This window comes from sulfur-oxidizing endosymbiont of Gigantopelta aegis, from assembly GCF_016097415.1.
Lineage (GTDB): Bacteria > Pseudomonadota > Gammaproteobacteria > GRL18 > GRL18 > GRL18.
Map to the genome: position 1 here is coordinate 1,695,357 of NZ_JAEHGE010000001.1, position 194,525 is coordinate 1,889,881.

Here is a 194,525-nt window from a genome sequence, read left to right on the forward strand (position 1 = left end):
ATCAACAGCAGCACCTCGTAACAATTGTAGAAAATTAATCCGGCTCTTATATCGAGTACTTGAAAACCAGGCAAAGGTTTCATTGCCAACGTGAGTACAATAACCATTCTTTCCATCATGACGACTACCCGTATCATCAACATGGATATAAGTACTATTGTTGATACCGGCAGTTAGCAATGTATTTTTTTCAGTATGAAAATGGTCTTTGTCATGGATTAAAATCTCATTGATCTGACCCGTTGAAATATCAAAACCTAATTCTGTTAATTGTTGTATTATCAATGGCTGAGTCACTCTCTGGTGATAATATTGATAAACGATATAACTCTGTAATGTATGGCCAAAATGTCCTATATGTGTATCAAAGCTCAATTTTCCTATACAGGTATCACCATCGGGTGTTTTATAGCGAGCCAATCGATAACGAGTATTGAAAGGCTTAATCAGCAGCTCCTGAACAAAATAATCCTGACACCCTAAAAAACGTGAATGTTCTGGCAGGTTATCTGGTTTGATAACGGTGGTTTTATGAATAGCCAATTTCTTCTTTCGTTTACGACTTTTACTAGTCCCATTTCCTGAGTTGTTTTTCTTGCTTCCTGAATGACCTGTCGGATTATCATTGTCATCATCCTTTGGCAATTTACTGGCTCTTATTTTAGGCTTTGGAGGTAGCTTTTTAAGCTTAGCAACTTCTGTTTTAAGGGCATCGATTTCAACCTGTTGGTTTTGAATGATTTCCTGTTGTTGCTCCATGAAAGCAAGGAGTAATCGGACTACCGGTGTCTTTTCTTCTTCAGGTATCTCTGGAATTGGAGGTAATTTTTTCACTATAATCAATACAGGTTGTTTTCAATAAAACAATTGTATCATGGCTTTTTAAGGCTCTTTAGTTTGCCCTGTGTTGATCAAACTCCCTCTCAGTTAAGATAATATTCAAAAATATTCTATTTCGATCTGAGACAGATCGACAGGATCATTTATAGGGATAAATTACATGGGGCAGTGAAAATGCAATTTTTGTCCTCTAAAATGCTGTCAAGACTTTTTTTGTTTTTATTTCAAGTTTTGCACAGACTTATTGAGAAGTTACATTCCGTTTCCCTAATATACCTAATAGAACATGCAGTATTTTTATAATCATTGTTTGATAGGAAAACTGCATAAGCAGTTTTCCCTGTTCCTTTATCGCCAACTAGAAATGTAGTTGAAGGATCAATTATATTTTCAAGATATGAATTCCGTAAAAATACTTGATTAAAGAGGTTTTTATTTTCTCTTCGTTTGTAATTCTCAGCATCACTAAACCCGAATACTAATTCATTAATTTTTTTCATTGTAATTTCTCATTATAAATTAAATTCTTGATGCATAAGTTAAACTCACTTTTTAGCCTAACAAGTAATTGACTAGTTTTCGTTTAATCATCGCACACTTTTGTTTTTCGCTCAACAACCCTCTTTAATTGCTTGCAATTCCTTTCTGGATAACACACAATAATACGTATTAAAAAGCTTATGGATGAGCTCATGCAAAAATTACCTGATGAATTAAATCAAAAATTTACTCAAATACTCCTGGATAGGAAACTACCAAAACCAGAACAATATTTTTGCACAAAGTGGCTTCGCTATTATTGGGATTTTTGCCTCAAATATCATCACAATCCATTTGTATCGTCCAGCTTGCCCTTGTTTTTAGGTAAATTGCAGGAAAAAAAGCAATCGGTTCAACAACAAAATCAGGCCAAATTTGCCATAGTCTTGTTTTATGACATAAGTATATCTACTCACAGTCAACAAAATATCGCTCCAATTAAAAATTATTCTTATCAAAACACATCATACTAAAAGAGACTATAATGACTCAGTCATTGAGGCCAATATTAAAGTAGCTCAAAAAACTGCTACTCATATTTCAACACAGTATTCCGATGCACCACAATCGAAGCCAGTACCTGTACAACATAGTTCTCCCGAAACCCCAGGACAAAGTTGGGTGTCTGTTTATAAACAGTTAGAAAATGAGATTAAACTACGCCATTATTCACCAAAAACACTGAAAGCTTACCGAACCTGGACTCGTCAGTTGCAGGGCTATACTAAAAGTAAAGATTATCAGAATTTATGTCAGCAGGATGTGATTGATTTTTTGACCTGGTTAGCGGTTGAAAGAAAGGTGTCTGCTTCCAGCCAAAATCAGGCATTTAATGCCTTGCTCTTTTTATTTAAGCAGGTGCTGAAAAAAGAGTTTGGTGAAATCAAAGGGGTCACAAGAGCAAAACGAAAGCCTTACATACCGGTCGTATTATCTCGGGATGAAATTGATCTGATCCTTGACCATTTAGAGCTGCCAGTTAATCTGATTGTCAAGCTGCTATATGGCTGCGGTTTAAGGATCTCTGAGGGGGTGAATCTTCGTATACACAATTTTAATTTTGATACGGGAATTCTGACCATACATGATGGAAAGGGTAAGAAAGACCGAACGGTTCCGATCCCACAAAGTATAGTTTCAGAGCTGCAAGATCAATTACGAAAAACAACATCTCTTTATGAAGCGGACTTACAAGATAATTTTGCAGGTGTATTTTTACCTGATCAATTAGAAAAAAAATATAAGAATGCACCAAAGGAGTATATCTGGCAGTGGTTTTTTCCTGCTCCAACACTGACCCTAATCAAGGATAAAAAGGAATACCGACGCTATCATCTTCATGATACGGTAGTGCAAAAAGCCATTAAAAAAGCTGTAAATTCAGCTCATATTATGAAAAGAGCCTCAGCTCATACTTTTAGGCATTCATTTGCGAGTCATCTACTACAAGAAAATTATGATATACGTACCATTCAAGAATTGTTGGGGCATAGTGATATCAGGACAACGATGAAATATACTCATACATTGCAGAGCAGAACGATTAAACAAGCAAAAAGCCCATTGGATTTTATATCTGAAGGTGAACGGTGCGAATGAATAGCTAAACTAAATACTCTATTGTTATCACCAACCCATCCCCAATCCACTCCCTCAAAATCCCCACCAATACATATATACCTCATTCTTAATTATGCTATATTGTATATTATTAATTTCACCTATTTAGGATAGTAAATGAAAACGTATATTTGTGTTGTTTGTGGCTTTATGTATAGTGAAGAACTCGGTCGTCCTGATGAAGGTATTCCCGCAGGTACTTGTTGGGATGATGTGCCAGATACTTGGAGGTGTCCGGATTGTGGGACAACTAAGTCTGATTTTGATATGGTGGAAGTGAATTAATCATTTTAATTAGGCGGAGTTTGCTTTTGTATCGAATTGTTAAAACACTTCAATTAGTCAGTATTTTGCTGGCTATCTTATTGCTTCAGGCCTGTAGCACTTCGCCGCCTGCTAATCCCAATAATCTTTGTGAAATCTTTAAAGAAAAAGATGATTGGTATGAGGCTGCTTTGGCAACTCGTGAAAAGTGGGGCGTGCCGGTGCAACTGCCGATGGCCATGATGTACCAGGAAAGTTCGTTTAAAGCGGATGCTCAGCCACCTATGGAATATTTTTTTGGCATTATCCCCACTGGTAGAGCCAGTTCCGCCTATGGCTATTCTCAGGCCAAAACCATGACCTGGGCTGATTATGTACGTGACTGGGTCAAGATTATTGGCTTTAATAATAGCCTTAATCCCTTTAGTATCAGTCACATCTGTAGGACTGACTTTAAGATCAGGTTTAAGGCGCATCAGACCATTAATGATCACTTTATCCCCTTTTTTAAGCGTATCCAGCTTCATCAAAACAAAAAAACGGGTTTCATAGACAGGTTTAATATAAACCCGCTGTGCCGTATTTTTATTACCAACAATATACACAAATCTACCTTGCTGATCTTCAAAAATAACCTGTGGTGGCACGCCGACAAAAGGAATTTTATCGGTAATAAAGACATTCACATAAACAAAAGTCCCGGGGAAAATCGCTTCATCTTTATTAGGTACTTCCACTCGCATACTAATCGTTGATGTACCTGGATCTACGGTATTATCAGAAAAAGTAACAGTACCAAAAATACGCCGTGTTTTCAGAGTGTTGCTTTGATAGTTTAAATCAATGTAAGCATCCATCACTTCAGATGAGCGAAATTGTGCAATGCGTTGAAAGTCTTCTTCACTAGGGGCAAAATAAGCATAAAGCGGATCAATTTTATTAATGGTGGTGAGTAATGTGGATTCATTCTTGCCCACCAGATTACCAATATCCACCAGTCGGCGACTGGCCTGGCCATCAATGGGTGCTCTGACAATGGTATAACTGAGCATCAGCTCTGCCTGCTGAATTTTAGCATCATCATACTTAATATCTGCGGCATAAGCCTCAGCCTGGGCCTGATAAGACTCCAAAGTAGCCTGAGGGGCAAGACCTTCTTTGGCCAATATTTTATAGCGTTTAACATCAGCCAAGGCCAGTTTTAAAGCCGCCAAATCACGCTTCTTTTTTGCTTTTTGCAATTCAAGTTCAGCAATATAATCAGTCTGTTCGATCTTAAACAGTTTCTGGCCTTTAATGATGGTATCACCATCTTTATAATAAATTTTTTCTAAAATACCACTCACACGAGCACGTACCTGCTGTGAAGAACTCGCCTTTGTTTTTCCAGTATAGGGCATCCAGATAGGTACATTTTTATTTTCAATAGTCACCACTTCAACCGGAAGAGGTGGTGCTTCTTTAGCTGCAGGTGCTTTTTTTTGTTCACCACATCCGGAAAGAGCCAGCAATATCACAAGAAAAGCGGGTAAAACAAAAAAAGAAGGGGGGGAAATCTTTGACATAATAAATCCTGATTTTTGCGTATTGGCACATGATCGAAACCGTTCAGCTTTGTTATATAAAAAAGCTTATAACTGTACATTCTACACGATTAATGACATATATAAAATCATAGATAAAACTTGTAATTAGCCTTGCACAAACGCAGCAAATACATAACAATAAAATATTATGGAGTAATTTTCACTTCGCTCTTTAATGACTTGAATTCAGGTCTTATTAATAATTGATGTTTATTATTTAAAAACACCAGCCACCCTTATGGAATCACTATGAAAAAAACGTTTAACCTGACTAATCCAAAGATCAAAGTTCCAAGGGTTATTGAAGCCATCAAATATGAAGTCAAAAAATATATAAAAAGAGAACGTAAAAAGGAGCTACCTGAAGGTGTTGATTTTTGGGATTTTGACTGCCGCTTTGGTGATGATGAAGCAACGAGTGAAGTTATTCATATTTCTGCCATTAACAAACACATTTCTCAGGCCGAATCAAAACATCTCGAATCTTTTTATTTGGAAGTTTTGGTCAAACCGGGAAAGCGAAGCAAAAAATCAGTTGAGTAATTCAGGGCAAAGGAGAGAAGAAAGCGAATAGAGATAATGCTTAACTTACAATATCATTAATATCTGCTGTAGGATTTTTACTCACAAGCCTAATATAACCATGACTGAAAAATTAAGTCATGGCTTATGAGACATGATACTTCTAAAACCACTGAACAATATCATCCAATGCCTGGCGAGTTTTTTCTGGCTGGGGATCGGTGCGATAGCCAAAAGCTACCATATATGCTGCTTTAAATTCTGAGGTGTCGATATTAAAATCGCTGGCTAATAATTGGTTTAAGGCTTGTTCTTTGAATCCTTCAATGGGACAGCTATCTATTTTTATGAAGGCAGCGCCGGTCATCATATTTGCCAAGGCGATATAGCATTGTTTGCTAGCCCAATCGAGCATGTTTTTATCGCTATGCAACAAATCAAAATCAACTTCTTGAAAGGTTTTATAAAAGGCTTTGCGCTTAATACGAAATTCTTCAGGTATATGATGCACAGATGCCATTATATCTTCGATGTAAGCACTGTCATAGCGCATTGTTTTTGCGGTTCTTACTAGGGCAATAACAAAATGACTGGCAGTGGGTAGGGTGCCTTGAGCGCCCCAGGTGTGTTCTTTGAGTTTTTCTCGCAATGCAGGATCTTGAACGACTAAAAAGCGCCAGGGTTCAAAACCAAAAGAGCTAGGTGATAAACGGGCGCATTGTAAAATATAATTGAAATCTTCTGCGCTGATTTTTTTTGAACTATCGAATGTCTTACAGGCATGACGGAAGTTCATGGCATCGAGGAATGGTTGTTTCATAATTGACTATAGGCTTTTTTAAGTTAAGAAGCTTAACTATAACTAAATAAGTGGCCTAAAGATAGCGGGAGTCCGGGCAAAATGCCCTAGTCCCGGTTATGATTTGTTGCTGTTCGCGGCTTGAGTTGTTAGTTGTCTGATTAGTTACCAGCGAGTTGTTTTCTTTGCTGAGCAATGGCACTTTTTAAGACACTTAAATAACCTTTTGAAAGTGTCAATTCTTGTGCTGAAAGGTTTTTCTCTGCACTTTCTTTAAAGTCTAGTGCGCTCAAACTACCACTATCCAATGCTAAGGAAAAAAATACGTGGCTTTGCAGATAGTCTTTGTTTTGAGCATAGTATTTTCCCAGTGCAAGTTCTGAGTCTACATTATTGCTTAAGGTTGCTAGTTGATGATAGGAGAGTCCTTTGGCAATATCTTTTTTTGTGCCCAGACCGTTAATATAAAGTTCACCTAAAATGAAGTTAGCATTCAGAGAATGATGTTTTGCATCTAAAGTGCATTTTTCAAGTGCGGATTGATAGTGTTGTTGTTCAAAAAAGCCTGAGCATGACTCCGATGCGCTCGCGCTGAGACTGCCTACTATAAGTAGGGCGGAACAGGATACTTGAATACAAAAAGATAAGGCCGGTTTATTAATTGACATAATCACTCCTAGCTATTGCAGCATAGCGTAATATTATTTTTATTGGTCATCCATAGACCCTTTTTATAATTACCTTCATAAGTGTAAGTGAATTGAACGGTTAGGAATATATGGGAATACCCTAGATTTTACTATTATAAATAGTAGAGTCTATGGCAATGTTCCCTTTGAAATCAGTAAAGTAGAATATGGTAAAATGATGTTTTGATAGCTTTTATGGATAGCTTTTAGAGATTGCTTTTAGAAATAATGCAGGCTTATAGCAAGGTGCTCTTTATAGAATCATGCAACTTGGGGAGGACATGAAAAAAGCACCTTGGTATAAACTCAGCGTTATTGTGAATAAATGCGATATTTATTCACAAGGTAATCAAATCGCTAAATTCAGGTAATAAGCAGATTAGTCTTTACATTTAGAACAAGTATTTATGCCCAAAAGAGGATAAAGAGGGCAGAAGTTAAACAGACCTGTTACTAAAGGCACTATACCTATCCAACCCCAAGGGCTCATTACTTCGGGTAATGCAAAAACTGAGGCAATTAGCGCCAGGCCCACAATCACTCGTAATATTTTATCAATGCCACCAACGTTCTTCATTTCGCTCTCCAAAATTATTGTTTCAGTGAGGTGATTGTGACAGAAAACTGGCAAGTTTTAAGTGATAATGTCACTTAAAAAGGCTTTTTGTTGTTTTATTTTATAAGGTGGCTAAAGCATCATGATTCATGATTTCAATTTTACCGCGATTGAGTTGTACCCAACCCTTGTTTTCAAACTCTTTGAGCTGACGGCTAATGACTTCACGTGCTGAGCCTAGCTCGGTCGCTAAGGCTTGGTGAGTGGTGCGAATAGGGGTGTTGACTGAGCCATTTTTTAATAGAAACTTTGCTAAACGAATGTCCAATTTGGCAAAGCTGATTTCTTCTACCAGAGTGATCAATTTAATCAGGCGATCACCATAGGAACGAAAAACCTGTTGTCTAAAGGCCTTAGATTCAGCCATATATTGTTCAAAAACAGATTTAGCAATCGCCAGAGCAACAATGTCAGTTTCTGTGACACCTTCGGCAGGGTAGTTTTCGGACGACATCAGACAGCTGGTGGTGAGCACACATGAACCACCACGAGTAATATGATATAAAACGACTTCACGCCCATTTTCAGCCCGTGTGATGACCTTTACCGAGCCAGAGATAACCAGCAGATAGTTCTGACATTGATCACCATGACGAAATAAAGTCGTGCCTTTAGGAATGGTCATTTGTTGTGCTTGGCTAAGAATATTATTGCCAGCCTTATCGCTTGCATCAGCCAGTCTGGGGAAAAGCTGTAAAATGGTATTTTTTAGTTCCATGAATCGTATTTTTCAACCTTAAAAATGAGTTTGAATCCTTTCTATCATGCCTCTGCGGCCTTGTAAACCACCCGTGTGTACGGCGATAATTCGACTGCCCTGAGGAAAAAAATCCATTTCAGCGAGGCTTACAATAGCATACATCATTTTAGCTGTGTAAATTGGATCAAGTTCCAGTGGATAATTTAGTTCAAAATCCTGGATAAATAGGGCTAAGTCTTTGTTCATTTTAGCAAAACCACCAAAGCTCCAGTCATATAATAATTGCCATGCAATAGTATTATTATTCGTAGTGTTGTTGGGAATATTGTTAAGAGTATTGTCGGCTTGAACTTGTTGCGATAATAAATCTTTAATAACTGCTTCTAGAAACTGCCCACCTTTCATGGCAGGAAAACCTAACAGCGTGAGTGATGAAGTGGCTTTTTTCTGCATCAGCCCATAAAGCATGCCGGCAAAAGTACCGCCAGTGCCACAGGGGAGACAGACAAAATCGGTTTGATCAGGGATAAATGCAGCAATTTCAGATGCACCTTGTACTGCTAATTGGTTAGTGCCGCCTTCAGGCACTAGATAAAATTTACCGGCCTGTTGTCCCATGGAAAATGGATCATCTTTAATGATCATTTGCCTGATTTTCTCAAGCTCTTCCGTTAAGTGTTTGTTGCGATAGGTTTTTCTATCAATATAATAGAGCTTCATTCCCAGTGCGGTGACATCGGAGAGAGTGGGATTCAGAGGGGAGTGTGCTTCACCACGAATAATACCAATGACATTAAGATTCTCAGCCTTTGCGGCACCGGCCAAAGCATGCAGATGATTCGAATAAGCACCACCAAAACTGACTAAAGTGTGATGTTTTTGTTGTTTGGCTTCAATGAAGTTATATTTGAGTTTAAACCATTTATTACCGGAAATTAATGGGTCAGTTTTATCGATGCGCAAGCTATCTAGCGTTAAGCCTTTGGCTTTAAATAACGGGTGTTCAATTCGCTGTAGTGGGATGGTGAGTTTTTTTGTCAGCATGCTTATTTATGGGTAGTGGGTGACTTATTAGAAAAACAATTTAATATCAGTGCATTGTGAATTATAATCTACCCATCATTAAAAAAATAATTATTTGCACTAATAAGTTAAGTGCTCTATAAATCAATATTATGAAAAACCAATTACCGCTATCATTTCAAGCCCCTGAAAACGCCAGTTTTGACAATTTTATTGTGGGTGATAATCAACAATTACTCTTTTCTCTCAAAAATGATGAGGAATCATTGATTTTTATCTGGGGGGGAAGTGGTTCCGGTAAGAGCCATTTGTTGCAAGCGATTGCGGGGCAGTATCAGGCTCAGGCAATGAATGCCCTCTATTTGCCCTTAAAGTTGGATGATGATTTCCCCCCTGAAATGCTAGAAGGGCTGGAGATGATGGATCTCATTTGTCTGGATGATATCGATCAGGTGATCGGTGATGCTGAATGGGAAGTTGCCTTATTTCATTTTTTTAATCGTATGCGTGAGAATCAGGGGCGCTTGATACTATCAGCAAGCAATAGCGCCGTTAATCTGGCCATCAATTTGCCAGATTTAAAGTCACGCCTGACTTGGGGACTTACTTATCAAAGTATGGCCTTGGGGGATCAGGATAAAATTATCGCTTTAAAACACCGTGCAGAGCTGCGGGGACTCTCGATGAGCGATGAGATTGCTCGTTACTTACTCAATCATGCCACCAGAGAGATGAGTGAGCTAATTCAATTATTGGAAAAATTAGATTATGAAAGTCTGGCAGAACAACGCAAGCTGACCATTCCGTTCATCAAGAATTATTTGTAACGAATTTGTCCACAGATCAAACCTTGTTTACGCTTCAGATGTAGGATGTGGTGAGGTACGAACCGCATCAATGGTATTAAAGTACGGGTTTTAAATGTACACCTTTTAAATGTACACCTATGATGCGGTTCGTGCCTCACCACATCCTACCAATGTAAAGATAAATAGGCCTATTTTATATGTCCTCGAATTTGTATCTTTCTCACTCATTTTCTTCCAACTGTCTCTTCTTAAATTCTTTCTTAAAAATACTGGCATACATCACACAGCCTAGGTACATGACGATAGCCGCCAATGTTTCCAGTACCCCTGCCCACCAAATCTCCGGATAAGCAGCGACTTCACTGATACCGTGAGCAAAATAGGGGAGTGTGAGAAAGCTGGCCCATTGATAGGTGTAGGTATTGCTCTTTAATAAGCCCATCATAGGAAATAGCAGGGGAGTGACAATGACCAATAAAACCAGTCCCGTAGGAAAATGACGGGAAGGGATTAACCAGATAATATTTATCATTAAAATAAAAAAGAGCGAAAAATAGCCGATTAGTGCAATATTTTGCGTCAGACGAAGTTTTTTCTGAGTTTCAGGTTGATTTTCAAACATTGTTTTTAATTTGCTTTTGGTTTATTTAAGTGGCTATTAATTTATTTAAGCTTCATTGCAATGTCAGCCACACGCTGCCCTAATGCGATACAGAGATTCTTTTCGTCTTGACTGATGGGCATATTGCTTTCCTTGCCTGCTAGGTGACTGGGGCCATAAGGTGTGCCACCAGTAGTGGTTGCTATTAGTTCGGGCTCACTATAGGGCGAGCCTACTAATAACATACCATGATGTAGCAGGGGCAACATCATGGATAATAAGGTGGACTCGTGACCACCATGTAAACTGGATGCTGAGGTAAATAATCCAGCAGGTTTTCCGGCCAGATGTCCGGCCATCCAATTGGCAGAAGTTGAGTCAATAAAGTATTTCATCGGGGCGGCCATATTACCAAAGCGTGTTGGACTGCCTAGAATTAAACCGCTGCAATTAGCTAAATCATCATTACTGACATAGGGTGCGCCCTCATCAGGTATGCTACCCTCTATTGCTTCGCAGACAGTAGAAACCTCAGGAACGGTACGTAGCATGGCTTGCATGCCGGATACTTTTTCTATTCCACGACTCACCAGATGTGCCATCTCAGCGGTAGCACCATGACGTGAATAAAATAACACCAGAATATGAGACATAAAATTCCTCAAAGATGAATGATTACTATATTATAATGTAATAATTGATGCATTGTTAAATAAATCAATCACAAATAGTCATTTATTTCTTAAACGAGTAAAAAAAGCTATTATCTCACATAAAAAAGCCTATATTAGAACATTAAACTATCTTTATAAGGCAGTCTATTTGCAGGGTTCGCTTGACAGCTTTCTAAGGCAATGGTAACTTTAGCACAGGTTAAACGGTGACGGCCTAATCGATATCCAATTCGATTACAGCTTAATCGACTATAACTGAATTAACACTGAATTAAAATAAGAGCTGAATTAATAGAATCAGGAGTCGTTAGAAGAATGAAATTAACAAAATATGCTAAGTATCTTGGGGTGGCTGCTTTAGCAATTGGTCTTGCAACAGGTTGTCAAAGTTCTGGCAATATGAACAAGTCAAATGCAAGCGATCAAGCTGTTCAGAAAATCATTTCTGATGCAAAAGCTGAACTAAAGATTGCGAAAAAAGGCAATTATGCATGGCGTGATACTGGTAAGTTCATCAAGAAAGCAGAAAAAGCATTAGCTGCTGGTGATACCAAGAAAGCAACTTCTTTAGCTACTAAGGCGCTTGAACAGTCTAAAATGGCTAAACTTCAAAGTGTTGAACAAGCGAAAGCAGTTAAGGCTCGTTTTAACTAAGCCTAAGCACACTTTGTAAAGCTTAGCTGTAATAAATGGTTTTATAAGCGCTATTTATAAAACCATTTAGATTTAGTGTAGCTTGAGATATTAAAAAGGGGAAGATGAAAGTCTGCCCTTTTTTTTTGTTTTATTTTTTATGAAATATTTTGCTGATGACTTACCTAAACCTTTTGACACGTTTTATTATTTTTGTGTTGCAACAATTTGTGCAATTACGCTGTACCGTAACGGCGGCGTCACTGAGCTATACTTCTTTGTTGTCATTGGTTCCTTTAATGGCGGTTATTTTTGCCGGACTTTCTTCCTTTGCCGTTTTTCAGGATTTGTTTTTAGAAATACAACAATTTATTTTCGCAAACTTTGTCCCCTCATCCAGCGAGCAAATTCAACAATATCTGAATGAATTTGTTGGCAAAGCCTCACGTTTAACTTTAGTTGGCCTGATAGGGCTTTTTGTCGTGGCACTGATGCTCATGTGGCAAATCGATCAGGCTTTGAATTATATTTGGGGTGGCAATAAGCGCAAAAACCTCATGGGCACTTTCTTAACCTATTGGGCGGTATTGACACTAGGGCCTGTACTCATGGGGATCAGCCTGATGGTAACCTCCTATATTGTTTCATTGCCACTTATAAGTTCTGCTGCGGACACGATTGGGGTCAGAACACAAATGCTATCAATGATCCCCATCGTGATGACCTTGTTGGCCTTTAGTTTGATCTATCTAGTCGTACCCAATGCCCCGGTAAAATTATCCCATGCTTTAATTGGCGGCTTAACAGCAACTTTATTTTTTGAAATTGCTAAAAAAGGCTTTGCACTCTATGTGAGCTATAATACCACCTATAATAACCTCTATGGCGCTCTGGCGACTGTCCCCATTTTTTTAATCTGGATTTACATCTCCTGGCTCGTGACTTTGTTGGGTGCTGTGACCACTTACTCGCTCGCTCATTTTAGCTTTTCAAGAGCACCATCAAGTCATCCTTCTCACCCTTATCAGTCAGCCTTTCATGTCTTAAGAGTACTGTCAAAAGCGGCTCTTACAGGCCACAGCCTCAGCACTGAACAATTGTATGCCGATGCTTTTTTAAATCGTGAAAATACCTTGTCTGAGATACTCTGTGATTTGTATACCAAGGGCTGGGTTGTAAAAACTGATAATGAGCAGTGGGCATTAGGAATTGATTTGGATGTGGTCACATTATGGGATTTATATCAAAAATTACCCTATTCCTTACCAAAAGAGGGATATAATGAACCTTTGTCGCGTCTAGTCGGTCAAAGTAATGAAGTGTTGTCTGAAACTTTGAATATACCCGTCAAACAAGTGTTTGCTCAATATGATGAGTAAACGATTTAAGCTGATACAGGAATTTTACTGCAGCCTTAGCATTTTTATTGATTAAATTATGAAAAAACTATTAATATTATTGGTCTTCTTCTTTCTTTCCAACAATGCGCTGGCTATCAATTTTTCCTTTACGGACATGGAAGGCAAGGTGCAGAAGCTTTCGGACTATAAAGGGAAGTGGGTTTTAGTCAATTTTTGGGCGACCTGGTGTCCCCCTTGTCGCAAAGAGATCCCTGATTTGACTGATTTTCATCAGGAAAATGATGATGCAGTGGTGATAGGGGTTAATTATGAGCCAGGCATAAGTGATAAAAAATTAAACCATTTTTTAGCTTTATATTTAGTGAATTATCCTATCACCCGTGTGAATGATGAAATTATCGCTACTCTGGGAGAGCCTAGAGGTCTGCCCACATCGATTTTGATTGATCCACAGGGCAATGTGAAGAAAAAAATATCCGGCATGGTCACGGATAGAAAATTAAACCAAATGATTGCTCAGTTTGAACGTCAGTCTAAAAAGGAGAAGTAAATTGTCACGATTATATCAATGCATCCACATGGTTTTACTAGCACTTTTAATGACTTTTCTAATCACTAACAATGCACTAGCAGATAAAAATCCAGAAGAACATTTTTTTGATTCTACCTTTGGTGATTTCTCAGAAGAAATGGCAACGGCAAAAGAGCAGGGTAAAAAGGGCATTTTTATGTTTTTTGAAATGGATGAATGCCCGTTTTGTCATTGGATGAAAACCAATGTGTTAAATCAGGAAACAGTACAACAATATTATAAAGAAAATTTTTTAATCTTTGCGGTGGATATTGAAGGTGATGTGGAAATTACTAACTTTAAAGGTAAAACCATGAGTCAAAAAGATTTTGCCTTTAAAGAAAATCGCGTTAGAGCAACACCCGTATTAGCTTTTTTTGATCTACAGGGAAAGCGGGTCATGCGTTTTACCGGTAGAACGGCAAATGCAGATGAGTTTTTGTTATTAGGGAAATATGTCGTTGATAAAGAATATAATACGACAAAATTTTCTAAATATAAGCGTGCCCACAAAAAATAATTTATGTCACTATCAAGTCCATCGTTAATTTCTGCGTTATTTTTTATGGGTGTTTTGTGCAGTGATCTGGTTGCTGCTGAGAAAGGCCAAAATCAAAGCGCTTCCCTTATTCCGGAACCTTTGACTTTAGAATATGCTTTATCAATGTCCGAGCGTGCAGAATCACCGGAAATAATGCGCTATGATGCACAACGAAAAATTGCTCAGGCAAATCAACAATTGGCATTGTCTGAGCAAGGTTTTTTTGCCGAAGTCAATGGTCGTTTACGCTATGTTGAACCGGTTAATATCATTTCTAGTATTGATACGTATAACAACAAAAACAATGATAGCAAAATAAGCCTGGATATTAATAAAAGGCTGTATGACTTTGGTCGTACTCAGGCAAATATTGATGCCAGTCTGGCAAGCATTGCTTCTGTTGAATCGCTCTATGGTGACTTTGTTTCAAGTCGGAAGGTCGCGATTTTACAAGCTTACCTCAATGTCTTATTGGCCGATATTATTTATAATCAAACCAATGAGGCGATGTCAGTTGATTATGTGGCCTTGGATAAATTACGCTCGCGTTTTGAATTAAAACAAGTGTCTGATATTGAATTGCTAACAGTTGAAAATGACTTTCGAGAAACCCGTAGAGCATTGAATCAGGCCGCAAGTGATCAACGTCTAACGCGTTATAAGCTAGCCAAACTGATCAGTCCGGGACACTTGTCGGTGAAACTGAAAAAACCTAAATTAGAAACCATACAAGCCTTATCAGAATCTCGAAAACTACCAGAGATAGAACAATTGTATGATATGGCCTATCAAAAAAATCCTCAACTTATTTCAATGGCACATCAAATAGAAGCCGCGCAACAATCGCTTAATGCTTATAGTGCTGAAAAATATCCTATTATAAGTGCCAATCTTCAGGCCGCAGAATATGCCCGTGAATTAGGCTCATCGGATAAATTTAGAGCAGGTATAGAAATTTGGTTACCGCTTTATCAGGCGGGGCAGGAAGATGCCAAAATTAAACGCAGTAGTGGCGAGTTGTTACAATTACAGGCAGAAAAGCTGCAACTAAAACAGGATATAGAAGAGCAAGTCTTGGCGCTCTGGCTACGAATCAGTGATTTGAAACGGCAAACAGGTGATACTGACTTTGCTATGGAATACCGCGATCTCTATTTGGATCGCAGTCGGGCACTCTATGAACTTGAAGTCACCAGTGACCTAGGCGATGCGATGGTGGAACTCAGTCAGGCGCAATTGTTTAAGGCACAGACTTTTTTTGAATTGGCGGTTTCATGGGCTAAATTAGATGCCTTATTAGGCAATGATATGGACTATTTTAAACAATGATTATGCATAAATTTAAGTCTCGTATAGCAGTAATTATAATTGCTGGATTCGGTGTGTTATTCAGCTTGTCCGCTTATGCTCAAGAACAAGCCATGGTGTATAAGATCACCTCACCCCTAACGGGAGTGGTTAAAACGGTGTATGTTAAAGCCGGGCAAGTGGTCAAAAAAGGTGATTTATTATTGGAATACGATGCCTCATTGATTAATAGTACTCTAGCTGCGGCACAAGCAAAAATTAACATGGAAGCATTTAATAAGTCCGAGGCAAAGAAAGAGCTTGGACGTGCTGAAGAGCTTTATGATCGTACTGTTTTGTCTGAATATGATTTGCAACAAGCGAAATTACTTTATCGCAAGGCGGTATCACAATACGCAAGTGCTAAAAATGAGTTGGTCTATGCACAGTGGGATGAGGCTCATCGTAAGCTTTATGCTACCTTTTCTGGGACGGTGACAGCGGTTTTTAGTTACCCTGGACAATATGTTAATAATCAATTTTCAGCCCAGAGTTTATTGCTTATAGAAGCAAAATAAGAGGGGTACTGATCAAAATCTTGTTTATACTTCAGATGTAGGATGTGGTGAGGCACGAACCGCATCAAGGGTTTTAAATGTACGTCTTTGTGCGGTTCGTGCCTCACCACATCCTACGTGTCGGAAGGTATCCAATAGTGTGCTACGTTATTTAAAGAAGTGACTTTAGCGCTTCTATCACCTTGGGATCATCCCACTCAATGGCGGCATTGACGCCGTAACGAATCTTGCCCTGTGGATCAATAATAAAAGTGGATGGAAAGGTGATTACCTGCCATTGTTTGGCAAACTCGCCATTGGGATCTAATAGCACTGGAAATTCAACATTAATTTTTTTCAAAAATTCTAATACAGTGTCTTTTTCTTCCGCATAATTAATTGAAATTAACTCAAAGGGCAAGCCGGTCATTTGTACTTTTAAGCGGTTTAAGGAAGGGATCTCTTCTACGCAAGGGGGACACCAGGTGGCCCAAAAGTTAACGATGGTAATTTTTCCCTGATAATTATTTTTAATGATTGCTTTGCCATACACATCATTTAAGTGAATCTTCAGTGGAGTAACTTTTCCGCTATAGGTTTTCAAAGAGCGATCAATATCACGCTGATTGCTTTGCATTGTTTTAATTGGAATTGCATTGAGTGGTAGTTCATGTCTTTGCAGTAAAGGCAGTATTTTTTTTATGTTTAAGGGTAATAAATTCAGTTGTTTTTTTATGGGCGGTGTAGGTTCTTCGGCATAAAAAAGTGCCATAACATTTGGTAAATATTTACTATAGACGGGGTTGTTATTCGTTTGTAATTGCGCTAACAAAGTATCAAACTGGCCAATATTACCATTCTTAGTGGCCTGATAAATCATAATCGGTATGTTAGTCGCCGCAACCACTGGCATGTATTCAGGCGCTAGACCCAGTGCCGGGATATAGGCATAGAGATTGGGTGAAAATAAAATGGCACCAATGAGATAAGCGTCTTTGGCTTGTTTTTTCTGCCATTGGTTGACACCTCGTAAGACTGTAATAGCAGCATAGGAGTCACCGGCAAGAATAATTTTTTTGCCAGTGCTTTGATGGGCATACTCAATAAGTGCTGCGGTGATAGCACCATTATGCTTTTTTGATGACTGCAAACCCTGAGGCATGAATAATGATTCACTGATGTCAGTTTGCCAAACTTCAATGTTTTGTTTGGCTAATGCTTGAGCTAAGCGAAGGTGGCTAGGACGTAGACCATATTCAGGGGCTAGCCAGAGAATTAAATAATTGCCTGATGCCGGGAAAGTCTCAAGGGTAATTTCGACTTCATCGGCTAGTGCTTCTGATAGCTCTTCTGTTAGGGAAGGAATGCTTACGACGATTTCTTTAGCCAATGCCATTGTTGTAAAAAATAAAAAACTGATAAACAATAAGCACTGACGTGATTTTTTTATGGATAAATAGCTACTTACAAAATTGCTTTCAACGTCCCCCTTCTTTAGGCGGGGGACTGAGGTTCTTGTTTCTTTCATAAAAAAGATGCCATTCCTTTAATCCGTTTTATGTGAATAAACCTGCATGATGGTTTCCAGTTCTTTGACAATTTTATCCTGTTCTATTTGTGGGATATTATTCAGTTCACTGGCGTTATTACCCTGCCTATGCTGATTGATAAATTGATAAACATAGTCACAACCCTGAGCACAAATGGTTTCAATCACTTCATCATATTGAAAGGGATCGACATCTTCATTTGTACCGAACCAGAAGCCCATTCCCTTATCTAAAAATTCCTGATAAGGCAGATAGTGTGAACCATCACAGGAGAAGTTCAGGCTGATCATGCCATTGACGATATTAATCGAACCGGCACGTAAATAAATAGTTTCATCGGCGAAGCGTAATTGACGAAAATATTCAAAGATTTTAGGAATGGCTTCAGTGGGAACGCTGGCCAGATCAGAGTATGGTTGACGAGGATAGGCCAGACAAATATCAGGATCATTGAGCTCATTCATACTCAATAAACGATAATTATAGGGATCATCGATCAGCCAGACCGTCGTCCGACTGCTGGAAAAGTGAAATTTGCCATGGAAAACGCCATGTTCACAAATCAATGCCTGCATCAGGGCGAGCACATTATCAATATTGTTATCCATATCACTTTGCATACGTTGCTGGGCAAATAAGCCACTGCGAATAGCGGGATCACCTTTGATTTGTTGCCATTTGTAGTTTTCTTTATACAAATGATTCGTTCCCGGCAGTTCGCGTAAGTCATAATCTACGCCGAGATAACCAATAAGTTGTTGCTGTGCATCTTTGATGACATGAATGGCTGTAATGGATGGACGCTTATTATGCTTGCTGATATAAGCTTCAGATAAGGCAAATTGTTTCTCGCTAAAATCATGTTGCATATAGGGTCGTTGAGAACGATCCCGACCGAGACTCTTAGCCTCACTGCCATCGGCAAAGATTGTCTGAGTGATCTGTATTCCCTGTGCATCCATGACATAAAGGTATTTGCAATGTTGAAATACCGGAAAGGCTCGATGTAAATGCGTCTCTAAGGCGGTAGCATTGTGTATGTCAGATGCGAGCTCCAGAACGAGCTTACAAAGAGGGTGCTTTAATAGATCGACTAGTATTTTGCGCTGGGTTGATATGGTTTCTTGTAGTATGCTTCTCATAATGACTCTTCATCGGTACAAATAATTAGGTATATACCCATGATACTTGGAAATGCAGACTTCGTTCTCTTTATTAAGAGATGTAATTTAAAGCCTCAATCATGTAGTATTTATACGCCCAGAATAAGTGCCCTTGGGGTACAATCAATCGGCTCTAAATCAAAATGCCTCGCTGCATTTCCAAGTATCACGGGTATTAGGATCATTTTTGCATATTATTACAGTTTTGTTAAATTGAATGACGCTTTATAAACTAAATTGAATGGATTTTTCATTGATTAACAAGCAAATCCTTATTTATATGCTTTTTATTTCATCGAGCGTTACTGCTCAGATGCGTACAATTCAATATACGGCATCCGAGTTAGAATTGAGAGCATGCCAACAATTTTCTTTTGCTCCTGCCATTGACTGGACTTGCTCACATACAATTCGTTTTACTCCGACTACAAAAACACTCATAGCTGAAAGTGTTCTTAAAGAAAAGAACCAACAAATGATGCACTTGCTTGAGCAGGCGGATGATTATTTGGCTGATGAGGATTATGCTCAGGCTGAATTAGCCTATCGGCAGGCGATAAAACTCCGGCCAAAATCGAGTTTAGTACGGATAAAATTGGGCTATTTTTATACCGAACTGGATCGTGATGCAGATGCCTTGCAGAGCTTGCAATACGGCTTAGAGGCAATACCGAATAATGCCGACATTATTCATGAAATGGGCTTAATTCAGGTGCGCCTCAGGCTATTATCAAAAGCCATTGTGTCATTGGCAAAAGCGGCTATTCTAGCACCGGAAAACCCACACTATAGCTATGTTTATGGCATTGCCATGAATTCCTATCAGCGCCCTGAAGAAGCGCTGGATATTTTGCAACAGGCTTTGTTACGTCATCCAATAGACAGACCCATTCTCAATGCCCTAGTTGCGATTAATCAGGATAATAATCATTTTCTCGAAGCTATTTCTTATGCTGAGCAATTATTGGTATTGGAGCCGGAAAACCCTGATTATCAGGCTCTAACGCAGCATTTAAAAATATTGATAAATTCGGATAAAAAATGAGAATTGAGCTGTAGTCTGATACAATTATCTTTTTTAACCTAAAGCAATAAGAGCATTATGAGCAGAAAAACAATCAAAATCGCAACCCGTAAAAGCCCATTAGCCTTATGGCAGGCCTATTTTGTCCGTGATGAATTATTAGCCAGACATGATGATTTAGACGTTGTATTGGTCAAAATGGTTTCCAAGGGGGATAAAATCCTCGATGTTCCATTAGCAAAAGTCGGTGGTAAGGGCTTGTTTGTTAAAGAACTTGAAGAAGGCTTATTAGCCGGTGATGCCGATATTGCGGTGCATTCAATGAAAGATGTGCCTGTAGAGTTTCCTGACGGTTTGGGCTTGGCGGTTATTTGCGAACGTGAAGATCCACGTGATGCCTTTGTGTCCAATACTTATGCCGAGCTTGACGAACTGCCTCAGGGGGCTATTGTCGGCACTTCCAGTTTACGCCGTCAGAGCCAACTACTTAAATACCGCCCTGATTTACAAATTAAATTTTTACGTGGTAATGTGAATACTCGCCTAAAGAAATTAGATGATGGCGACTATGATGCGATTATTTTAGCCGCCGCCGGTTTAATTCGCTTAGAGATGAAAGATCGCATCACCAGTTACCTGAGCACAGAACAAAGTTTACCCGCTATGGGGCAGGGCGCAGTAGGCATTGAATGTCGTGTGAATGACGAACAAACCAAAGCCCTAATTGCCAGCCTAGCCCATGAAGAAACGACCATACGTCTAACCGCCGAACGTGCTTTAAACAAGCGTCTTGAAGGCGGTTGTCAGGTGCCTATCGGCGGTTTTGCAGAGTTAGACGGTGACCAACTCTCCATGCGTGCCTTTGTGGGCTCACCGGATGGTAAGCAATTAGTGGAAGGGAGTGTTTCCGGTCCTGCAATCAATGCTGAAAAAATGGGCATCGCCCTCGCCGATGATTTGTTATTGCGCGGTGCTAAAGAAATTTTAGCCGAAGTTTATAAAAATGGCCTTTAAATAAGGTTCGTTTTTTACTAAAAATAATCATATTAGCGAAATTCTTGACAGTTTAAGCATCAAAGCTATACTCAATATCATCATTGTCATTAAAAAACAAAATATGTTATTGAATGAATATGTCATTGAATAAATAGCGAGTGTGGTATGCAAAGAAAGTCTTATGGATTGCGATTTTTATTAAAACGATTGTCAAAAATATCAGTTTTACTCGTTACTTCTCTATTGAGTTGCAGTGTTCTCGCTGAAACCGAAGTCAAGGATGACTTATTTGAACTTTCCCTGGAAGATTTAGGCGAAGTCACCATTGCCACCCGCACCTCACGTTCTATTTCTGAAATTCCCTCTACCGTTTATGTTTACAAACAAGAGCAAATTCGCAGCCATGGTTGGAATTCCTTAGCTGAACTTATTCAGGATGTGCCGGGCGTTGATGTGGTCAATAAAGGCGGCCGAGGAATGACCTTATCCGTTCGTGGTGTCGGTGATTTGAATTTTCATGGCAGTAAAACCGTGGTTATGATTGATGGTCATAATGCCTCTTTTTCCAGCTTAAGCTCTCCCGGTTTTGGCGGTTTTATGAATCAGTATGATATTCTCAATGCCAAGCGTGTTGAAATTCAAATCGGCCCGGGTGGAACCTTGCATGGCGCGAATGCCTTCGGTATTGTGATTAATATTATTACTATGGATCCAGAGGATATTGATGGCATTGAAGCTGACTTTATTTATGGCTCACAGGGTGAATATATGCCCTCCGTTCGTTTTGGCTCACGAGAAGGTGATCTGGGATTTTTTCAATCCTTTAGTTCTTGGTACCAAAATGATTCTAGGCTGTCTGAAGTGGCAATTTCACGCAATAATGATGGTTCAAAATTATATTATGATAATGATTTATTCGAAGAACAAACATCAAAAAATATCGATCTGCATGGTTATATAGATTATGACGATAAGCTGCGAGTGGGCTATCGCTATTCAAAAGTAGATGGTGGGCGTGGTACGTCCTTGCTCTCGACCGAAAAAGGCAACCTTTTAATTGAACAGCCAATGGTGTATTTAGATTTCAGTACCGGCTTAAGTGATAGAGTTACCTATACTTTGAGTAGTCATTATAAAAAGTCGAAAATGACTGATGCGGACGATAATTACTTTGTGGATAGTACGCGCAATCTGGTTGGCAGTATTCGACAAGAATCCAATTCATTTGTTGTCGATAATCAATTTACTTTTTTTCAAAACAATGAATTAACCTGGGTCGGTGGCTTGTTTTTAGAGTATTCTGATCAACGTTCCAGTTCAGTTAAAGTGACCAGAAAAACGACTGATCCGGATGATCTTCAAAAAACCGAACTAAAAGATAAAGAAGACTTTGACAACATGGCCACTTATGCACAAATGGAGTGGATTCCCAATGATGAATTTTATTTGGTCACTGGTTTTCGCTATGTTGATAGTGAGAACCAATATCCTTCTGAGTTGATCCCAAGACTGGGTATGCGCTATGTTTTAAACTCACAATGGATGGCTAAATTCAATTATCAAAAAGGCTATCGACCACCAGCAGTCAGTGATGGTAAACAGCGTGGCATTACCGTGGCAGGCAATTCCGATCTAACCTCTGAAACCATTGATAGTTATGAGTTAAGCTTAGTCGGAAATCCACATCCTCAAGTTGGCATAAGAGCGACTTATTTCCAATCAAAAGTCAGTGATTTAATTGCCCTGACGGCCTATAACGGTACGGGTAATTTTACCAGCATTACTGATAATGTGGGTCAAATTGATGTGAATGGCATCGAATTTGAAGTGAACTATGAAATTAATGATAAATTAAAGATGGAAAGCACTGCGATTTATACCGATAGTGTGAATAATGAGACCGATGAAAGAGTGCGCACTGTGGTGCCGTATAAACTTAATTTAACGCTTATCGCGCGGCCGGTAGAAAACTGGGAACTCGTCTGGGATAACTACTTTCGTTGGAATCCAACCACAGATGAAGAGAATGCCCTGTATCAGGGTGAAGATGCAAAAGATTGGGTACTGAGCAATTTAACCGTGACCAATAAGCGCTCGTTTAATGTTAAAGGTTTAAATTTAATGTTATCTATACGTAATATGTTTAATCAATCCTATGGCCATGTTGATCCCCGCACAACACTCTCTAAAAGGCCTTTTTTGACTTCCTATCATCCACAGGAAAAAATTAATGTTATGATGGGTGTTAATTACCGTTTTTAGTTAGATTAATTAAGGAAACCGCAGGCTTGATATTAACGCAAAGCCTTTTTTGTAAAGTAGTTAGCCATCCGATGTATCGGCGTGGTGGGCTATTGTTGCAAGTTACACTATTCACAAGTCTGATATTATTGTTTGCCAGTGTCTCAGCGGGTGGTTCCAGTTATAAAGTCAAAGCAGCCTACCTTTACCAGTTCACAAAATTTACTCAATGGCCGAATGAACTCTTTAGTGATAAAGATGAGCCAATACGCATTTGTGTGCTAGGTAGAAATCCATTTGCTAATCTATTAGATGGATTTACCAAAAAAACCTCACAAAAACGTCCTCTAAGTGTTGAATACCTTTCATCATTGGAAACAATTACCCGTTGTCAGATTATCTTTATCAGCCAATCAGAAGAAAAGCGTTTGGCGCAAATTTTCCAGCGGCTGGCACATGTTCCGGTGTTAACTGTGAGTGATATAGATGGTTTCGCCCGCCGAGGTGGCATTATCGGATTTGTTCCCAAACTTAGAAAAGTCGGCATTGAAATTAATGTAGAGGCCTCAAAAATAGCGGGTACCAAGCTTAGTTCAAAGTTACTCAAAGTTGCAACGCTGGTGCCGGGTCGCTTGGCTCTAAATGGCAGTGGGGTGAGTCCGCTATGAAACAAATGTTACAGAATATGCAGATAAAAAATAAGCTGATCATTATTATCATGTCGATGGTAATTTTCAGTTTACTATTGGTGGGTTCCGTACTTATTGTCACCGAACGTTATATATTAAAACAGTCAATGGCTGATAAACTAATGACTGTGAGTCATATTATCGCAGATGGTAGTACGGCGGCATTGAGTTTTGATGATCAGCAAGTCGCAACCGAAGTACTTTCGGCACTGGAACATGAATCCTCTGTGATGCTAGGGTGTATCTATGACGAGTCGAAATTACTCTTTGCTGCTTATGCAGGCAAGTTAGAGCCTCATTGCCCAAGTACACCGGGGAATGAGGGCTATGAATTTTTGGGCGATAGTTTTGAGCTTTTTCAACCGATTGAACTAGATGGCGAGATAATAGGTACGGTTTTTCTACGCGCAAGTCTGCACCGCCTCAATTCTCATTTGATGCAATTTATGGGACTGGTTATTTTTATGACGATTTTGACTGGAATCATTACCTTGTTTTTAGCAAATCGCCAACAGGCTATTATTTCAAAGCCCATTTTAGCACTGGCTCAATTCGCCAAAAAGATTTCATTGAATGCCGATTATAGCAGTCGCTTACCACAGGGCTTTAATGATGAAATGGGTACATTAAACCGTGCCTTTAATGATATGTTAGAGCAAATTTATCAACGTCAACTAGCACGGGATAAAGCCGAAAAGGCCTTGAGTGAACGGGAACAGGATTTAGTTGTTACGCTCAATAGTATCGGTGATGCCGTCATAGTGACTGATGTTGATGGTAAAGTGACGCGTATGAATCCGGTTGCTGAACGGCTCACTGGTTGGAATTTTAAACAAGCTCAGTCTCAGTCTCTTAAGACCATATTCCCAATTGTAAATGCCTCTACCAGAGAGGAAATTAATAACCCTGTAGAGAAAGTCATTGCTACGGGAGAGACGGTTTTTTTAAGCAATCATACGACCCTGATTGCTAAAGATGGTACAGAGCTGCAAATCGCAGATTCGGCCGCACCTATTCGCAATGAAAATGATGATATTCTGGGTATGATTCTAGTTTTTAATGATGTTACCGAAGCCTATCAATTGCGTGAATCAGCGGCAAAAAGCAAACGTGATTTACAGGCTATTATGGATAACACGCCAGCGGTTATTTTTGTTAAAGATATTGACGGTGGATTTACTTTCATTAATCGAAAAATTGAAAAATCATTCTCGATTCAGCGCGATATTATTATAGGCAAAACCCTGGATGACATTTTTAGCCAGGATATTAGTCAAGAAATGCATTCTAGTGATCAGGCGGTTTTATCATCCGGTAGTGCGATGCAGTTGGAAGAATTTTACCCCCATGAAGATGGCAATCATGTTTACTCAGTGATTAAATTTCCCTTGTTTGATGAAGAACAGCATATTTATGCCATTTGTACTATTGCAACCGATATCTCTGATCGTAAACAGCAGGAAGAACAATTGCAGCGTAGCCAAAAAATGGATGCCCTAGGTAAATTAACGGGGGGTATTGCTCATGATTATAATAATATGTTGGGTATTATTATGGGCTATGCAGAGTTGTTAAATGAGCAGCTGAGTCATGAACCTAAACTGTCTAAATATGTTAGTGATATCGAGCATGCTGCAAGACGTGGTTCAAAGTTGACAAAGAAGTTGTTGGCCTTTACCCGGCATAAGAGATCGGATGCTCATCAACAGAACATTAACACTTTGTTGTTAGAGCAAAAATTAATGCTGGAAAAAACCCTGACGGCGCGCATTACTTTGGATCTTGACTTAGATGATGGACTCTGGCCGGTCTGGATTGATGGCGGGGATTTAGAAGATGCTATTATCAATATAAGCATTAATGCCAGCCATGCCATCGAAGGTAATGGTCAACTCACTTTTCGTACCCATAATGAACAAATTACCGAAATGGATGCACATTTATTACATCTCAATGCCGGTGATTATGTACTGTTGACGATTACTGATACCGGTACGGGTATGGATGAAGCAACCAAAGAAAAGATTTTTGATCCCTTCTTTTCGACCAAAGGTGAAAAGGGAACGGGCTTGGGCTTGAGTCAGGTTTATGGTTTTGTTAAACGCAGTGGTGGTGATATAAAAATTTATTCAGAGTTAGGACATGGTAGTCGTTTTTCTCTGTATTTCCCACGTAGCTATCAAGAAGAGGCTGAGAATAAGATAATGACAGACATTGACCTGACCAATTTATGTGGTCACGAAACACTATTGCTGGTAGATGATGAGCAGGCATTGTTGGAATTAGCTCAGGATATTTTGGTTGCCCAGGGCTATCAAGTGTTGATAGCGAGTGATGGTGAACAAGCTTTAAAAATTTTAGAGCAACAAGAAGTTGATCTAATGCTCTCCGATGTTATTATGCCCAAAATGGATGGTTATCAATTAGCCGAACAGGTACACAAGCTTTATCCTCAGATAAAAATACAGATGGCCAGTGGTTTTGCAGATGGACGACATATTCATGTTTCAGATGATTCGTTGTCTATGAATATGCTCTATAAGCCCTATACTTCAAATACATTGCTTGTGCATGTGCGTAAACTATTGGATGAAGATAATAAGTTAAGCGATAATAATACATTGAATCAGACGCCACTAGACCCCATTAAAATATCATCAACAATATTAGCTGAAAAGGAAGAGTATGAAAGTCATGCTCAAGCAATGAATATGGAAACAAAAACTGACAATCAAGATGCAAAATGTCGCATTTTAGTGATGGATGATGAGGAGGATATCCGCGAATTATTTAGCCTCATTTTGACAAAGTTAGGTTATGATGTCATTGAAGCGAATGATAGTGACGAAGCGATTGCCAGTTATAAGCAATCACTTGAAAAGGGTAAGCCCATTGATGCCTTAATCGTTGATTTGAATATTCCCGGTAGCATGGGAGGCAAAGAAATGGCGGTGATTATCCGTGAGTTAAACCCTAAAGTAAAAATAGTGGTTTCCAGTGGTGATTCAGGCTGCTCTGAAATGACACACTATCAGGAACATGGCTTTGATGGCGCATTGGAAAAGATTTTTGATAAGGCAAAAATTCAACAATTGTTTACCCAATTATTAGCATAAATGCTTGGGTTAAGTGAATGCTTTATTGCCGGAACATGATTTATTCTGGATTAATCAGCTGACACACTTCTTTTATCCCCAATAAAATTCGAGGTGTGTGGCGCACTAAATGATCGGGATTCGTGGCATAGAGCCGGTTGTTTTTTACTGCACTTAAAAATGCCCATTGTCGCCAGCGATTTAACCAGACTTTAGATGCATCAGCCATGCCTGTGGCAATGATGATTTCCGGATCGGCAGAAAGAATTGCCTCAATCGATGGGTTGCTGGTTAAGCTTTTTGTCTGAGCAAAAATGTTTTCCCCACCGCAAAAACTAATCACCTTAGAAATTAAATGTGCCTGATTAATACTCATGACGGGCTTATTCCAAATTTGAATAAACACCCTTGGCTTGCTAGCGGAATTAAACAAATTTTTCTTGTTGTTATAATGCTGTTTTAAGTGGTTAAATTCTTGGGTGAATTCATTGGCATTTTGATTCGCGATGGTTTCGGTTGCCATGAGTTTTCCGAATTTTTTTATAGTCTCTGGAATGGCCATAAAATCACTGGGTTCACTGACATAAACGGCTAAGCCTAAGTTTCTTAGTTGTTCTATTTGATGTACGGGATTGCCACTTTTCCAAGCCACAATTAAATCAGGTTTTAAGAGGAGAATTTTTTCCATATCTAAGGCATTGTAGCTGCCTATCTGTTTCAATGATTTTGCTTGTTCAGGGTAATCGCTATAGCTCACAACCCCTTTAATTACCTTTTGACCACCTGCTGCATAGATTAGTTCAGTCAATCCGGGAGAAAGGCTAATAACGCGTTTTGCGGGCTGGATTAAGTGTAATAGATAGCCACTATCATCCTTTATTTGTATGTCTGCTTTGGCATGATGGCTGGAAAACCCCAAGAGAAAAAATAAGCTAAACACTGACGTAGATAAACGGGGTTTTAAAATATTTGACTGCATTTATGGTTTCGCCAATGGGATAAAGAGTCGATGCTGTGCATCGTCGATTTGATGAATAGGGCAGTCATAGAGTTGGCTTAAATTGTCCTGCGTTAATACTGCATCTGTCTCCCCTGACAAATAATGGCCATCATTAAAAAGTAAGAGTATGTGATCACAAAAACGATAGGCCAGATTAGGCTCATGAATGACCATAATGCCGCATTGCTGCCCCAAAGAAAATTTGTCTTGCAATAGACTGAGAATATTTAATTGCGCTTTAATATCAAGGTGATTAACCGGTTCATCCAATAGGTAATATTCGGGGTTTTGAGTCAGTAAGGTGGCAAGGTTTAGGCGTCTTTTTTCACCACCGGATAGGGTGCTTACCTGTCGATGAGATAAGTGTTTAAGTTCAACCAAGTCTAAAGCATCCAGTGCTATTCGTTGGTCGGACTGGTTTAGCCATTGCCATTGTTTAATATAGGGGTGTCGTCCAATAAGTGCCGCTTCAAGGACGGTTGAGGGAAAATTATATTCATATTCCTGCAACATCATGCCCATACTTTGTGCCAACTCAAAGCGTTTTATATGCTGAATGTTTTTTTTGTCTAAGGTTACTGTACCGGAAGTATGAATATGTTTGTCGTCATGATTTAAACCAATCAGGACTTTTAGCAGGCTGGTTTTACCGACCCCATTAACCCCCATAATGCCCCAAAATTCCCCCGGCTTAAAGTCAATGTTTAATGCCTTACAAATATTTTTATCGGCAATAGACAAACTGAGATCATTGCATTGTAGAGTCATTTATTGACTCCTTTTTAACAAATAAAGAAACAATGGCACACCGATAAGTGCTGTGAGTATTCCCACGGGTAATTGCTGGGGGGCCAGCAGTGTTCTTGCCAGGGTATCTGCAATAATTAAGAGTGAACCACCCATTAGCGCACTGGCCGGTAAGAGTAAGCGGTGATCAGTGCCAATGACTAAACGCATTAAATGGGGAACCACTAAGCCAACAAAACCAATACTGCCTGCCAGCGTAATTGCGCCAGCAGTGAGTAATGAGGATAGAAAAAATAGGGTGTTGCGTAATCGTTTGGTGTTAACGCCCAAACTACCTGCTTGTAAGTCACCCCAGAGAAGAATGTTCAGTGAACGACTGATGCTAAGAGTCGAGACGAGACCAATGAGAAGAATAATATAGGCAGGCAATAAGGGGCGATCATAGGATAAATCACCCATCAGCCAGAATAACATGCCATGGATTTTTTCCGGAGGGGAAATGACTAAGACAAAGCTAATCAATGCACCCCAGCCAGAGGCCAGAATGATCCCCGTGAGCAATAGACGAGATATAGTCCAGCTACCGCGACTATGCGCAAAGGAAAAGACCAGAAAAATAGACAGCAAAGCGCCGATAAAAGCACTGCCGGTTAGCCAAAAAGTATTGAGGCCTAAGAGCATGGCCAATAAAGCCGCGAGGGCAGAGCCACCGGAAACACCCAGCACATAAGGATCAGCGAGAGGGTTTCTTAATAGCACCTGCATCAATACCCCAGCAAGTGATAATAAGGCACCCGCAGCAAAGGCTGCCAATGCCCGTGGCAGACGTAAATCAAACACTAGCGTGTGATGTAGTGGCTCTGCAGAGGCATCCATTAGCGCCATCAGCTCTGCCAGTGTCAGGTTGCTTGAACCAGTGACGAGAGCAAAAATGAAGCTAGCAATCAGCAGTAGAAAAAGACCGCTTAAAACAAGAAATGGATGTTGTGCCAATGATTATCCTCTGTTACATCTCATAATGAATAGAAGTGAAAATAAAACGATCAGGCTGATTACAGTCTATTCCACCACTTTGAGTGAGTACATATTGCTTATCAAAGAGATTGTCAACTTTGGCTTTGAGCGTCCATTGTTGATTGATGCTCCAAGCGGCTCTAATATTCATTAAACCGAAACCCGGTAGTTGTTCTCTCTCATTGGTTTTATTAAAGCGTTCTGAGCTAGCAGTGACGGATGCCCCATAGCTGAATGCCCCTGAAGAACTGTCCAGTGAAATGTTTAGATTGCGTTTGCTTCTACGAGAGAGCATTTTGCCTGTTGAATCATCGATCGGATCAATGAAAGAGGCATTTGCACCTAACTGCCAACCAAACAATTCCGTAGCGACTGTCAATTCGACACCATCAATATTGGCTTCGTCTACATTCTCCATCATACTGACAGCAGGATATGAGCTCACGTAAGTGATTAAGTTTGTGACTTCTGTAGCAAAATAATGGGCTGTCCAGAGCGTATTGCCCGTGGTGATTTCTACGCCAAAATCAAATGTCTTTGACTCTTCAGGTTTTAAATCCGGATTGCCCGAATAAAAAGCATCAGCGGGCCAGTACATATCGTTAAATGTGGGTGCTTTATAGGCTGTGCCATAAGACGTTGTGATACGCACGTTTTTATCAAGATTAAAGCCTGTTCCCATATTCCAAGTATTGTGAGAACCAAAGGCTTCATTGTCATCATAGCGTACAGATACCTGGGTATTAAAAATATCCCCCAGATATTGATATTGAGCAAAAACAGCTTTATTCCAACGACTCTTTTCTGAAAATTCAGTGCTGCTATCGACTTTGTCATCCTTATAATCGATGCCAAGACTTAATAGATCATAATCTCTGATGGTGATGTCATTTTGCCAACTGAGTAAATCGGTTTTGGTATTAAATTTTGATTGGGCTGTACCAGCACTGAGCTGATTATACTGTTTGTCGTAGTTCCGACTCAGTTTAAGATGTGTCGTCCACAAGTCAGAAAGGCTAAGATCAATTGTGCCACTGAGTAGTTGCTCAGTGAATTCAGTACGGGTGTTTTTATTACCGTAGCCATCATATTCATTTTCACCCTGACTGCGTAAAAATATGCCTGATAATTTCAAGTCATTATTTACTTGATGGCCTGCATTTAAGGATAAAGAATAATTTTCGTACCCATCGTCGTCTTCGTCAGCCGCATTGGCTGCGGGTGAAGGCCAGGCAAATTGATGACCGAAAAAATCATAGCCATCAGTATTAAAGGCTGATAGTCCTCCGGAAAAATAGGATTGCTCATTGCTATTCGCGTAGCTGGCAGTCACTTCTCTAGTATTATCTGAACCATAACCTGCACTGGCAGTAATGTTTTTCTGGCTATCTTTTTTGGTGAAGATTTGAATAACGCCACCAATAGCATCTGAACCGTATAGGCTGGAGCGAGGACCACGTACAATTTCTATGCGTTCGACCTGTGATAGCGGAATGTATTGAATAGCTGTTGTGCCACTGGTGGCAGAGCCTATAGGTACTCCATCAATCATATAAAGTACATGATCAGTATTTGTGCCCCGTAGAGAAATACCACTATTACTGCCAAAGCCACCATTGCTGGTAAGACTAATACTGGGCGTTGCCCTTAATAATTCACTGAGAGAACTTGCTTGAGTACGTTTGATGTCTTCCTGACTGATAATGGTAACGGGTGCCAATGTTTCATCAACCGTATTGGCTGTTCGAGTGGCAGTTACTACTATTTGTGGCATGTTTTCACTGGATTCAGCTTGAACAATAGCCGGTGTGAGAAAAACACTTAAGGTAGAAACAGAGAGAGCTATTTTGAAAAAAGGTGATTTATGAGTCATGATTGATCCCTTAAAAACACACACCCCGTGTGTAAAAATTAATAAAAATAAGGTTATGTTTTTATGGCAGGTCTCCGGGCTTATGAAGGACAAATAAGTCTGATAACGCCTTCCCATATTATTTGTAACACAATGTTTATAAAAACGTTTATAAAAATGTTTATAAACAAGTGTCATACAGTGGCTTTGTTATCGTACAATCAATTACCGTTGCGGGGGCAGCGTTGGTTTTTCACCAACTTCCCAGTTATATTGCTATTAAAAAATAGTAATAAAACGCCATAAAATCGCAGGTATTCTAGTTGGCTAGGGTATAGCTGTCAATTAATAAATGCATGACTATCTCTTAATAGTTTTTTGCAGAGGTATAGAACTATGATGTTTTTGGTGAGGCAGGGCAGGGAGGTAAAGCAGATAATGATTGCTTCAGTTTCTAGTCAAAATAAAGCTTGGCGAGTAAGGTAGCAAAGTCATCGGCTGCGACGGGGCGACTGAAATAATATCCTTGCATGAAGTCACATTGATGTTGCTTTAAAAACTCAACTTGTCCGCTACTTTCAACACCTTCAGCGACTACTTTCAGATTTAGGCTCTTGGCCATTGAGATGATCGCAGAGGTGATCATCATATCGTCCTTGTCTTCAGGAATATCTAACACAAATGATTTGTCTATTTTGAGTGACTCTAGAGGGAATTTTTTCAGATAACTTAATGACGAATAGCCGGTGCCAAAATCATCGACGGAGACATTGATGCCCATTTCAGAGAGCTCATTAATAATCGCAATGGTTTGTTCAATATTGCGCATCATAATTGTTTCGGTGATTTCAAGTTCCAGATATTCGGGTTTTAATTGAGTTTTATGTAAAATATCGGCAATCATTTGACATAAGCCTTCTTGCATAAACTGTAGACTGGATAAGTTGACCGCAATGCGAGTCGGTTCAAGGCCAGCGTCTTGCCAGATTTTATTTTGTCTACAGGCTTCATTGATGACCCATTCACCAATGGTAAAAATTTGTCCGGTCTCTTCGGCGAGACTAATAAAATCATCGGGATATACCATACCCAATTCACTTTGCTGCCAGCGTATTAATGCCTCGGCAGCAACAATCTTATTGTTATGGGTATCAATTTGTGGTTGGTAATGCAGTTGAAATTCGTGGTTTTCAAGTGCCTGATGAAGTTTTAATTCTAAGTCTAAGCGTTTTTCACTATGGGAACTCATTTCTTTCAGATAAAACTGGTAATTGTTTTTACCCATGTTTTTGGCGTGATACATCGCGATATCAGCATGCTTCAAAAGTTGTTCTACATTATTGCCATCTCTAGGGAAAAGAGCGATGCCGATGCTGGAAGTGACGTATACTTCATGGTGTTTTAAATGAAAGGGTTGAGATATATGCTCTAATATTCGATTGGCAACAAGTCCTGCGGATTTTTTATTTTTTATATCGTTGAGTAGTAAGGTAAATTCATCACCCCCTAAGCGTGTGACAAAGTTCTTTGAGTCAATGAGACTGCCAAGGTTAAGTGAATCATTCTGGCGCATTTGCTGGGTCAATCGTTTTGAAACCTGTTTTAATAGCTCATCACCGACATCATGGCCTAGGGTATCATTAATGCGTTTGAACTCATCAATGTCCATAAATAGGATGGCACCCGTGGTCTGATCTTTTTTTGATTCTTGAAGGGACAGTTGCAGACGTTCTTTAAAAGTGGTTCTATTGGGTAATGTTGTTAAGGAGTCGTAATAAGCAAGATAGCGAATTTTTTCTTCTGAAGCTTGGCGCTTTAATATAATACGTACAACAATAATGTAAATGAATATACTTATTAACCAATAACTAAAAATCGTCAGTAAACTAATCATCTTTAGATTAATGTCACGCTCAAGATTTAGCTGATAATCTTGACCATATACTCTGAATTTTTCAACAAAAACAAACTGAGTCAACGATACTTTAAAATCGATTTCATTTGTCTTGTTGTCACTGAATGCTGCCCCGGATAAATTGTTTAAATTACCCTTTAAATTGAATTTTTTCAAATCAAGAAAGGCGATAAAATTATTAATGTCAATTTTGAGTGCCATCAGCCCATATAGCATATTGGTGCGTTCAGTTTTGCTTTTTGGTGGATATCGACCTAAATATAATGTTTTTAACATTAATATACTGGGTTGTTTGAAATCTAAATCATGGGTTATTTTAGAGGCGGCAATCTTGCCGCTGTCAATGGCATGGTTGATGGTTGATATTATGTTTGCTTGTGAATAAATATCGATACCTAATAAGCGGGCAGAGATTGGTGTCATTGGTTCGACAAAGTTTATGGGTAAAAAGAATTTTTTTTCATTCGTATCATGTTTGATTAATTGTAAATTGATATAGCCCTGTTTATTCATTCGTTGCTCAAATTTATGGACAGCGTTAGGACTTACTTTTTCCATGCCAATAATTGCATCGACAAAGGGGTAGGCTTTGAGCATTTGTTCAGAAAAACTACTTAACTCTGCCTGGTTGAGATGATCGCTGGCATGATGTAGGCCAGTTAAAGAAATAAGAATGGTTTCGACACTGGAAATTTGTTGGCCAAGCGTACGGTTGACATTGGATACATCAGCTTTAAAATCTTCATTTAAGCGTTGTAATGTGGCTATACTTAACCGGACACACAACTTAAAATAACTAAAAGATAAAAAGTGTGACCTAAAATGAATGATCAAACAAAAAAACCGAATAAAAGCTATACATCAGAATTTAAAGAATCAGCTGTCAAATTAGCTAATGAGACGGATCAATCCGTTTCTCAGACTGCCAGGGAGCTAGGTGTTAATGTAAATACTCTACATACCTGGATCAGTAAATATTCCAAACCGGTGAAGACGGTAGCCAATAGAAGTGATGAACACATTTATGATGAAGTAAAACGTCTGAAAAAAGAATTGGCAAAAGTGATTCAGGAGCGTGATTTATTAAAAAGGCCACAGCGTACTTTGCAAGGGAAACTTTGTGAAGTACGCATGGATAACTGATCAGGCTAAAGATTACCCGGTAACGATTCTGTGCCGTTTTATGGATGTTTCCCGTAGTTGCTATTATGATTGGGTTAGCTCTCCTAAAACGGATAGAGAGAAAGAAAATGAAGCGCTTACTGAGCAGCTAAAAAACTGTTTGAAGACAGTCGCAAGACTTATGGAACCCGTCGTCTTAAAAGAAAACTGGCTGAAAAAGGCGTTCATATAAGCCGCCGGAGAATTGGTCGATTAATGAAAAAAGCCGGTTTGTTTTGTAAAACGAAGAGACGCTTTAAAGCGACGACTAATTCCAAGCATAATAAGCGTATATCTCCAAATTTACTGGAAAGAGAGTTTACTGTCTCTCAACCTGATCGCTACTATGTGGGTGATATTACCTATATTGCCACCAAGGAAGGCTGGTTATATTTAGCGGTTGTCATTGACTTATTCTCTAGGCAAATTGTTGGCTGGTCGATGGATGAGCGAATGAAAGCCAAGCTAGTCAATGATGCTTTACTGATGGCCATATGGAAGCGTAAACCAATGGATGGATTGCTTTGGCATACTGACCGAGGTAGCCAATATGCCTCTGATAGTCATAGAAAAATATTGTCGGATCATAACATAATTCAGTCTATGAGCCGCAAAGGAAATTGCTGGGACAATGCTGTATCAGAGAGCTTCTTTCATAGTTTGAAAACTGAATTGACGCACCATTGTCGATTCAAAACCAGAGTAGAAGCAAAGCAGGCAATATTTGAATATATTGAGGTATTTTATAATCGGGAGCGACTTCATTCGGCTAATGATTATTTGTCACCAGTCGATTATGAAATACAGCAGGAAATAGCTTAAATCGATTGATTGAAGAGGGGTAAAAGGCGACATAAATGCCGCCCATTACCGTTGACGGCCATCGGCTCCTCAGCCTGTGCCGTGAAGATATTGTAACAGGATCATTACCGTTGTGAAAATACCTTGGGTGAATGGAACGGCTCTATCGTTCCAGAGGGCAAAGCCCTTTCTCTTCATCTGTTTAAAGTTAACATGAGAAACTAAAATGATAGGAAATACAAAATGACAAAAATCACTTGAAACAGCCAAAAAAATATTTAGAAAACTGTCCGGAAAAGTGTTGACACATCATTGATACTCCATAAACAAAGATAGAGCAATGGCGATAAATGAAAAAATAAGTGCGCCTAAAATTATTTTGTAGTTGTTTTTTATGGTCATTGATGTATTTTTATTATTCTAGTGATTAATCATTATGCATTGATGTTAGGGGATTAATGTTTTACTTTTTTTGATTTTTTATTCAGTGATAATGGGATTTTGATCGTGGTATGTTTTAAAATAACCTCATTGATCCAAATATCCCACTTTCTATTGGATACAATGGGAATGTCTGAAGGTTTTGCACCGTCAAGAATATACAAGGCAACCTGACCAGCCCATTCGCCCTGTTCTTCGGGTATTTTAGTTAAGCCTAAAATCGTATAAGGAACCATCCAGCCTTGAATGGTCACACTTAATTTTTGTGTGTGCTGATGAATGGTGTCTAAAATGGTCGTCTTATTCCAATCATTGATGCCGGCATTGCCACCAATGATAACAAAGTCATAATTTTGTGCTTCGATATAAAAGTCCATCCATTCTTGAGCCGTTGTTGCCAGACCTTTTTTAATTTGAATGTTGCGTATTTTTGCCTCTTCTTCAAAACGAGAAAAATTTTTTCTTTCCGTTAAAACATCAACTCCTAGATAAAATACATTATGAGGCATACCAATCACCGCTGATACTTTATCAAATAGCTCCATGATGGGGGCGACCTCAACCATGCCAGTGGCATTGCTATAAGGGTAGCCATAGGCATCGACAGTCCAGTTTATGCCACAAAAAACAAAGGGAATGTCATGATCTTTAAAATAAGGCTGTATGACATAGCGAGAGGCGTTGTCATCAGAAGCAATAACGACATCAGGTTGCCATGAAAGAATCAAGTCTCGGGCAATTAATCCGGCCGCTTTTTTAAAGGTTTCATCGGGATTACGCTTGGTGTCCATATTAAGCTGTTTAATTTCACACTTGCCCTCTAATTGAGAGCGTAAGCCTCTTTCTACGCCATCACTCCATTCATAACCCTGATGATAGGAGGCGATATACAGGCATTTTTTAGCGTGAACAGATTGACTTAAGATGAGTGATAATAACAAAAAAGATAAAAGAATGACTTTTTTCTTAATAAGCAATTTCTGATTAAATATTAAGCTCATAAGATTTGTCCCTAAAATTTTTCCTGTTGTTACAGTCAAAGCTACTGTTAAAATGTATTCCATGTAATTTGTATGTGATTATATCATATTAATAATAGTTATATTTGAAGTTTTTTTCTGTGAATAAATAAGTATATAGGGAAGACTTTATCTTTTATTGATGTGCGTCAAGACCAAAAGCATAGAAAGGGCGTTAATATGTGAAATAAAATAATACTAAATAATAGGAGAGTGTTTATGATTTCTAAGAAAATTAATTTAATAAAATTCAATTCAATCATTATTGCCGCGATACTAAGTGCCTCGTTTTATACCTCAACCGTGCAAGCAAGAGAGTTTAAAGTCAATTGTAGCTCGGTGGATGATTGTATGATGAAGGGCGATAAATTAACCAAGAAAAGAAAGTTGTCCTTGGCTTTAGAAGCCTATCGTAATGCTATTAAACAAGATATTAGCAATAAAGATGCATGGCGTAAGTTTGAAAAAGTCGTTGTGCGTATTTCAGAAGAGGGTGGTTGTTAAGATCGACCACAATCTAATTGTTAACATCTTAAAGTAATAGAATAAAACAGGTAAAACAGCTAATAAAATACTGTCAATAATATAAAGTAAGGATCATTTCATGTTAAGTCTGCGTAAACAATGGCCATTTTGGATCAGCGGTGTTTTTGTTGGTGTCGCTGAAATCATGAATTATGTGGTGCTAGAGAAACCCATTGGCTTAACGACAGGCTTGGTGGAAATGACCGCCGCATTTGAGCAGACAGTCGCCCCAGGCATTGACTGGTGGTCTCGTGCTTATGATCCCAATGTTCACTGGATTATTATTGGGGTTGTGTTGGGTGCTTGGTTAGTCGCACGCGCCGAGGGTGAATCACGCGGCTGGGTGAAATATCCTACCAAAGAACTCATTTTGGCATTTGTTGGCGGTTTTGTTTTTAGCTTTGGTACTCGTCTGGCTCATGGCTGTACCACTCATCATTTTCTCGGTGGCTTGCCTTCTATGTCCACTGCTTCATTATTATATTTAACCACTATCCTCCCTGCGGGATTTTTGACTTTTTATCTCATGAGTGTGATGAAAATTGGCCATGTCTTTAAAGGGCAGGAAAATCGTTCAACCTCAGAACTGGGCGCCAAGCAGGGTGGTAAAATGGCACTTGATGGCCTTGCCTGTGAAGCCAGTCGAGACTATAACCCAAACCGAGACTGGCTAAGAATAACCATTCTGGTCTTTATGTTTGCATTTTTTGGTAATGCTATCGTGGGTTCCTTTGTCTATGGTACCGAAGATGGACTCTTTGGTTGGAACTATGCCATAAGCTCTATTGGTTGGGCGATGATGGTTTGGTTTTTATTGATTGGTCTGGTTGCCGGTGTCGGTATGGCCAAAACCGGTTTCGGAACAGAGTGTGCCTTTATGACCCCTGAAATCTCCATGGGGCTTGAGCACAAAGAAAATTTCTTTGAGAAGAAATGGCGCATTCCCGGCTCAACCCGTTTTATGTTTCGCTCTATGTCACCTTTCACGGCAATTTTTATTGAGATCCTATTATTATGGGGGGCAATTATGATTGGTTGGCAGTTCTATGATATTAAACTGCCTTTGGGTATGAACCCTACTTGGGTTCTATTATTAGGTGCGGCTTTTCAGGGCTTTGGTTCAGTGGCGATGATTGGTTGTGAGATCCGTACTTATATGCGCTTAGGTCTTGGCTATATGACCGCTGTAGCTGCATTTCCTGGTTTCTTGTTAGGTTACTTACCTTATACTTTATATCAAGACTTTTGGGAAGATCTTGCGCGTGATACCACTATTACTAAAGTAAAACATGTGCCTGATATATTTAGTCATGATCCTACTATACAAGCCTTTGTTGGTTTGGCTTATGGAATTTTAGTCGCAGGATTGTTGTATTGGAGTATTAGGCGCGGTATGCGTTTAACGGGCTATAACTTTAAAGATTTAATGTCTAATAATAATGATGATTTGGCCATCAAATATTTTTCACGCTTTGAGAAAAAATAAAATAGGAGTGCTTGTTATGCTAAATCGGAGACAAATATTACTGGGTGCAGTCAGTAGTTTATTGTTTCCACCTTGGGCAATGGCTAATTCAGAATCAATTGTGAACTCTAATAGTAAAACATTGGACTGGATAGGTTTTAAACAACAAATGGAATTATTATCAAGGTTTGAAGACAGTCATTCTATAGCACAAAATGAATTGTCAAAACAAGGTTTAGACTTGTTATCACAGCTTGATATTAATTCCAGCTCATTTAAAAATGCGGTGGAGCAGTCTTACGAAAGTGGTAATCGTTATTGGTTGTGGCAACGCTTAATGAAACGCGGCAATATTAATGGCGGCATTCTTAATATTGACCAATCATCGATGGTGCAATTACATGATCATCCCGGTGCAACGGGTATGGTTCGGATTATCAGTGGCGCAGCTGAAGTGTGGTTGTTCGATGAAAATAAAAAGTATCTTGATGAGAACAATAATGAAGTTGAACTCATGCGAGTTTCACGCAAGATTTTAACAGAGGGTGATACGGCAGTATTAAGCCCAAACAAGGGCAATATTCATGCTCTGCGTTCAATTTCAAAAGAATGCCGAATGTTGGACTTTTTTATACCACCGTATCAGAGGAGTCAGCGGAGTTGGTTTGAACCGTTGGCAGATAACTGGTTTGACCAGAAAAATATTCGCTGTCGAAAAATTTCACAGAATGAATATACTCTGGCCTGATTATTAAGTTTTATTTTGTTAATCAATGGAGAACAATGATGAAAACGAATAGGATCTATATGCAAACAAAACAGCTTCTTGCCATGTTGATGAGTATCGTGCTATTGATGTCATTTTCAGGTGCTATCATGGCCGGTGACTTTGCTAACTTGAGTAAGAAAAAGCAAACGACCTTAGGGCTTTATATGACTTCATCGCAGGCTTATGACTATACGATGAAAAATATGGACAAGACCTTGTTTCTTGATGTGCGTACGCCTTCAGAGCTGAATTATCTCGGGGTAGCCAGTGTGATGGATGCCAATGTACCGACTGATTTTATGGACTCCAGTGCATGGGATAGCAAGAAACGTCGTTATAGACGTCAGCATAATGATAGTTTTGTGGCTGATGTTGATGCCCGTTTAAAAGCCAAAGGACTGAACAAAGATGATACGGTTATTCTTATGTGTCGTTCAGGTAAGCGCAGTGCTAAAGCCGTTAATGTATTGGCAAAGGCAGGTTATACCAAGGTGTATACTGTGGTTGATGGTTATGAGGGTGATAAGGTTAAGAAAGGTGAAAATAAGGGTAGGCGGATGAAGAATGGCTGGAAGAATTCTGGCTTGCCATGGACTTACTCAATGGATAAGGATTTTATGTATATCACAAAGTAAGGCTTTAAGTTAAAGCACAAAAGTGGGGTGGACAAGGCTTTATCTGCCCACGCTGACTCATTGACACCTTCAGCGTGGGCAGATAAAGCCGTGCCCACCCTACAGATGCAAAATCCTAATTCACATTGATGCGGGTTTTTGCAGTACCCAAAACATCACCTGTCACCCAATGTAAATATTCCACAGTAACTTCATAAGTACCGCTTGATGTAGGCTCAAAGATACAGTCATAGCGCTCTGCTGAACAGGATTCAAGTTCAGTGACTTGGATCGGTCTAGGTAATGCGCGACCATCAGACATGTGTACCGTCGCAGTTAAACCGCCAAAGTTAATACGCTGAGGAAGATAACCGGCACAAATATAGCGAACCAATAAGGTTTCACCCAGATTCATGTTCACAGCAACGGCTGGATCAGTCAGGGCAGAACGTGCACCATCAACACCTGTGATAATAAAATAATCAGGGTTCAAATCATTTAAACCCACATCACCACCACAAGTACCTGCAGCCCAGTCTAAATTATGCCAGGACGAATCAAATTCATCACAGGCCCAAATGGCTTCCACGTCATAGCTAGGACCACCAGAAAACAATGTACCTTGACCCTCAGGTGGATCAATAATAAGCGCACCATACATACCCATTTCAGCATGTAATACCGTATTGGTATGACAATGATAAAAATAGGTGCCAGCATGTGAGGCTTTCCATTGGTAGGTATAATTGCCACTGACATCAAAGGAATAATGACCCACACCATCATTTTCTGTGCTGGGTTCAATACCATGATGGTGAATAGTGTGTTTCCACATATTGCCCATGACGTTGAGATTGACATGCACGACTTGACCTTGAGTGACGCGAATTGCCGGGGAGGGGAATTGCCCCCCCATGCCACCCATGCCTCCGCCACCATCAGTAAAGCCCCAGACAGTGACACTTCTGCCATCATCCATACGCATACTGCCATTCATATAGATGCCACGGTTAAAACTAATATCCGGCGTGACTTCTCCGATAGTTGCAGGGGCGCCAGGGTATATGTAGCAAGCACCACCCATTCCTCCGCCACCGCCAGTGTTTCCACTTGTTGTTGTGCTACCACCACCACTTCTGCTACTTCTACGCATAATATTATCCCTCTTATTCGAATGAAATCGTTGTTGCTAAACCAAATTGATACGAACCACCACCTGCTGTTTGAGTCATTTCATCATGGCTATGCATGGGGAAATGCCCCTTTGTTACCGGTGGCCAGGCATCAGGTGGTGTTTCAAAGGGATAGATAACATCGAGACTGCCGATATTGTTGGGTAAATAAAGTGTGTCTTTTAGCCAGACGTCATCGCGAATAGTCCCATTGCGGGTTAACCATTCAACATGGTTGGCATGAAAGTGCATCGAGTGTGAACATAGGCCAGCATTTTGTATGCGCACCAAGGTACGATCACCAATTGAACCTACCAGACGTGTATCAGGCGCATAGCCTGAGTCTATATCGGGGTTTTTATAATCAGGATGACCCGGCACGCGCATGCTTTGACCATTTAAAGTAAAATAATTTGGCTTAAAGGCACTTGTGGGCGTGTTACCATTGCTAATGGCATTGTGCCAGATTGAGTCAATATCATTGGTAATCCAAGAATATTGTTGCACAAAGGTAGGACTGCCAGCATAAACCTCATTGTCGCTGCCAGAAGGCATTACGGCTAAGCAACCATGTAAACCGACAAGACGATTATAGGGTGCATTGAGCGCATCATAATACATTTGTGTGCCGACATTCATGGCCACAAATTCAAAGTTTACTGTGGTACCTGCAGCAATCACACCGCTGTCAATAACGCCATCAATCACAAAACTGTGATCGGTGCTAAGCAGGTTGACAATAGTAATGGCAACCGTATCGCCTTCTTGTACGATCAGTTGTGCACCTGGTACATTGAGGCTGGATGAGTTTTCACTATAGCCTCGAAAATAGACATCAACGCCATCCGGTTGAGTGATTGTCCCCTCTGTAATATAAAATGTTTTAGCAATTGTTGCTGCATGTGCTCTAGCGGTCCAGCTTAATAATCCTGTACTACTAAACATCACTCCTGCAAGTCCAGCTCCTCCAGACTTAATAAAGTTTCTTCTATTCAAAATAAACATCCTCCCGTTTGTGTTTATATGGAATTTAAGAATACGGTTATTACTTGTTGTTTTTTTTTGTCAGTAATAACCGTCCTTTTGTTCTGTTTTATAAAATTGAAATTGCTTGATTGTTTGTAAGCAAAGTAAATGCTTATAAAACATGCATCTGAATATACAATGATTTGCATCAATTATGTTGAAATAAAAAAAGATCAAGACTTTTGTATAGATAAAAAATAAATAAATTATACTTAAGTCTAAAGGGTCTATATTGTATGACTAAAAATACTAGGGGAAACCCTGATGTTGCTCTCATTAAGTCTAGGAATGACCCCTGAAAACTTGGTTTTTTACGAAAAAAAATACTTGTTTAGACAGGTGGTTTACTATTTCAATGAATATATAATGCAGACAGTAAGAATTGAGCACGGATATATAAATTTTTACTGATAAATTTTTAATGTAAATGGACCTGACTGAAGTGAGTAATACTTCAGTCTTAAGAATTATAATAAGGGACTCTATCAATGATGTTTAATAAACTGTCTGCGCCTGCGTGCGTGAAAAACCTACCGGCAAAAATCCTCGGCTTGTCTTTATTAGCCTTACCCTTTTCTGTTATGGCGGGTCAATATACAGCGCCACTCAATGACTTTAGCTTTTCTGCAACGGGTCCATTAGGCTTGGGGCGTGCATTAGTTGCTGATGCGACGAATAATGGTTATCAGATGGTGGATTCAAATTTAGCCATTGTTGCTTCTACTACGATACCTTCTAATGTTGTTATTAATTATATTGCTGATGTGGCGATTGTAAACGGTATCTTAACGACCACGCTTACCGCCGATGCCGTGGTTACTTTACATTTTGATGTAGTGATTACTGATATCGATCCACTATATGATTATTTTGGTAAACTACCCGGTGAGGCTTATACTTTTCCCGGTATTACCGTAACAGGTAATTTTATTTATGATGCGACCACTTCTTCCTTTGTCTTTGATGCTGCTGGCACCAATGTAACGACTGATTTAATTGGCGTGAGTTTGGCACTTGGGGTTGATGTTAATGGTGTAGATGCTGCACTACAACCTGTTACCACAGCTGACCCTAATTATCTGGACATGATCAAATTTAATAGCAATGAATTTCTCAATGCTTTTTCTAATATCAATATTACCTTAAACAATGGTGTGTTAACGCATGACCTGACCTTTGTGCCAGCATTATTGTCTGGTGGTATTCAGGATGCTTATCTTGATCCTGCCTTTAGCTTATTAATGGTGCCTGATACAACAACGGGAACAACGAATAATAGTATTATTCTCAACAATACCTTTGATGCAAGCTTTGATGCTTGGTATGGCGTGAGTGGTGGTTTGGTTGCTATTGATGATTTTTCTGTCAGCACCAATAGCTTGTTAAGTTATAATCGTAGTAGTTTATTTTCTGGTTTTGCCTTGGATGCTAAAAGCTTACTACAAAGTAATCAGCAATATACACTTGAGGCTGATGTCTTTGTGACTGGCGCTAATGATGGTAAGTTTATGCCACGGGTAAAATCTCGCACTGGTGCGAAAACAACCTATACTTTAATGGGGCGTGAAATATTAACACCAGGTGTTTGGCATCGTGTGTCCATGCCGTTTTCTATGCCTGATGTTTCTCAAGCGAGTTTAGTTGAGTTGCAATTAAATGGTATTTTAGCTTCGGCAAATTTTTATGTAGATAACTTACAAATATTGGGTGCTGCACCTGCGACTAATACCGGAACCGGTACTACGACAGGCACAGGTACAGGTACAGGTACAGGTACAGGTACAGGTACAGGTACAGGTACAGGTACAGGTACAGGTACAGGTACAGGTACAGGTACAGGTACAGGTACAGGTACAGGTACAGGTACAGGTACAGGTACAGGTACAGGTACAGATACAGGTACAGGTACAGGTACAGGTACAGGTACAGGTACAGGTACAACGACCACTCCCAGTGCTTTTATCTTGAATGATGATTATGAAACTGGACAACAAGGTTGGACTAAAATAGGAGGTGTTGTTTCAATTGCCGCGACAGGTCAGGCCAGTGCTTCTAGCATACAACAGACTAACCGTACTAGTTCAATGCATGGTTTAGTTAAAAGTGTCAAGGGGAGTGTGGCTTCTAATACGACCTATATTCTTGATGCCGATGTCTTTCTGCCTGGCACAACTTCTGCAAACTTAATTGCTGAAATTAAATCCAGAGTCGGTGCAAAAAATATTCTGACTCGTGTCGGTAAACGTAGTATACAACCGGGCAGTTGGAATCATATTACCTTTGAAGTAACTCTACCTAATATCGATGGTGCGAGTATCGTTGATCTGAAGTTTTATGGTATTGCCTCTAAACGTGATTTTAGCTTAGACAATGTACAGCTAATTGCCAAGTAAGGTTCTTTATATATAAAACCGTAGGGTGGGCAGATGAAGCTATGCTCACCCTACAGTCACTGCCCACCCGTTAGTTCTCTTTAACGGCTACTTTCAAGCGCCTCTGAAATAATTTTTATTAACATTTCATCTTTCTTCCCACTACAAAAATTATCCCACATCCTATCTGTCCACATAGAAGCATCATAACGAATAGTGACCCGAGCAAGAAACTGATTCACCTGAATCTGCTCAATACCCTTCATTTCATCAATAAACTGTTGAGTGGTGATTCGATTAAACGGTGCAAGCGTTAAAAGCTGTTGCATCAAAGGCAGACTGCGTAAAGAAAAACGTAATTTTATTTGTCCGGGTGAGTTTTTAAGGATCTTTAGACTACGACCCACCTCAAGAAATTGTGTAATGGCATCCATGCATTGATTCGCTATTGGTAAGTGTAAGTTAAAAATTAGGGACAGATCAAATAAGCCCATTTATCTTTACACTTGTAGGATGTGGTGAGTGCAACGAACCGCATCAAAAACGTTTGTTTAAAGCCATTGATGCGGTTCGTTCCTCACCACATCCTACATTTGAAGTGCAAATCAGGTTGATCGGTTCCAAAAATTAGTTAGTGCCCATCCGTAAATAGGTTTTTTATATAAATAATCGTAGGGTGGGCATGGCTTTATCTGCCCACGCTGACTCAAGCGCTTATTATGTACACTTTCAGCGTGGGCACAAAAAGCGTGCCCACCCTACGGCCAAAATTATCAAATAATTCTAGAATAAACGGATGGACACTAGTTAAAAAATATCAGTGCGGCCACTTTTCGATATTCACTGGTTAAAATATTAAAAGTGCGTGATGCAGCCCCAATATCCATAAAATCGATAGAAAGCGCTTTGCTGGCAATAAATTGTAAAATGGCCTTATCAGGGAAACGAGATGTATTGCCTGTGCCAATTAAGTAAATATCGGCATCGTATTGACTGAGTTTCTCAACACATTGCTCATCAAAATCTGCAAAACTGGCAGGAAACATTTCAGAACCCATTAATTCATTATACACCTTATCTTTGTAAATCAAGGTGCTGATATTAATTTCCAATATGGCATCAGCAGCATTATTAGAGTGAATGTTGGCACCGGGTTTAACCAGTTTGGCACTGTGATCATCATAAGAATGAAAGGAATAGGCATTTTCTATGTTTTCAAGTTGTAGCATTTTAGATTTATCCTGATTTACCTATAATAAAAAAGTAATTCTAGGGGAATTTTGCTAAAATATCAGCCTAAAATTTCTTATTTTCGATGCTTTACACTGAATATTAAAAAAAATCACTAAAAAGTGCCTTTTGAGATTGACAGAAACCCTCGGGATAAGTATTTTGACCTATTTTAAAACAAACAAGAATGACCAATCGGTCATTTCTTATAATGCTTGATGAGGCAATATTTTGAACGACGATTTTCAGCGGATTAAACGTTTACCCCCTTATGTTTTCAACATTGTCAATGAATTGAAAGCAAAAGCGCGAGCCCGAGGTGAAGACATTATTGATTTTGGTATGGGCAATCCTGATCAGCCAACACCGAAACATATCGTCGATAAAATGGTTGAAGCCACACAGCGTAATGATACCCATCGTTATTCCATGTCTCGTGGTGTGCCACGCCTGCGTAAAGCGATATGTGATTGGTATAAACGTAGCTATGATGTGGACTTAGATCCTGAGTCAGAAGCCATTGTTACCATTGGTTCTAAAGAAGGGCTGGCACATTTGGCCTTAGCCACTGTAGGTCCGGGTGATGCGGTTCTAGTGCCTAATCCATCTTATCCGATTCATCCCTATGGGTTTGTTATTGCGGGTGCGGATATCCGTCATGTGCCTATGACACCGGATTTAGATTTCTTTTCCGAATTAGAAAAAGCCATTAAAAACTCCTGGCCGAAGCCAAAAATGCTGGTGTTGAACTTCCCCGGCAATCCCACTACCCAATGTGTGGAACTGGAATTTTTTGAAAAAGTGGTCAAAATTGCCCGTGAGCATAATATTTGGATTGTTCATGATATTGCCTATGCCGAAATCGTTTTTGATGGTTATAAAGCGCCATCAATTCTACAAGTACCCGGTGCAAAAGACATTGCCGTTGAGTTCTACTCATTGTCAAAAACCTATAATATGCCCGGCTGGCGGGTTGGTTTTATGTGTGGCAACCCCACTTTAGTAGCAGCCTTGACCCGTATGAAGTCCTATCTTGATTATGGTATGTTTACGCCCATTCAAGTGGCTGCCATCCATGCTTTAGATGGCCCTCAGGATTGTGTCAAAGATATCTGTAATATGTATCAGGCTCGTCGCGATGTACTCTGCGCCGGTCTGGATTCAATCGGCTGGGTTGTGGAAACACCCAAGGCCACCATGTTTGTCTGGGCGCCCATTCCAGAAGAATACAAGGCAATGGGCTCTTTGGAATTTTCCAAAAAGTTACTCACTGACGCCAAAGTCGCTGTTTCACCGGGCATTGGTTTCGGCGAATACGGTGATGATCATGTGCGTTTTAGCCTGATTGAAAATGAACACCGCACCCGTCAGGCATTGCGATGCTTGAAAGAAATGTTTAAAAAAGACGGTGTGGGCGCGTTTAAAGTCTAAGCTTTTAGATAAATTTTAGTTAATTTAAGCGCAGGCTTTGCTATAATGCCTGCGCAAAAAGAACAAACGATACAAAAAATAATATGGAGAATCTTTTGGAACCAGTTAAGGTAGGCTTATTAGGTTTAGGCACTGTCGGTGGCGGTACAGTCAATGTTTTACGACGTAATGGCGAAGAAATATCTCGTCGTGCCGGACGTGGCATTATTGTAACTCATGCATCCGCTAGAGATATTAACAAGCCTCGTATTTGCCAAACAGACGGCATTAAATTAACTCAGAATCCCCTTGATGTTGTCACTGATCCAGAAGTGTCCATTGTGGTTGAATTAATCGGTGGTGATACTCTGGCACGTGAGTTAGTGTTGACTGCAATTGCCAATGGCAAGCACGTCGTCACTGCCAACAAAGCCCTGATAGCAAAGCATGGTAACGAAATATTCTCTGCTGCTCAAAAGCAGGGTGTGATGGTTGCTTTTGAAGCAGCAGTTGCCGGTGGTATCCCAATTATTAAAGCGATTCGTGAGGGTCTGGCGGGCAATCAAATTGAATGGCTGGCCGGTATCATCAATGGTACGGGCAACTTCATTTTGACCGAAATGCGCGACAAGCAACGTGATTTTGACTCGGTGTTAGCCGAAGCACAGCGTCTGGGTTATGCCGAAGCTGATCCCACTTTTGATGTTGAGGGTATCGATGCGGCGCATAAGCTGACTATTTTGGCCTCTATTGCCTTTGGTATTCCGCTACAATTTGAAAAAACTTATACCGAAGGTATCAGTAAAATTACTGGAGAAGATGTTGATTTTGCCAGTGAACTGGGCTTCACCATTAAACATCTAGGCTTGTCACGTCGTACTGAGAAGGGTGTTGAATTGCGTGTGCATCCAACGCTAATACCCAAGCGTCGTTTAATTGCCAATGTCGATGGTGTCATGAATGCCGTATTGGTTAAAGGTGATGCTGTTGGACCGACACTTTATTATGGTGCTGGTGCAGGTGCAGAACCTACGGCCTCTGCAGTTGTCGGTGATATTGTCGATGTGGTAAGGGTACTAACCTCCGATCCAGAAAATCGTGTGCCGCATCTGGCTTTCCAGCCTGAGTCATTATCCGATTTACCGATCTTAAGTATTGATGAAGTAGAAACTGCTTATTATCTGCGTATTTCAGCTTCGGATAAAGCCGGTGTATTAGCGAATATCACCACTATTCTTGCTGACAACGACATTAGTATTGATTCTATGTTACAAAAAGAACATAAGTCAGATACTGATAAGGCAACGATCATTATCATCACGCATACTACAATAGAAAAGAATATGAATAAGGCTTTAGCCAAAATCAATTCTTTCGATGCAATTGATAGTGAAGTGGTTCGAATTCGTTTAGAACACTTGGATGCCGATTAAACCTCAACGCTCCATCCGCTTTATCATACCGGGTCTCATCGATCCGGTATCTTGCTTAGACCAATTACCTATTAGCGATCTACCAGCACTGCCGGTATTTTCTAAAATGCTCTCCCGTGGTCAAATGCAGATCCCTGATGCCCTCAATAATGATCCCAACAACCTATACCAATGCCTATTCACTAATATAAGTAATAACATAGATAATAGTGCTTCCTCTTCCTCTTCCCCTTTTTTTAGAAGGGGGACTGAGGGGCTTGCAAGCCTAAGCTATTACTTTGATATAAAATCACTAACAGATGCAGAGCGTAAACTTTGCAATGTGAGCCTAGAATCCCTCGCCAATGATGCCCAACAAGGTAAATGGATCATGCGAGCCGACCCCTGTTTTCTGGCCGCTGATAGAGACCAGCTGGTGCTAGCACAATGCGGCTCTTTTGAGCTAAGGCTATCAGATGCACAGGCATTGGCAGATGAAATTAATCAATTTTTTCAGGGCTATAGTGAAGAAAATTTTTGGACATTAAAAGTCACCTCGCCAGAACGCTGGTATATCATTTCAGAGCGACCACTGACAATTCAATCCATACCACCGGAAAATGTCCTTGGCCAAGCCATCAGAGATTATTTGTTTAGTCATAAAAAATTTATCGAGCAGGGTACTAGCAATAAAAAAGATGCTAGCCACTGCCTAACTTTGTTCAATGAATTTCAAATGATCTTACACCAAAGTGAGATAAACAAAAAACGACTTGCAGATAAAAAAATACCGATCAATAGTCTCTGGTTTTGGGGTGGGGGAGAGTTAAATGATTATACGCAAGATAGCGATAGCGACGTATCTCGTGGCACACAGACAGAAGATACCATTGTCTATTCCCAACACGCATTGGTAAAAAGTTGGGCAGAAATTAATAACCAGAAACATCTTGATTTAGCAGATGATTTTTTATTAAACGCCTACCAGCCACATATAGAACAGCTCCAAACAATTTATGTGATCGACGATTTTATGCGCGCAATACGCAATAAAGATATCTTCACCTGGGTTGGATTATTAGAACAATTCGAAAAAAATTACCTTGAACCCTTAAGTAAAGAATTAAAGTCGGGCAATATATCTCAAATTGAGATTATCTCTCCAACAGGTAAACAGTTGGTGATAAATAAACGCTCGCTTAATCGTTGGTGGAAAAAAATATATCCGTATCATGTCTTATTTTGAATACTAGTTGTTATTATTTAATAACTATTTTAAAGAGTAATAAAGAGAAAAACATGAAGAGCATACTATTTATAATCGTATTATTGTACGGCCAGTTTGTATCAGCCGCATTACCACCCAGATATCAAAATGCTAATGATTTAGATGTCATGGTGTCATTTATAAACACTCACCCCGCTGTGGCTTCATCATTAGATTTCATTGATTTTAGAAATAAGACGGTCATTTACAATGTTGACTGTAAGGCGGTTTTTGGGCGTAAGGTGAGTTTTAAGTTGCCTGGCTGGGTTGGCCCTGCCGAACCACTTGAATTTAAGCATTCAAGTTGTGATGTTGACGATTAAAAATCTAAGCAGCAAAATGATCTAATAAGTCGTTCAAATAAGTAAACTGTTTTTCAATGTCACTTTCCATTTTTAATAAACGTAACTTACTATTACCATCTAATTTATACAGCACTGATTTGGTCTGAATGAGATTAATGATCTTCATGGGATCAATATTGGGCTTGTCACTGAAAACAATGCGACCGCCATTGTCACTATAATCAATGCTTAAAATATCCAATGGTGTGGCTTTGAGTTTGAGTGAGGTGACGGCAAATAAATTCTTAATTTGATCCGTGAGTAAACCAAAGCGGTCAATCATTTCTACTTGAATGTCTCTTAGTGCCATGTCATCAGGGGCATTAGATATGCGTTTATACATGACCAGGCGGGTATGAATGTCGGGTAAATAATCATCAGGAATGAGTGCTGGAATGTGCAGGTCAATTTCAGTGCCATGATGGGCTGCGGTTTCTAGTTCGGGATCTTTGCCTTCTTTTAATGATTTAACCGCGCGTTCTAATAAATCAGTATAAAGAGTAAAGCCTATTTCATGAATTTGACCACTTTGATCTTCACCTAATAATTCACCTGAACCACGTATTTCCAAATCATGGTTGGCCAGCGTGAAGCCAGCACCGAGATCTTCAATGGACTCAATGGCTTCAAGACGCTTAATGGCATCTGCGGTCATGAGTTTCTTTTCCGGTACGGTGAGATAGGCATAAGCCTTGTGGTGAGAGCGTCCAACACGACCGCGCAATTGATAAAGTTGTGCCAGACCAAAGCGATCGGCACGTTCAATGACAATGGTATTGGCCGTTGGGATATCAATGCCGGTTTCAATAATGGTAGTACAGACTAAGATATTAAAGCGTTGATGATAAAAGTCACTCATAATGCGTTCGAGGTCTTTTTCACGCATTTGGCCATGCGCCACATCGACTTTTGCATCGGGAATTAACTCGGCAAGTTCACGGGCTTTTTTGTCAATGGTTTTGACATTATTGTGCAGGACAAATATTTGACCACCACGCATAATCTCACGCTGACAGGCCTCTTTAATGGTTTCGTTGCTCCATTGTTGTACAAAGGTCTTAATGGAGAGGCGACGTGCAGGGGGCGTAGCAATAATGGAAAAGTCGCGAATGCCCGCCAGCGACATATTTAAGGTTCTGGGAATCGGTGTGGCCGTCATGGTCAGAATATCGACTTTGCTGCGTAATTTTTTAAAGCGATCTTTTTGGCGTACCCCGAAACGATGTTCTTCGTCGATGATCACCATGCCTAATTGTTTGTATTTGATGCTATCTTGAAGCAATTTATGTGTGCCAATCACAATGTCTACTATGCCATCGGCGACGCCTTTGAGGATAATATCCTGTTCTTTTTTTGTTTGAAAGCGTGATAAGCCTGCCACTTTAATGGGCCATTCGGCAAATCGACTTTGAAAGTTTTCTGCATGTTGCTGACTGAGCAGAGTGGTCGGGACTAGGATTGCTACTTGTTTGCCACCACTGACGGCAAGAAACGCAGCGCGCATAGCCACTTCAGTTTTACCAAAACCCACATCACCACAGATCAGTCTGTCCATTGGTTTTGGACCGCTCATATCGGCAATCACATTCTCAATGGCGGTTTGCTGATCGGGAGTTTCTTCAAAAGGGAACTCACCGGCAAAGGCACGGTATTGTTGTTCTTCATAGCGATAAACAAAACCTTGTTGTGCCTCACGCTGAGCATAAATTTCTAATAATTCAGCAGCGACATCACGAATTTTTTCCCGTGCTTTGCGCTTGGCTTTTTCCCATTGTCCACTACCGAGTTTATGTAGGGGGGCTGTGTCAGGATTTGAGCCGGTATAGCGACTAATCAGATGTAAGGAAGCAACGGGCACATAGAGCTTGTCACCACCAGCATATTCTAAGGCGAGAAACTCAGTAGTTTCATCACCCAGGGTAATGGTTTCTAATCCTAAATAGCGACCCACACCATTATCTTCATGGACAACTGGCGCACCCACTTTAAGCTCTGCCAGCGTATTGATAATGGCATCATTGTCCTGGCTCTTACCTTTGCGGCGTCGACGTTGCATGACCTGTTGGCCATATAATTGCGCTTCACTGATGAGAATAATGTCATCAAGTTGTAAGCCCTCGTCAAGCGGTGCAATACAGATCCCCATCGCTTTGTCGGAGTGCTGAAATTCATGCCAGTTGGCAAAGTTTTTGGGGTATATTTTATAGGGCTTAAATAATTCTAATAGGGTTTCCCGACGACCTGCTGTTTCGGCACAAAACAAAATACGTTGTTGGTTTTCTTTGGCGCTCTGGATATATTGTATGAGTTTGTCCAGTGCGGTTTCTATTTGTGTGGCTGTTTGTGTGGCAATGCCTAAGGGTGGTGGCTTGTCACTGGCAAAATTAAAGACCCCGGCTTTTTGTTGAAACTCAAAACTCTGGCAAATAATACGTGGATAATTTTTTAATTGGGCAAATAATTCATCGGTTTTAAGAAACAATTGCTGTGCTTGGAGAATGGGACGAGTCACATTATGCCGATATTGCTCATAGCGTTGTTCGGTGTCATGAATAAATTGATCGGTGACGCTTTCAAGATCGGTAAAATTAACAATAATGCTTTGTTCAGGTAAAAAATCAAACAGCGTTGTCGTGTGCTCATAAAACAAGGGGAGATAATATTCGATCCCGGCAGGTGAGATGCCCTGACCGATTTCATTGTAAATCACACTATCAGTGAGTTCGCCGCCTAATAGCTTGCGATATTGTTCCCGGAATAATTCAATGCTGGCCTTGTCTAAAGGAAACTCACGGGCGGGCATCATATTGATGGCATCAACCGTATCAATAGAACGCTGGGTTTTGATGTCGAAGGTTTTAATGCTGTCGATTTCATCGTCAAACAAGTCCAGACGATAGGGGAGTGTACTGCCCATGGGAAACAGATCAATAATACTCCCACGTACCGCAAATTCTCCGTGTTCATAGACATTGGCGACACAAAGATAGCCGCGCTTTTCGAGATCACGGCGAAATTGAGCAATATCCAGTGTCATGCCCGTATTGAGTAGCAGGGTATTGTTGTTAATATAATCCAGTGGCATTAAACGGTGCATGAGTGTGTTTAATGGCACGATTAAAATGCCTTGCTTGAGCCTGGGTAAATGGTAGAGCGTTGCTAAACGTTCAGAAATAATATCTTGATGGGGAGAAAACTGATCATAGGCCAGTGTTTCCCAGTCAGGTAGAGTCAGTATTTCTAGGTCAGGTTTATTCTGCTTTGAGCTATCTAAAAAGAAAGATAATTCTTGACGAAGTTTTTGCGCTGAGGGCATATCGGAAGTGATCAGGGCAATGAACTGTCCTGATTGCTGAGCCAATTGACTGATAGCCAGTGTCAGGGCGCTGCCATAGAGCTTGCCCCAATGACTTTTCATGCCGGGCTTATTAACGAATTCGGGGCTGATCGGGGAGTAAAGTTTATCCATATCTCTTGAGGCTTTAATTTTAGAAGAGCAATTATAAAGAATCTTCTGCTACTTTTGTAGGCTTGTTAGGGTGTTTATTTCAGTTAGGCCAATAATTAATGCATTTTAAGGGTTTTTTTAAAAAGAGCGCTTAGGTATAATTAGCCTCCCGAATAAATGAATTAGCTAGGATGTGGGCAATACAGTATGAATTTTATTGAAACACGTGGTAATGATGGTCAATATCCATTGGAAGTGAGCTTTTCTTCAGCGATTTTGTCACCTATTGCTTCGTTTGGCGGTATTTATGTGCCTGAATTCTTGCCTGAGTTAGGGACTGAGTTTTTACAAAAGCATATTAACTCCAGTTATAAGACCCTTGCTAAAGATGTGCTAGCTGCTTTTGAAATTGACATCGATGCCGATGTTATTGATGACGCACTGAGTCTCTATGATGAATTTGACGATGCGACTAATCCTGTGCCACTGGTGCGAGTGAAAGATGATCTCTATGTGAGCGAGCTTTATCATGGCCCGACTCGCGCTTTTAAAGATATGGCATTACAACCCTTCGGTGTTGTGCTGTCGTCTCTGGCGCAAAAACGAAATGAAAATTATCTGATTATGGCAGCAACCAGTGGTGACACTGGTCCAGCCGCCTTGGAAACGTTTAAAAATCGTGCCAATGTACAAGTGGCTTGTTTGTATCCTGATGGTGGCACTTCAGATGTGCAGCGTTTGCAAATGGTGACTGAAGATGCAAAAAATGTAAAGGTAATCGGTATTCATGGAGACTTTGACGATGCGCAAAATGCCTTGAAACGTCTTTTAGGTTCAGCGACATTTAAAGCCCAATTAAAAGCAAAAAACATCCATTTATCAGCAGCAAATTCAGTGAATTTTGGGCGTATTATTTTTCAATTGATTTATCATATTTACAGTTATCTTGAATTAGTGCGTCAGAATGTGATTGTCTCAGGTGATAAGGTTTATCTGGATGTGCCTAGTGGTAATTTTGGTAATGCCCTAGGTGGTTATTATGCGATGAAAATGGGCTTGCCCATCGAGAAAATTCTAATTGCATCAAATAAGAACAATGTTTTGACACAATTGATTAAACAGGGTAAGTATGACCTGCGTGATATGGCTGTCGTATCCACCAGTTCACCGGCTATGGATATTTTAAAGTCATCGAATGTTGAACGAATTTTATATGATATGTTTGGTGCTGAACGTACAAAAGAACTTATGTCGCAATTGGATAATGAAAATCACTATGAGCTGACTGCTACTGAACTCTCACAGTTTCAAAGTATTTTTGCTGCGGATTTCTGTGAAGATGATGAAGGCAAGCAATACATTAAAGATGTTTTTGCTGATGGTTATTTGATGGATCCACATACTGCAACGTGTTTTAAAGCCTATAATACCTGTCGAGATAAATCGTTGACTACAATTGCGTATTCTACCGCAGAGTGGACCAAGTTTTCGCCCACGATTGCCAATGCCTTAACCGGTGAAGAAGGAGCATCTGATATTGATGCCTTACAAGCGATTGCTAAAAAAGCAGGAATTTCTATACCACGGGTTATTAGTGAGCTATTTGATAAAGAAATAGCGCAAAAAACCATTATTGATAAGCAAGATATTGAAAAAGAAATCCTAGCGTTCCTATAAGGCATTTCGCTTTTTTCTTCCTCCCCTTTCTTTAGACAAGCCGATAAATAAAGGTGTTGATAAATGCGATAAATTAAGCTATTATTCTTGTAAAATCAACATTTAAGGGGATATCTAAATGGATAAAATATCTTCTGATATAAAACAACCAAGAATTCCAGTTGAAATTAACGATATTCAGGTTAATTTTTGCAAAAATCCATTGTGCCAAAATTATGGTGTTCCTGCCAGCACAGAAAGCCAAGTTAAACTCCATAAATCACAAAAAGACTGCTACAAATTATCAAGTGGTAGTCGAAAGCCAGTTACTAAACTGATTTGCAAGTCTTGTAATGAGTTATTCCCAGTTAAGAGCAATCAAGGAATTTGGGATGAATTACAGCGAATTGAAGAATATTTAAAAGAAACTCCAGAGGTGTCATGCCCTGATAATTCATGTAAAAATAATCTCATTAGTATTAAGTTAGGAAAAGAATTTTACCAGTCTTTTGGGAAAACAAAATCAGGTTCTAGTCGTTATCGATGCAAGTCTTGTAAGAAAACATTTTCAGTTAAACAATCTACAACTGGTCAAAAACAGCCTCATAAAAACAATCTTATTTTCAAACTTCTAATGAATAAATCCCCTTTAAGGCGAATCTGTGAAGTTGCTGATGTTGGTATGGCGACTGTTTATGCAAAAATTGATTTTCTGCATAAACAGTGCATGACCTTTGTATCAGAAAGAGAACAGAGGTTAATTAAAAGCAATATAAAGCGACTTTATGTTAGCGTGGATAGACAGGAATATATTGTTAATTGGACAAGACGAGAAGATAAACGAAATATTAAACTTTCAGCAATCGGTAGTGCTGACAATGAAACGGGCTACGTATTTCAAATGAATTTAAACTATGATCCTTGTATTAGCCCTATTGAAATAGAAGAAAATGCTTTATCTGTTAATGATTATAATGCCCAATACGCCTATCGAAAACATGCAAGATTCTGGTTGAATGGTGATTATAAAGAGAGTGTGAAAAATTCAAGATCCAAAAAGACAAATGGATCATCTTTAAGTGCCGATATATCAGCAACATACAAGGATGCAATTTCTCGTGATGATATAGAAGAATCAGAAGCTCTCTATCAAGTACAAAAATTGCCTCAAAATGGAATGCAGATCCATTCTGAATATACGATGTATGGACATTTCTTTTTATACATAAATTGTTCAGTGGTGTTGAAAAAATCAGATTCTTTTTAGATCAAGATTCTGGAATGAGAGCAACCTGCTTAACAGCTTTCCATAACGAAATAAAAAATAGAAGCTGTGATGCTTTTTATGTTCGAATAACAAAGGATTTAACTGTTGATGAAAAGCGGAGAACTTTAAATGATTCCAGGAACTATTTTTCAGATCAGCAAAAAAGAACACCCTGATTTATCAAAAAATAAAATAAAATTAAAAATAATAAAAGATCGATTAGAAAACATGCAGGAAATTGGAAACTGGAAAGATAAATGGCTTTTACACCCTTTTCCTAATATGTCTGAACCAGAAAAAGCGATTTGTTATCTTACTGATTATGGTGACTATGATGAAGACCATCAGGCATGGTTATATAACAAAGCCTCCATGCATGGGATTGATAATTTTTTATGCAGGTTAGACGTAGATTATCATTATTAGAGCGAGTTATTTCATCTGCCAGCAGTTCTGGCAGAAGGTGGTATGGGTATTCTGCTTACAACCCAAAGAACATTGTTAAGTTACTCGATATATTCCGAGTTTATTATAATTATTGTATTGCAGGAAAAGACAAAAAACACCCGCTATGCGTTTAGGTCTGGCAAAAGGCATTGTTAGTCCAGAAGACATCATTTATTTTTCACCTAATTAACTATGAGCCATTATGAATAAAACAATTTTCAAACAACTTAAGAAAGACAAAGGTAACTGGCTCAATGAAACAGAAGTACGCCAGGGATGGATAAAGATTATTGGTGATGCTTTAAATATTCCTTTTCAAATGGAGAGGCAAAGAGTTGATGCCAGTTATAACAGAGTTATTATTGAATTTAAGGATAAGGGCTTATTTAATGGCAGTACTTCCAGTTCTGCATTTAAAAATGCGGTGTTTGATCGCTTAAAAAAATATATCCCGACTCGTGCTAAACTCGAATCCCTCGACAATGAGGATTATATTGGAATAGTTACCGATGCAGAGCATATTGCATTTGCACGGTACAGCCGAGGAAAAATAGTTCATGATGCATTATTACCATTAAGTGAATCCAGTGTATCTTTGATAGTTAAGGCTCTGACTGATTGTAAATGGGTTCCTGTTACATCAGAAAATCTAATCACTGATTTTGGTCATAGTTCTGATGCTGGCTGTAATATGTTACAGGCTTTATCTGACGCATTATCAGAGCGACTGGAAAAGAAAAATAATAATAAAATAAAAATGATCTTTGAAGAGTGGAAAGCTCTTTATGGACAAACATCAAATCTTTCCATCAGCCAAGTGAATGGGATTCTTGATAATATTGGATTTCAAGTCAATTTCTCTGAACAAAAAAGTCTGAAGAATTGAAGATCCCTGTTGCACTTTTTGTCATACATACTTACAACTCTCTTTTGATAAAAATTCTTGGTGCAGAAGTTGTTGCCGAACATGCACTAACCACTTATAAAGGATTTATCAGAGAAACAGTCAGCCTTGATGGTCAATTATTAATTGACCGAATGGAATATGAAATTGAACAGGGTAATTTCTTTTCTGGTGCTGGAATAAATGGGTTTGGAGAAGAAGTTATTTTCAGTTGGTATCTTGATGTTGCAAGATTGAAACAACATCAAGCCAAAATAATTGATGGATTAAAAGGTATTTTGCTTTCATTCTCCATGTATAGAGCGGATAAATTAACTTCCGCACGTTCAAAAGATGTTCTTAAGTCGTTTTATCAAGATCTCGTGCCAAATGAGCTACGAAAAGTCTGGGTGAAGTTTATACACCAGAATGGTTGGTTGAAGTCACTCTGGATAGAATCAATGTAAAAAATTTTTTAACTCAACGATTTCTTGATCCAACATGTGGTTCAGCTTCTTTCTTACTGGCTTTAATCAGGAAAATAAAAATACAAGCAACAGATGATGGGTGGGGTGATTTAGAAGTGTTAAAACACATCATAAACAATGTCTGGGGCTTTGATTTAAATCCTTTAGCAGTCCAGACTGCCCGAGTGAATATATTAATCGCTATTTCTGATTTATTAGACAATAATAACAAAGGAACAGATATAGAAATACCGATTCTTTTAGCGGATGCAGTGTATTCCCCAGCTCGAAATCCTAAAAAAGATGAATTGATTGTCTCTTATAAAATTGGTAGTGAAGTAGCCGATCTTGAAATTTTATTGCCTTCAGAATTGGCTTTTGATAGAAGTCGTTTAGATTCCGTATTTTTACTAATGGATAATTTAGTTTCAAAAAGTACTCAGTGGCGTGAGACACAAAAAAAAAATTAATACAAAAAAATTAATTACATCCAATGAAATGAAAGAATGGAGATCACCACTCAAGCATACTTATGAAAAAATTCTGGATTTACATGAAAGAAACTGGAATGGTATCTGGTTTCTATAGTGCGTAATTTCTTCTGGTCTGCTATTGCAGGAAAGTTTGATGTGGTTGTTGGTAATCCACCTTGGGTCAGATGGTCAAAATTACCCGAATTATACCGTGAACGTATAAAGCCAACCTGTGATCATTATGGAATTTTCTCAAAAACAAAATTTCATGGTGGAAATGAACTTGATATATCAGGAATGATCACCTATACCGTTGCAGATAAATGGCTCAAAGATGAAGACGGAATTTTAGCATTTGTTATCACGCAAACTCATTTTCAATCACCATCTTCAGCAGGTTTTCGATCATTTTATATCGGAAATAATCAGATCATTCAACCTGTAGGGATTGATGATCTAAAAGCTTTAAAGCCATTTCCTGATGCAGCCAATAAAACAGCTATTTTTATTGCTAAAAAATGCAAAGGTAACACAATAAAATATCCTATACCCTATGCTATATGGGAAGCGGCTAAAGGAAATAAAAAGCAATCCCTGCTCACCTCACAAAACAAGAAGCTCTTGATTCAGTTGACATTGATAAGTGTGAGGCAACCCCTGTTACGGGAGGTGATTCACCATGGGCTATTACACCGAAAGGTGGTTTTAAAGCATTTAAAAGATCACTGGTGCAAGCACTTGGGTTAACGGCAGAAAAGGAGTAACCACAGAATTAAATGGTATTTATTTTGTAAAAATTATTGATACAAATAAAAATAATAATTTGGTGCAAATTAAAACCTGCCCTGACTTTGGAAGAAATGAAAAGTAAAACCAGCAAGAAAGTTTTGGATAGAACCTGATTTTCTATATCCTTTAGTTAAGGGGGCTGGAGATATACAGGAATGTTATGTCTCAATCAAAAAAGATTTATATGTACTGGTGCCTAATAAGGGGATCACAAAACAGTTATTAGAAGATTGTGAAAATGACATGGAAGACAAACCAAAGTGTGAAGGATTTTTTAGCACCTATCAAGACCAGCTTATTTTAAGATCAACATATAGCAAACGAATGACAGAACACGCACCTTATTTCTGTATTTCAAATGTTGGCAGTTATACTTTCGCACCATTTAAAGTGGTATGGCCTGAACAGCCTGGCAATAAATCATTTAGAGCGGCAGTCATTACAAAAGGTAACGATCCTATCAGTGGTCAAAAAGTTTTTGTTCCCGACCACAAATTGTTTTTTGTTGATTTTTATGATTCAGAGCCAGCCTATTATCTTTGTGGTTTACTAAACAGCTCTACAGTACAAGCTTTTATTGATAGTCATAATATTTCAATTCAAGTGGGTAATGTGTTTAAACACATGAATTTACCAGAATTTGATGCAGATAATAAGAAACATAAAGAGTTATCAGCATTAAGTGAAGTAGCACATAATGAAGATAACAAAATCAAAAGACAAGCATTGTTAAAAACTATTTCTAAACTTGGAAATTCATTACTTTGAGCAAATATGGGTGTTTTTATACAAAAATATCAACACCTTTGTTTATCGGCTTGTTCTTTAGAAGGGGGATTGATGGGGTTGGGCTGTAGGGTGGGCACGCTTTTTGTGCCCACGCTGAAAGTGTACATAATAAGCGCTTGAGTCAGCGTGGGCAGATAAAGCCATGCCCACCCTACGGTTCTTTATATAAAAAACCTATTGACGGATGGGCACTAATTTGGAATTAAAGGAAATTTTACTGGCTGACCTGCCATCGCTTTTGATAAACCATAAATACCCAACATAACAAAAGTACTGTGTACACAGGTTAGATAGGTAATAATAATCGTCCAAGTGATTGCCGCACTCGTGGTACTGAAGAAATAAAATATCACTGCAATTATAACGATAAAAATCCCTGCTAAAATACTGGCGATCAAGGTTTGTCGCAAGTGGATATAGGCAATTGATTGAGGTTGTTTGGCATGTTTTCTAAATAAATAGAATAATGCTAAAAATGGTATAACCGGAATTAGTAATAAATTAGCCAGAAACAAAGCCTCTGCTAAGATAGCGACATTACTAGAGCTGTCGGTGCTCTTTGCTTTAACAGAATCTGTTTTAACGGTATCTGCTTCGGAGGTATTAGTTGTAGGTGCTGTGGTTGTCATTATAAAATATCCAAAACGCTTTCTGGTGGGCGGCCTAAAGCATATTTATTGTCAGCGCTAATAACAATAGGACGCTCGATTAATTTAGGGTGTTTCACCATTGCTGCAATCAGCTGATCATCACTCAAGGAGTCGTCAGCTAGATTGTGTTCCTTGTATTCTGCTTCGCCTTTACGCATCAATTCTCTCGGGCTTTTTCCCAATGCATTTAGGATAGACTTTAATTCACTTTCTGTTGGCGGGGTTTTTAAATATTCGATAATTTCCGGTTTAATTCCTTTATCTTCCAAAATTTGTAATGTCTGACGAGACTTGGAACAACGTGGATTATGGTATATTTTGGTGCTCATTTTTATGCCTAAAGTATGAAATTTAACGGGTATGGAAAACTATATCAAAGAGTTTCTATAAAAGCACCATAAATATCACACATATATAGCAACAAGCTAGCTTTAGCCCTCTCTAAATAAGTGCTTATCCTAATGTTCAAAACAAACATTTCAAGTTAAAATCCTCTATGTGTCAGATGAGAAAAATAATAACAAAAAGAGAATATCGATGAATAGCGTGGAATGCTTAGCCAGAGAAACAAAAAACACCCGTAATAGTCATCAAAAACGTAAAAGTCAGTGGCTGTTATTTCCTGAAGAAAAGCCCGCAGCACGCATTAGACTGTTTTGTTTTCCCTATGCGGGTGGTGGGGCACATATTTATTTTCCCTGGCAAGCGCAATTGCCGGATTGGATAGAAGTCTGTGCTATTCAATTGCCGGGTCGTGGTATGCGTTTTGCTGATAGCCCTTATAGTCATCACCAGCCTATTGTTGAACAAGTATTTGATGTGATTAAGGACTACATGGACAAGCCTTATGCAATTTTTGGTCATAGCATGGGGGCTTTATTAGCTTATGAATTAGCTCAGACAATAGCGCAAAGTGCATTAGCCAATCCCGAACATTTATTTATTTCAGGTCGCCGAGCAATGCATCTTCAATCATCCAGCAAAGCTATTTATGACTTGCCTGATAAAGAATTAATGACAGAATTACGTCAACTCAATGGTACTCCGGCTGAGGTTTTAGCAAATCAGGAATTAATGAATCTACTTTTACCCGTGTTGCGTGCTGATTTTAAGTTGTGTGATACCTATGAATACAATGAGCAATATAAGCCACTCAATATTAATATCACTACCTTTGAAGGTCAGCAAGATCATAAGGCTCAAGGTGAAAGAATGACAGCTTGGAAAGAACTCACTCATGGAAATGTGAGTTCAGTGAAGTTAGCCGGTGATCACTTTTTTATTCATTCCCAGGAAAAGCAATTACTGACATTGCTTAAAGATCAATTACAGACTTTTCTATAACTTTAATACTGCCTATAAAAGTAAACACTCGTTATGATAAAAGTGCCACGCTTTTAACTTGTGCGAATACTTGTTTCCCTGGCTTTAAGTCTAATAGTGCAGCCGATTTTAGTGTGATTCGGGCTAATAGTGGTGTGTCTTTTATTAGCAGGCGTAGCATAATTTGTGATGTGCCTTCGGACTCCATGTTTTCTATTATGGCTGGAAATATATTAAGAATACTGGTATCAGACTGATGTGCCAGTGTTAGACTGACATCCCGTGCCATGACCCGCAGACGGACTTTATGCTTAAGTTGTAAATCTTTTTCTGCAACGCTAAAGCGCCCACCATTAAAATCAAGATGAGTAAGATGATATTTTTTTTCATGCCCGGCAACGCTGGCATGAATTAACGAGGCGGCATTATCACCATGGGCTAAGGGCAAATCTAGGCGTGTGAGCATACTGCTGAGAGAGTCGGATGCCTTGACCTTTCCTGCATCAAGTAAAATAAGGTGATCGGCTAATCGAGCCACTTCATCTGGTGAGTGGCTGACATATAAGAGTGGTATATTGAGTTCATCATGCAAGGATTCGAGATAGGGCATGATTTCTTGTTTACGCTTATGATCCAGTGCCGATAAGGGTTCATCCATTAATAAAATGCTTGGGCTGGCTGCTAAGGCGCGAGCGATTGCTACACGCTGGCGTTCGCCGCCGGATAGTTGCTCGCTATTGCGATCCAATAATGGGCTGATATCTAATAACTCAATGGCTTGCTCTAATGAAACTGTTCGGTTCTCTTGTGCAACGCGTTTAAGACCATACTCAATATTTTGCCGTACATTTAAGTGTGCAAACAGGCTGGCTTCTTGAAAAACATAGCCTAAGGAACGTTGTTCTGGGGGCACAAATAATGAGCCATCTTGCCAGAGCTTTTGACCGATACGACAATAGTCATTATTGCTTTTTTCAAGTCCTGCAATGGCGCGTAGCAGGGTGGTTTTACCACAACCGGAATCACCATAAATGGCGGTCACACCATGATCAGGAATGTTCAGCTCAACATCAAGCTTAAAGTTTTTACGCTGTATATTAAAGCGGGCTTCAATACTCATGAGGGTGAAGCCACTGAAAATCGACGATTTAAAGCATAAACACTGAGTAGCATGATGAAGGATAAGACTAATAAGCCACCGGACAACCAATGTGCCTGTGAATATTCTAAGACTTCGACATGATCATAAATGGCAATGGATAATACCTGTGTTTGCCCCGGTATATTACCACCGATCATTAGCACTACACCGAATTCACCAATGGTATGGGCAAAGCCCAGTACCGCCGCTGTCAGGAAGCCGGGTCTGGCAAGTGGTACGGCAATGGTGAAAAAACGATCCAGTGGTGAGGCGCCAAGTGTTGCAGCAACTTCTAAGGGACGATTGCCAATAGCTTTAAAGGCACCTTGCAAGGGCTGAACAACAAAGGGCATTGAATAAAATACCGAGCCGATTACGAGTCCAGTGAAAGTGAAGGCCAGTGAGTTGCCCCCCAGTGCTTGCATAAGGCCACCAATGGGGCCATTAGGACCCAGTGCCATCAGTAAATAAAATCCCAAAACCGTCGGTGGTAAGACTAATGGCAGAGCGATAATGGCTTCGAGTAAGAATTTATAACGCCATTGTGAACGTGCTAACCACCAAGCCAGTGGCGTGCCAATAAGGAGTAAGATCAGCGTAGTGATCGTCGCTAGTTTAAAGGTGATCAGCAGGGCGCTAAAATCGGCTTCAGTGAGCATGAGCAGGTACTTTTTCTAGTGGCTTATGAGTGGTGTCATTTTCGAGGCTATAGCCAAAGCTACGAATAATTTTTTCTGCTTCAGGACTTTTAACGAATAGATAAAATTGTCTTGCTAAAGGATTATCTTTGAGTAAAACGGCTTGTTGCTTAATTGGTGTGTAATTGTTTTGTGGGACTAGCCAAAGAGAACCGCTGATGCTTCTATCAGGGTGTTTTAATTGCGAATAAGCAATGAGTCCTAATTGGGCGTTGGCAGTTTTTACAAACTGGTAAGTTTGACCAATGTTTTCACCACGGACAATACGTCCCTGCAATTGATTCCAGACACCGAGCTGTATTAATAATTGTTTAGCCGCTTTACCATAGGGTGCGAGTTTGGGATTAGCCATGGCAAGAAAACGAAAGTCCTGACTTTTAAGGATTTCTCCCTGCTGATCAATATAATTTGCTTGTGGACTCCACAATGCTAGCTTTCCAATCGCATAAGTAAAGCGAGAGTTTGCTATGGCCACTTTTTCATCGTCCAAAAGTTTTGCCCGGCGCTCATCGGCTGAGAAAAATAAGTCATAGGGTGCTCCATGCTTGATTTGGGCATAAAGTTTTCCTGTTGATGCGATAACAAGCGTTACTTTAGGTTTTGTTTTAGGCGTGTTTTTTTGAGTAGCGTGTTGTTGTTCAAAGAGTTGAGCAATTCGTTTTAACGGTTCACTGAAATTACTGGCGCTGGCAACGAGAATCTCAGCAGCAAATATTGACTGACTGCTGAGCAATAGTAGGTTATAAAAGAGGCATTTAATGATACGCAATTTCATGGCGCTATAAATTAAGTGGATTATCAGGATCTATATCATCCATAAAGGGTATATGACGATCATTGTGGGTGATTTGATAAATTAAACCCATCCAATTACCAATCACTTCTACCGCAGTATCATGCCAGGTAATATCTATATCAGCACTGATTAGTTTTTCGGGGAATTCCGGTAGCGGTAAATCTTGTTGTTTGGCGAGCATACAACGATAGCGGTACTCATTTAAAATGGCCTTGGCAAAAATACCCAGATAATTTTTTGGAAACGGAGGATATTCTGTTAGCTTATCTAATTCAAATTGACTTACTTCACGTTTGTATTCCTTGAGCAACGAGATGGTATCATATTCAGGATGCCCCTGAAATAGTACATGGCGAAAGCCATCGGGGCTGGTGGCTAGGTGTACGAAGCCAGCATCCGATTCAACGAGAATCTTTAGCTTTTGTTTGTTAAACTGTTCAGGAAATACCGCATTCCAACGCGAGTGAGGGACATCAAAACGAGTATTGATGTCACTGATCAGCGGGTGTTTAGTCTGAGTAATATGATGTGGAAAAACCCCCCATATTTTTTCTGCTTGTGGCTTACGTTTCTGACCATAGTGAAATTCCATAACGGCATGGGTTGCCAGACAGGAACACAAAGTAGAAGTGACATTGTCCCAAGCCCAGTCAATGACTTTAATCAGTGGTTCCCAGAAGGATTGATTGGCTAAATCAGGCCCGTTCACATTGGCACCGGTGATAATTAACGCATCAAGCCCCATTTTTTTGATGTTGTCAAAGCTTTCATAATATTGGCCAATGTAGTCACTGGCTTTTTCTGAGCGGGGAATTTCATCTAAGGTAAAAGGATGTACATAAAATTGTGCAATGGGATTACTTTCACCAATCAGTCGGAAAAACTGTCTTTCCGTGGCGCTGAGTGCCGCATCAGGCATCATATTCAGCAGACCAATATGTAACTCACGAATATCCTGATGCTGTGCTGTCGTGGGAGTAAGAATTTTGATTCCCTCATCACGCAAGCGGTCAAATGAAGGTAATTGATTGTGAGCAACTAATGGCATTGGTTAATCCATGATTCAAATTATTTTTCTGTACGTGCGATGGCACTTTCCAACAAGTGTAGAAAATCCTGCTGATCGCGTACTTGAGCAACTTCTTCTGATGTTACCGTATAACCATGGGGTTTGGCTATGGCTTCATAGCGTGGAATTCTAGAATGAAATAAGCGTGGAAATATCCATCGGGTAAACTCATCAGGTATCATTTGTGCGGCGTATTCCAGATTATTTTCTTTAAGATAAGCGGCTAACGCTTGTTGTAGAAAATCAGGGCGATAATACAGTGGCTTAGGGGCGCTTTGGGCACGCTTAATCAGTTTCTTTTCTTCGTCTTTATGCGTGACCTGAATATACAGAATTAAGGTATGTTCAACCAGAGTATCAATGACACGGGGATCATCTAGTTCACAAAGACTACCACCGACATCATTAACAAAATGTGGATAGCCATAGATATTTTGTGCCTTCTCGATAAAGCTAGGCACATCCAGCATTGCGGCTATTTCGCCTTCACGATAACAGGCCTGACGTTGAATAAAGTCTTCCAGCTCAACACCACCCAATTCAGGATTGCCTAATTTGCCAATATAACTTAACACCGGGCCAAGATCGTGAACTTTAATGTTGTTTTTTATGGATATCCAGTCATTTCGCAGTAATTCCTTTAAAAAGGGTACTTGCATGGCCTGCTGTTTGATCATATCCATGATCGGCTCATCAAGGTAGCGCGTACCGATACGGTAATCACCGGAAAAGTGAAACCATTGGGAATCTCTTAATAGGCTGGACAGATAGGTTTTACCTACGCCTGACATACCTAATAAGGTGACTTTTTTATTTTCCCATCGGCGGAATTCATCAATACTAAATCTCATCAGATACTCCAAATTTAGACGAGTGCATTATCCTTGATTTTGGCGCTCAGTGGAAGGCTTTGGCGCTAAAGGATATGATAAATGTCGGTTAAATCATTGAAAGATGTGTGTTTGTTCGAGAGTGAGTCTGTGAGTGAGAAATAATTAACGAATTTCTTCAATAGAGTATTTTTTTTCAAATACTAAGGGACGAATAATGGCATAGCCCTGATTTTGCCAGTGGGCAAGTTCTGCAATAGCGGAAGGGACAATCTTGACGAAAGCCGGGAAGTCTTTTGCAGTATAACCATAGTCATCTGCAGCATCACCACAGATTCGAAATTCAACACCTAATTGTTCGTAATAACGCATACGCTCCACTGAGGTTTTATATTTTTCATAATTGTGCTTTGCCAGGGTCACAATCTCTGTACCGTGAATCAGTACAATGATATTCATAAATTCAGGTGCCATATCATAAGGCTCAGCACTAAGGGTATTCATATAGGAGCGTAGCCAATAGAGGGCAGAGCCAATTTTGGCCGGTTCATCAAAGAAGAACTCGAACATGACATTTTGCTCTTCGGCATAGGGCGTATCAACATATTGAGCATTTGATTCTAAGATGTCTTGCTCATTGGCCAGCGTTAGTTTTGGGATGGCAAGCAATAAAGTGGTTAGCAACAATATCAAATTTGTTTTGCGATATAAATTCATAATTTTAGTATAGTAGAGAATAAATAAAGTACAGAAAAAATAGTTAGAAAATATAAATAGATGGAAATTAATGTCCAAATCCATTATTGTAAATAATACATTAGAATGCACTTAAATATTAATTTTTAGAAACTACTCTTATGAAACTATTATCATGAAAAAATTATTAGATATCTTTTCCTTTCCCGTATTAATCATTATCAGCTTATTCCTTGGTTCTGCTCCCATTGGTGCACAACCTCATTTGCTGGAAAAAATTAATATGCTTATGGCAGGCCAATTAACTGCCCCCATTGATATTTTTGACTTGTTTATGCACAGTACACCGATTGTTCTGTTAATATTAAAAACCATTTTTTATCTTAAAGATAAAAATAATGCCTGATTTTATATGCTTTCTTGATGCTTAGAACGTCTGAATGTGTTGAAATGAGAAAAGTGATAGATTTTATAGATTTATTGTCTATCATGGTAATAAGTAAGGAAATTTTTATTTAATCACATCCTAAATATACTATTAAAGTAAATACGCATAGAAAATGGTTTACGTAGAAGCAATCACCGATGTCCATGATACGCCTCAAGAGCGTTTCGATGCCTTATTGGAAAAAATCAAAAGCTCTCATGTGCATGTTGATCTGGATGCTTTGTATGAGGCGTTTAAGTTTGCTGATGAAGCGCATGAAGGCCAGGTTAGAGCATCGGGTGAGCCTTACGTTTTTCATGTCATATCAGTTGCCGAAATTCTCCTCACACTTAACTTAGATACGCCTTCTTTGATGACAGGACTGCTTCACGATGTCGTTGAAGATACAGATGTGACCCTGGCACAATTGGAAAAAAAATTCGGTAAAGAAGTCACGACTCTGGTTGATAGCGTCACAAAAATGAAGGTTTTTGCGACACTTAAACCCAATCTTAATGGCACCATAAAAAAAGAAGGCTTGAAAGCCGAGAACCTGCGTAAATTATTATTAGCAATGGCAGAAGATGTGCGCGTGGTTATGATCAAACTAGCTGATCGCTTGCATAATATGCGTACCCTCGATTCATTGTCACCTCGAAAGCAAAAAATTATAGCCAATGAAACCGCTGAGATTTATGCACCGCTCGCTAATCGTTTAGGGATTTGGCAGCTCAAATGGGAGCTTGAAGATTTAGCCTTTCGCTTTTTAGATGAATACAATTATAAAAAAATTGCCCGCTATCTGGCAGAAAGAAAAATTGATCGCGATAAGTATATTGATGATGTAGTGGGAGTTATTCAAGATAACCTCACTGAAAATCATATCGAAGGGGAAGTGACGGGGCGCTCGAAGCATATTTATAGCATTTGGAAAAAAATGCAGCGGAAAAATTTGGGCTTTCATCAGCTCTATGATTTACGTGCCGTTCGAATTCATGTTGATAAACTGAAAGATTGCTATCATGCACTTGGTGTCGTACATACTATTTGGCGACATATTCCCTATGAATTTGATGATTACATTGCCACGCCCAAAGAAAATAATTATCAGTCCATCCATACCGCCATCGTTGGTCCACAGGGCAAAACTCTAGAGATTCAGATCCGTACTTATGATATGCATAAACATGCAGAATACGGTGTGGCAGCGCATTGGCGTTATAAAGAGGGCGGTAAACAAAATGGTCACTATGAGCAAAAAATTGCTTGGTTAAGGCAATTATTAGAATGGAAAGACGAAGAAAAAGATGCTGGCGATTTTATTGATCGCTTTAAGTCAGAAGTCTTCCAAGATCGGGTTTATGTCATGACGCCGGAAGGTGAGATCATCGATATGCCCCAAGGAGCAACGCCTTTAGATTTTGCTTTTTATGTACATACAGAGGTGGGTGCTTGTTGCCGTGGTGCTAAAGTGAATGGCAAAATGGTTCCCCTGACCTATGAATTGAAAAGTGGTGAGCAGGTACATATTCTTACTACTAAAAATGGTTCCCCCAGTCGTGATTGGTTAAATCCTCAGTTAGGCTATTTAAAAACATCCCGGGCAAGAGCAAAAGTCAGGCATTGGTTTAAGCAACAAAATCACGATCAAAATTTATTGGCAGGGCGTGAGGTTTTAGAAAAAGAATTACATCGTCTGGGTATTGCTAATATATCCCATGATAAATTAGCCAAGCATTTCCACTTTGATGAAACGGCTCACTTATTTACAGAAATTGGTCGGGGAGAAATAACCACAGGACAGATTGCAAGTTCCATTCAAGAATTGGGTGGTCATAGTGATCGAAAGGCTCCTATTGATGAGCCAGTACAGCAAACCATTGAACTCTTACCGCAAGGTTCTGGCGATGTGACGATTTATGGCGTCGATAATATTCTCACTCAAATAGCCCAGTGCTGCAAACCCGTTCCCGGCGATGATATCATTGGTTTTGTGACCAAGACACGGGGCATTACGATCCATCGCAGTGATTGCCATAATATGCAGCAGGCGATGGAAGAAAATAGTGATCGCTTAACTGAAGTTGAATGGAATCATGAAGTCAATCAATGTTATACGGTGACGATTGAATTGATTGCTATGGACAGACAGGGTTTGCTCAGAGATATTACTGCTATTTTGGCCAATATTGAAATAAATGTACTGGGAGTGAATACTTCTACCAATAAATCAGATTATTCAGCGCGTATGAGATTGTCTTTAGAAATTGCTGGCATTGCTCAACTGAGCCGGGCTTTGAATCGGATTTCACAATTATCCAATGTAATTGAAGTGTATAGAATTCGTGAATGATGTTTTTATTCAGAAGGTGGTAAGGTCTAGTGAGGCTGGGTCGGAGTCAAATGGCTTAATATTATGATATTTATAATATAATCTAATCTAATCTAATCTAATCTAATCTAATCTAATACCATTTGACTCCGACCTTTCCCAAAACAAGCGCTTATTTTAGACGATTGATACCCAATGCTTTGAGTAGGTATTTTTCGTAAATGGGCTCGCTAGAACCTGATTTCATTTTACGTATAAAATACTTTTCAAAACCAATCTTCGCTAAATGCACCCATTTACCTTTTTTAAACCAGGCAAGATTACGTGGTGGAATTTGTGGAATCGCAACAAATGCTGCGCCCGTATTACCCATATCAGCCAGACAAATCGCATTCCAGGTTGCTTCGTGACTTGGTTCAATATCAGTCAGTTCATCAGCAATATTATGTACAATGGCAGTAACCATAGACTCAATCATATAGCCAGTCTTAGGTGCGCCAGTAGGTACAGGTGTTGCTTCAACAGGTGGGATAGCAATACAGACACCGGCAGAAAAAATATTTGGATATTTAGGACTGCGCTGATGTTTGTCCACAATAACAAAGCCACGAGGATTACATAAGCCTTCAACACCGGCAACTGCATCAACACCTTTAAAAGCAGGTAGCATCATGCCATGTTTAAAAGGCAGTTCATGTTGTTTCTTAATGCTACCATCTTCATTGAGTTCATCAATGAACATTTTACCGGCTTCAATTTTGGTGGTTTTTGCATTACAAATCCACTTGATTGAATGCTGGCGTAATTCTGATTCGAGCATACCTTGTGAATCACCCACACCACCTAAACCTAAATGACCGATATAGGGTTCAGAGGTTACATAGGTCATTGGAACCTGGTCACGGAGTTTACGTTTTTGCAGTTCTCTATTAAGAATGAAAGCGTACTCATAAGCAGGTCCGAAACAACTGGCAAAAGGCATGGCACCGACAATTGCCGGGCCTGGATCAGCTGCTAGTTCTTCAAAGTTTTTAAAGGCAGTTTCTGCATGAGGCAAAGAACAGATAGATTGGCTATGCTCTGATGGACCTGAACCTTCAACCTCTTCAAAGGCTAGACGGGGGCCAGTGGCTATTACTAAATAGTCATAGCTGATTTTATCGTTATTGTTTAAAGTGAGTTCATTTTTTGCGGGATCAATTTTATCGACCCGATGAGCAACAAAGTTAATGCCGCGCTTTTCTAAATAAGGACGAGTTTCAAAGCTGATATCTTTTCTTTCGCGCCAACCGACCGCTACCCATGGATTAGATGGTGTGAAGTCAAAGGTTTCATTTTCACTGACCATGGTAATTAAATGTTCTTTATCCAATGCATCGCGCATTTCATATGCACAAGGCATTCCCCCAGTTCCCGCACCAATAATAACAACGTGTGCCATAGAATATTATCTCCTGATAATTGATCAAATTAAGCTAATTTATTTTCAATGAATAATGAAAAATCCATTTTTAATAGGCATTGTTAACTATTTAAAAAAATTCTGGAGCACTGAGTTATAAGCGCAGTGGCAGAGTGAAACAGCTAAAGAATGTATGTAATTAAAAATAGCATATTAATTTCAAGATGAAAGAAAATATGAAATAATTTTATGAAAGGAATAGTCTAATCAGCGTAATTTATGCAACTTAATACAGGGTGTTTTGAACACGCAATTATAAGTCTGTATAAATAGAAGATGATTTAATAAATTCATTTTTAAATTGTTCAAATTAAATATTATTATTTTAGTATATAATAATTTGAAGGTATAAATGAAGTATTATATAGATGTGTCTGAGTTATTGTTTTTTACAATAATAACTTTTTTTAAATAAAAGTAAAGCAATTTATGACTATCGCATTCGATTATTTAAAAAAATCGTTATAAACCGTTAGCTTTTTATAACTGATGTATGTTTAAAGGTGCATTCCAGGATTGTTGAAAAATGTTTTCAACGCGGTGACGCAATACAAGGTCAACGTTAAGTAAGTCGATGTTATTTTTGACATGTTGTATGAATTGATCACGTTGATTTGCAGAACTATAACAGTCAAATAATTTTAAATGTAAGTCTTTGCTGGTGGGCATTTTTTTTAATTCATTCAGTAGTCGCGTCTCTGCTTCTGAATAATTGCCATAGGCAAGATAGGTATCAATTTCACTGATGATGCTATTCGATGTATTTGACCTAGTCAGACTATTTTCATATTCTTCAATTTCAGCAGTACTGATGTTTAACTCAAAGGTGATATCAGTTTCTTCTTCAGCTTCAACAATAGGGCTAGAGCCTTTAGCAGGAGAAGATTTTGCCTTGCCTGTTGGAGCTGAGTTAGAGCCATTGGCTGGACTAGAGCCAGAGTCTTCATCCGGTGTATTCATTTTCTTTTCAAAATATTCAAAGAAATCCATGTCTTCCTCATCTTTTTCATCACTGATATCAGTGCCTTGTAATGATGATGCGCTAGGGACTGATTGGCTTGCGGCTTTTACCTTGGGTGTGGTCTCTATAAAGGAGGCTTTAACCGGTGCTGATGGCTTGTCGTTGCTTGGATAGGGGGTATATGCGCCTTGCTTTATTTGTTTTCTCTTGTCGTTTTGTACACGAAGAATAAATAGTGTTGCTACCAGGATAAGAATAGTAAATATGGCCAGAGCAAAGGCAATCACCGGATTTGCTAATAGTTCACGGACAAAGGAGCGAGGTTTGTTTGTGCTTACAATAGGCGATTCGACTTCAAGTTCAATGGTATTTGTTTTAGGGATAACTATAGCTTGGTCATTATCAATTTTAGAAATATTGCTACTTTGAGTGCTTGTGCTGTTCTTTTTAGGCGTATCGCCCTCCGTTATTTCAGATATTGCTTCTGAAATCGGTGCTGTTGTCTCTACTTCTTGTTTTAATTGTTCTGTTATGATGGATATTTGGCTGTTCAAATTCCTATTATGAGAATCAAGTGTCTGTAATTGGGAGGTCAGAGCATTGATCTTATCGCTTAGGTTCTCATTCTCACTTTGTAAGGATTTGATTGTTGAAATCGATTTTTTTAGCGCCTGATTAATGATCTTAAGATCAGCCTTACTTGTGATCGGTGTGTTTAACAGCGTTTCAGTGGTTGGAATGATTTTAAGTTGGGAGTGGCCTTCAGGCTCTGTATTACCTGGCTTGTTTTTTGCGATAGCTGATTTTGCACGTGTTTCCAAATCACTCAGAAGCATTGATTTATGCTTATTGTCTACTTGCTTGGTCAGTGTGTTTTGTTTACTCAGTGCATTTTGCTTGTTTTGTGTTGGTTTTTTATTTGTAGCGATATTTTTCTGGGCTTGGTTTGAATAAGTTAGGGAATTATCTGGTAGCTGCAGTACTTGGCCTTGCTTTAATAAATTAATGTTATTATTGATAAAAGCATGGGGGTTTAACTCAAACAAGGCTTGCATGGTCTGATAAGTAGAAGCACTTTTATGAGATTTTACTTTTTTGGCAATTTCCCACAAGGTATCCGCCTGCTTGACTGTATAGGTAGTTTTATTGCTTGTCTCACTGGCAGTGCTATACGAAAATCCTGTTTGCTTGTTTTTGCGTGAGATGCTTGATTTGTTGGAACGGGGAGGCTTGTTATATTTTGCAGTACGGGCTATTTTTTTTGCTGATGTTTTTTGAGTGGGTTTGGCTTTACGAATTTGCTTATGGATAAACTCGGGAGGATCTAATAAGAAGGTATATTCACGATTAAGATGACCTTTAGGCCATTTGAGATCAGCGATAAAAGTAATAAAAGGCTCACGTATGGGTTTTTTTGAGCTTAATTCAATGACAATAGAATCATTGCTCATTTTTACCGCTTTAAAGCGTACTTTTTTGAAAATTTCCGGTCTGGGTAAACCGGCACGTTGATAGGTGCTAAAACTTGCATTCTTAATGACAAAATCATCAACTAAATTACTTTCAGAATCAACTAAGACTATTTGAGCTTTTAATGGCGTGTTTAAGGAAGAAAAAACGGTGATGTCACCTAAGCCAAGGGAAAAACCACTGCTAGGAAACACTAGGCTGGAAATAAAGAAAAATACCGATTTTTTCAACATAATAGAAATAATTAACCCTAAAAAGATGCTCTAATAATAAGAAATGTAAGACTATGTAAACTGAATGCTTTTTTTGGCTATTATACCTAAAAGTATGTCATTATCACAATAAATCAAGTTATTAGGACAAGTTATGCTTTTTCCTGATATAAACTCAGCTAATCAATCATTAAAGTGTTAGATATGAATAAAATAAAAAAACAAACTCGAATTTTCATTAATGGTTTTTTTCGATGAGTTTGTGGCAATATATTGGCTGTGCTGTATTGCTTGTTTTTCCTCTCTTAGTAGGGAATGCTCATGCTAATTCTGGCGCTTTTAGTGAGTCAGTGAAGCCCTTTGTCTGTCAATTATTAACCCCCGCACAAAAATCTACTTTCCAACAACTTGAGGTATACCATCGGCAATTAAATAATGGCTTGCAGGTGTATTTATTGGAAAACCATCAATTACCGGTGTTTTCTTTAAGAATGATTGTTGATGTCGGTGCAGCAGATGAGCAAATAAATGAGGCTGGTTATGCGCATTTGTTTGAACACATGATGTTTAAGGGCTCAAAAAATGTACCGGATGGTGGTCATTTTGATGCGATAAGGCAAATAGGTGGTCGCATTAATGCCAGTACCGATTATGACAAAACCGTGTATTGGACTGAAGCACCGGCGATGTATCTTGAACGGGTTTTATGGTTGGAAGCAGAACGGCTTGCTAATTTAACCATCAATGAAGCTACATTAGCCAATCAGCGTGCAGCGGTACTGGAGGAAAAATTATTACGCATTGATAATGTCCCTTATTTTAAAATTGCCAGTGAGTTTATGGTATCAGCCTGGCAGGGGACTGATTATGATCATCTTATTATTGGCTCAGAGGAAGATATAAGCACTGCAAGGGTGCCTGAAGTGACAGCATTTTTTAAGCAATACTATCAGCCTGATAATATCATTTTAGTCTTAGTCGGTGACTTTGATACGGATGAAGTTATGGGGCAAATTCGTCAGTACTTTAGTGTTTTAGAGAATGATGTTTTAGAGAATGATGTTTTAAAGAATGGATCTTTAGAAAATGATCGTATAAAAAACAATCCAGTATTTGTTACAAAAAAAAAAGGGAAGTCCGAACGCCATTATGATCCATTAGCGCCTTTTCCTCTTTATGCTTTAGGCTGGCATACTCCGGGCAAGCATAATTCAGACTTTTATGCGGTTGAATTATTGGCTGATATTCTTTTAAATCATGATGCTGCTCGTTTAAAACGACTCTTAAAAGATGACCGAGCCTTGGTTTTTGAAACGATAGGCATGCCGCTGACTTTTGAGCAAGCGGGTATCACTGCAATGGGCATGGTGCCACATAGTTATGCCGATTTTTCACAAATACAAATGATAGTGAAAACTGAACTGGAAAAAATTCAACTCAATGGTGTATCGGACGCAGAATTATGTAGTGCAAAAAAACATCGCCAATTAATGATTTTAGAAAAAACAGCCGACAATCGTCAAATAGCGGCTCTTATTGGTGATGGGGTATTGTTTTTTAATGATCCCTTACAGTTTATATCTGCGCTTGATGCATATCAGGGCGTGGAACATGCACAAATAAAGCAAGTGGCAAAGCAATATTTTACCGACGATTGGCTGGCCTTAGAAATAGAGCCGGGTGTTGGTATGCGTCTGGTAAAGTGGTTAATGGAAGTCTTGCCCCAGGGCTGGAGTGAGTCATTGGAGCAGCAATTTCTATGAAAATAGAAAACATTATGATCGCTTTATTCAGTGTATTATTGCTATCCAGTTGCGGTAATTTGAGTATGCAACAAGATATTTCTCAAGTTATACCGGTCAAAGATGTTTATCTAAATCCCGAACCTGAATCTGATTTTTTACCCAAGTCAATCAGACAAAGTGAAAGAAAAAATACTGTCACTGATGCTAGTATCGAAGTGATTAGCGATGGAAAATTTCAGCAAATCATTTTAGATAATGGTTTATTGATAGATTATAGGGTGCGTGATCAGATACCCGGTATTCGTTTAGCAGTTTTAGTCGAAGCAGGAAAATATCACCTAAATCCTAAAGATGAATTACTTTCACCTCTGGTATTGAAGCTATTAAAACAGGGTAGTAAAAAATACCCCTATGAAAAATTTCAGCAATATGCCAGTTTATTAGGTCAGCCTATTCATTATTGGCAAAGTGCACATTACTCAATCATGTCGGTAGATATCTTGCCTCAGGATTTGTCTTTTGCTTTGGATTTAATGTCACAGCAAGTGGGTTTTCTTGTTCCAGATATGATTAGTAACTCTGATGCTGCGCTAGAGCAAACTGCATTAGATCGAATAGTACAGCAGCAATTATTAGAAAAAAAGTTAACGCAATCATCGGGGACTTATCTAGCTCGATTATTATTTTATCAGTTGCATTATTCCCCAAGCCATCTTTATTATCACTCTCAGGCCAATAGCAAGGCGATAAAAGAAGTTAAAATAGCAGAACTCATGGCTTTTTATCAACAAAAATATCAGCCTCAACATAGCCGTATTATTTTGTCGGGAAATATTGATGTACAATCATTAAACAAAGAAGTTAATCGCTACTTTTCCTCTTGGAGTGATAAGTCTGAAGCTTTAAATAGAGATAAAAAATTAAAGATTGAAGCAGAACAGAGTAGCAATACCTTGTTGATAGCTCAGAATCGTTTTGATTATATTGAACGCCAGGGCTCGCAACAAATTGACTTGCTTTACGGACGGGTGACCGTAGCCAGAGATTCGCCGGATTGGCCAGCTTTAAAAATATTGGCTGCTGTTTTAGGGGGAGGGCCAAATTCGAGGTTGTTCATTGATCTGCGTGAACGACAAGGACTCATGTATGCCATTAAGGCCAGACAATTAAGTGGGCGCTATAAAAGTCCGTTCTTGATTCAAACATCTATCGCCCATGAAAAATTATTAGATACCATTAATGGTATCAATAATCACCTTGATGAACTTTGTCATAATCCTGTCAGTGAATTCAGTTTAAAAAAGATTAAACAGCAAATGTTGGGGGAGAATATTTTTAAGTTTCAAACCAATAGGCAATTGGTGAACAATAAAATCCTGCAATTTGAAAATGATTTGGTTGATGATTATTCAAAAATTCTGAATAAAAACATTGCCAACATAAGCACACAGCAATTATTTTCGGTGGCAAAGCGATATTTTTGTCAGGAACGCCAATTCATTGCTGTCGGGCAAATTAAACAGTTTGAGAAAAGCATAAAAAAGGCCTTGAATAATTATGCTATTGAACAACACCGGTTGCCATTAGAGTGATTTTTACCTATCCTACACAGTTATTTCACGGGTATATATCTGTGATGCTTAATCTTCTGTCCTGGTTAAAATTTCATGTCAAAAAAAATTCAAGCAATTCCTACTAATTTAATCACCGGCTTTTTAGGCAGTGGGAAAACCACGGCCATTTTAAGTTTATTGCGCTCACGGCCTGAAAATTCCAATTGGGCAGTCTTAGTGAATGAATTTGGTGATGTGGGTATTGATGGTGATATGTTTGCACAGGATGGTCTGGGGGAAGGGGTTTTTATTAAAGAAGTACCCGGTGGCTGTCTCTGCTGTGCTGCGGGTTTACCATTGCAAATTGCCCTGAATTTATTAATAAAACAAGCAAATCCAGAGCGTATACTCATTGAACCCACAGGGGTTGGACACCCTAAAAAAGTCATGGATGTGTTGACGGGCGAGTTTTACAAAAGTGTTTTGGACATACGCGCAACGATATGCCTGGTTGAAGCGCATAAATTAAATGATAGCAAATACCGTAATAATGAGACCTTTATCGATCAAATTAATATGGCTGATGTGATCCTTGCCAGTAAGTCCGATCAGGCAAGCTCGAAAGACTTGGACTTTTTTAAGCAATTTTTTCAGAACTTTGAGCCAGCTAAAGCAAAAGTAGAGACTATTGAATTTGGCCAATTTAATAGTGATTACCTTAATATTGAACGTAAGCTGTTACGTAGCGCCACTTATCCCAATGCACATGCGCCTGTTGCAGAAAAAAATCAGTCTTTAGATACGGATGATTCACACTCTCATGATGTACCCGTGGTTGATGATAATGCTCAAGCGGAATTCAAATGGCAACGCTTTGAAAATAATGGTCAGGGATACTATGGCTGTGGCTGGATTTTTGATCGCTCAATGGTATTTTCCAAGACCAAACTCATTGAATTTGTTAATGATGATGCCTTTAGTCGAGTGAAGGGAATTTTTCATACTGAGGATGGATGGATATTATTAAATCGTTCTGATGAGCAATTAAGCCAGCAGACCTCAACACATCGTGATGATAGTCGGGTGGAGCTAATAGAAGCACAAGCGCATGATTGGAATAAAGTTGAAGCTGCTATTTTAGCCTGTATTCAACCTAAAAAAATCATCTTAGAGTAAAAGTAATTAATCAGTATATTGTAATATTCAACCCTAGGGAATACCCTTATGTTTCTACTTTTGTTTCTATGTTCTCATACACGTTGAAATACCAAGGGGAACGGGGAGTAGAACTTAATCATCTTTTAGTCTTGGTTAAATTACCGCACAATTCAAGACAGGATGTTGCAGAAATTAGATGTGAATAATATTAACCATGATTCAGTATTAAGTTTGCCAAAAAAGCTCATTTTTTAATGGGCTTTTTTATTGGATCTTTGATAAAATTAGCCATTATCATTTTTAGCAATGATACCTTTCGATTTCATAAGTGGGTCCCCGGTGAACAAGCTTCCAGATATTACTGTTAAAGAACTCGTTCTGATTGGCGGTGGCCATAGTCATGTTGGCTTATTGAAAATGTTTGCCATGAATCCATTGCCCGGTCTCAGGCTGACCATGCTATCCAGTGACATTCATACGCCTTATTCAGGTATGTTACCGGGCTATATTGCCGGACAATACTCTTTTGATGATGCTCACCTTGATTTAAGACCCCTCTCTGAGTTTGCACGTTGCCGCTTATACCATACCAGAGTAAGCCATATTGATGCTGATCAACAGCTGATCTATTCTGATAATCGTCCTCCTATCCGTTATGATCTATTGTCGATTAATATTGGTTCAACCCCTGATGCTTTTGATATTCCCGGCGTCAAAGAATTTGCCATTCCGGTTAAACCGGTCGATCAGTTTATCAGCCATTTAGAGACGATTATTCATCGTGCATTAACAGAAGAAATGTTTCAGCGCATTGTTGTTGTGGGTGGTGGTGCGAGTGGTGTTGAATTAATTCTCTCCATCCAACAACGTATTCAAAGTGAATTAAAGCGTCAGGGAAAAGCCCCGAAGACGATGCAATTTATTCTCATTAGTGCGGCAACAACAATATTGCCATCACATAATAATTCTGTAAAAAAACGTGTGTTAAAGCTTTTTCAACAACGTGGCATTGCACTGCATTTGAACTCATACATTGCTTCGATAGCAATTGCATCATCGACAAGTAATATATCATCTGCTAGCAAGGACTCATCAAAATATGTCAGTAAAAAAATAGTCCATTGCAATAATGGTTCTAAATATGAAGCTGATGCCGTTATTTGGTGTACGACTGCCAGCTCGGCAAAATGGCCAAAAGCTTCAGGTTTAGCAGTGGATGAACGGGGCTTTATTAAAGTAAATGATTATCTGCAATCCATCTCCCATGACAATGTTTTTGCCGCCGGGGATATTGCTGCAATGGTTAATTATCCACGTCCCAAGTCAGGGGTTTTTGCCGTTCGCCAGGGGCCTCCATTATTTGAAAATATGCGTCGCTTTATCAGTGGACAGTCACTCAAAGCCTTTAAACCCCAGAAACGTTTTTTAAGCCTGCTTAATTGTGCAGACAAAACAGCAATAGCTTCCAGAAGTATGTTCGCATTTCAAGGGCATTGGGTATGGCAGTACAAGAACTGGATCGATGTACGTTTTATGAAACTGTTCAGTGATTTACCAGCAATGAACGAAACTCATGAACTGGAGATTTCCCAGCACATGGTGGATGAATCCGCCTTAAAACGCTTACAGGAAATACCCATGCGCTGTGGTGGTTGTGGCGCAAAAGTGGGCAGTACAATCTTAACCAGAGTGATCGACCGTTTATTAGAGCGCTATAAATCCAAGCAACAGGAAAGCGTGGTTTTAGGCTTGGAGCAGGCCGATGATGCCGCTGTAATTGCTGTTCCAGAGGGTAAATTACTGGTGCAATCACTGGATTACTTTAAGACCTTTATTAATGATCCTTATTTGTTAGGAAAAATTGCTGCCAATCATGCTTTGGGTGATTTATATGCCATGGGAGCGACACCGCATTCGGCTTTGGCATTGGTTACTTTACCTTATTCCTTGGCTGATATTCTTGAAGATGAATTATTTCAAATTATGTCCGGTGCGCTTGAAGTGATGCAAGAAAATGACATGAGCTTATTAGGTGGCCATACCGGTGAAGGCAGTGAAATGGCCTTTGGTTTAAATGTGAATGGCTTTGTTTCAGCTGACGAGATGATGACAAAGTCAGGCTTACAGTCTGATGAAGTGTTAATTTTAACCAAGCCGCTGGGAACAGGGACATTACTGGCAGCCAATATGCGCTTTAAAGCTAAAGGACGCTGGATCGAAGAAGCGATTGCGCACATGCTGCAATCAAATCGTCAAGCAGCCGATATTTTTAAAGCCTTTGGGGCTCGGGCATGTACCGACATTACCGGCTTTGGTTTGCTTGGGCATTTAGCTGAAATGCTAAAAGCCTCAAAACTTTCAGCGCAAATTGATTTGACTGCCTTACCAATATTAAAGGGTGCACACGACATGATTGCTGAGGGTATTTTTAGTTCCCTTCAGGATGACAACCTCAAGTTAAAAAGACTGGTATCCAACCTTGAACAATTTACCAGTCATAAAAACTATCCCTTATTATTCGATCCTCAAACTGCGGGTGGCCTACTTGCCGGTATTGCAAAAGATAAGGCTGATTTATGTTTAGAACAGTTACAGCAAGCTGGATATTCATCTGCGGTCGTCATAGGTATTACTCATGCTAATAATGACCTTATGTCCAGCACAATTAAACTTTCAGGTTAGAGATGTATGTCAAAAGCAATTGATAGAGATTTAATTCGTTCATTATTTATGAATGATGTACCCTTGATGGATGTGAGAGCACCGATAGAATTTGAGCAAGGGGCATTTCCCATGGCGGTGAACCATCCACTCATGAATGATCAGGAACGTCATGATGTGGGTATCCGTTACAAACAACAGGGGCAGGATGCCGCTATTAAGTTGGGCAATAAATTGGTGAGCGGTGAGTTAAAAGAACAGCGAATTGCACAGTGGCAGGCTTTTGCTAAAGCACATCCCGATGGTTATTTATATTGTTTTCGTGGCGGACTACGTTCACGGACAACACAGCAATGGCTGAAAGAAAGTGGTGTCGATTTACCATTGGTTAATGGTGGCTATAAGGCCATGAGACGCGTACTACTGGATGAGCTTGAACAATCAATTGCGGAGTCACATTTTGTTGTGTTGGGTGGTAGAACTGGTACAGGAAAAACCTGGCTATTAAAAGAACTCAGTGGGGCAATTGATCTGGAAAGTTTTGCTCATCATCGTGGTTCGAGTTTTGGACGTTTTCCTGATGGGCAGCCATCACAAATTAATTTTGAAAACAATTTATCCATAGCTTTAATGAAATATCGTGCTAATGGCATCAAGCAATTTTGGCTTGAAGATGAAGGTAAATTGATCGGCAGTATTTCTTTGCCCCTATCATTACAAAAAAAAATGCAGCTAGCTAATTTAGTGATGCTTGAAGAAGAACTGCCATACCGTATTAATATTACTCTAAAAGATTATGTTATTGACCTAGTGGCTTATTACAAAAATTATTATGCCTATTCTAGCGAAGATGCTTTTCAGGTCTTTGCCGACTATCTTCAGGCCAGTCTTGAACGCATCAAAAAACGCCTGGGCGGTGAACGTTATGTGTTAATTTTAGAGCAAATGAAACTTGCTCTTGAAGAGCAAAAGCTATCTGGTCAGGTAGATTTACATCGCATCTGGATCGAGTCCCTACTCACGCAATATTATGATCCAATGTATGATTATCAAGCTGACAAAAAATCACAGCGAGTCATTTTCCGTGGCTCTTCCCATCAGATCCTCGCCAATCAAAAGAAAAACCTTGATATGGATTAAGGCGTCTTTTTCCATAAATTGTAAAATCCTCTCAAGCTAGAGAATAGTTCCAAAGCGTAATTTTGGAACTTGTATTTAATTTATCTTTGAGGGGTTTCCTTTGTTGACACAGACAATTAGCGCCTTTATGACTAGCCATCATAAGGAGTGTGATGAACAATTTGCACAGGCAGAAGAATCAGTTGCTAATGGTGACTGGACTTTGGGTAGCAAGCAATGGCAAGCGTTTTCTGCTGAATTGGAAAAACATTTCACTCGTGAGGAAACAATACTTTTTCCAGAATTTGAAGAGCAAACCGGCATGACAGGCGGACCTACGCAAATGATGCGTATGGAACATGAACAAATGCGTGCCCTAGTGAATGAAATTAATACAGCCAGTGAAAATAAAGATAAGGATCATTTTTTAGCCTTGACTGAAACGCTGATGATCACCATGCAACAACACAATATGAAAGAAGAACAAATTCTCTATCCTATGACTGATCAATCATTATCGAATGCGGTTGCCATTGTCGATAAGATGAAGCGAAACTAAACTAATCGTATAGTTATTTTTGACTACAAAATTTTGTCGTGAATGAGACAGTGAATGAATTATTTATAGATGTCAGTGACTATGATCCCCCAGAGCCTTTTGAAGCGGTTATCGCACTATTAAGGAAAATGAAGAGGGGGGATTATATTCGTATGCTACATCGAAAAAAACCCTTACCTTTATTTCAGTTATTGCAAGAGCAGGGCTTTGACTATCGTTTAAAAGAAAGTTTAAAAGAAAGTTCAAATAAAACCGTCAATGAAGCCATAGCCCAAAGTGAATCATCAAAATTATGGACTATCATAATCTGGAAAAAAAATGACATTCCAGTGAATGACTATTGTATAAAGCATTTTTAACAAACGATTATAAAATTTCATGAATACTAAAGGGCTTTCCCTTAATACCATTCCTCCCTTGCTTATCCCTTTGCGATTTTTTTTAACTGCGCCTTTATTCGGAATGCTGGCGGCTTTATTTATGCTTTATATCGGGGCTGACCTTTGGCTTTCTCGTTGGTTAATGAATGCCTTAGTATTGACTCATCTTATGACCATAGGCTTTATGCTAATGGTTATGATTGGTGCCTTATATCAGTTTATTCCAGTGATGATTGGACGCTTTATTCCCGGTGGTAGTCAACGGGTAATGATAATACACATACTATTAACTGTTGGCACTTTAGCATTAACCTTGGCGTTTTCGCAGCTGTTTGTAGTACAGCAAGGCCTATATTGGCTGGCTTTTATTGCTCTGGGTATTGCAATTTCTTTGTTCACTTGGTCATTAATTCCGCTCTTCTTAAGTGATATTAATGAGCACTTAATTATTTTTCTGGTGCGTATTTTATTTTTTGTTTTAACCATTACCATCGGCTTAGGTTTGTATCTGCTCTTAGCTTATGCCTATCCTGGTTTGTATCAAGAATGGGAGTTACAATATCGTTTTTATACGAACATCCATGCTCTGTGGGGATTGATAGGCTGGGTAGTCATTTTATTGATGGCGGTGAGTTCTCAAGTGATACCGATGTTTTTTGTTACACCAGAATTTTCGGTTAATTACTTAAAACGCCTATCAGTACTGATTGTTTCTAGTTTGTTATTGATTACTTTATTGTTAGTGACGATGCCGATATTTGGCTTTTCAGACAATATTCATTTAGTTGATTTTTTTCAGATTTTATTAAGTATCGAATTACTATTTTTTATTTCTTATACTTTAAAGCTCTTACAGCAACGTAAACGTAAAATAGCCGATGTCACCATTCATTTTTTCTATCTGGCTTTAATTTCATTATTAGTTGCAATCTGTTTATGGTGGTTATTTCACTTATGGCCTAGCGGAGAATTGCTCAATTACTATCGTCAATATGAATTTAGCCTGGGGATCTTGTTGATTTATGGTTTGGCAAGCTCGGCGATTATCGGTATGTTACAAAAAATTGTGCCCTTTCTTATCTATCTGAACTTGCAAAATTTATCATTCAAACATCCGGAATCGATGTCGGTTAAACCTAATCTGGTACCGAATATGAAAATGATTATCTCTAGTAAACAATCCCGTTGGCAGATGTACTTTCACAGTGCTTCTTTAATGTTGCTTATTATTTCAGTGTATTTTCAAGCAATCGTCATTGTGGCAGGGCTTGCTGTGTTATTAAATTTTGCCTGGCTGAGTTATGCGCTATGGCAGGGATTTTATTTATATAATAAAAGCCAGCAGGCAATTTTGAATTTTCCTCAGTCTGTCCTTGACAGGGGTGTTATTTCTGATAAAAATGAGACTAAGATTAGTACTGTTTAAAAATTAATTTTAAAGGTCATTTAATGAAATCTTTTATTCGCTTTTGTCTACTCATTACGTTTACGCTCATTCTAAATGTTGCACATTCTGAAACCCTAAAAGTTGGCATTTCAACGGCATATCCACCGGTTGCATTTAAACATGAAGGAAAAATTGTTGGTATTGAAGCTGATCTAGCCTCTCATCTAGGTGAAATCACCGGCATGACGATTAAACTGATAGACATTCCCTGGAATGATCTGGAAGCTGCGTTAAATGATGGCAAAATTGATGTGGTCATGTCCGGAGTTTCGGTCACAGATGAACGTAAAAAACGCGTTGATTATGCCGACGCCTATATGACCGTAGGGCAGATGGTACTGATTAAGGCAGATAAAATTATGTCCTTATCATCTAAGATGGCGATGTATTCCGCTGGCAAGCGCTTTGGCGTTGAAGAAAATACGACCGGACAGACATTTGTCAATAGTGAATTTCCAGGTTCAGATATTCAGGTTTTTGCCCAAATTGAAGAGGGCATCAAGGCGCTTAAAGCTGAACAGATTGACTATTTTGTTCATGATGCCCCGACGATTTGGCAATATACCGTCATGCCTCAGACTCAGGATAGAGAGTTATTTGGCTTGTATGAATATCTGACCAAAGAGCCATTGGCCTGGGTGGTAAAAAAAGGCAATACTGAATTGCTGGCTAAACTCAATAAAGCGCTGGCAACTATGAAAGAGCGAGGACTAGTGACTAGAGCTATCAACCGCTGGATTCCATTGAAAATAGAAGTGGGTGAGTAGGAATTTAGGTATTATCCTTGCGTGATTGCCTTTTATGTCGGCGTTCATTGATGTGCCGGACGATGTGTAAGCGCCATAATAAGCGTATGCTTGAATAGGCAATTAGCGCACTCAAAGTACCGGCAATCAAACAGCCGAGTAAAAATGGTTGCCAGATGAGGTCTAATTGTTCGCTGAACCATTTTGCACTTAAGTGATATTCGCTGCTAATGGCTTCCTGACCCATAACAAAGGCACCAATTTTATAAGCACCATAAAATATTGGCGGCATAGTGATAGGATTTGTAAGCCACACGAGTGAAACAGAAATAGGTAAATTCACCCGTACTAGAATGGCAATACCTGCGGCAATGATCATTTGCATGGGCAGAGGAATAAAAGCACAAAACAGCCCGACAGCAAAAGCCCCTGACACCGAGCGACGATTAAAATGCCATAAATTACCATCGTGTAACAATTGACCGAAGATTTTTAAATGCTTATGGTCTTTGATCGTATTATGATCGGGCATGTATTTTTTTATAATTCTTTTGGGCATAGATAGCATCTTGCTTTTATATTGGATAAATTTTATCTAACTTTCGAATGGCTTTTATATCGCCTTTTTGTTACTTAGCCTGATAGTAATTTAGGATCAAATCAATTATGCGCACAAGGATTGTCGCGTTTCTTCTTGGGAATATCAGTTTTCTCTATTGGCCGAACGATGCATCTCTGGCAGATTATTTTCCGGAACGTGGAAGCTTGCTGGAAGTTATTTTTATATTGCTGGCTTCTGCTTTAATTCTGCTTGTTTTATTATACAAATCAAAGCGGATGAATGTTAGTTCATTATCCACTATTTTTAAGATATTTTTAAAAAATAAAATATGGCCGGTTATTATCTGGCTTTTTCAATTCTCAGTGTTTGCCTTAGCCGGTGCTTTATTTACTTCATTTTACATCCAACAGGCTGAATTGGTACTTGATTTAGAGCAATGGGAAGGTAAAACAATGACAGTAAAGGGCTATATTGATTCAATTCCGCATAAAACCTCTCGCAAACAAAGTTTTGAATTCATGCTTACGGCTAAAGAAGGCAAAGATAAGCGCTGGGATGATAGTTTCAGAGGTAGGGTTAAACTCAGTTGGTACCGACATTATGAGCGCTTAGAGAGTGGTCAGCAATGGCAACTGAAAGTCCGTTTAAAAAAGCCAAATGGCTTTTTAAACGGGGGCTTTGACTATGAAAAATATCTTTATCAGCATAGAATTGTGGCCACGGGCTATGTTAGAGAAGGTAAGCCATTAGCGCCTTCTGAGCAGTTACATGCAGGAATAGTCAAGCGATTGGTGTCTAATATCAGACAAGCTGTTGCCGTGAAATTGGATCAAATATTATTTGATTACCCCTATAAAGGCCTGATTAAGGCTTTGACCCTTGGGCTAAAAAAAGACATTAAACCCGAGCAGTGGCAAGTGTTTTTGCGTACTGGAACCAGCCATTTAATTGCTATTTCGGGCTTACACATTGGCCTGATGTCATCGCTGGTGTGGTTTTTGGTTTTTACTCTATGGCGTTCTTGTCAGACATTAAACCAGAAAATACCGGCCTCGATAGTGGCTTCAAGCTTGGCTTTACTGGCAGCGCTACTTTATGCGGCATTGGCTGGTTTTGCGATTCCCACCCAGCGGGCATTGATCATGTTGTCTGTGGTGTTTATGGCCATGATGTTAAAACGTGAGTTTCCTCCCAGTTATATTTTGTTATTGGCGGCTTTGGCGGTGGTTATTTTTGATCCCCTCAGTCCATTATCACCCGGTTTTTGGCTATCTTTTGGTGCGGTGGCTGTTATTTTATTGATTGTCTCTTCTCGATTGTCCATTAAAACAAAAAAAATCGATAAATTAAGGCAATTTGGCTGGCTACAATTTGCCATCTTTATTGGTCTTTTCCCACCCTTACTCATGCTGTTTAATCAATTTTCATTAATATCGCCCTTGGCAAACCTCATTGCTGTCCCCGTCATGAGTTTGTTTATTGTGCCTGTGACACTAATCGCCACTGGGCTTATTTTTGTATTTGAGCCTTTGGCACTGGTTATTTTTTCGGCCTTAGAATGGAGCATGGATGGCCTGTTTGTTTTTCTGAGCTTCTTAAGTCAATGGTCAGAGAGTTTAGTGAATTTATCACAACAGTCGTTGCCTATATTAATGATGGTTTTACTTGGCAGTCTCTGGTTACTTATGCCATCAGGTTGGCATGGACGATGGTTAGGCTTGTTTCTATTGCTCCCCGCCTTATTCATAGAAGCAGAAAAAATCCCTCAAGGCGAGGTGCATTTAACGATGTTGGATGTTGGCCAAGGTTTGGCCATGATAGTGCGTACCCGGCATCATAATTTGATTTATGATACCGGCGACAAATTCAGTGCACGGTTTAATATGGCGGATAGTGTCATTATTCCCTATATGAAATTACAGGGTATTGCCAATATTGATACTCTGATTGTGAGTCATTCTGATCGCGATCATGCAGGATCCTTTGAGGAACTGGTCAAACAAGTCACAATTAAACGCGTGTTATCAGGAGAACAACAATGGCTAAGTGAGAAATTGGCCTCATTTACAGATAAAAATGAAAATAATCCGAAGAAATTAATGTTAGGTATAAGTCAATGTAAATCAGGGGAGCAATGGCAATGGGATGGTGTGTACTTTGAAATTTTATCGCCAGAAAAACCCCTAAGTGACATCAAAGCTAATAACCGTTCCTGTGTTCTTTACATTCGCACGGCCACTAATCAAAGCTTTCTTTTAACCGGTGATATAGAAAAAAAGCTAGAAAAACAATTGCTTAAAAATTATCCGAGCTTGAAAGTTAATGTTTTACAAGTACCTCATCATGGCAGCAAAACATCCTCATCAATGGCTTTTTTAAGGCAATTGGAGCCGGATATTGCTTTGTTTTCGTTTGGTTATCGCAATCGTTTTCGCCATCCTTCTCAGACAGTGCTTAATCGGTATAAGCAATTACAGATTAAATTATATAATACAGGCAACGGGGCTATTGAAATTAGCCGCAATATAACGAATAATTCATTTTCAGTAAAAGAATACCGTGTTGAAAATCAACGTCGTTGGCATAGAGAAATAAAAGCACTTTAGCGTAGCGAACGGTTATATATTAGAGAAGTATATGTCAGCAAAAAAAGATAAGGGAAAAATGTGTTTGAATTAATCGTAGCCGGTGGCTGGATCATGGCCCCAATTATTTTGTGTTCTATTTTAGCTTTCACTATTGTCGTGGAACGCTTTTGGACTTTGCGAGAGAAAAGAATTGCCCCGCCCAATTTGGCCGAGCAAATTATTAAATTGCATAATAAAAATCGTATTACCAGTGAAGCCATTACAAAATTACATAACAATTCACCCTTAGGGCGTATTTTGGCCGCAGGTTTGCGTAATATGAATAGCCAACGTGAATTAATGAAAGAAAGCATTGAAGAAGAAGGGCGTCAGGTGGTACTTGAATTAGAACGGTTCTTGAATACCTTAGGAACAATTGCTTCGATTACACCGCTTTTGGGACTTTTAGGTACTGTAATCGGCATGATCAAAGTTTTTGCCGTCATTACCAGCTTAGGTGTAGGGGATCCTAAAATTTTAGCCGATGGGATTTCAGAAGCCTTATTGACTACGGCAGCTGGTTTATCTGTGGCTATTCCTAGTGTTATGTTTTATCGCTTCTTTCGTGGTAGGGTAGATGAATTATTACTAAAAATGGAAGCTCAAGCGGTTTACTTAGTCGAAGTGATTCATGGTGATCGTTCAGATATGAGTAATTAATATGAATTTTCGTCATCGCAAAGCAGAAGAACTGGATGTCAATATAACGCCTTTGATTGATGTGGTTTTTTTGCTACTAATTTTCTTTATGGTTTCAACCACGTTTGATCGTCAATCAGAACTGAATATTGAGCTACCAGAAGCCAGTGGTGAGATTTCTGAGTCAGATAGGGTTGAAATTGAAATTTTTATCGGCCCGACTGGCAAATTCACCATCAATGGTCATGAGACACTTAATAGTCAAATTGACACACTGCTTAGAGCCTTGCGCGAAGCAGCAGGCAATGATAATGATCCTAGAATCATTATCGCAGCAGATAAAAATACTACCCATCAGGCCGTCATGACAGCGATGGATGCTGCGCGTCAAATGGGCTTTGTACATATTACCTTTGCTGCTGTGAAGCCTGAATAATTTGATTCATCTTCAACTGACGCGCTTTTAATCGATAAGCAATGAAACCAATCACACATTACTGGCAGAGTTTTAACCTGATCAGTGTTTCCTTGGCGCCACTGAGTTTATTGTTCTGTGGCTTGGTTTCTTTACGTTGTTTACTGTATCGTCTGGGTCTATTAAAAACTGTTCAATCGCCTTTGCCGGTCATTGTGGTGGGTAATATCTACATTGGTGGCAATGGCAAAACACCCTTCGTGATCTGGTTAGTTGAACAGCTTCAATTGGCTGGCTATACGCCCGGTGTAGTGAGTCGTGGTTATGGTGCGCTAGAGGAAGATGCTCTTGAAGCTGAGAATCACCCCTGGCCTCGACGCGTTAATCTTCAGCAGGACATCCAATTATTTGGCGATGAACCCTATCTTATTCATCAGACAACACATTGTCCGGTGGTTGTTGACCCTAAGCGCTCTCGCGCAGTAGCTGCGCTGGCTCAAGAGACGGACTGTGATGTTATTATTAGCGATGATGGTTTGCAACACTATGCCATGACTCGTTTGATTGAAATTAATATCACCGATGCTCAACGGCTTTATGGCAACGGCCTATGCCTGCCAGCAGGTCCCTTACGTGAACGAATGAGCCGTCTTAAGTCAGTTGATTATATTGTTTATAACCAATTTCGAAATGCTTCAGCGACGCCTATAAGCGCAGTTAATGATAAAGAATTTATTATGGCGTATGAGTTTTGCGAGCTGAAGACTTTAGCGGGCAACAATGAAAAATCAATGACTCTAGCAGATTTTAAGGGTAAAATTATCCATGCGGTGGCTGGGATTGGTGAGCCAATGAATTTTTTTCAAATGCTGGAAGCGCAAGGACTTAAAGTGATTGCACATGCTTTCGCTGATCATTATTCATATAAAGCTGAAGATTTACTCTTTGATGATACCCATCCAATCATTATGACAGAGAAAGATGCCGTCAAATGCCAGTCTTTTATGGACGATAACTTGTTGCAAGAGTCATTATCTGAAATATGGTATTTACCAATAAAAGTGCAACTTGATCCGCAACTCATTGGTAAAATCACACAGCAACTCAAGCAACTTTAGAATCTTGGGTAGGGTGGGCACGCTTTTTGTGCCCACGCTGAAAAGTGTGAATATAAGGCTTTGAATCTGCGTGGGCAGATAAAGCCATGCCCACCCTACGGGTGAAGGCAAAAAACATTAAACATTAAACATTAAATCAGGGAATTATTGTGGACAAAAAATTACTGGATATTCTAGCTTGCCCAATCTGCAAAGGCGAACTTGATTATGACAAAGAACATAATGAGCTTATTTGCAAAAAGGATAAACTGGCTTTTCCCATCAATGATGATATCCCTGTCATGCTGGAATCAGAAGCACGTTCATTAGTCGCGGAATAAGTCAGTTTTTTTAGAAACGCTACTGAAAAGGTTTAATCAGTTGGCGAATGACATCGTATTCTTTATCTTCTGTATAGGCAAAGCCATTATATTTCTTATCAACCGATTGAATAATGGCCAAGTGTTCAGGATCATTAGGATCAAGCTGTAAAAATGCTTGTTGAATTTTTTTCAATAAGTCGTCATCAATATGCTTGCTAACGCTAATATTGTAAGGTGGTAACTCATCAGAACGGTAAAGAATACGGATACCCTTACCTTGCCACTTATAAGCCATAGTGTCCTTCACTATACCGGCATCAAAATCACCATTAATGACAGCACGCACGATATTGTCATAGTGCCCTAAAAACTCGTAATTACCGAGTTCATTCATGGGAATTCCTGAACCCACAACGACTGCACGTTGTAATAGGGCGGCCTTATCGCCAAATGCAAAATTTTTACCTTTGAGTTGTTCCAAGGTTTTTATCGGACTGTTTTTATTGACCACAATCATTAAACGAAATGAGCCCTTGCCCTTGGTTACCGTTTTTACTACCAAGCGGGTATTACTTTTTTTATGTGCTTTTAGATAGGCGACAGGGGTGAGATAAACCAGATCAACATCACCATTCACGGTATCTGCAATAGCTGTTTTCATATTAGGTGCCAGTTTTAATGACACAGGGATGTTAAGTGTTTGGCTAAGATAGTTAGTTAGTGGTGATAAGCGTTTATGCATCACCGCAGGAATATCCATCGCCACAGAGCCGAATAATAATTCTGCTTGGTGCTGATGTTCTGCCGATGCATTGGTAGGTACAAAAAAAGCAAGTAGGAAGCTATAAATAGCAACTAAGAATATTTTATGTGTCATAGGATGTTTTTTGGCCTCTAATATCATTGTAATGAGTGACTTTATTTCTTCCTGTCTTTTTGCTCGCATATAATGCTAGATCGGAGTATTTATAAAATTCAGTGGTGGTAATTGTTTTTGCAATATCAGGAATAGTGGCCACCCCTAAACTGACGGTGACGTTAATCGGTTTTCCCTGAAATATATGCTTTTGTTTTTCGACACTGCTACGGAGTTTCTCGGCAATTTCCATAGCATTTTGAATGTTGGCTCTTTTACATAAAACAATGAACTCTTCGCCACCGACACGGCATAAAATATCCGTATTGCGTAATTGAGCTTTCATGTTATTAGCTACTTCTTTGAGAATAATGTCGCCCGCATCATGACCATAGCTATCATTGATTTTTTTAAAGAAATCGATGTCAATTAAAATTAAACTATTGTCATCCCCATGACGCAAAGACATTTCAATTTCAGTTTTCATCAAGTCTTCAAAGTGTCTGCGGTTGTAAAGGCCGGTTAATACATCTGTGAATGAAAGACGTTTTAATTCCTCATTGATCTTTTGTAACTCATTAGATTGTTTTTGTAAGTTTTGATTGGTTTTGTGGTAAGCGCTTAACGAACAGCGTTCTTTACCTTTTCCAATTCTGATTTTTTAAAATTCCAGGGAAGCAATGCTTCCAGCTTTTCAACCGTATCCGCATAAGGTAATTGGGTTAATACATAGACCATATACGTATATGGCTCAATATCATTGGCCTTAGCGGTTTCAATAAAACTATAATGAACTGCACTGGCATGTGCACCCTTTGGCGTATCTGAAAATAACCAGGCCTTTCTACCCACGCAGAATGGACGGATAGCATTTTCTGCCAGCACATTACTGATATTCAACCGACCATCTTCACAATAAACAGTCAGCTTAGGCCATTGATTATTAATATAGGTGAGTGCTTTTCCTGTCAAGCTGTCGTTCGGCACTTTGCCCAGGGTGTTATCGACCCATGTTCTTATTTTCTCAAGAAGCGGCAGGCTCTGTTTCTGACGAACCTTAAATTTTTCATTAACACTGGCTTCTTTTATCTCACGCTCAATTAAATACAGCTTATTGATATGGGCCAGTGCCACATCGGCTTTTGTAGGCTTTTGATTGCTCTTTTTCTTTGGTTGTGCCGTCTGAGAATCTTTGAATTTACGGCGAGTGTGATCCCAGCAGCCGACCGATGTGGCATTATTTTGTGCACACACGGCATTGTAACCGGCATAGCCATCGGTTTGCAGATAGCCGCTAAAGCCATCAAGCAGGCGCAGTGGTACTTCCTTCTTACGAGAAGGATCGTATTCAAACAGCACACTGGGTTGTCCAGGTGGCCCGCCACGACTGACCCACATGTATTTGTTCGAATGAGCACTGAGTCCCGGCTCTTTTAATACTTTGAGCACCGTTTCATCCATTTGGATGATGTCACCCGACAGTTGATGTTCTCGCATGAGGTTGATGAGCGGCTGGAACTGATGAGCCAGTTTAATAGCCCAATTGGCCATGGTGGCTCGGGTTATATCGCCGCCATAGCGTGATAATATGCCTTCCATTCGATACAGAGGCAAACCATCGGCATATTTTGAGATAATGATGTGTGCATCAGGTGAATACTGCCCATTGATTTAGGTAATGGATGTTTTGGCATGACCGCAGCTTTCATTGAACGACTGTCTGTGTCATTGGTGCCTGCAAAGACGGCTTTTTCCTGGAAGTATTCCAGTATTTGGACTTTAGCTGGAATGATATCCAGCTCTTCTCTGACTTTAGTGTAAAAACCTCAATGGCACCGGCTTTTTCTTCATCTGTCAGATCGATGAAGACAGGGACTCTTGGAATAGTCTTTGAGAAAGGCTTCCTGCCTGTTTTTTCTTTCTTCTTAGGCGAAGTGGTTTTAGGTTCAGGGAGCCCCTCATCGTCAGCCGCCTGCTCAGCTTCATCAAATAAGCGTTCCTGACCATCACTTTTTTCACTGCTGGGTGCAAAGCGTTTACTACGAGCCAGACGAAGGGCTTCTTCCAGTATTTTTATACGTTGGTTTTTCTGTTCAATGACACTCAACAATTCATTCTTGTCCGCGTGTGAAAAAGCGGAAAATATAGAGTCGTTTTTGTGGATTCAGCCTTGTTTTGCATGGCTTTATTATAACAAAAAATAGACTAAAAGTACTTAAAATACAGACTCATAATGCAATTTCTTATGCGGTTTCATGACACTGATATCATAGCCGTCTAATAGCCAGTTGATTTGTTGTCCGGTGATATTCATCAGGTCATCTTCACCCTTTGGCCATTTGAACTTTTCTTCTGAGAGACTTTTGTAATAGAGTACAAAACCGGTATTATCCCAGAAGAGGCATTTAATTTTATTACGCTGACGATTGGTAAAGGCATACAGATGGCCTGCAAAAGGATTATGACCTAATTCACATTCAACAATGGCACTGAGGCCAATAAAACTTTTACGAAAATCAACAGGCTTCAGATAGAGATACACCTGTGGCAGGCTGAGTGATGGACGTATGGCTGACTTCATTGGAACAGTCCTGCTAATTGTTTTACCAGCTGTACATTATCGGCAGTCACTCCTTCAATGCGTAGCTGATTGGGTAATTCTACAATTAATGCTGAGGTGCGGGCTGAATAGTGTTTCGGGGAGGATAGTTGAATAAAACCATTCCCCTTTGTCATCGCACTGGTTTGCGTTGTTGCACCCAGCAACTTACGCTTGTAATAGCCAAAACGTTTGATGTGATGTGTCAACACTTTTCCGGACAGTTTTCTAAATATTTTTTTGGCTGTTTCAAGTGATTTTTGTCATTTTGTATTTCCTATCATTTTAGTTTCTCATGTTAACTTTAAACAGATGAAGAGAAAGGGCTTTGCCCTCTGGAACGATAGAGCCGTTCCATTCACCCAAGGTATTTTCACAACGGTAATGATCCTGTTACAATATCTTCACGGCACAGGCTGAGGAGCCGATGGCCGTCAACGGTAATGGGCGGCATTTATGTCGCCTTTACCCCTCTTCAATCAATCGATTTAAGCTATTTCCTGCTGTATTTCATAATCGACTGGTGACAAATAATCATTAGCCGAATGAAGTCGCTCCCGATTATAAAATACCTCAATATATTCAAATGTTGCCTGCTTTGCTTCTACTCTGGTTTTGAATCGACAATGGTGCGTCAATTCAGTTTTCAAACTATGAAAGAAGCTCTCTGATACAGCATTGTCCCAGCAATTTCCTTTGCGGCTCATAGACTGAATTATGTTATGATCCGACAATATTTTTCTATGACTATCAGAGGCATATTGGCTACCTCGGTCAGTATGCCAAAGCAATCCATCCATTGGTTTACGCTTCCATATGGCCATCAGTAAAGCATCATTGACTAGCTTGGCTTTCATTCGCTCATCCATCGACCAGCCAACAATTTGCCTAGAGAATAAGTCAATGACAACCGCTAAATATAACCAGCCTTCCTTGGTGGCAATATAGGTAATATCACCCACATAGTAGCGATCAGGTTGAGAGACAGTAAACTCTCTTTCCAGTAAATTTGGAGATATACGCTTATTATGCTTGGAATTAGTCGTCGCTTTAAAGCGTCTCTTCGTTTTACAAAACAAACCGGCTTTTTTCATTAATCGACCAATTCTCCGGCGGCTTATATGAACGCCTTTTTCAGCCAGTTTTCTTTTAAGACGACGGGTTCCATAAGTCTTGCGACTGTCTTCAAACAGTTTTTTTAGCTGCTCAGTAAGCGCTTCATTTTCTTTCTCTCTATCCGTTTTAGGAGAGCTAACCCAATCATAATAGCAACTACGGGAAACATCCATAAAACGGCACAGAATCGTTACCGGGTAATCTTTAGCCTGATCAGTTATCCATGCGTACTTCACAAAGTTTCCCTTGCAAAGTACGCTGTGGCCTTTTTAATAAATCACGCTCCTGAATCACTTTTGCCAATTCTTTTTTCAGACGTTTTACTTCATCATAAATGTGTTCATCACTTCTATTGGCTACCGTCTTCACCGGTTTGGAATATTTACTGATCCAGGTATGTAGAGTATTTACATTAACACCTAGCTCCCTGGCAGTCTGAGAAACGGGTTGATCCGTCTCATTAGCTAATTTGACAGCTGATTCTTTAAATTCTGATGTATAGCTTTTATTCGGTTTTTTTGTTTGATCATTCATTTTAGGTCACACTTTTTATCTTTTAGTTATTTTAAGTTGTGTGTCCGGTTAAGTATAGCCACATTAACCATTGAAGTAAAAGGTTTGAGCAAAGCGCAAAAAGAAGCCAGACAAAAAGCTAAGTTTGGTTACACAGGTGAGCGTTTATCTTTGAATTTCCAAGACATTGAAATACGTGCGGTATTGCAGTTGATTGCTGATTTTACCGGAAAAAATATGGTCACCAGTGATACGGTGAATGGTAGTATTACTTTGCGCTTAAAAAATGTCCCCTGGGATCAAGCCTTGGCTATTATCTTAAAAACCAAAGGCCTTGGTATGCGCGAAGAAGGTAATGTGATGCGCGTAGCACCTATTGAAGAGTTGGCGGCCATTGAAAAACAGGAATTAGAGGCTAAGAAACAAATCGCGGCTTTACTACCCTTAGTAACGGAAACCATTCAATTACGTTTTGTGACAGCGACTGCAGTGGCAAAACTATTGGAAAAAACGCGTAAACAAGCACAAAGAAATAGTCGTCGAAGTGGTCGGGGTAAAGGTGGTCGGGGTTCAAATGCAAATTCAGGGAGTGATATTTCCACAACTGGCGATCCAAATGATCCAGAAGGGGCTTCTTATTACTCTGCGCGTGGAACTATTATGCCAGATGACCGAACTAATAAATTAATTGTTCGTGATACGGCGCGTAATATCGAACAATTAAGAAAATTAATAAAAGATATTGATACGCCAACAAGACAGGTTCTGATTGATGCACGTATTGTTGCCGCAAGAGATGGTTTTCAAAAAGAAATGGGCTTGAGTTGGAACTTTGGTTCAGTAAGCAAAGGTGGTACAAGAAAGGATAGAGGAACTATTGAGAACGGAGGAACGACTCAGACAACGGTTGGTGGTGTAGATTTAGGTGGAGTTACTACTGGTAAGGGAGGATTGTTAGGGGTTACTTTTGCACTATTGAATAGTAGTTACTTAGTTGATTTAGAAATTGAGGCTTCTCAACAAGAAGGTAGCAGTGAAATTATTTCTAGCCCAAGGGTTGTAACCACTAACGGCAAAACTGCTTTGATAAGATCAGGTACTGAAATACCTTATTCAACAGTCAGCCAGAATGGCACACAAACACAATTCAAAGATGCATTTTTGAGCCTTGAAGTAACACCTTTGATTATTCCGGGAAATAAAGTCAACATGGACTTGATAATCACCAAAGATAGCCCGGGAGAGGTTACTCCCAGTGGCGATCTATCTATTGATAGCAGAGAAATAGAAACATCAGTGTTAGTAGATAATGGTAATACGGTAGTACTCGGTGGTATTTTTGAACATGAAAAATTTAGAGGTACTGACTCAGTTCCTATTTTAGGTGATATTCCTGTAATTGGTGCAGCGTTTAGGGTAAATTCAAGAAAAGATACTAAAGCTGAACTGCTCATCTTCATTACACCAAAGATTATGGATGAGACCTTATCATCCAGATAAGTTAATCTCTAATCTTCATAAAAAAGGGCTGTCGGGAAACCGCAGCCCTTTTTTTATATGAGGCTTGATTAAATTATTATGATTTGTCATATTACACATCATTTAGAAATAGCGGTTTGGGGAATAGATCATTAGCAATATTATTTTAATCGGACCAATGGGTGCTGGTAAAACGACCATAGGCAAACAAATAGCACGATCTCTGGGCTTTGATTTTTACGATAGTGATCGTGAAATAGAAGAACGCACTGGGGTGACAATTCCGTTGATTTTTGAACTAGAGGGCGAGTCGGGTTTTCGTCGTCGAGAAAAAGATATTATTGCCGAGTTGACCCAAAAAAAGCATATCGTGCTGGCGACAGGCGGCGGGGCTATTTTAAAAGTAGAAAATCAATTAGCTTTAAAACGTTCCGGTACGATAGTGTATTTATGTGCCGGTATTGAAGACCTATTAGAACGAACGGCTAAAGATAAAAATAGACCCTTATTGCAAACGGACGATCCCAGGAAAAAACTTCAGTCTATCCTAACGGAACGTGAACCCATTTACCGCGAATTAGCTGATATAATACTGGAAACAAATAAAATGACGGTGCATACTGCCGTGCAAGAACTAGAGGAGTTAATAAAGGCCGAAGGCTGAATGCGCTCATGATTACTTTAAACGTTGACTTGGGAGACCGTAGTTATCCCATTTTTATTGGTGAGGATTTATTGCAAGATAAGTCTCTGATTAGCCCTTATATTGCGGGCAAGCAAGTGGTGATTGTCACCAATGAAACAATTGCCCCTTTGTATCTGGATAAAGTGCTATCCCTCTGCTCTGATTATCAATGTAAAACGGTTATTTTACCCGATGGGGAAGTGTATAAAACCTATGATGGTATTTTACCTATCATTGACTGTTTGATGGAAAATCAATTTGATCGACGTGTGACTCTGATTGCCTTAGGGGGTGGTGTGATCGGTGATATGACCGGTTATGCAGCGGCTATTTATCGTCGCGGGGTTAATTTTATTCAAATTCCCACCACCTTGCTTGCTCAGGTGGATTCTTCTGTGGGTGGCAAAACAGGAGTGAATCACCCATTGGGTAAAAATATGATCGGTGCTTTTCATCAGCCACAATGTGTACTCGCTGATACCCTTACCCTCAATACCCTAGATGATAGACAATTAAGCGCCGGGATGGCAGAAGTTATTAAATATGCCCTGATTAATAGCGGTGAATTTTTTACCTGGCTGAAAGCTAATATGTCAGCCTTGAATCAGCGTGATCCAGAAGCCTTGGCCTATGCCATTGAATTTTCCTGTCAGGATAAGGCTGATGTCGTGGCTGCTGACGAAAAAGAACAAGGCCAGCGTGCCTTGCTTAATTTGGGGCATACCTTTGGTCATGCCATTGAAACGGGCTTAGGCTATGGCAATTGCCTGCATGGTGAAGCCGTTGCGATTGGTATGGTGATGGCTGCTGATTTATCTATGCGTCATGGCTGGATTGATGAATCGGTGCGACAACAAATAATTAGCCTAATTGAACTGGCAAACTTGCCTACTTGCGTACCGACAGAAATTGCTAATGGCCAGACGATAAAACTTTCAGTCGAAAAATTTACCGAACTAATGGCTGGAGATAAGAAGGTGCTTGATGGTCAATTACACCTCATCTTGTTAAATGCTTTGGGCAGTAGCCTGATTACGTCTGATTTTGATGGTGAAAAACTAAGCCAAACACTGGAAGTTTTTGCCACGGCATAGTATTTCCTAATGTTTTATGAGTAGAAACCGTAGGGTGGGCACGGCTTTTTGTGCCTACGCTGACTCACAACCTTATACTCACACTTTCAGCGTGGGCACAAAAAGCGTGCCCACCCTACGATCTATAATAAAAAAGCAGTTAAATGGGCTTAAAATAGGGAGCAATACGTGCCACAACTGGATAGATTAGGCTTAAGAGAAAATCCTTTCAAAAAAAATACCGATCAACGTTATTTTTATGCCGATAAAAGCCGTGCACAAATACTGGAATCAACTGAGCATTTGATTGAATACTCAAGTAATTTTCAGGTCATTATTGGTGCTCAAGGCGTAGGCAAAAGCCAACTCATGGAAGCTATCGCGAATAAGATTGATAATAATTGGCGTATAGCAAAAGTGAATAATGCTGATCAATACGATACCCTTTCTTTGATTCAAGCCATACTCGATGCCTTTGGTGCTGTTGATAATAATCACTCAGAACTGCTTGAAGTGTTGGAAGCTCAATTAGCTGAAATCAATCAGCTTGGTTTTAAGCCGGTCTTATTACTCGACAGCGCTCAAGCACTTTCTATTGATTCTTTGCGTTTTTTAATTCAATTATCACAGCAAAAACAAGACGATGAGCCCTATATTAATATTGTTTTATTTGCCACTGAAGACGTGACTGATTCGCTACAAAGCTCGGAACTTAGAGATTTTAGAGAAAATATCCATATTGCCACCTTGCTTGCCTTTGATAAAGAAGGGGTGTCAGGTTATTTAAGGCATAAAATGGCTGTAGCAGGCTTTGATCGCGAGTCACCTTTTACGCCCCGTATTATCGATAGTATTTTTAATGACTCACTGGGCTTGCCAGAAAAAATTAATCTTTTTGCAGACAAGTTTTTAACTTCTAGTGGTAAAGCAGAAAATTATATTTTAGATACAGACAGTTCATCAACAGCAGTAGAAACTCAACAAAGCGAAGCTGAAGCACCTTTTGAACTCGATATTGATGAAGCAATGGCAGAGCTTTCTGATGATCTCGGTACAACAGATCTCGGTACAATAGATCTCGGTACTACAGATCTCGGTACAACAGAACTCGATCCTATTGAACTAGAGAATCAGTTTGACTCTGATAATGAGGCAGATTTTAGTCAGCAATTAGATGACTTAGGCTTATCTAATCCCTCCGAAGCAAATAATGATAACTTAATGGACTCATTTGCGGATGATGAATTTCAGGGGCATCGGAGTGATCGGGCTGAAGAACAATTGAGCCGTCTAGCAGAAAAATTTGAAGAAATTGAACAGCTGGATGAACAATCCAATGATAACTTTTTAAATGATCTCGATGATAATAAGCATCAGATTGACAGCCAAAGTATAGAAGAGCCACCCAGCTCAGGCTTGCCTAAATTTATTATCCCCATTGCCGTGATTGGTTTATTAATTGTTGCAGTGCTGGTGATTAATAGTGTCTTTAAAGACACGGGTGAAATGGATTCTTTGGCGGATAAACAAGAGAAAATAGAATTATTACCTTTGGAACTCCCACCTCAACAAGGTGATTTGATTAGCAAAGAAGAAAAAGCCGTAAACGAAATTAAAACTCCCGCCATTCAGCCTGGGCCTATGGTAGCTGAGGTGGACAATAAGCCAGAGCTTGAAAGCAAGTCTGAGCTATTAGTCGTTGAAGCAGCCGTTGAGAAAATACCTACTAGCTCTGATACAGTAGTACCTCCGGCTACAAATGCGGATGAAAAAATGCTAACTACACCTATTACAGCGCCTATTACAGCGCCTGCTGTAGCTGCCAAGGAAGAGCAAGCCACTGCCATCATTACGGCTAAAGTGACACAGGTTGAGCCTGAGCCACTTATTGGCTCAAATAGCCGTCAATACTTGACCATCAAGGGGACTCAGTTTACTCCGGATACGCTATTGGTCGTGACCTGGGGAAGCAATAAAAAAGACTTTTCAGCACAACTAACACCCAAGCAATGGCAATACATTAATCAAACGACCATTAAGTTGCATTTGAGCACGGGAATAGAAGAACAACAATGGCAAGTTAGCGCTCGAAATACCGCCGGGGCTGAGTCGCCGGCGGTGAGTTTTGATGTGGTACGGCCTTATATTTCTAAAAATGCCCTGGAACGCGTTTCACCCAATCCCCTAAAAGGCAGTAATAAGCGCCAGAAAATAGCGATTATGGGACAGGGTTTAACTAAGCAAACCGTGTTTGAAGTTAAGTGGGCTAAGAATAATAAGCAGTTCTCGTCACGTTTAACGCCCAGCCAATTTGAGTTTGTTAATAGCCAGCAAATTAACCTATTCCTCACAACCGGCACAAAAGAGCGTACCTGGTCGGTGTCTTTCGTGGGCAAGGGGACTAAAAATAGCAAAGTTGAGTTTCAGGTGGTTAAAAAACTCCCTGCTAAAGCATTGGCTGCTAAAGCGCTGGCAGTTAAAGATAAGCCAATTGTGAAGGCGAAATTTAAAGACATTAATTGGCTGAAGCAACAAGCGGATGAGCATTACACATTACAACTTTTTGGTTCATACAATAAACAGGCCATTGATGAACTGGTGAGCAAGCATGCACTGCAAGGTGATATGTTGCGTTTTGCCAGTCAGCGTGATGGTAAAACCTGGTACACCCTGACCTATGGCAATTATGCTTCCAAACAGGATGCGACCCAAGCCATTACGGGTCTTGCTCCAGAGTTAGCACAGCCTGCACCCTGGATTAGAAGCATGGCGAGCATCAAAGAGAGTTTACAGCTGAAATCACTATCGGTGAAATCTGTTGCAGCAAAATCTGAGCCTGTTAAATCAACCCCAGTTAAACCTGCTATCGTGAAATCTAAAGCCAAGGATGAAGCCTGGATTTGGACTCAAAACCCGGCGGAATATACCGTGCAATTAATTGCACTGAGTAGCGAGCAGGCTATTAAGGATTATATTCGTAAGACAGGCATTCAATCCGAAGCCGTTTATTTTAAAACTATTCGCAATAAAAAAGCACTTTATGTACTGCTTTATGGCCATTATTTGGATAAGCAATCAGCTGACCAAGCGGCAGGGAAACTGACCACAAAAATTAGCGGCAGTAAGCCCTGGGTACGTAGTTTTTCGACTGTCCATGAGATGATGGACAACAGATGACAGAGGCTTCTTGAAAGGGTATAATGTCCGGCTCTTTCGCCACGTAGATGCGAGCAAGAATGGGTAATGAATAATGACCGGCTTGCTTGAGAATTAATCGGCGTAAGGGTTTACATTCATTATATCCATCAATTGAGGCCTGTAATGCCAGCATTTGAAGCACCAAAATCCATGTTTTCACCACAGTCTTTTGCGGCCAGTGATCCATTGCGAAATGATCATACCCAAAGCATCCAACAGTCACCTAAACCCTATTTGCCTGAAGCCTTGCAAGATACCCTCTATCGACCTGCTTTTGAGAAAGATAATTGTGGTTTTGGTCTTATCGCTCACATGGATGGCGCTAGTAGTCATTGGTTAGTGGAACGAGCAATTGAAGCCCTAGCACGATTGACTCACCGTGGTGCAATTTCAGCCGATGGTAAAACCGGTGATGGCTGTGGCTTATTATTGCAAACACCTGATAGCTTGATGCGTGCCGTGGCACAAGAACAAGACATTAAACTGGCTGAAGACTATGCCGTGGGTGTTGTTTTCCTGAGTCAGGATAATGCAGAAGCAGACAAGGCTAGAAGCCAACTGAACCAAGAAATTCAGGCCGAAGGCCTTGAGGTAGCAGGCTGGCGTGTCGTTCCCGTGGATAAATCAGCCTGTGGTGATGAAGCATTGCTTTCCTTACCACAAATTGAACATATATTTGTTAATCCTGCTGCAGGCATGGATACCGTTACTTTTGATCGCCATCTCTATATCGCTCGCCGCCGTGCTGAAAAAGCATTGCAGGGCAATGATGATGTGTTCTATATCCCTTCAATGAGTTCTCAGGTGATTTCCTACAAAGGCTTAGTGATGCCTGAGTTCTTGCCAGCATTCTATAAAGATTTGAATGACCCGCGCATGGCATCTGGTATGTGTGTTTTCCATCAGCGCTTCTCGACTAACACCTGGCCACAATGGCGCTTGGCTCAGCCATTTCGCTATTTGGCGCACAATGGTGAAATCAATACCATCCAGGGTAATCGCAACTGGTCTGTGGCACGTGGTCATAAGTTTTCCACGCCTTTGATTCCCAATATGGACGATATTCGTCCCTTGGTATCTATGAGCGGTTCAGACTCCAATAGCATGGATAATATGCTCGAAGCCTTATTGGCCGGTGGCATGGATATATTCCGTGCTATGCGTTTGTTGATCCCACCTGCCTGGCAGAATGTCGATACCATGGATGCTGATTTAAAAGCCTTCTATGAATACAATTCCATGCACATGGAAGCCTGGGATGGTCCTGCCGGTGTGGTGATGACGGATGGTCGTTATGCTGCCTGCACATTGGATAGAAATGGTCTGCGTCCGGCGCGTTATGTGATCACTAAAAACACCCAGGGTGATGGTGGCATTGCTGATGCGACTTATTCTGATTGTGTTATAACACTGGCATCTGAAACGGGTGTCTATGTTTATGATGAAGCGGATGTGATCAGCAAGGGGCGCTTAAAGCCGGGACAAATGCTGGCTGCAGATACCCGCACGGGGGAATTATTATTACCAGATGATGTTGATCAGCATCTGAAAACACAGAATCCATATAAAGATTGGCTGAAAAAAGGCATTAAAAACCTTAAATCTGAATTGCTTGAGCCTTCAAATATTGTTGGCTGCATGGTTGACGAGACTTATCGTATCTACGAAAAGCAGTTTCAAATTACCAATGAAGAAAAAGAATATGTCATCAAAGTGCTGGCAGAAAATGCGGCAGAAGCCATTGGCTCCATGGGTGATGATACCCCGATGGCCGTACTTTCCAGTCGTGTCAGACCTTTTTATGATTATTTCCGTCAGCAATTTGCCCAAGTGACCAATCCACCGATTGATCCGATTCGTGAAAGCATCGTTATGTCTCTGGAAACTTGTTTGGGTGCGGAAAAGAATTTATTTGCTGAAACTGCCAGCCATGCTGAGCGTTTGATTATTGATTCCCCGGTTTTATCCTGTGCTAAATATGAAAACCTGTTGAACATTGATGATGATAATTATGCACATGAAATCATTGATCTTAATTTTTCACCTGAGCAAAGCCTCAAAGAAGCATTAAGCAATATCTGTCAACAAACAGAAGTGGCGATAAACAAGGGTAAGGTGGTTATTATCTTAGATGATAGTCATCTCGCCAAAGATAAAATCACTCTGCATGCACTTATGGCAACGGGTGCGGTACATCATCACCTGATTGCTAAAGGTTTACGCTGTGATGCCAATATCGTAGTCAAAACCGGTACGGCGCGTGATCCGCATCATTTTGCCACCCTGATTGGTTATGGTGCATCAGCGGTTTATCCGTATATGGCCTATGAAACGCTGGCGAAATTGATCAGCAGTAATGAAATTACTGATAGCAGTATTGGTAATGTTACCAAGGCCTACCGCAAGGGTATTAACAAAGGCTTGTATAAAGTGATGTCAAAAATGGGCATCTCAACCATTGCCAGTTATCGTGGTTCACAATTATTTGAAGCCATTGGTGTTGATGAAGAAGTCACCGAAATGTGCTTTAAGGGTACAACGAGCCGTATTGCGGGTGCTGGTTTCAGTGATTTTGATTCCGATCAGCGCTTCTTAAATAAAGTTGCCTGGAATCCTCGCAAGAATAATGACCATGGTGGTATCTATCGCTATGTACATGGGGGTGAATACCATGCTTATAATCCCGACGTCGTTATGTATATGCAACAAGCAGTACAGTCCGGTGATTATAGTGCCTATAAAAAATATGCCGATGAAGTGAATAATCGTCCTATTGCTACCCTGCGTGATTTATTAAAATTGCGTGACGACATCGAGCCTATCGATATTGATGATGTCGAGCCAGTGGAAAATATGTTCTCGCGTTTTGATAGTGCTGCCATGTCACTTGGAGCCCTATCGCCTGAAGCCCATGAAACACTTGCCGAAGCGATGAACCGTTTAGGCGCACGCTCTAATTCTGGTGAGGGTGGTGAAGATCCAGCTCGTTTTAATACTTTAAAAGTATCAAAGATCAAGCAAATTGCCTCGGGTCGTTTTGGCGTGACACCACACTATCTAGTCAATGCAGAAGTATTGCAGATCAAAGTCGCACAGGGTGCCAAGCCCGGCGAAGGTGGTCAGTTGCCCGGTCATAAGGTCGATGAAAATATTGCCAAACAGCGTTATTCAGTACCGGGTGTGACCTTAATTTCACCGCCACCTCACCATGATATTTATTCAATTGAAGATTTATCACAATTGATTTATGACCTAAAACAAGTCAACCCAAAGGCTTTAGTATCAGTTAAGTTGGTGTCAGAACCCGGTGTCGGCACGATTGCTGCCGGTGTCGCAAAAGCCTATGCCGACCTAATTACCATTGCCGGTTATGATGGTGGTACTGCGGCCAGCCCTCTGGCCTCGGTCAAATATGCCGGTTCACCCTGGGAATTAGGCCTGAGTGAAACCCAGCAAGCGCTTTGTGCTAATGACTTGCGTGGTAAAATTCGCCTACAAACAGACGGGGGTTTAAAAACCGGTCTGGATATTGTTAAAGCGGCCATTTTAGGCGCTGAAAGTTTTGGCTTTGGTACTGCGCCGATGATTGCTATGGGGTGTAAATACCTGCGTATCTGTCACCTGAATACCTGTGCCATGGGAGTTGCGACTCAGAACAATATACTGCGTAAGAAACACTTTATCGGCAAAGTCGAAATGGTTATGAACTATTTCAAATTTGTCGCGCAGGAAACCCGTGAGTGGATGGCATCATTAGGGGTCAGCAAACTAGAAGACTTAATTGGCCGTACCGACTTACTGGAAATTATTGAAGGTAAAACGGCACGTCAGTCACGTTTAGATTTATCGCCCTTATTAAAAACAGTCGATGATCAAAGCAAGCCAAGATTTTGCATTGAACCCAGTAATAGCCCTTATGATAAGGGTGAAAAAGCCGAACAAATGGTTGCTGCTACCTTGTCTGCGATTGAAAACAAGTCCGGTGGCATATTCGAGTTTGATGTACAGAACATTGACCGCTCTATCGGTGCGCGTTTATCCGGTGAAATCGCCCAGCGTCATGGCAACTTGGGCATGAGTGATGCCCCCATCACCATTAAGATGAAAGGTTCTGCGGGTCAGAGTTTGGGTGTCTGGAATGCTGGTGGCCTGCATCTTGAACTCGAAGGTGATGCCAACGATTATGTCGGCAAGGGCATGGCGGGTGGTCGCATAGTGATCAATCAGGCCTGTGGTACAAGCTTCAAGAGTAATGAAACCACCATCATTGGTAATACCTGTCTCTATGGTGCGACCGGCGGTTCACTATTAGCCGCAGGTCTGGCTGGTGAACGCTTTGGTGTGCGTAATTCTGGTGCCCATGCTGTTGTTGAAGGTATTGGCGATCATGGTTGTGAATACATGACCGGCGGTGTTATTACGGTCTTAGGTGATACCGGACTGAACTTTGGTGCCGGTATGACCGGTGGTTTTGCTTATGTGTTAGATCAGGACAATCAATTTGTTGATCGCTATAACCATGAGCTCATTGATATTAACCGTATCGGTAATGAACAGATGGAAGCACATCGTCATTATCTAAAAGGTAAGATTGCAGAATTTGTCCAGGCGACTGGCAGTGAATGGGGTCAATACATTCTAGATAATTTTGTAGATATGAGTGGCAAGTTCTGGTTGGTGAAGCCAAAAGCAGCATCAATTGATAGCCTATTAGAAACGCTTTCTAACGAAGCAGCTTGAACTTTATAGCAGAGATTGCTGTAGAAAAAATTGCTGTAGAAAAAATAGTTATAGCGTGTAGCATTAGCCACCGAAAAAATAGTTTAAGGTAATATTATGGGTAATATATTCCAGTTTATGCAAGTTGATCGCAACGATCCGAACAAGAAAGACTCGGCCGTGCGTATCAAAGAATATAAAGAAATATACGAAATTTTTGATCAGGATAAAACCTCAGAACAGGCAGACCGCTGTTTGGATTGTGGCAATCCCTATTGTGAATGGAAATGCCCAGTTCACAATTATATCCCTCACTGGCTACGCTTAGCACAGGAAGGTAAGATCATCGAAGCGGCAGAATTGTCACATCGAACCAATTCACTACCAGAAATTTGTGGCCGAGTATGCCCACAAGATCGCCTATGTGAAGGTGCTTGCACTTTGAATAGTGATTTCGGTGCTGTTACCATTGGTTCAGTTGAACGTTATATTACCGATACAGCACTGGCACAAGGCTGGCGTCCAGACTTAAGTGCGGTTAAAGATACTGGTAAAAAAGTGGCTGTTATTGGCGCAGGTCCTGCAGGATTAGCTTGTGCTGATGTGTTGGTACGTAATGGTGTGAAGCCGATTGTTTATGATCTGCACCCAGAAATTGGTGGCTTGCTGATGTTTGGCATCCCTGAATTCAAGTTAGAAAAAGGCGTGGTTAAAACCCGTCGTGAAGTCCTTGAAGGCATGGGTGTTGAATTTGTACTGAACACCAAAGTCGGTGACACAGACTCTGAAGGCAATGTCAGCTTCCAAAGCTTATTGGACAAATATGATGCCGTCTTTATGGGCATGGGCACCTACACCTCGATGACTGCAGGTATAGCGGGTGAAGATTTAGACGGTGTTCATGTTGCATTAGATTTCTTAGTTTCTAATGTTAAAAACTGCTATGACTATGATACTGATTTTATCAGTATGAAAGATAAAAAAGTGGTGGTACTGGGTGGCGGTGATACTGCGATGGACTGTACGCGTACTTCCATCAGACAAGATGCCGATCAAGTTTTTTGTGCCTATCGTCGTGATGAAGTGAATATGCCGGGTTCGAAAAAAGAAGTGTTAAACGCCAAAGAAGAAGGCGTGCAGTTCTTATGGAATCGTCAGCCAGTGGAAATCGTTGGCGAAAATGGCAAGGTGACGGGCATTAAATTGATCACGACTGCATTGGGCGAGCCTGATGAACGTGGTCGCAGTCGTCCTGAGCCTATTCCCGGTTCAGAAGAAATTGTGCCCGCTGATGCCGTTCTGATTGCCTTTGGTTTCAGACCCAGCCCAGAAAAATGGTTTAATGATTTTACGATCACTCAGGATGAACGTGGCCGTGTCATTGCACCGGTGGAGCAAGAATTCAAATATCAAACCCAAAACCCGAAAGTATTTGCCGGTGGCGATATGGTGCGTGGCTCTGACTTAGTGGTCACCGCCATTGACGAAGGTCGTCAGGCTGCCGAAGGTATTCTGGATTTCTTAGACGTCTAACCCAATTTGTAGGCTGGGCTTCTGCCCAGCACAGCTTCTCAGGAAAAGAAATAAATGAGTGAATTAAAGAACGATCGTTTTCTAAAAGCCCTTTTACGTCAACCGGTGGATATGACTCCGGTATGGATGATGCGTCAGGCAGGTCGTTATTTACCTGAATACCGTGCCACACGTGAGCAGGCCGGTAGTTTTATGGACTTGTGCATGAATGCTGATTTGGCCTGTGAAGTCACCCTACAACCCTTAGAACGCTATGCCTTAGATGCCGCTATTTTATTTTCTGATATCCTGACCATTCCTGATGCGATGGGCTTAGAATTACGTTTCGCACAAGGTGAAGGCCCCAAATTTGATAAGCCCATTCGTTCTGCTGCAGATGTCAATGCCTTAGGCATTCCTGATCCCGAAGGTGAATTACAATATGTGATGAACGCTGTACGCACGATTCGTAAAGAACTCGATGGACGTGTGCCTTTGATCGGTTTTTCCGGTAGCCCCTGGACATTAGCCACGTATATGGTGGAAGGGGGTTCAACCAAAGAATTCGGCAAAGTTAAAGGCATGATGTTTGATGAGCCACAAACCATGCATAAATTACTGGATACCCTCGCGCAATCAGTGATCAGTTATCTGAATGCGCAAATTGCTGCCGGTGCTCAGGCGGTAATGGTATTTGATACCTGGGGTGGTGTTTTGACGCCACGTGATTATAAAGAATTTTCCCTACGTTATATGGAGCAAATCGTCGCGGGTGTTACCCGTGAAAATGATGGCCGCACCGTACCTATCGTATTATTTTCTAAAGGTGCCGGTGGTTGGCTAGAAGTCATGGCTGAAACAGGCTGTGATGCTTTGGGTGTTGACTGGACGCTTGATATGGCCGATGCTCGTGCCCGCGTCGGTGACAAGGTTGCCCTACAGGGTAATATGGATCCCAGTATTTTATATGCTAATCCTGAGCGTATTGAGCAAGAAGTGAAAATTATTCTAGAAAGCTATGGTAAAGGTAATGGTCATGTCTTCAACTTAGGACATGGTATTCATCAGCATATTGACCCTGAAAATGTTGGCGTGTTTATTGATGCAGTACATGAGCATAGTACGCAGTATCATAAATAGGGCTAGTTTTTTTGTATAAAAGCCGGAAGCTGGGCAGGTGTGCTAGTACCTTCAGAGGGACGCTTTAAACACATCCATGTGTCGCTTAGACTCGGCGTCCTGCCTCGGCAAACCCTCTGAAGGCACTAGCACCTACCCACCTTCCTAACAGAGTCATGCCTATCTTGGGGAGCGAATTAAAAGCAAAGAGTAACCCACCTGTAGGATGTGGTGAGGCACGAACCGCATCAATGGTAAATAGTCATTTTTGATGCGGTTCGTTCCTCACCACATCCTACAGCTGAAGTGTAAAGCTGACTCATTCTGGCTTTAACTTTTCCCCTCCAAAAAAACCGCATTACAAACGATCACTGAATCACAAAATTAGTAAAATAAAGCCCCTCTATTTGTTTCTTCCCGGTCAATTCTTTAAGCACCGTTTGAACATCAGTCTGTACTTTTTCTTGTAGTGCTTTTTTCTTCTTAGGTGTATTCACGCTCTCCCTAGTCTGCTCTGAAAGCGCCGTAATAATGATGTCTCGCAATGGTGCATTATGCAGTTGAACGGCTTCAATGGCTTCTGGACTGCCTAATACTTGTAAACGTACCTGTAAAAAACGCATTCTACGTTCGCTGGTTTGCAGGTTGACGACAAATGGTGGTGAAAGCTCATAGTATTTCGTGTCATCCACTTCTTCGTCTTCTTCTGCATAAGCAGACGCAGTAAAAACAAAGGCAAGCATTAATAGCAAAATAAACCTTGCTGAGTGCTTAAAGATTGAGGAGCCTGAAGTATATTGATTGAGCATATTATCTTCCAAATAAATAATGTGATTGATGGTGTTTATAGTTTAGTCTAAAAATCTGATTTACACAGTTTTTCTATCATACTAATGGCCTGATTAAGATAAGAAGAACCAAATAAATTAGCATGATTGAGTATGTGGTATAAATTATACAGTGTTTTTCGTTGTTGATAGCCTTCATCTAAGGGCCAGGTTGCTTGATAGGCTTGATAAAAATCAGCGCTGAACCCACCAAACAGTTCTGTCATGGCCATATCGGTTTCTCTGTCACCATAATATAAGGCCGGATCAAAAAGCACCGGTTGATTGGCTGTTTGGAAAGCATAATTGCCTGACCACAAATCACCATGCAACAATGAGGGCACAGGCTGATGATTGTCTAAAATCGTGCTTAATTGTTCTAATAAGATGTCTGCAAGTGGCTGCAAGCGCCTTTTATGTCCCTTATCGTAGAGCATGTTGAATTGTGGTAGTAGTCGTTGCTCACGCCAGAATGTCAGCCAATCAGGATGCTGTGCATTGCTTTGCGGAGTACTGCCAATCACATTATTTTGATACCAGCCATGTTGCTTGGCAGTGATTTGATGCATTTTTGCCAGCGCTATGCCAAAGGCTTGATGATTACCTCGTGCATCCAAAGGTAAATATTCCAGTACCAGATAGCTATTATTATCCGTATGCCCAAAGCAAATGGGTTCAGGCACACGAATGGCCGAATCGGTGTTGGACAGAGCCTGTGATAATTCATTTAAAGCATCAAACTCAACCTGAAACATACTTTCCAGTGCGATTGAATTCAGTTTAACGAAAAATTCCTGACCATCTGTTCCTGTGATCTGATAACATGAGTTGATACTGCCTCCACCGACACTGAGGTGGTTGCTGAGTTGCAGTGAAATATTCAGTGTTTGACTGATGTGCTCAGTGATAGGTTGCCAATGAATCATAAATACGTGTTTTTCAAGCCATAAAAAAGAAAATAATTAACTAAGTTTATAATGCCAGAAGAAAAATTAAAAGCAGCCTTAAGTATTGTGCAAGTAGCTGTACCCACTCCCTTGCGTAGAAAATTTGATTATTTGCTACCGGATGACATTGATTCAGAACAGGTTTTGCCGGGTATGCGTGTGCTGGTTCCCTTTGGTCGTACCAAACAAATTGCTGTGGTACTGGCAATGGCAGCAAAAACAGATATTGAGTTAAAAAAACTCCGGCCTATTGTTAAGGTGCTGGACAAAAAACCTATTTTGCCAACTGATATTATTCAATTATTGAATTGGGTAGCGACTTATTATCATCACCCCATTGGTGAAGTCTTTCAAGCCGCATTGCCCGTGCATTTTCGTAAAAAAGAATCCGCAAGCACTCAGGAGCAGCGATTATGGTTCTTGACGGAGGAGGCGAAAAAAGCTGATTGGGATTGTTTAAAACGTGCTGTGCGTCAGCGCAGTATTTTAGAGCAATTAAAAAAATACCCTGAAGGTTTAACAAAAGAGCAAATTGCCAGTGAACAGGAAGGGCAATGGCAAAGTGCATTAAAAACCTTGCAGAAAAAAAACTGGTTACAAGAGCAAGTCCAGGCGCATATCCCCTATCAATATTGTTTGCCGGATAGTGCGAGTGATACGGCTATTATTAAAAATCCCGGCTTATCACTTAATGAAGAACAACAAAGTGCTGTTGCAAACCTGCTGAGTCGAGATGATTATTTTAGTGCCAGTTTGATTGATGGGATAACTGGCAGTGGTAAAACGGAAGTGTATCTGTCGGTGATCGAGCAGCAATTGAATAATGCCCGTCAGGTATTAGTATTAGTGCCGGAAATTGGTCTGACCCCGCAATTGATTTATCGTTTTGAACACCGTTTTTCGGTGATTATCGCGACCCTGCACTCTGGTTTAAATAATACCCAGCGGATGAAAATATGGCAGCAAGCGGCTAGTGGTGAAATTCGTATTTTAATTGGCACCCGTTCGGCTGTTTTTACCCCCATGCCAGATTTGGGGGTGATCATTATTGATGAAGAACATGACTTGTCATTTAAGCAACAAGATGGCATTCGCTATTCCGCTAAGGACATTGCTCTAGTCAGAGCGAATTATGCTGATATTCCGATTATGTTGGGCTCGGCAACCCCCTCGATGGAATCGCTTTATCTTTGTCAGCAAGAAAAAATGACTCACTTAAAACTGCGTCAAAGAGCAGGTAAGGCACGACCACCGGAAGTGCATTTGATTGATATTCGCGGCCAGTATTTACAACATGGTATGAGTCGGACGCTGATTGATTTAATTAAACAGCATTTAGCCAAAGAAAATCAGGTTTTATTATTCCAAAATCGCCGTGGCTATTCGCCGGTTTTATTATGTAACAAATGCGGTTGGATCAGTCATTGTCACCGCTGCGATGCCAAGCTCACCTATCATCGACAGCGTAATCATTTACGCTGTCACCACTGTCAGATAGAACAACCTTTGCCAGCACAATGTCCCGAATGTGGTCATGGTGACTTATCGCAATTGGGCGTGGGGACTGAACGAGTCGAAAAAGTGGTGCGGGAGATTTTTCCAGAGATCGAAGTGATCCGTATTGATCGGGATACCACCCAGCGCAAAGGTGCCATGCAGAACCTTCTGGAACAGGCACGCGATGGCAAGCAGCAAATTCTAATTGGTACGCAAATGCTAGCCAAGGGACACCACTTTCCCAATGTCACCTTAGTGGCTATTTTAGATATTGATCAGGGGCTTTATTCCGTTGATTTTCGTGCCCCGGAACGCCTGGCACAATTGATCGTACAGGTCTCTGGTCGAGCGGGTAGGGAAGAGAAAAAAGGTCAGGTGGTATTGCAAACGGCTCATCCGGAAGATGAAATGCTCAATACCTTGCTCAGCCAAGGCTATGCCGGTTTTGCTGCTAATGCCTTAGCGGAGCGCAAAGCTATTCTTCTACCGCCTTATGCCTATCAGGCTTTAATTCGAGCAGAAGCGAATCACATAAATAATTATCAGGCTTTTCTTGAGTATTGTTTCCAGACGATGAGCGCGATTAAACAGAACTTATCAAGTAAGAGTGATGTACAGTTTCTTGGTCCTGTTCCAGCACCGATGGAGAAAAAAGCAGGGAAATTCAGGGGACAACTCCTCGTGCAGTCTAGCCAAAGAAAAGAATTACACCGTATTTTACAAGATTTAATTTGGAATGTGGAATTGACTAAAGCCGCACAACGAGTGCGCTGGTCAATTGATATCGATCCTCAGGAATTGTATTAAATTTTGTTCGATGAGCTAATGGGGTAGCATCAGCTTTGCTTATTGAATAACTCGACTTGGTCGAAATGAATGGCTTTTTTATGATCACTAAAAACTCTTGTTTCAGCATTGTATATCAAGTAACAGAATTTTATATTGGCACTTATTTGTTTTAATTTATTTAAATTTTTAAACTGTCGTTCAGAATATGTTGAGCTTGATTTTATTTCAATGGCTGTTATATCGCGACCATTTTGTAGGATTAAATCGACCCCAAAGCCATTGCTGTCTCGATAGAAATATAAATTAGAAATCTTACCCTCATTTAGCCTGCTTTTAAGGTATTCCATCACGATTAAATTTTCAAAAATATTGCCGACTAAGGGGTCTCTCGATATTTGTTCGGGTTTTTCAATGCCCAACAAGAAGGCTAATAAACCCACATCAACAAAGTAGTATTTAGGGGTTTTAACAACACGTTTACCATAATTTTCGAAAAAAGGAGGGAGTTTAAAAATAATGAATGAGGCTTCAAGAATAGAGAGCCAATTTTTTATGGTTTTTGTGTCAACACCCACATCATTGGCTAATGAATTATAATTAAATAACTGACCGACTCTCCCAGCCAATAATTTAATAAATTTTTCAAACAATAGGGTGTTTTTGAGATTGATTAGTTGTCTGACATCACGTTCAACATAGGTTTGGTAATAGTTTGAATAGGCTTGCCCGGGTCTTTGATGATGATCATAGATCCGAGGTAAGAAACCATGAAATACATAATCCTCGAAACGATCAAAGCTTATTTGGGCATGACTTAATTCTGAAATAGTTAAAGGAAATAATTTTAATATCCCTGTGCGTCCTGCCAATGATTGGCTAATCGCTTGGTTTAATTCTAATTGATGTGAACCCGTCAGAACAAATTCACCATTCATTTGATTTTCATCAACTTGTACTTGAATATAGCTTAATAATTGCGGTACTCGCTGAATTTCATCAAGAATAACAAAAGAGCCAAATTGCTTTAAAAATGCTTTAGGATCGGACTCTGCAAATTCTCTGTTTTCCGGCTGTTCAAGATTGCAGTAGGCATAATTTTCTAAAGCATTTTTGGCCAAGGTTGTTTTACCTGCCTGTCGAGGACCTAATATTGTCACAATAGGGTACTCTTTAAGCAATTGGTGTAATTCATATTCTATATTACGTTTAATCATACAATAAGTTTAGTTTATGTAATATAGGAGTTCAAGTCCTGTATTACATAAACACTCTAAAATAAAAGCTTTGTACTTTGAACTTCTCAGGTTAAAATGATAGGTTCACACATTAATTTTGAATGGAATATCGACCTTGAAAGACGCACTGCAACAACTAATTGCTCAGGCAATACAGACCCTTATTGATAATGGCTCCCTAGCCGTTGATATGCCGAGCATTAAAATAGATCGCACGCGCGACAAGACCCATGGTGATTTTGCTGCGAATGTGGCCATGTTGCTGGCCAAGCCAGCACGCAAGAATCCTCGCGAAATTGCTACTCAGATCATCGTAGCCTTGCCTGAGAGTGATTTTGTGGAAAAAGTTGAAATTGCTGGACCGGGCTTTATTAATTTTTATGTCAGCAGTGATTCCATACAAGATGTGGTTAATACCGTCATCGCTCAGGCTGAGCGTTTTGGTTGCTCAGATAAAGGTGCAGGGAAAAAAGTACAAGTGGAATTTGTTTCTGCTAACCCGACGGGGCCTTTGCATGTTGGGCATGGTCGTGGTGCTGCTTATGGTGCAACCCTTGCCAATTTACTCAGGGCTATCGGTTACGAAGTGCATAGTGAATACTATGTTAATGATGCCGGTAGGCAAATGGATATATTGGCCACCTCAGTCTGGCTACGTTATTTGGAAAAAAATAATGTGGCCATTACCTTTCCAGCCAATGGTTATAAGGGTGATTATATTCAGGGTATTGTTGCTGAAATTATCAATGAGCATGGTGATAACTATGTCGCATCGGCTGAAGAGGTCATGTCCGATCTGCCTGATGATGAGCCACAGGGTGGTGATAAAGAGCGACACATTGATGCCCTAATTGAAAAAGCGAAAAGTTTATTGGGTGATAATCGCTATCGCTACGTCTTTGAAATAGCATTGAACTCTATTTTAGATGATATCCGTGATGATTTATCAGAGTTTGGCGTGGACTATCAGGAATGGTTCTCAGAACGTTCCTTAATGGATAAAGGTCTGGTGAATAAGGGCATAGAACGCTTGCGTGAAAGTGAGCATGTCTATGAGAAAAAGGGTGCTTTATGGTTTCGTTCAACAGCCTTTGGTGACGATAAAGACAGGGTAGTACAACGCGATAATGGTCAAACAACTTATTTTGCCTCTGATATTGCTTATCACATGGATAAATTTGATCGAGGTTATGAACAGGTAATCGATGTTTGGGGTTCTGATCATCACGGTTATGTACCTAGGGTCAAAGCCGCGCTTAATGCACTCAATTATGATGAAAATGCGCTTGATGTTTTATTAGTACAGTTTGCTAATCTTTATCGTGGTGGTGAAAAAGTGCAAATGTCCACCCGTAGTGGTTCATTTGTGACTTTACGCGAGTTGCGTGAAGAAGTGGGAGCAGATGCGGCAAGATTTTTTTATGTGATGCGTAAGTGCGAACAGCATTTGGATTTTGATCTGGATTTAGCGAAGTCTAAATCATCTGAAAATCCGGTCTACTATATCCAATATGCTCATGCCCGTATTTGCAGCATCTTTAGACAGATGGAAGAGAAAAGTTTAGCCTATGATCAGTCTATAGGATTAGAAAATTTATCATTGTTGGCAGAAGAGCATGAAAAAGATATTTTGCAACAATTAGCTAAATATCCAGAAGTCGTCAACATAGCTGCCTGTCAACATGAGCCACATTTGATTGCGCATTATTTGCGTGAATTAGCGAATGCCTTGCACACTTATTATAATGCCCATCAATTTATCGTTGATGATGTTAAATTACGTGATGCCCGACTGGTATTAATTGCCGCTACCCATCAGGTAATAAAAAACGGTCTAGCCCTATTAGGTGTTTCTGCGCCGGATGAGATGTAAAATGCCTATTAGAATAACAAATCATTGTCAGGAAAATCAGTAATGCCCGTCAAGAAAAAACGCGCTAGAAAAAAAATGGGTGCGACTCGAAATACTAAGCAAGGCGTATCCAAGTTTTCTATTTTTGTGATTACATTATTGCTGGGGGCCTTTGTTGGTTTTTTAATCTATCTGGATAAAATTCCTACCGATGGTGAGCAACAAGCTACTTCAAATCAACAGTCCTCGGCAAAAGCTACGGATAAACCAGATAATGTGAAGCCAAAACATCTGTTTGATTTTTATACCGTATTGCCGGATCGTGAAGTGGATGTGCTTGACTATGAAACAACACCGGCTAAGGTTTCGAGTGCTGAACGAATAAAAACAGCCCCGACTAAAAAGCCAACTATTAAAAATACCCCTAAGCAAAAAACAGTAGCCAAGAAACAGGAGCCTATTGCCCCTAAAGGGCTTTATCAGCTTCAAGTGGGTGCGTTTAAAGAGCTGAGCAAGGCTGATGCAATGAAGGCACGGTTAGCCTTTCTGGGTGTGGTGTCGAACATTCAGGTGATTCAAAACAATGGTCAGACTCTATATCGGGTAAGAATTGGTCCCAGTACCGATCAGCAAAAGATGCAACAGATTAAGGCGCAGTTAAAAGCGCAAAATATTAATACGTTTGTGCAGAAACTCAGTGGTTAATTTGCTGCGTTTCGTGCCTCAGCGGTATTCTATTTCTAAGTATCACGGGTATACGCAATGAATAGGACTGTGAGCGTGTTATGAGTTGCGCTGCTCTTTGCCCTGTTTGCGGTGCAGCAAATGCTTGTCACTTGGCAAAAGAAGCTAAGGCGGGAAGCCAAAATGTAATTGAAGATTGTTGGTGTTTTAGTCTTGAAAGGCTTAATGCTCAGCAATTGGAAGTTCAACAGCAGCTATTGAGGGAGATAAAAATTCCCCCTAACCGCTGTCTTTGCTCAGCCTGCTGGAATAAGTTTAAGTCAGTGGAGTGAGCCTGATCTCAACACGGCGATTTTGCGAGCGTCCCTGAGCGGTATCATTTGACGCAATCGGCTGGTCTTCACCTAGACCACGGGTCATAATTCTTTGTGCTAACACTTCTCTGGTTTGTAAGTATCGTGATACCGAGCTTGCTCTTTGTTGTGAGAGGGTCATGTTGTACGATGCTTGGCCAACACTATCAGTATGGCCATAAATATCAACATAGGTCTTAGCATACTCGTTAATCACTTTGGCCACTGAGCCGAGTACCGGGTAAAAATCAGCTGAAATAGCACTGGAACCTGTTTTGAAAGTGATATTACCAGGCATGTTTAAAATAATCGAATCGCCAACACGTGTGACGCTTACTCCCGTGGCTTCAAGTTCTCTGCGTAACTTGGCTTCCTGTTGATCCATATAATAACCAATACCCCCACCGGCTAGTGCGCCGACCCCAGCACCAATTAAGGCGGCTTTGCGACTATCACCGGCGATCACACCGAGTATTGCGCCACTGAGAGCGCCAATTCCAGCACCTTTGACGGTGTTATTGGTTTTTTCTTCTCGGGTATAGGGATCAATACTGGTACATGCGCCCAAGAATAAACTGGAAAGTAAAATGCTTGTGCCTAGAAATTGTGCTTTGTTTAATGTTTTCATTTTTTATCTGTCTTGTTTAGGAATCTTGTTTTGGGGTACACCAATAACTGATGTCTTTTTCTGCTTGTAACATGGTTGCCTTACTTTCTTCTTCTGTTAGACGGACTTTTTGTTTTAGCTGATCATCATAACGGTAGAGAAAGGGGGCTTTTTTATATTTTTGCAGGGTGTTTTTTGAGTCCTGGCAAATTTTAGCGCGTTCAGCAGCTTGTTTGCTTTTGCCATCTGTTTTATTAGACTTTCTTTGATCATGAAATATCTGACTGCCCAGATGCATTTTCTTGGCAGTGTCATCGCCAGGTCTGGCAGCATAATGAACGCGACCATCTTGATCGGTCCACTTATATATTTCAGTACTATTAGTGGCTTTTGATTCAGCTAAAACTACACTGGCAAAAGTGCCGCTGAAAAAAATTATCAGAGCGAGACTGATTATTTGACCGGTACGAGATTTCATTGTGACTCCTTAAACCTTAGAAGAAAAAGCGGTGATAATTTATTACTTACTTATTCTGTTATCACTATCACTATTAGTTGTAGTTGGATTATAGCTGTTTTTTTCTAAGTGTGATGCTGAAAACCATATAATTTATAATTTTAATTGTTTTGTTTGATGTTTTTTGTGTTCTGAGTCTCTTTCCTGAGTAAAAAATTGAGCAAAAAAAAGCACCCGTTAGGGTGCTTTTTTTACAGCAGTTGTTATTGCTAACAACTTAAGACTGTCATACTACTTGTTGGTGAATTCTGGGTAAGCTTCCATACCACACTCAGAAAGGTCAACACCTTGGTATTCTTCTTCTTCACTAACACGAATGCCGAAGATCATTTTGATAACAAACCAAGTCGCAAAACTGGTTATGAATACCCAACCAAAGATAGTAGCAGCACCAATTAACTGACCTGAGAAGCTAGAGCTACCATTGGTTAAAGGGACTAACATCAGACCTAAGAAACCAACCACACCGTGGACAGAGATAGCACCAACAGGATCATCAATTTTAATTTTGTCAAAGAACAGGATACTAACAACAACTAATAAACCACCCGCAGCACCAAATAGTGTGGCAAGTAGTGGGCTAGGTGTTGAAGGCTCAGCAGTAATAGCAACCAATCCCGCTAAAGCACCGTTTAATAACATGGTTAAATCAGCCTTGCCGTACATAATGCGAGCAAGAATCAAGGCTGCAACAGCACCGCCAGCAGCAGCGGCATTGGTGTTCAAGAAGACCATGGCAACGGCATTTGCATTACCGATATCACCCAGTTTAAGTACTGAACCACCGTTAAAGCCGAACCAACCCATCCATAATATGAATGTACCTAAAGTGGCCAAAGGCAGGTTAGCACCTGGAATTGCTTTGATTTCACCATTTTTACCATATTTGCCTCTACGAGCACCCAGTAAAATAACACCGGCTAAAGCAGCAGATGCGCCCGCCATGTGAACAATACCAGAACCAGCAAAGTCAGAGAAACCTAAGTCGCCTAAGTTATAAAAACCAAAGACATCAGCACCATTCCAAGTCCAGGCACCTTCCATTGGGTAGATAAAGCCAGTCATAACAACAGCAAATAATAAGAATGCCCATAACTTCATACGCTCAGCAACTGCACCAGAGACAATTGACATTGCAGTAGCAACGAAAACAACTTGGAAGAAAAAGTCAGACGCACCAGAGTAAATTGCACCACCGGTGAAGTCTGCTTGTGCAGTGAATGATTTTAATGTTTCATCAACATAGCCATCGCCAACGATAAGACCGTTTAGAAAGTAGCCGCCACTGCCATACATAATTTCATAACCGACAATCAGGTACATGATGCATGAAATCGCATAAAGTGCGACGTTTTTGGTTAAAATCTCAGCGGTATTTTTAGTTCGGACCAAGCCAGCTTCTAGCATTGAGAAACCCGCTGCCATCCACATGACTAAGGCGCCACACATTAAGAAATAAAAAGTATCTAGTGCATACTGTAAGTGATAAACATTTTGCAATACGGGGTTTTCCACGAATAATTCTCCTTAAGGCGAGCTTATAAAGCTTCTTTGCCAGTTTCAGATGTACGAATGCGAATGGTTTGTTCGATAGGGGCAACAAAAATCTTACCATCACCAATTTTACCAGTATGAGCGGCACTGCGGATGGCTTCAATGACTTGATCAAGCACTTCAGCGTCAACAGCGATTTCAACTTTTACTTTCGGTAGGAAGTCTACGACGTACTCTGCACCACGATATAACTCAGTATGACCCTTTTGACGACCAAAGCCTTTGACTTCGGTGACGGTCATCCCATGAATTCCAATATCAGATAATGCTTCACGCACATCATCCAATTTAAAAGGTTTAACAATAGCTGTTACAAGCTTCATGTAATATGCTCCAAATTTTTTATAATAATTGGTTTGAATAACTGCTTATGCTAACAAGCAGTTATTATGCCATTGAACAATTACTTAGTATTTACAAGGGCTTGTATCATACTCTTGTTCCTGAGCAAAATTAAAACGCACCACGATAGCAATATCAAAGCGCTTTCTTAAAATGAAATGCACTGTATTGGTGTATTTGTTTTGCAGTAAATAGCCTTGAGTATTTAATTGGGTCATTTTTGAAATGATGTTAAACTGACGAGATAGTGTTAACTCAGGAATGAGCCCTTTTGATAGTTTGAGAGAGACTTAAATAAATGAATAGCCAATTTTTTGATGATTTAGCCAGTAAAATCACGCGCACGATGCCATCCGCCCCCACTGCCATGAAGCAGGAAATAGAACAATCGGTGCGTAATGTTTTGCGTAATGCCTTCGATAAAATGGATCTGGTGACTCGAGAAGATTTTGAAGTACAATCCGCCGTATTACAAAAGACTCGAATTAAGCTGGAATTATTAGAGAAGAAATTAAGCGATCTGGAAAGCAAATTAGATATTAATTAAAGCAAAAACTATCCAATCATAGAAAATAGAGTGCCAATGACAGTTTATCCTGACAAGCTGAACTGATGAATTGAGTTATACTCTAAAGAGCAGATTACTTAAAAAAGGATTTTTATGTCGCTCTCTATCGTTTATAGCCGTGCCGGTGGGCTGGATGCTCCATTGGTCACGGTCGAAGTCTTATTAACTAATGGCCTCCCAAGTTTGGGAATCGTTGGCCTTCCTGAAACCGCAGTAAAAGAAAGCAAAGATCGTGTTCGAGGCGCGATTATTAATAGTCGCTTTGACTTCCCTGTACGGCGAATTACCATCAATTTAGCGCCTGCCGATCTCCCTAAAGAAGGGGGACGTTTTGATTTGGCTATTGCACTGGGTATTTTACTATCATCCAAGCAAGTCGAGTTAAGCAAAACGAATAAGGACAATGATTCTGAACAATCAGCGCCTATAGAACATGCACCCATAGAGCGATTTGAATTCGTTGGTGAGCTTGCGCTCAGTGGTGAATTACGTGGAGTAAAGGGCATTCTTCCCATTGCCGTACAGGCGAAAAAAAATAATCGCATTCTTATTGTGCCGGAAGAAAACGGCATTGAGGCATCTCTCATTAAGGGCTTGACGGTCTATACCGCTAAACATTTACTGGATGTCTGTGCTTTTCTAAAGGGTGAGCAAAAACTTGCTCAGCCAGAACTAAAAAGCACTGAAGAACAAGAGTTTTATGCGACTTGCCTATCCGATATTCGTGGCCAGCAAAATGCTAAACGAGCGCTTGAAATTGCGGCTGCGGGGCAACATAGCCTGTTGATGAAAGGCCCACCGGGTACTGGCAAAACCATGCTAGCTAGCCGCTTAGTCACTATTTTACCGAATATGTCCGATGCCGAAGCGGAAGAAGTCGCAGCGATTCGCTCTGTTTGTGGTGAGGATGTCAATTTTTCTAATTGGGCTGTACGTGGCTTTCGGGTACCGCATCATACCGCTTCAGGGGTTGCCTTGGTGGGCGGTGGCAGCTATCCCAAACCGGGAGAAATTAGTCTGGCACATCATGGTGTATTGTTCATGGATGAGTTGCCAGAGTTCAGTCAAAAAGTTCTGGAGGTATTACGTGAACCACTGGAATCTGGGCGTATAGCCATTTCACGAGCAGCCAAAAAAGCCGAATTTCCTGCTTCATTTCAGTTGATTGCCGCCATGAATCCCTGTCCCTGTGGTTATTGGGGCGATGTGCATAATAATTGTCGTTGCACGAGTGAGCAGGTGCAACGCTATCAAAATAAGCTCTCAGGGCCTTTTCTGGACAGAATCGATATGCATATTGATGTACCGGCGGTTTCGCATCAGGATTTACAGGAAAATAGCGATTTGATCGAACAGAGTTCGGTGGTCAAAAAGAGGGTGATTACAGCCCAAAATCGGCAGAGAACAAGGCGTGGACATTGCAATGCTCACTTGACCAATAAAGAGATTGAGCAGGATTGTCGTTTATCATCGGATAACCAAAACGTGCTGGAGAAAACCATGAATAAAATGAAACTTTCTGCCAGAGCCTATCACCGGATACTTAAATTGGCACGGACTATTGCAGATTTAGACAATAGTGATACTATCGAATTGCACCATTTAACCGAGTCCATTGGCTATCGAAAAATTGACCATTTTCAATAAAATCTTACAAAGAAAATATGAATAATAAACAATTTTATCAGCGCTTACAGAAAAAATTACCCCATTGGCAGGCAGAGGGTTGGCTGGATGCGGGTGCGGCAAAGCAAATTTTAAATGATGCGATATCCGATGTTAATAGCATTTCTGATAAATCCCACAAGCTCAGTCTTATTCTGGGAATTATGGGTGTCATGCTCTTATCTGCCGGTGCGATTAGCTTCTTTGCGGCCAATTGGCAGGGTATGAGTAAGCTATTCAAACTGGGCTTATTGTTCTCTTCAATGACGGGTGCCTATATTGCTGCTGCATGGGCCTTATCTGGGCAGCGCTATCCCGCTTTAGGGCAGGCTTTTTTATTGCTGGGAATTTTATTATTTGGCAATAATATCATGTTGATCGCACAAATTTATCACATTGATAGTCACTACCCAAATGGCATTTTATTGTGGACGACGGGTGCCTTGCTCGTCACCATTGTGATGCGATCTGAAGTCGCACTGATTGCCGCCTGTATCCTGGCCTTGTTGTGGTCAGGCATGGAGATCCTTGAATTTGATCGCTGGCATTATCCGTGGTTAGTTTTCTGGTGTGTCAGTGCTTTTATTAGTATCCGGGGTGACTTTAAAGTGGCTGCTCATATCGTTGTGATCAGCCTTTTTTTATGGCTCTTATTGCATTATGAGCAATTAAGTCGAGGTAGTTCAGGCGGCGATATTGTACAGCTATACCTGCTATTGGGGCTGATGTTTTTTATGCTCGCACAGGTCATAAGCAAACTCATGACTGGCATACATCTCATCAATTATCTTGCTCGCTATGCCTTGATCTTTATGCTGATTTTTCTATTTGTCTTGAGCTTTCCAGGCTTAGATTTATATCCACAGTCCTTTTATGGGCTAGAAAATGAATCGTTTTGGCAAAGCTGGCAAATTATCAAGCCCTTGATAATGGGGATAATTCTTTTAGCGACCGGCTGGTATTTTTTACATGCTAAACGAGTAATTCCTGTATACCAATGGTGTGGACTCGCATGGTTGTTGATTCTTATGGCAACATTGTTCTTTAACTTTTATTTTTATCAGGATTTTTTGACAGGTGGCGGTGAGACTTTATCGGTGATTGTCATTAACCTGCTTATTTTTACACTGGTGGTTGGACTGATTTTTTCCGGTTTAATCGAGCATCAACTTTTTTATGTCAATACTGCTTTTATGCTGTTTACGCTGACTTTAACCAGCCGCTATTTTGATACCTTCTGGAGCTTGATGGATCGTTCCTTATTCTTTTTAGTCGGTGGACTGATTTTAATTATAGGCGGGTATTGGTTAGAAAAGAAACGCCGTCTTTTGAGCCAACGTTTATCTCATGACCTTGAAGCAGGAGTGAATGATGCAGTCTAAATCAACACGCTCGATTATCTTGTCCATCTTGCTCATTATTGTGTTACAAAGCTTAATTCTTATTGCCATGATAGCCAGTCGTCAAGCCATATTATCTTCTGATACCTTAGTTATTTTAGAAACCAGACCGATTGATCCCCGCTCATTATTTCGTGGTGACTATGTGCGTTTGAATTATACAATTAATGACCTAAAGCTGAATGAGCTATCTGGAGATAGTCGCTTTAGTCGTAATGAAAGAGTTTATGTGGTGCTAAAACAAGCAGAGCAATACTGGGAAGCCGTTGCTGTCTATGCAAACAAGCCTGAGCTGATTTCGCTGTATCCGGATAATGTGGATAAATACGCCCTGATTCAAGGCATCGTTAAAGATGCTGTGGATCTAACTAAAAGTACTTCAGCCGCATCTCGTTTAGAGGTAAGTTATGGCATTGAAAACTACTTTGTACCAGAAGGCGAGGGATTAAAGTTAGAACGTCCGCAAGCCGGTGATGAAGTGACACTGAAAATAGCACTGGACAAAGATGGCCAAGCAGCGATTAAAGCTCTGTTGTTGAATGGCGTTGAACAATATGAAGAGGCGCTTTTTTAATTTTTAATAAATTTTTGCCTCACCTTCGGGACGTTTCTTAAAGCGCTTATAGCTCCATTGGTATTGGGCAGGGACTTCACGAATAAAATTTTCTACGGTTTGGTTCAAAGCGGTGGCTGAAATCAACGGGTCGGCATGGCTTATGTTGGGAACAGCAGGTTTAATATGCAAGTGATAACCCTTGCCCTTGGGTAGACGCTCAGCATAGCCAATGACTATCGAAGCCCCCGTTTTGCTGGCCAGTTTTGAAATAAAGGTCATGGTGAGGGTTTGAATGCCAAAAAATGGTGCAAAAACGCCACTATTAATATCATCTGGATTCTGATCTGGCAAAATCCCCGTGCCATTGCCCTGTTTTAGGGTTTTAAAAATACTTTTTACGCCTGAGGCATCGGCAGAGACAAGTTTTGCACCAGAACGAATCCGTGATTGACGGACAATATCATCTAGGGCTTTTATTTTCGGACGGGAATATAAAATAGTGACGGGAATATTGGCACCAAGATACAGCCCGGCGATTTCCCAACACCCCAGATGAGGTGTGAGCAAAAAAACACCCTTATTGGATTTCATTGCTGCATCCATATATTCTTTACCGGACACCTGTGTTAATAAGGCCAGGGTTTTTTCTGGAGACCATAACCACATGGGACCCATTTCGGTGAACTGTTTCCCCAATTCAATTAGGCTGTCTTTTAATATTTTTTCCTGCTCGTCTGCACTTTTATCGGCAAAGCAGAGTTGAATATTAATTCTTGAAACTCGCCAGCTTTTACCCTTGAGGTAGTAAAGTATCAGGCCAAGGTAAGAACCCACAAAGTGATTTAACCTGAGTGGCATGAGAGCAAAAAAAGATAATGTAAGTCGAACCAAAAATGCTTGCATTGCTTATCGAACATCCCCGTCAGTGCTTTGAACTAATGCGGTATCAACTGCCATTAATGGTTTTAAGGTGGTTAATAAATTATTAAACAAACGCTTATTCGACTGTTCTTCCTGTGCCAGTAATTGCTTCATGTGATCTCGCTGGGTTGGCATGCTGAAACAAGCAGGGCAACTATCAGGAATAACGGGTAATTGTGCTGCTTTGGCATATTCGCTTGTCAGTGCTTCACGGGCATAGACTAATGGGCGAATGACACGAATATCTCCGGCTTGAATACTATAATTGGCCTTCATGGTCTGTAATTTACCATTATGAAAAGCAGACATCAGAAAGCTTTCGGCCAGATCATCTAAATGCTGTGCGAGCGCTAAGACATTGTAGCCCTCTTTGCGAGCGGTACTATATAAAATACCGCGCTTCATGCGCGAGCAAAACGAACAAAAGGAATCACCCTCCATTGCGCCTTCTGCTTGTTCTAAAATGGCCTGCTCCTGATAGAAATAAGGCACATCCAAATCAGCTAAATAGGCTTTTAATGGCGATGGGTCAAAGCCCTCTATTTGTGGATCAACGGTAATTGCACCAAGATGAAATTTTACGGGTGCATACTGTTTTAAATGGTGCAAAATAAGTAATAGTGATAGTGAATCCTTACCTCCAGAGACGCCTAATAGAATTCTATCACCCTCATTGATCATTTTAAAATCAGCAATGGCACGCCCGACATGACGCATGAGGGGTTTAGGTGGTTTTAGGTAGTTAACCTTGGTTTTGCTAGCTGAATTCAAACTTATTGATCCATCGATGATGTTAATTGATAGCGGTGACATTTGTCACTTAGCCGGTATCTTAACAGACTGATGGCTCTTTTTTAAATAGACGGGCTTTCTTGTTCGTCTGATTTTCTTTGCATGAGGTGTTATGTTTAATGTGCTGTGCTGATGCTGCTCCAATTAACTGCGAGCAATCTTCATTAAATGAGAAGCTTCCACTAAGAGGCAGTCAGCATGATCTGTTTGTTTTAAATAGGCCACCACGAGTTCAGAGGCTTCGCCCGTTAGAATATTGTTAATGCGTTCCATGGCCTTAAATTGTTCAGGTTTAAAGTCAATGACATCATTAATATCATCAATCCGTAAAGCAACCGTTGGCGTGGTGCCGTCTTCGGTGATATAGAGTAAGACCTGACGGGTTGATTCTTTTAAATGCGTACGTGCTTGTTCAAAGCGTTTTAGGAGTCGTTTTAGAGTGATATTTCTCTCATAACGTAATAAATGTAGGGCATGATCAAGATCCTTATCTTTTTTCATATCCAGAAGCTTGTCAGCTAGAGAATGAATTTGTTTATGCGGCTGATCAAATTCAGCCAATACTTCCATCAGGGTTTCATCGCGGGTGTTAAAATGGTCATACCACTGGCCAAAGGCACATTTGTGGGGATCTTTGACCTTAGTGAATGGGGTATCATTAACGAGACTATCTTCTAAGGCTTCTACCCACTCAACATGGTCTTTTTCTCTATCACAGAGTAATTGGATTAGTTCATTACTGTTTTCAACACCTGAAGCAAAGCCCAGCATATTGGCAAAATCTAATACCGGCACTGCATGGTTCTGAAATTCTACCATACCAACTAGTCCCTTAGCCCGTGCGGGGAGTGACTGAATATTGCCCATTTCCTGACTAATAGTGAGCACTCTCGAAATATCGATGGCATAGAGTGTATCGGATACCCAAAATGTAAATGCTCTGAGGCCTTGTGAGTATTGATCCATCATTTGATGATTGGATGGAAGCAATTCAACTGCTGACATATTCATTGTTGAGTCCTGTTCCGTAATTAAGAGTCTTGCTTGGTTTTATAAACTATTGTGTCTGTTTAAGGATAACGGATAATTGAAAAAAATCTTTAATATTTGCAGAAATTTTTGTTGAATTTAAATAAATTCTGATTTATAGAAAACATTCCGTTATAATGCGCGTTTCTTTTGGCATCTTAATGATAATATAACTCATTAAGACACCTCTCAAGCAAACCTGACTCTATTTAGTCAGATAGCCTTATCATTTAACCATAGCTTATGTTTAGCTTATTTTTGGACTTTCACCGTGAAAGATATTAGTAAAATCAGAAACATCGCCATCATTGCACACGTTGACCATGGCAAAACCACGCTCGTAGATGAGCTTCTTAAACAATCAGGCACCTTCGATGAACGCGACGAAGTGTCAGAGCGTATGATGGACTCTAACGATCTGGAAAAAGAACGTGGCATCACGATTTTGTCCAAAAATACGGCGATTGAGTGGAATGATTACCACATCAATATCGTAGATACTCCGGGACACGCCGACTTCGGTGGTGAAGTAGAGCGGGTACTCTCCATGGTTGATTGTGTTTGCTTGTTGGTTGATGCCGTTGAAGGGCCGATGCCACAAACCCGCTTTGTCACACAAAAAGCCTTTGAACTTGGTCTGAACCCGATTGTTGTAGTCAATAAAATTGACCGTGATGGTGGTCGCCCTGATTGGGTTGTTGATCAAACCTTCGATTTATTTGACCGCTTAGGTGGCACGGATGATCAGTTGGACTTCCCGATTGTTTATGCCTCAGCCATTAATGGTTATGCTTCTTTAGAAGATGATGTGCGCGATGGCGATATGACTGCTTTATTTGAAACGATTGTGGAAAAAGTATCACCACCCGATGTAGATATCAATGCACCTTTTCGAATGCAAGTCATCAGTCTTGACTATAATAGCTATTTGGGTGTTATCGGTATCGGTCGTATCAAGCAAGGTACCATCAGTGCTAATACACCGGTTATTATTGTTGATAGCGAAGGTAAAGAGCGTAAAGGCCGTATGTTGAAACTATTTGGTTTCAAAGGCTTGGAGCGTGTTGAAGTCCCTGAAGCACAGGCGGGTGATATTATCGCTTTCTGTGGTATTGAAGGGCTAAATATTTCCGATACCCTATGTGATCCAACTTCAGTTGAAGCGATGACCACACTAACGGTTGATGAGCCAACGGTGACCATGACTTTCCAAGTGAATAATTCCCCTTTTGCTGGTCGTGAAGGTAAGTTTGTGACCTCACGTCAAATCAAAGATCGTTTAGAAAAAGAATTATTGCATAACGTCGCATTAAAAGTTGAGCAAACTGAAGATCCTGATAAATTTAAAGTTTCTGGTCGTGGTGAATTACACCTCGGTGTTTTGATTGAAAATATGCGCCGTGAAGGCTTTGAACTGGGTGTTTCTCGTCCAGAAGTGATCACCAAAGAAATTGATGGTGTCATGAGCGAACCGTTTGAAGAAGTGATGCTGGATGTTGAAGATGAGCATCAGGGCAGCATCATGGAAAAAATGGGTGATGTCAAAGGTGAACTGACCAATATGGTTCCCGATGGCAAAGGTCGTGTCAGACTGGAATATATCGTACCTTCAAGAGGTTTGATTGGTTTCCAAACTGAATTTATGACCCAAACATCCGGTAGTGGCTTGTTTTATCATAACTTCTCTCATTATGGCCCTATGCTATCAGGTGATTTTGCCAAGCGTGATAAAGGTGTTTTGATCAGTAATGGTCAGGGTTCATCGGTTGCCTTTGGTTTATTTAACCTACAGGAACGTGGTCGTCTGTTTATCGGCAGTGGTGTTGATATTTATGAAGGCATGGTAATCGGTCTTCATTCTCGTAGCAACGACTTAGTGGTGAATGCCCTGAGAGCGAAACAACTGACTAACGTACGTGCATCTGGTACTGATGAAGCGGTGACTTTAACCACGCCTATTACCATGGCGCTGGAACAAGCACTGGAATTCATTGATGAAGATGAACTGGTTGAAGTGACACCAGAAAGCGTACGTATTCGTAAGCGTTTATTGACTGAAAATGAACGTAAACGTGCGGGTCGCTCTAAAAAGACTTAGCGCTACCTTAGATCAAGGGGACTATTTAATATAGCCCCTTATTCTGCTCCAATTCTTGCCAAAAAAAATCCCCTCTTTTTATTAATATCTGTTGCGTATTTTGCAAAAACTGCCTACTCTATACGTCATACAATAATAAATGATGAAACGGAAGGTAATCATGAAATACTTTAAATCAGCACTTATCCTATCAACAGCATTGGCTTTTCTTATTTTAGCCACAGTCTCTCAAGCATCAAACTCCAAAGAGTATGATGACTATATTGTCTATTATAATGCTTTTCCAACTGACTCACTGCCACAGGCAATGACCAAGCAATATGGCTTAAAGCGTAGTAAAAACTATGCAATGATCAATATTTCTGTGATGGAAAAAGCCGCCGGTGTACCAACAGGTGTTAAGTCTAAAGTGACGGGACATTTGAAAAACCTAATGGGACAAACTCGTGAGATTGAATTCAGAGAAGTGAAAGAAGGTAAGGCGGTTTATTATATTGCTCAAATCGGTGTACAAAGCAAAGAAACCGTTAATTTCATTATCAATATCAAGCCCGATGGTAATAAAGAAAAATACGAGATTAAATTTAGCAAGAAGTTTTAATCGACTTTAAATATCAGCCTGCTTATGCTTGCATACGCAGGCTGATATTGAATAATGAAAACACCCCAAATGCGATAATAATCGCTCCCGCTAATGAACGTACCCATGTTTTCCGAATAAATGCCGATAAACTGGTGGCAAATACGCCCATTGCTAGTAATAATGGCAAAGTACCTAGGCCAAAACTCAACATAAGCAAACCGCCTTCAATAGCACTGCCGGTGGATATTGCCCAAATTAGAATGGTATAAACCAAGCCACAGGGCAGCCAGCCCCATAAAGTGCCCAAGATAAAAGCCTGAAAAGGTGATTTAACAGGGATGAAGCGACGGCTAATGGGCTCTATTTTTTTCCAAATCACACCACCGGCTTTTTCTATTTGTCGCAGACCAAACCACCAACCACCAATATATAAACCTAGGGCAATCATAAAAAATGCCGCAAAAATTTGCAGGACGAATTGGACATTATTCAGCATGTTGAGGTTGGTGGCGAGCATACTGATACCGCCCACCAGCACACCCGCTAGGGTGTAGCTGAGTATTCGGCCACTATTATAGGCAATCAGATAGGGAAAACTGCCTTTTGCAGAGGGGGGAGAGTTCGCTAGAGAGGCTTCCTGTTTAATGCCAAAAGTGAGCGCACCAACAATCCCGCCACACATACCCAGACAATGCACACCACCTAATATACCGGCGATAAAGGCGGTGAGATAGGAAATTTCAACAGGCATTAGTGTTCTCTATCATGGCTTTTAATTACAACTCTCGGTCATAGGTCATTATGAGTGGTGCATGATCAGAAAAACGCTTTTCTTTATAAATTGATGTGGATTTTAATAACGGTGCAAGCGAGGGGGAGATGACCTGATAGTCAATACGCCATCCGGTGTTATTAGCCCAGGCCTGACCTCGGTTTGACCACCAGGTGTATTGGTGTTCTTGTTTATTTAATTCCCGAAATGCATCACAGAGGCCTATGGGATTTTCCACTGCAGTTTCAGAGTCAGCGTCAGGTTTATGCTCTGGCATACAAAACAATTGATCCAACCAAGCACGTTCTTCGGGCAAGCAGCCGGAACGTTTTTTATTGCCGGTGAAATTTTTAATATCAATGCGTTTGTGGACGATATTCCAGTCACCACAAACGATGTATTGACGCTCACTATCAGCCATGTCCTTCAGAATAGGCGTCATTTTCTCTAGAAATTCCATTTTTAATAATTGCCGTTCATCTTTGGAGGAACCGGAAGGTAAGTATAACGAGGCAATACTCAAGTCACCAAAGTCAGCCTGAATATAGCGACCTTCGCTATCGGCTACTTCCCAGCCCAGTCCTGTAGTAATTTTATCAGGCTCTTTTTTAGAGTAAATGGCGGTGCCGCTATAGCCTTTTTTCTCGGCATCAAAGAAATAACGAAAATAGCCCGGAGGTGAAAAGACTTCAGCATCGAGTTGATCGATTTGCGCTTTGGTTTCCTGAATACAAACCACATCTGGGGATTCTTTGAGCATCCAGTCAAAAAAACCTTTTTTGGCCGCAGCCCGGATACCATTGAGATTGGCTGAAATAACTTTCATCATATTTTTCTTGTTTTTGCCTGAGTGTTTTGTGAGTTATACCCGTGATACTGGGTGTATGGATAATAGGCGCAATTATAACTTAATCTAGGGTATAATTCATTGCTTCCTCCTTTCTAATTTAGCTAATACAGGTCAAATAATGCAAGATTATCAACGCGCTTTTATTGAATTTGCCATTAACAAAGGGGTACTTCGCTTCGGTGAATTCACCCTGAAGTCAGGACGTATCAGCCCCTATTTTTTTAATAGCGGCCTATTCGACACGGGTGGTTCATTGGCAAAACTAGGGCGTTTTTATGCCAGTGCATTAATCGATAATGCCATCGAATTTGATATGTTATTTGGTCCAGCCTATAAAGGCATCCCCTTGGCTGCAACCTGTTCTATCGCATTGGCAGATGAACATAATCGTGATTTGCCCTATAGTTTTAATCGTAAAGAAGCCAAAGATCATGGTGAGGGTGGCACAATTGTCGGTGCTGCTATGCAAGGCAAGGTCATGATCATTGATGATGTTATTTCGGCTGGTACTTCAGTGCGTGAATCCATTGATTTGATTAATCAAGCAAATGCTATCCCCGCAGGTGTAGTGATCGCATTGGATCGTCAAGAATTAGGTAAGGGCAATGTTTCTGCAATTGCTGAAATTGAAAGTAATTATAAAATGCCCGTGACCAGTATTATCAAGCTAGAACACTTAATTGCCTTTTTGCAGGACAATACTGAAATGGCACAATATTACGATAAAGTTCAGGCTTATCGGGATCGTTATGGGGCTTAGGTTACAGTCATGAACATATTACAGCCCTGAATGCACTAATTGCTCTTTTTCGTCCTGTGTTAAGACAATGGGGTTAGTCTGCATACTACTGGGGCTGATATTATCAACCAGTTTAGTAATGTCGTCAGTCGTGATGCCATAGGCTGATAAGGGAGCTAAGGCCATTTGTTCACTCCAATCTTTCAATAGTGTGAGCAATGCTTCTCTTGCCTGGGTATCGTTTAGATTTTCATTGTTAGTCAATAAACGGCCTAGTTTTGTATAGCGTTGCAGACCAATATTATCGGGTTCGCGCGCGAGCATGGCCTGAATATTAATTTCGGTTGCAACAGCTAATACCGTGCCACAAGCAATGCCATGAGGGATGGGGAAAAAAGCACCGAGAGGAGAAGCCAGTCCATGCACACTGCCCAAACCAACCTGCGCCAAGGTAATGCCGGAGATCAATGCGGCATAGGCCATATTGGCTCGAGCCTGCTGAATAGCTTCACTTTCATCACCTTCATTAGCATGATACCAAAGCAATAAACTATCACGCACGGCTTCAATGCCACTTAAGGCTAAGGCATCAGTGAATGGGTTTGCCTTAGTCGATAAATAGGATTCCATTAGCTGTGTGAGTGCATCCATACCATTGGCGGCAATTAATGTTTTCGGACAACTGGTTAATAAATCAGGGTCGATAATGGCGAATTGGGGAATTAATTGTTCATTGCGAAATGATTTTTTATAGCCCCGCTCGCCAATATCACTTAAGACGGAATTTTTTGTGGCTTCACTCCCCGTACCGGCAGTGGTTGGTACGGCAATAAAAGGTAGGGCAGGTCCGGCATAGTGCTTGCCTGCACCAACACCTTCTAGATAATTCATGACAGAATCACCGCTGGGCAATAATCCGGCAATGGCCTTGCCACAATCCAAGGCACTACCACCACCAATGGCCACGACGGATTGAATGTTGTGGGTAAAAAACTGTTTGACACTCTTATCGATGAATTGTGGTGAAGGTTCGCCACTGAAATTAAGATGAAACCATTGAATTTTTTGCCTTTCCAAGTCAAAAATAAGTTGTTCCCATCGTGGGCTTTGATAGAATGAATGTATGCCAGTGATAAGCAATACCTTTTGTCCATAGAGTGCAATTTTTTCAGGTAATTGCTTAATCGCACCCGATGCAAATTCGATGCGAGGAAAATGGGATAAACTAAATGAGTGCTTAGGCATAATATTTCATTTCGTGTTGATTAAAAGAAGAATAAGTTGGGTGGCACTCTAACATGAACTAATGGTCGAATAAAACGGCCATATACCCCTGATATTTGGAAGTGCAGACTTCGTTATTTTGACTAAAAGCCTCAATCATGTAGTACTTATACGCCCAGAGTAAGTGCCCTTGGGGTACAATCAATCGGCTCTAAATCAAAATGCCTCGCTGCATTTCTAAGTATCACGGGTATAATTCACTAAGAATTTATTGCATAGAAATTATATTTATTTTTTATGCTACAATATAAGTAATTTCTAATGTATTTGGTGTGTTTTAAAAAAAACAGACAAACAAACGATCAAAAAGGGATAGAGCAGTGAAAATTTGTGTTATAGGCGGTACGGGCTTTGTTGGAACTCAGCTGATCACGACACTCGTGGCGCAGGGGCATTCGATCAAAGTGATCACTAGAAGGCCGGAACGCAATCGCCACTTAAAAACCTTGCCTAATGTTAAAGTTATGAGCATTGATTTTTTTGGCAACAAAGTTTTAGAGCGTCAAATAGACACCTATGATGTGGTGATTAATCTGGCCGGTATTCTTAACCCTTCAGGTAAAAACACTTTTGAACAAGTGCACGAAAATATTGCGCTGCGAGTGGCGCAAGCCACACAGGCAGTGGGCACACCTCGATTCTTGCACATGAGTGCCTTACATGCGGATGCCAATGGCCCTAGCGAATATTTACGCTCTAAAGGCCGAGCGGTGAATAAGATCTTAGCCATAGAAGGGCTGAATACGACTATTTTTTCACCCTCGGTTATTTTTGGCCACGGTGATAGCTTCTTTAATCGCTTTGCTCAATTGTTGAATATGATGCCGATTGTTTTCCCTTTGACCTGTGCCAGTGCACGTTTTGCCCCTGTTTATGTGGGCGATGTGGTTGATGCCTTCATTAATAGCATTGATAAGCCAGAAACTTATGGCAAAAATTATGCCTTGTGTGGACCGCAGACCTATTCTTTGCAAGAGTTGGTTCAGTACACTGCACAACAAATTAATAGCAAATGCCTGATTGTGCCTTTGAACCGTTTTATATCCAAACCATTAGCCTTTATGATGGGACTATTTCCCGGTGCACCCATTACGCTGGATAATTTTAATAGTATGAGTGTACATAGTACCTGTTCTAATGAGTCACAAAATGAATTTACCCAGATCTTAAATGTGCAATTGCATAGTATTGATAGTGTAGTGCCTGCTTATCTGGCGGGACGTGACTTTACGGGACAGATGGATGTTTTTAGAAGTCAGTCAAGGCGTTAGGCTAGAAATAAATGAAGATCTATAAAGTCGGAGGTGCAGTCAGAGATAAATTGCTGGATAGAAAAGTGGTTGATCATGACTATGTGGTGGTGGGTGCTACCGTGGAAGATATGCTTGCTCTGGATTATACCCCTGTGGGAAAAGACTTTCCTGTTTTTTTACATCCACAAACGCATGAAGAATATGCGCTGGCAAGAACCGAGCGTAAAGTCGCTAAGGGCTATCATGGCTTTGAATTTTATGTCGCTGCGGATGTGAGTTTAGAAGACGATTTAGTGCGTCGAGATTTAACCATCAATGCCATTGCTGAAGATGAAGCGGGCAATCTTTATGATCCGCATCATGGTATTGATGATTTAAATGCCAGAGTGTTAAGGCATGTATCGCCTTCTTTTGCCGAAGACCCCTTGCGCGTTTTAAGAGTGGCACGTTTTGCGGCACGTTATTTTTCTTATGGTTTTACTATTGCTGATGAAACTATGGCTATGATGCAATGTCTGGTTGAACATGATGAAGTAGATGCTCTAGTGGCAGAACGTGTTTGGCAAGAAGTAGAAAAAGCATTATCCGATGATAATCCCTGGATATTTTTTCAAGTGTTACGCCAATGTGGTGCTTTAGCGCGTTTGTTGCCTGAAATAGAACAATTGTTTGGTGTGCCGCAGTCCAAACAATGGCATCCTGAAATTGACACGGGTGTGCATACCATGATGGTGTTGGAGCAAGCTGCTCGTTTGAGTAATGAATCGGTCGTGCGTTTTGCGGCACTCTTGCATGATTTGGGCAAGGGCATAACACCCAAAGAAGAATGGCCTAGGCACATCGCCCATGAATCGCGTGGTGTGCCATTGGTTAGGGCTGTTTGTGAGCGTTTAAAAGTACCGAAAAATTATACGGCTTTGGCTTTGCTAGTGACCGAATTTCATTTGAATTATCATCGTATCGATGAGTTGAAAAATGCTACTATTGTGGATTTGTTGTCCCGGCTGGATGCCTTTCGACGCCCCCAACGCTTTGAGCATTTTTTATTAGCCTGTGAAGCGGATGCGAAGGGCAGAACGGGTTATGAAAATAGCTCGGATGAAAAAACTCAGCGCTTTCGTGCTTGTTTTCAGGCTGCTGATCAGGTTAATACCAAGGATATTGTTGCTCAGGGTTTTAAGGGACAGGATATTGCTGAGCAACTCAGGATAAAACGCATTGCGGCAGTTAAGGTGTGTCGGCATTAGATTTTAGTCAATGTTGCTACGTTGAATCAGATACTCTTTTGGGTACTCACTCGAGAGAGGTAAATTCTCTTGTCGATTTTTTCTAGTAATGAATCAAAAGAGCTACGGGCTAATAAAAAAGCGCTCGTTGCTCCGACTGAATTAGCGAGCCCATCCCAATAATCAAAACTACGATAGGCGGTTATTCCCTGAAAGTAAGCGCTTAACGAACAGCGTTCTTTACCTTTTCCAATTCTGATTTTTTAAAATTCCAGGGAAGCAATGCTTCCAGCTTTTCAACCGTATCCGCATAAGGTAATTGGGTTAATACATAGACCATATACGTATATGGCTCAATATCATTGGCCTTAGCGGTTTCAATAAAACTATAATGAACTGCACTGGCATGTGCACCCTTTGGCGTATCTGAAAATAACCAGGCCTTTCTACCCACGCAGAATGGACGGATAGCATTTTCTGCCAGCACATTACTGATATTCAACCGACCATCTTCACAATAAACAGTCAGCTTAGGCCATTGATTATTAATATAGGTGAGTGCTTTTCCTGTCAAGCTGTCGTTCGGCACTTTGCCCAGGGTGTTATCGACCCATGTTCTTATTTTCTCAAGAAGCGGCAGGCTCTGTTTCTGACGAACCTTAAATTTTTCATTAACACTGGCTTCTTTTATCTCACGCTCAATTAAATACAGCTTATTGATATGGGCCAGTGCCACATCGGCTTTTGTAGGCTTTTGATTGCTCTTTTTCTTTGGTTGTGCCGTCTGAGAATCTTTGAATTTACGGCGAGTGTGATCCCAGCAGCCGACCGATGTGGCATTATTTTGTGCACACACGGCATTGTAACCGGCATAGCCATCGGTTTGCAGATAGCCGCTAAAGCCATCAAGCAGGCGCAGTGGTACTTCCTTCTTACGAGAAGGATCGTATTCAAACAGCACACTGGGTTGTCCAGGTGGCCCGCCACGACTGACCCACATGTATTTGTTCGAATGAGCACTGAGTCCCGGCTCTTTTAATACTTTGAGCACCGTTTCATCCATTTGGATGATGTCACCCGACAGTTGATGTTCTCGCATGAGGTTGATGAGCGGCTGGAACTGATGAGCCAGTTTAATAGCCCAATTGGCCATGGTGGCTCGGGTTATATCGCCGCCATAGCGTGATAATATGCCTTCCATTCGATACAGAGGCAAACCATCGGCATATTTTTGAGAGATAATGATGTGTGCCATCAGGTGAATACTGCCCATTGATTTAGGTAATGGATGTTTTGGCATGACCGCAGCTTTCATTGAACGACTGTCTGTGTCATTGGTGCCTGCAAAGACGGCTTTTTCCTGGAAGTATTCCAGTATTTGGACTTTAGCTGGAATGATATCCAGCTCTTCTCTGACTTTAGTGTAAAAAACCTCAATGGCACCGGCTTTTTCTTCATCTGTCAGATCGATGAAGACAGGGACTCTTGGAATAGTCTTTGAGAAAGGCTTCCTGCCCTTTTTTTCTTTCTTCTTAGGCGAAGTGGTTTTAGGTTCAGGGAGCCCCTCATCGTCAGCCGCCTGCTCAGCTTCATCAAATAAGCGTTCCTGACCATCACTTTTTTCACTGCTGGGTGCAAAGCGTTTACTACGAGCCAGACGAAGGGCTTCTTCCAGTATTTTTATACGTTGGTTTTTCTGTTCAATGACACTCAACAATTCATTCTTGTCCGCGTGTGAAAAAGCGGAAAATATAGAGTCGTTTTTGTGGATTCAGCCTTGTTTTGCATGGCTTTATTATAACAAAAAATAGACTAAAAGTACTTAAAATACAGACTCATAATGCAATTTCTTATGCGGTTTCATGACACTGATATCATAGCCGTCTAATAGCCAGTTGATTTGTTGTCCGGTGATATTCATCAGGTCATCTTCACCCTTTGGCCATTTGAACTTTTCTTCTGAGAGACTTTTGTAATAGAGTACAAAACCGGTATTATCCCAGAAGAGGCATTTAATTTTATTACGCTGACGATTGGTAAAGGCATACAGATGGCCTGCAAAAGGATTATGACCTAATTCACATTCAACAATGGCACTGAGGCCAATAAAACTTTTACGAAAATCAACAGGCTTCAGATAGAGATACACCTGTGGCAGGCTGAGTGATGGACGTATGGCTGACTTCATTGGAACAGTCCTGCTAATTGTTTTACCAGCTGTACATTATCGGCAGTCACCCCTTCAATGCGTAGCTGATTGGGTAATTCTACAATTAATGCTGAGGTGCGGGCTGAATAGTGTTTCGGGGAGGATAGTTGAATAAAACCATTCCCCTTTGTCATCGCACTGGTTTGCGTTGTTGCACCCAGCAACTTACGCTTGTAATAGCCAAAACGTTTGATGGGTAGCCCATGTTCCTGACAATAGGATGCCTGGCTGATACTGTTTTCATTCCATTGATTAACGTGGTCTTGCCAAAATTGTTTTGAGTTGGCTTGGGTTTCTGGTTTCATTGATGTGCCTCATAATTAATCGATGGATTGATTATGAGGCAGGGGAGATATTTTTTGAATAACGCTAGATGGTTAAGCGCTTACCCCTGAAATACTTCAATCAGCATACCCAATGAGATTGCGCCTAATAAAATGATAAGCCGTTGGCTGTTTTTTTTGTATAGCTGAGCAAACCAGGCAACTAAAATAAAATACATTAAAAAATGGATAAATTTGTCTCGATTTTCAAAGGACAAGGTCTGAATTTCAGGTACTCTGACTAAGGATATGACTAGGATAAGTGTAATATAGGCAAATCCTAAGAAAAGCCATTGGCTTCTATAGTGCATCATAAGTTAAACATCCGCTAAGTAAACATCCAGAACAGGAAAATCCCTAAAAACATGCGGTAAATAATAAATGGCATCATACCGATGCTATCCAGCATTTTAATAAAATAATGGATGCACAAATAGGCGCTAATGGCGGATAAAAACGTACCAATAAAAATATCTGACCAGGGAATATGTGTGGCGGTTTGGCTGAGTTCGATGCTTTTAAACAGTCCGGCGGCAATGATTAACGGGATTGATAATAAAAATGAGAAGCGTGCTGATGCGGTTCTGCTCATGCCCATTAATAGGGCGGCGGTAATAGTAATGCCTGACCGAGAAGTGCCGGGGATTAGGGCAATCGCCTGAGCAAAGCCAATAAATAAAATAATTTTTAGATTGAGTTGATGTTCGGTTTTGGGCTTTATGTTAAGTGCCAATTGCTTTTGAGCTCGGCTGTCGGCATACCAGAGAAGCAAACCAAAAATGATGGTGGTACTGGCTATTAAGGTCGGGTTTCTTAAGTGTTCAGAGTAGTCGTTGATGAGCAAACCGGCAATAGCAGCCGGTATGGTACCGAGAATCACTCCCCAGGCTAAGACGCTATCGCCGACGGTGCGCTTGTATTGAATGGATTTGAGCCAGTCCATAAATAAGGGCTTAATATCATTGCGAAAATACCATAGCACCGCAGAGAGTGAGCCGATATGTGTGGCGACATCAAAGGCCAAGCCCTGATCTGCCCAGCCAAATATTTGTGGGACTAGAATTAAGTGCGCAGAGCTGGAAATAGGCAGAAATTCGCTGAGCCCTTGTACCAGTGCTAAAATGACAATTTGAATTAAATCCATTATTTTCCTGCATGATAAATTCTAAAAAAAGCTTAAAAACTTAAACCTTAAAGCTTAGAGACGATTTTTAAAATCTTGAAATTGAAATGCCGGTAATGATAGCGTTTTGTCAGTGGCAAGTAAAATGACTTTAAATAATTCCCCCATTTCTTCGGGGAGAGTCAGCATTTTTATCTGTCTAGCGGTTTCTGTAAAGGGGATAATATCATCAGGATTTAAATCCTGAGTGAGTTCAACTAAACCACCGGCCATTAAAAAATGTGCCTGTGTGGTGAAGCCTGTAATGTGCAAGCCTGCCTCATGAGCGGCCAGAGCGATACTGCTAAAATCAATATGGGCAGTAATATCCTGTAAGCCGGGCAGATAAAAAGGGTCATCATGCCGATGATGCTGATAATGGCACATCAGAGTGCCCATTGAACGCTGAGGGTGATAGTATTCACGGGCAGTATAGCCATAATCCACTAATAACATCGCCCCGGATTCGAGTATGTCAGCGATGCTTTTCACCCAGTCTATTGCTTGCAGGTTCACCTCGGTAATGTAATCGCTATGGGGTTTATCATTGAGATGGACTAAAGTGTGTTGTAGTTGCTGAATGTTTTCTGCGGCATGTTGTAGATGCGGATTTTGTGGTAAATCATCCAGCCAGATAAAGTTATCCTGTTGATCTAAAGCGACATGGCGCTCATAGATTTTGTCCTGTTCAAGCTTGATTAAGTGTATAGGCATGGCATCCAGTAATTCATTGGCGATGACAATGCCGCAAAAGGGTTTTTCCGGTAAGTGGTTTAACCACTCAAAGCGTTCATATAAATGTGGTAAGCGGGCTTTGATGGCCTGTTGCTGACGCTCACGCAAATCAGCACTGAGTTCTAAAATAAGATACTGCTCTGGTAACTGGGCTTGTTTTTCCAGTTCCAGCACGATATCAATCGCCATGATACCCGAGCCTGCGCCCACTTCGAGTATTGTTGTCTGTCCAGTGTGTTGCATAATATGCAGACATTGTATGGCCAGGCATTGAGAAAAAAGTGGTGAGATTTCCGGTGCGGTAATAAAATCACCTTGCTTGCCAAATTTTTTTAATCCCGCACTATAATAGCCCAGTCCCGGGGCATAAAGTGCCTGATTCATATAGTCAGCAAAGGTGATTTTTCCACCATTGGCTTGTATATTACGGATGATTAATTGTTTTAAACGATCACTATGCGCCTGTGTTTCAGCTGAAGGCTCAGGCAAGTGAGTACAATGTTGTGAGGTATTACTTGGCTTGGGCATATAGGCTCGCTAATTTTGTCCGGTATGGCTCTAAAAAATGCTAATTATCATGGTTTTGGGCTCTGCCATATTATGCTAGACTTGTTCGATAACATCCACTATACCCAAGTACTAGGGGGATATCATCATAAAAACAGGACAATAAAATAGGCTAACTTACTGTTTCCTTTGTAGGATGTGGTGAGGTACGAACCGCATCAATGGCTTTAAACAATCACCGTTGATGCGGTTCGTACCTCACCGCATCCTACATCGAAGCAGGTTGAGCTGTCTCACAAAAACGATTAACAAGCTTATACTGGATATTTTGAATGACAACAATTGATAACATGCTGAGCCATGATTTAAACGATAAAGTAGTGTTGATTACGGGTGGTGCACAGCGTGTTGGTGCAATGACGGCTCGTTTACTTCATGCCGCAGGCGCGAATATTTTATTGCACTATCGAAATTCCCGCAAGCCGGCCTTAGCATTACAAGCAGAGCTGAATGCATTGCGTCACAATTCAGTGATTTTGATTCAGGCCGATTTATTAGATACCGCCAAGCTGAAAAGCCTTGTTGATAAAGGTATTGAGCAATGGGGGCGCTTGGACATACTGATTAATAATGCTTCCAGTTTTTATCAAACCCCAATGGGGACGGTGACAGAAAGTGATTGGGATGACTTAATTGGCAGCAATATGAAAGCGCCATTTTTTTTATCACAGACTGCTGCACCCCATTTAGCCAAGCAACAGGGCTGTATTATTAATATCGTTGATATTCATGCCGAACGACCTATGGAAGGCCATAGTGTTTATAATATGGCCAAAGCGGGTCTGGCGATGTTGGTCAAGACACTCGCTTATGAGTTAGGTCCTAATATTCGCGTCAATGGTGTCGCACCGGGGGCAATTATGTGGCCTGCTCAGGAAATGGATGATATTACCAAGCAACGCATTGTGTCCAGAACCTATTTAAAACGCAAAGGTTCAGCCGAAGATATTGCCCGAACGGTATTGTTTCTCGCGGCGAATGCTGATTACATTACGGGTCAGATCATTGCTGTTGATGGCGGTCGCTCGCTTTATCTATAAACAATAGACTCTTGCTACTAAAAATATCTCATTACTAAAAACTCTTACTAATACAAATAAGGAATTCATTTTGACCAGAGAAATCATTGCAACTGACAAAGCACCACAGGCCATCGGCACTTATTCACAAGCAGTTAAAGTTGGTACGACGGTTTATCTTTCCGGGCAGATACCATTGATCCCTGAAACGATGGCAATGGTTGATGGGGATATGGAAGCACAGATCGTGCGGGTGTTTGATAACCTTACTGCAGTCGCTCAAGCGGCAGGTGGCGATTTGAATGATATTGCTAAATTGAATATATTCTTGACGGATTTAAGTCATTTTCCGTTAGTGAATGAAGTCATGGCGCGTTATTTCACCCAGCCTTATCCTGCCCGTGCCGCAATTGGCGTCGCTTCACTGCCCAAAGATGCCGGTGTGGAAATGGATGCGGTGATGGAATTATAGGGACTGACCCAATAAGCCCATTTATTTTTACACTTGTAGGATGTGGTGAGTGCAACGAACCGCATCAAAAACGTTTGTTTAAAGCCATTGATGCGGTTCGTTCCTCACCACATCCTACATTTGAAGTGTAAAGCAGGTTGAGCAGTCCCGAATTATAAACATTACTTAAAAACTTTCTACACTATAGCGACTAACTTGCAGACTATCACTCCAATAGTTTGTTGCTAAGCCTGCTTTGAGTTTCAGTTGCTGCCAGAAGGCTTCTTTTTGCGGTAATTGTTCCCAAACAGAGGGCAAGAAAGTACCTTGCTGATGCTTTTCTTTAAGGATCAGGCCATCAATTCCCGGTCTGATTTGTCTTAACAAGTCTTCCTCAGAGCTAAAACTCATGGGACTTGTTGGACTTAAAATTGACAAGTGGTAGTCAAGCAACTCAAACTCCTGTGCTTGTAAAGGAGCAAAACGAGGATCGGAGAACGCGGCAGCATAAGCATTGTGGGCAATGTCTTCGACTAAGGGGCGATGTGGGATTAAAGTGCCAATACAGCCGCGTAATTCCTGAGCAATGTGCAGCGTGACAAAGGTAGCGCGTTGCTCACGTAAGGACTCAGCATAATCGTCCAATTTGATTGCCAGAGCTTGTGAATGCTGCAAACCATTTAAAATGGATTGTTGAGCAATGCGATGTAATAGTTGTTGTTCGTCTGCTGTCATCATCTTATAAAAATGCCCAAGCGCCATAACCCACGACACGATCTTTGCTGCCTGCGGTATCCCCTGAATTGCGTAAGTCCAGCATTTCAACTCTAAGCTGGTGCTTTCTGGCACTCAATAGCATTCCGGCAATAGCCGAACGTCCGCAGGCTTGTTCATATTGAATGTCTTCTGGGGCAAGATTAGCGATAGCCTGACTGGTTGCTTGATCACATTGTTGGGCATCGTCATAATTAAGAAAATGACTAAGGTCGGAACTGATCAGGAATAAAATGCCCGGTGTTTGCCATAAGCTTTCTATCAGCTCACTCACTTGTTGATCGTCGGCCTGACCGATGACCAGTGGCACCAGTTTAAAATGGGGTAGAACTGTTTGTAAAAAGGGTAATTGTACTTCCAGACTATGTTCTTGCGCATGCGCCTCATCGGCACTATGAACAAATGCTAGCTTCTCTAGTGTGGCAATGATATCGCGTTGTAGAGGAATTTCCCCCAAGGGCGTTTGAAATGAATCCGAAGAGCTAGTGGCAACCCCCAATAAAGGTACTCGATGAGAAGGCCCTAATAAGACCACCGTAGAAATTTCCTGAGCATAGGGTATCAATTGTGAATAGGCACTGGCGGCAATTTCACCGGAATACAGATAGCCCGCATGAGGAACGATGAGCGCCCTAGGGCGCTGTTGGATATCAGGATGAAGCTCCGGGTGGGCATGGTCTAAGTAATTGTGGATAGAGTGTGCCAGCTCACTGCTCTTGGCGGGATAAAAACTGCCCGCAACGGCGGCTGGTCGGGTAGAAAGAAGTTGATTCATAATATTTAGCTCAGTTTTATTCTATACTGAGTAAGCATAGAACAGATTAAGAGGTTGCTCCATGTTTGAAGCACAATCAACTATCGTGACTGAATATTGGCATCGCTCATCACAACATCCTGAGCGTTTAGTGTGTGATCTTTGCCCGCGTTATTGTGAGCTAAAGGCAGGACAACGAGGCTTTTGTTATGTCCGAGCCAGTGATGGTGAACAGATTGTTTTAACCACCTATGGACGCTCCAGTGGTTTTTGTGTCGATCCCATTGAAAAGAAGCCGCTAAATCATTTTTTGCCGGGCTCAGCGGTTTTATCCTTTGGTACTGCGGGCTGTAATTTGGGCTGTAAGTTTTGTCAAAATTGGGACATCAGTAAATCCCGTGCAATGGATAAAGTCATGGCCTATGCTGCGCCAGAGAAAATTGCCGAGGATGCCATAAACAAAGATTGCCAGAGTGTGGCCTATACCTATAACGACCCGGTGATATTTCATGAATATGCCATCGATGTCGCGCATGCTTGTCGAGAAAAAAATATTAAGTCAGTTGCAGTGACCGCTGGTTATATCTGTGAGCAACCCCGAGAAGCATTTTTTTCCGTCATGGATGCAGCAAATATTGATCTAAAAGCATTTAGTGAGACTTTTTATCAACAACAAACAGGCAGTCATTTGCAAACGGTTCTGGAAACTCTGCAATACCTATATCATCATACCGATGTTTGGTTTGAAATTACCACCTTGCTTATTCCGGGGCTTAATGACTCCGAAGCCGAAATTGAAGCCATGACCCAATGGGGAATCACTCATTTGGGGCCGGAAGTGCCCTGGCATTTTAGTGCCTTTCATCCTGATTATAAGCTGAAAAAGATACCCCCTACACCGCTTAAATCGCTACTTCGAGCAAGAAACATTGCTCGGAAAAATGGTTTTTGTTTTGTTTATACCGGCAATGTACACGACAAGCAAAGCAGTAGTACTTACTGCCATCAATGTGGTGAATTATTAATTGGTCGTGACTGGTATCAATTGAGTGATTGGAATTTGAGCGGTTTAGGCAGCTGCCAATCCTGCGGCACAAAATGCCCCGGTGTCTTTTTGTGAACTGTCCCGAATCTTGCAGAAGATTGACGCAGAAGAATAGGGCTAATTGTGCTATCCTGTCGGAAATAGTATTTTTATAAACATGACTTTAATAAAATACTTGAAACATAAGCCTCGAAAAAAGACCTTAGAAAATAGACCTTAGAAAATAGTTAATATGGAAACAGAAGTTATTGATATCGAAAGTCTGAAATTTTTTACCCCATTTCATACGCTCACAGACAAACAATTACATTATATTGCCATCAATGCAGAAGTAATGCAGGTTGCTTCGCGCAAGGTTGTTCTTGAGTTAAATTCAGATTCAGTGGATAAATACCTCTTGTTAGAAGGGCGTTTAAAATTGCGTGCTTTTGATGATTCAGAGAGTGAAATTGATGCGGGTAGTGAACGGGCAAAGAATCCTGTTGCACAGCTTCGCCCCAGTCGTTATCAAGTGATGACTGATACAGCCTGCAAAATCCTTGTTTTACAATCAGATTTTCTTAATACTGCACTAGAACAATCAGAAATCACCTCTTCTATTAGTCTGGATGAAATGGTTCTGGATGAAGAGCATGAAGATGATCGCATCTTGTATGAGTTGATTCTGGAGTTGCAGCAGGGTAATTTTGTGTTACCAAGTTTGCCCAGTGTCGCGACTCGAATTCATCAAACCATTGCCGATGAAAATTCCAGTGCGGATGATATTGCGCGGGTGATCATGGCCGACCCCTCAATTGCAGTAAAAATAATTAAAGCAGCCAATAGTGCCTTGTATCAACGGCAGAAAAAAGCGGATGATTGTAAGACTGCCGTGGTGAGCTTAGGGACTCGAGTGACCACGCAATTGGTGACTTGTTTTGCACTTAAAGAATTATTTAAATCATCTAATAAGCTCCTTGAAAAACGCATGAAGAAACTATGGGAACATAGTATTGAAATTGCAGCGATTAGCTATGTGCTAGCAAAAGTTACCCCGGGTTTTAATGCGGAACATGCCATGCTGGCAGGTTTAATTCACGATATCGGTAATATTGCTATTTTAAATAAATCAATGGATCATCCCTTGATCACTGATAGTGAAGAGCACTTAGATAAAGTGATGCATAAAATGCATGCTCAGGTGGGCAGTTCTATTCTTAAACGTTGGGATTTTTCTGATGACTTTATTCAGGTGGCAGAAGAAACTGAAAACTGGATGTACAAAGGCTTGGGTGAAAAGCCGGATTTAGTGGATATTATCAATATGGCGCATTTGCACAGCTATATAGGCTCGCCCAAACAAAGAGATGTGCCTATTATTGATCAAACACCTGCTTTTCATAAGTTGGCACTGGGCAAATTGACCCCCAAACTCAGTATTAAAGTACTGGAAAAAGCTCATGAAGGGATTGCCGCAACCAAGGCGTTATTAAGGCTCTAACTTAAGTAAGACTGTCACTTAAGTAAATCTGTCACTTAAGTAAAGCTGTCACTTAAGTTTTAGCATCCCAGCAAAAATCTATTTTTTCTAATGCTTGGCCACCGGAATCATTGCGGGTTTTCTGCGCCAAGATTTGCCACATATCAGCCATACTTTTTTTCGTTTGTGGATGAATTAAATCCGGTGATAAATCCGCCAGTGGTGATAAGACAAAGGCATATTTTTCAATTTCATCACGGGGCACACTGATGCCATCCTGATGAATAATTTCATCATCATAGAGCAACAAATCAATATCGAGGGTTCGGGCAGAAAACTTTTCCTGATTTCGACGACGGCCATTTTGATGTTCAATCTCTTTTAAGGTTTTTTCTACCTCAATAGGCGACATCGTGGTATTAAAACTGGCGACCAAATTGAAAAAATCATCCCCTTCAAAACCAATGGCCTGGGTTTTATAAACCGGTGACAGTTTCAAGTCACAGTCTTTGTCTGCAACAGACTTGGAAAAATATTCCTGCAAGTATTTTACCGCCAGACGAATGTATTTTTCCTGTTCTATATTACTGCCAATGCCGACATAAACCAGATGCTGGGTCATTTTATTACTCTTCTTCGCTCATCATTTAAAGCGACTATTTAATGTTGTTTCGATGTTGTTTTGATATTGTTTCGATGTTGCTTCAGTCTTGAGCAGAACGCTCAATAATCACACCCACGCCACTGGCTTCATTCACTGCAATGGGCTTGTTTAATTTTACCCGTACCCACTGTGCCATAAATTCCTGCAAAATAATACGGCTGACCTCTTCAACAAAGGATTCAACTAGTTGATATGAATGTTCCTTGGCCAGTTGTTTCATTCTTTCACAGACATTAAAGTAATCAATGCAATGCTCGATGTGATCGCTTTGTGCCGCGTCCTTAATTGAACAGCCTATTTCAATATCCAGAATGATGGGCTGGGTTTGCTCTCTTTCCCAGTCATGGATACCGATTATAGTGTCTAACTTGAGCTGCTTAATAAAAACAATATCCACGTACGCGTCCCGTTATTTGCTAGTGTTGTTTTATATAATGCTGAAATAAGCTAGCATATTCGTTGATTAGTCGGTTAAAATCAAGTCACACCAGTTTTCAACAGCAAAACTCGGTGAAGTAACTTATTCTTATGAATTAAGCTGAAAACAGCATTTTTTGTTTGCCTGATGCTTTTTAAAATTTTTTTTGTTCTTTCTTTCTAAATAGCAGGCACGGGAGATGCTGCGTTTAATCGACGCATTTTCCCTAAAATAGGTTTATTTTCTTATTTTTACAGGTCTCATCTCCTCATAATCGTCTCTGTACAATAAAAAATCCATTAAATGTTCCCAGGAGTCCATCACAAAAAAGGTAATAACCCCTCTGAACTTTTCCCACATTAATTTTTTAGAGCCAAACTTTTTACGACAAGCTTGATAAGCCCCATCGGTTAATTCAAAAATTTGATGGAAATAAAAAGCCAGCAAGGTTAACAGATACATATTAAAGCTCAGGTGCTTCTTCCCATGACCATAATTATGCTCAATGTGATAGCCTTGGTTCTTTAATGTGTTGAAACATTCGTTTTCTATTTTCCAACGACATCGACCCGCCTGGGTCATTGTTTGAATATTATGTTCACTGATCTTTATGTCGGTGACCCAGCTATTTCGGTAGATAATTTTCCCTGCGGTATTGGTGAGGGTATATTCAAAAAAGTTAACTTCAATGGCATTTTTTTCGCCATGTAAAGGGACATTATTTTTCCATCGATAATGATGTTGGTGCCCTTTTTCGTCAATCCAGTCCATTGATGGGAGTTCAGAAAATGCTTCAAGCCATTCAAATAAATATGTGTGATCACCAGGTTTGGCAACCAATAAATAATGCATCATTTCTTCAATTATATCTTCTATCATAGGTTGATGTGACATCAAACCATCACCACAAATCATAAATCCTTGTCTTGGATGTGCTTTTTTTAGATTGGCTATAAAACGTTTGGCTGCATTACTTTCACAATCCTGTTTTTTTGTACCATCCGTATTTTGTATTGCTTCAGGCATGACAGGGAGCACTTGTTTTTTATCGGGGTGCATAATGGCACCTTGTAAAACAGCATGACTGTAGGTTATTTCACCCGTTCTATGTTCTTTATGAAGACAACAGTCACAATGGATTTGCTTAGAGGAATAATATTGCGTGCCATCAATAACACAAAGCAATGTGTTGGGTAATATGGCATACTCTTCAAGATGCTTATGTCGTCTGAGTCGTTCAAATAAATCTTTAAATGCAGGTGCAAATGTTTTAGAGGGTATGAGATCCAAAATGTCTCTTAGTTGACTATTTTTAGGAATTTTTTCAACATTAAAAAGAGTGCGTAAATTATTTTGATTCTGTTCCTCTTCCATCTGTTTCTGAAATTCACTTAAAGAGGGATCTTGAAAATACATGCAGGCAAAAGCACTCATAAGCACATCATGTTGACTGTAATCACACTTTCCTTGTACTCGGCTATCTTTGATTGCATGAAAGTGCAGTGAGATGGCCTGTTTCAGGGCAGAAAAACTTAAATGTTTTTTTTTTGCTGACTTAAAGAGGCCAAAATTCACAGTACCAAGCATATAAAAGGGAAATATTTTTTAACATGAAGTCATTCAACCAATTGAAAAACAAGAGTTTGATCTCTTGTTTCTCAAAATGCAAGCTTTTTATTTGATTTTTTAATTTTGCTAAAGTTACTGCGAAAAGTTTTTTATTTCTGCTTGGTAAGCACCACTACAACTCAATTGTTCATCTCAGCGAGAATTGCTGAGTTTTCAACTAAGCATTTTACAATATAAGTACCGGATCATAATAGAACGCTAATGACTTTTTATGAATTTGTAAAATATCTGCACGTCACTGCGATTATCTTATCCATCAGTGGCTTTATTATTCGCGTTATTTTAAAACTCAATGACTCTCCCTCACAGCGCAAATACTGGTTCAAAAAATTACCTCATAAAGTGGATACCTTGTTACTGGCCAGTGCCCTGACAATGGTTTATCTCTTAGGCGTTAATCCCTTCACCACCTTCTGGCTTGCAGAAAAAATGACGGGACTACTGATTTATATCCTACTGGGGATGATTGCTTTACGCTGGGGAAAACCAAATCGATTCGAATTATTGCTGCTCTGAGTGCGGTCACAGTCTTTTCCTATATTGTTTTTGTTGCACATTATAAAGCGCCTGCCATTATTTTTAGCTATTAGTAGCGTTTTTCAGCTTGATCTTAATCATTCACAGCTAAGCACATTCTTGCTCTAATAGCCTCTTCATATTTAGTTAGTGTCCTTAATGGAGAAGAATGTGTTTATGCAAATCGACGAGGCGCCCAAGAAATCCTTTGCGCTGTTTAATTTAGGCTTCCGTCCATTTTTTTTATTGGCCGCATTATCAGCCATTATTTTAATGGCCATCTGGGCTTTGTCATACGCAAATATCATTCAACTCAATACCTACTATGGTTTTGTTGACTGGCATAGCCATGAAATGCTCTTTGGTTATGCCGCAGCGGTTATTGCAGGTTTCTTGCTGACGGCAGTGAAAAACTGGACCGGCGTGGCTACAATCACCAAAACACCTTTGGCCTTACTGGCCGGGCTCTGGGTGCTCGCGCGTATCCTCCCCTTTACGACAATGCCCGGCATTTTAATTGCCTCAGTTGATGTGTAAGCGCTTAACGAACAGCGTTCTTTACCTTTTCCAATTCTGATTTTTTAAAATTCCAGGGAAGCAATGCTTCCAGCTTTTCAACCGTATCCGCATAAGGTAATTGGGTTAATACATAGACCATATACGTATATGGCTCAATATCATTGGCCTTAGCGGTTTCAATAAAACTATAATGAACTGCACTGGCATGTGCACCCTTTGGCGTATCTGAAAATAACCAGGCCTTTCTACCCACGCAGAATGGACGGATAGCATTTTCTGCCAGCACATTACTGATATTCAACCGACCATCTTCACAATAAACAGTCAGCTTAGGCCATTGATTATTAATATAGGTGAGTGCTTTTCCTGTCAAGCTGTCGTTCGGCACTTTGCCCAGGGTGTTATCGACCCATGTTCTTATTTTCTCAAGAAGCGGCAGGCTCTGTTTCTGACGAACCTTAAATTTTTCATTAACACTGGCTTCTTTTATCTCACGCTCAATTAAATACAGCTTATTGATATGGGCCAGTGCCACATCGGCTTTTGTAGGCTTTTGATTGCTCTTTTTCTTTGGTTGTGCCGTCTGAGAATCTTTGAATTTACGGCGAGTGTGATCCCAGCAGCCGACCGATGTGGCATTATTTTGTGCACACACGGCATTGTAACCGGCATAGCCATCGGTTTGCAGATAGCCGCTAAAGCCATCAAGCAGGCGCAGTGGTACTTCCTTCTTACGAGAAGGATCGTATTCAAACAGCACACTGGGTTGTCCAGGTGGCCCGCCACGACTGACCCACATGTATTTGTTCGAATGAGCACTGAGTCCCGGCTCTTTTAATACTTTGAGCACCGTTTCATCCATTTGGATGATGTCACCCGACAGTTGATGTTCTCGCATGAGGTTGATGAGCGGCTGGAACTGATGAGCCAGTTTAATAGCCCAATTGGCCATGGTGGCTCGGGTTATATCGCCGCCATAGCGTGATAATATGCCTTCCATTCGATACAGAGGCAAACCATCGGCATATTTTGAGATAATGATGTGTGCCATCAGGTGAATACTGCCCATTGATTTAGGTAATGGATGTTTTGGCATGACCGCAGCTTTCATTGAACGACTGTCTGTGTCATTGGTGCCTGCAAAGACGGCTTTTTCCTGGAAGTATTCCAGTATTTGGACTTTAGCTGGAATGATATCCAGCTCTTCTCTGACTTTAGTGTAAAAAACCTCAATGGCACCGGCTTTTTCTTCATCTGTCAGATCGATGAAGACAGGGACTCTTGGAATAGTCTTTGAGAAAGGCTTCCTGCCTGTTTTTTCTTTCTTCTTAGGCGAAGTGGTTTTAGGTTCAGGGAGCCCCTCATCGTCAGCCGCCTGCTCAGCTTCATCAAATAAGCGTTCCTGACCATCACTTTTTTCACTGCTGGGTGCAAAGCGTTTACTACGAGCCAGACGAAGGGCTTCTTCCAGTATTTTTATACGGTGGTTTTTCTGTTCAATGACACTCAACAATTCATTCTTGTCCGCGTGTGAAAAAGCGGAAAATATAGAGTCGTTTTTGTGGATTCAGCCTTGTTTTGCATGGCTTTATTATAACAAAAAATAGACTAAAAAGTACTTAAAATACAGACTCATAATGCAATTTCTTATGCGGTTTCATGACACTGATATCATAGCCGTCTAATAGCCAGTTGATTTGTTGTCCGGTGATATTCATCAGGTCATCTTCACCCTTTGGCCATTTGAACTTTTCTTCTGAGAGACTTTTGTAATAGAGTACAAAACCGGTATTATCCCAGAAGAGGCATTTAATTTTATTACGCTGACGATTGGTAAAGGCATACAGATGGCCTGCAAAAGGATTATGACCTAATTCACATTCAACAATGGCACTGAGGCCAATAAAACTTTTACGAAAATCAACAGGCTTCAGATAGAGATACACCTGTGGCAGGCTGAGTGATGGACGTATGGCTGACTTCATTGGAACAGTCCTGCTAATTGTTTTACCAGCTGTACATTATCGGCAGTCACTCCTTCAATGCGTAGCTGATTGGGTAATTCTACAATTAATGCTGAGGTGCGGGCTGAATAGTGTTTCGGGGAGGATAGTTGAATAAAACCATTCCCCTTTGTCATCGCACTGGTTTGCGTTGTTGCACCCAGCAACTTACGCTTGTAATAGCCAAAACGTTTGATGGATAGCCCATGTTCCTGACAATAGGATGCCTGGCTGATACTGTTTTCATTCCATTGATTAACGTGGTCTTGCCAAAATTGTTTTGAGTTGGCTTGGGTTTCTGGTTTCATTGATATGTCTCATAATTAATCGATGGATTGATTATGAGGCAGGGGAGATATTTTTTGAATAACGCTAGATGGTTAAGCGCTTACGTTGATGTTGCTTTCTTTTTCTTCTTAGCACTGGCAGTGGCGCATCCTATTGTAAAGGCAAAGCAATGGACTAACCTTATTATGGTGTTTATTCTCAGTGTCTTTATGCTTGCGGATATCTTAGTGCAAGCTCAACATCTGGGACTTCTAGCCACCGGCGTTGCCAGTGGAAATCTCATGGCGCTGTATAGTATTTTATTGATCATTCAAGTATTAACGGGTCGTGTGATGCCTTTCTTTACCCGTGCGGTCGTGCCGGGCACCGAAATTATTGACCGGCCGATATTAGAAAAAATATTATTAATCACTCTGATACTTCTGGCACTGGCGGATATTTTAGCCTTAAACAATATTTTGACTGCAGCTTTAGCGGCGGTTTTACTCATTGCACACCTCCTGAGGGTGAGCCCATGGTTTTCAAAACCTGTTCTGGACATTCCTATTTTATGGGTGCTCTATGCCGGTTATTTGTGGTTTCTGATAGGCTTTGCACTAAAAGTTATGGTGGGCTTTGGCTGGGTAACGAATAACCTTGCTATTCATGCCTGGACTGTTGGCGTGATCGGCATCACCACTTATGGCATGATGGCAAGAGTTTCACTCGGTCATACGGGGCGTGAAATGTTACCCTCAAAGCTGGCCATTATTGGTTTTTATCTACTCTTTGTCGCGGTGATTATGCGGGTTATTTTACCTCTGTTTTTCGTTAGCCTTTATACAATGTGGGTTGATATCGCTGCAATACTCTGGTGTCTGGCATTTATTCTCTTTGCCATTGCCTATATCCCTGTTTTAACCCAGCCAAGAGTGGATGGAGGAGAGGGCTGAGTAGAAAGTTCTCTTTTTAATCGGAGAGGAAAATTGTATTGAGTGCTTATCTAATTTATTTGTATAATAAGGGCTCTCTCATTAATATAGATAAAAATTGTGCCAATCGAACCTATTTCAAGTGTTTTTTTAACCAGTGCTTTAAGCCTTTTTGCCTATCTCTTTGGCTCTATTTCTGCGGCGATCATTACCTGCAAGGTCATGGGACTGCCCGATCCAAGAACTCAGGGCTCAAATAACCCCGGTGCCACCAATGTGATGCGCATCGGGGGCAAAAAAGCGGCTGCGATTACGCTATTGGGTGATATGTTGAAAGGCTTGCTACCGGTCTTGATTGCCATGGCGATTACTCGAGAGGAACTCACCCTGGCATTGGTGGCTGCTGCTGCTTTTCTCGGTCATCTCTACCCCATCTTTTTTGGCTTTAAAGGCGGCAAAGGGGTAGCAACTTCCTTTGGGGTGATTTTAGGTGTTAGCTGGCCAGTGGCGATTGCGATGATGCTAACCTGGTTAGGAGTGGCTTATGGCTTGAAAATTTCTTCTATGTCAGCCTTGGTCGCTGCGGCACTTGCCCCGTTCTATTTTTGGTGGCTGACGGGCTCAAATGTTTATGTGATTATGGCCGTGCTTATCTCCAGTCTGCTGATTTGGCGTCATCGTAGCAATATTAAACGCCTATTGGATGGGACTGAGAAATAATGTTAACTGTTCAGTAATATTCCCGTACCAGGTTGATATTTTAGGGACTGACCAAATAAGCCCATTTATTTTTACACTTGTAGGATGTGGTGAGTGCAACGAACCGCATCAAAAACATTTGTTTAAAGCCTTTGATGCGGTTCGTTCCTCACCACATCCTACATTTGAAGTGCAAAGCAGATTGAGCGGTTCCATATTTCATCATGCGCTGAACCGTATCATTATATTGTTGAATATCGGCTTCTTTCTCATTAAGTCTCTGATATTAAGCCCCTGGCGCTTTTAAATCGCCTAAAGGCCAGCGGGGTGTGGTTGAAAAACCTTCACCATCTGTTTCGCCTGCAATTAAACGCTGTAAGCCTGCAAAAGCAATCATTGCGCCATTATCCGTACAAAATTGCATGCGTGGATAAAATACTGTCAGCGATGTTGTTGATGTTGATTGAGCTAATTCCGTCAGACGTTCGCGTAGGCGTTCATTGGCACTGACACCACCAGCAATGACCAGTCGTTGATGTCCTGTTTCTTTTAACGCCCGTTTACATTTAATCGCCAGAGTGTCCACCACCGCTTCCTGAAAAGCAAAGGCCACATCCGCTTTGGTCTGTTCACTTTTATCAGATTTAGCCCAGGTGTTTAAAACAAAGGTTTTTAAGCCGCTAAAACTCATATCCAAGCCCGGTCGGTTGACCATCGGGCGAGGGAATTTATAACGACCGTCACGACCTTCCAGTGCTAATTTGGCAATGATGGGGCCACCAGGATAAGCCAAACCAAGCATTTTTGCAGTCTTATCGAAGGCCTCACCAACGGCATCATCCAAGGATTCACCAATGATTTTATATTGCCCAATGCCACTGACATCGACCAATAAAGTATGCCCACCGGAAACTAATAGTGCCAGAAAAGGAAATTCAGGTGGCTGGTCTTCCAACATGGGGGCTAATAAATGGCCTTCCATATGATGTACGCCAATACTGGGACACTTCCACGTCCACGCCAGAGAGCGTCCCACTGCTGCGCCAACCATTAAGGCACCCATTAGACCCGGTCCAGAGGTATAAGCGATGCCGCCAATATCATCTGGCTGACAATGAGCTTGCTTCATCACCTCATCAATTAGCGGAATGATACGCCGGACATGATCGCGGGATGCCAACTCCGGCACAACGCCACCATATTCGGCATGTAAGGCGATTTGACTGTATAATGCCTCTGCTAATATACCTTGTTGATCATCATAGATCGCAATGCCTGTCTCGTCACAGGATGTTTCAATACCTAATACTTTCATGCAGGTATTGTCTACTCTATGCAAAATGCTTTCAAGTGAAATTTTTATGCTTAAAAAGAGAAAGATCTTTTGCATTTATTCTCAGGTAAGAGTATGATTCCGTCTCTGCGTTCTAGGTCAGATTCTATTTGCTGACAAGTCACTTTTTTTGCGAAAAAATGCGAAAAAAGTGAGGAACGTGTGACGATTATACGGTTTCAATCTGCTTGAGAACATGAGCGTGAGATTGGGACAATTTATTTTATATTTGCCATTATTTTTATATTGGGTAGGAGCTAGGAGTCTGCATGCCATCGGTTAAGCTTAAAGAAAACGAGCCATTTGACGTAGCATTACGTCGTTTTAAACGTTCTTGTGAAAAAGCAGGTGTTTTATCAGAAGTTCGTCGTCGCGAACATTATGAAAAGCCAACAGCTGTTCGTAAACGTAAAGCAGCCGCTGCAGTTAAACGCTGGCAGAAGAAGCAGTCTCGTGATATTGGTCGCCGTAAACGTATGTACTAAAGTAGTATAAAATAGAGTGTTTTTCTAGGTTTTTTTAAAGCTTTTAAAAAACACTCTTAATACTATTGACTTAAAACAGCTAATTTAAAACCTTTTTAAACGGTTGTTTTAAGCTTCGCAAACCAAACAGAGCTATGAGAATATGAGCCAGACGTTAAAGTCTCGTCTTCAGGACGATATGAAAAATGCCATGCGGGCTAAAGAAAAAGACCGCCTTGTCGTGATTCGTGGCATCATAGCAGCTGTGAGACAGCGCGAAATTGATGAACAAATAGAGCTTGATGATAGCCAGGTTTTGGCTATTTTAGACAAGCTGGTTAAGCAACGACGGGATTCTGCCCAGCAGTTTCGCGATGCCGATCGTATCGATCTGGCTGATAAAGAAGAAATGGAAATGGGCATGCTCCAGGAATACCTTCCCGTTGCCTTAACCGACATCGAAATTGCTCAATTAATTGATGATGCCATCAGCAGTACCGGTGCAGAATCAATGAAAGAAATGGGCAAAGTAATGGCATTACTGAAGCCACAAGTACAGGGTCGAGGCGATATGTCTCAGGTCAGTGCTTTAATCAAACAGAAATTATCCTAATTTCAACATCCCTAAACCTTATTAATTAGCATTTTTAGGTCTCACGGGTATACAGTAGTTCCCACTTAATCAGATACAAATTAATCTAATGGTTTGATATGGCTGGCACGATTCCCAGAGAATTTATTGACGAAGTCTTAGCATACACCGATATTGTTGAACTGATCGATTCCCGCGTGCCACTGAAACGTGCTGGTAATAACCACATGGCCTGCTGTCCTTTTCATGGCGAGAAAACCCCCTCTTTTAGCGTTAATCAAACCAAACAGTTTTATCATTGTTTTGGCTGTGGCGAAAGCGGCGATGCGATTCGATTTTTAACTGAATACGAACACCTGAGCTTTGTCGAAGCCGTTGAAGAATTAGCCCAAATGGCTGGCTTAGAAGTACCTAAAGTGGCTTTTAGTCAAGACGCGCCACGCCAGGCTCCAGAGCAGTTCGACCTGTTAGATCAAGTGTCAAACTACTACCAGCACCAACTCAAAAATCATCCTCAGTCGCAACAAGTTAAAGACTATGTGCAACAACGTGGTCTCAGTGCAGAAGTGATAAAAACCTTTGGCCTGGGTTTTTCACCCCCGGGTTGGGATAATGTGCTCAAGGTCATTGGCGCAGGTGATGAGAAAAAAACTCAGGCCTTGTTTGATACCGGCATGTTGATTCAACGTGATGAAGAAAATAAAGCACAATCATCACAGCGTTCCCCTTACTATGATCGTTTCCGAGAACGCCTGATGTTTCCTATTCGTGATCGAAGAGGACGCACGATTGCGTTTGGAGGACGGATCTTAGGTGATGGCAAACCGAAGTATCTTAACTCACCTGAAACCCGCTTGTTTCACAAGGGGCAGGAACTTTATGGGCTATTTGAACTCAAACAAGCATTACGAAAAATAGACCATATTGTTGTTGTTGAAGGCTATATGGACGTGGTTTCACTGGCGCAATTTGGCGTTAATTATAGTGTGGCCACCTTGGGCACTGCCACCACTGCGGAACATTTACAAAAACTATTTCGCCTATGTGATGAAGTTTATTTTTGTTTTGATGGTGATCGCGCCGGTAGAGAAGCCGCCTGGCGGGCAATGAATAACACCTTATCAGCAATGAAACCGGGCAAGCAGGCGCGGTTTATGTTTTTGCCCGATGGTGAAGATCCTGATACGATAGTACGGCAACACGGCCAAGCGGGTTTTGCAGCAGAAATGGACAAAGCCATGAGCTTTTCCGAATTCTTTTATGACAACCTAACACAACAAGTTGATATGAGCTCACTGGATGGTCGGTCACGCTTGATTGATTTGAGTAAGCCCTATCTGGGAAAAATTCAGGAAGGGGCATTTCAAACCCTGATGGTGGCCCGCTTGTCAGAGTTGGCGGAGATTGAACCTGCGAGTTTGTTACCTCTGTTGGGGATAAAATCCCATGCTATTTCGGGGATGGCTACGGCGCAAACAAAGAGCAAATATTTTAAGCCGTCATCAGCCGTTGTCCCCGATGCTCCATCGCCGGTTAAAAAAGCCCTGACTTATTTATTGCAATATCCCTATCTTGCAGCCAGTGTGGGTGATCCGGGTCGTTTTTCTTCATTAGAACTTACAAATATCAGTGTTTTTGTGCAATTGCTTGATTTACTTCAAAATGATCCCCAATTAAGTACAGCAAGGATACTGGCAAACTGGCAAAATACAGAATTGCATCCGTACTTGTCACAATTGGCCATTGAACCCTTATTGATCAGTGATGAACAGGCCATAGGATGTGAATTTAATGAAATTTTACAATTGTTTACTCGCCAATATCAGCAACAGCGCTTTACACAGTTACAACGCATACTTCGACAGCAGGGTTTAAACCCGCAGGAAAAAAGCGAATATATGCAATTACTCGGGGCACTAAAATCAAAGTAAGCGTCTAGGCAGAAATCAATAGACAGTGAAATAAGTCCGATTTTCACTAAAACTTATTTAAAGCTTAAAATTGGATAAAAATCCCAATTTTGTGAGCAAGATTACGCTTTTTTAGCACTTATTAACTGGTTTTTTCTTTGTCTACTCGCAAAATAATGCTTAATATGTTAGAATAGTAAGTTATCTCAAGCATTTTTTATTGCATACTTTCACCGATCACATTTACGTACGGATCAAGAGGTCTATGGATCAAAACACTCAACAATCTAAAATAAAAATTCTTATCGCACGTGGCAAAGAGCAGGGTTATCTAACCTATGCCGAAGTAAACGATCACCTGCCCAATGATGTGATGGAGCCAGAACAGATCGAAGATATCATTGCCATGATCAATGATATGGGCATCAAGGTTGTCGAAACTGCGCCTGATGCTGATGACATGATGGTCGAAGGTTCACCATCAACGGATGATGATGCCGTTGAAGAAGCTGCCGCTGCATTGGCCTCCATGGATACCGAATTCGGTCGTACTACCGATCCCGTACGTATGTATATGCGTGAAATGGGCTCAGTTGAATTACTGACTCGCCAGGGCGAAATTAAGATCGCAAAACGGATTGAAGAAGGCATGAAGCAAATGCATTGTGCTTTAGCTTCCTATCCGGCGACTATTAGCTTGCTGCTTCAAGAATACGTTAAAGTAGAAAACGAAGAACGTAAAATCACCGACATTCTGAGTGGCACAGGTTTCGCCTTACTGGACGAAGAAGATGTAGAAGATCATCTCTTAGCTAATCCTGCTTCGACGCCAAATGATACCAAAGATGACGATGAAGAAGAAAGCAATGAGCCAGTCGGCCCTGATATGGAGCTGGTTAAAGAACATTTTGCGCTGATCCGAGAGCGCAATGAACAGTTACTCATCGCCGAAGAAAAAGAAGGCTATGATGGCGAGACTTGCAAAAAGATCCGTGAAGAAATTGCTGATGCCTTTATGAAATTAAAGCGTACTCACAAGCTGAATGATCGCTTGGTTGCTGCATTACGTTCTTTAATCGAACGCATTCGTATGCACGAAAAAATTATTCTGACAGCCTGTGTTGAAAAAGCACGCATGCCCAGAAAAGAGTTTATTACGTCTTTCCCTTACAATGAGACTGATCTGACCTGGTTAGATGCACACATTGAAAAAGGGGACAGTTATTCTGAAGTGCTAAAAGAACATGCCGATGAAATCCGCAAAGCACAGCGCAAACTGGTTGCTATCGGTTTAGAGTGCCGCATGAGTATCTCTGGCATTAAAGATATTAATCGTAAAATGTCCATTGGTGAAGCCAAGGCACGTCGGGCGAAAAAAGAAATGGTTGAAGCCAACTTACGTTTGGTTATTTCCATCGCGAAAAAATACACCAACCGTGGCCTACAATTCCTGGATCTGATTCAGGAAGGTAATATCGGTTTGATGAAAGCAGTAGACAAATTTGAATACCGCCGTGGTTACAAATTTTCCACCTATGCTACCTGGTGGATTCGTCAGGCGATAACACGCTCCATTGCCGATCAGGCACGTACTATTCGTATTCCAGTACACATGATTGAAACCATCAATAAACTCAATCGTGTTTCCAGACAGTTACTACAGGAAAAAGGCCGCGAAGCGACCCCTGAAGAACTGGCAGAAAAAATGGAAATGCCGGAAGACAAAGTGCGCAAGGTGCTAAAAATTGCCAAAGAACCTATCTCCATGGAAACCCCAATTGGTGATGATGAAGACTCGCATTTAGGTGATTTTATTGAAGATCAAAATATTCAGTCACCTGCAGAAACGGCTAATACCACCGGTCTGAAAAGTGCGACGCGCAATATTTTAGAAGGCCTCACCGCCAGAGAATCTAAAGTACTGAGAATGCGTTTTGGTATCGACATGAATACCGATCACACCCTCGAAGAAGTGGGTAAGCAGTTTGATGTAACCCGTGAGCGTATTCGTCAAATTGAAGCCAAAGCACTGCGTAAACTCCGTCACCCAACCCGCTCGGAAATGTTACGTAGCTTTATGCGAGAAGACTAAAATAGAAGAACCAGTTTTTATCCCATAGAGACTAGTCATACAATCAATAACCCTTTATAATGCCTGCTTCTTAAATCGTTCTTTATTAAAAAAGACTTTAAGAAGCAGCTTTATATACCTACCCTAATAAGGGCCTGTAGCTCAGTTGGTTAGAGCATCCGACTCATAATCGGCAGGTCGACAGTTCGAGTCTGTCCAGGCCCACCATTTTCTCTTTAAAATCAATAGATTACTTTTCTCAAGATAATTATTTTTCTATTATTTTATCACTGTGCCAAAATCGTGACAAAGATTTGGTTATTTCATTATTCTTAAAATAATTTTCAAAAAACTCTTAAAATTATGTAATTATTAGAACACCCGATTTCTCACCATATGTTCCAGTGGATATTATATTTTTGAATAAATTTAACACTTTAAAATCAACCTTTTATGTGTGTGTTTTGTTATTTGGTTTCTGTGTCTTGACTAGTGTGCCAAGATTGTGACATTGTTATTTTTGAAAGTGAGTTAGAAAAATATCATAAGTAATGATCAACAGGAAATATCCTCTCTGAGATAGGATTAAAATGAGAAAATATTGACATTTTATTAATGTGATTTGAAAAATTCATCATTCCAAGTTTCTTCTAAAGGAAGAAGAGTCTTTACTTTAAAGCTCTTCTTTCAGACTGAAATATAATTTCATTTTTTATCAAGATAATGGCAGTTGAAAATACATTTGGTCAAATTCTTCACCTCAACTCAACAGCCATTTTTATAGAAATAGTAAATAATTAAAAATCAATATTATCAGCTGATTTTGCAGATTGATACGGTGCCAGGTATGTATAACGAAGCACCATTTTATAGGATGACCAACCACCAAGCTCTTTTAATATTTGCATTGGAGTGCCAGACAGCGCATGCCAGCTAGCCTATGTGTGTCTGAGATCATGCCACCTAAAAGATGAATACTTGTAATTTTTCAAATCCATGGTTGGATATTTTTGAGCCCACGGTTTTTTTTTGGTAATTATTAGCTTTAAATGGGGCTATACCCGTACGATCCAATGCCTTTCTCCAAGCAGTAGTGTTTGTATAACTGATTGGCTTTCTCTTGTATCTGGCGTCAACATGATTAATTGTACATAATTATCTGTAGTAGTATTTATGTATCAGTTTAAAAGTGATCTGACTGATGTAAATTACACATAACCACCATCTGCTGTACGTTTTATTGCACTGATAACCAGATCGTCATGTCCAATAGCAACTAATTCTTCAGCTGTCTTATTGCCACAAGATTGTAATCGTGAATTTTTATACCATTGATTTGCTTCCTCATCATTTTGACAGAGAGATAGTTCTAAAAGAAGAGTTAATACTTTGTCTTTAATTGATTTTTGCATAAGTATCTCGTTACATATCCTTTAAAAAGCATACCTAGATTCAGGTTCTTCACATTTTTGCGGACTTTTGTCGGTTTACGACCAAAGCGGCTACCCGTGGAAAACAAAACTCTGTAGGGGCAGACCTATGTGTCTGCCCTTCTGTTGACTTGAAAAGAAGGGCGAACACATAGGTTCGCCCCTACCTACGAACGGTCATTTTGCTGAGAGTTGGAAAAGTACGCTATTTTGTGAAGAATATTAGGCGACAATTAACTTGTCCGGTCGGCGACAACTAGCTTGGCCGGTTTGATACACTCCAGACACATTAATCGAGAAGGATTTTTATGTCTGGAAAATCAATTACCCAAGAACAGGTCAAGTTATACATGTCACATCGAAAACAACCGAATCACACTCAAGCTTCATCAGCAGCCAAAGCAGGATTTTCAGAAAGATCAGCGCGACGCATTGATACAGGTAAGCACCCCGGCGGCACCACACAGCCCAGACAGTACAAAACTCGAAAAGATCCCTTAAATGGTGCTTTTGAACAACATTTAGTGCCCTTACTTGAGATTGAGCCCAAACTACAGCCCATTACCTTATTAGAAGCACTGGAAGAGCTAGAACCCGGTCAATTTGACAACACTCACCTAAGAACACTGCAACGCCGAGTCAAACGCTGGCGTGCTCAGGAAGGACCGGAGCAAGAAGTTATTTTTCAACAAAAACACATTGCCGGTGATATGGGTATTTCAGATTACACCTGGGCTAATGAGCTTAAAATCACGATTGACGGAGAAGAGTTTAAACACAAACTTTATCACTACCGATTGGTTTATAGTGGCTGGACTTATGTTCAAGTTGTCTTAGGTGGAGAGAGCTTTGAATCTCTTTCTTCAGGCTTACAAAATGCGCTATGGCAATCAGGCGGTGTCCCTGTAAGCCACCGAACCGATAGCCTAAGTGCTGCATTTAACAATCATTATGAACAAGAAAAGCTGACCGAGCGTTATGAAAAATTATGTCAATACTATGGTATAAAAGCCACTCGAAACAATAAAGGCATTGCCCATGAAAATGGAGCCATTGAATCCCCTAATGGTCATTTAAAACGCCGAATCGAACAAAAGCTACTCCTTCGTGGCAGTCGAGATTTTACCGCCTTATTGGATTATGAAGCCTTTATTGATGACATCGTTCGCCAAATAAACATACGCTGTAAAACACGATTTAATGAAGAAAAAGCACACTTAAAACCGCTTCCCAGCCGCCGCACCAATGGCTTTAGTGAGCTCTATGTTAAAGTCACCACAAGGAGTACCATTTCAGTTAAACGAGTCACTTATACCGTACCCTCCCGATTGATTGGTACCACGTTATTGATCCATATTTATGATCAACATTTAGATTGTTTCTATGGTCATGAATTGACCTTAAGTTTAAAGCGTATTTATGCACACCGCCATATCCGTTCGCGTTCAATCAATTATAAACATATCATTCACTCGTTAGCCAAAAGCCCAATGCCTTTAAATCATCGGCTTACCGAGATGATATTGTCCCAGAAGGTGATTTCACCCTGATTTGGGAAAATCTCAAACAAACGGGCATTCATGATGATGATTGCCGTTACATGGTGAGCTTGCTGTCCATTGCCGATGCCTATGATTGTGAAGCAGCGCTGGGTCGTTTTGTCTTAGCCTCGTTAGAAGCCGGCAGTCGAGTTTCCATCAAAGCGTGCCGTGACTTTTTGCGCCCATGTCGGTTGATAGACCTCAGTACACCAGTCAGCAACATGACTTATCGACCTACAATGTATTACTGGGGAATTAATATGGCCAATGCACAAAGTTTACCGTTTTTACTCAAAGAATTACGTTTAACGACCATGGTCAAACAATGGCAGCAGGTTTCACAAAAGCCATTGAATTAGATTGGGAGCCTGAATTATTTTTAGCCCATTTATGTGAATTAGAAACCAGTTACCGGCATGACAATAAATTAAAGCGCTTATTAAGAGAAAGCAAACTACCCATTGGTAAACAGTTATCACAGTATGACTTTAATGAAATAACCGGTGTGACAGCCCAACAGCTCAAACAAAAATTACTCAGTTAGACTGGCTCAGGCAAGGACATAATCTGCTTTTATTTGGTGCCAGTGGTCTGGGGAAAACGCATTTAGCCGCCGCTATTGGTTACGCACTCATCGAGCAATCAGTGCGGGTTAAATTCATGAGCAGCACTTCATTGGTGCAAATGCTTCAAAAGGCAAAAGAAGCGTTATCTCTGGAATTTGAACTGAAAAAGCTGGATAAATATGAGTTACTTATTCTTGATGATATTGGCTATGTCAAAAACCAATAGTGAAAGCCAGGTACTATTTGAATTAATTGCGCACCGATATGAACGCAATAGCTTGCTCATTACCTCAAACCAGGCTTTCAGTGAATGGGATAGTATCTTCACTGACAATATGATGACAGTGGCTGCCATTGACCGACTCATTCATCATGCGTCTATTTATCAAATTGAAGGCGACAGTTATCGTAGAAAACAAGCGATGAAAGGCTTAGATTAATGGCTAACTCATTGATCGCTGAACATTTTAAAAGCAAGATAAAAAGCATAGAGCGGGCGAAAAGCCAAAAAGCTCAAAGTGGCCTCGTGCAAGAGCAAAAGCCGCACATCGGTCGCTTTTCGCCCTAGAGCCAGATCAAGAGCAGCGACTAAAGAAAAATCAAGTTAAAAAGAAGAGCAGACAATTAAAGGAGAATAATCGATTGTAAAAAACTCACTATGAATAAAATAATAAATTAGAAACCGGCCAAGCTAATTGTCGCCAACCGGACAAGGTAGTTGACGCCAGATAGAAGAACCTAGATTCAAGTTATATTATAACTATTGTGAGACAAAATCGAAATTTACTGGTAAATAACCCTTATCAAGTTTGAGTTAATACAGATAAATATAGTAAAACGTTATTTTTTGCGCTACTATTTAACAATATTGTAAATTCATGTTTCATGAACAGTGAACAAAGAGTTGTTTTATATGAAAGCACAAGATATTTTGGTCGTTTTAAAATTATTATCTAAGCTTATTGCTAATCAATCATGGAATCAGCGTGAATTAGCTGATGAACTTGGGATCAGTGTTGGAGAAATAAATGCATCTCTTAAACGTAATCAAAAATCAGGATTTTTAGATGCTGAACTGATACCTGTGAAATATGCTATTAAGGAATTCTTACTTCATGGGTTTAAGTACTGTTTTCCCGCTGAATTAGGTCAACCGACAAGAGGTATTAAAACTGCTTATGCTGCACCATTTATTGCAGAGCAATTTGCTTCTCAAGAGTTGCCTCCTGTCTGGCCTGATCCAGATGGGGACGAAAGAGGAATAGAGTTTAAAGCTCTTTACAAGAGTGTACCATTTGCCATAAAAAAGGATCAGCAATTATATCGGTTTTTAGTGTTATTAGACATTTTGCGTAGCGGTCGTAAACGTGAAATAAATTATGCAGAAGAACTATTGAAAAATGAAATAGAGCAAACATCTAGTGAGTAATTTACAGTTGTTAACCATGGTATGTCATGAAATTGAGACTATTCTTGAACAAACTGTTTTAGTTGGGGGGATGCGCTACTGAATTGCTGTTAACAGACAAAGGTGCACCTGAAGTTCGATACACGACTGATGTGGATATGCTTATAGAGGTTGTTTCCCTGGTAGAATATTATCAGGCTTGTGAACAGTTAAAGAATCTTGGATTTCACGAAAATCATGAAGTGATTTGCCGATGGGAGAAAAATGGATTAATCCTGGATTTTATGCCAACTGATGAAAAAATATTAGGATTTGGCAATCCTTGGTATAAAGATGCAATTAAGCATAAATCATCGACTGTTTTGGATGGTATGACTGTCTACTATATTTCGGCTCCTTATTTTATCCAAAAATCTCTTAACAAACGAAGCGAAATACACCTTCCTTCAGGTGGGTGATCAGCGACATTAAAATTTTTTTCAATACTTCTTGAATATTGTACAATAAATAGCTATTATGGAATCATGATCATTCGCAAAGCCTACAAATACCGACTTAACACCAACGCAGAGACAGAGCAGTTAATGTCTCAGTATGCGGGCAATTGTCGTTACTTGTGGAATAAGGCTTTAAGGTTGAATCTTTACCATCTTGAAAATAAACAACCGATGCTTTGGTACCAGGAACTTGACTGGTTTAGCAAGCTCTGGAAAAAGAGTGATCAATATGGGTTTCTAAAACTGTCACCCGCCCAAACCTTACAACAGACGCTTAAGCAACTGGAACGAGCCTTTAAGGATGGGTTTGACAAAAAGCAACCGTTAAAAAAAATACCCACACCCAAGAAACGAGGCGACAGGGATAGCTTTTCATTACCCCAAGGTTTTAAAATTGAAGGCCGGCGAATTTTCCTACCTAAAATTGGTTGGGTAAATTTCAGAAAGTCCAGAGAGATTGAAGGTACAGCAAAGAATGTGACGGTTTCCCGTCAGGGAAAATATTGGTTTGTCTCTATTCAGGTTGAAATGGAATTACCTGAATCTGTCCACTCGTCATTATCAATGATTGGTGTCGATATGGGTGTGAAACGTCTCTTTACCCTATCAGACGGTGAGTTTGCCGAACCGATAGACGTGAGTTTTTTTAAGGATAAAATCAAACGTCTGCAAAAGAGTTTAGCCAGAAAAATTAAGTTTTCAAACCACTGGCGAAAGCTCAAAGAGAAGATTAACCGACTTCATACCAAAATAGCCAATATTCGTCATGACACCCTGCATAAGCTATCAACTGCACTCAGCAAAAGCCACGCTATGATTGTGCTTGAGAACTTGCAGATAAAAAACATGACGAAATCAGCGAAAGGTGATATGGAAAACCCTGGAGCAATGGTCAAACAGAAATCAGGCTTGAACCGAGTCATCCTCGAACAGGGCTGGGGGATGTTCAAAACCTTTCTGCAATACAAACAACGTTGGTCTGGCGGTCAAGTGTTGTTTGTCGATCCAAAATACACCAGTCAGACTTGATGTGTCAATGTTTCAAGTGATTTTTGTCATTTTGTATTTCCTATCATTTTAGTTTCTCATGTTAACTTTAAACAGATGAAGAGAAAGGGCTTTGCCCTCTGGAACGATAGAGCCGTTCCATTCACCCAAGGTATTTTCACAACGGTAATGATCCTGTTACAATATCTTCACGGCACAGGCTGAGGAGCCGATGGCCGTCAACGGTAATGGGCGGCATTTATGTCGCCTTTTACCCCTCTTCAATCAATCGATTTAAGCTATTTCCTGCTGTATTTCATAATCGACTGGTGACAAATAATCATTAGCCGAATGAAGTCGCTCCCGATTATAAAATACCTCAATATATTCAAATATTGCCTGCTTTGCTTCTACTCTGGTTTTGAATCGACAATGGTGCGTCAATTCAGTTTTCAAACTATGAAAGAAGCTCTCTGATACAGCATTGTCCCAGCAATTTCCTTTGCGGCTCATAGACTGAATTATGTTATGATCCGACAATATTTTTCTATGACTATCAGAGGCATATTGGCTACCTCGGTCAGTATGCCAAAGCAATCCATCCATTGGTTTACGCTTCCATATGGCCATCAGTAAAGCATCATTGACTAGCTTGGCTTTCATTCGCTCATCCATCGACCAGCCAACAATTTGCCTAGAGAATAAGTCAATGACAACCGCTAAATATAACCAGCCTTCCTTGGTGGCAATATAGGTAATATCACCCACATAGTAGCGATCAGGTTGAGAGACAGTAAACTCTCTTTCCAGTAAATTTGGAGATATACGCTTATTATGCTTGGAATTAGTCGTCGCTTTAAAGCGTCTCTTCGTTTTACAAAACAAACCGGCTTTTTTCATTAATCGACCAATTCTCCGGCGGCTTATATGAACGCCTTTTTCAGCCAGTTTTCTTTTAAGACGACGGGTTCCATAAGTCTTGCGACTGTCTTCAAACAGTTTTTTAGCTGCTCAGTAAGCGCTTCATTTTCTTTCTCTCTATCCGTTTTAGGAGAGCTAACCCAATCATAATAGCAACTACGGGAAACATCCATAAAACGGCACAGAATCGTTACCGGGTAATCTTTAGCCTGATCAGTTATCCATGCGTACTTCACAAAGTTTCCCTTGCAAAGTACGCTGTGGCCTTTTAATAAATCACGCTCCTGAATCACTTTTGCCAATTCTTTTTTCAGACGTTTTACTTCATCATAAATGTGTTCATCACTTCTATTGGCTACCGTCTTCACCGGTTTGGAATATTTACTGATCCAGGTATGTAGAGTATTTACATTAACACCTAGCTCCCTGGCAGTCTGAGAAACGGGTTGATCCGTCTCATTAGCTAATTTGACAGCTGATTCTTTAAATTCTGATGTATAGCTTTTATTCGGTTTTTTTGTTTGATCATTCATTTTAGGTCACACTTTTTATCTTTTAGTTATTTTAAGTTGTGTGTCCGGTTAAGTATAACCACATTATACCACTTTAAATGGTGCGAAAGTATAACTGCCAACATTTGAAATACAGAAATAAGGTGCGTGTTCTGTCATTCGTTTGCTATATGTTGATCTTAAAATAAGCTGGTCTTGATAGGTGCTAAAAAATCCTTCACACTTTGGTTTGTCTTCCATGTCATTTTCACAATCTTCTAATAACTGTTTTGTGATCCCTTATTAGGCACCAGTACATATAAATCTTTTTTGATTGAGACATAACATTCCTGTATATCTCCAGCCCCTTAACTAAAGGATATAGAAAATCAGGTTCTATCCAAAACTTTCTTGCTGGTTTTACTTTTTCATTTCTTCCAAAGTCAGGGCAGGTTTTAATTTGCACCAAATTATTATTTTTATTTGTATCAATAATTTTTACAAAATAAATACCATTTAATTCTGTGGTTACTCCTTTTCTGCCGTTAACCCAAGTGCTTGCACCAGTGATCTTTTAAATGCTTTAAAACCACCTTTCGGTGTAATAGCCCATGGTGAATCACCTCCCGTAACAGGGGTTGCCTCACACTTATCAATGTCAACTGAATCAAGAGCTTCTTGTTTTGTGAGGTGAGCAGGGATTGCTTTTTATTTCCTTTAGCCGCTTCCCATATAGCATAGGGTATAGGATATTTTATTGTGTTACCTTTGCATTTTTAGCAATAAAAATAGCTGTTTTATTAGCTGCATCAGGAAATGGCTTTAAAGCTTTTAGATCATCAATCCCTACAGGTTGAATGATCTGATTATTTCCGATATAAAATGATCGAAAACCTGCTGAAGATGGTGATTGAAAATGAGTTTGCGTGATAACAAATGCTAAAATTCCGTCTTCATCTTTGAGCCATTTATCTGCAACGGTATAGGTGATCATTCCTGATATATCAAGTTCATTTCCACCATGAAATTTTGTTTTTGAGAAAATTCCATAATGATCACAGGTTGGCTTTATACGTTCACGGTATAATTCGGGTAATTTTGACCATCTGACCCAAGGTGGATTACCAACAACCACATAAACTTTCCTGCAATAGCAGACCAGAAGAAATTACGCACTATACGAAACCAGATACCATTCCAGTTTCTTTCATGTAAATCCAGAATTTTTTCATAAGTATGCTTGAGTGGTGATCTCCATTCTTTCATTTCATTGGATGTAATTAATTTTTTTGTATTAATTTTTTTCTGTCTCACGCCACTGAGTACTTTTTGAAACTAAATTATCCATTAGTAAAAATACGGAATCTAAACGACTTCTATCAAAAGCCAATTCTGAAGGCAATAAAATTTCAAGATCGGCTACTTCACTACCAATTTTATAAGAGACAATCAATTCATCTTTTTAGGATTTCGAGCTGGGGAATACACTGCATCCGCTAAAAGAATCGGTATTTCTATATCTGTTCCTTTGTTATTGTCTAATAAATCAGAAATAGCGATTAATATATTCACTCGGGCAGTCTGGACTGCTAAAGGATTTAAATCAAAGCCCCAGACATTGTTTATGATGTGTTTTAACACTTCTAAATCACCCCACCCATCATCTGTTGCTTGTATTTTTATTTTCCTGATTAAAGCCAGTAAGAAAGAAGCTGAACCACATGTTGGATCAAGAAATCGTTGAGTTAAAAAATTTTTTACATTGATTCTATCCAGAGTGACTTCAACCAACCATTCTGGTGTATAAAATTCACCCAGACTTTTTCGTAGCTCATTTGGCACGAGATCTTGATAAAACGACTTAAGAACATCTTTTGAACGTGCGGAATACAGTGGACCCCATTGTCAAGACAGCTTTCTCAAATATTAAGATATAATTCTGTTGGTTATTTATAGTATTAGTCTTATCCACATATCCACAGGTCTGCCAGTAGTCCAGAGACGCTTGCGATATATCTCAGGGCTACTGGCTTGGCCTGTGGATATGTGAATAAAACGGTTGCCAGTAAAGTTGATTATCCTCTCATCATGCTGCCCGTTTTAAGTCTGGAACAACTTCTTTCATCACGCCATAGATCTCTGCAGGCGTTTTTCCACCGTGTGTACTGTGTGGTCGTTCATGGTTGTAAAACTCAAAATATTCCTTTAATGAGCTCTTTAGCTCATCAATACTTTAGTAATCCTTGAGGTGAATTTCCTCATATTTTACACTTCGCCAGAGTCGTTCAATCATAATGTTATCCATTGCTCTGCCTTTGCCGTCCATGCTGATTTTTATATCATTGGCCTTTAGAACACCTGTAAATGCTCTGCTAGTATATTGAGCACCTTGATCCGTATTGAAGATTTCTGGCTTTCCATATCGTCGCAGTGCTGTTTCCAGACTACTGATACAAAAGCTTTCTTCCATGCTGGTTGACACTTCCCAGGACAGCACAAAACGGCTACTCCAGTCCATAACAGCACTTAGGTAGACAAATCCATGTGGCATCCGTAAATACGTGATATCTGTGCACCAAACCTGGTTATTCCTATTAATATCAATTCCTTTGAGCAAATATGGATAGAGGTTATTATTTACTTTGCAAGGCTTGCTGGTATTGGGTTTTGGTGCCACTGAAACCAATCCCATGATCCGCATAAGCCGTTGAACTTTTTACGATTAATTTTATAACATTTCAATCTTAATGCATTACGAATTTGACGACTGCCATAGAATGGATGTTTTATGTACAACTCATCAATCAAATTCATTAATGTTAAATCTTTATTTTGCAGAGGCTTTTTAGGTTGATAGTAATAGCTTGAACGGTTCAGGCCGATAAGCTCACATTGTTTTTGATGCTCAACTGAGGGTGCTCTTTTTCTATGCAACACCGCTTTTCTGCTCTACTCAGTTGAACATCTTCAACTTTTTTGACAGCCAGTCAGCCTCTACTTTTAGTTGACCTATTTGGCTGTACAGGTGTTCTTTTTCCTTTTCATGTTCAGCATCTTTATTCTCTAATTTTTTTGAAAAAGTATCGGCTGCACCATCAAGCATCTGCTTTTTCCAGCTATTGACCTGGGTGGTGTGCACTTCAAATTCTGACGCAATTTCTGCGACTGTTTTTGACCTTTCAAAGCCTCAATGGCTACTTTTGCTTTAAATTTGTTGTTGAATGTTTTTCTTTTTGTGCTCATTTTTTTGTTCCCCGTTAGGTTAGCTCTTATATCTTAACCTATTGTCCAGTTTTCGGGGTCCACTATAGAAGTTAATTTATCCGCTCTATACATGGAGAATGAAAGCAAAATACCTTTTAATCCATCAATTATTTTGGCTTGATGTTGTTTCAATCTTGCAACATCAAGATACCAACTGAAAATAACTTCTTCTCCAAACCCATTTATTCCAGCACCAGAAAAGAAATTACCCTGTTCAATTTCATATTCCATTCGGTCAATTAATAATTGACCATCAAGGCTGACTGTTTCTCTGATAAATCCTTTATAAGTGGTTAGTGCATGTTCGGCAACAACTTCTGCACCAAGAATTTTTATCAAAAGAGAGTTGTAAGTATGTATGACAAAAAGTGCAACAGGGATCTTCAATTCTTCAGACTTTTTTGTTCAGAGAAATTGACTTGAAATCCAATATTATCAAGAATCCCATTCACTTGGCTGATGGAAAGATTTGATGTTTGTCCATAAAGAGCTTTCCACTCTTCAAAGATCATTTTTATTTTATTATTATTTTTCTTTTCCAGTCGCTCTGATAATGCGTCAGATAAAGCCTGTAACATATTACAGCCAGCATCAGAACTATGACCAAAAGCAGTGATTAGATTTTCTGATGTAACAGGAACCCATTTACAATCAGTCAGAGCCTTAACTATCAAAGATACACTGGATTCACTTAATGGTAATAATGCATCATGAACTATTTTTCCTCGGCTGTACCGTGCAAATGCAATATGCTCTGCATCGGTAACTATTCCAATATAATCCTCATTGTCGAGGGATTCGAGTTTAGCACGAGTCGGGATATATTTTTTAAGCGATCAAACACCGCATTTTTAAATGCAGAACTGGAAGTACTACCATTAAATAAGCCCTTATCCTTAAATTCAATAATAACTCTGTTATAACTGGCATCAACTCTTTGCCTCTCCATTTGAAAAGGAATATTTAAAGCATCACCAATAATCTTTATCCATCCCTGGCGTACTTCTGTTTCATTGAGCCAGTTACCTTTGTCTTTCTTAAGTTGTTTGAAAATTGTTTTATTCATAATGGCTCATAGTTAATTAGGTGAAAAATAAATGATGTCTTCTGGACTAACAATGCCTTTTGCCAGACCTAAACGCATAGCGGGTGTTTTTTTGTCTTTTCCTGCAATACAATAATTATAATAAACTCGGAATATATCGAGTAACTTAACAATGTTCTTTGGGTTGTAAGCAGAATACCCATACCACCTTCTGCCAGAACTGCTGGCAGATGAAATAACTCGCTCTAATAATGATAATCTACGTCTAACCTGCATAAAAAAATTATCAATCCCATGCATGGAGGCTTTGTTATATAACCATGCCTGATGGTCTTCATCATAGTCACCATAATCAGTAAGATAACAAATCGCTTTTTCTGGTTCAGACATATTAGGAAAAGGGTGTAAAAGCCATTTATCTTTCCAGTTTCCAATTTCCTGCATGTTTTCTAATCGATCTTTTATTATTTTTAATTTTATTTTATTTTTTGATAAATCAGGGTGTTCTTTTTGCTGATCTGAAAAATAGTTCCTGGAATCATTTAAAGTTCTCCGCTTTTCATCAACAGTTAAATCCTTTGTTATTCGAACATAAAAAGCATCACAGCTTCTATTTTTATTTCGTTATGGAAAGCTGTTAAGCAGGTTGCTCTCATTCCAGAATCTTGATCTAAAAAAGAATCTGATTTTTTCAACACCACTGAACAATTTATGTATAAAAAAGAAATGTCCATACATCGTATATTCAGAATGGATCTGCATTCCATTTTGAGGCAATTTTTGTACTTGATAGAGAGCTTCTGATTCTTCTATATCATCACGAGAAATTGCATCCTTGTATGTTGCTGATATATCGGCACTTAAAGATGATCCATTTGTCTTTTTGGATCTTGAATTTTTCACACTCTCTTTATAATCACCATTCAACCAGAATCTTGCATGTTTTCGATAGGCGTATTGGGCATTATAATCATTAACAGATAAAGCATTTTCTTCTATTTCAATAGGGCTAATACAAGGATCTAATGTGGCTATACTTAACCGGACACACAACTTAAAATAACTAAAAGATAAAAAGTGTGACCTAAAATGAATGATCAAACAAAAAAACCGAATAAAAGCTATACATCAGAATTTAAAGAATCAGCTGTCAAATTAGCTAATGAGACGGATCAACCCGTTTCTCAGACTGCCAGGGAGCTAGGTGTTAATGTAAATACTCTACATACCTGGATCAGTAAATATTCCAAACCGGTGAAGACGGTAGCCAATAGAAGTGATGAACACATTTATGATGAAGTAAAACGTCTGAAAAAGAATTGGCAAAAGTGATTCAGGAGCGTGATTTATTAAAAAGGCCACAGCGTACTTTGCAAGGGAAACTTTGTGAAGTACGCATGGATAACTGATCAGGCTAAAGATTACCCGGTAACGATTCTGTGCCGTTTTATGGATGTTTCCCGTAGTTGCTATTATGATTGGGTTAGCTCTCCTAAAACGGATAGAGAGAAAGAAAATGAAGCGCTTACTGAGCAGCTAAAAAACTGTTTGAAGACAGTCGCAAGACTTATGGAACCCGTCGTCTTAAAAGAAAACTGGCTGAAAAAGGCGTTCATATAAGCCGCCGGAGAATTGGTCGATTAATGAAAAAAGCCGGTTTGTTTTGTAAAACGAAGAGACGCTTTAAAGCGACGACTAATTCCAAGCATAATAAGCGTATATCTCCAAATTTACTGGAAAGAGAGTTTACTGTCTCTCAACCTGATCGCTACTATGTGGGTGATATTACCTATATTGCCACCAAGGAAGGCTGGTTATATTTAGCGGTTGTCATTGACTTATTCTCTAGGCAAATTGTTGGCTGGTCGATGGATGAGCGAATGAAAGCCAAGCTAGTCAATGATGCTTTACTGATGGCCATATGGAAGCGTAAACCAATGGATGGATTGCTTTGGCATACTGACCGAGGTAGCCAATATGCCTCTGATAGTCATAGAAAAATATTGTCGGATCAGGCTCTTCTCCGCTTTGATGAGTGAAGAAAGATGCTAATATTCAAGAAACCTGTTGAAATATAAAGCTTCTGAAGGTTTTATAAGCAATAGGTAATATGAGTATCAACATCTCACCCACCATTTTGGGACTGACTGGCCAAAGAGTCAATGAAATAACGTTAAATAAACACCATGAGACAGTTCATATAATCTGTCAAAGAGACAAGCGAAGGAAGGTAATTGATCCCTTAACCGGTCAGCAAGGGACGATAAATCGATACATAAAAAGACAAGTACGTGATGTGCCATTTATGGGCTATCCATGCTATCCATGCTATCCATGCTATCTGGAAATTGAGTTAGCTCAGGTTTGTATCAGTAAAAATGAACGCCGAATAGAGCGATGTGACTTTGTTGATAAAGGCTGTCGTTTTACACAACGATTTTGTCATATGATTAGTGGTCTTTGTCGTCATATCAGCATTCAGGCTGTTTCCAGGCATCTCAATATACGTTGGGAAACCGTTAAGAATATTGACAAAGCTTATCTTGAAAAAACATTGCCTGCATTAGAGCCCGAAAAATTAAAGGACTTAAAATATATCGGTGTTGATGAAGAGGCCAGAGCAAAAGGCCATGATTATATGACGGTCATTTATGATATGGTTGAAGGACATTTAATCGGGGTAGAAACAGGTCGAACTTCAGATGTATTTACAAAGTTTTTAAAACGAATACCGAAGGAAACCACTGAAAAAATAGAGGCGGTGGCCATGGACATGGGGCCCGCGTATCAAAAATCAGTGAGAGAAATATTGCCCAATGCAGATATTGTTTTTGATCGATTTCATGTCATGAAGAATTTCTCTAACGTGATAAAAAATCAACGTAGGATTGAATTCAGACGAGCCAGCAAGCCTGGAAAAGATTTACTCAAGGGATGCTATTACTTGCTACTAAAAAATGAAGACAAGCTCACTGAGAAACAATCTGACCGATTGAATAACCTGTTATCAGAAAATCAGAATTTAAATATTTTATATCTGATGAAAGAACAGTTACAAGCACTGTGGAATAACAATGACGTGACTGAAATGAAAGATGAATTAGAGCAATGGTGTGTCATGGCTGATCAAAGCAATATGAGCTACTTAAAAACATTTGCTCGCTCAATGAGAAAGAATAAAGATGGTATTTGCAACTATGCAAAACATCAGCTGACATCCGCTAGAATTGAAGCAGGCAATGTCAGTATTGGCTTAATAAGAAAAAGGGCCAGAGGGATTCGGGATACCGAATATTTTAAACTTAAAATCAGGCAAACCTCCATTCCTGATGAGCAGAGTATGTTCTATTTTGGGTAAACCCTCACTCATCAAAGCGGAGAAGAGCCTCGGATCATAACATAATTCAGTCTATGAGCCGCAAAGGAAATTGCTGGGACAATGCTGTATCAGAGAGCTTCTTTCATAGTTTGAAAACTGAATTGACGCACCATTGTCGATTCAAAACCAGAGTAGAAGCAAAGCAGGCAATATTTGAATATATTGAGGTATTTTATAATCGGGAGCGACTTCATTCGGCTAATGATTATTTGTCACCAGTCGATTATGAAATACAGCAGGAAATAGCTTAAATCGATTGATTGAAGAGGGGTAAAAGGCGACATAAATGCCGCCCATTACCGTTGACGGCCATCGGCTCCTCAGCCTGTGCCGTGAAGATATTGTAACAGGATCATTACCGTTGTGAAAATACCTTGGGTGAATGGAACGGCTCTATCGTTCCAGAGGGCAAAGCCCTTTCTCTTCATCTGTTTAAAGTTAACATGAGAAAAAATGATAGGAAATACAAAATGACAAAAATCACTTGAAACAGCCAAAAAAATATTTAGAAAACTGTCCGGAAAAGTGTTGACACATCAGCTAACTGCCGGTATCAACAATAGTACTTATATCCATGTTGATGATACGGGTAGTCGTCATGATGGAAAGAATGGTTATTGTACTCACGTTGGCAATGAAACCTTTGCCTGGTTTTCAAGTACTCGATATAAGAGCCGGATTAATTTTCTACAATTGTTACGAGGTGCTGCTGTTGATTATACGCTCAACGATGCAGCACTTGATTATATGAGAGCAGAAAAATTACCTCACAAGCCATTGAGCGTTATTGAACAAAGTCATCAGACTTGCTTTGATAATGAAGAAGCCTGGAAATACTATCTGCAGAACAATAGTATCATAACACAACGGCATGTTCGCATTGCCACAGAAGGCGCTTTACTGGGGGCATTAATTAACAGTGGCTTTCCAAGTGATTTGGTGATTGTGAGTGATGATGCAGGACAATTTGATATTTTGTTGCACGCATTATGTTGGATACATGCAGACAGAGTGTTTCAGCGGATACTACCACTCAATGAGCGACATGATAAAGAACTGAACTGGGTACATACTCAGATTTGGGAACTATTTTATGATCTCAAACAATATAAACTTGAGCCAGATGATCCGTTGAAGTCAGCGATTGCTGAACATTTTGATGAATTGTGCCGGACTAAAACAAGCTTTGAAACGTTGAATCAGGCACTGAAACGATTGGCAAGAAATAAAACAGAATTACTGCTGGTATTGGAACGGCCTGATATTCCTCTTCATAATAATTTGAGTGAAAATGATATTCGAGAATATGTTATTAAGCGTAAAATTAGTGGTAGTACACGCTCAAAGGATGGGCAACTTTGCAGAGATACCTTTGTCAGTTTAAAGAAAACTTGTTTGAAACAAGGAATTTCATTCTGGGATTTTATTAATGACCGGATCAGCAAGAGAAATTTGATCCCATATCTGCCTGAGTTGCTGAAAGGTAAAGTTTGTGCTGTTTAAATGCACAGACTTATTGAGAAGTTACGATGTCTGTCACAAAAAAACACTAGAATACCAGACTCATAATCGGCAGGTCGACAGTTCGAGTCTGTCCAGGCCCACCATTTTCCTTTTAATGTATTTTTTAATAACTTTAACGGAACTCTTAACCCATCACGCTTAAAGACTGATTCTTCAATTATTGCAATCGCTTTTTGAATATCATTATAATCATCCCACAAAGCTTTATGAATTGCTTTTCTTAAAAGGGTGATAGTGCCAATACAGGCAATATCATAAGATTTAGCTAGTGCCCATCCGTCAATAGGTTTTTTTATATAAAGAACCGTAGGGTGGGCATGGCTTTATCTGCCCACGCTGACTCAAGCGCTTATTATGTACACTTTCAGCGTGGGCACAAAAAGCGTGCCCACCCTACGGTCAAAATTATCAAATAATTTTAGAATAAACGGGTGGACACTAGCTAATTGTTTACCAATTTTATTGCAACTGGTATTCATCCGCAGTTTCGTCCCAGGTGAATACACTTTGAGCTTGGCTACCGGCAGCAGGTGGGTTGTTATCCAATGCTTGTAAAGCGCTGGCAAGGGTAGTGGTGCTTGAGCGATTGAGATTAAAATCTGCAGGGTTGACGTATTCTTCATAGGCAACACTCCAAACTTCCTCACCGGTATCAGCAACAGTGTTGAGCGCTTGTGTTTGTAGGGTGACATTTTGCACTGGAAACACATCACCTATGGCAGGATCGCCGTGAACGGCATCCGCATTGGCATTGAAAGAAAGGGCGGCAGTGGCAGCGAATAATAAAGTAGCTAAGGTTTTCATGGCTATATCCTCGTATGGGTTAAAATATTAAGTTTGTCTTGCTATGGGTTTTACTATACGCTGCTTGAGCTTGCGGGAACCTTGCACCAAGATTAAAGATATTTCATACTTGCCTAATTGAATAGTCATTATCTGCTTGACCGTTATGAGATTAAAAAAACTGTGGGAATAGGAAGCATGTATTTTTAATGTGGGCTGAAAAAATAAGGGACTAGAATGGCTGATAATTTCAAACGACGCTTGTATATCCTTGAAATGCTGAAACGTAAAGAGGATGGTGTGATTACCATACCTGAGATAATCCGTCGTTTATCTGGGAAGGGCTTCGAGAATATTCGAAATAGAACTATTGAACGAGATTTAGCTCAATTGTCCACTGAATTTGCTATTGGTTGTGATAATAGTGTAAGACCTTTTCAATGGTGGTGGGCTGGTCTTGAATCATATGATATTCCGGGTATGGGGCGAAATTCTGCCTTAAGCTTTAAATTGAGCCAACAATATCTGGAACCATTATTACCTCATAAAAGTCTTAAACATCTTCAGCCTAAGTTCAGACAGGCAAAAAAGGTATTATCTGGCAAGGGTAAAGAAAAAGATCGTCGCTGGGTGAATAAAATTCGTGTAGTGTCCAAGGCGTTAGCTCAGATCCAAGCTGTGGTTTCTGAGTCAGTCCATGATGCCGTTTATGAAGCGCTTTATGAAGAAAAAATGCTACAAATTGATTATCTGTCCCGTGATGATGATGAGCTGAGTCAGCGTAGAATTCACCCTTTGGCACTGATTTATCGGGGGATCACATCAGAGCTCATTATTTGTGAAGATGGGCAAATAAAACGCTTTATATTGAATCGTATCAAAAAAGCTAAAGTGCAAATTCAGTCAGTGCTTATTCCAGAAGGATTTAATTTAGATCACTACATTGATGAAAATCTCGGCTTTCCGGGAAGTTGTGAGCTGATTGAATTTAAAGCATGGATTGATGCATCTGTACGTCAGGATATTGAAGAAACCCCCTTGACTAAAGAGCAAACCATTGAGGAAGCGGGTGATGGTCATATCATTTTAACCGCCACTCTTCGCGAAACAGCCAGTTTAACGGCATGGATTCTGGGGATGAATGAGCAGATTATTGTGCTGGAGCCAGAAGCATTAAAAGACAAAATAATCGATTTAATTACTGGCATGGTAAAGAATTATCAATAAAGCGTCATTTATTGACGGGTGTATTGTGTAATATGGCCTAAAGTTATTAAATAAGTACCGAAATTCGACAAAATTGAGGCAAATACGATGAGGCACTGGAGAAAAAAGAAGGCAAATAGAGCTCATGATTTTATTAATTTAAAAAATAAAGAAAATGACGCTTACCTTAAATTGTTGAAACGGATAAAAATCAAAGTCATTGATAATCCCATTGAAAAAGCACTCGAATATTACTATGAAGCCAATCCTGATGCTCAAGTGATTTCAACTTATTCAAATAATTTCTTATTGAGATTAGCGTTAAATCATATTCGTCACAATTACTCAAATTATGAGCGCATCATTCAACAAATTGGTGATCATTCATTTTAGGTCACACTTTTTATCTTTTAGTTATTTTAAGTTGTGTGTCCGGTTAAGTATAGCCACATTATTGCTCGTCTTATTGCGATGAGTCGTTGTTGTAAAAATCTGGTTTTAATGGGTGATCAAATGCAATTAAGCCAGCCCATACAAGGCTCACATCCCAAAGAAAGTGGTTTGTCGATACTGGATTACTTGTTACATGAGCAGGCAACCATTTCAGATTCTATGGGGATCTTTTTAAATACCACTTACCGCATGCATTCCAATATTAATTCTCTTATTAATGCAGCAATTTATGAAGGGAAATTACACATTGATCCGGCTAATGATAAGCAATCAATCCGTATTCTGGGGCGGCATACAAAAACAGACCAACAGAACTATTTAAACAAAGACTCTGGCATCATTTTTGTTCCCGTTTCTCATGATGGGAATACCCAGTCCAGTACGGAAGAAGTCTCCATCATTAAAATATTATTCCAAGAATTAATAGGTAAAATTTATACTGATAAAATGGGCAATGAAAGACCCATTGATATGAATGATATTTTGATAGTTGCACCGTATAACCAGCAGGTTAATTATTTGCAAAAAGCTTTGGGTGATAAGGCAAGAGTGGGTTCTGTTGATAAATTTCAAGGACAGGAAGCACCCATTGTTTTTCTTTCTATGTGTACCAGTGATGCTAATGAATCACCAAGAGGGATTGATTTTGTTTTTGATATCCGTCGTATCAATGTGGCCATCAGTCGTGCAAAAGTCCTAGCAATAGTGGTTGGACATCCTGGTTTGTTAACAACCAGGGCTAATACTCCAGAACAAATGAAAAACATTAACTTATTTTCACGCCTGGTTGATAGTAGTCATTCCTTTGGTCAAGCTCATTGCAAGCCATAACTGACACAATATCTTTTTTCCATTTTAAGGAGTAAAAAATGCTTCAAAAGAGCTTTTCACACATACCATCCATTGGTGCAACAACAGAGAAAAAAATATGGGCGAGTGGGATAGATTCAATGGATGATTTTGTTAAATTACCGCCTGAATTTCTATCAAAAAATAAATGTTCCAAGATCATGGAACATATTAAAATTTCAAAAGAAAAAATATCTGCCGGGGATGCCTGTTATTTTTATGAAAATTTATCAACAAATGAACACTGGCGATTATTTAAAGAGTTTCAGGATTCAACGGTTTATTTTTAGAACAAGGCCAATGTTTTTAATGTTTTGAACTTCATCAATTAAGAGTTATTATTTTCAGAAAATAAGTGCTGAAAAAATGAGTCTTGTTTATTGGATAATTCAAAGAAAAATAATGGCTTGTAGTCTATACTTTAGGCGTTAATGGCATAAATAAGCAGGGCAAAATAACTGATACTGTTCTGCTGCCTAGCTCTTTGGTTTAAATTTTGGCTCAAATATGTTCACACCACTTTTAAGGATCCCACAGCAAGCGAAAATAACGAATGATTATCAAGGGATTAGTCCGGATGAAATATCCGTTCAGAACTGGTTGAATCGTCGTGATCGTAAGAATTTACAACATTTTCTAGATACTTTGGTGCAATTGAATCGAGTTCAATGTACGCCGGTGGTCAGAATGTCGATTATGAATATTCTGGATAATGATATTCAAAATGAATTAGAAATTCTGTTGGCAAAAACGAACTCAATGGCCTTTCCGATGAATGATGAATATCGGCTACTGACCAATCGTCTACAGCAATTGTTATTAGAAACATCGGTGGCATATCAGATTATTATTCATGATATTGCCTCGAATAATAATTTTCTCAATCAATACCTCGGTAGTCTAATTCCCCAAGCCTTATTTATGGCACATTTTTACTTATCACGCTTATTGGTGGAACGCTTTCAATTTTATTTGTCTGAACCGGATTATATTTGGCAAGAATTGAATCAACTTTATCTTTTAGCCGAACGTATCGGGGTGCAAGATGAAGTGATCAGTATGCATACCTCGCTGAAGAGTTGTTATTTACAAGTGGTGCTATTAAAGCTACTGACTCCTTATCGGCTAATGCGTTTTGAAGCACGAAAAAACTATCATCTTATGCGTGATTGGGTGGCTTATTGTGATGTGACTCATATTACACGAAATGAAACTGAACAGCATTTCGTGGTTGATTTATCGAAAGACGAATCAGCTCATTTTGTTGATATAAAAAAAGAGACGGATCCGTTTAAAAAATCTAGTCAAGAACAGCATGAACTGCGTTGCATCGATTTGTCACGATTAAAAAAATGGCTAATGAGCTCTGAAGTAAGCAAAGACAATTTCAAACAAACAGCACAATTTAACTTTCAGACTCGTATGAAAAAAGAGATGTGTGAGCATATTGAGCATGAGTTTGAGTTACTGGAGCAACGCTCTGAAGAACGTGAATTACGAGCCAATGAAATTAAACTTATTTCAGGCTTGTCTGCCTGTCATCATTTTATTAGTGATAAAAAAACTTTTATACCTCAAGAAGAAATGGAAGTCTAATGTGGCTACACTTAACCGGACACACAACTTAAAATAACTAAAAGATAAAAAGTGTGACCTAAAATGAATGAAGAATAAAAGCTATACATCAGAATGGATCAGTAAATATTCCAATGATGAAGACGTCCTTCAAAATATTCACCGGTTATGATGAAGTGATGAAACGTTTGATTTAAAACGTCTGAAAAAGAATTGGCAAAAGTGATTCAGGCTAAAGAAACTTTGTGACGCATGGATAACGATCAGGCTAAAGATTAAACGATTCTGTGCCGTTTTATGGATGTTTCCGTAGTTGCTATTATGATTGGGTTAGCTCTCCTAAAACGGATAGAGAGAAAGAAAATGAAGCGCTTACTGAGCAGCTAAAAAACTGTTTGAAGACAGTCGCAAGACTTATGGAACCCGTCGTCTTAAAAGAAAACTGGCTGAAAAAGGCGTTCATATAAGCCGCCGGAGAATTGGTCGATTAATGAAAAAGCCGGTTTGTTTTGTAAAACGAAGAGACGCTTTAAAGCGACGACTAATTCCAAGCATAATAAGCGTATATCTCCAAATTTACTGGAAAGAGAGTTTACTGTCTCTCAACCTGATCGCTACTATGTGGGTGATATTACCTATATTGCCACCAAGGAAGGCTGGTTATATTTAGCGGTTGTCATTGACTTATTCTCTAGGCAAATTGTTGGCTGGTCGATGGATGAGCGAATGAAAGCCAAGCTAGTCAATGATGCTTTACTGATGGCCATATGGAAGCGTAAACCAATGGATGGATTGCTTTGGCATACTGACCGAGGTAGCCAATATGCCTCTGATAGTCATAGAAAAATATTGTCGGATCATAACATAATTCAGTCTATGAGCCGCAAAGGAAATTGCTGGGACAATGCTGTATCAGAGAGCTTCTTTCATAGTTTGAAAACTGAATTGACGCACCATTGTCGATTCAAAACCAGAGTAGAAGCAAAGCAGGCAATATTTGAATATATTGAGGTATTTTATAATCGGGAGCGACTTCATTCGGCTAATGATTATTTGTCACCAGTCGATTATGAAATACAGCAGGAAATAGCTTAAATCGATTGATTGAAGAGGGGTAAAAGGCGACATAAATGCCGCCCATTACCGTTGACGGCCATCGGCTCCTCAGCCTGTGCCGTGAAGATATTGTAACAGGATCATTACCGTTGTGAAAATACCTTGGGTGAATGGAACGGCTCTATCGTTCCAGAGGGCAAAGCCCTTTCTCTTCATCTGTTTAAAGTTAACATGAGAAACTAAAATGATAGGAAATACAAAATGACAAAAATCACTTGAAACAGCCAAAAAATATTTAGAAAACTGTCCGGAAAAGTGTTGACACATCAACTCCCCAGAGACAACAAATTCAAACAAATTTGTAGATAAATAATAATTGTTAATTTTGAATTTTTAATGTTTAATGTTTAATTAAAGAAAAGGCTTTCTTCACGGAGAGGAGGATGCAAAGGAATGTAGTATTGGATAGAGCTACTAATAAAAACAAGCCAAAAAGATAATGTTGAATTATGAATATTAAATACTTAATTAAAAAGCAAACCAAAAATATTCTAAATTCAGATTTATCTTTTGACCTTCAATTAAACATTAAACATTTAAAATTAAACATTAATAATGATCGACATACATAGCCATTTACTGCCCGGCATTGATGACGGAGCCAAAACCCTGGATGAGGCCGTTGCCTTGGCTTATCATGCGGCCGCTCATGGCATCACCCATTCTATTATCACCCCACACATACATCCCGGGCGTTATGACAATGATTGCGATAGCATTTTGAAGCCTTTCAATTATTGCAAAACGAAATCAAAAAACAAAACATTGCCCTAAAAATAGCCTATTCAGCCGAGGTACGTATCAGTGTAGAGATGATGGAGCTTATCGTTCTGGATAAAATTCCTTTTTAGGAAAAATCGACCAACAAAATGCACTATTATTAGAATTCCCCATAGCCACATACTTCCCGGTAGTGACAAACTGGTGAATTGGTTACTCAAACGTAACATCAAACCCATTATCGTGCACCCGGAAAGAAACAAAGAAATACAAGCCGACTTTACCAAAATCGCCCCCTTCCTAAAAGCTGGTTGCCTGCTGCAAATTACCGCCAACTCAGTCGTCGGAAAATTCGGTAGCAAAAGTCAGCAAGTTGCCCAAACACTACTAGAAAAGCAATGGGTAGACTTCATCGCCACCGATGCTCACAACCTAAAACACCGCCCCCCGACCTAAACGAAGTCAAAGCCTACTTAGACAGCACCATTGGCCCACAAAAAGCCAACAACTACTCTACGACAACCCCTGGAGAGTGGTGAAAGATAATGTTGAATGGTAAAAGATAATGTTGAATGGTTAATTTTTAATGGTTAATTAATAAAGCAAAAATAAAAGCTTTGCAGCCTCAATTTAAAATTACCATAAAGCCCAATTAACTGCTAAAATCAAAAGATAATAATAAACACCCGATAAACACCTGACTTAAACGCTTTTGAGCTTTAATTAACCATTTAAAATTAACCATTAAAAATTATCCCTTATGAACAATTCTCCGGCTTTAAGCAATCAACAATTTGAAGAAGAAACCATCGACCTGCGTGAATACTGGTCAGTGATCCGTCGTCACCAATGGGGTATTGTTGGTTTGGCATTTGCCATCACCTTGCTTGCCATTGTCGTGGTTTTTTCTCTGGATTCAGTCTATCAGGCCAGAGCCACTATTTTGTTAGAGTCACAACAAGCCAAAGTCGTATCCATTGAACAAGTCTATGGCTTGAATAATAAAAATATGGACTATTATTATTCGCAACTTGAGATCCTAAAGTCTCGCTCCATTGCAGAAAAAGTGGTCAAAAACTGCAACTCACGACCAACGCTGAATTTGACCCACGCCAACAAAAAGAACCTCTGATAAAATTCAGTCTCACTGGTTTTATCAAAGACATAATGTGGCTATACTTAACCGGACACACAACTTAAAATAACTAAAAAATAAAAAGTGTGACCTAAAATGAGAAAACTGGCTGAAAAAGGCGTTCATATAAGCCGCCGGAGAATTGGTCGATTAATGAAAAAAGCCGGTTTGTTTTGTAAAACGAAGAGACGCTTTAAAGCGACGACTAATTCCAAGCATAATAAGCGTATATCTCCAAATTTACTGGAAAGAGAGTTTACTGTCTCTCAACCTGATCGCTACTATGTGGGTGATATTACCTATATTGCCACCAAGGAAGGCTGGTTATATTTAGCGGTTGTCATTGACTTATTCTCTAGGCAAATTGTTGGCTGGTCGATGGATGAGCGAATGAAAGCCAAGCTAGTCAATGATGCTTTACTGATGGCCATATGGAAGCGTAAACCAATGGATGGATTGCTTTGGCATACTGACCGAGGTAGCCAATATGCCTCTGATAGTCATAGAAAAATATTGTCGGATCATAACATAATTCAGTCTATGAGCCGCAAAGGAAATTGCTGGGACAATGCTGTATCAGAGAGCTTCTTTCATAGTTTGAAAACTGAATTGACGCACCATTGTCGATTCAAAACCAGAGTAGAAGCAAAGCAGGCAATATTTGAATATATTGAGGTATTTTATAATCGGGAGCGACTTCATTCGGCTAATGATTATTTGTCACCAGTCGATTATGAAATACAGCAGGAAATAGCTTAAATCGATTGATTGAAGAGGGGTAAAAGGCGACATAAATGCCGCCCATTACCGTTGACGGCCATCGGCTCCTCAGCCTGTGCCGTGAAGATATTGTAACAGGATCATTACCGTTGTGAAAATACCTTGGGTGAATGGAACGGCTCTATCGTTCCAGAGGGCAAAGCCCTTTCTCTTCATCTGTTTAAAGTTAACATGAGAAACTAAAATGATAGGAAATACAAAATGACAAAAATCACTTGAAACAGCCAAAAAAATATTTAGAAAACTGTCCGGAAAAGTGTTGACACATCAACATGCTTCCTCAAAGCATGAAAAAACCAGTCCTTGAACCCACAGAAGAAGAAAAAGAACAACTGATTTTTCAAGGTGTCACCGAACAGTTTATGGGACGTTTAGAGGTTCAAGAACATAAAAAAAGCCTCTTTGTCAGTATCACTTTTAATGCCAAATCACCCATACTCGCTGCACAAATTGCCACCGAAGTGGCCAATGCCTACATCGAAAGTGGCTTTGACTCCAATCTGGAAATGACCGAAAAAGCCGTAGGTTGGCTAACGGAAAGGTTGAGCGGCCTCAAAGATAAACTCTCAGCATCAGAACAAAAGCTCATTGAATACCGCAAACAAGAAAATCTTTTAGATGTGCAGGGCATTCAAACGGTCTCAGCCAGAGAACTGGACGACATTTCATCCAAACTCATCGACGCGCGTAGAGATCGCTCCAAATTACAGTCTATTTATTCACAAATTCAGCGGGCAAAAAAAGGTGGCATCGAACAGTATGAATCCATTTCGGGGATTTTAGATAGCCCTTCAGTACAATACGCCAAAGACAAATTGCATGATGCACAAAACTCAGTCGCCGAACTAAGCAAACGCTACGGCCCCAAACACCCTAAAATGAAATCAGCACAGGCCAACTATAACAAAGCCAAAAACAGCTATCTCAGCTTACTCAAAAGTGTCGCCCGGGGCATAGAAGGGCAATACCGTGCCGCCCGCAGTAATGAAGACTCCCTAAAACGTGACATGAGCCAAAGCAAACAAGAAATTCGCACCATCAATACCAAAGGTTTCAAGCTCAAAGAACTTGAACGCGAAGTCGAAACCAATCGTCAACTCTACGACACCTTTTTCACCCGTTTTAAAGAAACCAGTGAAACCTCCGGTATGCAGGGTGCCAATGCTCGTATCGTAGACAAAGCCTCAGTGCCTCGGGTTCCGGTCAAGCCCAAAAAGAAGCTCATTATCATCATCGCCTTTGTCTTTGGCATCGGCATGGGGGTTGTTTTAGCCTTCTTAAGGGAAGCGCTTAACAACACCATACGAAATCCCGCTGATGTAGAGCTGAAACTCAATGCCCCTTTATTAGGCGTTTTACCCATGCAAAAACTGAAGAAAACCGAAGTGGACAAGCCCTTGCTGGCCTTTCATCATGAAAATCACTCCGACTTTTCCGAAGCCATTCGCACCATTCGTACTGGCGTCGTGCTATCAGGCCTGGACAGTGAATATAAAATTGCTGTTGTCACCTCATCAATACCTAACGAGGGCAAAACCACCGTATCCCTCAACCTAGCGATGGCATTAGGGCAAACCGAAAAAGTGCTACTCATTGACGCTGATATGCGCAAGCCCTCCATTGCCAAAGCCTGTCAGTTTGAATCCAAAAATGGCTTATCAACACTGGTGGCCGGGACGGCGGATTTTAATGATTGCATTCAGCGTTTTGAACAATGGAATGTCGATATCTTGCCCTCAGGCGTTGTGCCACCCAACCCGCAGGAATTACTCAGCTCCAAACGCTTTGCCAAAGTGCTAGAAATTCTGAGCAAGAAATACGAGCGTATCATTATTGATTCAGCCCCTACACAGGCCGTCAGTGATGCCTTATTAATCGCACGCTATGCCAACGAAGTGATCTACGTTGTCAAAGCAGACTCCACGCCCAATGCCCTAGCCAAAGCCGGTATCGACAAACTGAAAAGCATCGACGCCAATATCTCCGGTGTTGTCCTCAACCAACTCAATATCAGCAAAACTGAAAAATACTATGCCGGTGGCTACTATGGCGGTTACTATAGCAGTTACGGCTACAATCAAGAGTAGGGGCTTGAGTCGCCATTTAACATTAAACACCACTATATAAGAGAAAAACAAATGAAAATAGCAGTTGCAGGTTCAGGCTATGTTGGCCTATCAAACGGAGTTTTACTCGCACAACACAATGAAGTTGTCACCCTGGATGTCATCGCAGAAAAAGTAGCGATGTTAAACAAAAAAATCTCCCCCATTGCCGACGACGAAATAGAAGACTTTCTAGCCAACAAAACTCTCAACTACCGTGCTACTCTCGACAAAGAAGACGCCTACAACAATGCCGACTATGTGATCATTGCCACACCCACTGACTATGATACCGAAACCAACTATTTTAATACCAACACGGTTGAATCAGTGATTAAAGATGTCATGGCAATCAACCCCACAGCGGTGATGGTCATCAAATCAACCGTACCAGTGGGCTTCACCAAAAGTGTTAAAGAAAAATACAATTGTCATAACATCTTCTTTTCCCCTGAATTTCTCAGAGAAGGCAAAGCATTGCATGACAACTTATACCCCTCGCGCATCATTATTGGCGAAGAGAGTGAACGTGCAGAAAAATTTGTCTCATTATTAATCCAGGGTGCAAAAAAAGAAAACATTGATGTGCTTTATACCGATTCCACAGAAGCAGAAGCGGTTAAACTGTTTTCCAACACCTATCTGGCCATGCGAGTGGCCTACTTTAATGAACTGGACTCATACGCCGAAAACCACGGCCTCAATTCAAAACATATCATTGAGGGCATAGGCTTAGATCCCAGAATTGGCAAGCATTACAATAACCCCTCCTTTGGCTATGGTGGTTATTGTCTGCCCAAGGACACCAAACAATTATTGGCCAACTATCAAAATGTACCCAATAATATGATCCGCGCAATAGTTGATGCTAATACCACCCGCAAGGACTTTATTGCTGATAGCATTATCCAAAAAAATCCTAAATTAGTAGGCGTTTATCGACTGATCATGAAAGCCGGATCAGACAACTTTAGATCATCTGCCATTCAGGGCATCATGAAGCGCATCAAAGCCAAGGGCATTGAAGTGGTGATTTATGAACCCGAGCTGCAAGAAAAAGAATTTTTTCATTCAAGAGTTGTAGCTGATCTAGCGGAGTTTAAAAAAATATCGGATGTCATTGTCGCTAATAGAATGATGGAAGATATTAAAGATGTTGAGGATAAAGTCTATACAAGGGATCTGTTTGGTAGTGATTAGTTCACGATTTTAGCTAGTGTCCACCCGATAAAACCTCACCTAGAAATCAGGTGAGTTTTATCGGGAACTGGATACACCCATTCATTTTGTTATAGTAGTCAATACCACCACCGTTTTCATCAGCAAACTAACAAAAAACGCATATTATGCAAGCAAGAAAACTCGTCAGTTTTCGCTGGGCATGGATCAGCCATTATTTTTCCAATAGCCCGTTTGGTCACAATTGCAGCCTTATCAACGGGTGTTGTTTTAGATTATGTGTTTGGTGTGGTAAATCAAACATTGAAAAATCAAACGCTTGAAATAGAATGCTAGCTTAAGGAAGTGCCATTAAATTATTATCTAAAACGTTGAAACACTTTGTCAAAATCAATACTTGCTTGACATAATGTATTGTCAAAATTATATGATTGTGTTGAAAAATCACCTTGTTTGTCATACTTACCGTTGATTAACTTATACACTTTAGCATAAAGTTCATTGGGATAAATAATGATATAGTACATGACTTTTTCAGCTTGATACTTATCAAACTTATAACCTTCATCATTTTTAGCCGTGGATTTTGAAATAATCTCAACAATAATTTCAGGTGCTTTAGTAATATAGGCATCATGAGGCTCATCACATATTAGTGCAACATCAGGTCTTAGCACTGTATCATCGGACAATTTGTAGTCCTCTTCACCAAGAACAAGACAGCGATTACAATTGCCGATAGTGTCAGTCAATTGATAAGCAATTAAATTAGCTATAGCCTGGTGAGTAATGGTAGGTGCTGGACTCATAGCAATAGGAAACCCCTCAAAAAGCTCCCATTTACCGTCCCAAAGTTTATAATCTTCGTAGGTGTAATGTACAAGATAATTCAATATGCTCATAATAGAGTTGCCTGAAATTTTATAATTATACTGTCCCTATTATAGTACAAACTGAGAGCTGTTACTAATTTCAAAATAGCAGATTTCAACCCACAAATGCCACCGATATTCTCTTTTCCCAAGCCCCAACCCAATCCTTTGTCAGTTATTCCGCTATCTCTCCCATTCATTTAGCTATAATAATCAATACCAACACCGTTTTCGCTGGGCACACCCGTTCGGCCACCTATACACTAAGGGTGCCAGTACGCCCTGACATCTTTCTAATAGTTGAGACTTTTTACTGCGCTTGCTTCAAAAAACGCCTCCATCAACATAAATTCCAGGTTTTAGCTTATGGGACGCTTTACCTTATGGGTGTCTATTGGTATTTTTAATTGGAAGCTAACAAAACAGCGTGCTACCCATTTGTTGGAGGCTGCTGAGATGCGAAGTGCATTAATACAGGGGGGTGGGGGAATTTGATAGGTTTTAGTGGGGGGAATGAAAGTTTTCTGGTTTGTGATATAATTAGGGTTTATGTTCTTTGTTTTATTTTGGTAAATTCCATTACGTTCTGAGTTTTGACCATTTAAGAATTAATAAGTGATTATTTTGATGAATTTAATAACGTGGTTAAACGAACGATTGAATGACAACAAATAATAAGCCATGACAGCATTAAAGAAATTAGCATCGGGTGTTGGCTGGGGGACTGCATCTATTATTGTTAATACAATTTTTCAATTGTTCTTCATGGCTATTATGGCACGCTTGCTTGATCCGGCTGATTTTGGCTTAATCGCCATTGCTAATGTCAGTTTACGTTTTTATAGCTATTTTTCACAAGCAGGGATTGCCCCTGCACTGATACAAAAAAAATCATTAGATGAGGGTGATACTAGCGCCGCACTAGCTATCTCGCTGGGTATTTCCTGTTTTTTTTACTTGATAGCCTATTTGGCTTCACCATGGACGGAAGACTATTTTGAAATGCAAGGGCTTGGGCTTGTCATGCAAGTGCTGGCACTTAATTTTATTATATTAGGCTTCTCATCTATTTCTCAGGCATTATTGCGTCGTGAGAGCCGCTTCAAAGCTATTTCAATCATTGAAATTATATCTTATGTGTTGGGTTATGGTGTAACAGGTGTCATTGCCGCTTATCTAGGGGCAGGTGTTTGGTCATTGGTGTTGGCCTTTATGACACAATCTACGGTGACAGCTCTGTTATCGTATTTTGTGATTCGTTACCCAATAACATTTAAACACACTAAGGCACAAAGAAAAAGTTTACTGGGTTATGGTGTGCGCTATTCTTTTATCGGGTTTATAGAGTTTTTAACATCCAATTTGGCGCCCCTTGTCATCGGTAAATTACTAGGCGCATCTCCCGCCGGATTTTATAGTCGTGCGCAATTGTTGGCACATTTACCAGTACAGCACCCTACAAATATCTTGACAAGAACATTATTTCCAATCATGAGTAGTATCAATGATAAGAACAGCAAACTGCTAATCAGTTTTCAACTGAGTTCGCTTATTGTAGGTTGCTATGCCTGTGCTGTCGGTATTGGTATGCATTTTGCTGCTGCCGACATTGTCAGTGTTTTGTTAGGAGATAAATGGGTGGAGGTTGTACCGTTACTTAAAATTTTATCTCTATCTGCTGTACCTCTTTATATGGCACATACAGCGAGTGTAACACTAGATTCAATGGCTCAACTAAAGCTTAGTTTACGTATTCAAATGGCCGTATTATTCTTAATGGTTTCACTATTTGTCTGGTTTTCATCTAGTTTAACACTGGAAAATATCAGTTATATTATTTTATCAATGGCTTTTTTTCGTTTTATACTGATGTATGGCAGTGTTATTAAATTGCTAAATATGGCAAAAAAAGAATTAGGATTAATACTCATTATATTAATGAGTATTATACTGAGCACTGCTTTAATAATGAATTTAATGTTGCTAATGACAGCAGCAATTGACCTGCCTATAATACGCTTGTTGTTTGATGTCATAGCAGGTGCAATGGGCTTGATTGTGGCTTTGTTTTTTTCACGGTATTTTTTAAGGCAATTGCATTCTGTTGATTATTTAAGAAATCAATTACCAGTCTTTGATAAAATTATGGCAATTTAAAAAGCTGAAGTGTTTATGAATGAAATATTGATATATACCCTAAAAATATTACGCAAACTCTATTTAATGTTATTTAGCAAAACACCTGAATTGAGAAATTGGAAAATATTTCCCAATAAAGAGTATGCTAATGAAATGATTTATAACTATTTGATGGATGACAAACCATGTATGATTGGACGTATTGGTTCGACTGAAATGTTATGTTTAACAAATCATATAGGTGTGAAAAGTAGTTTAAATAAAAGTATAATAGATTATATAAAGAACAAACAATTTCCATGGTGGTGGGAAAAAAATACCATAAGGCAAATGCAACAATGTGCTGGTTTTTTTTCTCCTGAGATTAATATG

180 protein-coding genes, 1 tRNA gene, 11 pseudogenes and 1 riboswitch (1 of these 193 only partly in view) are annotated in these 194,525 nt (G+C 40.1%); of the genes and pseudogenes, 108 read left to right on the forward strand and 84 right to left on the reverse strand.

What is annotated here, in order from left to right; genetic code table 11:
* Positions 1-834, reverse strand: partial view of a hypothetical protein gene (locus JEU79_RS08550; protein ID WP_198263770.1) — the 5' portion only. It extends 531 nt beyond the left edge of the window; only the first 834 of its 1,365 coding nucleotides appear in the window; it begins with the start codon at positions 832-834; its stop codon lies beyond the left edge, outside the window.
* Positions 835-1,064: 230 nt separating this feature from the next.
* Entirely contained in the window at positions 1,065-1,340 is a 276-nt protein-coding gene (locus JEU79_RS08555; RefSeq protein ID WP_198263771.1) for a hypothetical protein, read from the reverse strand.
* 192 nt (positions 1,341-1,532) lie between these two features.
* On the opposite strand from JEU79_RS08555, the gene JEU79_RS08560 reads away from it, so the two are divergent.
* The 4 genes and pseudogenes from JEU79_RS08560 to JEU79_RS26265 form a co-directional block, all read left to right on the forward strand.
* Complete coding sequence (locus JEU79_RS08560; RefSeq protein WP_214660534.1) at positions 1,533-1,853, forward strand: hypothetical protein; 321 nt, start codon at positions 1,533-1,535, stop codon at positions 1,851-1,853.
* Between the two features lie 148 nt (positions 1,854-2,001).
* A complete protein-coding gene (locus JEU79_RS08565; protein ID WP_246540121.1) occupies positions 2,002-2,979 on the forward strand; it encodes an integron integrase in 978 nt (325 codons plus the stop codon).
* A 138-nt stretch (positions 2,980-3,117) separates the two neighbouring features.
* Positions 3,118-3,285, forward strand: coding sequence for a rubredoxin (locus JEU79_RS08570; protein WP_198263773.1), 168 nt, complete (start codon positions 3,118-3,120; stop codon positions 3,283-3,285).
* Between the two features lie 80 nt (positions 3,286-3,365).
* A pseudogene (locus JEU79_RS26265) lies at positions 3,366-3,587 on the forward strand (transglycosylase SLT domain-containing protein); the annotation flags it as partial.
* A 132-nt stretch (positions 3,588-3,719) separates the two neighbouring features.
* Here JEU79_RS26265 and JEU79_RS26270 read toward each other — a convergent pair.
* Positions 3,720-4,829, reverse strand: a pseudogene (locus tag JEU79_RS26270) (efflux RND transporter periplasmic adaptor subunit); the annotation flags it as partial.
* Positions 4,830-5,099: 270 nt separating this feature from the next.
* Here JEU79_RS26270 and JEU79_RS08580 point away from each other — a divergent pair.
* Positions 5,100-5,393: a DUF6172 family protein gene (locus tag JEU79_RS08580; RefSeq protein WP_198263775.1), complete on the forward strand. Its 294-nt coding sequence runs from the start codon at positions 5,100-5,102 to the stop codon at positions 5,391-5,393.
* Positions 5,394-5,535: 142 nt separating this feature from the next.
* On the opposite strand, the gene JEU79_RS08585 is transcribed toward JEU79_RS08580, so the two are convergent.
* From JEU79_RS08585 to JEU79_RS08605, 5 genes are all read right to left on the reverse strand, one after another.
* A complete protein-coding gene (locus JEU79_RS08585; RefSeq protein WP_198263776.1) occupies positions 5,536-6,192 on the reverse strand; it encodes an NAD(P)H-dependent oxidoreductase in 657 nt (218 codons plus the stop codon).
* Between the two features lie 140 nt (positions 6,193-6,332).
* Positions 6,333-6,839, reverse strand: coding sequence for an SEL1-like repeat protein (locus tag JEU79_RS08590; protein WP_198263777.1), 507 nt, complete (start codon positions 6,837-6,839; stop codon positions 6,333-6,335).
* Positions 6,840-7,239: 400 nt separating this feature from the next.
* Positions 7,240-7,437 (reverse strand): YgaP family membrane protein, encoded by a 198-nt coding sequence (locus JEU79_RS08595; protein ID WP_198263778.1) that lies wholly within the window; start codon positions 7,435-7,437, stop codon positions 7,240-7,242.
* Positions 7,438-7,537: 100 nt separating this feature from the next.
* Positions 7,538-8,194, reverse strand: coding sequence for a Crp/Fnr family transcriptional regulator (locus JEU79_RS08600; protein WP_198263779.1), 657 nt, complete (start codon positions 8,192-8,194; stop codon positions 7,538-7,540).
* A gap of 18 nt (positions 8,195-8,212) precedes the next feature.
* Positions 8,213-9,220: a 1-aminocyclopropane-1-carboxylate deaminase/D-cysteine desulfhydrase gene (locus JEU79_RS08605; protein WP_198263780.1), complete on the reverse strand. Its 1,008-nt coding sequence runs from the start codon at positions 9,218-9,220 to the stop codon at positions 8,213-8,215.
* A 131-nt stretch (positions 9,221-9,351) separates the two neighbouring features.
* On the opposite strand from JEU79_RS08605, the gene hda reads away from it, so the two are divergent.
* Positions 9,352-10,026 carry a DnaA regulatory inactivator Hda gene (gene hda, locus JEU79_RS08610; RefSeq protein WP_198263781.1) on the forward strand — a complete coding sequence of 225 codons (675 nt, stop codon included), beginning with the start codon at positions 9,352-9,354 and terminating at the stop codon, positions 10,024-10,026.
* 202 nt (positions 10,027-10,228) lie between these two features.
* Here the strand turns inward: hda and JEU79_RS08615 are convergent, their stop codons facing one another.
* Both JEU79_RS08615 and wrbA read right to left on the reverse strand, forming a co-directional pair.
* Positions 10,229-10,630 (reverse strand): DUF2069 domain-containing protein, encoded by a 402-nt coding sequence (locus JEU79_RS08615; RefSeq protein WP_198263782.1) that lies wholly within the window; start codon positions 10,628-10,630, stop codon positions 10,229-10,231.
* Positions 10,631-10,671: 41 nt separating this feature from the next.
* A complete protein-coding gene (gene wrbA, locus JEU79_RS08620; protein ID WP_198263783.1) occupies positions 10,672-11,262 on the reverse strand; it encodes an NAD(P)H:quinone oxidoreductase in 591 nt (196 codons plus the stop codon).
* A 336-nt stretch (positions 11,263-11,598) separates the two neighbouring features.
* Between wrbA and JEU79_RS08625 the strand changes: the two genes are divergently transcribed.
* From JEU79_RS08625 to JEU79_RS08650, 6 genes are all read left to right on the forward strand, one after another.
* Positions 11,599-11,937 carry a hypothetical protein gene (locus JEU79_RS08625; RefSeq protein ID WP_198263784.1) on the forward strand — a complete coding sequence of 113 codons (339 nt, stop codon included), beginning with the start codon at positions 11,599-11,601 and terminating at the stop codon, positions 11,935-11,937.
* Positions 11,938-12,110: 173 nt separating this feature from the next.
* Positions 12,111-13,295 (forward strand): YihY family inner membrane protein, encoded by a 1,185-nt coding sequence (locus JEU79_RS08630; RefSeq protein WP_198263785.1) that lies wholly within the window; start codon positions 12,111-12,113, stop codon positions 13,293-13,295.
* Between the two features lie 58 nt (positions 13,296-13,353).
* The gene (locus JEU79_RS08635; RefSeq protein WP_198263786.1) at positions 13,354-13,827 is read left to right on the forward strand and encodes a TlpA family protein disulfide reductase; all 474 of its coding nucleotides are present in this window, start codon (positions 13,354-13,356) and stop codon (positions 13,825-13,827) included.
* Between the two features lie 28 nt (positions 13,828-13,855).
* The gene (locus JEU79_RS08640) at positions 13,856-14,368 is read left to right on the forward strand and encodes a thioredoxin family protein (RefSeq protein WP_198263787.1); all 513 of its coding nucleotides are present in this window, start codon (positions 13,856-13,858) and stop codon (positions 14,366-14,368) included.
* 3 nt (positions 14,369-14,371) lie between these two features.
* A complete protein-coding gene (locus JEU79_RS08645; RefSeq protein WP_198263788.1) occupies positions 14,372-15,718 on the forward strand; it encodes a TolC family protein in 1,347 nt (448 codons plus the stop codon).
* A gap of 65 nt (positions 15,719-15,783) precedes the next feature.
* On the forward strand, positions 15,784-16,254 hold the full coding sequence (locus JEU79_RS08650; protein ID WP_198263789.1) for an efflux RND transporter periplasmic adaptor subunit: 471 nt from the start codon (positions 15,784-15,786) through the stop codon (positions 16,252-16,254).
* A 151-nt stretch (positions 16,255-16,405) separates the two neighbouring features.
* Here JEU79_RS08650 and JEU79_RS08655 read toward each other — a convergent pair whose 3' ends face one another.
* Both JEU79_RS08655 and JEU79_RS08660 read right to left on the reverse strand, forming a co-directional pair.
* Entirely contained in the window at positions 16,406-17,761 is a 1,356-nt protein-coding gene (locus tag JEU79_RS08655) for a TlpA family protein disulfide reductase (RefSeq protein ID WP_198263790.1), read from the reverse strand.
* Between the two features lie 18 nt (positions 17,762-17,779).
* The gene (locus JEU79_RS08660) at positions 17,780-18,925 is read right to left on the reverse strand and encodes a PDC sensor domain-containing protein (RefSeq protein WP_198263791.1); all 1,146 of its coding nucleotides are present in this window, start codon (positions 18,923-18,925) and stop codon (positions 17,780-17,782) included.
* Between the two features lie 262 nt (positions 18,926-19,187).
* Here JEU79_RS08660 and JEU79_RS08665 point away from each other — a divergent pair, with 262 nt between their 5' ends.
* The 5 genes from JEU79_RS08665 to JEU79_RS08685 all read left to right on the forward strand — a co-directional run bounded on the left by JEU79_RS08665 (position 19,188) and on the right by JEU79_RS08685 (position 27,012).
* Positions 19,188-19,991, forward strand: coding sequence for a tetratricopeptide repeat protein (locus tag JEU79_RS08665; protein ID WP_198263792.1), 804 nt, complete (start codon positions 19,188-19,190; stop codon positions 19,989-19,991).
* Positions 19,992-20,048: 57 nt separating this feature from the next.
* Positions 20,049-20,984, forward strand: coding sequence for a hydroxymethylbilane synthase (gene hemC, locus JEU79_RS08670; RefSeq protein ID WP_198263793.1), 936 nt, complete (start codon positions 20,049-20,051; stop codon positions 20,982-20,984).
* Positions 20,985-21,131: 147 nt separating this feature from the next.
* A complete protein-coding gene (locus JEU79_RS08675) occupies positions 21,132-23,228 on the forward strand; it encodes a TonB-dependent receptor plug domain-containing protein (RefSeq protein WP_214660535.1) in 2,097 nt (698 codons plus the stop codon).
* Between the two features lie 92 nt (positions 23,229-23,320).
* Positions 23,321-23,875 carry a TOL_0243 family YfiR-like periplasmic protein gene (locus tag JEU79_RS08680; protein ID WP_198263795.1) on the forward strand — a complete coding sequence of 185 codons (555 nt, stop codon included), beginning with the start codon at positions 23,321-23,323 and terminating at the stop codon, positions 23,873-23,875.
* Positions 23,872-27,012 (forward strand): response regulator, encoded by a 3,141-nt coding sequence (locus JEU79_RS08685; protein WP_198263796.1) that lies wholly within the window; start codon positions 23,872-23,874, stop codon positions 27,010-27,012. The genes JEU79_RS08680 and JEU79_RS08685 overlap by 4 nt, the downstream gene beginning before the upstream one ends.
* Before the next feature lie 40 nt (positions 27,013-27,052).
* On the opposite strand, the gene JEU79_RS08690 is transcribed toward JEU79_RS08685, so the two are convergent.
* The 5 genes from JEU79_RS08690 to JEU79_RS08710 all read right to left on the reverse strand — a co-directional run bounded on the left by JEU79_RS08690 (position 27,053) and on the right by JEU79_RS08710 (position 34,305).
* Positions 27,053-27,970, reverse strand: a complete 918-nt coding sequence (locus JEU79_RS08690) for a cobalamin-binding protein (protein ID WP_198263797.1) — start codon at positions 27,968-27,970, stop codon at positions 27,053-27,055.
* Complete coding sequence (locus JEU79_RS08695; protein WP_198263798.1) at positions 27,971-28,759, reverse strand: ABC transporter ATP-binding protein; 789 nt, start codon at positions 28,757-28,759, stop codon at positions 27,971-27,973. It abuts the gene before it with no gap.
* On the reverse strand, positions 28,760-29,731 hold the full coding sequence (locus JEU79_RS08700; protein ID WP_246540122.1) for a FecCD family ABC transporter permease: 972 nt from the start codon (positions 29,729-29,731) through the stop codon (positions 28,760-28,762).
* A 13-nt stretch (positions 29,732-29,744) separates the two neighbouring features.
* Positions 29,745-31,625: a TonB-dependent receptor domain-containing protein gene (locus JEU79_RS08705; RefSeq protein WP_198263799.1), complete on the reverse strand. Its 1,881-nt coding sequence runs from the start codon at positions 31,623-31,625 to the stop codon at positions 29,745-29,747.
* A 48-nt stretch (positions 31,626-31,673) separates the two neighbouring features.
* Positions 31,674-31,924: riboswitch (cobalamin riboswitch) on the reverse strand.
* 134 nt (positions 31,925-32,058) lie between these two features.
* Positions 32,059-34,305 (reverse strand): bifunctional diguanylate cyclase/phosphodiesterase, encoded by a 2,247-nt coding sequence (locus JEU79_RS08710; RefSeq protein ID WP_198263800.1) that lies wholly within the window; start codon positions 34,303-34,305, stop codon positions 32,059-32,061.
* Positions 34,306-34,341: 36 nt separating this feature from the next.
* Between JEU79_RS08710 and JEU79_RS28455 the strand changes: the two are divergent.
* Positions 34,342-35,502 (forward strand): annotated as a pseudogene (locus JEU79_RS28455) (IS3 family transposase).
* A gap of 434 nt (positions 35,503-35,936) precedes the next feature.
* Here JEU79_RS28455 and JEU79_RS08730 read toward each other — a convergent pair.
* Positions 35,937-36,923 (reverse strand): ABC transporter substrate-binding protein, encoded by a 987-nt coding sequence (locus JEU79_RS08730; RefSeq protein ID WP_198263802.1) that lies wholly within the window; start codon positions 36,921-36,923, stop codon positions 35,937-35,939.
* 237 nt (positions 36,924-37,160) lie between these two features.
* Here JEU79_RS08730 and JEU79_RS08735 point away from each other — a divergent pair, with 237 nt between their 5' ends.
* The 4 genes from JEU79_RS08735 to JEU79_RS08750 all read left to right on the forward strand — a co-directional run bounded on the left by JEU79_RS08735 (position 37,161) and on the right by JEU79_RS08750 (position 40,335).
* Positions 37,161-37,445 carry a hypothetical protein gene (locus tag JEU79_RS08735; protein ID WP_198263803.1) on the forward strand — a complete coding sequence of 95 codons (285 nt, stop codon included), beginning with the start codon at positions 37,161-37,163 and terminating at the stop codon, positions 37,443-37,445.
* Positions 37,446-37,545: 100 nt separating this feature from the next.
* The gene (locus JEU79_RS08740; protein ID WP_198263804.1) at positions 37,546-38,952 is read left to right on the forward strand and encodes a YeeE/YedE thiosulfate transporter family protein; all 1,407 of its coding nucleotides are present in this window, start codon (positions 37,546-37,548) and stop codon (positions 38,950-38,952) included.
* Positions 38,953-38,968: 16 nt separating this feature from the next.
* On the forward strand, positions 38,969-39,679 hold the full coding sequence (locus tag JEU79_RS08745) for a cupin domain-containing protein (RefSeq protein WP_198263805.1): 711 nt from the start codon (positions 38,969-38,971) through the stop codon (positions 39,677-39,679).
* A gap of 38 nt (positions 39,680-39,717) precedes the next feature.
* Entirely contained in the window at positions 39,718-40,335 is a 618-nt protein-coding gene (locus JEU79_RS08750; RefSeq protein WP_198263806.1) for a rhodanese-like domain-containing protein, read from the forward strand.
* A gap of 115 nt (positions 40,336-40,450) precedes the next feature.
* Here the strand turns inward: JEU79_RS08750 and JEU79_RS08755 are convergent, their stop codons facing one another.
* Both JEU79_RS08755 and JEU79_RS08760 read right to left on the reverse strand, forming a co-directional pair.
* Positions 40,451-41,467, reverse strand: coding sequence for a multicopper oxidase domain-containing protein (locus JEU79_RS08755; protein WP_198263807.1), 1,017 nt, complete (start codon positions 41,465-41,467; stop codon positions 40,451-40,453).
* A 13-nt stretch (positions 41,468-41,480) separates the two neighbouring features.
* Positions 41,481-42,431 (reverse strand): cupredoxin domain-containing protein, encoded by a 951-nt coding sequence (locus JEU79_RS08760; protein WP_198263808.1) that lies wholly within the window; start codon positions 42,429-42,431, stop codon positions 41,481-41,483.
* A 569-nt stretch (positions 42,432-43,000) separates the two neighbouring features.
* Here JEU79_RS08760 and JEU79_RS08765 point away from each other — a divergent pair.
* Positions 43,001-44,905, forward strand: coding sequence for a carbohydrate binding domain-containing protein (locus JEU79_RS08765; protein ID WP_198263809.1), 1,905 nt, complete (start codon positions 43,001-43,003; stop codon positions 44,903-44,905).
* Positions 44,906-44,985: 80 nt separating this feature from the next.
* On the opposite strand, the gene JEU79_RS08770 is transcribed toward JEU79_RS08765, so the two are convergent.
* Positions 44,986-45,318 carry a hypothetical protein gene (locus JEU79_RS08770; protein ID WP_198263810.1) on the reverse strand — a complete coding sequence of 111 codons (333 nt, stop codon included), beginning with the start codon at positions 45,316-45,318 and terminating at the stop codon, positions 44,986-44,988.
* A gap of 369 nt (positions 45,319-45,687) precedes the next feature.
* Entirely contained in the window at positions 45,688-46,113 is a 426-nt protein-coding gene (locus tag JEU79_RS08775; RefSeq protein ID WP_198263811.1) for an MTH938/NDUFAF3 family protein, read from the reverse strand.
* 232 nt (positions 46,114-46,345) lie between these two features.
* Between JEU79_RS08775 and alaC the strand changes: the two genes are divergently transcribed.
* From alaC to JEU79_RS08795, 4 genes are all read left to right on the forward strand, one after another.
* On the forward strand, positions 46,346-47,545 hold the full coding sequence (gene alaC, locus JEU79_RS08780; protein ID WP_198263812.1) for an alanine transaminase: 1,200 nt from the start codon (positions 46,346-46,348) through the stop codon (positions 47,543-47,545).
* Positions 47,546-47,640: 95 nt separating this feature from the next.
* Positions 47,641-48,957: a homoserine dehydrogenase gene (locus JEU79_RS08785; protein ID WP_198263813.1), complete on the forward strand. Its 1,317-nt coding sequence runs from the start codon at positions 47,641-47,643 to the stop codon at positions 48,955-48,957.
* On the forward strand, positions 48,947-50,182 hold the full coding sequence (locus JEU79_RS08790; RefSeq protein WP_198263814.1) for a hypothetical protein: 1,236 nt from the start codon (positions 48,947-48,949) through the stop codon (positions 50,180-50,182). Before JEU79_RS08785 ends, JEU79_RS08790 begins: the two co-directional genes overlap by 11 nt.
* Positions 50,183-50,235: 53 nt before the next feature.
* Positions 50,236-50,526, forward strand: coding sequence for a ssr3402 family protein (locus JEU79_RS08795; RefSeq protein WP_198263815.1), 291 nt, complete (start codon positions 50,236-50,238; stop codon positions 50,524-50,526).
* Positions 50,527-50,530: 4 nt separating this feature from the next.
* Here JEU79_RS08795 and mfd read toward each other — a convergent pair whose 3' ends face one another.
* Entirely contained in the window at positions 50,531-54,016 is a 3,486-nt protein-coding gene (gene mfd, locus JEU79_RS08800) for a transcription-repair coupling factor (protein WP_198263816.1), read from the reverse strand.
* Between the two features lie 186 nt (positions 54,017-54,202).
* Here mfd and thrC point away from each other — a divergent pair, with 186 nt between their 5' ends.
* The 8 genes from thrC (at position 54,203) to JEU79_RS08840 (ending at position 60,745) form a co-directional block, all read left to right on the forward strand.
* Positions 54,203-55,672 carry a threonine synthase gene (thrC, locus tag JEU79_RS08805; RefSeq protein ID WP_198263817.1) on the forward strand — a complete coding sequence of 490 codons (1,470 nt, stop codon included), beginning with the start codon at positions 54,203-54,205 and terminating at the stop codon, positions 55,670-55,672.
* Between the two features lie 118 nt (positions 55,673-55,790).
* Positions 55,791-56,918 (forward strand): IS1 family transposase, encoded by a 1,128-nt coding sequence (locus JEU79_RS08810; protein WP_198263818.1) that lies wholly within the window; start codon positions 55,791-55,793, stop codon positions 56,916-56,918.
* Between the two features lie 129 nt (positions 56,919-57,047).
* A complete protein-coding gene (locus tag JEU79_RS08815) occupies positions 57,048-57,344 on the forward strand; it encodes a hypothetical protein (RefSeq protein WP_198263819.1) in 297 nt (98 codons plus the stop codon).
* 223 nt (positions 57,345-57,567) lie between these two features.
* Positions 57,568-58,251: a hypothetical protein gene (locus JEU79_RS08820; RefSeq protein WP_198263820.1), complete on the forward strand. Its 684-nt coding sequence runs from the start codon at positions 57,568-57,570 to the stop codon at positions 58,249-58,251.
* Positions 58,252-58,295: 44 nt separating this feature from the next.
* A complete protein-coding gene (locus JEU79_RS08825; RefSeq protein ID WP_198262481.1) occupies positions 58,296-58,715 on the forward strand; it encodes a cupredoxin domain-containing protein in 420 nt (139 codons plus the stop codon).
* The gene (locus JEU79_RS08830) at positions 58,682-59,185 is read left to right on the forward strand and encodes a DNA methyltransferase family protein (protein ID WP_198263821.1); all 504 of its coding nucleotides are present in this window, start codon (positions 58,682-58,684) and stop codon (positions 59,183-59,185) included. Before JEU79_RS08825 ends, JEU79_RS08830 begins: the two co-directional genes overlap by 34 nt.
* Before the next feature lie 117 nt (positions 59,186-59,302).
* Positions 59,303-59,935, forward strand: coding sequence for an Eco57I restriction-modification methylase domain-containing protein (locus tag JEU79_RS08835; RefSeq protein ID WP_198263822.1), 633 nt, complete (start codon positions 59,303-59,305; stop codon positions 59,933-59,935).
* A gap of 285 nt (positions 59,936-60,220) precedes the next feature.
* On the forward strand, positions 60,221-60,745 hold the full coding sequence (locus tag JEU79_RS08840; protein ID WP_198264586.1) for a hypothetical protein: 525 nt from the start codon (positions 60,221-60,223) through the stop codon (positions 60,743-60,745).
* Between the two features lie 212 nt (positions 60,746-60,957).
* Here the strand turns inward: JEU79_RS08840 and JEU79_RS08845 are convergent, their stop codons facing one another.
* Both JEU79_RS08845 and arsC read right to left on the reverse strand, forming a co-directional pair.
* Complete coding sequence (locus tag JEU79_RS08845) at positions 60,958-61,395, reverse strand: hypothetical protein (protein WP_198263823.1); 438 nt, start codon at positions 61,393-61,395, stop codon at positions 60,958-60,960.
* The gene (arsC, locus tag JEU79_RS08850) at positions 61,395-61,745 is read right to left on the reverse strand and encodes an arsenate reductase (glutaredoxin) (RefSeq protein WP_198263824.1); all 351 of its coding nucleotides are present in this window, start codon (positions 61,743-61,745) and stop codon (positions 61,395-61,397) included. The genes JEU79_RS08845 and arsC overlap by 1 nt, the downstream gene beginning before the upstream one ends.
* A gap of 208 nt (positions 61,746-61,953) precedes the next feature.
* Here arsC and JEU79_RS08855 point away from each other — a divergent pair, with 208 nt between their 5' ends.
* Positions 61,954-62,760 carry a thioesterase II family protein gene (locus JEU79_RS08855; protein ID WP_198263825.1) on the forward strand — a complete coding sequence of 269 codons (807 nt, stop codon included), beginning with the start codon at positions 61,954-61,956 and terminating at the stop codon, positions 62,758-62,760.
* 31 nt (positions 62,761-62,791) lie between these two features.
* Here JEU79_RS08855 and modC read toward each other — a convergent pair whose 3' ends face one another.
* The 6 genes from modC to JEU79_RS08885 all read right to left on the reverse strand — a co-directional run bounded on the left by modC (position 62,792) and on the right by JEU79_RS08885 (position 67,990).
* Entirely contained in the window at positions 62,792-63,859 is a 1,068-nt protein-coding gene (gene modC, locus JEU79_RS08860) for a molybdenum ABC transporter ATP-binding protein (protein WP_198263826.1), read from the reverse strand.
* Positions 63,856-64,539, reverse strand: coding sequence for a molybdate ABC transporter permease subunit (gene modB / locus JEU79_RS08865; RefSeq protein WP_198263827.1), 684 nt, complete (start codon positions 64,537-64,539; stop codon positions 63,856-63,858). The genes modC and modB overlap by 4 nt, the downstream gene beginning before the upstream one ends.
* Positions 64,529-65,353, reverse strand: coding sequence for a molybdate ABC transporter substrate-binding protein (modA, locus tag JEU79_RS08870; protein ID WP_198263828.1), 825 nt, complete (start codon positions 65,351-65,353; stop codon positions 64,529-64,531). The genes modB and modA overlap by 11 nt, the downstream gene beginning before the upstream one ends.
* A gap of 4 nt (positions 65,354-65,357) precedes the next feature.
* Positions 65,358-66,422, reverse strand: a complete 1,065-nt coding sequence (gene metA / locus JEU79_RS08875) for a homoserine O-succinyltransferase MetA (protein ID WP_198263829.1) — start codon at positions 66,420-66,422, stop codon at positions 65,358-65,360.
* A gap of 20 nt (positions 66,423-66,442) precedes the next feature.
* Entirely contained in the window at positions 66,443-67,294 is an 852-nt protein-coding gene (locus JEU79_RS08880) for an ATPase (protein WP_198263830.1), read from the reverse strand.
* A gap of 144 nt (positions 67,295-67,438) precedes the next feature.
* On the reverse strand, positions 67,439-67,990 hold the full coding sequence (locus JEU79_RS08885; protein WP_198263831.1) for a DsrE family protein: 552 nt from the start codon (positions 67,988-67,990) through the stop codon (positions 67,439-67,441).
* A gap of 154 nt (positions 67,991-68,144) precedes the next feature.
* Here JEU79_RS08885 and JEU79_RS08890 point away from each other — a divergent pair, with 154 nt between their 5' ends.
* Both JEU79_RS08890 and relA read left to right on the forward strand, forming a co-directional pair.
* The gene (locus JEU79_RS08890) at positions 68,145-68,375 is read left to right on the forward strand and encodes a hypothetical protein (protein ID WP_198263832.1); all 231 of its coding nucleotides are present in this window, start codon (positions 68,145-68,147) and stop codon (positions 68,373-68,375) included.
* A 154-nt stretch (positions 68,376-68,529) separates the two neighbouring features.
* On the forward strand, positions 68,530-70,749 hold the full coding sequence (gene relA / locus JEU79_RS08895) for a GTP diphosphokinase (RefSeq protein WP_198263833.1): 2,220 nt from the start codon (positions 68,530-68,532) through the stop codon (positions 70,747-70,749).
* Positions 70,750-70,900: 151 nt separating this feature from the next.
* On the opposite strand, the gene JEU79_RS08900 is transcribed toward relA, so the two are convergent.
* Positions 70,901-72,169, reverse strand: coding sequence for an NAD(P)/FAD-dependent oxidoreductase (locus tag JEU79_RS08900; protein ID WP_198263834.1), 1,269 nt, complete (start codon positions 72,167-72,169; stop codon positions 70,901-70,903).
* Positions 72,170-72,670: 501 nt separating this feature from the next.
* Positions 72,671-74,854: a type IV pilus assembly protein FimV gene (locus JEU79_RS08905; RefSeq protein WP_198263835.1), complete on the reverse strand. Its 2,184-nt coding sequence runs from the start codon at positions 74,852-74,854 to the stop codon at positions 72,671-72,673.
* A gap of 233 nt (positions 74,855-75,087) precedes the next feature.
* On the opposite strand from JEU79_RS08905, the gene JEU79_RS08910 reads away from it, so the two are divergent.
* From JEU79_RS08910 to JEU79_RS08950, 9 genes are all read left to right on the forward strand, one after another.
* Positions 75,088-76,596, forward strand: a complete 1,509-nt coding sequence (locus tag JEU79_RS08910) for a M16 family metallopeptidase (RefSeq protein WP_198263836.1) — start codon at positions 75,088-75,090, stop codon at positions 76,594-76,596.
* Positions 76,593-78,170, forward strand: a complete 1,578-nt coding sequence (locus JEU79_RS08915) for a M16 family metallopeptidase (protein ID WP_198263837.1) — start codon at positions 76,593-76,595, stop codon at positions 78,168-78,170. Before JEU79_RS08910 ends, JEU79_RS08915 begins: the two co-directional genes overlap by 4 nt.
* A 75-nt stretch (positions 78,171-78,245) precedes the next feature.
* Complete coding sequence (locus JEU79_RS08920; protein WP_198263838.1) at positions 78,246-79,307, forward strand: CobW family GTP-binding protein; 1,062 nt, start codon at positions 78,246-78,248, stop codon at positions 79,305-79,307.
* A 321-nt stretch (positions 79,308-79,628) separates the two neighbouring features.
* The gene (gene selD / locus JEU79_RS08925) at positions 79,629-81,971 is read left to right on the forward strand and encodes a selenide, water dikinase SelD (RefSeq protein WP_246540123.1); all 2,343 of its coding nucleotides are present in this window, start codon (positions 79,629-79,631) and stop codon (positions 81,969-81,971) included.
* Positions 81,972-81,977: 6 nt separating this feature from the next.
* On the forward strand, positions 81,978-83,090 hold the full coding sequence (mnmH, locus tag JEU79_RS08930; RefSeq protein ID WP_198263840.1) for a tRNA 2-selenouridine(34) synthase MnmH: 1,113 nt from the start codon (positions 81,978-81,980) through the stop codon (positions 83,088-83,090).
* 100 nt (positions 83,091-83,190) lie between these two features.
* Entirely contained in the window at positions 83,191-83,628 is a 438-nt protein-coding gene (locus tag JEU79_RS08935) for a hemerythrin domain-containing protein (protein WP_246540125.1), read from the forward strand.
* A 50-nt stretch (positions 83,629-83,678) separates the two neighbouring features.
* Entirely contained in the window at positions 83,679-83,987 is a 309-nt protein-coding gene (locus JEU79_RS08940; RefSeq protein ID WP_198263841.1) for a DUF2249 domain-containing protein, read from the forward strand.
* Positions 83,988-84,108: 121 nt separating this feature from the next.
* Entirely contained in the window at positions 84,109-85,434 is a 1,326-nt protein-coding gene (locus JEU79_RS08945; RefSeq protein ID WP_214660536.1) for a hypothetical protein, read from the forward strand.
* 23 nt (positions 85,435-85,457) lie between these two features.
* Positions 85,458-86,222 (forward strand): ABC transporter substrate-binding protein, encoded by a 765-nt coding sequence (locus JEU79_RS08950; protein ID WP_198263843.1) that lies wholly within the window; start codon positions 85,458-85,460, stop codon positions 86,220-86,222.
* 4 nt (positions 86,223-86,226) lie between these two features.
* On the opposite strand, the gene JEU79_RS08955 is transcribed toward JEU79_RS08950, so the two are convergent.
* Positions 86,227-86,760 (reverse strand): DUF2062 domain-containing protein, encoded by a 534-nt coding sequence (locus JEU79_RS08955; protein WP_198263844.1) that lies wholly within the window; start codon positions 86,758-86,760, stop codon positions 86,227-86,229.
* Between the two features lie 107 nt (positions 86,761-86,867).
* On the opposite strand from JEU79_RS08955, the gene JEU79_RS08960 reads away from it, so the two are divergent.
* From JEU79_RS08960 to JEU79_RS08980, 5 genes are all read left to right on the forward strand, one after another.
* Positions 86,868-89,369 (forward strand): DNA internalization-related competence protein ComEC/Rec2, encoded by a 2,502-nt coding sequence (locus JEU79_RS08960; RefSeq protein WP_281400852.1) that lies wholly within the window; start codon positions 86,868-86,870, stop codon positions 89,367-89,369.
* A gap of 60 nt (positions 89,370-89,429) precedes the next feature.
* Positions 89,430-90,050: a MotA/TolQ/ExbB proton channel family protein gene (locus JEU79_RS08965; protein ID WP_198263846.1), complete on the forward strand. Its 621-nt coding sequence runs from the start codon at positions 89,430-89,432 to the stop codon at positions 90,048-90,050.
* Between the two features lies 1 nt (position 90,051).
* Positions 90,052-90,465 carry an ExbD/TolR family protein gene (locus JEU79_RS08970; RefSeq protein WP_198263847.1) on the forward strand — a complete coding sequence of 138 codons (414 nt, stop codon included), beginning with the start codon at positions 90,052-90,054 and terminating at the stop codon, positions 90,463-90,465.
* Between the two features lie 41 nt (positions 90,466-90,506).
* Positions 90,507-91,562 (forward strand): tetraacyldisaccharide 4'-kinase, encoded by a 1,056-nt coding sequence (lpxK, locus tag JEU79_RS08975; RefSeq protein ID WP_198263848.1) that lies wholly within the window; start codon positions 90,507-90,509, stop codon positions 91,560-91,562.
* Positions 91,563-91,711: 149 nt separating this feature from the next.
* Positions 91,712-91,882 (forward strand): Trm112 family protein, encoded by a 171-nt coding sequence (locus tag JEU79_RS08980; protein WP_198263849.1) that lies wholly within the window; start codon positions 91,712-91,714, stop codon positions 91,880-91,882.
* 19 nt (positions 91,883-91,901) lie between these two features.
* On the opposite strand, the gene JEU79_RS08985 is transcribed toward JEU79_RS08980, so the two are convergent.
* From JEU79_RS08985 to JEU79_RS09010, 7 genes are all read right to left on the reverse strand, one after another.
* Positions 91,902-92,741 carry a phosphate/phosphite/phosphonate ABC transporter substrate-binding protein gene (locus tag JEU79_RS08985; RefSeq protein WP_198263850.1) on the reverse strand — a complete coding sequence of 280 codons (840 nt, stop codon included), beginning with the start codon at positions 92,739-92,741 and terminating at the stop codon, positions 91,902-91,904.
* Positions 92,731-93,378 (reverse strand): diguanylate cyclase, encoded by a 648-nt coding sequence (locus tag JEU79_RS08990; protein WP_198265930.1) that lies wholly within the window; start codon positions 93,376-93,378, stop codon positions 92,731-92,733. Before JEU79_RS08990 ends, JEU79_RS08985 begins: the two co-directional genes overlap by 11 nt.
* The gene (gene tnpC / locus JEU79_RS08995) at positions 93,342-94,391 is read right to left on the reverse strand and encodes an IS66 family transposase (RefSeq protein WP_425511169.1); all 1,050 of its coding nucleotides are present in this window, start codon (positions 94,389-94,391) and stop codon (positions 93,342-93,344) included. The genes JEU79_RS08990 and tnpC (JEU79_RS08995) overlap by 37 nt, the downstream gene beginning before the upstream one ends.
* A gap of 34 nt (positions 94,392-94,425) precedes the next feature.
* Positions 94,426-94,830, reverse strand: a complete 405-nt coding sequence (locus JEU79_RS26275) for an IS66 family transposase (protein ID WP_246540129.1) — start codon at positions 94,828-94,830, stop codon at positions 94,426-94,428.
* Between the two features lie 105 nt (positions 94,831-94,935).
* Positions 94,936-95,301, reverse strand: a complete 366-nt coding sequence (gene tnpB, locus JEU79_RS09000) for an IS66 family insertion sequence element accessory protein TnpB (protein ID WP_198263025.1) — start codon at positions 95,299-95,301, stop codon at positions 94,936-94,938.
* Positions 95,298-95,531 (reverse strand): hypothetical protein, encoded by a 234-nt coding sequence (locus JEU79_RS09005; RefSeq protein ID WP_198263851.1) that lies wholly within the window; start codon positions 95,529-95,531, stop codon positions 95,298-95,300. Before JEU79_RS09005 ends, tnpB (JEU79_RS09000) begins: the two co-directional genes overlap by 4 nt.
* A gap of 276 nt (positions 95,532-95,807) precedes the next feature.
* Positions 95,808-96,969, reverse strand: a protein-coding gene (locus JEU79_RS09010; protein WP_198263852.1) for an IS3 family transposase whose coding sequence is annotated in 2 segments (ribosomal slippage) — positions 95,808-96,705 and positions 96,704-96,969 — 1,164 coding nt in all. Because the reading frame shifts where the segments join, the coding sequence is not laid out codon by codon here.
* Between the two features lie 84 nt (positions 96,970-97,053).
* Between JEU79_RS09010 and JEU79_RS09015 the strand changes: the two genes are divergently transcribed.
* The 7 genes from JEU79_RS09015 to hemE all read left to right on the forward strand — a co-directional run bounded on the left by JEU79_RS09015 (position 97,054) and on the right by hemE (position 110,754).
* Positions 97,054-98,448 carry a type IV pilus secretin PilQ gene (locus JEU79_RS09015; RefSeq protein WP_198263853.1) on the forward strand — a complete coding sequence of 465 codons (1,395 nt, stop codon included), beginning with the start codon at positions 97,054-97,056 and terminating at the stop codon, positions 98,446-98,448.
* A 157-nt stretch (positions 98,449-98,605) separates the two neighbouring features.
* Positions 98,606-99,091, forward strand: a complete 486-nt coding sequence (locus JEU79_RS09020) for a shikimate kinase (protein ID WP_214660537.1) — start codon at positions 98,606-98,608, stop codon at positions 99,089-99,091.
* A gap of 8 nt (positions 99,092-99,099) precedes the next feature.
* On the forward strand, positions 99,100-100,206 hold the full coding sequence (gene aroB, locus JEU79_RS09025; protein ID WP_198263854.1) for a 3-dehydroquinate synthase: 1,107 nt from the start codon (positions 99,100-99,102) through the stop codon (positions 100,204-100,206).
* A gap of 168 nt (positions 100,207-100,374) precedes the next feature.
* Positions 100,375-103,362, forward strand: a complete 2,988-nt coding sequence (locus JEU79_RS09030) for an SPOR domain-containing protein (RefSeq protein WP_198263855.1) — start codon at positions 100,375-100,377, stop codon at positions 103,360-103,362.
* A 144-nt stretch (positions 103,363-103,506) separates the two neighbouring features.
* Positions 103,507-108,123 (forward strand): glutamate synthase large subunit, encoded by a 4,617-nt coding sequence (gltB, locus tag JEU79_RS09035; RefSeq protein ID WP_246540132.1) that lies wholly within the window; start codon positions 103,507-103,509, stop codon positions 108,121-108,123.
* A 96-nt stretch (positions 108,124-108,219) separates the two neighbouring features.
* Positions 108,220-109,635 (forward strand): glutamate synthase subunit beta, encoded by a 1,416-nt coding sequence (locus JEU79_RS09040; protein ID WP_281400853.1) that lies wholly within the window; start codon positions 108,220-108,222, stop codon positions 109,633-109,635.
* Between the two features lie 54 nt (positions 109,636-109,689).
* Positions 109,690-110,754 (forward strand): uroporphyrinogen decarboxylase, encoded by a 1,065-nt coding sequence (hemE, locus tag JEU79_RS09045; RefSeq protein ID WP_198263856.1) that lies wholly within the window; start codon positions 109,690-109,692, stop codon positions 110,752-110,754.
* A gap of 347 nt (positions 110,755-111,101) precedes the next feature.
* Here the strand turns inward: hemE and JEU79_RS09050 are convergent, their stop codons facing one another.
* Both JEU79_RS09050 and JEU79_RS09055 read right to left on the reverse strand, forming a co-directional pair.
* Positions 111,102-111,542: a flagellar basal body-associated FliL family protein gene (locus JEU79_RS09050; RefSeq protein ID WP_198263857.1), complete on the reverse strand. Its 441-nt coding sequence runs from the start codon at positions 111,540-111,542 to the stop codon at positions 111,102-111,104.
* A 47-nt stretch (positions 111,543-111,589) separates the two neighbouring features.
* Positions 111,590-112,486, reverse strand: a complete 897-nt coding sequence (locus JEU79_RS09055; RefSeq protein WP_198263858.1) for a fructosamine kinase family protein — start codon at positions 112,484-112,486, stop codon at positions 111,590-111,592.
* Positions 112,487-112,537: 51 nt separating this feature from the next.
* Here JEU79_RS09055 and JEU79_RS09060 point away from each other — a divergent pair, with 51 nt between their 5' ends.
* Positions 112,538-114,811 carry a primosomal protein N' gene (locus JEU79_RS09060; RefSeq protein ID WP_198263859.1) on the forward strand — a complete coding sequence of 758 codons (2,274 nt, stop codon included), beginning with the start codon at positions 112,538-112,540 and terminating at the stop codon, positions 114,809-114,811.
* Between the two features lie 29 nt (positions 114,812-114,840).
* Here JEU79_RS09060 and JEU79_RS09065 read toward each other — a convergent pair whose 3' ends face one another.
* Entirely contained in the window at positions 114,841-116,007 is a 1,167-nt protein-coding gene (locus tag JEU79_RS09065; protein ID WP_198263860.1) for an ATP-binding protein, read from the reverse strand.
* A gap of 136 nt (positions 116,008-116,143) precedes the next feature.
* Here JEU79_RS09065 and argS point away from each other — a divergent pair, with 136 nt between their 5' ends.
* The 3 genes from argS to JEU79_RS28460 all read left to right on the forward strand — a co-directional run bounded on the left by argS (position 116,144) and on the right by JEU79_RS28460 (position 118,896).
* Positions 116,144-117,901 (forward strand): arginine--tRNA ligase, encoded by a 1,758-nt coding sequence (gene argS, locus JEU79_RS09070; protein WP_198263861.1) that lies wholly within the window; start codon positions 116,144-116,146, stop codon positions 117,899-117,901.
* Between the two features lie 42 nt (positions 117,902-117,943).
* Positions 117,944-118,585 carry an SPOR domain-containing protein gene (locus tag JEU79_RS09075; RefSeq protein WP_198263862.1) on the forward strand — a complete coding sequence of 214 codons (642 nt, stop codon included), beginning with the start codon at positions 117,944-117,946 and terminating at the stop codon, positions 118,583-118,585.
* 80 nt (positions 118,586-118,665) lie between these two features.
* A complete protein-coding gene (locus tag JEU79_RS28460) occupies positions 118,666-118,896 on the forward strand; it encodes a cysteine-rich CWC family protein (RefSeq protein ID WP_425511143.1) in 231 nt (76 codons plus the stop codon).
* Here the strand turns inward: JEU79_RS28460 and JEU79_RS09085 are convergent.
* From JEU79_RS09085 to JEU79_RS09105, 5 genes are all read right to left on the reverse strand, one after another.
* Positions 118,880-119,545 (reverse strand): YiaD family glycine zipper/OmpA-like lipoprotein, encoded by a 666-nt coding sequence (locus tag JEU79_RS09085; RefSeq protein WP_198263864.1) that lies wholly within the window; start codon positions 119,543-119,545, stop codon positions 118,880-118,882. The genes JEU79_RS28460 and JEU79_RS09085 overlap by 17 nt on opposite strands.
* A gap of 16 nt (positions 119,546-119,561) precedes the next feature.
* Positions 119,562-120,002, reverse strand: coding sequence for a DUF4124 domain-containing protein (locus JEU79_RS09090; protein WP_198263865.1), 441 nt, complete (start codon positions 120,000-120,002; stop codon positions 119,562-119,564).
* A gap of 270 nt (positions 120,003-120,272) precedes the next feature.
* On the reverse strand, positions 120,273-121,556 hold the full coding sequence (locus JEU79_RS09095; RefSeq protein ID WP_281400854.1) for an ammonium transporter: 1,284 nt from the start codon (positions 121,554-121,556) through the stop codon (positions 120,273-120,275).
* 23 nt (positions 121,557-121,579) lie between these two features.
* Entirely contained in the window at positions 121,580-121,918 is a 339-nt protein-coding gene (locus JEU79_RS09100) for a P-II family nitrogen regulator (protein WP_198263866.1), read from the reverse strand.
* An 84-nt stretch (positions 121,919-122,002) separates the two neighbouring features.
* Positions 122,003-122,155: a hypothetical protein gene (locus tag JEU79_RS09105; RefSeq protein WP_198263867.1), complete on the reverse strand. Its 153-nt coding sequence runs from the start codon at positions 122,153-122,155 to the stop codon at positions 122,003-122,005.
* Between the two features lie 80 nt (positions 122,156-122,235).
* On the opposite strand from JEU79_RS09105, the gene JEU79_RS09110 reads away from it, so the two are divergent.
* The 4 genes from JEU79_RS09110 (at position 122,236) to JEU79_RS09125 (ending at position 126,144) form a co-directional block, all read left to right on the forward strand.
* Positions 122,236-122,484, forward strand: a complete 249-nt coding sequence (locus JEU79_RS09110) for an accessory factor UbiK family protein (RefSeq protein WP_198263868.1) — start codon at positions 122,236-122,238, stop codon at positions 122,482-122,484.
* A 114-nt stretch (positions 122,485-122,598) separates the two neighbouring features.
* Entirely contained in the window at positions 122,599-124,152 is a 1,554-nt protein-coding gene (locus JEU79_RS09115; RefSeq protein WP_198263869.1) for a YifB family Mg chelatase-like AAA ATPase, read from the forward strand.
* A 17-nt stretch (positions 124,153-124,169) separates the two neighbouring features.
* A complete protein-coding gene (locus tag JEU79_RS09120) occupies positions 124,170-125,552 on the forward strand; it encodes a DUF2157 domain-containing protein (RefSeq protein WP_198263870.1) in 1,383 nt (460 codons plus the stop codon).
* Complete coding sequence (locus tag JEU79_RS09125) at positions 125,542-126,144, forward strand: GDYXXLXY domain-containing protein (RefSeq protein WP_198263871.1); 603 nt, start codon at positions 125,542-125,544, stop codon at positions 126,142-126,144. The genes JEU79_RS09120 and JEU79_RS09125 overlap by 11 nt, the downstream gene beginning before the upstream one ends.
* A 3-nt stretch (positions 126,145-126,147) precedes the next feature.
* Here JEU79_RS09125 and JEU79_RS09130 read toward each other — a convergent pair whose 3' ends face one another.
* The 3 genes from JEU79_RS09130 to JEU79_RS09140 all read right to left on the reverse strand — a co-directional run bounded on the left by JEU79_RS09130 (position 126,148) and on the right by JEU79_RS09140 (position 128,850).
* A complete protein-coding gene (locus tag JEU79_RS09130) occupies positions 126,148-127,029 on the reverse strand; it encodes a lysophospholipid acyltransferase family protein (RefSeq protein WP_281400855.1) in 882 nt (293 codons plus the stop codon).
* Positions 127,030-127,032: 3 nt separating this feature from the next.
* The gene (locus JEU79_RS09135) at positions 127,033-127,764 is read right to left on the reverse strand and encodes a tRNA 2-thiocytidine biosynthesis TtcA family protein (RefSeq protein ID WP_246540549.1); all 732 of its coding nucleotides are present in this window, start codon (positions 127,762-127,764) and stop codon (positions 127,033-127,035) included.
* 219 nt (positions 127,765-127,983) lie between these two features.
* A complete protein-coding gene (locus JEU79_RS09140; RefSeq protein WP_198263874.1) occupies positions 127,984-128,850 on the reverse strand; it encodes a CZB domain-containing protein in 867 nt (288 codons plus the stop codon).
* A 289-nt stretch (positions 128,851-129,139) separates the two neighbouring features.
* On the opposite strand from JEU79_RS09140, the gene typA reads away from it, so the two are divergent.
* Complete coding sequence (typA, locus tag JEU79_RS09145) at positions 129,140-130,966, forward strand: translational GTPase TypA (RefSeq protein ID WP_198263875.1); 1,827 nt, start codon at positions 129,140-129,142, stop codon at positions 130,964-130,966.
* Between the two features lie 160 nt (positions 130,967-131,126).
* Entirely contained in the window at positions 131,127-131,567 is a 441-nt protein-coding gene (locus tag JEU79_RS09150; protein WP_198263876.1) for a DUF4426 domain-containing protein, read from the forward strand.
* A gap of 22 nt (positions 131,568-131,589) precedes the next feature.
* On the opposite strand, the gene JEU79_RS09155 is transcribed toward JEU79_RS09150, so the two are convergent.
* Both JEU79_RS09155 and JEU79_RS09160 read right to left on the reverse strand, forming a co-directional pair.
* Positions 131,590-132,300 (reverse strand): sulfite exporter TauE/SafE family protein, encoded by a 711-nt coding sequence (locus JEU79_RS09155; RefSeq protein ID WP_198263877.1) that lies wholly within the window; start codon positions 132,298-132,300, stop codon positions 131,590-131,592.
* A 25-nt stretch (positions 132,301-132,325) separates the two neighbouring features.
* Complete coding sequence (locus JEU79_RS09160; protein ID WP_198263878.1) at positions 132,326-133,147, reverse strand: exodeoxyribonuclease III; 822 nt, start codon at positions 133,145-133,147, stop codon at positions 132,326-132,328.
* 142 nt (positions 133,148-133,289) lie between these two features.
* Between JEU79_RS09160 and pyrE the strand changes: the two genes are divergently transcribed.
* Positions 133,290-133,931 (forward strand): orotate phosphoribosyltransferase, encoded by a 642-nt coding sequence (gene pyrE / locus JEU79_RS09165; protein ID WP_198263879.1) that lies wholly within the window; start codon positions 133,290-133,292, stop codon positions 133,929-133,931.
* Between the two features lie 18 nt (positions 133,932-133,949).
* Here pyrE and JEU79_RS09170 read toward each other — a convergent pair whose 3' ends face one another.
* Entirely contained in the window at positions 133,950-135,155 is a 1,206-nt protein-coding gene (locus tag JEU79_RS09170) for an iron-containing alcohol dehydrogenase (RefSeq protein ID WP_198263880.1), read from the reverse strand.
* A gap of 359 nt (positions 135,156-135,514) precedes the next feature.
* Between JEU79_RS09170 and JEU79_RS09175 the strand changes: the two genes are divergently transcribed.
* Entirely contained in the window at positions 135,515-136,465 is a 951-nt protein-coding gene (locus JEU79_RS09175; RefSeq protein ID WP_198263881.1) for a complex I NDUFA9 subunit family protein, read from the forward strand.
* An 11-nt stretch (positions 136,466-136,476) separates the two neighbouring features.
* Positions 136,477-137,694 (forward strand): multifunctional CCA addition/repair protein, encoded by a 1,218-nt coding sequence (locus JEU79_RS09180; RefSeq protein ID WP_198263882.1) that lies wholly within the window; start codon positions 136,477-136,479, stop codon positions 137,692-137,694.
* A 202-nt stretch (positions 137,695-137,896) separates the two neighbouring features.
* Here JEU79_RS09180 and tnpC (JEU79_RS09185) read toward each other — a convergent pair whose 3' ends face one another.
* From tnpC (JEU79_RS09185) to JEU79_RS09205, 6 genes are all read right to left on the reverse strand, one after another.
* A complete protein-coding gene (gene tnpC / locus JEU79_RS09185; protein WP_246540134.1) occupies positions 137,897-139,390 on the reverse strand; it encodes an IS66 family transposase in 1,494 nt (497 codons plus the stop codon).
* A gap of 105 nt (positions 139,391-139,495) precedes the next feature.
* Positions 139,496-139,861 (reverse strand): IS66 family insertion sequence element accessory protein TnpB, encoded by a 366-nt coding sequence (tnpB, locus tag JEU79_RS09190; protein ID WP_198263025.1) that lies wholly within the window; start codon positions 139,859-139,861, stop codon positions 139,496-139,498.
* On the reverse strand, positions 139,858-140,187 hold the full coding sequence (tnpA, locus tag JEU79_RS09195; RefSeq protein WP_198263024.1) for an IS66 family insertion sequence element accessory protein TnpA: 330 nt from the start codon (positions 140,185-140,187) through the stop codon (positions 139,858-139,860). Before tnpA (JEU79_RS09195) ends, tnpB (JEU79_RS09190) begins: the two co-directional genes overlap by 4 nt.
* An 80-nt stretch (positions 140,188-140,267) precedes the next feature.
* Positions 140,268-140,519 carry a VanZ family protein gene (locus JEU79_RS25750; RefSeq protein ID WP_214660538.1) on the reverse strand — a complete coding sequence of 84 codons (252 nt, stop codon included), beginning with the start codon at positions 140,517-140,519 and terminating at the stop codon, positions 140,268-140,270.
* Between the two features lie 14 nt (positions 140,520-140,533).
* Positions 140,534-141,349, reverse strand: coding sequence for an undecaprenyl-diphosphate phosphatase (locus tag JEU79_RS09200; RefSeq protein ID WP_198263883.1), 816 nt, complete (start codon positions 141,347-141,349; stop codon positions 140,534-140,536).
* A gap of 54 nt (positions 141,350-141,403) precedes the next feature.
* On the reverse strand, positions 141,404-142,630 hold the full coding sequence (locus JEU79_RS09205; RefSeq protein WP_198263884.1) for a class I SAM-dependent methyltransferase: 1,227 nt from the start codon (positions 142,628-142,630) through the stop codon (positions 141,404-141,406).
* A 311-nt stretch (positions 142,631-142,941) separates the two neighbouring features.
* Between JEU79_RS09205 and JEU79_RS09210 the strand changes: the two genes are divergently transcribed.
* Positions 142,942-143,709 carry a pteridine reductase gene (locus JEU79_RS09210; RefSeq protein WP_246540136.1) on the forward strand — a complete coding sequence of 256 codons (768 nt, stop codon included), beginning with the start codon at positions 142,942-142,944 and terminating at the stop codon, positions 143,707-143,709.
* Positions 143,710-143,779: 70 nt separating this feature from the next.
* Positions 143,780-144,160 (forward strand): RidA family protein, encoded by a 381-nt coding sequence (locus JEU79_RS09215; RefSeq protein ID WP_198263885.1) that lies wholly within the window; start codon positions 143,780-143,782, stop codon positions 144,158-144,160.
* A gap of 165 nt (positions 144,161-144,325) precedes the next feature.
* Here JEU79_RS09215 and amrA read toward each other — a convergent pair whose 3' ends face one another.
* Together amrA and amrB are read right to left on the reverse strand one after the other, a co-directional pair.
* Positions 144,326-144,877 carry an AmmeMemoRadiSam system protein A gene (amrA, locus tag JEU79_RS09220; protein ID WP_198263886.1) on the reverse strand — a complete coding sequence of 184 codons (552 nt, stop codon included), beginning with the start codon at positions 144,875-144,877 and terminating at the stop codon, positions 144,326-144,328.
* A 1-nt stretch (position 144,878) separates the two neighbouring features.
* Positions 144,879-145,688 carry an AmmeMemoRadiSam system protein B gene (gene amrB, locus JEU79_RS09225; protein ID WP_198263887.1) on the reverse strand — a complete coding sequence of 270 codons (810 nt, stop codon included), beginning with the start codon at positions 145,686-145,688 and terminating at the stop codon, positions 144,879-144,881.
* A 61-nt stretch (positions 145,689-145,749) separates the two neighbouring features.
* Here amrB and amrS point away from each other — a divergent pair, with 61 nt between their 5' ends.
* Positions 145,750-146,787 carry an AmmeMemoRadiSam system radical SAM enzyme gene (amrS, locus tag JEU79_RS09230; protein WP_198263888.1) on the forward strand — a complete coding sequence of 346 codons (1,038 nt, stop codon included), beginning with the start codon at positions 145,750-145,752 and terminating at the stop codon, positions 146,785-146,787.
* Between the two features lie 157 nt (positions 146,788-146,944).
* A complete protein-coding gene (locus JEU79_RS09235) occupies positions 146,945-148,192 on the forward strand; it encodes an HDOD domain-containing protein (protein WP_198263889.1) in 1,248 nt (415 codons plus the stop codon).
* A gap of 52 nt (positions 148,193-148,244) precedes the next feature.
* On the opposite strand, the gene folK is transcribed toward JEU79_RS09235, so the two are convergent.
* The 3 genes from folK to JEU79_RS09250 form a co-directional block, all read right to left on the reverse strand.
* On the reverse strand, positions 148,245-148,793 hold the full coding sequence (folK, locus tag JEU79_RS09240; protein ID WP_198263890.1) for a 2-amino-4-hydroxy-6-hydroxymethyldihydropteridine diphosphokinase: 549 nt from the start codon (positions 148,791-148,793) through the stop codon (positions 148,245-148,247).
* An 82-nt stretch (positions 148,794-148,875) separates the two neighbouring features.
* Complete coding sequence (locus JEU79_RS09245) at positions 148,876-149,232, reverse strand: dihydroneopterin aldolase (protein ID WP_198263891.1); 357 nt, start codon at positions 149,230-149,232, stop codon at positions 148,876-148,878.
* 258 nt (positions 149,233-149,490) lie between these two features.
* A complete protein-coding gene (locus JEU79_RS09250) occupies positions 149,491-150,828 on the reverse strand; it encodes a transposase family protein (protein WP_246540138.1) in 1,338 nt (445 codons plus the stop codon).
* A 255-nt stretch (positions 150,829-151,083) separates the two neighbouring features.
* Between JEU79_RS09250 and JEU79_RS09255 the strand changes: the two genes are divergently transcribed.
* Positions 151,084-151,398, forward strand: a complete 315-nt coding sequence (locus JEU79_RS09255) for a SirB2 family protein (protein ID WP_198263893.1) — start codon at positions 151,084-151,086, stop codon at positions 151,396-151,398.
* A gap of 177 nt (positions 151,399-151,575) precedes the next feature.
* On the forward strand, positions 151,576-151,935 hold the full coding sequence (locus JEU79_RS09260; RefSeq protein ID WP_246540550.1) for an NnrS family protein: 360 nt from the start codon (positions 151,576-151,578) through the stop codon (positions 151,933-151,935).
* 4 nt (positions 151,936-151,939) lie between these two features.
* On the opposite strand, the gene tnpC (JEU79_RS09265) is transcribed toward JEU79_RS09260, so the two are convergent.
* The 3 genes from tnpC (JEU79_RS09265) to tnpA (JEU79_RS09275) form a co-directional block, all read right to left on the reverse strand.
* Entirely contained in the window at positions 151,940-153,430 is a 1,491-nt protein-coding gene (gene tnpC, locus JEU79_RS09265) for an IS66 family transposase (protein ID WP_246540140.1), read from the reverse strand.
* A 106-nt stretch (positions 153,431-153,536) separates the two neighbouring features.
* A complete protein-coding gene (gene tnpB, locus JEU79_RS09270; protein WP_198263025.1) occupies positions 153,537-153,902 on the reverse strand; it encodes an IS66 family insertion sequence element accessory protein TnpB in 366 nt (121 codons plus the stop codon).
* Positions 153,899-154,228 (reverse strand): IS66 family insertion sequence element accessory protein TnpA, encoded by a 330-nt coding sequence (gene tnpA, locus JEU79_RS09275; RefSeq protein ID WP_198263342.1) that lies wholly within the window; start codon positions 154,226-154,228, stop codon positions 153,899-153,901. The genes tnpB (JEU79_RS09270) and tnpA (JEU79_RS09275) overlap by 4 nt, the downstream gene beginning before the upstream one ends.
* A 54-nt stretch (positions 154,229-154,282) precedes the next feature.
* On the opposite strand from tnpA (JEU79_RS09275), the gene JEU79_RS09280 reads away from it, so the two are divergent.
* Positions 154,283-155,140 (forward strand): NnrS family protein, encoded by an 858-nt coding sequence (locus JEU79_RS09280; RefSeq protein ID WP_198263895.1) that lies wholly within the window; start codon positions 154,283-154,285, stop codon positions 155,138-155,140.
* Positions 155,141-155,239: 99 nt separating this feature from the next.
* Positions 155,240-155,839 carry a glycerol-3-phosphate 1-O-acyltransferase PlsY gene (gene plsY / locus JEU79_RS09285; protein WP_246540141.1) on the forward strand — a complete coding sequence of 200 codons (600 nt, stop codon included), beginning with the start codon at positions 155,240-155,242 and terminating at the stop codon, positions 155,837-155,839.
* A 265-nt stretch (positions 155,840-156,104) separates the two neighbouring features.
* Here the strand turns inward: plsY and tsaD are convergent, their stop codons facing one another.
* Positions 156,105-157,133: a tRNA (adenosine(37)-N6)-threonylcarbamoyltransferase complex transferase subunit TsaD gene (gene tsaD, locus JEU79_RS09290; RefSeq protein ID WP_198265939.1), complete on the reverse strand. Its 1,029-nt coding sequence runs from the start codon at positions 157,131-157,133 to the stop codon at positions 156,105-156,107.
* 287 nt (positions 157,134-157,420) lie between these two features.
* Between tsaD and rpsU the strand changes: the two genes are divergently transcribed.
* From rpsU to JEU79_RS09315, 5 genes are all read left to right on the forward strand, one after another.
* Complete coding sequence (rpsU, locus tag JEU79_RS09295; RefSeq protein WP_198263896.1) at positions 157,421-157,636, forward strand: 30S ribosomal protein S21; 216 nt, start codon at positions 157,421-157,423, stop codon at positions 157,634-157,636.
* A 142-nt stretch (positions 157,637-157,778) separates the two neighbouring features.
* Positions 157,779-158,228 carry a GatB/YqeY domain-containing protein gene (locus JEU79_RS09300; protein ID WP_198263897.1) on the forward strand — a complete coding sequence of 150 codons (450 nt, stop codon included), beginning with the start codon at positions 157,779-157,781 and terminating at the stop codon, positions 158,226-158,228.
* Between the two features lie 98 nt (positions 158,229-158,326).
* Positions 158,327-160,138, forward strand: coding sequence for a DNA primase (gene dnaG / locus JEU79_RS09305; RefSeq protein WP_198263898.1), 1,812 nt, complete (start codon positions 158,327-158,329; stop codon positions 160,136-160,138).
* Positions 160,139-160,382: 244 nt separating this feature from the next.
* Positions 160,383-162,209 carry an RNA polymerase sigma factor RpoD gene (gene rpoD, locus JEU79_RS09310; RefSeq protein ID WP_198263899.1) on the forward strand — a complete coding sequence of 609 codons (1,827 nt, stop codon included), beginning with the start codon at positions 160,383-160,385 and terminating at the stop codon, positions 162,207-162,209.
* A 130-nt stretch (positions 162,210-162,339) separates the two neighbouring features.
* Positions 162,340-162,416: transfer RNA gene (locus JEU79_RS09315), tRNA-Ile, on the forward strand.
* 980 nt (positions 162,417-163,396) lie between these two features.
* Here the strand turns inward: JEU79_RS09315 and JEU79_RS09320 are convergent.
* Positions 163,397-163,600, reverse strand: a complete 204-nt coding sequence (locus JEU79_RS09320; protein ID WP_198263900.1) for a hypothetical protein — start codon at positions 163,598-163,600, stop codon at positions 163,397-163,399.
* 326 nt (positions 163,601-163,926) lie between these two features.
* Between JEU79_RS09320 and istA the strand changes: the two are divergent.
* The 5 genes and pseudogenes from istA to JEU79_RS09345 all read left to right on the forward strand — a co-directional run bounded on the left by istA (position 163,927) and on the right by JEU79_RS09345 (position 168,659).
* A pseudogene (gene istA, locus JEU79_RS09325) lies at positions 163,927-165,418 on the forward strand (IS21 family transposase).
* A gap of 1 nt (position 165,419) precedes the next feature.
* A pseudogene (istB, locus tag JEU79_RS09330) lies at positions 165,420-166,165 on the forward strand (IS21-like element helper ATPase IstB).
* Between the two features lie 473 nt (positions 166,166-166,638).
* Positions 166,639-167,154: a helix-turn-helix domain-containing protein gene (locus JEU79_RS09335; RefSeq protein WP_198263901.1), complete on the forward strand. Its 516-nt coding sequence runs from the start codon at positions 166,639-166,641 to the stop codon at positions 167,152-167,154.
* 83 nt (positions 167,155-167,237) lie between these two features.
* The gene (locus JEU79_RS09340) at positions 167,238-167,591 is read left to right on the forward strand and encodes a hypothetical protein (protein WP_198263902.1); all 354 of its coding nucleotides are present in this window, start codon (positions 167,238-167,240) and stop codon (positions 167,589-167,591) included.
* Positions 167,592-167,657: 66 nt separating this feature from the next.
* Positions 167,658-168,659, forward strand: coding sequence for an RNA-guided endonuclease InsQ/TnpB family protein (locus JEU79_RS09345; RefSeq protein ID WP_198263903.1), 1,002 nt, complete (start codon positions 167,658-167,660; stop codon positions 168,657-168,659).
* A gap of 252 nt (positions 168,660-168,911) precedes the next feature.
* Here JEU79_RS09345 and JEU79_RS09350 read toward each other — a convergent pair.
* The 11 genes and pseudogenes from JEU79_RS09350 to JEU79_RS09400 all read right to left on the reverse strand — a co-directional run bounded on the left by JEU79_RS09350 (position 168,912) and on the right by JEU79_RS09400 (position 175,391).
* A protein-coding gene (locus JEU79_RS09350; RefSeq protein ID WP_198263904.1) for an IS3 family transposase occupies positions 168,912-170,071 on the reverse strand; the annotation gives its coding sequence in 2 pieces (ribosomal slippage) (positions 168,912-169,621 and positions 169,621-170,071; 1,161 coding nt in all).
* Between the two features lie 712 nt (positions 170,072-170,783).
* On the reverse strand, positions 170,784-171,164 hold the full coding sequence (locus tag JEU79_RS09355; RefSeq protein WP_198263905.1) for a hypothetical protein: 381 nt from the start codon (positions 171,162-171,164) through the stop codon (positions 170,784-170,786).
* Positions 171,098-171,295 (reverse strand): hypothetical protein, encoded by a 198-nt coding sequence (locus JEU79_RS09360; RefSeq protein ID WP_198263906.1) that lies wholly within the window; start codon positions 171,293-171,295, stop codon positions 171,098-171,100. The genes JEU79_RS09355 and JEU79_RS09360 overlap by 67 nt, the downstream gene beginning before the upstream one ends.
* Before the next feature lie 28 nt (positions 171,296-171,323).
* Positions 171,324-171,482, reverse strand: coding sequence for a hypothetical protein (locus JEU79_RS09365; RefSeq protein ID WP_198262479.1), 159 nt, complete (start codon positions 171,480-171,482; stop codon positions 171,324-171,326).
* Positions 171,479-171,922: an N-6 DNA methylase gene (locus JEU79_RS09370; RefSeq protein ID WP_281401056.1), complete on the reverse strand. Its 444-nt coding sequence runs from the start codon at positions 171,920-171,922 to the stop codon at positions 171,479-171,481. Before JEU79_RS09370 ends, JEU79_RS09365 begins: the two co-directional genes overlap by 4 nt.
* A 193-nt stretch (positions 171,923-172,115) precedes the next feature.
* Positions 172,116-173,272, reverse strand: a pseudogene (locus JEU79_RS09375) (IS3 family transposase).
* A gap of 33 nt (positions 173,273-173,305) precedes the next feature.
* Entirely contained in the window at positions 173,306-173,680 is a 375-nt protein-coding gene (locus JEU79_RS09380) for a hypothetical protein (RefSeq protein WP_214660539.1), read from the reverse strand.
* Entirely contained in the window at positions 173,677-173,967 is a 291-nt protein-coding gene (locus JEU79_RS09385) for a hypothetical protein (RefSeq protein ID WP_198263909.1), read from the reverse strand. Before JEU79_RS09385 ends, JEU79_RS09380 begins: the two co-directional genes overlap by 4 nt.
* Before the next feature lie 92 nt (positions 173,968-174,059).
* Complete coding sequence (locus JEU79_RS09390) at positions 174,060-174,359, reverse strand: hypothetical protein (RefSeq protein WP_198262483.1); 300 nt, start codon at positions 174,357-174,359, stop codon at positions 174,060-174,062.
* 12 nt (positions 174,360-174,371) lie between these two features.
* Positions 174,372-174,782, reverse strand: coding sequence for a hypothetical protein (locus JEU79_RS09395; protein WP_198263910.1), 411 nt, complete (start codon positions 174,780-174,782; stop codon positions 174,372-174,374).
* Between the two features lie 180 nt (positions 174,783-174,962).
* Complete coding sequence (locus JEU79_RS09400) at positions 174,963-175,391, reverse strand: hypothetical protein (RefSeq protein ID WP_198263911.1); 429 nt, start codon at positions 175,389-175,391, stop codon at positions 174,963-174,965.
* A gap of 36 nt (positions 175,392-175,427) precedes the next feature.
* On the opposite strand from JEU79_RS09400, the pseudogene JEU79_RS28465 reads away from it, so the two are divergent.
* From JEU79_RS28465 to JEU79_RS09430, 4 genes and pseudogenes are all read left to right on the forward strand, one after another.
* Positions 175,428-176,350: pseudogene (locus tag JEU79_RS28465) on the forward strand (IS3 family transposase); the annotation flags it as partial.
* Between the two features lie 98 nt (positions 176,351-176,448).
* Positions 176,449-177,696 carry an ISL3 family transposase gene (locus JEU79_RS09420; protein WP_246540143.1) on the forward strand — a complete coding sequence of 416 codons (1,248 nt, stop codon included), beginning with the start codon at positions 176,449-176,451 and terminating at the stop codon, positions 177,694-177,696.
* Positions 177,697-177,731: 35 nt separating this feature from the next.
* A pseudogene (locus JEU79_RS09425) lies at positions 177,732-177,968 on the forward strand (IS3 family transposase); the annotation flags it as partial.
* Positions 177,969-178,242: 274 nt separating this feature from the next.
* A complete protein-coding gene (locus JEU79_RS09430) occupies positions 178,243-179,220 on the forward strand; it encodes an IS66 family transposase (protein ID WP_198263912.1) in 978 nt (325 codons plus the stop codon).
* A gap of 480 nt (positions 179,221-179,700) precedes the next feature.
* On the opposite strand, the gene JEU79_RS09435 is transcribed toward JEU79_RS09430, so the two are convergent.
* A complete protein-coding gene (locus tag JEU79_RS09435; RefSeq protein ID WP_198263913.1) occupies positions 179,701-180,045 on the reverse strand; it encodes a hypothetical protein in 345 nt (114 codons plus the stop codon).
* Positions 180,046-180,261: 216 nt separating this feature from the next.
* Between JEU79_RS09435 and JEU79_RS09440 the strand changes: the two genes are divergently transcribed.
* The 12 genes and pseudogenes from JEU79_RS09440 (at position 180,262) to JEU79_RS09500 (ending at position 191,163) form a co-directional block, all read left to right on the forward strand.
* The gene (locus JEU79_RS09440; protein ID WP_198263914.1) at positions 180,262-181,251 is read left to right on the forward strand and encodes a helix-turn-helix transcriptional regulator; all 990 of its coding nucleotides are present in this window, start codon (positions 180,262-180,264) and stop codon (positions 181,249-181,251) included.
* A gap of 87 nt (positions 181,252-181,338) precedes the next feature.
* Entirely contained in the window at positions 181,339-181,623 is a 285-nt protein-coding gene (locus tag JEU79_RS09445) for a hypothetical protein (protein WP_198263915.1), read from the forward strand.
* A gap of 33 nt (positions 181,624-181,656) precedes the next feature.
* Positions 181,657-182,514 (forward strand): DEAD/DEAH box helicase, encoded by an 858-nt coding sequence (locus JEU79_RS09450; protein WP_343074957.1) that lies wholly within the window; start codon positions 181,657-181,659, stop codon positions 182,512-182,514.
* 38 nt (positions 182,515-182,552) lie between these two features.
* Positions 182,553-182,822, forward strand: coding sequence for a hypothetical protein (locus JEU79_RS09455; protein ID WP_198263916.1), 270 nt, complete (start codon positions 182,553-182,555; stop codon positions 182,820-182,822).
* 217 nt (positions 182,823-183,039) lie between these two features.
* Positions 183,040-184,128, forward strand: coding sequence for a hypothetical protein (locus tag JEU79_RS09460; protein ID WP_198263917.1), 1,089 nt, complete (start codon positions 183,040-183,042; stop codon positions 184,126-184,128).
* 264 nt (positions 184,129-184,392) lie between these two features.
* Positions 184,393-185,202: pseudogene (locus JEU79_RS09470) on the forward strand (IS3 family transposase); the annotation flags it as partial.
* A 576-nt stretch (positions 185,203-185,778) separates the two neighbouring features.
* Entirely contained in the window at positions 185,779-185,997 is a 219-nt protein-coding gene (locus tag JEU79_RS09475; RefSeq protein ID WP_198263918.1) for a CpsB/CapC family capsule biosynthesis tyrosine phosphatase, read from the forward strand.
* Positions 185,998-186,147: 150 nt separating this feature from the next.
* Positions 186,148-186,399, forward strand: a complete 252-nt coding sequence (locus tag JEU79_RS09480; RefSeq protein ID WP_198263919.1) for a CpsB/CapC family capsule biosynthesis tyrosine phosphatase — start codon at positions 186,148-186,150, stop codon at positions 186,397-186,399.
* Positions 186,400-186,703: 304 nt separating this feature from the next.
* Positions 186,704-187,075 (forward strand): Wzz/FepE/Etk N-terminal domain-containing protein, encoded by a 372-nt coding sequence (locus tag JEU79_RS09485; protein ID WP_198263920.1) that lies wholly within the window; start codon positions 186,704-186,706, stop codon positions 187,073-187,075.
* Between the two features lie 102 nt (positions 187,076-187,177).
* A pseudogene (locus JEU79_RS09490) lies at positions 187,178-187,837 on the forward strand (IS3 family transposase); the annotation flags it as partial.
* 308 nt (positions 187,838-188,145) lie between these two features.
* Positions 188,146-189,945 carry a GumC family protein gene (locus JEU79_RS09495; protein ID WP_198263922.1) on the forward strand — a complete coding sequence of 600 codons (1,800 nt, stop codon included), beginning with the start codon at positions 188,146-188,148 and terminating at the stop codon, positions 189,943-189,945.
* Positions 189,946-189,996: 51 nt separating this feature from the next.
* Complete coding sequence (locus JEU79_RS09500) at positions 189,997-191,163, forward strand: nucleotide sugar dehydrogenase (protein WP_198263923.1); 1,167 nt, start codon at positions 189,997-189,999, stop codon at positions 191,161-191,163.
* Between the two features lie 338 nt (positions 191,164-191,501).
* Here JEU79_RS09500 and JEU79_RS09505 read toward each other — a convergent pair whose 3' ends face one another.
* Positions 191,502-192,044 (reverse strand): Uma2 family endonuclease, encoded by a 543-nt coding sequence (locus JEU79_RS09505; RefSeq protein ID WP_198263924.1) that lies wholly within the window; start codon positions 192,042-192,044, stop codon positions 191,502-191,504.
* A gap of 651 nt (positions 192,045-192,695) precedes the next feature.
* Here JEU79_RS09505 and JEU79_RS09510 point away from each other — a divergent pair.
* Together JEU79_RS09510 and JEU79_RS09515 are read left to right on the forward strand one after the other, a co-directional pair.
* Positions 192,696-194,171 (forward strand): lipopolysaccharide biosynthesis protein, encoded by a 1,476-nt coding sequence (locus tag JEU79_RS09510; RefSeq protein WP_198263925.1) that lies wholly within the window; start codon positions 192,696-192,698, stop codon positions 194,169-194,171.
* A 15-nt stretch (positions 194,172-194,186) separates the two neighbouring features.
* A pseudogene (locus JEU79_RS09515) lies at positions 194,187-194,525 on the forward strand (hypothetical protein); the annotation flags it as partial.

Coding starts and splice junctions, on each gene's coding strand:
- JEU79_RS08555 (WP_198263771.1), bottom strand. CDS start 1,340: ATGAAAAAAATTAATGAATTAGTATTCGGGTTTAGTGATGCTGAGAAT.
- JEU79_RS08560 (WP_214660534.1), top strand. CDS start 1,533: ATGCAAAAATTACCTGATGAATTAAATCAAAAATTTACTCAAATACTC.
- JEU79_RS08570 (WP_198263773.1), top strand. CDS start 3,118: ATGAAAACGTATATTTGTGTTGTTTGTGGCTTTATGTATAGTGAAGAA.
- JEU79_RS08580 (WP_198263775.1), top strand. CDS start 5,100: ATGAAAAAAACGTTTAACCTGACTAATCCAAAGATCAAAGTTCCAAGG.
- JEU79_RS08585 (WP_198263776.1), bottom strand. CDS start 6,192: ATGAAACAACCATTCCTCGATGCCATGAACTTCCGTCATGCCTGTAAG.
- JEU79_RS08590 (WP_198263777.1), bottom strand. CDS start 6,839: ATGTCAATTAATAAACCGGCCTTATCTTTTTGTATTCAAGTATCCTGT.
- JEU79_RS08595 (WP_198263778.1), bottom strand. CDS start 7,437: ATGAAGAACGTTGGTGGCATTGATAAAATATTACGAGTGATTGTGGGC.
- JEU79_RS08600 (WP_198263779.1), bottom strand. CDS start 8,194: ATGGAACTAAAAAATACCATTTTACAGCTTTTCCCCAGACTGGCTGAT.
- JEU79_RS08605 (WP_198263780.1), bottom strand. CDS start 9,220: ATGCTGACAAAAAAACTCACCATCCCACTACAGCGAATTGAACACCCG.
- hda (WP_198263781.1), top strand. CDS start 9,352: ATGAAAAACCAATTACCGCTATCATTTCAAGCCCCTGAAAACGCCAGT.
- JEU79_RS08615 (WP_198263782.1), bottom strand. CDS start 10,630: ATGTTTGAAAATCAACCTGAAACTCAGAAAAAACTTCGTCTGACGCAA.
- wrbA (WP_198263783.1), bottom strand. CDS start 11,262: ATGTCTCATATTCTGGTGTTATTTTATTCACGTCATGGTGCTACCGCT.
- JEU79_RS08625 (WP_198263784.1), top strand. CDS start 11,599: ATGAAATTAACAAAATATGCTAAGTATCTTGGGGTGGCTGCTTTAGCA.
- JEU79_RS08635 (WP_198263786.1), top strand. CDS start 13,354: ATGAAAAAACTATTAATATTATTGGTCTTCTTCTTTCTTTCCAACAAT.
- JEU79_RS08640 (WP_198263787.1), top strand. CDS start 13,856: ATGGTTTTACTAGCACTTTTAATGACTTTTCTAATCACTAACAATGCA.
- JEU79_RS08645 (WP_198263788.1), top strand. CDS start 14,372: ATGTCACTATCAAGTCCATCGTTAATTTCTGCGTTATTTTTTATGGGT.
- JEU79_RS08655 (WP_198263790.1), bottom strand. CDS start 17,761: ATGAAAGAAACAAGAACCTCAGTCCCCCGCCTAAAGAAGGGGGACGTT.
- JEU79_RS08660 (WP_198263791.1), bottom strand. CDS start 18,925: ATGAGAAGCATACTACAAGAAACCATATCAACCCAGCGCAAAATACTA.
- JEU79_RS08665 (WP_198263792.1), top strand. CDS start 19,188: ATGGATTTTTCATTGATTAACAAGCAAATCCTTATTTATATGCTTTTT.
- hemC (WP_198263793.1), top strand. CDS start 20,049: ATGAGCAGAAAAACAATCAAAATCGCAACCCGTAAAAGCCCATTAGCC.
- JEU79_RS08675 (WP_214660535.1), top strand. CDS start 21,132: ATGCAAAGAAAGTCTTATGGATTGCGATTTTTATTAAAACGATTGTCA.
- JEU79_RS08685 (WP_198263796.1), top strand. CDS start 23,872: ATGAAACAAATGTTACAGAATATGCAGATAAAAAATAAGCTGATCATT.
- JEU79_RS08690 (WP_198263797.1), bottom strand. CDS start 27,970: ATGCAGTCAAATATTTTAAAACCCCGTTTATCTACGTCAGTGTTTAGC.
- JEU79_RS08695 (WP_198263798.1), bottom strand. CDS start 28,759: ATGACTCTACAATGCAATGATCTCAGTTTGTCTATTGCCGATAAAAAT.
- JEU79_RS08705 (WP_198263799.1), bottom strand. CDS start 31,625: ATGACTCATAAATCACCTTTTTTCAAAATAGCTCTCTCTGTTTCTACC.
- JEU79_RS08730 (WP_198263802.1), bottom strand. CDS start 36,923: ATGAGCTTAATATTTAATCAGAAATTGCTTATTAAGAAAAAAGTCATT.
- JEU79_RS08735 (WP_198263803.1), top strand. CDS start 37,161: ATGATTTCTAAGAAAATTAATTTAATAAAATTCAATTCAATCATTATT.
- JEU79_RS08740 (WP_198263804.1), top strand. CDS start 37,546: ATGTTAAGTCTGCGTAAACAATGGCCATTTTGGATCAGCGGTGTTTTT.
- JEU79_RS08745 (WP_198263805.1), top strand. CDS start 38,969: ATGCTAAATCGGAGACAAATATTACTGGGTGCAGTCAGTAGTTTATTG.
- JEU79_RS08750 (WP_198263806.1), top strand. CDS start 39,718: ATGAAAACGAATAGGATCTATATGCAAACAAAACAGCTTCTTGCCATG.
- JEU79_RS08755 (WP_198263807.1), bottom strand. CDS start 41,467: ATGCGTAGAAGTAGCAGAAGTGGTGGTGGTAGCACAACAACAAGTGGA.
- JEU79_RS08760 (WP_198263808.1), bottom strand. CDS start 42,431: ATGTTTAGTAGTACAGGATTATTAAGCTGGACCGCTAGAGCACATGCA.
- JEU79_RS08765 (WP_198263809.1), top strand. CDS start 43,001: ATGATGTTTAATAAACTGTCTGCGCCTGCGTGCGTGAAAAACCTACCG.
- JEU79_RS08770 (WP_198263810.1), bottom strand. CDS start 45,318: ATGGATGCCATTACACAATTTCTTGAGGTGGGTCGTAGTCTAAAGATC.
- JEU79_RS08775 (WP_198263811.1), bottom strand. CDS start 46,113: ATGCTACAACTTGAAAACATAGAAAATGCCTATTCCTTTCATTCTTAT.
- JEU79_RS08790 (WP_198263814.1), top strand. CDS start 48,947: ATGCCGATTAAACCTCAACGCTCCATCCGCTTTATCATACCGGGTCTC.
- JEU79_RS08795 (WP_198263815.1), top strand. CDS start 50,236: ATGAAGAGCATACTATTTATAATCGTATTATTGTACGGCCAGTTTGTA.
- mfd (WP_198263816.1), bottom strand. CDS start 54,016: ATGGATAAACTTTACTCCCCGATCAGCCCCGAATTCGTTAATAAGCCC.
- thrC (WP_198263817.1), top strand. CDS start 54,203: ATGAATTTTATTGAAACACGTGGTAATGATGGTCAATATCCATTGGAA.
- JEU79_RS08810 (WP_198263818.1), top strand. CDS start 55,791: ATGGATAAAATATCTTCTGATATAAAACAACCAAGAATTCCAGTTGAA.
- JEU79_RS08815 (WP_198263819.1), top strand. CDS start 57,048: ATGATTCCAGGAACTATTTTTCAGATCAGCAAAAAAGAACACCCTGAT.
- JEU79_RS08820 (WP_198263820.1), top strand. CDS start 57,568: ATGAATAAAACAATTTTCAAACAACTTAAGAAAGACAAAGGTAACTGG.
- JEU79_RS08840 (WP_198264586.1), top strand. CDS start 60,221: ATGGAAGACAAACCAAAGTGTGAAGGATTTTTTAGCACCTATCAAGAC.
- JEU79_RS08845 (WP_198263823.1), bottom strand. CDS start 61,395: ATGACAACCACAGCACCTACAACTAATACCTCCGAAGCAGATACCGTT.
- arsC (WP_198263824.1), bottom strand. CDS start 61,745: ATGAGCACCAAAATATACCATAATCCACGTTGTTCCAAGTCTCGTCAG.
- JEU79_RS08855 (WP_198263825.1), top strand. CDS start 61,954: ATGAATAGCGTGGAATGCTTAGCCAGAGAAACAAAAAACACCCGTAAT.
- modC (WP_198263826.1), bottom strand. CDS start 63,859: ATGAGTATTGAAGCCCGCTTTAATATACAGCGTAAAAACTTTAAGCTT.
- modB (WP_198263827.1), bottom strand. CDS start 64,539: ATGCTCACTGAAGCCGATTTTAGCGCCCTGCTGATCACCTTTAAACTA.
- modA (WP_198263828.1), bottom strand. CDS start 65,353: ATGAAATTGCGTATCATTAAATGCCTCTTTTATAACCTACTATTGCTC.
- metA (WP_198263829.1), bottom strand. CDS start 66,422: ATGCCATTAGTTGCTCACAATCAATTACCTTCATTTGACCGCTTGCGT.
- JEU79_RS08880 (WP_198263830.1), bottom strand. CDS start 67,294: ATGAGATTTAGTATTGATGAATTCCGCCGATGGGAAAATAAAAAAGTC.
- JEU79_RS08885 (WP_198263831.1), bottom strand. CDS start 67,990: ATGAATTTATATCGCAAAACAAATTTGATATTGTTGCTAACCACTTTA.
- JEU79_RS08890 (WP_198263832.1), top strand. CDS start 68,145: ATGAAAAAATTATTAGATATCTTTTCCTTTCCCGTATTAATCATTATC.
- relA (WP_198263833.1), top strand. CDS start 68,530: ATGGTTTACGTAGAAGCAATCACCGATGTCCATGATACGCCTCAAGAG.
- JEU79_RS08900 (WP_198263834.1), bottom strand. CDS start 72,169: ATGGCACACGTTGTTATTATTGGTGCGGGAACTGGGGGAATGCCTTGT.
- JEU79_RS08905 (WP_198263835.1), bottom strand. CDS start 74,854: ATGTTGAAAAAATCGGTATTTTTCTTTATTTCCAGCCTAGTGTTTCCT.
- JEU79_RS08910 (WP_198263836.1), top strand. CDS start 75,088: ATGAGTTTGTGGCAATATATTGGCTGTGCTGTATTGCTTGTTTTTCCT.
- JEU79_RS08915 (WP_198263837.1), top strand. CDS start 76,593: ATGAAAATAGAAAACATTATGATCGCTTTATTCAGTGTATTATTGCTA.
- JEU79_RS08920 (WP_198263838.1), top strand. CDS start 78,246: ATGTCAAAAAAAATTCAAGCAATTCCTACTAATTTAATCACCGGCTTT.
- mnmH (WP_198263840.1), top strand. CDS start 81,978: ATGTCAAAAGCAATTGATAGAGATTTAATTCGTTCATTATTTATGAAT.
- JEU79_RS08945 (WP_214660536.1), top strand. CDS start 84,109: ATGCTTTATATCGGGGCTGACCTTTGGCTTTCTCGTTGGTTAATGAAT.
- JEU79_RS08950 (WP_198263843.1), top strand. CDS start 85,458: ATGAAATCTTTTATTCGCTTTTGTCTACTCATTACGTTTACGCTCATT.
- JEU79_RS08955 (WP_198263844.1), bottom strand. CDS start 86,760: ATGCCCAAAAGAATTATAAAAAAATACATGCCCGATCATAATACGATC.
- JEU79_RS08960 (WP_281400852.1), top strand. CDS start 86,868: ATGCGCACAAGGATTGTCGCGTTTCTTCTTGGGAATATCAGTTTTCTC.
- JEU79_RS08970 (WP_198263847.1), top strand. CDS start 90,052: ATGAATTTTCGTCATCGCAAAGCAGAAGAACTGGATGTCAATATAACG.
- lpxK (WP_198263848.1), top strand. CDS start 90,507: ATGAAACCAATCACACATTACTGGCAGAGTTTTAACCTGATCAGTGTT.
- JEU79_RS08985 (WP_198263850.1), bottom strand. CDS start 92,741: ATGACACATAAAATATTCTTAGTTGCTATTTATAGCTTCCTACTTGCT.
- tnpB (WP_198263025.1), bottom strand. CDS start 95,301: ATGAAGTCAGCCATACGTCCATCACTCAGCCTGCCACAGGTGTATCTC.
- JEU79_RS09020 (WP_214660537.1), top strand. CDS start 98,606: ATGGGTGCTGGTAAAACGACCATAGGCAAACAAATAGCACGATCTCTG.
- aroB (WP_198263854.1), top strand. CDS start 99,100: ATGATTACTTTAAACGTTGACTTGGGAGACCGTAGTTATCCCATTTTT.
- gltB (WP_246540132.1), top strand. CDS start 103,507: ATGCCAGCATTTGAAGCACCAAAATCCATGTTTTCACCACAGTCTTTT.
- JEU79_RS09040 (WP_281400853.1), top strand. CDS start 108,220: ATGGGTAATATATTCCAGTTTATGCAAGTTGATCGCAACGATCCGAAC.
- hemE (WP_198263856.1), top strand. CDS start 109,690: ATGAGTGAATTAAAGAACGATCGTTTTCTAAAAGCCCTTTTACGTCAA.
- JEU79_RS09050 (WP_198263857.1), bottom strand. CDS start 111,542: ATGCTCAATCAATATACTTCAGGCTCCTCAATCTTTAAGCACTCAGCA.
- JEU79_RS09055 (WP_198263858.1), bottom strand. CDS start 112,486: ATGATTCATTGGCAACCTATCACTGAGCACATCAGTCAAACACTGAAT.
- JEU79_RS09060 (WP_198263859.1), top strand. CDS start 112,538: ATGCCAGAAGAAAAATTAAAAGCAGCCTTAAGTATTGTGCAAGTAGCT.
- JEU79_RS09065 (WP_198263860.1), bottom strand. CDS start 116,007: ATGATTAAACGTAATATAGAATATGAATTACACCAATTGCTTAAAGAG.
- JEU79_RS09075 (WP_198263862.1), top strand. CDS start 117,944: ATGCCCGTCAAGAAAAAACGCGCTAGAAAAAAAATGGGTGCGACTCGA.
- JEU79_RS28460 (WP_425511143.1), top strand. CDS start 118,666: ATGAGTTGCGCTGCTCTTTGCCCTGTTTGCGGTGCAGCAAATGCTTGT.
- JEU79_RS09085 (WP_198263864.1), bottom strand. CDS start 119,545: ATGAAAACATTAAACAAAGCACAATTTCTAGGCACAAGCATTTTACTT.
- JEU79_RS09090 (WP_198263865.1), bottom strand. CDS start 120,002: ATGAAATCTCGTACCGGTCAAATAATCAGTCTCGCTCTGATAATTTTT.
- JEU79_RS09100 (WP_198263866.1), bottom strand. CDS start 121,918: ATGAAGCTTGTAACAGCTATTGTTAAACCTTTTAAATTGGATGATGTG.
- JEU79_RS09105 (WP_198263867.1), bottom strand. CDS start 122,155: ATGACCCAATTAAATACTCAAGGCTATTTACTGCAAAACAAATACACC.
- JEU79_RS09110 (WP_198263868.1), top strand. CDS start 122,236: ATGAATAGCCAATTTTTTGATGATTTAGCCAGTAAAATCACGCGCACG.
- JEU79_RS09115 (WP_198263869.1), top strand. CDS start 122,599: ATGTCGCTCTCTATCGTTTATAGCCGTGCCGGTGGGCTGGATGCTCCA.
- JEU79_RS09120 (WP_198263870.1), top strand. CDS start 124,170: ATGAATAATAAACAATTTTATCAGCGCTTACAGAAAAAATTACCCCAT.
- JEU79_RS09125 (WP_198263871.1), top strand. CDS start 125,542: ATGCAGTCTAAATCAACACGCTCGATTATCTTGTCCATCTTGCTCATT.
- JEU79_RS09130 (WP_281400855.1), bottom strand. CDS start 127,029: ATGCAAGCATTTTTGGTTCGACTTACATTATCTTTTTTTGCTCTCATG.
- JEU79_RS09135 (WP_246540549.1), bottom strand. CDS start 127,764: ATGCGTCATGTCGGGCGTGCCATTGCTGATTTTAAAATGATCAATGAG.
- JEU79_RS09140 (WP_198263874.1), bottom strand. CDS start 128,850: ATGAATATGTCAGCAGTTGAATTGCTTCCATCCAATCATCAAATGATG.
- JEU79_RS09150 (WP_198263876.1), top strand. CDS start 131,127: ATGAAATACTTTAAATCAGCACTTATCCTATCAACAGCATTGGCTTTT.
- JEU79_RS09155 (WP_198263877.1), bottom strand. CDS start 132,300: ATGCCTGTTGAAATTTCCTATCTCACCGCCTTTATCGCCGGTATATTA.
- JEU79_RS09160 (WP_198263878.1), bottom strand. CDS start 133,147: ATGAAAGTTATTTCAGCCAATCTCAATGGTATCCGGGCTGCGGCCAAA.
- pyrE (WP_198263879.1), top strand. CDS start 133,290: ATGCAAGATTATCAACGCGCTTTTATTGAATTTGCCATTAACAAAGGG.
- JEU79_RS09170 (WP_198263880.1), bottom strand. CDS start 135,155: ATGCCTAAGCACTCATTTAGTTTATCCCATTTTCCTCGCATCGAATTT.
- JEU79_RS09180 (WP_198263882.1), top strand. CDS start 136,477: ATGAAGATCTATAAAGTCGGAGGTGCAGTCAGAGATAAATTGCTGGAT.
- tnpB (WP_198263025.1), bottom strand. CDS start 139,861: ATGAAGTCAGCCATACGTCCATCACTCAGCCTGCCACAGGTGTATCTC.
- tnpA (WP_198263024.1), bottom strand. CDS start 140,187: ATGAAACCAGAAACCCAAGCCAACTCAAAACAATTTTGGCAAGACCAC.
- JEU79_RS25750 (WP_214660538.1), bottom strand. CDS start 140,519: ATGATGCACTATAGAAGCCAATGGCTTTTCTTAGGATTTGCCTATATT.
- JEU79_RS09200 (WP_198263883.1), bottom strand. CDS start 141,349: ATGGATTTAATTCAAATTGTCATTTTAGCACTGGTACAAGGGCTCAGC.
- JEU79_RS09205 (WP_198263884.1), bottom strand. CDS start 142,630: ATGCCCAAGCCAAGTAATACCTCACAACATTGTACTCACTTGCCTGAG.
- JEU79_RS09210 (WP_246540136.1), top strand. CDS start 142,942: ATGACAACAATTGATAACATGCTGAGCCATGATTTAAACGATAAAGTA.
- amrA (WP_198263886.1), bottom strand. CDS start 144,877: ATGATGACAGCAGACGAACAACAACTATTACATCGCATTGCTCAACAA.
- amrB (WP_198263887.1), bottom strand. CDS start 145,688: ATGAATCAACTTCTTTCTACCCGACCAGCCGCCGTTGCGGGCAGTTTT.
- amrS (WP_198263888.1), top strand. CDS start 145,750: ATGTTTGAAGCACAATCAACTATCGTGACTGAATATTGGCATCGCTCA.
- JEU79_RS09235 (WP_198263889.1), top strand. CDS start 146,945: ATGGAAACAGAAGTTATTGATATCGAAAGTCTGAAATTTTTTACCCCA.
- folK (WP_198263890.1), bottom strand. CDS start 148,793: ATGACCCAGCATCTGGTTTATGTCGGCATTGGCAGTAATATAGAACAG.
- JEU79_RS09255 (WP_198263893.1), top strand. CDS start 151,084: ATGACTTTTTATGAATTTGTAAAATATCTGCACGTCACTGCGATTATC.
- JEU79_RS09260 (WP_246540550.1), top strand. CDS start 151,576: ATGCAAATCGACGAGGCGCCCAAGAAATCCTTTGCGCTGTTTAATTTA.
- tnpB (WP_198263025.1), bottom strand. CDS start 153,902: ATGAAGTCAGCCATACGTCCATCACTCAGCCTGCCACAGGTGTATCTC.
- tnpA (WP_198263342.1), bottom strand. CDS start 154,228: ATGAAACCAGAAACCCAAGCCAACTCAAAACAATTTTGGCAAGACCAC.
- tsaD (WP_198265939.1), bottom strand. CDS start 157,133: ATGAAAGTATTAGGTATTGAAACATCCTGTGACGAGACAGGCATTGCG.
- rpsU (WP_198263896.1), top strand. CDS start 157,421: ATGCCATCGGTTAAGCTTAAAGAAAACGAGCCATTTGACGTAGCATTA.
- JEU79_RS09300 (WP_198263897.1), top strand. CDS start 157,779: ATGAGCCAGACGTTAAAGTCTCGTCTTCAGGACGATATGAAAAATGCC.
- dnaG (WP_198263898.1), top strand. CDS start 158,327: ATGGCTGGCACGATTCCCAGAGAATTTATTGACGAAGTCTTAGCATAC.
- rpoD (WP_198263899.1), top strand. CDS start 160,383: ATGGATCAAAACACTCAACAATCTAAAATAAAAATTCTTATCGCACGT.
- JEU79_RS09320 (WP_198263900.1), bottom strand. CDS start 163,600: ATGCAAAAATCAATTAAAGACAAAGTATTAACTCTTCTTTTAGAACTA.
- JEU79_RS09335 (WP_198263901.1), top strand. CDS start 166,639: ATGAAAGCACAAGATATTTTGGTCGTTTTAAAATTATTATCTAAGCTT.
- JEU79_RS09345 (WP_198263903.1), top strand. CDS start 167,658: ATGATCATTCGCAAAGCCTACAAATACCGACTTAACACCAACGCAGAG.
- JEU79_RS09360 (WP_198263906.1), bottom strand. CDS start 171,295: ATGAAAGAATGGAGATCACCACTCAAGCATACTTATGAAAAAATTCTG.
- JEU79_RS09390 (WP_198262483.1), bottom strand. CDS start 174,359: ATGAATAAAACAATTTTCAAACAACTTAAGAAAGACAAAGGTAACTGG.
- JEU79_RS09395 (WP_198263910.1), bottom strand. CDS start 174,782: ATGCAGGAAATTGGAAACTGGAAAGATAAATGGCTTTTACACCCTTTT.
- JEU79_RS09420 (WP_246540143.1), top strand. CDS start 176,449: ATGAGTATCAACATCTCACCCACCATTTTGGGACTGACTGGCCAAAGA.
- JEU79_RS09435 (WP_198263913.1), bottom strand. CDS start 180,045: ATGAAAACCTTAGCTACTTTATTATTCGCTGCCACTGCCGCCCTTTCT.
- JEU79_RS09440 (WP_198263914.1), top strand. CDS start 180,262: ATGGCTGATAATTTCAAACGACGCTTGTATATCCTTGAAATGCTGAAA.
- JEU79_RS09445 (WP_198263915.1), top strand. CDS start 181,339: ATGAGGCACTGGAGAAAAAAGAAGGCAAATAGAGCTCATGATTTTATT.
- JEU79_RS09455 (WP_198263916.1), top strand. CDS start 182,553: ATGCTTCAAAAGAGCTTTTCACACATACCATCCATTGGTGCAACAACA.
- JEU79_RS09460 (WP_198263917.1), top strand. CDS start 183,040: ATGTTCACACCACTTTTAAGGATCCCACAGCAAGCGAAAATAACGAAT.
- JEU79_RS09475 (WP_198263918.1), top strand. CDS start 185,779: ATGATCGACATACATAGCCATTTACTGCCCGGCATTGATGACGGAGCC.
- JEU79_RS09485 (WP_198263920.1), top strand. CDS start 186,704: ATGAACAATTCTCCGGCTTTAAGCAATCAACAATTTGAAGAAGAAACC.
- JEU79_RS09495 (WP_198263922.1), top strand. CDS start 188,146: ATGAAAAAACCAGTCCTTGAACCCACAGAAGAAGAAAAAGAACAACTG.
- JEU79_RS09500 (WP_198263923.1), top strand. CDS start 189,997: ATGAAAATAGCAGTTGCAGGTTCAGGCTATGTTGGCCTATCAAACGGA.
- JEU79_RS09505 (WP_198263924.1), bottom strand. CDS start 192,044: ATGAGCATATTGAATTATCTTGTACATTACACCTACGAAGATTATAAA.
- JEU79_RS09510 (WP_198263925.1), top strand. CDS start 192,696: ATGACAGCATTAAAGAAATTAGCATCGGGTGTTGGCTGGGGGACTGCA.